208 protein-coding genes, 2 tRNA genes, 2 rRNA genes and 3 pseudogenes (2 of these 215 cut by a window edge) are annotated in these 230686 nt (G+C 59.8%); 124 read left to right on the top strand and 91 right to left on the bottom strand.

The annotated features are described in order from the left end of the window. Both PYR65_RS04775 and PYR65_RS04770 read left to right on the top strand, forming a co-directional pair. Positions 1-80, top strand: the 3' end of a protein-coding gene (locus tag PYR65_RS04775) for a TetR/AcrR family transcriptional regulator (RefSeq protein ID WP_276120109.1). It extends 505 nt beyond the left edge of the window; 80 of the gene's 585 nt are visible here — the last part of the coding sequence; its start codon lies off the left edge, out of view; its stop codon occupies positions 78-80. 73 nt (positions 81-153) lie between these two features. Further along, on the top strand, positions 154-891 hold the full coding sequence (locus PYR65_RS04770) for an SDR family oxidoreductase (RefSeq protein ID WP_276120108.1): 738 nt from the start codon (positions 154-156) through the stop codon (positions 889-891). A 76-nt stretch (positions 892-967) separates the two neighbouring features. On the opposite strand, the gene PYR65_RS04765 is transcribed toward PYR65_RS04770, so the two are convergent. Continuing rightward, complete coding sequence (locus PYR65_RS04765) at positions 968-2143, bottom strand: trans-sulfuration enzyme family protein (protein WP_276120107.1); 1176 nt, start codon at positions 2141-2143, stop codon at positions 968-970. Between the two features lie 93 nt (positions 2144-2236). Here PYR65_RS04765 and PYR65_RS04760 point away from each other — a divergent pair, with 93 nt between their 5' ends. Further along, positions 2237-3133, top strand: coding sequence for a LysR substrate-binding domain-containing protein (locus tag PYR65_RS04760; RefSeq protein ID WP_276120106.1), 897 nt, complete (start codon positions 2237-2239; stop codon positions 3131-3133). A gap of 10 nt (positions 3134-3143) precedes the next feature. Here the strand turns inward: PYR65_RS04760 and PYR65_RS04755 are convergent, their stop codons facing one another. After that, a complete protein-coding gene (locus tag PYR65_RS04755) occupies positions 3144-3791 on the bottom strand; it encodes a TetR/AcrR family transcriptional regulator (RefSeq protein WP_276120105.1) in 648 nt (215 codons plus the stop codon). Between the two features lie 82 nt (positions 3792-3873). Here PYR65_RS04755 and PYR65_RS04750 point away from each other — a divergent pair, with 82 nt between their 5' ends. After that, positions 3874-5454, top strand: coding sequence for an ABC-F family ATP-binding cassette domain-containing protein (locus PYR65_RS04750; protein WP_276120104.1), 1581 nt, complete (start codon positions 3874-3876; stop codon positions 5452-5454). Between the two features lie 299 nt (positions 5455-5753). After that, a complete protein-coding gene (locus PYR65_RS04745) occupies positions 5754-7238 on the top strand; it encodes a catalase (protein ID WP_456238690.1) in 1485 nt (494 codons plus the stop codon). A gap of 57 nt (positions 7239-7295) precedes the next feature. Here the strand turns inward: PYR65_RS04745 and PYR65_RS04740 are convergent, their stop codons facing one another. Next, positions 7296-7604, bottom strand: a complete 309-nt coding sequence (locus tag PYR65_RS04740; protein WP_407951278.1) for a hypothetical protein — start codon at positions 7602-7604, stop codon at positions 7296-7298. 345 nt (positions 7605-7949) lie between these two features. On the opposite strand from PYR65_RS04740, the gene PYR65_RS04735 reads away from it, so the two are divergent. After that, complete coding sequence (locus PYR65_RS04735) at positions 7950-8312, top strand: P-II family nitrogen regulator (protein WP_276120102.1); 363 nt, start codon at positions 7950-7952, stop codon at positions 8310-8312. Between the two features lie 34 nt (positions 8313-8346). On the opposite strand, the gene PYR65_RS04730 is transcribed toward PYR65_RS04735, so the two are convergent. Beyond that, positions 8347-10107 (bottom strand): cytochrome c biogenesis protein DipZ, encoded by a 1761-nt coding sequence (locus PYR65_RS04730; RefSeq protein WP_276120101.1) that lies wholly within the window; start codon positions 10105-10107, stop codon positions 8347-8349. A 374-nt stretch (positions 10108-10481) separates the two neighbouring features. Here PYR65_RS04730 and PYR65_RS04725 point away from each other — a divergent pair, with 374 nt between their 5' ends. The 4 genes from PYR65_RS04725 (at position 10482) to maiA (ending at position 14006) form a co-directional block, all read left to right on the top strand. Continuing rightward, the gene (locus PYR65_RS04725) at positions 10482-11222 is read left to right on the top strand and encodes a response regulator (protein ID WP_276120100.1); all 741 of its coding nucleotides are present in this window, start codon (positions 10482-10484) and stop codon (positions 11220-11222) included. Beyond that, positions 11219-12541 carry a sensor histidine kinase gene (locus PYR65_RS04720; RefSeq protein ID WP_407951277.1) on the top strand — a complete coding sequence of 441 codons (1323 nt, stop codon included), beginning with the start codon at positions 11219-11221 and terminating at the stop codon, positions 12539-12541. The genes PYR65_RS04725 and PYR65_RS04720 overlap by 4 nt, the downstream gene beginning before the upstream one ends. A gap of 163 nt (positions 12542-12704) precedes the next feature. Continuing rightward, entirely contained in the window at positions 12705-13121 is a 417-nt protein-coding gene (locus tag PYR65_RS04715) for an organic hydroperoxide resistance protein (RefSeq protein WP_276120099.1), read from the top strand. Between the two features lie 249 nt (positions 13122-13370). Beyond that, on the top strand, positions 13371-14006 hold the full coding sequence (maiA, locus tag PYR65_RS04710) for a maleylacetoacetate isomerase (RefSeq protein WP_276120098.1): 636 nt from the start codon (positions 13371-13373) through the stop codon (positions 14004-14006). Between the two features lie 91 nt (positions 14007-14097). Here the strand turns inward: maiA and PYR65_RS04705 are convergent, their stop codons facing one another. Continuing rightward, positions 14098-14640, bottom strand: coding sequence for a TetR/AcrR family transcriptional regulator (locus PYR65_RS04705; protein WP_276120097.1), 543 nt, complete (start codon positions 14638-14640; stop codon positions 14098-14100). 93 nt (positions 14641-14733) lie between these two features. Here PYR65_RS04705 and PYR65_RS04700 point away from each other — a divergent pair, with 93 nt between their 5' ends. The 3 genes from PYR65_RS04700 to PYR65_RS04690 all read left to right on the top strand — a co-directional run bounded on the left by PYR65_RS04700 (position 14734) and on the right by PYR65_RS04690 (position 18437). Next, positions 14734-15963, top strand: coding sequence for an MFS transporter (locus tag PYR65_RS04700; protein ID WP_276120096.1), 1230 nt, complete (start codon positions 14734-14736; stop codon positions 15961-15963). 334 nt (positions 15964-16297) lie between these two features. Further along, on the top strand, positions 16298-16831 hold the full coding sequence (gene msrA / locus PYR65_RS04695) for a peptide-methionine (S)-S-oxide reductase MsrA (RefSeq protein ID WP_328518503.1): 534 nt from the start codon (positions 16298-16300) through the stop codon (positions 16829-16831). 16 nt (positions 16832-16847) lie between these two features. After that, positions 16848-18437 (top strand): ABC transporter substrate-binding protein, encoded by a 1590-nt coding sequence (locus PYR65_RS04690; RefSeq protein ID WP_276120095.1) that lies wholly within the window; start codon positions 16848-16850, stop codon positions 18435-18437. 70 nt (positions 18438-18507) lie between these two features. On the opposite strand, the gene PYR65_RS04685 is transcribed toward PYR65_RS04690, so the two are convergent. Beyond that, entirely contained in the window at positions 18508-19392 is an 885-nt protein-coding gene (locus PYR65_RS04685; protein WP_276120094.1) for an alpha/beta fold hydrolase, read from the bottom strand. Positions 19393-19434: 42 nt separating this feature from the next. After that, positions 19435-20448, bottom strand: a complete 1014-nt coding sequence (locus tag PYR65_RS04680; RefSeq protein ID WP_276120093.1) for a ketopantoate reductase family protein — start codon at positions 20446-20448, stop codon at positions 19435-19437. 456 nt (positions 20449-20904) lie between these two features. On the opposite strand from PYR65_RS04680, the pseudogene PYR65_RS04675 reads away from it, so the two are divergent. The 4 genes and pseudogenes from PYR65_RS04675 (at position 20905) to PYR65_RS04660 (ending at position 26239) form a co-directional block, all read left to right on the top strand. Then, positions 20905-21615 (top strand): annotated as a pseudogene (locus PYR65_RS04675) (MOSC domain-containing protein). A 161-nt stretch (positions 21616-21776) separates the two neighbouring features. Beyond that, a complete protein-coding gene (locus tag PYR65_RS04670) occupies positions 21777-23102 on the top strand; it encodes an acetamidase/formamidase family protein (protein WP_276120092.1) in 1326 nt (441 codons plus the stop codon). Between the two features lie 99 nt (positions 23103-23201). Beyond that, positions 23202-24514, top strand: a pseudogene (locus PYR65_RS04665) (epoxide hydrolase family protein). Between the two features lie 297 nt (positions 24515-24811). Then, positions 24812-26239: a pyridoxal phosphate-dependent decarboxylase family protein gene (locus PYR65_RS04660; protein WP_276120091.1), complete on the top strand. Its 1428-nt coding sequence runs from the start codon at positions 24812-24814 to the stop codon at positions 26237-26239. 76 nt (positions 26240-26315) lie between these two features. On the opposite strand, the gene PYR65_RS04655 is transcribed toward PYR65_RS04660, so the two are convergent. Next, complete coding sequence (locus PYR65_RS04655; protein ID WP_276120090.1) at positions 26316-27305, bottom strand: aldo/keto reductase; 990 nt, start codon at positions 27303-27305, stop codon at positions 26316-26318. A 130-nt stretch (positions 27306-27435) separates the two neighbouring features. Between PYR65_RS04655 and PYR65_RS04650 the strand changes: the two genes are divergently transcribed. From PYR65_RS04650 to PYR65_RS04635, 4 genes are all read left to right on the top strand, one after another. After that, a complete protein-coding gene (locus PYR65_RS04650; protein ID WP_276120966.1) occupies positions 27436-28002 on the top strand; it encodes a TetR/AcrR family transcriptional regulator in 567 nt (188 codons plus the stop codon). A 48-nt stretch (positions 28003-28050) separates the two neighbouring features. Next, a complete protein-coding gene (locus PYR65_RS04645) occupies positions 28051-29016 on the top strand; it encodes a quinone oxidoreductase family protein (RefSeq protein ID WP_276120089.1) in 966 nt (321 codons plus the stop codon). Between the two features lie 210 nt (positions 29017-29226). Next, positions 29227-29547 (top strand): integration host factor subunit alpha, encoded by a 321-nt coding sequence (locus PYR65_RS04640; protein WP_276120088.1) that lies wholly within the window; start codon positions 29227-29229, stop codon positions 29545-29547. A 184-nt stretch (positions 29548-29731) separates the two neighbouring features. Continuing rightward, a tRNA-Ile gene (locus PYR65_RS04635) sits at positions 29732-29807 on the top strand. 182 nt (positions 29808-29989) lie between these two features. Here PYR65_RS04635 and PYR65_RS04630 read toward each other — a convergent pair. Beyond that, positions 29990-31681: an FAD/NAD(P)-binding protein gene (locus PYR65_RS04630; protein WP_276120087.1), complete on the bottom strand. Its 1692-nt coding sequence runs from the start codon at positions 31679-31681 to the stop codon at positions 29990-29992. 597 nt (positions 31682-32278) lie between these two features. Continuing rightward, entirely contained in the window at positions 32279-32998 is a 720-nt protein-coding gene (locus PYR65_RS04625; protein ID WP_276120086.1) for a Crp/Fnr family transcriptional regulator, read from the bottom strand. Positions 32999-33168: 170 nt separating this feature from the next. Between PYR65_RS04625 and PYR65_RS30570 the strand changes: the two genes are divergently transcribed. The 3 genes from PYR65_RS30570 (at position 33169) to PYR65_RS04615 (ending at position 35532) form a co-directional block, all read left to right on the top strand. Further along, positions 33169-33408, top strand: coding sequence for a DUF6894 family protein (locus tag PYR65_RS30570; protein WP_407951276.1), 240 nt, complete (start codon positions 33169-33171; stop codon positions 33406-33408). 269 nt (positions 33409-33677) lie between these two features. Next, entirely contained in the window at positions 33678-34115 is a 438-nt protein-coding gene (locus PYR65_RS04620; RefSeq protein ID WP_276120085.1) for an isochorismatase family protein, read from the top strand. A 151-nt stretch (positions 34116-34266) separates the two neighbouring features. Next, the gene (locus PYR65_RS04615) at positions 34267-35532 is read left to right on the top strand and encodes a GGDEF domain-containing protein (protein ID WP_276120084.1); all 1266 of its coding nucleotides are present in this window, start codon (positions 34267-34269) and stop codon (positions 35530-35532) included. A gap of 349 nt (positions 35533-35881) precedes the next feature. Here PYR65_RS04615 and PYR65_RS04610 read toward each other — a convergent pair whose 3' ends face one another. Beyond that, positions 35882-36217: a VOC family protein gene (locus tag PYR65_RS04610; protein ID WP_276120083.1), complete on the bottom strand. Its 336-nt coding sequence runs from the start codon at positions 36215-36217 to the stop codon at positions 35882-35884. Positions 36218-36240: 23 nt separating this feature from the next. Then, complete coding sequence (locus tag PYR65_RS04605; RefSeq protein WP_276120082.1) at positions 36241-36483, bottom strand: DUF2934 domain-containing protein; 243 nt, start codon at positions 36481-36483, stop codon at positions 36241-36243. Positions 36484-36706: 223 nt separating this feature from the next. Here PYR65_RS04605 and PYR65_RS04600 point away from each other — a divergent pair, with 223 nt between their 5' ends. Further along, entirely contained in the window at positions 36707-37123 is a 417-nt protein-coding gene (locus PYR65_RS04600) for a DUF4174 domain-containing protein (RefSeq protein WP_276120081.1), read from the top strand. 99 nt (positions 37124-37222) lie between these two features. Then, entirely contained in the window at positions 37223-37570 is a 348-nt protein-coding gene (locus tag PYR65_RS04595) for a response regulator (RefSeq protein ID WP_276120080.1), read from the top strand. Between the two features lie 11 nt (positions 37571-37581). Here PYR65_RS04595 and PYR65_RS04590 read toward each other — a convergent pair whose 3' ends face one another. The 3 genes from PYR65_RS04590 to PYR65_RS04580 all read right to left on the bottom strand — a co-directional run bounded on the left by PYR65_RS04590 (position 37582) and on the right by PYR65_RS04580 (position 39135). Then, complete coding sequence (locus PYR65_RS04590) at positions 37582-38586, bottom strand: sensor histidine kinase (RefSeq protein ID WP_276120079.1); 1005 nt, start codon at positions 38584-38586, stop codon at positions 37582-37584. Positions 38587-38588: 2 nt separating this feature from the next. Continuing rightward, positions 38589-38807 carry a hypothetical protein gene (locus PYR65_RS04585; protein WP_276120078.1) on the bottom strand — a complete coding sequence of 73 codons (219 nt, stop codon included), beginning with the start codon at positions 38805-38807 and terminating at the stop codon, positions 38589-38591. 118 nt (positions 38808-38925) lie between these two features. Further along, positions 38926-39135, bottom strand: coding sequence for a cold-shock protein (locus PYR65_RS04580; RefSeq protein ID WP_060637088.1), 210 nt, complete (start codon positions 39133-39135; stop codon positions 38926-38928). Between PYR65_RS04580 and PYR65_RS04575 the strand changes: the two genes are divergently transcribed. Next, positions 39134-39319, top strand: a complete 186-nt coding sequence (locus tag PYR65_RS04575) for a hypothetical protein (RefSeq protein ID WP_276120077.1) — start codon at positions 39134-39136, stop codon at positions 39317-39319. The two genes, PYR65_RS04580 and PYR65_RS04575, sit on opposite strands and share 2 nt — an antisense overlap. A gap of 104 nt (positions 39320-39423) precedes the next feature. Here the strand turns inward: PYR65_RS04575 and PYR65_RS04570 are convergent, their stop codons facing one another. Together PYR65_RS04570 and PYR65_RS04565 are read right to left on the bottom strand one after the other, a co-directional pair. Continuing rightward, positions 39424-39666 carry a hypothetical protein gene (locus tag PYR65_RS04570; protein WP_276120076.1) on the bottom strand — a complete coding sequence of 81 codons (243 nt, stop codon included), beginning with the start codon at positions 39664-39666 and terminating at the stop codon, positions 39424-39426. Continuing rightward, positions 39663-39836: a DUF3606 domain-containing protein gene (locus tag PYR65_RS04565; RefSeq protein WP_276120075.1), complete on the bottom strand. Its 174-nt coding sequence runs from the start codon at positions 39834-39836 to the stop codon at positions 39663-39665. The genes PYR65_RS04570 and PYR65_RS04565 overlap by 4 nt, the downstream gene beginning before the upstream one ends. A 115-nt stretch (positions 39837-39951) precedes the next feature. Between PYR65_RS04565 and PYR65_RS30565 the strand changes: the two genes are divergently transcribed. Next, entirely contained in the window at positions 39952-40236 is a 285-nt protein-coding gene (locus PYR65_RS30565; RefSeq protein WP_407951275.1) for an ATP dependent DNA ligase, read from the top strand. 285 nt (positions 40237-40521) lie between these two features. Here the strand turns inward: PYR65_RS30565 and PYR65_RS04560 are convergent, their stop codons facing one another. The 3 genes from PYR65_RS04560 to PYR65_RS04550 all read right to left on the bottom strand — a co-directional run bounded on the left by PYR65_RS04560 (position 40522) and on the right by PYR65_RS04550 (position 42837). Further along, on the bottom strand, positions 40522-41004 hold the full coding sequence (locus tag PYR65_RS04560; protein ID WP_276120074.1) for a pyridoxamine 5'-phosphate oxidase family protein: 483 nt from the start codon (positions 41002-41004) through the stop codon (positions 40522-40524). A gap of 176 nt (positions 41005-41180) precedes the next feature. Continuing rightward, positions 41181-41540, bottom strand: coding sequence for a hypothetical protein (locus PYR65_RS04555; RefSeq protein WP_276120073.1), 360 nt, complete (start codon positions 41538-41540; stop codon positions 41181-41183). A 127-nt stretch (positions 41541-41667) separates the two neighbouring features. Continuing rightward, positions 41668-42837 carry a zinc-dependent alcohol dehydrogenase gene (locus tag PYR65_RS04550; RefSeq protein ID WP_276120072.1) on the bottom strand — a complete coding sequence of 390 codons (1170 nt, stop codon included), beginning with the start codon at positions 42835-42837 and terminating at the stop codon, positions 41668-41670. Between the two features lie 308 nt (positions 42838-43145). Between PYR65_RS04550 and PYR65_RS04545 the strand changes: the two genes are divergently transcribed. After that, on the top strand, positions 43146-43364 hold the full coding sequence (locus PYR65_RS04545) for a hypothetical protein (RefSeq protein WP_276120071.1): 219 nt from the start codon (positions 43146-43148) through the stop codon (positions 43362-43364). 85 nt (positions 43365-43449) lie between these two features. On the opposite strand, the gene PYR65_RS04540 is transcribed toward PYR65_RS04545, so the two are convergent. Then, positions 43450-44715 carry a cation:proton antiporter gene (locus PYR65_RS04540; protein ID WP_276120070.1) on the bottom strand — a complete coding sequence of 422 codons (1266 nt, stop codon included), beginning with the start codon at positions 44713-44715 and terminating at the stop codon, positions 43450-43452. A 419-nt stretch (positions 44716-45134) separates the two neighbouring features. On the opposite strand from PYR65_RS04540, the gene PYR65_RS04535 reads away from it, so the two are divergent. The 4 genes from PYR65_RS04535 (at position 45135) to PYR65_RS04520 (ending at position 47301) form a co-directional block, all read left to right on the top strand. After that, a complete protein-coding gene (locus PYR65_RS04535; RefSeq protein ID WP_276120069.1) occupies positions 45135-45437 on the top strand; it encodes a hypothetical protein in 303 nt (100 codons plus the stop codon). Between the two features lie 107 nt (positions 45438-45544). Further along, positions 45545-46252, top strand: a complete 708-nt coding sequence (locus PYR65_RS04530) for an SOS response-associated peptidase (RefSeq protein WP_276120068.1) — start codon at positions 45545-45547, stop codon at positions 46250-46252. 4 nt (positions 46253-46256) lie between these two features. Then, complete coding sequence (locus tag PYR65_RS04525) at positions 46257-46577, top strand: hypothetical protein (RefSeq protein WP_276120067.1); 321 nt, start codon at positions 46257-46259, stop codon at positions 46575-46577. A gap of 94 nt (positions 46578-46671) precedes the next feature. Next, positions 46672-47301 carry a hypothetical protein gene (locus PYR65_RS04520; protein WP_276120066.1) on the top strand — a complete coding sequence of 210 codons (630 nt, stop codon included), beginning with the start codon at positions 46672-46674 and terminating at the stop codon, positions 47299-47301. 29 nt (positions 47302-47330) lie between these two features. On the opposite strand, the gene PYR65_RS04515 is transcribed toward PYR65_RS04520, so the two are convergent. The 4 genes from PYR65_RS04515 to PYR65_RS04500 form a co-directional block, all read right to left on the bottom strand. Next, entirely contained in the window at positions 47331-47990 is a 660-nt protein-coding gene (locus PYR65_RS04515) for a BA14K family protein (protein WP_276120065.1), read from the bottom strand. 136 nt (positions 47991-48126) lie between these two features. After that, positions 48127-51393: an error-prone DNA polymerase gene (locus PYR65_RS04510; RefSeq protein WP_276120064.1), complete on the bottom strand. Its 3267-nt coding sequence runs from the start codon at positions 51391-51393 to the stop codon at positions 48127-48129. Then, on the bottom strand, positions 51390-52907 hold the full coding sequence (locus tag PYR65_RS04505) for a Y-family DNA polymerase (RefSeq protein WP_276120063.1): 1518 nt from the start codon (positions 52905-52907) through the stop codon (positions 51390-51392). Before PYR65_RS04505 ends, PYR65_RS04510 begins: the two co-directional genes overlap by 4 nt. Beyond that, positions 52822-53586 carry an ImuA family protein gene (locus PYR65_RS04500; RefSeq protein WP_276120062.1) on the bottom strand — a complete coding sequence of 255 codons (765 nt, stop codon included), beginning with the start codon at positions 53584-53586 and terminating at the stop codon, positions 52822-52824. The genes PYR65_RS04505 and PYR65_RS04500 overlap by 86 nt, the downstream gene beginning before the upstream one ends. Before the next feature lie 548 nt (positions 53587-54134). Here PYR65_RS04500 and PYR65_RS04495 point away from each other — a divergent pair. Next, positions 54135-55433 carry a Gfo/Idh/MocA family protein gene (locus PYR65_RS04495; protein WP_276120061.1) on the top strand — a complete coding sequence of 433 codons (1299 nt, stop codon included), beginning with the start codon at positions 54135-54137 and terminating at the stop codon, positions 55431-55433. A 63-nt stretch (positions 55434-55496) separates the two neighbouring features. Here the strand turns inward: PYR65_RS04495 and PYR65_RS04490 are convergent, their stop codons facing one another. The 3 genes from PYR65_RS04490 to PYR65_RS04480 form a co-directional block, all read right to left on the bottom strand. Further along, a complete protein-coding gene (locus PYR65_RS04490; RefSeq protein ID WP_276120060.1) occupies positions 55497-55904 on the bottom strand; it encodes a DUF3833 family protein in 408 nt (135 codons plus the stop codon). Positions 55905-56067: 163 nt separating this feature from the next. Further along, complete coding sequence (locus PYR65_RS04485; RefSeq protein ID WP_276120965.1) at positions 56068-56397, bottom strand: ethanolamine utilization protein; 330 nt, start codon at positions 56395-56397, stop codon at positions 56068-56070. A gap of 398 nt (positions 56398-56795) precedes the next feature. Further along, on the bottom strand, positions 56796-57173 hold the full coding sequence (locus PYR65_RS04480) for a metallophosphoesterase family protein (protein WP_276120059.1): 378 nt from the start codon (positions 57171-57173) through the stop codon (positions 56796-56798). Between the two features lie 456 nt (positions 57174-57629). Between PYR65_RS04480 and PYR65_RS04475 the strand changes: the two genes are divergently transcribed. From PYR65_RS04475 to PYR65_RS04455, 5 genes are all read left to right on the top strand, one after another. After that, positions 57630-58442 carry a hypothetical protein gene (locus tag PYR65_RS04475; RefSeq protein WP_276120058.1) on the top strand — a complete coding sequence of 271 codons (813 nt, stop codon included), beginning with the start codon at positions 57630-57632 and terminating at the stop codon, positions 58440-58442. 487 nt (positions 58443-58929) lie between these two features. Further along, entirely contained in the window at positions 58930-59988 is a 1059-nt protein-coding gene (locus PYR65_RS04470) for a hypothetical protein (protein WP_276120057.1), read from the top strand. Positions 59989-60336: 348 nt separating this feature from the next. Next, positions 60337-60939 (top strand): hypothetical protein, encoded by a 603-nt coding sequence (locus tag PYR65_RS04465; protein ID WP_276120056.1) that lies wholly within the window; start codon positions 60337-60339, stop codon positions 60937-60939. Between the two features lie 39 nt (positions 60940-60978). Continuing rightward, positions 60979-62988 carry an AAA family ATPase gene (locus PYR65_RS04460; RefSeq protein WP_276120055.1) on the top strand — a complete coding sequence of 670 codons (2010 nt, stop codon included), beginning with the start codon at positions 60979-60981 and terminating at the stop codon, positions 62986-62988. Then, on the top strand, positions 62985-63338 hold the full coding sequence (locus tag PYR65_RS04455; protein WP_276120054.1) for a DUF6634 family protein: 354 nt from the start codon (positions 62985-62987) through the stop codon (positions 63336-63338). The genes PYR65_RS04460 and PYR65_RS04455 overlap by 4 nt, the downstream gene beginning before the upstream one ends. Positions 63339-63476: 138 nt before the next feature. Here the strand turns inward: PYR65_RS04455 and PYR65_RS04450 are convergent, their stop codons facing one another. Both PYR65_RS04450 and PYR65_RS04445 read right to left on the bottom strand, forming a co-directional pair. Further along, positions 63477-63800 carry a hypothetical protein gene (locus PYR65_RS04450; RefSeq protein ID WP_276120053.1) on the bottom strand — a complete coding sequence of 108 codons (324 nt, stop codon included), beginning with the start codon at positions 63798-63800 and terminating at the stop codon, positions 63477-63479. Between the two features lie 663 nt (positions 63801-64463). Further along, complete coding sequence (locus PYR65_RS04445; protein ID WP_276120052.1) at positions 64464-65561, bottom strand: DNA cytosine methyltransferase; 1098 nt, start codon at positions 65559-65561, stop codon at positions 64464-64466. 855 nt (positions 65562-66416) lie between these two features. Between PYR65_RS04445 and PYR65_RS04440 the strand changes: the two genes are divergently transcribed. From PYR65_RS04440 to PYR65_RS04410, 7 genes are read left to right on the top strand one after another with little or no spacing between them, the layout of a single operon-like run. After that, a complete protein-coding gene (locus PYR65_RS04440; RefSeq protein ID WP_276120051.1) occupies positions 66417-66581 on the top strand; it encodes a hypothetical protein in 165 nt (54 codons plus the stop codon). Beyond that, a complete protein-coding gene (locus PYR65_RS04435) occupies positions 66574-67311 on the top strand; it encodes a hypothetical protein (protein WP_276120050.1) in 738 nt (245 codons plus the stop codon). Before PYR65_RS04440 ends, PYR65_RS04435 begins: the two co-directional genes overlap by 8 nt. After that, entirely contained in the window at positions 67304-69757 is a 2454-nt protein-coding gene (locus tag PYR65_RS04430; RefSeq protein ID WP_276120049.1) for a Mu transposase C-terminal domain-containing protein, read from the top strand. The genes PYR65_RS04435 and PYR65_RS04430 overlap by 8 nt, the downstream gene beginning before the upstream one ends. Beyond that, a complete protein-coding gene (locus PYR65_RS04425; protein ID WP_276120048.1) occupies positions 69754-70797 on the top strand; it encodes a TniB family NTP-binding protein in 1044 nt (347 codons plus the stop codon). Before PYR65_RS04430 ends, PYR65_RS04425 begins: the two co-directional genes overlap by 4 nt. Then, entirely contained in the window at positions 70794-72488 is a 1695-nt protein-coding gene (locus PYR65_RS04420; protein WP_276120047.1) for a TniQ family protein, read from the top strand. The genes PYR65_RS04425 and PYR65_RS04420 overlap by 4 nt, the downstream gene beginning before the upstream one ends. Continuing rightward, complete coding sequence (locus PYR65_RS04415) at positions 72485-74368, top strand: TniQ family protein (protein WP_276120046.1); 1884 nt, start codon at positions 72485-72487, stop codon at positions 74366-74368. The genes PYR65_RS04420 and PYR65_RS04415 overlap by 4 nt, the downstream gene beginning before the upstream one ends. Positions 74369-74417: 49 nt before the next feature. Beyond that, positions 74418-74738 carry a hypothetical protein gene (locus PYR65_RS04410; protein WP_276120045.1) on the top strand — a complete coding sequence of 107 codons (321 nt, stop codon included), beginning with the start codon at positions 74418-74420 and terminating at the stop codon, positions 74736-74738. Positions 74739-74771: 33 nt separating this feature from the next. Here the strand turns inward: PYR65_RS04410 and PYR65_RS04405 are convergent, their stop codons facing one another. Continuing rightward, on the bottom strand, positions 74772-75560 hold the full coding sequence (locus PYR65_RS04405; protein WP_276120044.1) for a metallophosphoesterase: 789 nt from the start codon (positions 75558-75560) through the stop codon (positions 74772-74774). A 222-nt stretch (positions 75561-75782) separates the two neighbouring features. Between PYR65_RS04405 and PYR65_RS04400 the strand changes: the two genes are divergently transcribed. Next, positions 75783-76280 (top strand): DNA N-6-adenine-methyltransferase, encoded by a 498-nt coding sequence (locus tag PYR65_RS04400; protein ID WP_276120043.1) that lies wholly within the window; start codon positions 75783-75785, stop codon positions 76278-76280. A 178-nt stretch (positions 76281-76458) separates the two neighbouring features. On the opposite strand, the gene PYR65_RS04395 is transcribed toward PYR65_RS04400, so the two are convergent. The 4 genes from PYR65_RS04395 to PYR65_RS04380 form a co-directional block, all read right to left on the bottom strand. Continuing rightward, entirely contained in the window at positions 76459-76962 is a 504-nt protein-coding gene (locus PYR65_RS04395) for a hypothetical protein (RefSeq protein WP_276120042.1), read from the bottom strand. Positions 76963-77561: 599 nt separating this feature from the next. Continuing rightward, the gene (locus PYR65_RS04390; protein WP_276120041.1) at positions 77562-78695 is read right to left on the bottom strand and encodes a metallophosphoesterase; all 1134 of its coding nucleotides are present in this window, start codon (positions 78693-78695) and stop codon (positions 77562-77564) included. An 87-nt stretch (positions 78696-78782) separates the two neighbouring features. Further along, on the bottom strand, positions 78783-80381 hold the full coding sequence (locus PYR65_RS04385; protein ID WP_276120040.1) for a DHA2 family efflux MFS transporter permease subunit: 1599 nt from the start codon (positions 80379-80381) through the stop codon (positions 78783-78785). 138 nt (positions 80382-80519) lie between these two features. Continuing rightward, positions 80520-81743, bottom strand: coding sequence for an HlyD family secretion protein (locus tag PYR65_RS04380; RefSeq protein ID WP_276120039.1), 1224 nt, complete (start codon positions 81741-81743; stop codon positions 80520-80522). A gap of 129 nt (positions 81744-81872) precedes the next feature. Here PYR65_RS04380 and PYR65_RS04375 point away from each other — a divergent pair, with 129 nt between their 5' ends. Then, positions 81873-82577, top strand: coding sequence for a TetR/AcrR family transcriptional regulator (locus tag PYR65_RS04375; protein ID WP_276120038.1), 705 nt, complete (start codon positions 81873-81875; stop codon positions 82575-82577). Between the two features lie 215 nt (positions 82578-82792). After that, complete coding sequence (locus tag PYR65_RS04370; protein WP_276120037.1) at positions 82793-83542, top strand: TerC family protein; 750 nt, start codon at positions 82793-82795, stop codon at positions 83540-83542. Between the two features lie 297 nt (positions 83543-83839). Here the strand turns inward: PYR65_RS04370 and PYR65_RS04365 are convergent, their stop codons facing one another. After that, on the bottom strand, positions 83840-84022 hold the full coding sequence (locus PYR65_RS04365) for an SRPBCC family protein (RefSeq protein WP_276120036.1): 183 nt from the start codon (positions 84020-84022) through the stop codon (positions 83840-83842). Between the two features lie 184 nt (positions 84023-84206). Between PYR65_RS04365 and gltX the strand changes: the two genes are divergently transcribed. The 3 genes from gltX (at position 84207) to PYR65_RS04350 (ending at position 87637) form a co-directional block, all read left to right on the top strand. Beyond that, positions 84207-85664, top strand: a complete 1458-nt coding sequence (gene gltX, locus PYR65_RS04360; protein WP_276120035.1) for a glutamate--tRNA ligase — start codon at positions 84207-84209, stop codon at positions 85662-85664. Positions 85665-85858: 194 nt separating this feature from the next. Then, positions 85859-87352 carry a lysine--tRNA ligase gene (gene lysS / locus PYR65_RS04355; protein ID WP_276120034.1) on the top strand — a complete coding sequence of 498 codons (1494 nt, stop codon included), beginning with the start codon at positions 85859-85861 and terminating at the stop codon, positions 87350-87352. 111 nt (positions 87353-87463) lie between these two features. Beyond that, positions 87464-87637 carry a DUF1328 domain-containing protein gene (locus PYR65_RS04350; RefSeq protein WP_037100293.1) on the top strand — a complete coding sequence of 58 codons (174 nt, stop codon included), beginning with the start codon at positions 87464-87466 and terminating at the stop codon, positions 87635-87637. 23 nt (positions 87638-87660) lie between these two features. On the opposite strand, the gene PYR65_RS04345 is transcribed toward PYR65_RS04350, so the two are convergent. Next, a complete protein-coding gene (locus PYR65_RS04345) occupies positions 87661-88572 on the bottom strand; it encodes a hypothetical protein (RefSeq protein WP_276120033.1) in 912 nt (303 codons plus the stop codon). 274 nt (positions 88573-88846) lie between these two features. Between PYR65_RS04345 and PYR65_RS04340 the strand changes: the two genes are divergently transcribed. The 5 genes from PYR65_RS04340 (at position 88847) to PYR65_RS04320 (ending at position 94659) form a co-directional block, all read left to right on the top strand. Next, entirely contained in the window at positions 88847-89806 is a 960-nt protein-coding gene (locus PYR65_RS04340; RefSeq protein WP_276120032.1) for a nucleoside hydrolase, read from the top strand. Between the two features lie 58 nt (positions 89807-89864). Then, positions 89865-90875: a ligase-associated DNA damage response exonuclease gene (locus PYR65_RS04335; protein ID WP_276120964.1), complete on the top strand. Its 1011-nt coding sequence runs from the start codon at positions 89865-89867 to the stop codon at positions 90873-90875. A gap of 3 nt (positions 90876-90878) precedes the next feature. Next, positions 90879-92525, top strand: coding sequence for a cisplatin damage response ATP-dependent DNA ligase (locus PYR65_RS04330; RefSeq protein ID WP_276120031.1), 1647 nt, complete (start codon positions 90879-90881; stop codon positions 92523-92525). Between the two features lie 42 nt (positions 92526-92567). Beyond that, positions 92568-92750 (top strand): DUF3008 family protein, encoded by a 183-nt coding sequence (locus PYR65_RS04325; protein ID WP_276120030.1) that lies wholly within the window; start codon positions 92568-92570, stop codon positions 92748-92750. A gap of 496 nt (positions 92751-93246) precedes the next feature. Continuing rightward, positions 93247-94659 (top strand): efflux transporter outer membrane subunit, encoded by a 1413-nt coding sequence (locus tag PYR65_RS04320; protein ID WP_060639246.1) that lies wholly within the window; start codon positions 93247-93249, stop codon positions 94657-94659. 439 nt (positions 94660-95098) lie between these two features. Here PYR65_RS04320 and PYR65_RS04315 read toward each other — a convergent pair whose 3' ends face one another. Both PYR65_RS04315 and PYR65_RS04310 read right to left on the bottom strand, forming a co-directional pair. Continuing rightward, a complete protein-coding gene (locus tag PYR65_RS04315; protein WP_276120029.1) occupies positions 95099-96358 on the bottom strand; it encodes an ATP-binding protein in 1260 nt (419 codons plus the stop codon). Further along, positions 96359-97072, bottom strand: coding sequence for a response regulator (locus PYR65_RS04310; RefSeq protein WP_060639565.1), 714 nt, complete (start codon positions 97070-97072; stop codon positions 96359-96361). It abuts the gene before it with no gap. Positions 97073-97478: 406 nt separating this feature from the next. Between PYR65_RS04310 and PYR65_RS04305 the strand changes: the two genes are divergently transcribed. The 6 genes from PYR65_RS04305 to mnhG are packed head-to-tail and all read left to right on the top strand — an operon-like array spanning position 97479 to position 103517. Further along, positions 97479-100388: a monovalent cation/H+ antiporter subunit A gene (locus PYR65_RS04305; protein ID WP_407951274.1), complete on the top strand. Its 2910-nt coding sequence runs from the start codon at positions 97479-97481 to the stop codon at positions 100386-100388. Further along, entirely contained in the window at positions 100388-100723 is a 336-nt protein-coding gene (locus PYR65_RS04300; protein ID WP_276120028.1) for a Na+/H+ antiporter subunit C, read from the top strand. The genes PYR65_RS04305 and PYR65_RS04300 overlap by 1 nt, the downstream gene beginning before the upstream one ends. Before the next feature lie 6 nt (positions 100724-100729). After that, positions 100730-102355: a monovalent cation/H+ antiporter subunit D gene (locus PYR65_RS04295; RefSeq protein WP_276120027.1), complete on the top strand. Its 1626-nt coding sequence runs from the start codon at positions 100730-100732 to the stop codon at positions 102353-102355. Between the two features lie 3 nt (positions 102356-102358). Further along, on the top strand, positions 102359-102847 hold the full coding sequence (locus tag PYR65_RS04290) for a Na+/H+ antiporter subunit E (RefSeq protein ID WP_276120026.1): 489 nt from the start codon (positions 102359-102361) through the stop codon (positions 102845-102847). After that, positions 102844-103125 carry a K+/H+ antiporter subunit F gene (locus PYR65_RS04285; RefSeq protein ID WP_060639241.1) on the top strand — a complete coding sequence of 94 codons (282 nt, stop codon included), beginning with the start codon at positions 102844-102846 and terminating at the stop codon, positions 103123-103125. Before PYR65_RS04290 ends, PYR65_RS04285 begins: the two co-directional genes overlap by 4 nt. Beyond that, complete coding sequence (mnhG, locus tag PYR65_RS04280; protein WP_060639240.1) at positions 103122-103517, top strand: monovalent cation/H(+) antiporter subunit G; 396 nt, start codon at positions 103122-103124, stop codon at positions 103515-103517. Before PYR65_RS04285 ends, mnhG begins: the two co-directional genes overlap by 4 nt. Positions 103518-103524: 7 nt before the next feature. On the opposite strand, the gene cobM is transcribed toward mnhG, so the two are convergent. After that, positions 103525-104289, bottom strand: coding sequence for a precorrin-4 C(11)-methyltransferase (gene cobM / locus PYR65_RS04275; RefSeq protein ID WP_060639239.1), 765 nt, complete (start codon positions 104287-104289; stop codon positions 103525-103527). Between the two features lie 25 nt (positions 104290-104314). Then, the gene (cbiE, locus tag PYR65_RS04270; RefSeq protein WP_276120025.1) at positions 104315-105556 is read right to left on the bottom strand and encodes a precorrin-6y C5,15-methyltransferase (decarboxylating) subunit CbiE; all 1242 of its coding nucleotides are present in this window, start codon (positions 105554-105556) and stop codon (positions 104315-104317) included. Between cbiE and PYR65_RS04265 the strand changes: the two genes are divergently transcribed. Beyond that, positions 105555-106325, top strand: coding sequence for a cobalt-precorrin-6A reductase (locus tag PYR65_RS04265; protein ID WP_276120024.1), 771 nt, complete (start codon positions 105555-105557; stop codon positions 106323-106325). The genes cbiE and PYR65_RS04265 overlap by 2 nt on opposite strands. On the opposite strand, the gene PYR65_RS04260 is transcribed toward PYR65_RS04265, so the two are convergent. The 5 genes from PYR65_RS04260 to cobF all read right to left on the bottom strand — a co-directional run bounded on the left by PYR65_RS04260 (position 106289) and on the right by cobF (position 110701). After that, positions 106289-107053, bottom strand: a complete 765-nt coding sequence (locus PYR65_RS04260) for a precorrin-3B C(17)-methyltransferase (protein WP_276120023.1) — start codon at positions 107051-107053, stop codon at positions 106289-106291. The genes PYR65_RS04265 and PYR65_RS04260 overlap by 37 nt on opposite strands. Next, entirely contained in the window at positions 107050-107787 is a 738-nt protein-coding gene (locus tag PYR65_RS04255) for a precorrin-2 C(20)-methyltransferase (RefSeq protein WP_060639235.1), read from the bottom strand. The genes PYR65_RS04260 and PYR65_RS04255 overlap by 4 nt, the downstream gene beginning before the upstream one ends. Continuing rightward, a complete protein-coding gene (locus PYR65_RS04250; protein ID WP_276120022.1) occupies positions 107784-108416 on the bottom strand; it encodes a precorrin-8X methylmutase in 633 nt (210 codons plus the stop codon). Before PYR65_RS04250 ends, PYR65_RS04255 begins: the two co-directional genes overlap by 4 nt. 2 nt (positions 108417-108418) lie before the next feature. Next, positions 108419-109792 carry a precorrin-3B synthase gene (gene cobG, locus PYR65_RS04245; protein WP_276120021.1) on the bottom strand — a complete coding sequence of 458 codons (1374 nt, stop codon included), beginning with the start codon at positions 109790-109792 and terminating at the stop codon, positions 108419-108421. Positions 109793-109930: 138 nt separating this feature from the next. Continuing rightward, positions 109931-110701, bottom strand: coding sequence for a precorrin-6A synthase (deacetylating) (gene cobF, locus PYR65_RS04240; RefSeq protein ID WP_276120020.1), 771 nt, complete (start codon positions 110699-110701; stop codon positions 109931-109933). A 355-nt stretch (positions 110702-111056) separates the two neighbouring features. Between cobF and PYR65_RS04235 the strand changes: the two genes are divergently transcribed. The 3 genes from PYR65_RS04235 (at position 111057) to PYR65_RS04225 (ending at position 115177) form a co-directional block, all read left to right on the top strand. Continuing rightward, complete coding sequence (locus PYR65_RS04235; RefSeq protein WP_276120962.1) at positions 111057-112823, top strand: type I secretion system permease/ATPase; 1767 nt, start codon at positions 111057-111059, stop codon at positions 112821-112823. After that, a complete protein-coding gene (locus PYR65_RS04230; protein ID WP_060639230.1) occupies positions 112820-114139 on the top strand; it encodes an HlyD family type I secretion periplasmic adaptor subunit in 1320 nt (439 codons plus the stop codon). The genes PYR65_RS04235 and PYR65_RS04230 overlap by 4 nt, the downstream gene beginning before the upstream one ends. A gap of 129 nt (positions 114140-114268) precedes the next feature. Then, positions 114269-115177 (top strand): DMT family transporter, encoded by a 909-nt coding sequence (locus tag PYR65_RS04225; protein WP_276120019.1) that lies wholly within the window; start codon positions 114269-114271, stop codon positions 115175-115177. Here PYR65_RS04225 and ung read toward each other — a convergent pair. Next, complete coding sequence (gene ung / locus PYR65_RS04220) at positions 115174-115875, bottom strand: uracil-DNA glycosylase (protein WP_276120961.1); 702 nt, start codon at positions 115873-115875, stop codon at positions 115174-115176. The two genes, PYR65_RS04225 and ung, sit on opposite strands and share 4 nt — an antisense overlap. 188 nt (positions 115876-116063) lie before the next feature. On the opposite strand from ung, the gene modA reads away from it, so the two are divergent. The 3 genes from modA (at position 116064) to modC (ending at position 118726) form a co-directional block, all read left to right on the top strand. Beyond that, positions 116064-116858, top strand: a complete 795-nt coding sequence (modA, locus tag PYR65_RS04215; protein ID WP_276120018.1) for a molybdate ABC transporter substrate-binding protein — start codon at positions 116064-116066, stop codon at positions 116856-116858. 102 nt (positions 116859-116960) lie between these two features. Next, complete coding sequence (gene modB / locus PYR65_RS04210) at positions 116961-117662, top strand: molybdate ABC transporter permease subunit (RefSeq protein ID WP_276120017.1); 702 nt, start codon at positions 116961-116963, stop codon at positions 117660-117662. Beyond that, a complete protein-coding gene (gene modC, locus PYR65_RS04205; protein ID WP_276120016.1) occupies positions 117659-118726 on the top strand; it encodes a molybdenum ABC transporter ATP-binding protein in 1068 nt (355 codons plus the stop codon). The genes modB and modC overlap by 4 nt, the downstream gene beginning before the upstream one ends. On the opposite strand, the gene PYR65_RS04200 is transcribed toward modC, so the two are convergent. After that, entirely contained in the window at positions 118701-119096 is a 396-nt protein-coding gene (locus PYR65_RS04200) for a winged helix-turn-helix domain-containing protein (protein WP_276120015.1), read from the bottom strand. The genes modC and PYR65_RS04200 overlap by 26 nt on opposite strands. A gap of 229 nt (positions 119097-119325) precedes the next feature. Between PYR65_RS04200 and PYR65_RS04195 the strand changes: the two genes are divergently transcribed. Then, a complete protein-coding gene (locus PYR65_RS04195; protein ID WP_276120014.1) occupies positions 119326-120657 on the top strand; it encodes an NAD(P)/FAD-dependent oxidoreductase in 1332 nt (443 codons plus the stop codon). Between the two features lie 26 nt (positions 120658-120683). Here PYR65_RS04195 and PYR65_RS04190 read toward each other — a convergent pair whose 3' ends face one another. From PYR65_RS04190 to PYR65_RS04165, 6 genes are all read right to left on the bottom strand, one after another. Continuing rightward, a complete protein-coding gene (locus PYR65_RS04190) occupies positions 120684-121172 on the bottom strand; it encodes a YccF family protein (protein ID WP_276120013.1) in 489 nt (162 codons plus the stop codon). Positions 121173-121439: 267 nt separating this feature from the next. Further along, positions 121440-122324 carry a formyltetrahydrofolate deformylase gene (purU, locus tag PYR65_RS04185; protein WP_060639224.1) on the bottom strand — a complete coding sequence of 295 codons (885 nt, stop codon included), beginning with the start codon at positions 122322-122324 and terminating at the stop codon, positions 121440-121442. Between the two features lie 161 nt (positions 122325-122485). Then, positions 122486-123793 carry a type III glutamate--ammonia ligase gene (gene glnT / locus PYR65_RS04180; RefSeq protein WP_276120012.1) on the bottom strand — a complete coding sequence of 436 codons (1308 nt, stop codon included), beginning with the start codon at positions 123791-123793 and terminating at the stop codon, positions 122486-122488. A 92-nt stretch (positions 123794-123885) separates the two neighbouring features. Further along, the gene (locus tag PYR65_RS04175; protein WP_276120011.1) at positions 123886-125214 is read right to left on the bottom strand and encodes an FMN-binding glutamate synthase family protein; all 1329 of its coding nucleotides are present in this window, start codon (positions 125212-125214) and stop codon (positions 123886-123888) included. 15 nt (positions 125215-125229) lie between these two features. Then, positions 125230-125916: a GXGXG domain-containing protein gene (locus PYR65_RS04170; protein WP_276120010.1), complete on the bottom strand. Its 687-nt coding sequence runs from the start codon at positions 125914-125916 to the stop codon at positions 125230-125232. A gap of 38 nt (positions 125917-125954) precedes the next feature. Further along, positions 125955-126860, bottom strand: coding sequence for a class II glutamine amidotransferase (locus PYR65_RS04165; protein WP_276120009.1), 906 nt, complete (start codon positions 126858-126860; stop codon positions 125955-125957). 174 nt (positions 126861-127034) lie between these two features. Between PYR65_RS04165 and PYR65_RS04160 the strand changes: the two genes are divergently transcribed. Next, entirely contained in the window at positions 127035-127277 is a 243-nt protein-coding gene (locus PYR65_RS04160) for a type II toxin-antitoxin system Phd/YefM family antitoxin (RefSeq protein ID WP_276120008.1), read from the top strand. Positions 127278-127373: 96 nt separating this feature from the next. Here the strand turns inward: PYR65_RS04160 and PYR65_RS04155 are convergent, their stop codons facing one another. Further along, positions 127374-128069, bottom strand: coding sequence for a helix-turn-helix domain-containing protein (locus PYR65_RS04155; RefSeq protein WP_276120007.1), 696 nt, complete (start codon positions 128067-128069; stop codon positions 127374-127376). 74 nt (positions 128070-128143) lie between these two features. Beyond that, positions 128144-129121, bottom strand: coding sequence for a GlxA family transcriptional regulator (locus tag PYR65_RS04150; protein ID WP_276120006.1), 978 nt, complete (start codon positions 129119-129121; stop codon positions 128144-128146). A 90-nt stretch (positions 129122-129211) separates the two neighbouring features. Here PYR65_RS04150 and PYR65_RS04145 point away from each other — a divergent pair, with 90 nt between their 5' ends. The 6 genes from PYR65_RS04145 (at position 129212) to PYR65_RS04120 (ending at position 134895) form a co-directional block, all read left to right on the top strand. After that, positions 129212-130462: a sarcosine oxidase subunit beta family protein gene (locus tag PYR65_RS04145; RefSeq protein WP_276120960.1), complete on the top strand. Its 1251-nt coding sequence runs from the start codon at positions 129212-129214 to the stop codon at positions 130460-130462. A 9-nt stretch (positions 130463-130471) separates the two neighbouring features. Further along, a complete protein-coding gene (locus tag PYR65_RS04140) occupies positions 130472-130744 on the top strand; it encodes a sarcosine oxidase subunit delta (protein WP_276120005.1) in 273 nt (90 codons plus the stop codon). Continuing rightward, entirely contained in the window at positions 130741-133698 is a 2958-nt protein-coding gene (locus tag PYR65_RS04135) for a sarcosine oxidase subunit alpha family protein (protein WP_276120004.1), read from the top strand. The genes PYR65_RS04140 and PYR65_RS04135 overlap by 4 nt, the downstream gene beginning before the upstream one ends. Continuing rightward, positions 133691-134263, top strand: coding sequence for a sarcosine oxidase subunit gamma family protein (locus PYR65_RS04130; protein WP_276120003.1), 573 nt, complete (start codon positions 133691-133693; stop codon positions 134261-134263). Before PYR65_RS04135 ends, PYR65_RS04130 begins: the two co-directional genes overlap by 8 nt. A 285-nt stretch (positions 134264-134548) precedes the next feature. Next, the gene (locus PYR65_RS04125) at positions 134549-134710 is read left to right on the top strand and encodes a hypothetical protein (protein ID WP_328518498.1); all 162 of its coding nucleotides are present in this window, start codon (positions 134549-134551) and stop codon (positions 134708-134710) included. A gap of 44 nt (positions 134711-134754) precedes the next feature. Beyond that, entirely contained in the window at positions 134755-134895 is a 141-nt protein-coding gene (locus PYR65_RS04120) for a hypothetical protein (RefSeq protein ID WP_200953611.1), read from the top strand. A 53-nt stretch (positions 134896-134948) separates the two neighbouring features. Here the strand turns inward: PYR65_RS04120 and hutC (PYR65_RS04115) are convergent, their stop codons facing one another. Beyond that, positions 134949-135689, bottom strand: a complete 741-nt coding sequence (gene hutC / locus PYR65_RS04115) for a histidine utilization repressor (protein WP_407951307.1) — start codon at positions 135687-135689, stop codon at positions 134949-134951. 118 nt (positions 135690-135807) lie between these two features. Next, the gene (locus tag PYR65_RS04110; RefSeq protein ID WP_276120002.1) at positions 135808-137148 is read right to left on the bottom strand and encodes a formimidoylglutamate deiminase; all 1341 of its coding nucleotides are present in this window, start codon (positions 137146-137148) and stop codon (positions 135808-135810) included. A 100-nt stretch (positions 137149-137248) separates the two neighbouring features. Here PYR65_RS04110 and hutI point away from each other — a divergent pair, with 100 nt between their 5' ends. The 5 genes from hutI to PYR65_RS04085 all read left to right on the top strand — a co-directional run bounded on the left by hutI (position 137249) and on the right by PYR65_RS04085 (position 143241). Continuing rightward, positions 137249-138499 carry an imidazolonepropionase gene (gene hutI / locus PYR65_RS04105; RefSeq protein ID WP_276120001.1) on the top strand — a complete coding sequence of 417 codons (1251 nt, stop codon included), beginning with the start codon at positions 137249-137251 and terminating at the stop codon, positions 138497-138499. A gap of 48 nt (positions 138500-138547) precedes the next feature. Beyond that, complete coding sequence (gene hutH, locus PYR65_RS04100) at positions 138548-140083, top strand: histidine ammonia-lyase (protein ID WP_276120000.1); 1536 nt, start codon at positions 138548-138550, stop codon at positions 140081-140083. A gap of 1 nt (position 140084) precedes the next feature. After that, positions 140085-140903, top strand: coding sequence for an N-formylglutamate deformylase (gene hutG / locus PYR65_RS04095; protein ID WP_276119999.1), 819 nt, complete (start codon positions 140085-140087; stop codon positions 140901-140903). Beyond that, complete coding sequence (gene hutU / locus PYR65_RS04090; protein WP_060639209.1) at positions 140900-142573, top strand: urocanate hydratase; 1674 nt, start codon at positions 140900-140902, stop codon at positions 142571-142573. Before hutG ends, hutU begins: the two co-directional genes overlap by 4 nt. A 101-nt stretch (positions 142574-142674) precedes the next feature. Further along, positions 142675-143241, top strand: coding sequence for a HutD/Ves family protein (locus PYR65_RS04085; RefSeq protein WP_276119998.1), 567 nt, complete (start codon positions 142675-142677; stop codon positions 143239-143241). Between the two features lie 7 nt (positions 143242-143248). Here PYR65_RS04085 and PYR65_RS04080 read toward each other — a convergent pair whose 3' ends face one another. The 7 genes from PYR65_RS04080 to PYR65_RS04050 all read right to left on the bottom strand — a co-directional run bounded on the left by PYR65_RS04080 (position 143249) and on the right by PYR65_RS04050 (position 150094). Further along, positions 143249-144181 (bottom strand): arginase family protein, encoded by a 933-nt coding sequence (locus PYR65_RS04080; protein ID WP_276119997.1) that lies wholly within the window; start codon positions 144179-144181, stop codon positions 143249-143251. Positions 144182-144183: 2 nt separating this feature from the next. After that, positions 144184-145341, bottom strand: coding sequence for an N-methyl-L-tryptophan oxidase (gene solA / locus PYR65_RS04075; protein WP_276119996.1), 1158 nt, complete (start codon positions 145339-145341; stop codon positions 144184-144186). 21 nt (positions 145342-145362) lie between these two features. After that, positions 145363-146856, bottom strand: a complete 1494-nt coding sequence (locus PYR65_RS04070; RefSeq protein ID WP_276119995.1) for an HAL/PAL/TAL family ammonia-lyase — start codon at positions 146854-146856, stop codon at positions 145363-145365. A gap of 2 nt (positions 146857-146858) precedes the next feature. Continuing rightward, positions 146859-147629 (bottom strand): ABC transporter ATP-binding protein, encoded by a 771-nt coding sequence (locus tag PYR65_RS04065; RefSeq protein ID WP_060639203.1) that lies wholly within the window; start codon positions 147627-147629, stop codon positions 146859-146861. A gap of 32 nt (positions 147630-147661) precedes the next feature. After that, entirely contained in the window at positions 147662-148372 is a 711-nt protein-coding gene (locus tag PYR65_RS04060) for an ABC transporter permease (RefSeq protein WP_060639202.1), read from the bottom strand. 15 nt (positions 148373-148387) lie between these two features. After that, positions 148388-149110: an ABC transporter permease gene (locus PYR65_RS04055; RefSeq protein ID WP_276119994.1), complete on the bottom strand. Its 723-nt coding sequence runs from the start codon at positions 149108-149110 to the stop codon at positions 148388-148390. Positions 149111-149254: 144 nt separating this feature from the next. Further along, positions 149255-150094: a transporter substrate-binding domain-containing protein gene (locus tag PYR65_RS04050; protein ID WP_060639200.1), complete on the bottom strand. Its 840-nt coding sequence runs from the start codon at positions 150092-150094 to the stop codon at positions 149255-149257. Positions 150095-150290: 196 nt separating this feature from the next. Between PYR65_RS04050 and hutC (PYR65_RS04045) the strand changes: the two genes are divergently transcribed. Continuing rightward, positions 150291-151058, top strand: a complete 768-nt coding sequence (gene hutC / locus PYR65_RS04045; protein WP_276119993.1) for a histidine utilization repressor — start codon at positions 150291-150293, stop codon at positions 151056-151058. Positions 151059-151112: 54 nt separating this feature from the next. Here hutC (PYR65_RS04045) and PYR65_RS04040 read toward each other — a convergent pair whose 3' ends face one another. Then, positions 151113-151712, bottom strand: coding sequence for a TetR/AcrR family transcriptional regulator (locus PYR65_RS04040; protein WP_060639198.1), 600 nt, complete (start codon positions 151710-151712; stop codon positions 151113-151115). 187 nt (positions 151713-151899) lie between these two features. Here PYR65_RS04040 and PYR65_RS04035 point away from each other — a divergent pair, with 187 nt between their 5' ends. Both PYR65_RS04035 and PYR65_RS04030 read left to right on the top strand, forming a co-directional pair. Beyond that, positions 151900-153120, top strand: a complete 1221-nt coding sequence (locus PYR65_RS04035; RefSeq protein WP_276119992.1) for an efflux RND transporter periplasmic adaptor subunit — start codon at positions 151900-151902, stop codon at positions 153118-153120. Between the two features lie 40 nt (positions 153121-153160). Next, positions 153161-156391 (top strand): efflux RND transporter permease subunit, encoded by a 3231-nt coding sequence (locus PYR65_RS04030; RefSeq protein WP_276119991.1) that lies wholly within the window; start codon positions 153161-153163, stop codon positions 156389-156391. Between the two features lie 85 nt (positions 156392-156476). On the opposite strand, the gene PYR65_RS04025 is transcribed toward PYR65_RS04030, so the two are convergent. Then, on the bottom strand, positions 156477-158264 hold the full coding sequence (locus PYR65_RS04025) for a methyl-accepting chemotaxis protein (RefSeq protein WP_276119990.1): 1788 nt from the start codon (positions 158262-158264) through the stop codon (positions 156477-156479). Next, complete coding sequence (locus PYR65_RS04020) at positions 158233-158379, bottom strand: hypothetical protein (RefSeq protein WP_156383210.1); 147 nt, start codon at positions 158377-158379, stop codon at positions 158233-158235. The genes PYR65_RS04025 and PYR65_RS04020 overlap by 32 nt, the downstream gene beginning before the upstream one ends. 752 nt (positions 158380-159131) lie before the next feature. Here PYR65_RS04020 and PYR65_RS04015 point away from each other — a divergent pair. The 5 genes from PYR65_RS04015 (at position 159132) to nadE (ending at position 164583) form a co-directional block, all read left to right on the top strand. Further along, positions 159132-159383, top strand: coding sequence for a hypothetical protein (locus PYR65_RS04015; protein ID WP_276119989.1), 252 nt, complete (start codon positions 159132-159134; stop codon positions 159381-159383). A gap of 375 nt (positions 159384-159758) precedes the next feature. Then, complete coding sequence (gene asnB / locus PYR65_RS04010; protein WP_276119988.1) at positions 159759-161705, top strand: asparagine synthase (glutamine-hydrolyzing); 1947 nt, start codon at positions 159759-159761, stop codon at positions 161703-161705. A 21-nt stretch (positions 161706-161726) separates the two neighbouring features. Further along, on the top strand, positions 161727-162005 hold the full coding sequence (locus PYR65_RS04005; protein ID WP_276119987.1) for an acyl carrier protein: 279 nt from the start codon (positions 161727-161729) through the stop codon (positions 162003-162005). 23 nt (positions 162006-162028) lie between these two features. After that, positions 162029-163573 (top strand): class I adenylate-forming enzyme family protein, encoded by a 1545-nt coding sequence (locus PYR65_RS04000; protein WP_276119986.1) that lies wholly within the window; start codon positions 162029-162031, stop codon positions 163571-163573. Next, positions 163570-164583 carry an NAD(+) synthase gene (nadE, locus tag PYR65_RS03995; protein WP_276119985.1) on the top strand — a complete coding sequence of 338 codons (1014 nt, stop codon included), beginning with the start codon at positions 163570-163572 and terminating at the stop codon, positions 164581-164583. The genes PYR65_RS04000 and nadE overlap by 4 nt, the downstream gene beginning before the upstream one ends. A gap of 34 nt (positions 164584-164617) precedes the next feature. Here the strand turns inward: nadE and PYR65_RS03990 are convergent, their stop codons facing one another. Continuing rightward, positions 164618-165733 carry a hypothetical protein gene (locus PYR65_RS03990; RefSeq protein ID WP_276119984.1) on the bottom strand — a complete coding sequence of 372 codons (1116 nt, stop codon included), beginning with the start codon at positions 165731-165733 and terminating at the stop codon, positions 164618-164620. 53 nt (positions 165734-165786) lie between these two features. Next, positions 165787-166485, bottom strand: a complete 699-nt coding sequence (locus tag PYR65_RS03985; protein ID WP_276119983.1) for a N5-glutamine methyltransferase family protein — start codon at positions 166483-166485, stop codon at positions 165787-165789. 279 nt (positions 166486-166764) lie between these two features. Here PYR65_RS03985 and PYR65_RS03980 point away from each other — a divergent pair, with 279 nt between their 5' ends. The 10 genes and pseudogenes from PYR65_RS03980 (at position 166765) to PYR65_RS03935 (ending at position 180045) form a co-directional block, all read left to right on the top strand. Beyond that, positions 166765-168018, top strand: a complete 1254-nt coding sequence (locus PYR65_RS03980; RefSeq protein ID WP_276120958.1) for a lipopolysaccharide biosynthesis protein — start codon at positions 166765-166767, stop codon at positions 168016-168018. Between the two features lie 82 nt (positions 168019-168100). Beyond that, a complete protein-coding gene (locus tag PYR65_RS03975) occupies positions 168101-169273 on the top strand; it encodes a GNAT family N-acetyltransferase (protein WP_276119982.1) in 1173 nt (390 codons plus the stop codon). A gap of 171 nt (positions 169274-169444) precedes the next feature. Further along, positions 169445-171073: a GumC family protein gene (locus PYR65_RS03970; protein WP_276119981.1), complete on the top strand. Its 1629-nt coding sequence runs from the start codon at positions 169445-169447 to the stop codon at positions 171071-171073. Between the two features lie 118 nt (positions 171074-171191). Continuing rightward, positions 171192-172415, top strand: coding sequence for an O-antigen ligase family protein (locus PYR65_RS03965; protein ID WP_407951306.1), 1224 nt, complete (start codon positions 171192-171194; stop codon positions 172413-172415). After that, positions 172408-173184 (top strand): polysaccharide deacetylase family protein, encoded by a 777-nt coding sequence (locus PYR65_RS03960; protein WP_276119979.1) that lies wholly within the window; start codon positions 172408-172410, stop codon positions 173182-173184. The genes PYR65_RS03965 and PYR65_RS03960 overlap by 8 nt, the downstream gene beginning before the upstream one ends. Further along, complete coding sequence (locus PYR65_RS03955; RefSeq protein WP_276119978.1) at positions 173181-174467, top strand: glycosyltransferase family 4 protein; 1287 nt, start codon at positions 173181-173183, stop codon at positions 174465-174467. Before PYR65_RS03960 ends, PYR65_RS03955 begins: the two co-directional genes overlap by 4 nt. A 376-nt stretch (positions 174468-174843) precedes the next feature. Beyond that, positions 174844-175926, top strand: a pseudogene (locus tag PYR65_RS03950) (glycosyltransferase family 4 protein); the annotation flags it as partial. 138 nt (positions 175927-176064) lie between these two features. Next, complete coding sequence (locus PYR65_RS03945; RefSeq protein WP_276120957.1) at positions 176065-177075, top strand: glycosyltransferase family 2 protein; 1011 nt, start codon at positions 176065-176067, stop codon at positions 177073-177075. 40 nt (positions 177076-177115) lie between these two features. After that, positions 177116-177799 carry a class I SAM-dependent methyltransferase gene (locus tag PYR65_RS03940; RefSeq protein WP_276119977.1) on the top strand — a complete coding sequence of 228 codons (684 nt, stop codon included), beginning with the start codon at positions 177116-177118 and terminating at the stop codon, positions 177797-177799. Positions 177800-177849: 50 nt separating this feature from the next. After that, a complete protein-coding gene (locus PYR65_RS03935; RefSeq protein ID WP_276119976.1) occupies positions 177850-180045 on the top strand; it encodes a glycoside hydrolase in 2196 nt (731 codons plus the stop codon). A gap of 28 nt (positions 180046-180073) precedes the next feature. On the opposite strand, the gene PYR65_RS03930 is transcribed toward PYR65_RS03935, so the two are convergent. Then, complete coding sequence (locus PYR65_RS03930) at positions 180074-181696, bottom strand: ABC-F family ATP-binding cassette domain-containing protein (protein WP_060639182.1); 1623 nt, start codon at positions 181694-181696, stop codon at positions 180074-180076. 208 nt (positions 181697-181904) lie between these two features. Between PYR65_RS03930 and pepT the strand changes: the two genes are divergently transcribed. Together pepT and PYR65_RS03920 are read left to right on the top strand one after the other, a co-directional pair. After that, positions 181905-183137: a peptidase T gene (pepT, locus tag PYR65_RS03925; protein WP_276119975.1), complete on the top strand. Its 1233-nt coding sequence runs from the start codon at positions 181905-181907 to the stop codon at positions 183135-183137. An 89-nt stretch (positions 183138-183226) separates the two neighbouring features. After that, positions 183227-183481, top strand: coding sequence for a hypothetical protein (locus PYR65_RS03920; RefSeq protein ID WP_060639554.1), 255 nt, complete (start codon positions 183227-183229; stop codon positions 183479-183481). 88 nt (positions 183482-183569) lie between these two features. Here the strand turns inward: PYR65_RS03920 and PYR65_RS03915 are convergent, their stop codons facing one another. Beyond that, positions 183570-183863, bottom strand: a complete 294-nt coding sequence (locus PYR65_RS03915; RefSeq protein ID WP_060639180.1) for a hypothetical protein — start codon at positions 183861-183863, stop codon at positions 183570-183572. A 276-nt stretch (positions 183864-184139) separates the two neighbouring features. Here PYR65_RS03915 and rsgA point away from each other — a divergent pair, with 276 nt between their 5' ends. The 15 genes from rsgA to PYR65_RS03840 all read left to right on the top strand — a co-directional run bounded on the left by rsgA (position 184140) and on the right by PYR65_RS03840 (position 203378). After that, a complete protein-coding gene (gene rsgA / locus PYR65_RS03910) occupies positions 184140-185162 on the top strand; it encodes a ribosome small subunit-dependent GTPase A (RefSeq protein ID WP_276119974.1) in 1023 nt (340 codons plus the stop codon). Positions 185163-185586: 424 nt separating this feature from the next. After that, entirely contained in the window at positions 185587-187536 is a 1950-nt protein-coding gene (locus tag PYR65_RS03905) for a PrkA family serine protein kinase (protein WP_060639179.1), read from the top strand. A gap of 25 nt (positions 187537-187561) precedes the next feature. After that, the gene (locus PYR65_RS03900) at positions 187562-188872 is read left to right on the top strand and encodes a YeaH/YhbH family protein (RefSeq protein ID WP_276119973.1); all 1311 of its coding nucleotides are present in this window, start codon (positions 187562-187564) and stop codon (positions 188870-188872) included. A gap of 15 nt (positions 188873-188887) precedes the next feature. After that, a complete protein-coding gene (locus tag PYR65_RS03895) occupies positions 188888-190423 on the top strand; it encodes a SpoVR family protein (RefSeq protein WP_276119972.1) in 1536 nt (511 codons plus the stop codon). Between the two features lie 336 nt (positions 190424-190759). Beyond that, entirely contained in the window at positions 190760-192376 is a 1617-nt protein-coding gene (locus PYR65_RS03890) for an arylsulfatase (protein ID WP_276119971.1), read from the top strand. A 65-nt stretch (positions 192377-192441) separates the two neighbouring features. Beyond that, positions 192442-193416, top strand: coding sequence for an AAA family ATPase (locus tag PYR65_RS03885; RefSeq protein ID WP_276119970.1), 975 nt, complete (start codon positions 192442-192444; stop codon positions 193414-193416). Positions 193417-193425: 9 nt separating this feature from the next. Further along, positions 193426-194376 carry a DUF58 domain-containing protein gene (locus PYR65_RS03880; RefSeq protein WP_276119969.1) on the top strand — a complete coding sequence of 317 codons (951 nt, stop codon included), beginning with the start codon at positions 193426-193428 and terminating at the stop codon, positions 194374-194376. Then, on the top strand, positions 194376-194888 hold the full coding sequence (locus PYR65_RS03875; RefSeq protein WP_276119968.1) for a DUF4381 domain-containing protein: 513 nt from the start codon (positions 194376-194378) through the stop codon (positions 194886-194888). The genes PYR65_RS03880 and PYR65_RS03875 overlap by 1 nt, the downstream gene beginning before the upstream one ends. Further along, on the top strand, positions 194875-195864 hold the full coding sequence (locus PYR65_RS03870; protein ID WP_276119967.1) for a vWA domain-containing protein: 990 nt from the start codon (positions 194875-194877) through the stop codon (positions 195862-195864). Before PYR65_RS03875 ends, PYR65_RS03870 begins: the two co-directional genes overlap by 14 nt. After that, complete coding sequence (locus PYR65_RS03865) at positions 195861-197417, top strand: VWA domain-containing protein (RefSeq protein ID WP_276119966.1); 1557 nt, start codon at positions 195861-195863, stop codon at positions 197415-197417. The genes PYR65_RS03870 and PYR65_RS03865 overlap by 4 nt, the downstream gene beginning before the upstream one ends. 80 nt (positions 197418-197497) lie before the next feature. Continuing rightward, positions 197498-198742, top strand: a complete 1245-nt coding sequence (locus tag PYR65_RS03860; protein ID WP_276119965.1) for a BatD family protein — start codon at positions 197498-197500, stop codon at positions 198740-198742. A 144-nt stretch (positions 198743-198886) separates the two neighbouring features. Then, positions 198887-199846, top strand: a complete 960-nt coding sequence (locus tag PYR65_RS03855; RefSeq protein ID WP_276119964.1) for a formylglycine-generating enzyme family protein — start codon at positions 198887-198889, stop codon at positions 199844-199846. An 11-nt stretch (positions 199847-199857) separates the two neighbouring features. After that, entirely contained in the window at positions 199858-200832 is a 975-nt protein-coding gene (locus PYR65_RS03850) for an HAD family hydrolase (RefSeq protein ID WP_276119963.1), read from the top strand. 55 nt (positions 200833-200887) lie between these two features. Then, positions 200888-202297, top strand: a complete 1410-nt coding sequence (locus PYR65_RS03845) for a DUF1254 domain-containing protein (protein WP_407951273.1) — start codon at positions 200888-200890, stop codon at positions 202295-202297. 91 nt (positions 202298-202388) lie between these two features. Continuing rightward, entirely contained in the window at positions 202389-203378 is a 990-nt protein-coding gene (locus tag PYR65_RS03840; RefSeq protein ID WP_276120955.1) for a DUF1254 domain-containing protein, read from the top strand. Positions 203379-203423: 45 nt separating this feature from the next. On the opposite strand, the gene PYR65_RS03835 is transcribed toward PYR65_RS03840, so the two are convergent. The 4 genes from PYR65_RS03835 to PYR65_RS03820 form a co-directional block, all read right to left on the bottom strand. Then, positions 203424-204404 (bottom strand): SphA family protein, encoded by a 981-nt coding sequence (locus PYR65_RS03835; protein WP_407951305.1) that lies wholly within the window; start codon positions 204402-204404, stop codon positions 203424-203426. A gap of 30 nt (positions 204405-204434) precedes the next feature. Next, positions 204435-206969 (bottom strand): SH3 domain-containing protein, encoded by a 2535-nt coding sequence (locus PYR65_RS03830; RefSeq protein WP_276119961.1) that lies wholly within the window; start codon positions 206967-206969, stop codon positions 204435-204437. 104 nt (positions 206970-207073) lie between these two features. Next, a complete protein-coding gene (locus PYR65_RS03825; RefSeq protein WP_276119960.1) occupies positions 207074-208870 on the bottom strand; it encodes a tetratricopeptide repeat protein in 1797 nt (598 codons plus the stop codon). A 264-nt stretch (positions 208871-209134) separates the two neighbouring features. Next, positions 209135-209428, bottom strand: coding sequence for a hypothetical protein (locus tag PYR65_RS03820; RefSeq protein ID WP_276119959.1), 294 nt, complete (start codon positions 209426-209428; stop codon positions 209135-209137). A 203-nt stretch (positions 209429-209631) separates the two neighbouring features. Here PYR65_RS03820 and PYR65_RS03815 point away from each other — a divergent pair, with 203 nt between their 5' ends. After that, positions 209632-210426, top strand: a complete 795-nt coding sequence (locus PYR65_RS03815; protein WP_276119958.1) for a hypothetical protein — start codon at positions 209632-209634, stop codon at positions 210424-210426. A 519-nt stretch (positions 210427-210945) separates the two neighbouring features. On the opposite strand, the gene PYR65_RS03810 is transcribed toward PYR65_RS03815, so the two are convergent. Then, positions 210946-211752 (bottom strand): phosphate/phosphite/phosphonate ABC transporter substrate-binding protein, encoded by an 807-nt coding sequence (locus tag PYR65_RS03810; RefSeq protein ID WP_276119957.1) that lies wholly within the window; start codon positions 211750-211752, stop codon positions 210946-210948. 86 nt (positions 211753-211838) lie between these two features. On the opposite strand from PYR65_RS03810, the gene PYR65_RS03805 reads away from it, so the two are divergent. The 5 genes from PYR65_RS03805 (at position 211839) to PYR65_RS03785 (ending at position 217244) form a co-directional block, all read left to right on the top strand. Continuing rightward, positions 211839-213449 (top strand): FAD-binding protein, encoded by a 1611-nt coding sequence (locus PYR65_RS03805; RefSeq protein ID WP_276119956.1) that lies wholly within the window; start codon positions 211839-211841, stop codon positions 213447-213449. Beyond that, on the top strand, positions 213449-213769 hold the full coding sequence (locus PYR65_RS03800; protein WP_276119955.1) for a 4Fe-4S dicluster domain-containing protein: 321 nt from the start codon (positions 213449-213451) through the stop codon (positions 213767-213769). Before PYR65_RS03805 ends, PYR65_RS03800 begins: the two co-directional genes overlap by 1 nt. A 133-nt stretch (positions 213770-213902) precedes the next feature. Beyond that, the gene (locus PYR65_RS03795; RefSeq protein ID WP_276119954.1) at positions 213903-214946 is read left to right on the top strand and encodes an amino acid ABC transporter substrate-binding protein; all 1044 of its coding nucleotides are present in this window, start codon (positions 213903-213905) and stop codon (positions 214944-214946) included. Positions 214947-215007: 61 nt separating this feature from the next. Beyond that, positions 215008-216159 carry an amino acid ABC transporter permease gene (locus PYR65_RS03790; RefSeq protein WP_276119953.1) on the top strand — a complete coding sequence of 384 codons (1152 nt, stop codon included), beginning with the start codon at positions 215008-215010 and terminating at the stop codon, positions 216157-216159. A gap of 44 nt (positions 216160-216203) precedes the next feature. Continuing rightward, complete coding sequence (locus PYR65_RS03785) at positions 216204-217244, top strand: amino acid ABC transporter permease (RefSeq protein ID WP_276119952.1); 1041 nt, start codon at positions 216204-216206, stop codon at positions 217242-217244. A gap of 271 nt (positions 217245-217515) precedes the next feature. On the opposite strand, the gene PYR65_RS03780 is transcribed toward PYR65_RS03785, so the two are convergent. From PYR65_RS03780 to PYR65_RS03715, 14 genes are all read right to left on the bottom strand, one after another. Further along, entirely contained in the window at positions 217516-218268 is a 753-nt protein-coding gene (locus PYR65_RS03780; protein WP_276119951.1) for an ABC transporter ATP-binding protein, read from the bottom strand. Next, positions 218265-219074, bottom strand: coding sequence for an ATP-binding cassette domain-containing protein (locus PYR65_RS03775; protein ID WP_276119950.1), 810 nt, complete (start codon positions 219072-219074; stop codon positions 218265-218267). The genes PYR65_RS03780 and PYR65_RS03775 overlap by 4 nt, the downstream gene beginning before the upstream one ends. After that, positions 219071-219916, bottom strand: coding sequence for an ABC transporter permease (locus PYR65_RS03770; protein WP_407951304.1), 846 nt, complete (start codon positions 219914-219916; stop codon positions 219071-219073). The genes PYR65_RS03775 and PYR65_RS03770 overlap by 4 nt, the downstream gene beginning before the upstream one ends. 14 nt (positions 219917-219930) lie before the next feature. Beyond that, positions 219931-220836, bottom strand: a complete 906-nt coding sequence (locus PYR65_RS03765) for an ABC transporter permease (RefSeq protein ID WP_276119948.1) — start codon at positions 220834-220836, stop codon at positions 219931-219933. A 141-nt stretch (positions 220837-220977) separates the two neighbouring features. Further along, on the bottom strand, positions 220978-222480 hold the full coding sequence (locus PYR65_RS03760; RefSeq protein ID WP_276119947.1) for an ABC transporter substrate-binding protein: 1503 nt from the start codon (positions 222478-222480) through the stop codon (positions 220978-220980). 246 nt (positions 222481-222726) lie between these two features. Then, positions 222727-223500, bottom strand: a complete 774-nt coding sequence (locus PYR65_RS03755; RefSeq protein WP_276119946.1) for an ABC transporter ATP-binding protein — start codon at positions 223498-223500, stop codon at positions 222727-222729. A 24-nt stretch (positions 223501-223524) separates the two neighbouring features. Next, complete coding sequence (locus PYR65_RS03750; protein ID WP_276119945.1) at positions 223525-224868, bottom strand: ABC transporter substrate-binding protein; 1344 nt, start codon at positions 224866-224868, stop codon at positions 223525-223527. 113 nt (positions 224869-224981) lie between these two features. Continuing rightward, complete coding sequence (locus PYR65_RS03745) at positions 224982-226043, bottom strand: branched-chain amino acid ABC transporter permease (RefSeq protein WP_276119944.1); 1062 nt, start codon at positions 226041-226043, stop codon at positions 224982-224984. A 3-nt stretch (positions 226044-226046) separates the two neighbouring features. Then, positions 226047-226928 (bottom strand): branched-chain amino acid ABC transporter permease, encoded by an 882-nt coding sequence (locus PYR65_RS03740; RefSeq protein WP_276119943.1) that lies wholly within the window; start codon positions 226926-226928, stop codon positions 226047-226049. A 9-nt stretch (positions 226929-226937) separates the two neighbouring features. Then, positions 226938-227705, bottom strand: coding sequence for an ABC transporter ATP-binding protein (locus PYR65_RS03735; RefSeq protein WP_276119942.1), 768 nt, complete (start codon positions 227703-227705; stop codon positions 226938-226940). A gap of 5 nt (positions 227706-227710) precedes the next feature. Continuing rightward, complete coding sequence (locus tag PYR65_RS03730) at positions 227711-228049, bottom strand: hypothetical protein (RefSeq protein ID WP_276119941.1); 339 nt, start codon at positions 228047-228049, stop codon at positions 227711-227713. A gap of 433 nt (positions 228050-228482) precedes the next feature. Beyond that, positions 228483-228559: transfer RNA gene (locus PYR65_RS03725), tRNA-Met, on the bottom strand. A gap of 247 nt (positions 228560-228806) precedes the next feature. Then, a 5S ribosomal RNA gene (gene rrf, locus PYR65_RS03720) occupies positions 228807-228921 on the bottom strand. A 236-nt stretch (positions 228922-229157) separates the two neighbouring features. After that, a 23S ribosomal RNA gene (locus tag PYR65_RS03715) occupies positions 229158-230686 on the bottom strand (it continues 1357 nt past the right edge of the window).

Here is a 230686-nt window from a genome sequence, read left to right as displayed (position 1 = left end):
TCGCGGCACGAAGCGGAGGCGGTTTAGAAGAACTGAGAGCCACTGCTCGCGTCGCGACAGAGCGCCTGCGCGCCAAATAAACTTCGAACGGGCCACGACGGCTTTTTATTTGGCTAGTTATTGACTGATCTATCAAAAAAGGAAACAACTGAAATGACTACTGAAAACTCCTCGAAAAAGACCGCACTCGTATTCGGCGGCGCGCGCGGAATTGGCGCAGCTGCTGTAGAGCGTCTGGCTAAGGACGGTTTCGCCGTTGCTTTCACTTACGTGTCACGCCCAGACAAGGCGAGCGAGCTGGTAAAGGCCGTTGAAGCCGCGGGCGGCAAGGCTTTCGCGATTCAGGCAGACAGCTCGGATGCCGCAGCGATCAAAGGCGCAGTCGCCACTGCGGTCGAAAAATTCGGCAAGCTCGACACGGCCGTCGTTAACGCCGGTGTCTTCAAGATGGCAGCTGTAGACGAAGTCAGCGTCGAAGACCTTGACCTCATGCTGAATATCAACGTTCGGGCCGTCTTCCTTTCGGTGCAGGCCGCAGTAGCCCAGATGAAAGACGGCGGTCACGTCATCACCATCGGCTCGAATGTCGCAGTTCGCACCGCCGGCCCCGGAGCAAGCGTGTACCAGTTCACGAAGGCTGCAGTCGCAGCAATGGTAAAGGGACTGGCCAAAGATCTCGCGCCGCGCAAGATTACCGTGAACAACGTGCAGCCCGGCCCGACCAACACCGATATCAACGCAGGTGCTATCGAAATGCTTGCGGACATGAGCCCTCTGAAGCGCGTGGCCGCCCCAGAGGAGATCGCAGGTCTCATTTCATACCTGGCTGGCGAAGAATCGTCGTACATGACGGGCTCAAGCCTGACGATCGACGGTGGCTTCATCCTGTAAACCTCGAACGGTTGGCTGGGTTCCGCGGTGCGCGGGCCCAGCCACTCTCACCAGCTATAACGGCAACGCGCGAACCTTACCTGAGCGACCTATGTCGAATGTCGAAGAGCATAGCCCGCACATCGTCCGCCAAGTCCTCGGCGTCTTCCAGTCCTACGCTCACGCGAAGCACAAGATCGTCGCCCTTCCACTTCGTAACGGACCTATGCGACGAGACGGGCATCGGTGCGACAATACTTCGTGTTCCTCCCCAGGAAGCGCCAATCGCGATCGTCTTCAGGATATCGAGTGCCGGAGGGACATGGATAGAGATGCCTGGTTTAAATACCACGCTGAACACGCCACTCGCTCCGCTAAAATCGCGTTTCCAGATTGCATGTCCGGGATCCGTCGTCAGAGCGGGATAGAGGACCCGGTCCACCAGATGGCTTTCTTGAAATTGCTGTATGAGCTTCATGGCTCCAGCTTCAGCATGACGCATTCGGACACCTAGAGTTTCGAACCCCCTGAGAACGAGCGAAGCGTCGTCAGGCGACACTCCGACGCCAAACCGACCGAGAGTGGCGCGGATGGGTTCGATCAGTTCCGTTGAATGAACAGTGAGCGAACCCAAAAGAAGATCGGAGTGGCCAGAGATGTATTTGGTGAGGGCTTGTGTCGATATGTCAGCGCCCAGCGACAATGGTTTGTAATTCAACGGCGTCGCCCACGTGTTGTCGCACATTAGTAGCGCACCATGTCGGTGTGTGATCTCCGCGATGGCGGGAAGATCCTGCACTTCCATCGTCGTCGAACCCGGCGATTCGGTAAAAACGATTCTTGTGCGTCCGTCGATCTTACGGGCCAGATCAGCAATGTCGATCGGGTCATAATAATCGGCTGTCACGCCGAACCTCGCAAGATCGCGGTTTGCGAAATCTCGAACTGGTGGATAGGCCGTATCGGCGATTAGCACCTTGTCGCCACTGGAAAGGAAAGGAAGCATTGCGAGTGTATTCGCAGCTTGGCCCGACGGCACCACGAATGTTCTGGCACCATTCTCCAAATCCGTCAGCTTCGCTTCAAGCGTACGGGTGGTCGGGGTCCCATAGAGCCCGTAGCTATAACCGTCATCGCCTCGTTTGCCGCGATCCGCATACGCTTGGGCGTTTTCAAAGACAATTGTCGAACCCCTGTGAACTGCGGCGCCAAGTGTGTCGAATCCGGTTGTATTAACTTTAGGCGTGACAACGCACTGCGTTAGATCTCTCATCATTGACCTCGTCAAATTACCTCGCCTCAAATACAGCATTGACGAGACCATAAGGTCCAATACTCATATTGGCGATCTTCATTCTCGGAGGTTATGGCCATCAATATTCGTCAGATCGAAATCTTTCACGCGCTCATGACGGCGGGAACTGCCACGCGCGCAGCGGAAATCCTTAGAATATCTCAACCCGCGGTCAGCAAGGCCATCCAGGAACTGGAGCGGAATCTGGGATTTCCGCTTTTTGTCCGCGCAAAAGGAAAAATGTCGCCGACCGCCGAGGCCCGGCTCTTTTTTCGGGATGTTGAGGCTTCGTTTTCCGGCCTTATAACTCTCCGAAACGCCGCTTCGCGTATAAGGGATTTCGGGTCCGGGGAGATAAGAATCGCAAGCCTTTCTGCTCTCAGCACGAATATCGTACCCAAAGCCTTGACTGTTTTCCGGAAAAGGCACCCGCAGGTAGCCATAACTTTTCAGACGCATCTGTCATCGGTGGTGCGGGACCTAGTCGCGAGCGGTCAGTTCGACATCGGTCTCGCGGCCGATGAAATAGATCTGGCAGGAGTAGACTCTCGACCGTTTGCCAAATTTCGTGCCGTCGTGGCGCTCCCGAGTGGTCATCCTCTGGAAAATCGCGAGGCCATCTCCGCAATCGATCTCGACGGCCAGGACTTCATTGCGCTCGCCGCCGAAGACACTGCACGAAGGGAAGCGGACGCGATATTTAAAGGCGAAGGATCAACGCCGAAAATCATTCTCGAGACGCCGTACTCGACGACGATCTGTGCCATGGTTGCGGCTGGGCTCGGGACGGGGTTGGTACACCCGCTGACAACGGAGCCGTATTTCAGGTCCGGACTGGTAGTTAAGCCATTTTCTCACGACGTCTTTTTTCGATCTCTCGTGTTACTGCCGCCGAACGAGGCCCCTTCGCGCATAGTCGCGGACTTTATCGAGAGCCTTGAGGGCTTTGCTCGTTTCGACGTCGCATGAGGAGGTCACCCTAGTGAGATCGGCGCTGCGGTTCTGTGGCAAACAAAGTCAAGAATACGCGCCATCGTTCTTTGAAAAGAATTGATTGGTCCGGCGGTTCGCCGTTTGCGTCGTCATACAGACGGACTGTGTTGTTGATGCCCTCGAGCAAATCGACGAGAATCGAACACATGAACTTCGCATCGACCGAGGCGACAGCCTTCTCTTCCTGCGCAGTTAAAAGCGCCTCCATCAAAGGATCCAGGGACTGCCGGGTCCAACCGCTAAAAAGGTGGCGCAATTCGTCGGAAACCACTGCCTCTGCGATGAGTGAAAGATAGAGCCCCGCGTAGTCTCTCGAACAACCGATTTCAACATAGCAGGAAGCCGTCCGGCGCACAGCGTCTAACGGGCTTGCTCCGCCCTTACCTGCTGCGCGCAACCGATCTTGGAAACGTTTGATATCCCTGGACACAACGGCCCCGAGCAAATCTGTCTTCGTTTTGTAACGACGGTAGATAGTGTGTTTAGACACTCCGAGAAGCTCGGCTATTTCGTCGATAGACGCATTGATGATCCCCTTTCGACCAAAAGCATCTCGAGCACCGTCGAGAAGCGCGTTGTCGATCGCGATAGTCTGCTCCCTTGTCGGTCTTCCACCGCCACCGCGTTCGTTCATTCCAGATCCTCCTTTTACGTGGATCGATTCTTGCCACATTTAAACAGCACGATATAGTGCTGTTTTCTTTAGTGAGTTCGTTATGTCGTTTATCACTGCAACAAACCTCGTTTGGTCGACGCCAAACGGAGAGCGCGTTCTCGCGAATATCAACTTCAACGTCGGCAAAGAGCGCGTTGGACTGGTCGGACGCAACGGTATCGGCAAAACCACTTTGTTGAAGTTGCTGACCGGGGAATTGTCGCCGCACAGTGGAAGTGTGTCGATCGTCGGGACGATCGGAGTGTTAAGCCAAAACGTTCAAACCAGGTCCTCCGACACGATCGCGAATCTGTTTGGCGTCAGGACGGAGCTCAATGTACTGAAGCGCGCCGCAGTTGGCGAAGCCACCATTGAGGAACTGGAAGAGGCAGATTGGACCCTCGAAGACCGTATCGCGACCTCGATGGCCAAAGTGGGGCTGCACATGCCGCTTGATACCCGCCTCGCAGATCTATCGGGAGGCCAACAGACACGCGCCAGGCTTGGTGCAGTTGTCTTTCGGCAGCCGGACTTTCTCATTCTGGACGAGCCGACGAATAACCTTGACCGCTCGGGCCGAGGTGCCGTCATCGACCTTGTGAAAGGCTGGCACGCAGGCGCGATTATCGTGAGCCATGACCGCGAGCTGCTCGAAACCATGGACGCCATTGTGGAGCTGACCTCCCTTGGCGCTACGCGATACGGCGGAAACTGGAGCCACTACCGCGACTGCAAAGAGATCGAATCATTGGCCGCGGAGCAAGACCTCGCAAGCGCCGAGCGGCGGGTTTCGGAACTCGAACGCAAAGCGCAGGTGGCATTTGAAAGAAGGGAGCGCCGAGCTGCGAACGGCGCGCGCCGCAACGCCCGGGGAGATTTGCCGAACATTATCCTGGGTGTCAGAAAAAATTCGGCCGAGTCGAGCGGCGGCGCGAGCGTCCGCTTGGCCGAACGCCAAAAAGAGCACGCTTTGCAGGCATCTATAGCGGCGAGATCGAAGGTCGAAAACGTTCAGACGTTGTCAGTCTCTCTCCCGTCAAGCAATCTCGCCTCAGGTCGTAGAGTTCTGAAGCTGACCGACGTGACGGCTGGATACGGACTCGACCATCCGATAATTCGCAACTGTTCGCTGACGATTGTGGGTCCTGAGCGGGTTGCAATCGTCGGGCCAAACGGATCCGGAAAGACGACGTTGCTGCAGGTGATCGTCGGAAACCTGAAGCCACTGTCCGGGACAGTCGATATCTCTGTGAACTTCGCGGCGCTCGATCAAAGCATCGGCGTTTTGGACCCTGAAGCCTCTATAATAGACAATTTTCGCCGGTTAAATTCAACATCCACTGAAAATATGTGCCGTTCTACCTTGGCGCGATTCCACTTCCGCGCGGACGCCGCCCTTCAGCAAACGGGGACACTCAGCGGAGGTCAGATGCTGCGGGCAGGTCTTGCCTGCGTGCTCGGAGGCGCAGAACCGCCGCAGCTACTTGTCCTTGATGAACCTACCAACCATCTGGACCTGGATTCTATCGAGGCGATTGAGGAAGGCCTCAATGCGTACGACGGAGCCTTGCTCGTCGTGAGCCACGATGAGCGGTTTCTTTCCGGCGTGGGTATTCAGCGCGAATTTCGCCTGGGAAAATAATAGGCGTTTGAAGCAGGTCGAGATGACGAAAATCACGTCGCCACCCTGATACAGACGATACAAAACTGAACAAACGAAGGCGAAACGAGCCTGGAACTTGTGCGCCGACAATGGCCGCTTGCCGCGGAAAACATTTTATTACAAACGCTTGCCGCGGGAGCCTTGCCACGCGAGCAAGATGCCGCCGGGTACAGTAAGATACCAAAAATATCTTTAAACTACTGATACTTATGGATTATTTTACTCTTACCGCGCTGTGTCCAGCCCGGTCGGCCCCGCGGCCGTTTTCTCATTTCCGGATGGCAGCGATGAACAAACTCACGACCTCTTTCGGCGCACCCGTCGTAGACGACAACAACACCATTACGGCAGGCCCCCGAGGGCCTGCCCTCCTGCAGGATGTCTGGTTTCTCGAAAAACTCGCCCACTTCGACCGCGAGGTAATCCCAGAACGCCGCATGCATGCCAAAGGGGCCGGCGCGTTCGGCAGGTTTACCGTTACACACGACATCACGCGATACACGCGAGCGAAGCTATTTTCCGAGGTCGGCAAATCCACCGAGATGATGGTCCGCTTTTCTACCGTCGCAGGCGAACGCGGAGCGGCCGATGCCGAACGCGATATCCGGGGCTTCGCAATGAAGTTCTACACCGAGGAAGGAAACTGGGATCTCGTCGGGAATAACACCCCAATTTTCTTCATCCGCGATCCCCTCAAGTTTCCCGACCTGAACCACGCGGTCAAGCGTGATCCGCGTACGGGAATGCGGAGCGCCGAGAACAACTGGGACTATTGGACAAGTCTTCCCGAAGCCCTCCACCAGATCACCATCGTGATGAGCGACCGCGGCATTCCGAGAAGCTGGCGGCACATGCATGGTTTCGGCAGTCACACGTACAGCTTCATCAGCGCCGAAAACAAGCGCTACTGGGTCAAGTTCCATTTCCGCACCCAGCAGGGGATCGAGAACCTGACGGATGAGCAGGCAACCGATCTTATCGGGCGGGACCGGGAAAGCAGCCAGCGTGATCTCTTCGACAACATAGAGGAAGGAAATTTCCCAAGGTGGACACTCTTCATCCAGGTCATGCCGGAGGAGGATGCAAATAGCTATCACATCAACGCATTCGACATCACAAAGGTATGGCCTAAGTCTGATTACCCTCTCATCGAAGTCGGCGAGATCGAACTCGATCGAAATCCTGAAAACTTCTTTGCCGAAATCGAGCAAGCGGCGTTTTCACCCAGCTCGATCGTACCGGGCATCGGCTTCTCCCCCGACAAGCTGCTGCAAGGCCGCCTCTTCTCATATGGAGATACGCAGCGGCACCGTCTCGGCGTGAACTACTCGCAGATCCCCGTAAACGCTCCAAGGTGCCCGTTCCACAGCTACCATCGTGACGGAGCGATGCGCGTCGATGGAAACGGCGGCCGCAGGCTTGCTTACGAGCCCAACAGCTACGGAGAGTGGAACGCGCAACCGGATTTTTCCGAGCCTCCGCTCAAGGTCGACGGGGCAGCCGCGCGTTGGGATCACCGCGCCGACAACGACTACTATTCCCAACCGGGAAACCTTTTCCGCCTGATGTCGGCTACTCAGCAGCAGGTGCTGTTCGACAACACGGCCCGCTCGATCTATGGGGCGACGGAGCGCACTATCCAGCGCCATATCGACAACTGCGCGAAAGCGGACCCGGCTTACGGCGCAGGGATCGCCGAGGCTGTCGCGCGAATTCATCGGGCCAAGTCCACGCCGAACCCAGTCACCGACGCCGCCGAATAGGCGACGATAACGCTCGCGCCAGGATTGCCTGGCGCGGGCTCTTAGCAGATTGTAAATTCACGATCCGAGCCAACGATACTCGGCGATCGAGGCACGACCTGTCTTCTTATCGTAAAGGCAGATCAGGTTGACTTTTGTTTTGGCCTTGCCACGACCGAGCTCTCCGCGCAACAGCACCGCAATCTTGCCCGTGGCGTCGTCGAAAACGACTGGTGCGGAAGCCTCGGGGGTATTCATCTCCGATTGACCGATGCACGTGCCATTCGCTTTCGCGAAAATGGCGTCCCACGATCCGTCACTGGAACCGAAAGCATACTGGGTCGTCATCAGACCGAGTGCCGCTGCAAACAATGTCCGCTTCATCATGCTGTACTCCTGAGATTTTTACGTCAGACGCTTTGCATCTCGTGATCTGGTGTCATCGAAACACAAGTCGACAATGCTGTCGTCCCGGCCTGGGGTGTAAGTTTGTGTTGTTTTGCCATCAAGACACCCGACATAACGTAAGCCACCTTGACGAGTCGCCTAAAACGACGATGCCGCCTTAGGGACCGCAAGCTTACATAGACGCACGTCGTTCGACCCTTATGTCGGCCTCGTTTTTTCGAATTACAGATGTAACCAAACGGCCCTCTTTTCAGACGATGCTGTCACTGCGTCAAATCATGATCGCCATTGGGATCGAGTACCCCAACGCCTGGAAGGCCGACGATGGTGAAAATTGAATTTGTAACGCGGGCGTTCAGGATCCTGGACATCCGCACCGCTGTGGATCATCTAGCGGTCGATGAATTGCTTGTTATGGAAGCTAGGTTTTGCGGATCGGGAACACCTGTCATCGACGTGATCAGAGGGCTTGCTGTGTCGACCGAGTTCATACCCTGTCTGAAGGTCGAACTGCTCGTGCGGCGAGAGCATGCCGTCGAAGCCGTCGAGGCGATCCGCGCTGTGGCTTCCGATGATCGTACCGTCTCGGACAGCATCACCGTTTCCGCCATCGCCATGCTTTCTGACCCGAACGACGCTCCGGCCCGGGACATGCGAGAAAGCTTCAGCCGACACTCTGCCGCCTGAAGCTCCTTTAAACATCGCCTCCAGCCTTGACCATTTAGCCGAATGTGAACGCATACGCCTTAGCACCGGGGTCTAGGAATCGGATATCGAATGTCCTGGCTTCGACATCCCCTGCTTGCCGTACGAGTTGGTAGAGCTTGGTTGAGGTAATGGTCCCGTTGCCCTGTGCGTCGGTGTCTGTTCCATGGCTGGGCCCGGGCTCTTTCCCGTCGACCAAGACCTGGAAACGAACTGGTCTGCCGTCCTCGCCCGGACCAAGCACAAGGTGCAGGTCGCGGGCATTGAAGCGGTATGTGACACCACCGTCTGCCGCGTCGAGGCTCGCGGCCTCCGCACCGACGGTCCATCGTCCCGAAAGACCCCATTCGTTTAGTCCCGGGTCGCCTGCGGCGTATTCCTGAGAAATGTCCGGCTTCAAACCGCCAGGCGATACGAAATTGGACGCTTGCTTGTATCCGACATATGTCTCGCCAGAACGGAGATGCTGCAGATCGGCACCGACTTCGGCCCCGTTTGCCACAGGTGTGGCTGGGGTGGCGTCCGCGGCCTGGTCCCCGGCTTCGTGGAGAAGGTCCTGGATCGCTTTCTCGGTCTGGCGATAGTTCCCCTCGCCGAAATGGGTATAGCGAACCTTGCCGCTCGCATCGATGAGGTAGTGGGCGGGCCAATAGTTATTCTGGAAGGCTCGCCAGATGGTGTAATCATTGTCGATGGCAACCGGGTAGCCGATCTGAAAGTCCCCGACGGCCTTACGTACATTGTCGATATTCTTCTCGAAGGCGAATTCCGGCGCGTGGACCCCGATCACGACGAGGCCTTTATCCTTGTACTTCTCTGCCCAAGCCCTCACGTAGGGAATGGTTCGGATACAGTTGATGCAAGAGTAGGTCCAGAAATCGACCAGAACGACTTTCCCCCGGAGCTGTTCATCCGAAAGAGGGGCAGTATTCAGCCATTCCACCGCACCGTCGAGGGATGGCGCGTTTCCTTCGATCGGCAGATCGCTCTTGAACGGTCCCGCGCTTGCGACTTCCAAAGAAGCGTCGTCGGTCGCCGACACCGCACCGGGTCCGGTTTTGAGCTTGTCCAGCACAGCCTGTTCGAACGAGGCGGTGCTCGCGTACGAGAATCTGGCCAGTAAACCCGTGTCCACGCCGGAAGCGATCGCGATTACTCCAGCGAGAACTGCTGCGCCCAGAGCCTGACGAACCTTCTCGCTGACACCGAGCGATTTTTTCATCCTTGCGAACAGCTTTCCGCCAACAGACAGGGCGGCTGCAAGCGAGGTCGCCGCGCCCGCAGCATAGGCAAGCAGCAAGAACGTCGTCTCGATGTTCGCGCCCTGGAGAGCCGCTCCCGTGAGGACGAGGCCGAGGATGGGGCCGGCACACGGGGCCCATAGCAAGCCCGTGGCAATCCCGAGAACCAGCGAGCTGGCAACCGTGGGCGTAGCGATCCCGCCGCCCGAGGCGCTCAAAAGCCTATTTGCAAAATTTACCACGGGCTGAGTCAGACGTGTCGCGATACGCGTTGAAAGGAGACTGACGCCAAAGAGCCCAAGCAAAACCAGCGCGGCGATCCGACCGTACTCGTTGGCGTGCACGGCCCAGCTGCCGCCGACTGCCGCCAGTGTAGCGACGAGAGCAAACGTCGCAGCCATGCCCGCCAGCATCGGAAGCGTACTGCGCGCAAAGGGCTGTCCTGCCCTCGCGAATACAAAGGGAAGGATCGGAAGTATGCAAGGACTGAAGATCGTCAGCACACCCCCTAGATAGGCAATTACAAGAAGCGTCATGATCTTTCCTCTGACACAAGTGATAGTGCCAACGGGTCATAGACCGTCGGTACCTGTGACTTGGCTTGAGAGACGTATCCGGGATATGTCCGTTTCCCGCGATAAACGTATCCGAGTGTACGGATGCGCTGTCCGGCGACAGACGGTTACAATATTTTCGAACAAAGGCAGGTCGACAATCTTCGGTCGATTGTATCACACTGTATCAAACGCGCCGAAAGCTACATTTGCATTCATATCTCACAAGGTGCGACATACGGGGGATACATGCAGGCAGTTCAATGGGTTCAACACACTGGATCGCCGTGGGAGCGCGGTAACGGACGGCGACAGATCGCCGACGGACCAGCTAGAGGTTTTGGAGGGTTACGGCCTTGGATCATGTCGATCATATCTTGATTGTCGATGACGACAGCGAAATCCGGGAGCTGGTTTCAGGATATCTCAAAAAGAACGGCCTTCGTGCATCCGTTGCCGCGGACGGTCGGCAGATGCGCCAATTCCTCGACGCGAACACGGTCGATCTCATCGTGCTAGACTTGATGATGCCGGGAGACGACGGGCTGATTCTGTGCCGCGAATTGCGCTCCGGAAAGCACAAGGCGACACCGATCTTGATGCTGACCGCTCGCAGCGACGAAATGGACCGTATCCTCGGACTAGAGATGGGTGCTGACGACTATGTCCCAAAGCCATTCGCAGCCCGTGAACTTCTCGCCCGGATCAAATCCGTTCTCCGGCGGACGCGCATGCTTCCACCGAATTTCCAGGTTACGGAAGCCGGACAGATCGTCAGTTTCGGAGAGTGGAGGCTCGACACGGTGGCGCGTCATCTCCTCGACAGGGCCGGAACAACGATAGCCCTCAGCGGCGCGGAGTTTCGGCTTCTGCGGGTGTTTATCGATCATCCACAGCGTGTCCTGAACCGCGACCAGCTCTTGAATCTCACTCAAGGTCGCGACGCCGAGATCTTCGATAGATCCATTGATCTGCTGGTAAGCCGGCTCCGCCAGCGTCTTGGGGACGACGCGCGTGAGCCGAGCTATATCAAGACGGTCCGTAGCGAGGGATATGTCTTCTCCGTGCCGATCGAAATTTCGGAGCAGCGTCAATGATGGCTGTAGATCGCTTCGTTCCGCTTGGAATTTGGCCGAGCAGCCTCAGATCCCGCATGCTCCTCATATTGGTACTTGGTCTCGCAGTGGCGTATGGCCTCTCTTTCTCCGTTCTTTACGTGGAGCGGTACGTGAGCGCCAAGGCGGTAATGTTGGGGACGCTCGAAAGCGATGTCGCAACGTCGATCGCCGTTCTTGACCGCCTCCCGGCTGACCAGCGGGCAGACCTCACTGATCCGCTCAGCCGGGGAAACTATCGTTTCGTCCTCGGGCCAGGCCAACAGGGCGTTCCCGACAAAACAGTCCGAGGCGCGGAGATCGCCGATACGATCAGCGACGCGATCGGCCATCGCTTCCCGATCAGGATGGAGGCGATACCCGGAGAAGTTCAGAGGCTACAGGCACATCTCACACTTACCGACGGCAGTCCCCTGACCATCGATATAACTCCCAAGAACGTCATGCCTCTGGCAGCGTGGCTGCCATATGTCTTTGTCCTGCAGATGATACTGATCTCTCTCCTTGCCTGGCTAGCGGTGAGGCAAGCCACCCGCCCGCTGGCGGAACTCGCCGCCGCCGCCGACGCACTTGATCCGAACATCAGCGGACCAGCTCTCAGTGTCACTGGACCGAGCGAAGTCGCGCATGCGGCAAGAGCTTTCAACGCAATGCGCGACCGGATCGCGCACTACCTCGAGGAGCGGGTTCAAATCCTCGCGGCCATTTCGCACGACCTTCAGACGCCGATCACGCGAATGAGACTTCGCGCCGACCTGGCCGACGACACCCCTGAAAAAATCAAGCTCCTGCACGATCTGGGAGAGCTGGAACGCCTTGTTCAGGACGGTATCGCCTATTCCCGAAGCTCGCATAGCAGCGGTGAAAAGTTCTCCAGGATAGATTTGACCTCGTTCATAGAGAGTATCTGCTACGACTATCAGGACATTGGCAAACCCGTCTCCGTGATCGGCATGATCAGCGGCACCGCGACTACGAAGCCACACGCGCTTCGTCGGATTCTGACAAACCTCATAGATAACGCGATAAAGTTCGGAGAAGTCGCCGAAGTGCTTGTCGAACGGACCGTAGGGGGAGCGATATCGATAACCGTTATGGACGGCGGTCCCGGCATCCCGGATGATCAAATCGAAGCGGCGATGCAGCCGTTCTTCCGACTTGAGAGCTCCCGAAACAGGGAGACAGGTGGATCAGGGCTTGGCCTAGCTATCGCCCAGCAGCTGACGGCGGCACTAGGCGGCACCATCCGGCTTTACAACCGAGAGAATGGCGGGCTCGCAGCGGAGGTGACGATCAGGTAGCCAGTGCGTAGAGCTAGGCGTGTACTGCATCGTGTACCAGCGTTGACCGAACACTCTTCGTTACAAAAACGGCCCTAAGAGGAAACATGCCGGATACTTGAGGATCACACTACTCTCCTTGTCAAGGAACACCGCGCCAGGCGGTTTAATGAAGGAGTGTCCAATGACAAAGATCGACAAGGTCCTTTACACGGGCAAGACGCACACCACGGGCGGTCGCGAAGGTTCGGCACAGAGCGATGACCGCGCGCTCGACATCAAGCTCTCACCGCCGGGCAGTGGTCGTGCGGGCACCAATCCCGAGCAGCTGTTCGCCGCAGGCTGGTCGGCATGCTTCATCGGGGCGCTCGGCATCGCCGCAGGCAAGCGCAAGGTTGCACTCCCGTCTTCCACCTCCGTCGATGCCGAAGTCGACCTCGGAGTTACCGACGGAGCGTTTCTGCTTCAGGCCCGCCTTAACGTCAGTATCCCCGACATCGATCCCGAGCTCGCCAGGGTGCTGGTCGAAGAAGCACATCAAACCTGCCCCTACTCGAAAGCGAGCCGCGGCAACATCAACGTCGAACTGAACCTCGTCTAAACGGCCGTCAAACCGCAACCCTGAAAAGAGGACGGGTCTGACACCCGTCCTTGGAGCATCTCATGAAATTCGCGATGATTTTCTTTCTGACAGCTGCCGTGTTCGCGGCACCGTGCATCTACGATGTTACCTCGACCGAGCCCTCCCCGCTTGCGGGCGCAGTAGCCGTCTCGCAGTTGAAAACGGGGCCGGCACAAACGGTCTCCGTCACAGTCGGACACACATTCTAGCAACCGGAGGAACCCATAGATGAAACTCTACTTGAACGAAATTTCGTCTGCGGCGTCTCGTGTACGGATTGCAATTGCGTTGAAGCGGTTGGAAGTGGTGTCTCAATCCGTTGGCATCCTTGGCGCTGACGCTGAAAGCCGTCAGGATGAATTTCGCAAGGTCAATCCGCAGGGTTTGGTCCCGGCACTCGAACTCGACAGCGGAGTTCTCATCACACAGTCGCTCGCGATCATCGAGTATCTGGATGAAATACAGCCGGAGCCGCCCCTCCTTCCCGGCGGAGCCATCGAGCGCGCCGTGGCCAGATCCATCGCGATGGCTATCGCTTCCGAAATCCACGCGCTCTTGCCTCCGAGGGTGGCCTTGCAACTGGCAGCGGCATTCGGTGCGAATTCGGAGACGACCACAGACTGGAACCGCCACTGGGTGAGCCAAGGCTTTGACGCCGTGGAAAAGCTTCTGGTCGCCAATCGCTGCGGAACGTTTTCTGTAGGGGATCTTCTGAGCGTCGCCGACATATTTCTCTTCCCGCAGGCAGTCGGCGTTAAACGCCTTGGCTTCGACCTCTCCCGCTGGCCAAACATCGAAGACGTCTTTAGCAAGCTTGAAGCGATACCGGAATTCGCGGGCAACGCGCCGGCTCCCCGCAAGTGAAACAAATTTGATTGCCCGCCCTGCTCGTGCCTTGAGCCCGCCCGCGGCGATGTTGGGCGGTTGGGCGTGAGGAAACTGGCCGCCCGACGACCTAAGTCGTGAGCCTGGCGACCATGGAACGTACCGCATCGGCGCCGACAAGGCCCGGGTTCATGTAATTGTGGAGAGAGGCCCCTTCGATCAATGCATCCAGCCCGATGGCTATTTCTGGAGTGAAATGGCGCTCCAGTGCTTTGCGGCACTCCGCCATCCAGTCCGTCGTCAGCCTCCGCGCATCGGGCACCCTAGCCACGTAAGCGTACAATTCGAGCGCAAGCGTCGTGTGCCGATCGTTCAGGAAACCGTCGCAGATTATTCCGACAACGGTTTCTCGGGCATCGTCGACGGTCCTGGCGTTGCCGAGCACCGCATCAAACTGCACGGCGATCTCGGCCGTTAGCTTGCTGAACGCCTGTTGAACCAGATCATCTATGCCAGCAAAGTGATACGTCATCGAGCCCAGAGGCACGTCGGCCGCCTCCGCTACGCGGCGGTGAGTCGTACCCGAGACGCCGTGGACCGCGATAACCTCCAGGGTCGCTTCGATGATGCGGTCCTTCCGATCAGGGTCGTGCCTCCGTTTAGCTGTTGCCACCACTTGAAAAACTTCCCTTCTCCAACTTGACTGCAATGTGTACAAATGTACATAACGGACGAATAACAGCGGCTGAGAATAAGAGGGAAATCCATGGACCTTGCAACACGAAAGAGGCGCTTGGCGCTTTTTGCCTTCTTTTTTGTGCCGGGCATATCCATGGCATCCTGGGTGACCAGAACTCCGTCAATCCGTGACAGTCTAGGCGTTTCCATCGCCGAAATGGGGTCGATCCTGTTTGGACTTTCTATGGGATCGATGATCGGTATCCTCGCCGCCGGCGCGTTTGTCGACAGGTTCGGCACAAAGACGGTGATGGCCGCAGGCCTTTGGTTTATCGTCGCGGCAATGATAGGCGTGGCCGCGGGAGAAGGGCTCTCCTCAGCCTTGCTCGTCGCTCTTGGCCTCGCCTCTTTCGGCTTCGGGATGGGAATTTCGGAGATCGCGATCAACATGGACGGGGCTGACCTCGAGCGCCTGACGGGCACCCATCTTCTCCATTCCCTGCACGGATTTTTCAGCCTTGGCACCGTCTGCGGAGCGCTGATAGGAACTGGCCTCAACCTCGTTTCGTTTCCGGTCGCGTGGCACATGATAGCGATCGCGGTTTTCTGCGGTGCTTTGATCATTTACTTCATCGGTAGCATACCAAGCGTCCTGACGTCGTTTCCGAGCAACCATTCCCACGACCGGAATCCGGATGTCCCGTCATCGCTGTGGAAGGAACCGACGGTCCTCGCGATCGGATTCATAGTCCTTGCCATGGCCTTGGCCGAGGGATCTGCAAACGACTGGTTACCCCTTCTGATGGTAGACGATTACGGGTTCAGCGCCACGTCGGGTTCGGTCGTGTACCTGGGGTTTGCAACAGCGATGACTGTAGGGCGTTTTGGCGGCGGCATTGTGCTGCGACGCTTCGGCAGATCAGCCACCCTTGGAGCCAGCGCTATCGTGGCTTCGATCGGGATCACCACGATAATCCTTGGAACTGGCGTTTTATCCGCGTCGGTGGCAGTGATCCTCTGGGGACTCGGTGCCTCTCTTGGATTTCCAGTAGCGTTATCAGCGGCTGCGGACACGGGTCCTAACGGAGCGCAACGTGTCAAACTCGTCGCCGTGGCGGGCTACGTCGCGTTTCTTGTCGGCCCTCCTCTCCTCGGTCTGGTCGGTGAGGTGTCCGGCCTCCGGAATGCCATGTATATCGTACTCGCCCTCGTGGCAGCCGCATCGTTCGTTGCGCCTGCTATACGACCACGTTCCGGAAGCCCACTTAAAGACATCTCTCAGGGACATTCACCCCGTAAAACTGCGGCAAAGCTCTGACCGCAGATTTACCGTCGCAGAACCTGTTCGTCGAAGCTGTTTCTCTACGTCCGCGGATGCATCGTGATCGCCTTGAATCACGAATAATCATTCAGCCGACAGCGCAGTCGCGCATGATACAAAAGGCTACAAATATCATATGCTTAACCTCAAGCCCGTAGATTGTCGACTTATTCTCCGGCACGCTCCCCCAGACGAAAAATAGTCCACAATTTCGGTCAATTTCATAACGGAGTTTCTCTCCCCGAACGACGTGGTCCGGTAGACAGATGGTCGAGGCTGAATGAAAAGGTTCTCCTCCCGAAAGTCGCTTGGTCTTCAAATATAGAAGGACATCGGACATCACAGCCGCAGCGCGGGATCCGCCAAGCGCGGCACCGCCTTCAAGAGGTTTCACTATGCCAACGAGCCAAGCTACTTCGGAGCAGGATGCTTCTGGGGAGCCGAAGAATACTTTCGCGCCATCGAGGGCGTTATCGAGTCGCGTGTCGGCTTCTCTACCGGGAGCGACGGCTCGAAAAAGCCGGGTCGCATCGAAGTCGTCCAACTGGACTTTGATCCGGCGGTCGTCGGCTATCAGGAACTCATCGAACTGTTTTGGCGAGGCCACGATCCAACCTCGCTCGATAAGCAGGGAGACGAGACGGGAGAAGGCGTCCGCTCTGCGATTTTTGTCCATACCGACGGACAGGCCGAGGAGGCATCAAACCTCAAAGCCCGCTTCAACGAAACCTCGTCGGCTCCGGCCACCACCCAGATCATCAGGTACAATGGCTTGGAACTGGCCGATGAAAAACATCAGCGTTACATCGAGAAAAACGGCCAACAGGCGTGCTCCATTCCAACAAATTCATCGAGCCCCGCTTAGAAAGAAAGACATCAGAATGAAAACAATCATCATCGGCACGACCCTCGCCTTGTCGTTGGGCTTGGCGGGTACCGCATATTCGAAATCTCTGGTCTACTGCTCTGAAGCTAGCCCGGAAGGATTCGATCCAGCGCGCTACACGTCGGGCTCCACATTCGACGCCTCTTCGAAAACGATCTACAACCGCCTGGTGGAGTATAAGCGCGGTTCGACCGATATCGTCCCCGCACTCGCAGAGCGCTGGGAAATTTCGGAAGACGGAAAAACCTACACCTTCCATCTTCGCAAGGGCGTGAAGTTTCAAGAAAACGATCAATTCAAGCCTAGTCGCGACCTCAACGCGGACGACGTTGTCTTCAGTTTCGAACGTCAATCGGGAAAGCCGGATTTCGACGCTTTCGCTGAAGGGGCGGCATGGTCGTACTACAACGACGTCGGGATACCGCAATCGCTAGTATCTATTGAAAAAATTGATGATGCCACCGTCCGCTTCAACCTTCGCGCTCCCAATGCACCGTTCCTGGGTCTTTTAGCACTCGATTTTGCTTCGATCGTATCAAAGGAATACGCGGATCAATTAGTAACCAAAGGACGCGTGGAAGACCTCAATCAGAAGCCGATCGGTACAGGTCCATTCCAGTTCTCGGCGTATCAGCAGGATGCGGCCATCCGATATCAGGCGTTTGACGACTACTGGGGCGGCAAGCAGCCGATTGACGACCTCATATTCGCGATAACGACGGATGCCGCCACCCGCATCCAGAAGCTGAAGGCAGGCGAGTGCCAGATCGCCGTCTACCCTTCACCTGCCGATATCCCTGACCTGAAGGAAAACTCTAATTTGAATGTTTTGCAGCGACCCGGCCTCAATGTCGGTTACCTCGCGTTCAATACCACGCAAAAGCCTTTCGACGATCCGCGGGTTCGCCGTGCCGTGACGCAGGGGATCAACAAGAAAGCGATCTTGGAAGCGGTCTATCAGGGAAGCGGCGTTGTAGCTGAAAGTGTTCTTCCACCGGACATGGCTGGATTCAACCGAGAACTGAAGACTGTCGGATACGATCCGGCGTCCGCAAAGCAGGCGATTTCCGAACTCGGGGCCACAGGCCAAAAGATTACATTGTGGGCGATGCCAGTCTCCCGGCCATACAATCCCAACGGCCGCCGTACTGCGGAGCTTTTGCAGGCGGACCTCGACAAGATCGGCCTTCAGTCCGAAATCATTTCGTTCGAATGGGGAGAGTATCTCAAGCGATCGAGCGATCCTGCGCACGACGGGGCGGTGCTGGCCGGCTGGACCGCTGACAATGGCGATCCCGACAGTTTTCTGACGCCTCTGCTTGCGTGTGCTTCCATCGGCGGCAACAACAAAGCCGTATGGTGCAACAAGGAGTTCGATGCCTTGCTTGAAAAAGCACGCGCAGAAAGCGACCCCTCGGTCCGGACGTCGCTCTACGAGCAGGCACAGCAAATCGCCGCTGACGACAGCCCTTGGGTGCCGCTGGCAAACGGTCTCATCACGGCGGTTACTTCAACCAAAGTAACGGGTTACCAGATCGAACCGTCGGACGCACACCGCTTCGATGGTGTGGATATCGCCGAATAGAGAGATGTGGGCATGAGGGTCTTCCCCCTCGTGCCCACTTCGTCAGTTTCGCCGCTTCCAGGTAGGCAATTCAATACCAACCCGGCGCGGCGTTACTCGCGAAGAAATCTTCGACGACAGCTCGAAACTTCTCGGGCTCTTCTGAAAACGGGAAATGCCCTGAGTTCTCGAATTCGACAAGCGTACTTCGCGGCACCGCTTTGGCGATAGTTCGGCTTGCATGCGGAGGACAGACCCAGTCAAAGGCACCGACAAGGACGAGTACAGGTACCGCGATGTGATGAAGTTCCGACTGCAGATCAAAGCCAGGCGCGAGGTTCGTCATAAAATGCCTCATCATCTCGATGTTGGGGATCGTCGCGCGCATCAAACGAGACGTCAGGTCCGCGTTTGCGGGACCCGCATAAAACGGTCCGACCTCCTCGAAGAAAGTCGCAACGCTTTCCAGGGTAATATCTCCCGAAAACACCTTCCCCGCTGCCGCCAGGGCCTGCGGCGAAGCTCGGTCGGAAAGAGAAGGTGACCGTTCGTCGAGTTGGGCCTGTATCGGAGCCACAGTCGGCGAGCTGCCGCATAGGATCAGGCTCCCGAGGAGGCCCGGATTTTGGAGCGCCAGATGCATGGCCACGAAACCGCCTGCAGAGTGTCCGAAGACGTGGGGCTTGCTTATCCCGAGTGTCTTTATCAAATCCGCGATGTCGTCCGCCATCTGCTCAAGCGTCGCTGTCTCGAGAGAGGTACGATCCGATCGCCCTTGGCCACGCAGGTCCACGTAGACCACCTGCGCCGTACTCGCGAGCTGACCTAGCCCTTCCCGTAGATAGCCATGGTCAAAACCAAGACCACCGTGCAGAGCAACAACCGTCGGCAGTTCGCGCAAGCTGCCTTCGACATTCCTCAGAGAGCTGCCGTCGGTATCGAAAAAAATCCTGGTTCCGTTCACCTCTGCGTACACGACTTGAATCCTTGATCTGTAAATGGATCGTTGTTTAGGAGCTCAGGCTGCAAACGCGTCCTTGCCGGGAGAGCTTTTGAAATGCGCCAGATTGCTGATCGCCTGGGTGACAGGCATGTCGATTCCGTAAAAGCGGCCGAGCTCGATTACCGCGTCGCAGATGGATGCAAGTTCGAGCTCGTTGCCCCTTTCCAGGTCTTGGAGCATCGACGTTTTGACATCTCCCAGTTTACGGCCGCTTTCGAGGATGGTCTCAGGATCGACCTCGAGTACCGCGTTGTGGGCAGCGATAACGGGAAGTACCTCCTGAAGCATCTGCCGACTGATGCCGACCAGATAGGAATTGCCGAAATTCTGGCGGAGCGTCGCTCCGGTAATGGCGGTCACGGGATTTGAGATCAGGTTTCGAACGACCTTTGTCCAAATGGCGTTCCTTATGCGGGGAGCCTTTCGAGATGCGATTCCGGCCTTCGAAAGAATGACCGCCAACTGGTCCAGACGGTCGGATGGGCTGTCGTCGAGCTCTCCGACCGTCATCTGCAGCGGGTTGAAGGTGCGCGCCGTTCCCAAATGGGTTCGCTCGGCCGTGATCATCGTGGTGGTTCCGATGATCAGACTGGAAGGTATGGTTTGCTTCAGTACGCCGTGAGGGTCGACCGCTTCGATCCTGCGCCCGTTCCATTTTCCATCGATACCGTCGAAGTACCACCACGGGATACCGTTGATCACCGGCACGACGGTAGTATGCGGCGTGATCAGATGGCTGACGGATTCCGCCAGCGCGGGCAAATCGTGGGACTTTGGGCAGAGAAAGAGAATGTCCGCGCGGGAATGTTCGGCGGCCGTAGCCACGTCGGGTCTTGCCCGATGGCTACCGTCCAGATCGATTAACTCGATGCCATGTTGCTGGATGAACGCAAGGGTGACTCCACGCGCGATCATGCCCACGCGGTAGCCCGCTAGATGAAGGCGGGCCGTGATCGTGATTCCGATAGCGCCAGCGCCCGCAACACAGATTTGAGGGTAATCATGTCGGTTTTTGGATGGTTCGGCCATTGTGTGTTCCCGTTGCTCTGCAGGGGAATATTTGTCACCAGGCGGTGTCAGCGGTATTTCAAGGAGGTTCGGAAGCGTTACAGATATCACAGAGTGTAACCGAGCGAGTCTGCCTGATCCGTCAACGTCACTGCGCGCTGTCCATCTTGAAAGCCCAGTGCTACGCACTGAAAGAAACCCTCTGCGACAACGGTTTGAGCAGCTCCTCCAAATGTGCGGTGTCAGCAGTGGATCGAAGTCAAAAGGACCGTGCCAGACGCCCTTCCCGATGCGGACCACCGATTGGATCAAGACTACCTCATGCGTGTATACTACGGACACATCGACACTCTCGCGAATGCCTCGTCTGGCATTCGAAACGACTTCAGCGGCCGCCACGTCCACGAACGTTGCTCCAGGTCGCAAGAGTGGACTTCGCCATTGCGACCGTGCGGACGGAGCTAGGGGATGACAGCCATGACCTCTAAAGCTTTGCTGTCGCTTTTGACCGGGAAAATTTTACCGCTCGGCCCTCGGGGAGTGCCGAGCGGTATAGTGAAAGGACCTGTATCGGGGCCAACAAACCTGACCGTCACGGGCTTCGACGACGACGCCCAGGGTGACCTTGTCCGTCATGGCGGCCCGGAGAAAGCGGTCCATCACTACCCTTACGAACACTATGCCATTTGGAAGTCGGAGATCGGGGACAACAACCTGCTGGACTGCCCGGGGGCGTTCGGCGAGAACTTCTCGACCGTCGGCATGAGCGAAGGGACTGTTTCCATCGGCGACGTCTTCGAAATCGGGTCGGCAGTGCTGGAAGTCAGCCAGGGACGACAGCCTTGTTGGAAGCTCAACGCACGGTTCGGCAACTCCGCGATGTCTAGGTTGGTTCAGTCATCGGGACGCACGGGCTGGTACTAACGAGTGCGCAAACCGGGAATCGTATCGCCGGGCGATCGTCTCGTTTTGGTAGAGCGTCCATCGCCAGAGTGGACGATAAGTCGCGTCTGGCGCACGTTCTATATCGATACGCTTGACCGCAGCGAACTCGAACGCATCTCGAAAATTCCCGCGCTTGCGGAAGGCTGGCGGAATCACGCGATCAGGAGGCTGCAGACCAATGAGGTCGAAGACTGGACCAAACGACTAGATGGCAGGCTATCGGACTTAAACGCACATAACTGAGGGCCCCGATGCCGCGACATTGAGCTAGCCTCCCTTCTCGCTGGTCATACACTCCAGTACAAATCTAGCCGTTCCGGACATATCCACGATACTTGCGCAGCTCATCTATACGCGTGCCGACAGCTACTATGTCGGCGATGTCTTTGAGGAGGAGCAAGAGATTGCCGGATATTTTCAACGGGGTTAAAACCGCAAAGCGAACCATCTTCGCCACCGAACTGACCGACGGACTACTTGACCCTTCGACGGAGATGCTCGGGCCAGTGGCGGATGGCGGCATCATCGTGGCTAGTACCGCACCTGGATGCTGGGGTCCAATGATCACACCCGCGATCCGCGGCGGACACGAGGTAACAAAGCCTGTCGCTGTCGATGGCGCTGAAGTGGGCGATGCGATCGCGATCAGGATCCGATCGTTGGTGGTTACTTCGGCTGCTACATCGTCGGGAAGTGATCAGGCGATGGCTGGACGCTTCAACGGAGACCCCTTTTGCGCTGGCGTTTGCCCCAACTGCAAAACTGAATGGCCGGCCACACGCTTGGAAGGTATAGGTCCGACGGCCGTGAAGTGCGAAAAATGCGGGGCGGAGGCCGCACCGTTCACGATCGCAAATGGCTACACGATCGCTTTTGATGATGAGCGCGAGGTAGGCCTGACGGTCGATCGTTCAGAGGCCGAAAGAATGGCGCTGGACGCTTTGGCGTTGATGGCTATTCCGGACAACTCCATTCAACATCCCATCCTTGCTTTCGCTCCGGCAGACGTGGTCGGTGTGGCAACCCGTCTCCGACCATTTCTCGGTCAGCTTGGTACTACACCATCCAAGGCAATGCCTGACTCACACAATGCCGGGGACTTTGGATCATTTCTCCTGGATGCGCCGCATGTATTTGCTTTGTCCAAGGAAGAATTGCTTGCCCACAAGACGGACGGACATCTGGACATCAATACCGTGAGGGAGGGAGCCGTACTGATTTGCCCGGTCAAGGTGCCAGGGGGAGGAATCTATCTCGGCGATATGCACGCGTTCCAGGGCGACGGTGAAATCGCGGGGCATACCGCCGATGTCTCGGGAACCGCGATCCTGGAAGTGCGTGTCATCAAACATCTGCGGCTCGACGGACCGATACTTTTTCCTGTCGCAGAGGACCTGCCATTTCTCGCCCGCCCCCTGACCGATCACGAAAAACGCTCGGTCTTGGCACTGGCAGCGAAACACGGAGTCGAAACGGTTGAGGTTGATGCCCCCATCACTTTTATCGGCACTGGCGCAGACCTTAACCTAGCCGTCGAAAACGGACTAAGCCGAGCTTCCGAAGTTTTAGGCATGAAGCTCGACGAGGTGAGAAACAGGGCGACCGTGGCTGGCGCTATTGAAATCGGCCGAAGCCCCGGTGTAGCGCGCGTGACGTTCCGAGCCCCGCTTGCAATGCTGGACGCTATAGGCATCGGCGACTTTGCGCGCAGTCTTTATAGCCTCGGTTAGTCCAGATCCGAGAATCTGTTCATCACCCTTTTCGCGCATTTCTGACAGCGGCCCGTTGCTGTCCGCGTCAAAACGCGCCCATAGCCAAGGATCGAAGTCATGGCCTTCCATAGACGCTTTAGTCGACAACTTGCAATCTCCGCCGTCATATTTGCAGCGCTGCTGCCCCTACCGAGCCATGCTGACACCGCCTACCACGCCGCGGAGAAAGGCAACCCCGCAACAGCGAAAGCGACCGACGAATCCATACGTCCCTTTCAGTATCACGCTTCCGACGAGCAACTCGATGACCTCAAGCAGCGGGTTAACGCGACAAAGTGGCCGAGCCGGGAACTCGTCAATGACGATACGCAAGGTGTGAGACTGGATACGATGAAAAAGCTCGCCGCCCGTTGGTCCAGCGGTTACGACTGGCGGGTTGTCGAGAAGCGGCTCAACAGTCTTCCTCAATTTGTCACCACCATCGATGGAGTGGACATCCATTTCATCCATGTTCGCTCACGTCACGAAAACGCGATGCCCATCATCGTGACACACGGCTGGCCGGGGTCGATCGTCGAGCAACTGAAAATAATCGACCCGCTGACAGATCCGACCGCTCACGGCGGCACCGAGGCCGACGCTTTGATATCGTGATCCCGTCACTCCCCGGATACGGCTTCTCGGGCAAGCCCACCGAGCTTGGCTGGGATCCCGCCCGTATCGCGCGGGCTTGGACTGTGTTGATGCAACGTCTCGGTTACAAGAAATTCGTGGCTCAGGGCGGTGATTGGGGCGACGCGGTTACCGAGCAGATGGGCGTTCAGGCTCCCTCGGGGCTTCTCGGAATTCATACGAACATGCCCGGTGCCGTTCCAGATGAAATCCAGAATGCCTTGGATGCCAGCGGACCAATTCCGGAGGGACTTTCCAGTGACGAAAAGCGGGCGTATTCTCAGCTCGATTTCTTTTACAAACACGGGCTTGCGTACGCGCAGGAAATGTCCGCGCGTCCCCAGACGCTATATGCGATCGAAGACTCGCCTATCGGCCTCGCGTCATGGATGCTCGACCATGACGCACGAAGCCTCGACCTGATATCGCGGGTGTTTGACGGTGCAAAAGAAGGTCTGACGCCAGACGACGTACTCGATAACATCACTCTCTACTGGTTGACCAATACCGCGGTCTCGTCGGCACGGCTTTACTGGGAAAACAAACTGGCTTTTTTCGCTCCCAAAGGGATCAAAATACCGGTCGCCGTCAGTGCGTTTCCAGACGAACTTTACCAAGCACCGGAGAGTTGGGTGCGGAGGGCATTCCCCAGTCTGCTTCTCTACAGCCGACAGGAGAAAGGTGGTCACTTTGCCGCGTGGGAACAGCCAGACGCCCTAGCTCAGGATCTAAGAGAGGCATTCAGGCCGTTGCGATAAGGGTTGATTTTCGGCCCGCGCCACCGAGAGATGGATCGTTGTCAATGAAAGGAGTTGGCCCAGACCAGTTGAACGTGTCCTCTACGGATCGAAAACCGCTTCTCCGACTTAGAACGCAACGAACCGGTCCATTTGTACACCGTGAAACCCGGGTGCAACGGTAACAATTTGGCACTGTTCTCAAATCAGTTTTGAACATTGCCAGTGCATCTTCATTTGAGAGATCGGCATCTTCAGGGCTCGCGCTGTGAGGAGACGATCGTCGTCTTAGCAGACTTCGTTTTCAGAGGTATACGAATGACCAATCAAGATATCGGCGGTCTCTTCGCGTCAGCGGCAGCACTTGCCGCCAAATTCAGAGGGGGCGTTGACCAAAGGCTCCAACGTCCGCTGAACGACTACTCCGCGTCCTTAGCGACATTCAAAGAACCTCTTCCCAAAGAAGGCATGGAAATGCCTGAAGTCCTAACGGAGCTGGAGATCAAAGCCGAGCCGGGTCTCCACATGCCCACAGGTCCACGCTTCTTCGGGTGGGTCATGGGTGGATCCCACCCCGTCGGCGTGGCCACCGACTTCCTTACCTCCGCCTGGGGCCAAAACGCGGGAAACCACATGGCCGCACCCTCTGCCTCGGCAGTCGAAGCGGTGACGGCATCCTGGCTTCTGGAGTTGCTTGATCTACCGAGGGAGAGTTCGGTCGGATTTGTGACCGGCGCGACCGGGGCGAATTTCACGTGTCTGGCGGCCGCACGAAGCTCATTGCTGCGGGGAGTCGGCTGGGATGTCGACGCACTGGGCCTTTTTGGCGCGCCGCCGATTACGGTCATTATCGGAGATGACGCACACACGACCGTCTTCTCCTCACTCCAATATCTCGGCCTCGGCCATGAGCGCGTCGTGCGGATCGCAACGGACCGCGATGGACGAATGAAGCCGCACGACTTCGAGCTAGCGCTGCAAAACGTGGAATCACCGTGCCTTGTTATTCTTCAAGCCGGGCAGATCAACACAGGTGCCTTCGATGACTTCGAAACGCTGGTGCCGATAGCCAAGCAAAAAGGGGCTTGGGTGCACGTCGACGGTGCGTTCGGGCTCTGGGCCAGAGCTTCAGAGGTCCGCCGACACCTCGCGGATGGCGTGGAACTCGCAGATAGCTGGGCCACTGACGGTCACAAATTTCTACAGACGCCTTATGACAGCGGCTATGCCATCGTTCGCGACGAGGAGGCCCACCGCCGGTCAATGTCGATTACCGCGAGCTATCTTCCACTGGCCGCGGCTCACGAACGCGATCCGTCGCAGTACGTTCCCGAGCTTTCCCGCAGGGCCCGGGGATTTTCGACCTGGGCCGTCATTAAGCACTTCGGTAAATCCGGGATAGCGGGCATCGTCGACAATGCCTGTGATTCTGCCGACGAGATCGCCACGGCTCTATCGAGAGAGCCAGGGATCAACGTATTGAATACAATCGATCTAAACCAGGTGGTCGTAAGTTTCTCGAACCCCGTTTACGGTATGAGAAACGATGATTGCACAGCCAGCGTCATCGCCAGAGTACAAGAAAACGGAGAAATATTCGCGGGAGGCGCGCGGTGGAAGGGACAGGGGGTAATGCGTGTCTCTGTCTGCAATTCTAATACTAATTTGCGCCAGGCCCGGAGGGCAGCGGCGGCTATCATCGCCGCTTACCGCGCTGTCGCAAAGGCCGATCATGAGATCGCTTGACGATGCAACTGCTGGGGCGCGGCATTGGCAGCCGCCCCTAGATTTTGAAAAGACAAGCGCGCGTGGCTTGTATTGCTCACCTGTTGGAAAGCTGGAGTATCGCCTCCGGCAGCCGCGCACCTGTAACAACGATTTTCGAGACGGTTTCCGCCATTTCTTGGAGGTCTTCAGCTGTTAATACCACATCTGCAGCGCCAAGATTTTCCACAACGCGGTCAAGTCGTCGTGTTCCGGGAATTGGCACGATCCACGGCTTCTGGCAGAGCAGCCACGCTAGTGCGATCTGGGCCGGGGACGCTTGCTTTCGCGCAGCTATGGAGCCGAGAAGGTTTACTATTGCTTGATTGTCATCACGCGCTTGAGCGGAAAAACGAGGTGAATTGACACGGAAATCAGTCGTCTCGAAGCTGGTCGACGCATCAATTTTACCTGTCAGAAAGCCCGCCCCTAGAGGGCTCCACGAAACGAACCCGATACCAAGCTCCTCGCAGAGCGGTAAAATTTCAAGTTCAGATTCGCGGGTCCAAATCGAGTATTCATTTTGCACGGCAGTCACAACCTGAACGGAATGGGCGCGACGGATCGTACCCGCTGCCGCTTCGGACAGCCCAAAGTGTCGTACCTTGCCTTCATCAATCAAGTCCTTCACCGCACCAGCCACGTCTTCGATCGGGACGGAGGGATCAACACGATGTTGATAGAGAAGATCGATAGTCTCGATATTCAACCGCGTCAGCATGCGTTCAGTTGCACGCTTGATGTGATCTGGACGGCTATTTAATCCAGCGTGCCGTTGTCCCGTTTCCAAATCAATATTCCAGCCGAATTTACTGGCAATGACTACCTCGTGACGAACCGGCGCAAGCGCTTTGCCGACGAGAATTTCGTTTGTGAATGGGCCGTATGTCTCTGCTGTGTCGAAAAATGTGACCCCGTTGTCGAATGCCCCCCGAATAACGCGAATTGCTTCTCCATCGCTCGGAGCTGTGCCGTATGCGGAAGCGAAGCTCATCGTACCAAAGCCAATTTCCGAAACATTGAGACTGCCGAGTTTGCGGTTCTTCATGATTGTGCCTTCAGATTGTGACGTGCGCCGTTCGACGATCACCCAGCTAATACAAGCAGGGATTGGCGACGCCAAATTGGAACTCGTCTTTTTCTTGACTTATCGTTCCAGATATCCTATTTGTTTTTCTATGGCTAGGCATAAAGAGTTCGACAAGGAAGAGGCCCTCGCGGCGGCAATGGAAATCTTTCGAGAGCATGGCTTCGAAGGGTCGTCGACGCCTATGCTTACCCGTGCGATGCGTATCGGACGGCAAAGCCTATACGACACCTTCGGCGACAAATGGCAGCTCTACCTCTCTGCCCTGAGCCGCTATGGGCGTCTGGAAATAAGTGCTCATGTGACTACGTTGATGAGCAAGCAGAAAGCAATGGATGGTATTACAGCCATGATCGAACGGGTCGTAAGCGAAGCCCGGCAGTCTTGTCTGGGCGTGAATTCAGTATGCGAGTTCGGTAACCGCGAGAAAGACGTGAATTCTATCCACGCTTCGTCTGATCGCCTTCTTCGCGCCGCGCTGGTCGGGCGCATTGAAGAGGCTCAGTCAGATGGCGACCTTGCACGTGACCTCAACCCGTCCTCAGTAGTCGATTTTCTGTCGGCTAGCTTTGCGGGCATTCGCATCGCGGCCAGGAGTGGTGCCCAAGACGCGCAGTTGAACGACTTGGGAAAAATGGCGGTACGAGCAATTCATTAGTTTTTTTACCTAATTCTGGAACGATCATTCAACATAAGGACTATGAAAATGAAAGCAGTTAAATTGAATGGCTTCGGCGGAGTCGAAGTAATGGAGTACACCGACATCCCGGATCCCGTCGCCGGAGAGAAGCAGGTCATCATCGCGGTGACTGCGGCTGGAGTGAATTTCATGGACATAGGCGCGCGACGCGGCACGATGGGGAGCGGCTACAAGCCGACTGTCCTCGGCGTTGAGGGTGCCGGACGTGTCGTGGAGGTCGGCCCAGGTGTGACGGGGTTCGCGAAAGGCGACCGCGTGGCATGGGTTTTCAACCTTTCCAGTTACGCGGAGCGCATCGTGGCCCCGGTCAACTCGCTCGTGAAGATTCCAGACGACATCGACGATCGGACGGCAGCCGCGATCATGATGCAGGGACTGACAGCGAGCCATTTTGCGACGGACTTCTACCCTGTACAGTCAGGCGACATTGCGCTCGTGCATGCGGGAGCCGGAGGGCTGGGACTGCTGCTGACGCAGATCATCAAACTTCGCGGGGGTCGTGTCATCAGTCGCGTGTCGAGTGAGAGCAAAGCCGAAATTTCAAGGGCAGCGGGTGCCGACGACATCATCGTGGACACAGAAGGGAAGTTTGCCGAGGAAGTACTCCGTCTCACCGGTGGGGAAGGCGTACACATTGTATACGACGGCTCCGGTCCCTCGACGTTCCAAGGATCGCTTGACGCGCTCCGTCGTTCGGGTACATTTTGCTGGTATGGTCCGGTGCTAGGCGGTCCCGGACCCCTAGATATCATGAGTCTCCCCAAGAGCATCAAGCTGGGTTATGCGGTCTTCATGAACCACATTCCGACGCCACAGCTTTTGCGTCAGCACACCGAACGGTTATTCGACTGGGTTCGTCGCGGAGACATCAACGTCAAAATTGGCGGCACATACCCGCTTGCGGATGCCGCCCAAGCGCATACGGCGATGGAAAGCCGGAAGACTACGGGCAAGTTGTTGTTGGTCCCGTAACGGATAAAAGCTTGAAAGGCGCCCCCGCCGCCTTTCAAGCTTTCCTCGAATGCGGATCACCTCATGCTCTCCAAGCAAAGGACGGCTTTGATTTAACATTTGTGACAGGTGAAATAGGTCACAAGAGTTGTCGAGCAGCTGAAAATTGCTGGCTTCTCGCCAACCACACACGATAAACAGATCAAACGATTCTTGCAGAGACTGGGTTGAATGGGACCGACGACAGTTACACGGGCTGATTTGGCAGAGACGGTCTACAAGAAAGTCGGACTGTCCAGGACCGAGTCCGCATATCTCGTAGAAATGGTTCTCGACGAGATATGCGCGGCCATTGAGCACGATAGCAACGTAATGCTGTCTGGTTTTGGCACATTTCGAGTTCGCGATAAAGGCGAGCGTGTCGGCCGTAATCCGAGAACCGGGGAAGAAGCACCGATTTTGAAACGGCGCGTTGTTACCTTTAAAGCGTCTCACGTTCTCAAGAATAAGATAATTAGGAGCCATAGACGTTATATTGCAACGAGCGGCTGACCTTGCTCGCTTGGAAAGCCGATAGAAAGATTTTGGTTATGCAGCGACCGTCCGCCAGTAGTGGCTTAAAGAATCTACAGCGGCTGTAATCAAATCGCCATTCGGATGTGCGGGTATAGTAGCCAATATTGCCTGCGATGAGCGGCGGTGATACATGTTCGCTAACGACTGACGAAAGAAATGTAGGCCTGTAGCTCAACGGTTAGAGCCGTCGGCTCATAACCGATTGGTTGCAGGTTCGAGTCCTGCCGGGCCTACCATCTTTCCCCTCGTCGTTGGTGATTTTTGCGTCGATTTGGCCACACGCTGCTCGGTAGCGAAGCGTTCATGCGGCGGCGACCGATCCGGGACAGCGCCAAGCTGTTGACGATGTTCCTTTGGTTGGAGGCGGAAGCACAACCACTCGTCGAAGCTATTGTTCCGCGTCCACCTAGAAGAACGATCAGGCGACCACCTTCCGCACAGCGTCGAAACCGAACTCGGTGCTTGCGACATCCTCCAGGATGGCCTTCGCCACGAGGCTTCCAAGCTCCTCGGCACTCGTGATCCCCTGGACAAACGGCAGTTTGTGAAGAAGGAACGGTATCGACACGCAGTATAGGTTGTGGCTGAGCGACTTTTCGAACTTTGGCCGGAACTGGCTGTCGAGATCAATGCCGCCCGTCGCGACAGTGGCCGTGTCGTCGTTGGCGGCGAGTGCGGTGGATGCTATCACCGTCCGGGCTTCGCGCACGACACCCTGCTCTATCAGACTTGGAAATGGGACATCCCATGCGGAAACGGCGTGCTGACCCGTCGCGTCGATGAATGCCGTGAAAGCGTGCCGCTTATCTCCGATCTCAATCACGGCTCCCCGTTCGACGGTGTCGTGGTCGAGCTTGTAGTCCGGTCCAAGTTTGAGAACCGACAGCCGCCCAGCCCGATGGAGCGCCAGAAGCCTTTCGATCGACTGGTGCGGCACGGTCGCATAGTCGTCGACGAATAGCGTCTTGAAATGCTTGTGAAAGCGTTTCAGATCGACGTCGTTGAAATGCGGGACGGCCCTTAGCACGGTCTCGTGCATGGACAGTATCGCGTATCGCCAGGCAACAGTGTTGCGCGTCGCCTTATTGGCCTTGGCTTCTCCAAGGTTGAGTGCGGCCCAGGTAAACGGGTCGTAAGTCTCCCGTTCCGCGAAGTATGCGTCGGCCACGGTCTCGACTGTCAGCATGCCGAGCCCGATGCTCTCGGCATAGGCCGGGTCGCTGGCGAACAGCTGGGCACGGAAGAGTTCGAACATCTCGTCGAGTAGCCTGTAGGGAACCGTTTCCACCAGGCGATCCACGGCCGCCTCCGTAAATATCGCGAGCGGTTCGTAGGGGATGGGGCAGTAGAAGTCAGCTTCAGGAAGAAGGCCTTTCCTCGACATCATCGTCAGGTGGAAGTCGGGGCCGGAACCCGAGTGAAACTGCATCGTTCCCGAGTCATCGAGCAGGAACGACCCGTGGGACGTGGCGACCGACACGACAGCGTCTATACCGCTCAAAGACGTTCCGAGTACGCCGACCGAGACATCTCCGATCGTGTCAAGATTTTTGGCTGGCCACGGAGAAACAAAGAATCCCGGTTTCGTCTCGGTTTTCTCCGGCCAGTCATGACCCGTCGCCATCACGACATGGTCGAATGCGTTGCGCTCGGTTGTGCCGTCAGCACTCTCGACCGCGACATCAATGTCGCGTTCTCTGAGCTGAATATCCACGACCCTGTGACTTGCCTTGACGTGAACGACATGCCCGCGCGACACCGCCTTCGCCAAAAGGCCGTTGAATTGCGCCTCGAAATACTCCCCAAGAACGACCCGCGGATAAAACTCCCGTTCGCCGATGGTCTCGACTGGAACGCCTAGCATCGCGAGTTCGGCCGGGTTCTTGCGCCGAAGCCAGTTCGCCAGGCTCTCGCACACGGGTGGTAACTCGATACTTGCGATGTTTGCGAGCATTGCCCGATCGTTGGCGCGGGGGTGATATGGAGTTCCCTTCCCTGGATCGGCATTTGCCTCGTAGACGGTTACAGACACCGGTGTATTGCTCTCCATCAGCCCCTTCAAAGTGTAAATTCCGGTCGGCCCGGAGCCGATGATAGCAATGTTGATCATTTTTGAACCCATATGTTCGACGCGGTAACAAACCGTCGGCTCTGGCGATTCGCTTGCGGTCTCGAATTGCTGTCGGTAAGGATCGCTGGTTCGCTCTCCTCAATCTCTACCTCTTCCTCAATGGCAGAGAGTCGCGGGTTCCCCGCGTCCATCACTGCTGTGAGGAATTCGATCCGCTGCCATCCGGCAGATGTGCTTCTTCCAAAAGTAACTGGACCACTTAGTCCACGGCCTGATGCAATTTAAATATCCGTTCGGGATGGCCCGGCTGTTGGCTTGGCGGATCAATCATGGAAAACTTTCTACGAGAGGATGCTGAGGGCGCGGGCGGACGGGTTGGACACTCGACTGCCGTTTCGTTGGCCACGGGAAGAAATCGGAAAAATCCCCGTGTTCGTCATCCCCGCCGCGTCCGATTGACACGCACCGCGACCCTCGCCGCCAGAACCAAGCATTGGGAAAATGGTTCCATACCGTCGAATCATTTTCCCGACGATCGTGGCTGTAGCCCGTTCGTACAGGACCGACTTAAAAAAGGGTGCGAGCAACCAGTGCGACGCGGCTACCAGCGTTCGACACCGACAATGGACGTTGTGACTATCGTGGTTCTACCCGTAAGTTTAGGTACCCGGGCTCGAACTCCCCGATCGATTTTAGCCTTTCAAGATCGAGTACAGTGATCGTCTGCTTTGTCCATTGCAACACTTTCTCGTCGCGCAAGAGCTGCAAAGTCTTGTTTAGATGGACCAGCGATATTCCTAAAACGTCGGCCATTTCGAGTTGCGTCAGTGGAAACGAAAAGCTGGAGTTTTCAACCTTGCCAACCACCTCGAGCCTCAACAACAGCTCACAAAAAAGGTGAGCCATATGCGACTTCTTCGAGCGCCGTCCCATCGCCACGATCCATTCTCTGTGGATCGCCCCATCGATAACCGTCAACAGCCATAGCAGTCGCGCCAAATGTGGTTCTGTCTCAGTGACTTTCTTCAGGTCGCTGTGATCGGCCAAGGCAATATGGCAGTGCGACAGTGCCACGACGCCATGGTCCATTTCCTTGAGGGGAAAGGCGTGAAGATCGACGAAGTCCCCGGACACATGCAGTGCCGTGATCTGTCTTTTTCCGTCTTCGACAAATTTGTAGCGCGCGGCAATGCCATCAACGAGGAGGATGCTGTAGGTCGGCCGTGAGCCCTCCTTCACCAGGTCCTCATCGGCGGCGATCCAACGCTGGCGCACGATGATTGACGACAGAAGTTGCGCCTCGTGAGACGATACCACGTCACGCGCGCGAAGATTTGCAATCAAAGACTCGATCACTGCATGTCCTCCACAAAAGTTTATCGTAGACGGGCAGGAACAAATGTCACGAGCTATAATTGTAAGCTTGAATCGCGTTCTCTTACGCTCCCTCTCCACCTCGTTAGTCTGTTGTTTGTTTTTAGCTACCTGCCCTGTGCCGACAGTGGCTCTAACTGGCGGAGAGCCTCATGCCGAGATTCCATTTCCATGTCAGGACGTCTCTGGGAGTTGAGACCGACGATGACGGTATCCCCTTTCAAAACCTCGAGGCTGCGACGGTAGATGCCAGGGCGAGTCTGTTCGAAATGATAGCGGACCAGTTAGCCACTGGTCGACGAACAACATATTTGGGCATTGATATAAGCGACGACCTGGGAACTGTACTGGCTGTAGTTACTGTTGAGGACGCGATTGACCGAAACCTCTGACATTATTGAGTACGCCACGGACCGCCGATGGCTGGCGCAGCAGCGGTGTAACTGCGGGCTGGATTGATCAGTGTAGCGATGCCTGCAAGCTTTCTGGCTTTGGCTATAATTGCGCAAACCATCCGGAACATTAATCAAGACCCGGGATATTGCGGCGGAAAATCAAGATGTTCAACTTTCCGGGAACGGTCCATCTGAATCGCAACCTCACTTCAAGTACGAACTCTCGTGCCAAATGAGGTCGAACCGGACGAACACCGCAACTTTCCGTGAGGGGAGTTTATGTCCAGCACGTCCATTCCTGGCAACGTGCGCCACGAAGCCCAGCCGACGGCCCGTTCTTCGCCGCGGGGACTGACTGCGTCCAAATGACGCCCCAGATGGCTCCTCAGGACGGCGAGCCGGTCGTGACCCAGAAACATCCTAATTCGTTCCCCGACGCTGGGCTGGCGGACATGCTTTCTTCGGTTGGCATCGAACAAGTCACGGTCGTCGGAGCAATGAGCCATATGTGCATCGACGCGACGGCCAGAGCGGCATCCGATCTTGGCTACAAGACCACGATCGTGGATGACGCGTGCGCAACGCGCGATCTGGAGTTTAAGGGTAATGTCGTGTCGGCCGACAAGGTCCACGCGGCCTACATGTCGGCCCTTGCCTTCGGTTACGGACAGGTCATGTCTACCGCAGAGTATCTTGCGAAATGATCTTTCCCTGGGTGACGCAGCGATTGTACCGCCGTCGCCCAACATACTCGTCAACTGACGCGATCATTTCTTATTTAGAAGTCGCAAACCCTGTTATTCGACGAATCCCGTCCGCTCTTGTTTCCTATGATGTGCGTCCTAAGTCCATCAGATGAAGGAACAACCGATAACGGGTTCTGGGAAAGCGACAGGCGCGTCGCCGAAGCCTGTCGCAAGGCTAAGCGCAGTTACCACCGAAGAAGTGGAGCGCCAACTTGGCGGCCGAACCCGCGATATTCACCTGAACAGCGAGCTGTCCTGGCTTTTCCGCGAGCGAACCTGGCCGCAGATGTCCAAAATCATCCGGGCTTGGATGATCTGGGTGATCGTCCTCAATGTCCTGACGTTGTGCCTCTATGCGTTCCTCCTCCCGGCCGGGACGGTCCTGTCGATGCTGCTGCCAGCCTCGGTTCTTCCCCCGGCAGCCATAACCGTTGCAGTCTTTTTTCGCGAGCAAAGAGCTGGGTGGCTTCAGGCAACGGTGCTCCTCATTGGCGTCTTCTTTATTCTGTTGTCCGTTGCCTTGGTCGGGGTTGCGACCGGCGGCGAGTTTTACGAGCGGCATTTGACGATAATGCTTTTCGTAGCCGTGACCGCAATCGTCATCTTTCCGATTCCTCTTCGCTGGGCCATGGTAGTCGGCGCGTATGCGGTCTGCATTTACCTTGTATTTCAGGTCCGGAACCCGGACATCGAGCCAGGAAGTGCGGTGGCGGGGACTCTCTTTTTCGCGAGCGGCATCGGCGCAACCTTGGTGGCGCGGCGGACTGCCACGATCCTGGCACATAAGACGTTCCTGCTGGAGTTGCGGGACCGTAGTCGCCTAGCCGATCTGTCCGATGCCAATGCCCGGCTCGAGCTGCTCGCCAGGACCGACCCGTTGACGGGTGTCGCCAATCGGCGCTCGATGAGGGACACGCTCGACAACTGCTGGAACGAAATGGGAAATTCAGGGGGTGCCGCGATTCTGATGTGCGACATCGACGATTTCAAGAGTCTGAATGACAGCCTCGGACACGCGGAGGGCGACCGCAGTCTGGTGAAGGTCGCCGGCATCATTCAGAGCAGCCTGAGAAATGATCGTGATCAAGTCGCCCGCTACGGAGGCGAGGAGTTTTTGGTCCTGCTTCCCGATGCCGACAAACATGCCGCCTGTGCAGTCGCCGAAACTATCCGAAAACGGGTCGAAGCCGCGTCCCTCCCCAATCCCCTGTCGCGGGTCATGCCGGTCGTCACGGTCAGTATCGGCGTAGCCGTTGCGAAGCGGAGTGAAGGCACTTCTGCCGACCGCCTTCAGACCCAGGCGGATAATGCACTTTACTCTGCCAAGAGCCAGGGACGGAACCGGGTCCTCACTTACGTCGGATCGAATGAGTAACGGCGCGAACGCGTGATGTGGCAGCGCGGACGGGAACAATGGCGTTCTTTCGCCGGACGAAGGTGCGGCCAGTGCGATATGGCTTGCGACAATCGGGGCTGACGGACCCACAGGGTGCTTCTTCGGTATTGACGGTCCGCAACCGTGGTAATCCAGTCTGCGATCTAGCTGACATCTCTGCCTGGTGAAAAAAACGAAGGGCGCTCCATCCATTACTGGAGAGCGCCCTTCGCAGACCCGGACAGCATCGCGCGCGACAGGGTCACTGCGGAAAGGCATATATAACGGGTGATGGTCCATAAATGCGTTCGGCCGATCCCGTTTTCAAGGCCGACACAATCCGCCCTTCCTACGCTGGCTTGGCCAGCACCAGTCGATTTCCGTCGAGGTCTTCGAATATCGCGATCTGGAATTTGCCGGAACTGCGTTCGCTCGGCTGATGCCCGAGTTCAGCAAGGCGTGCCAACTCAGCCTCGAGGTTGTCCGGAACGAGTGTCGCGCTGGAACTCCCTGCCCTATCCGCGTCTTCGAAGACCTGGACAGTCGACCCTCCTGGGAAATCCCATTCCACGTCCGCTGCCATAGGTATGCGGTCGGGCTGACGATCGAAGAAAGCCGTGTACCAAGCCTTTGCCGCTTCCATGTCCGCAACAGCGATCCCTGCCAGAATGTTCTCGAACGCCATGCCCTTTTCTCCCTGTTGCTTGCTCAGTCCGGGCTGACCGTGGATGATGGCCTGATATCGACGGCGGACTCGGTTTCGCCGTCGTCCTTCGCAAACTGGTCATCGGCTTGTTGATTGACCTTGGTCACGTCTTCGGATTCCTGTTCGGTGAGTTCGTGCTGGTCTTCGGCACGCCCCCAGTGATCGTCGTGAGCGCCCTCAGGTCGACCCTCGTCTTCCCATATTTTGTAGGCCCGTTCGCGCTGCTGTTGTTCTCTGTCGTCCATATTCATCTCCTCGCGTTGGTCGCAGATAACTCGGACCGCTGGAGACTCGTTCCAGCGGCTTCGCTGTTCATTGGCTATGGTCGGGCGACTGGTACGTATTCGTGAGGACTGGGTACTGCTATGCCGTAATTGGTGCTTTTCCATATCGAGACCGATATCGGTGTGGCTTTGCCGAACCATCCGCCTGTTGAATCGTTAGTCGGGACAAACGGGAACTTGCTTCATGAATAGACTGCTCGTTGCGTCCCTATTCGCACTCACATCATCACAGGTGCTGGCAATGGATAGCCTCTCCGACCTCGCCTGGAAAAACCGCGTTGTTCTCGTATTCGGCAATTATGGCGATCCGAAAGTGGCACGGCAGGTGGAGGCCCTGGAGACCGAGGAAGCAAAGCTAGCGGAGCGTGACATTGTCGTTATCCGCGTTTCCAAGGAGGGGGCCTCGTCTGCCTATGGGAACATCCCTGCCCTCAATTCTGCTAAACTCAGGAAGGATGCAAAGATTGAGGATGACGGCTTCCACGTCGTTCTCGTGGGCAAGGATGGCGGAATAAAGCTTCGGAGCGAGGACATCGTCGGTAATGTCGAAATGTTCGACCTTGTCGATAGCATGCCGATGAGGCAGGCCGAACGGAAATGACCACCTCGACTGACCGTAAGATATCTAGAGGAAAGATACAACTTCACGAGGAACGTTGATTGCCGGGCGGGAGTTAATAAAAAAATCTGGGAGTGGGTCATGCGAAAAGTGCTTGTGGTGGACGACGAGGTCCTTATTCGAATGACCGTGATCGACGCGTTGGAAGAAGCCGGGTTCGTCGTGATCGAAGCCGGCACAGCCGATGAGGCAATGAACATCATCGAAGAGCAGACAATCCATTTCCTCTTCACGGATATCCAGATGCCAGGCCAGCACACGGGTGTCGACCTCGCGCAGGAAGTGGCGGCCCGCTTTCCGGAAGCCAGGATCATCGTCGCATCGGGGCGTGTCAGGTCGGACGAGATCGAACTTCCGCCGTCCGCAGAATTCCTGTCAAAGCCATACGACCTCGATCGCATCGTGAAGCGGTTCAAAGCGCTGTCGTGACAAGGAACTGACTAGGAAGACAATCTATTTCCGTCGATCCGCATCTTTACGAGCAGACCCTCTTTCGACCAGTCGTGCTCGAGACTGCCGCCCAGGTGACCGGCCAGAGTTCTGTGCAGAAGCTTGCTTCCGTAGCCGCCAGCGCCCTCCGGCTTTTTCACATCAGGTCCGCCGCGTTCGGTCCATTGTATCACGACATCGTCGCCGACAACGGAGCCAGATACGTCGAGAGTTCCTTCGGGCACGGACAGCGCGCCGTATTTCAACGCGTTGGTCGCGAGCTCGTGGATGACGAGTGCCAGGCCTGTCGCCGCCGTTTCGCCGACACCGAGCCTCGGGACGGCGACCCGTACCCTGCCCGCAAAGGCGCCCTCGTCGTCATAGGGTGCCAGCAAGACGGTAATGATGTCGCCAAGGAGCGCCGCGTTGCCCTGCCCGTTCGGCAATGGCCGCACGAGGTCATGCGCGCGCCCGAGCGCGGTCAGACGGCCGGTGAGTTGTTTGGTCATGATTTCCACGGACTCTGAAGACCGCGACGTGATCTGCGTTAGGCCCGAGGCGATCGCCAGAAGGTTCTTAACCCGATGGCTCATCTCGCCTGCAAGAAGCTCGTGGCTCTCCTCGGCGTTTTTCCGACCCGTGACATCCAGAAAAATGCCTGTCATCTTCCGGTCCTTGATGCCCGCGTCGTTGCCACGTCCCCGTGCGGAAATCCAGTGGACATCGGCGCCGATGATGATGCGGAAATCGACCTCATAGGGTCCGACAACGCCTCGGGTAGCGGTAAACGCCGCCCGCACCCTGTCCCGGTCGGCGGGGTGTATCTTGTCTGACAGGCGCTCGAACGTGAGCGGTTGCGCTTTCGAGACATCCCAAAGCGTGTAGCCATGACTATCCATGATGAGAGCGTCGGTATCGACCTGCCAGGACCATAACGCGACTCCTGCCGCCTCGAGCGCGCCTCGAAGTTCGTCGGACGACCAGTCGGCATGATCGAAGCTATGGTCCTTGGTCATTATCAGGCCCTCTTACGCGTTTTCACGGCAGGTTTTGTCGAGGCGCTCAGACGGTCTTGTTCCTCCTTGGCGAGCCGAGCCTCACGTAGTCGGGATGTCTTCTCTTCACGGGACTTCGTCACGTGATCCATCTCCTCTACCGCGTTTCCGCGCGCGAAGAACTGGGACTGCAGGTGGCCGAATGCGACTTCGGCATGTTCACGGGATTTGCTGACGGACATTGGTCCTCCGATCGCTTTGGACTGAGAAACGGAAAAGGCCGGACATAAGCCCGGCCTTCCAAAAAACTAACTCGACGCAGTGCCAGTACATCCGTGGTCAAAGCGCGAGCAGTTCAAATTACGCGGCCTGAAGATTGGTGGCCGACATCTTGCCCGACTTCTTGTCGCGCTCCAGTTCGTAGCTGAGCTTCTGACCTTCGACGATTTCGCGCATTCCTGCGCGCTCGACGGCCGAAACGTGAACGAAGGCGTCTTCGCCGCCGTTGTCAGGCTGGATGAAGCCGAAGCCCTTAGTGGAATTGAACCATTTTACTGTGCCTGTGGTCATGATGAACCCTTTCAAAGCAATGTTAAACGACCGCCAAGCCGAAGCGGGGCGGATGGTGATAGCGATTGTTTTTGAGAGGGAAGTTCGTTCAGGCGCGGTGCTAATCGCGCGGCAACCAAAGTTCAGCAAGCAAAATATCGATAAACCACTGATAGCGGAATTACAGGCGCAGGTCAACTTTTAGTTTTGGCCCAGCCGAGTCCGCGCCTGAATGACTCGCCGCTGGAGAACATGGTCAGATCGAACCAGCCGTCCAACGGATAAAGGCCGCAACGTCGAAACCAACCGCTACCGCCTTCGACGGCCAGCGAGCACCGCCACATGGACCAGGACAGCCGTCGAAAGCAGGATCGAAGAAACCAGCGCCCCTACCGACAGCAGTCCACGGTTCGTGATCTCTGCCTCCGCCCTGAGGCCGCTATGCTTGGTCAGCATCAACGACACTTCGGCTCGCTGGACTTCGCGCATCGGCGACACACGGGGGCCCTGATGCTTCTGCTGGTCAACACCGCTGGCCTTGCCGTCTCTCATTTCTTCAGCTTGTCCTCGACCTTGGCTCGGCTATTGCCAGCTTGCTTGACGGCATCCTTGACCTCGCTTTTGGACACGCCCTCCTTCTTAGCCTCGTATGCGACTTCGTGGTCCTGCCCTGCGGCGACCCGTGCCCTGTCTTGATTGCGCCCGCGTGTTGTCGTTGCCATTTTGAGCCTCCCTGGTTGGAATGATCACCGATAACTCTGCTGGATTCACGAAGTTCCGTGACGGGCGAAACAGGAGCCGGCCGTTCTTTAACGTTTCCATGTTTTCCTTGCGTTCATGGCAAAGAAAAACCTCGGATCGCTAGCCGCGCGCAAGGGGCGACGATCTGGTCTACATCGGAAACGTCGAAACGGCTTTTCGAATGCGGTCGCGCGCCAAGTCAGCACAAAGCTCGACGCGATCGCCAAAAAGCGACCGACAGTCCGCATGAAGACGAAGTCTGCTGTGTACGTCGAGCCAGTCATTGCTGCCAAAATCGAATACCGCGCGTGGACGGCCGACGGAAAACTCCGCCCCCCGTTCAAAGGCCTACGGGATGTCGCTGACGAAATAACGATCTAAGAAGTCGGAGGCTGATCAGTCGACGCTGCAGGCCAAGCGTGGATTTGGCGGTGCAGCTTCTTGTAGAGGAGGCGCACACGCTCGGATGGCAACGCGGCCATCCGACCCAAGCTAGTGATGTGTTAACGTCGCTTGCTGCAAAAGAGCGGCACTGTCTTGATCGCACGGCTCTCGCTGGGCACTCCAGTGATCAATTTTGTTGCAGGACAGTATCGACAGCTGTCCGATCAGGCAAAGAAGCGCCCGACCCGGGCTCGAACCCGGTACCTGAGCGCTTAGCTCGTGCTACAGCGTTACGTCAGCAACGTTGTCCTTGTAGTCCTGCTTTGGGTCTGACCCCAGCAGCATCTTGATACCCGCCCAAAGACTCGATCCATCCTTCCAGATTTCGGCGTGCTCTGCGTCCAGGCGCAGAAGAACCAGCTTTGGATCGTCCTTGCCGCCTTCATACCATGCGGCGATGTAACGGTTCCACAGGCGATCGACTACCGCCCGATCATTATCGACGATGAGTGCGCCGTGGATAGCGGCGAACACGTCATGACCTTTCGAAGCAAATGTCGCCACGGCACGGCCACCGCCCTGAACCTGCCTCACCAGTTCAGAATCTGTGGAAGTGAAAAACCAAATCGGTCCATGATCGTTTTCAACTTGTGCTGTCATAGGACGGGTATGGCTTTCATCCACACCCGACAGACCCAACATGAGCGTCATGTCGCTTTTGAGCGCCTTCCAGAACTTTTCGCGAAGTTGGTTTTCGTCTGCCATGCTAACCCTCTCCTTCTTCATGTTTCGGATAGTTAGATGGACCTTCTCCTCGACATGTCCAGAGGGGCTATTTCGTGTAAATGGTCGAGCAAGCCTACCCGCGTGGCACATCGTTCTTGGACGCTAGCGGCCACGTTAGGGACAGCTAGGGTTTCGTCGACGCGTAGTGGTCAAAGTTACCGTGTATCGAGTTGGGCGGCAATCATCGGGACCGCCGCCACACCCGCAGCCCCTAAACGCAACCGCTTCACGATTCGACCGAGAACTACCGTGGCCAGCGACATAGCCGCGATGCGAACCAACGGATGGAGCTCACCTTTGGTTTCTGTTCGGCCCTCTGCCACGTCTACCCGCCTTCGAATGCTGTTAACGCGTTCGCGCAACTCGTAGACCTCGTCGCGCAGTGCCGCGATCTGTTCTTCCTGCGTTGTGGTTTCGCCATCTTCTTCGCCTATCGGCTCAGCGATGTCGGACAGGTGGTCATTGAGTTGATCGACACTGTCCCTGTCGAAGCCCCTCGCCTTGATGTTGGTCATGGATAACTCCTTTGTGAGGGTCCTGAGGTTGATTGAACACAGTGAACGCGCGTAAGGCGGTTAATCGTTGATGTATTCCATCGCAGCTGCCAGGTTGTCTCAAGTGCAGTCGGTCTCTGGTCCCGAGCTATGGCCTGAGCACTACTTTGATTACCCCGTCCTCTTTATCGCGGAATTTCTTGTACATTTCCGGTGCATCTTCCAGAGCGGCGGGGTGAGTGACGACAAAGCTCGGATCAATCTCACCCGCTTCGATTTTTGCAAGGAGAGGCTTTGTGTATTTCTGTACATGGGTCTGTCCCATCTTGAGGGTAAGACCCTTGTTCATTGCCGCGCCGATGGGAATTTTGTCACCCATTCCGACATAAACGCCTGGAATGGATATCGTACCGCCTTTACGGCAGCTCATAATGGCTTCCCGCAGCACATGGACTCGATCGGTTGCGAGATACAGTGCTGCCTTTGCCTTATCCAGTAGAGCGTCTGCAGAGCCGTGGCCTGATGCCTCGCAGCCGACGGCGTCAATGCAGCTATCAGGGCCCCGGTTGGCGGTGCGTGACATGAGTTCGTCGTAGACATCCGTCTCGGAAAAGTTAATCGTTTCCGCCCCACCCGCTTCTGCCATGGCGAGACGTTCGGCCACTTCGTCTATGGCGATCACGCGGCCCGCTCCCATCATGAGCGCCGAGCGAATTGCGAATTGACCGACCGGGCCACATCCCCAGATGGCCACCGTATCCCCGGGCTGAATTTGCGCATTCTCAGCTGCCATGAAGCCTGTGGGGAAAATATCGGATAGAAAAAGCGCCTGCTCATCAGAGACACTGTCCGGCACCTTGATTGGCCCGACATCGGCCATAGGGACGCGAAGATACTCAGCCTGTCCCCCGCTATACCCCCCCAGCATATGGCTAAACCCGAATAGTCCTGCCGGGGAGTGGCCCATGGCCTTGCGTGCGATCTCCGCGTTGGGGTTCGTAGTATCACAGCATGAGTACATCCCCTGTTTGCAAAACCAGCAATCGCCGCAGCTTATCGTAAACGGTACAACAACGCGGTCGCCGATCTGCAGGTTAGTGACGTCCGAACCCAACTCGATCACTTCGCCCATGTTTTCGTGGCCGAGGATATCGCCACTCTTCATGGTTGGCTGGTAGCCATCAAGGAGATGCAGGTCAGAGCCGCAGATTGCGCAGCATGTTATTTTGATGATCGCGTCTCGGGAGTGTTGGATTTTGGGATCGGGAACAGTGTCGACGCGAACGTCACCTTTTCCGTGCCAGCAAAGTGCGCGCATATCGAAACCTCCATTAATGATATGCCCCAACTGAATGAATCAGCAGTTGTTCCCACCAACGATGACGGAGTTCTGCGACCGATTTCAATTGAACATGGAGTAAGCCTCAATCCCGGTGCCGATCGTGTCGCTGTTCTTCCTTCAAAAGCCTACCGCGGGAGGAGGTGTGGCAGGCTTTTGAATGATGAACACCAACGGGGACGAGGAGTGTCGCGGTTCACCGAACCATTGCGTTCGGCGCATGGGTGTCGGAACTTGTGCCACGCTCGCTGGTTCAGCCTTCGATCATTTAAACCCGGGAGAACGAAATGGCTGAACCTGAAACCGATGCCGCTGAACTTGCCGCTCACTACGTCAAGCTTGGCGGAACACGAATGGGCAAACTTGACGATAACATAGTCGAAACAAGGAAATGGGACGATGAGCCAGAGGAAGCATCCCAATTTTGGAGCGAACGGATCGAGACCTTGCCGGACGCGAAGCGCCGCGAGGTGGAAACGAACCTTCCGTCAATGAATTCAAAATAGTCGCCCGCTCTGATTAATGATGATCTGGGTGACGCCTCCGGATAGAGTCCAAAACGATTCCGCCATCGCTCTTTTGTCCCAGCGGTCAATGAACCGACGGTCTGTCCACAACTTGCTTCGACCGTGCTCTGCGGCCATCGATCCAAGCCATCGTTGGCGTGACGGCGGTACCGTGGACGACAATCGACGCTATCACGATCATCAGCACCGTGGCCCACACCGTTTCTACGCTTTCGAACTCGGCGTGGCCGCTCGCGTATGCCAGATAGTAGATTGATCCGAGCCCTCGGATGCCGAATACCGCAATGATGACGGCTTCGCCTGGAGGATGTCCCGAGCCGATCAGCGATAGCCATCCGATCAAGGGGCGAACCAGAGCGATGGCGAGAACGGCCACTGTCACCACGCGCCAGTCAATCCCGGCGAGGAGTTGCCCGCTGGCAGCGATCGAGCCAAGGCAGACCAGCAACACCATCATCAGCAGGCGTTCGATCTGCTCGGCGAAATCGTGGAGCTGTTCATGGAAATCGTCGTCACGTTCGCTTGCTCTGAAGGCTACTGCCGCCAGGAACACGGCTACGAAACCATATCCGCCGATCAGCTGGGTTAATCCGTAGACTGTGAACGTCATTCCGAGTGCGACAAAGCCGTCCTGCGTTTTCGCCAGGCTTATGTCACGAAGCTTGAACGAGAACACGCCGAACAACTTGCCCATAGCCCATCCCATGACGACGCCCGCGCCAAGCCTCCATACTATGTCGATCATGGCCCAGTGAGCGAACAGGTCATTGCCTTCTTTTGTCGCCACCGCCATGGCAATCGCCAGATGGACGAATGGAAAACTCAAGCCGTCATTCAAACCCGCCTCGGACGTCAGCGCGAAACGAACTTCGTCCTCTTCGCCCGTCTTGGGCGGGCCAACCTGGACATCGCTTGCAAGGACCGGGTCCGTGGGTGCGAGCGACGCACCGAGCAAAAGCGCCGACGCGACCCCTAGTCCGAGTATCCAGTAGCCGAGAAGCGCCAACACGGCGATAGTCAGCGGCATGGCGATCCCGAGGAGTCGCCACGTCGTTCCCCAACGTCGCCACCCGATCGGTCGATCAAGTTTGAGACCTGCACCCATTAGCGCGACGATGACAACGATTTCCGTCATACGTTCGGTGAAGTCGCGGTTTTCCAGCGGGTTGAAGCGAGGCAAAAGTGGAAACGGTGACCACGCGAGAAGTGCGCCGATCGCGAGGCATGCGATGGGGAGTGACAGTGGAAGCCGCCGCATCAGCATGGGAAGCCAGGCAGTCAGGAGGATCACGAGCCCGAGGATCGTTAGCGTGACAATGTAGATGTCCATGCACGCCCGCTTTCATCGATGTACCTGTAAGCCCAAAACGCACGGCAACCAGAAAAGTTACAAAAACATATCGAAGGCCTTGAAGCGAGTTTGGCGGACTCTATTGATTTAGCAATGGAACATATATCGCCGCCGAGGATACCCCTCCAACACCCTGATCGCTTTTTGACCTGTCAGGAGGCTATCGAAACCGCATTCCGACAACTTGCTGATCTCGCAGTAAGTGCGGGATGGGACAAAAGCGAGGTCGCAGCCGCGCTTGTAGATGTCGCCGACTGCCACATGCTGTCCGTGCAATGCAATCTGGAGACCGACAAGCTGACGAGAAGTGCCATGGAGAGCAAGTTCCTCTAGGCCGTGGTCTCTGGCCCCGAAACGCCATCTTCCTTTAGGTCACGCTCCTCTTCAATAGCTGACAATTGGCCGTTCGCCGCGTCTATAACCGCCGTCAAAAACTCTACGCGCTGCCACCCGACCAGATGGGCTTCTTCGACAAGCAGTTGAACCGCGTAATCGACCGTCTGTTCGAGCTCGACCTTTCGCTCGGGATTCCCCGGGTTTTGGGTAGGAGGGTCTATCATGCTGAATACCTCACGAGCGATAGGAAGCGAGACTTGGTTGAAATCGCGACGGACGGGTCGGGCGCTCGACTGCCAATTCGTCGGCCACGGGAAGAAACCGGAAAAATCCCCATGTTCGCCATCTCCGTCATGTCCGGTTGACACGCCACGATCTCGGCATGGAAACCAAGGATGTGCGCATTGGTTCCCTATGGCCGTTGATAGTCTCGAGGCAAGGTCTATCTTTCCTGACGGACAGGGAGGCAGGCATGTGCAATCTGTACAATTTGACGAGCAATCAGCAGGCTATCCGTGATTTCATCGACGTCACCCGCTACCGCGAGGGCAACCTTCCACCGTCGGTGAATGTCCATCCCGATCGCGTCGGACCGATAATCCGCGTTGACCGGAACGGAGAACGAGAGCTGACGATGTCGACATGGGGCATGCCGACCCCCGAGGAACATCTTGACGGCAAACCCGACAAGGGAGTGACCAACGTCCGCAAGACGTTCATCCCGCATTGGCAACAGTGGCTGGGGGTGGAGCACCGTTGTCTGGTCCCGGCGACAGCCTTCAGCGAATACGAACAAGTCGCCGACCCTGAGACTGGCAAGAAGCCCCTGCGATGGTTCGTCGTCAACGAGGACCAGCCCCTGTTCATGCTCGCGGGCATCCATACGACGTGGACCGGTGCGCGGGGACCGATCAAAGCGCCGCGACTGGGCGAACACGACATCTATGCGTTCCTGACGACGAACCCCAACGAGATTGTGAGACCGATCCATCCGAAGGCCATGCCCGTTCTACTGACGACGCGGGAGGAGTGCGAACTCTGGATGACTACGCCTTGGAAAGAGGCCAAAGCGCTCCAGCGGCCCCTCCCCGTTGACAGGATGACCGTACTCCCGCGGTACACCGCCGTCGGTGGTTTGGGCGGCCATCCAACCCAGGCGACCGATCTGTTCTCGGAATAGCTCCATGGCGACGAAGGCGACGGCCTATCCCGATACGCCCGACGGCCGCTACTTCGTCGTCCGCGGGAGGCTATGGCGGCGAAGCAATCCGGCGCTCGACGAAGAAATCGGTGAGGGCTTGGTCAAAGAGCTCATGTCGGCTCGCCGAGCAGTCCGGGATGCCAAAGGCGAAAAAGTCGCGACGGCGGAAGCTCGCGTCCGGGTCGACCAAGCGAAGGTCGCTCTCGGAGAGCGTGGCCCCGTGTGGTGGGATGACGGGGAACCCGACTACAACAGGCATCTCGCTAGGAATACTCCGTATGCGGCCTGGTTCGCGGGACTGTAGACGCCCGACCTTACCGTAGTGAGGGGCTGATCGATCTCCCGCGTCGCCCCAGTCGCACGTTGACTTGAATGCCCTGGGAACCCATCTTTGCACCATGCCGAAGCGCGACACGCACAACATTGAGCTCTTGAAGACCTGGGCCTTGCCGTCGAAAGCCACTCTCGGGTCGGCGGTACGCGCCCACGGGATTCTCCTCGAGATGCGGGCCCGGCTTCCGCAGTCATCCAAGAAGCTCATCGTTCTCGAGGCGGGCGAACTCGTGTTGTCCATGGCAGCCGATGCGAGGTCCGAATTCAACGCCGCGGTCGGCATCGTATCTGCGGCGATGGCGGATATCGAAACCCTTCCCGTCATACCGCGAGAAATTCAAGACATCCTGACCATCAAGCCTGGCGAGCGACATCGGTGGTTGGCCGACGGTAGGCTTCCCAGCGCGGGGACCCGGACAGTAAGGTTGGCCGGTCGCGCCAGGCAGATCACGTTCCACGTCTTCGATCCACGGGTAGTGGAAGAACTGCTCGACAGCGGCGCGGTCGATGAATGGCGGGAGGACGACATAGCCGCCGCGGCCGAAAACCGCCGTCGGGCGGCCTACAAAGCCAAGCTGACGCGCTCCCTAAAGCAAAGCGCCAAGGCTAGTGCGACAACACGGGCCAAACCCGACGATGCCAGCACGAGCCTTGACGAATGGGAAGAGTTCGGCCGCGACGGCCTGTTGAGATGATCTGGCGAGCTTGCGTGAGCTAAATTCGCTCAGAACTGAACCACGCTTCGGTTATCCGCGGTCTCAACGCTGTTTTTAGCCGACTGTGAACCTGGACCGACACATTGCTTCCTGCTACCGGAATAGGGCTGGTATGTGTTGTCTTCAACTCTATAGGAGCTGTACCGCTCCATGCACCAGCGGACGTCTGCGCTGTTAGCACCAGAAAATCCTTCGGCGGTTACCTGTTCGGCCGAAGCCGTGGTGGTTTCCGTCGGCGCTATGCAGACCCGACGGCTACCACCGCCGAAAGGCTGGTATGTGTTGTCGCTCGGATCATATGACTTATACCTCGCTCCACACCATTCATGAGCCAGTTCCGCCTGCAGTTGCGCGTTCACGTTTGACGTCGTGTTCTGCTCAACGGGAGATTCGTGCTTCGACGATCCGGCCACGGTCAAAATCTGGCGTTGCGGAAGCCGTGCCTCAGCCACCATCGTGTCGTTCGCCAAAACCGCCGGAAGCCTTTCGTATGACTGTTGGCTGGTGTCAACGCGCCTGACATTCGAAGTCCAGAGGGCGTCGGATTGCATATTGACGAGAGCTGGCTGAAGGTCTGGTTCAGAAAGGCCAGAGGCGATCGTCAAGCCAAACGCACCGACGGGGAGCAGACATGAGGCGAGCAGAAGACCTGTGAGAAGTTCGCGCATGGAGGATAACCTGATGATTTTGAGCCATAAAGTGCTCAAGCTCGGATTTTGTTCCTCGCCGAACCGTGCATTTGCGAGTGAGCGCTCTTGATAGACTTCGCCACGATTTCCAGGGCGTTAACAGTTCTGCTTCCAGTCACTGAAAGTTTCGGGACTTAACCTTCAGCGTGTCGATATGGAGGTCTTGAATATAGATATCCCTCGCCTGCACTCCGGGCTTCGGCCGATCCCTGGAATCCGGTGATCCTGCCGAGCCTGTAGCGAACTCGTCTCCACGACCTTTCTGCAGTGGGAACGCCCCATCCCGTTCGCCAAGGCTTCCGAGGTCGCTCGAGAAATCGAACAGGCGTTGCGCGACAAGGTGAACGACATCGCCTTCCTTCTGAATCTTCCCGTTCACCCCAAGCATCGAAGCGGAGAGGACCACCCGCCGCTGGCGCTCAAAAAGCGACGGCCAGATGACGACGTTGACAACACCTGTTTCGTCTTCCAGCGTCACGAACATCGTTCCCTTGGCGCTGCCCGGTTTTTGACGCACCAGCACGATGCCCGCGGTCCAGAGCCATTTGCCGTCGTGCTGGCCTACCGCCTCCGCGCAGGTGACGATGTTCTTCCGCCTCAGGTCCTCCCGCAGGAAGCTCATCGGGTGATCGCGCAGGGTCAGCCCCGTGTGTCCATAATCCTCCACGACCTGCCTGCCCTCGACCATGGGAACAAGCGACACCTCGGGTTCCACCATTTCTGGGATCACTTGGGCTTCGCGCTCGGCGGCCGCCGCGAACAGGGGCAGCGGGTCGTCCCGTAGGGCCTTGAGCGCCCATAAAGCGTCACGGCGCTCGAGCTTCAGCGACGGCCGAAATCCATCCGCTTCGGCTAACTGGACCAAGGCTTCAGTCGGCACTCCCGATCTGCGCCAGACATCGTCGGCCGACACGAACGGCTGGTCGGCGCGGGCGACGACGATCCGGGCCGCATCGCGCAGGGCCAGCCCCTTGACGACCCGCATGCCTAGCCTGACCGCATGGCGCGTCGTGCCGGGAATGGCTTCCAGCGTGCAGTCCCATCGGCTGGCGTTGAGACAGACAGGGCGCACCTCGACCCCATGCGCGCGGGCGTCGGCGACGATCTGAGCTGGGGCGTAGAAACCCATGGGCTGGGAGTTCAGCAGGGCGGCGCAGAAAGCATCCGGGAAATGGCACTTCACGTAGCATGAGGCGTAGGCGATCAAGGCAAAGCTCGCCGCATGACTTTCCGGAAAGCCGTAGCTTCCGAAGCCTTCCAGCTGTGAAAACGTCTTCTCTGCGAACTCGGCCGTGTAGCCGTTACGGACCATGCCGTCGACGAGCTTCGTTTTGAACCGAGAGACCCCGCCCGTGAATTTAAAGGTGGCCATGGACTTGCGAAGCTGGTCGGCCTCACCAGCGGTAAAACCTGCGCAGACCATCGCGATCCGCATCGCTGACTCTTGAAAAAGTGGCACTCCAAGGGTTTTGCCGAGCACGCCTTCAAGTTCCGGTGTCGGGTAATCGACTGGCTCCCTGCCCTCGCGTCGACGTAGATACGGGTGGACCATGTCACCTTGGATAGGGCCGGGCCGAACGATCGCCACCTGGATGACCAAGTCGTAAAATGTCCTCGGCTTCAGTCTCGGCAACATCGCCATTTGCGCCCGCGACTCGACCTGGAATGTCCCGAGCGTGTCGGCCTTCCGGATCATCGCATATGTCGCGCCGTCCTCCTGTTTGACGCTCGCGAGGTCCAGCGGATCGTTCTTGTGCTCCTTGATCAGCGCGAACGCCTTCGACATGCAGGTCAGCATGCCGAGCGCCAAGATGTCGACTTTCATCATCCGGAGCGCCTCTACGTCGTCTTTGTCCCACTCGATGATTTGCCTGTGGTCCATGGCGGCCGGTTCGATCGGCACGAGTTCATCAAGACGGTCGTTGGTCAGGACAAACCCACCTGGGTGCTGGGACAAATGCCGTGGCGCTCCCATCAGCTGCTGCGCAAGCTCCAGCGCTAATCGGAGTCTTCGGTCGCCCAAATTCAGGTTGTTGTCCTTGACCTCCTTTTCCGAGACGCCCTCCTTGCTCCAGCCCCAGACACCGGACGACAGCTGGCGGATCATGTCCTCAGGCAGTCCCAGCGCCTTGCCGACATCACGGAGCGCTCCCTTGGCCCGGTACCGAGTAACCGCCGAACACAGGGCGGCCTTGGTCCGACCGTAGGTGTCGTAAATCCACTGGATGACCTCTTCGCGCCTCTCGTGTTCGAAATCGACATCGATGTCCGGCGGCTCGGCTCTTTCCTGGCTGACGAAGCGTTCGAACAGGAGGTCGTTGGTCTCGGGGTCGATGCTCGTCACCCCGAGGACGTAACAGACCGCGCTGTTGGCGGCCGACCCACGCCCCTGGCACAGGATGCCCTTGGAGCGCGCGAAACGGACGATGTTGAAGACGGTGAGGAAGTACGGCGCGTACCGCATTGTTTCGATGAGCTGGAGTTCGTGCCGGATTGTCTTGACCACACTCTCGGGCACGCCCTCCGGGTATCGCTCCGCCGCGCCCTCCCAAGTGAACTTCTCCAATGTCGCCTGGACACCAAGACCTGGAATGATCGCTTCCGAAGGATACTGGTATTCCAGTTCGCTCAAGGAGAAGGTGCAGCGCTTAGCGATCTCGAGGGTTCGATTCAACGCCTCCGGGTAGGCTTCGAACAGGCGGTGCATTTCCTTGGCGTGCTTGAGATATCTGTCGGCGTGGCGCTCGCGGGCGAACCCGATGTCGTCGATGGTCTTGTTGTGGCGGATGCAGGTGACGATGTCCTGAAGCTGGCGACGGCCCGGTTCGTGGAAAAGTGCGTCGTTCGTGACGACCGTGCGGACGCGATGCCTGACGGCCATGTTCGAAAGGTTGTGGATGCGGAGCTTGTCGTTCGGTCGCCGTCGCAGGCACAGGCTCACATACGCCCGGTCACCGAAGACCTCGGACATCTTGCGGAGCTGGATGGCGCAGGTATCGTCGGCCTCGTCCGGGATCAGGATGCCGATCAGGCCCTCGGCATAGAGCGCGACATCGCTGAAATCGAGAATGCACTTGGCCTTGCCGCCCCGCGACTTGCCGAGAGACAGCAATCGACAAAGACGTGCGTAGGCTGGCCTGTCCGTGGGATAGACCAGGATCGCCATCCCGTCCGTTAGGTCCAGACGACATCCGACGATCAGGCGCACGCCCGTGGTCTTCGAGGCCTCCCATGCTCTGACAATCCCGGACAGCGAATTCCTGTCGACGATGCCCAGGTCCTCGATCCCGAGTTCCGCCGCCGTGGCAAACAGTTCGTCTGCGCTGGACGCTCCGCGCAGGAACGAGAAATGCGTCGTCGTCTGGAGTTCAACATATCTCATCCGAAAACCCCGTGAAGAAACCAGCGATGCGATCCCGTCGCCGTGTCTACGCCATCGCCAGCGCGATAGACCCAGAACCGCTCTCCGTTCTCGTCTTCGACCACATAGTAGTCGCGGACGGCGTGGAGTTCGGCGTCGCGCAACCACCATTCCCCGAATACGCGCTCCGGGCCGTCGCCTCGCACGATACGACGGCGCTTGCCGCGCCACGTCATTGTCCGCGGCGGGCTATCAGGAAGGACGTTCATGACCTCGATCTCTTCCGGCTTCGCGAACAGCCTGCTCGGACGTGGCCAGTTCGATGGCCAGTCGATCCCCGCCTCTTCCGACATGGGTCCGACACGTTTGAAGCTCCGCTCGGGAACGTCGCTGGCGACGGGGGTGATCCGATAGATGCGCTGACCGCGGTTCCCCAGGACATCGACCAAGGGGGTCACATCGACGACCGATTCCTCGATCAGGGACGACGACTGCTGCCTCTCTTCGAGAGGCTCCGACCAGACCGCCACAAGCGACAATTTCTCGATACCGAACCCCGGGTCGATTTTCTCGATGCGGTCGGTCAGCAACCGCGTCAGGCGCTTGTCGTCACGGACGGGTTTTGCGAGGCCAGCGCGGATCGCCTGGATCGTGTTGTCGACGCGATGGACGATCAGGTCGGCACGGCGCACCCCGAGACCGCGGGTCTCCAGGTCGGCGCACAGTTCCATCACCAGGCGACCGACGTACTTCGCTATCGTCTCCGCCGCCCCGATTGGCTCGGCGAACAGTCGGTTCACCTCGACGATCTCAGGCGACCGGATGGGATCGATGGGCTCGGCTACCCGGCCGAACAGCTGGTCCAAACGCCTTCCCACTTCCGGGCCGAAACGCAGGGTCAACGGCGCTCTGGGCATTGCCGACAACTGTCCCACGCTCTCGATGCCGAGAACCCGCAGGCCGTTGATCGTTTCGGGAGCGAGCCGCAGACATACGATAGGAAGCTCTAGAACGGCCTTTGCCGTCTCCGACACGGGAACGACCGTCCACTCTGCTGCAGTGAGCCTGGCGATCGCGTGTGCCGCGCCCCAGGTATCCGCCACCGCCGCCCGCGCCACCACGCCGACACCTCTGAGGCGATTGACCATGCCGGAGAGCATCATCTCCTCGCCGCCCTGCAGGTGATCAGCGCCTTCCGTATCGAGGACGATCCCGTCAACACCGTCCAAAGCCACGACAGGGCTGTATTGCCGGAGCATCCAGAGGGCCAGCTTGTCCAGAGCCGCTAGATCGCCGACGGGGTCGGCATCGTACATGGCAAGGTCTGCGACCAGTGCCTGGGCCTTGCTCGCAGGCATTCCGACACGGAGACCGAGCTTGCGCGCGGCATCGTCGGCGGCGCACACCGACCTCTTGGACCCCGACCTTGAAATCACGACCATGGGCTTATCAGGAGGCGGTGTGCCATCGGACCCTGCCTTCCTGATCCTGTCCGTAGGCCATCGGGGGAAATAAAGAGAGACGACCCTTGCCATCACAAGCTCCAACGCAAAACTCTGCACACTCGCCCGCACGCGATCTCATCAACTCCGCCAGCCATCTCGGCCTCCCCACGCCCGCAACGGGAAGGTCCTCCGATGGCAGTTGACTTATCCGCCATCTGGTCACCGAGGCGGTCGGTTGGCCGTAGTCGTTCGCTTCCGTCTGCCGTCGCCAGCGCCTGAGTGCGAGACCCATAGTTCCCGACTTCTCGGCCGCCAGTTGGAGCCGTCGCGACATGACCATCGGCAGCCTGACGATTTCGCCCACGACAGCGCCAAGGCCGCCAAACGCGAGGCCCTCTTCGAACGAGGCGAGGACATCCTCTTCCTTGTCGGCTTCCACGTAGATGACGCGGTCGGGATGGAGGCCCGCCTGCGATATTGCCGGGGCGAACAGGTCGGGTCTGCTGAGACACCAGAGGATTTTGCCCTTGGTCCGCGCGGCGATCCCGGCGACCATCAGGGCCGCGGCCGCGCCGTCGACAGTACCGGACCCGCCACCCGCGAACTCGTGGAGCGCGCCGAAGGCCAGCCCGCCGCCTGGCAACTTGCCGTCGATCTCGGGAATACCGAATGGCAGGCTTTCCGCTTTCCTCGCGGCCCCGCCCTCGAGCTTCGATATCTGCTCTCGAAGCTCGTCTATGATGCCCGAAGGCCGGACATGCGTTCTCATTCACGGACCTCCTCGGTTCGCGTTTCGCAGGAATTCATTCCCAAAAGTGGTTGACGTTCTCTTTCTGTTCCGTTCAATGAGAAGAGTCAAGGCGCCTGGAATCGCCATTTCGGTCGTCGGTAGCTATCCGTATCTGGAAAATCGAAATGAATCAGGACTCTAACGCATCCCGCTAAGTGACCGGCTCGATTATCTTTTTTTTGAAGTACTAGGAGAACTATGAACCCGAACCCGACTTTGCGCTCACTTAAATGCACCCTGGTCGTCGTAGAATGTCGGGCATGCCGTCTCTACGGCGAACTCGACCGCAAGGAAGTGGTCCGGCGCTTCAAGGCTTCCGCCCTGTTATCTCGCGTACGCCGCGGTGTCGTTGGCCACTGCGACCGGATGTGCGCCGACGGCACGGACAGATGCGAAGCAATTGTGCGGTGCCAAGAGAAACCTCGATCAAGTCCGCCCTGGACCGCTCAACCGGATCAGGAGCGCGTCGGGAACTTTACCGAGTCTGGTAAGGTTTTCCGATCCTGAGACATCACGAGGAGACAGGCATGGACGACGCGATCGCATTCAACAGACGCAATCTTCTAAAGCTCGGAGCCGCTGGAGCGACTGGGATGGTTCTGTCCACAACGCCAGCAAGTGCTGAAAGCTATCCCGCGCCGACCAAGGTCGACACCGGAGTTGTCGAAGGTGGGAAGGTCAAGTTCCCGGAATGGCGCGGCCCCGAAGAAACGCCGAGTGGCAATCCGTCGGCCCCAATGCCACCCGAGGAACGCGTCGGCTTCGCCGTCGTGGCGCTCGGCCGTTTGAGCCTTGAGGAAATCCTTCCCGCTTTCGCCGAAACAAAAAAGTCTAAGCTGGTCGCCCTCGTGTCCGGAACCCCGGAAAAGCTATCCGCCGTCGCCAAGCAGTACGGCATCAAGCCGGAAGCCTGTTACGACTACGAGGACTTCGATGCCATAAAGGACAATCCCGACATCAAGGCCGTCTACGTCGTGCTGCCAAACAGCATGCACCGCGAATACGTGGAACGGGCCGCGAAGGCTGGCAAGCACGTCCTCTGTGAGAAGCCCATGTCCGTCAGCTCTGCCGACGGACGAGAAATGGTGAAGGTCTGCGAAGAGCAGAACGTAAGGCTGATGATCGCCTACCGCATCCAGTACGAGGCCGCCAACCTGTTTCTGGCGGAAAAGGTCCGGAGCCAAGCTTACGGCCGCCTAGTCGGCATGTCGGCCATCAACGTCCAGACCGTCGCCGCGGACGGAGCCGAACAGTGGCGGCACAAGAAGGCGCTGGCGGGCGGTGGGTCGCTTCCCGACATCGGTCTTTACTGCCTGAACACCGCGCGGTTTCTGACGGGCAAAGAACCGATCGAGGTCATGGCGACGCAGTACAGTCCGCCGGACGATCCCCGATATGCCGAGGTCGAGGAAACTGTCTCGTTTACCTTGCGCTTTCCGTCGAACTTCATCGCGAACTGTCTGACGAGCTACGGCGCGCGTGACGACAAGCATCAGCGACTGAATTTCGAAAAGGCGACCGTGGACATGGCGAATGCCTACAAATACGAGGGCCAGAGCCTGACTGTGACGGAACTGGACGGCGACAAGTCCATGCAGAAGAAAGTCGAAATCGCACTTAACAACCAGTTTGCCGCCGAGATCGACCACATGGCGACATGCATCATCGAGGACCGCAAGCCACGGACGCCTGGCGAGGAGGGCGTGCAGGACCACGTACTGATGGAGGCGATCTACGAGTCCGCGCGAACTGGCGCCCCCGTGCGACTTGAAGCGCCGTCGCGCCTTGATGCCTTCCGAGGACCGCCAGCCTCTGTCAAACTCTGACGGTAGGGCCGACTTGCATATCGAACGCGCAAGTCGGTTCTTATTCAGAAGAGCGACCCCGGATCAAACGACGCGCTCGTAAAACGCATTGAGCGTGGCGAACTCGATCCCGAGCTTGGTCAGGGACGCGTGCGCCGTCATGTGGTTGCCGTCGTCATGCAGGAAGAACCAGTCGTTGAAACCGAATTTGGACTTCGTTCCGTCCGCGCTCGGCACGTTGCGATGATAGCGCCAGTGGAAGGAATTGCCCGACTGTTCTCCGTCGGCGAGCCCCTCGATCAAAGTCTCACGCCCCTCGTATTGCCCTTCTCCACCCTTGATGATCGTCCATGTCAGGATGTCGATATGGCCGTCGTCGAACGTGTAGGTTTCCTTCAGCGCCAAGGTGTTAGCCGACGCGTCCCAGCGACCTTCGGCTTCGATCGTGAACCTGTTCTGGAAGCCGCCTATACGTCCGAGCGTGACACCCATCCTCTGAGCGACCCCGAGAACAACTGCTCCAATACGAACGCTGGTTCTTGTCTGCGAAGTCTTCGATCTTCATGTTGTGTCCTCCCGTTTACAGCAATCAGGGAACATCGGACGGACTGGTGTTGTTCCGCCTGCCGAAAGCTGAATGGTCACGGGGATAGGCTTATTCGTGCGCCTCGGCCCAGTGCGGATAGGTCACGTAGGCCGTCGGCGCGCCCTCGCCTTCCGTGGTAATCGTCACCGCCTCGCCCTTGGGCATGTAAACGATATCGCCAGGGCCTGCCGTCACGGTTCCGTCGCCCGTGGAAACAGAGAGACGACCTACGAGGACTATCATGGTGTCGTGGACGGCCATGGTCTCGGTGAGCGACTGGCCTGGCGCATAGCGTCCGTATCCGATGGTGACCGGGCCACCGTCCTTCTCGTCGACCAGATTTCCGACAAAGATATCGGCATCCTGTCCCGGAGACTTGACCAGTTCGGCGTCGGATATCCATCACACAAATTCTAACAACGTCAGGCCGCCCGTACGTCCGGCTCGAGGAGGACCCTAAACGTGTCGAGTTCGTAATGCTCGACCTGCTTCGGGTACAGGGGTTTGGTCATTAGGAAGCGCGTCGCCTTCCCGTCTTCGACCACCAACGCCGTCAGACGGCCGCAATTGAAAGCGCCCGTGTTAATCGCGACGCGATTGTCAAAGACTTCGGGAAACAGGTGCCAGGTCTGCGTGTAACCGTGAACGATGATTTTATTGAACTTCTCCTCGTGATCTAGAAAGGACTCGCCGATGGCTCCGGACGAACCCCGGCGCTGACGTAAGCATATTCGCCGTCGATGACAGACGCTCGGAATTCAGCATCGCCTGCAGGTGACGTGGATAGCGCTTTACAATCATGCGCGCCGCAGCGCGGTAGGAGACCGAGATGTTATCGATCCCGTAAGACACAAGCGTCGTTGACCGCAATTTAACATCCATCTCGCGAACTCGCGCTCGTTCAGTTCCCCAAGCAGCGTCGCTTGGAAAACGCGTTCCTGATTGCCCAACACGAGCGATGAGCCCGGGTTCCGGTCCAGCAGCGTGATGATGGCGTCCAGCACACGCTCCGAATTAGGGCCACGCCCGGCGACGTTGCCAAGGAACACGAACTTCGGCCGAGCAGATCTGGCCTTGGCGTCGTCGACAATGGCCCGGACCAGCCCAATAAATGGATTGTCCATTCCATGGACGTCCCCGATGACATAGGTGATAGTGTGCGGTTCCGGCTGCATGTACACTCCAGTCCGAGCTCGACGCCACCTTTTTAGGCGACCAAGGGTTGAAGCATCACTTAGACTTAAAGTGAAATTTTGTTATTTGTCTTCGAAGGAGCTGCGTCAGGGCGACCGAAAAACTGTCTCGTGTTGTCAACACCGTTTCATGGAAGTGTGGAAACGAAACGGCTAGGTTAACTCAACACAGTTACCCGTCTGACCCGACGGCGGGCGACTAACAGTCATCGAAACATTTCAATGAAATCAACTTCTTGCGAGGCCGCAAGTTCTCGCAGAACATTTATCTGGGAAATGCGGCGATGCCGGGGTTGCCGACAAGGCGAATTCCGGCAACCCTTTAATCATAGAACCTGGATACGGTCCCCAGACGGAGCAAGCCGTTTTCCGATTGCGGCAGCGACAGGATCCGATCAGGTTTTAGACGTCACAGGCATTAATTTGGAGCGAGAATTGATGAAGTATCTCTATCTCATCATCGACGGACATATCCACGCGTCCGCCGAGATAATGGAAAGCGCCGATGAGGCATTGGACGAGGCACTGAAGTTTTTGGCCCGCCGGCACATGACCGCATTCAGGCTAGCGCCGGTCAACGGCATCGGTATCTCTGAGCCTGCGCCTTCCATGCGCGCCGCTCGCGTTGTCCTCCACGACGGGTTCGACCGAGATAAAGCGGAAGAGCTTACCGATCCGCAAGAGCTTGCCGGGGTGGTGGTAGACAACGTTGAGGCTACCTTCAACAATGCGCTCGAGGTTTTCCGAGATACCGTGGAGCAGGCGAAACCCGGCGACGACGACTCGATGGCCAAGCTGCAGAGTGCTTACGAGAGCACAAAGGAAGCTGCGTACGGAGCTCAGATGGCGTATCCGCCGATCGCGACTGACGCCGACGCCGAAATCAGCGCGGCTCTCAGCGAAACGTCGTGGATGATTTCAGATCGCGCAATCAAGGCGCGCCCGTCGAAGGTTCAGATCGCGCTTTTCACACCCGAGTTTCAGTGGGATTCCAGATCCGCGTTGACGTTCAAGTACTCCTTGGTCGAAGGCGAACCCTGGCGGGACGCATTCGCATACCTCGTGGACATCGGTCACGGCCCATTGCGTGTCGAACGTCAACGCTCTTGGCTTCACGAGCGCAAGCGGCAACAGGGCTTGAACGACTTTCAGATCGACGCGATCTACGAAGCGCTCGAGCTGGCCCGACACAGCCAAAGAAAACATCTCCACGCGCAACAACTGGCGGAATACCGGGTGGAGGACACTTAATGCCAGACCGAAACGGGCGCCTTCGGCTAACAAGGCTCGTCTCGAAGTCTGCGGCACTGTTCGTTGCAGTCGCCACGACCAAATCGATCTGCTGACCACGCTTGCTTCGGCAACGCATTAGACGTTGGGTTCATAGTCGATCAGTTCGCCGAAGATGGCGGGCAGGCCGAAAATTCCGGTCCATCTCCATCCCATCCGACGACCTCAACGCGATCCCGGCGAGATCGAGCGCGTGATCGTCGATGGCTGGGCGACCGCGTCGATGTCTTTTTGGAAGACGGCTATCCCGCCATGCGGGAGGTCGCTGATCGATGACTGAAGCGATCTGATCTTTGTGCGTATTCGGGGTTGCCAGCCTTCCAAATCCGGGCCAGGATTTCGTTATCTACCTGCTCGCAGGTCTATCCCAGAAAAGCGCCGCAGAGCTGGCGTCGCCCGGAGTTCGTCCGGCCGACCGTGGCCGTCCGCGGCTGTAAGGAAGCAGTGAATGACGTCCCATCTCTACCGCATCTCCAGATACAAACGCGCCCTAGAGGTTGATGCCGGATACCCGGACACTCGCTGGTACGAAGGTCAGTTGGTATTCGCGGGTCCCGACGCCGCAATCGAAGTGATGGGGAAGACCATCAACGGCTACATCGGCGGCACCGCATCCCACCCGGAGGGCCAGCTTGCCTCGCTTATCAACGAATATAAGACGTCGATCCGCAAGGAGGCACGGGCCTTGAGGCTGGCGGATACGGTCGCGGTGATCCTTTCTGGGAAATGGCATCACGTCGATCCGGACCAGGACCCGAGGTTCGAAGCCTATTTGGTACACCTGGTTGCGGGTGAAGGGAATGTCGTCACGCAACGTTATTCTTCCCAAATCTTCGGCTGGGACAATGAGGGATACAATGACGGCAGGGAATTTTTCGGGGGAGGTGGGCGAAGGCTCGTCGATGATGTCGCGAGTCTACGGGGCCACGCGGAGCTGAAACTTGCGCCGGGGAAATTCCTGTCACCATGCGGGATGTACGCTCTCGAAGGCGTTGTCTGGTTTCCTGTCAGCGACCAGAGCTTGCCAATCGTCTATTCGAACGTCAACGGCCCCGACGCGCCAGCGCGGTCAATGGACGCCGGAGGTGACATCAATCCCGCTGTTTCCTGCAAACAACTCGGCGATGGCACCCTCTTGGGAGAATTGCGAGCCAGAGAGCAAGCCCTGAAGGGATTGCCGGGAGTTTTCAGGGGGAAAACCGTAGACCGCTCAGCGCATCGACCGGACGAAATGACGCTCGGCGAGGCGTTCGCGTCCACTGACATCCTCGGATACTGGCATCAAGTCGATGACGGGAGCGACGAGCTCCTTCCGACGTTCGAGCTTCTGCACGATTCCGAATATCTCGAAGAGGTCATCACGCCAGTGGACACTCGGACCGACGACTGGACATTCGGAAGCGAGTACGCAACCGACTGGAAGCCACTCGGGGACTCGATGCCCACGTGTCGAAGCAGAATTCTCGCCGTCGGGAGTCTACCGGAGATCTGCCGCGATCCGTTATAATCCGTGAAGGTGCGTAATCGTGGACCAAACTAGCGGACAACGTCATCATGACGTTCATCGGCAGCCAATCGCATGTCGGCACGATCGACGGCGTGTTACGGCAAAAACACCACAAATCAAACGTTTCCGGTGGCGCGATGGACTGGTCGCGGCGGCTGTAGAGCTATTGGCGGATTTCCGCCAGAGATGCAGTTACGGTGAACGAGGCGAAATTATTTATTGACTCATCACTGTTTGTTCCCATATTGTTCTCTCCATGTTTAAATCGCTGATCCACTCGATACGAGTACGTTGATCCGCTGGCCGCACCGCGGTCCGTCGTCACTGGCTATTTGTATTGAGGAAGTCATGCGATCCATCGAGCATTCCGCGGCCGACGCGGTGCGGGCGAAGCTACCCGCAAACAAAAGCTTCCATCCCTTGCCTACTGTCAAATGCGATGGCACCGTTTTGTTTCGCAACCAAGCGGCACGCGATGTGGGCTGCCTGCTGGATGTCGATCAAACGGTGTTATCCTGGCAATGCCAGCCCCTCAATCACGGTGGCCATCCGGAACAGGGGACGCCTGATTTCCTCGTCGTTCACATCGACGGTAGCCAACACTTTCTGGATGCTCCGGACCGGAAACCATCGGAGACAACATTCCGCGAACGACTACCAGGAGAATATCGCCAGCTTTCTCACGACGAAGTCTATGAAGGTTTTCGGCTCCAGAACGCTCGTGACCTCCTTCAATATGGAAGATGGCGCACGAGCCTCGGGGACCGGGTTCGCCTTCTGACTGCGCTCGACGAGAACGGCAGCCTGACGCTCGCCGAGTGCCTCGGCGCGATCCAGGAGACGAAGCCCATCGCCGGGATCGCGGCGCTCATTCTTTCCGGCTTGATCGAGGTGGATCTCGACGAAGCCCTGCTCGGACCTGAAACGACGGTGCGCCGAATACGTCTCTGAAATCGCAAGCGTTCGCAACCAGATTTCAGAGAGACAGCGATGACGACCAAACGACATATCACGCCTACCCGACCGAGACGTACCTTTTCGACCGCGGTGATCATGTGCAGCCTGAGAAGGGCTCTCAGACCGTTTCTCAGGCAGCCCGACGCTCGGTTCAAGGCTCTTCTGCAGATACCCGACGGTTTGAACGCGGAGAGCAACCTTTTCCAAATGGCGATCATGGAGCTTATGGAGTCGGAAGCGCTTTACGACGAGTACGGAAACGAACGTCTGTATATCGCGTGCCTCGATGACATCCCGATCTTGAATTCCCTGCGGAAAGTATTCGCGGCGAAGCGTACGGTCCTCCACTGCCGCAATCTCGATGAGCTCGATTCCGGCGTCAGGCTGATCGCAGACGTCGAGATCATCTTGGAGCCGCCCCGGCCCGCTCATTTCCTTGCCGCCGCGAGGGATGTCGGCCTCAAGGGGATGACGAAAGAGGACGCCGAGTATCTCGCGGGCATTGAGTTCAGCAAGGTTAGGATGGCGGTAAACGAAAACAGGACCATGCGGTCCGCTATCGGACGCCTCAGGCGAGCCGACGCGGCGCAAATGGCCAGAGACAACGTCCTCTCCCCAGAAAACGTCCTCCTCCCGCAGCCGGGAAAGGAAGGCAAGACCCTTCACGAGGTGAACGGGTACGGGGAGGCGGCCGAGTGGGGTATCCGGCTCGCGGAAGACCTCGCCGCGTGGCGAGCTGGCAAGATCGAATGGATCGATGTCGATCGCGGCGCTGTCCTCTATGGCCGCCCCGGTACAGGCAAAACCACCTACGGTCGGATCCTCGCCGCGACGTGCGGGGTGCCGATCATCGAGACATCGTCGGCCAGGTGGCAGGCCAAGGGACACCTCGGCGACATGCTCAAGGCGATGAGGGCCGCGTTCGAACAGGCACGCAAAACCGCCCCGTGTGTCCTGTTCATCGACGAATTCGACGCGTTCGGCGATCGCAGCAGCGATACCGCCGGGGACAATCTCGACTACAAGCGGCAGGTCATCAACGGGCTCCTCGAATGCCTCGATCCGCCGGGCGGCAGGTCCGGGGTCGTGGTCGTCGCAGCCACCAACTTTCCCGACGTTATCGATCCGGCTCTGTTGAGACCCGGTCGACTGGAAAGGCTTATCGGAATTCCGCTTCCCGATGCCGCCGCGCGTGTCGCCATCCTGCGGCAGCATCTAAGAGGCGTTGACGCTCCCAACGATCTCCGGCAGTTCGAGGAAATGAGTGTCGGATACACCGGGGCCGACATCGAACTTGTCGCCCGTGACGCACGCCGCAGAGTGAGGAAGGAGGAGCGTCGGCTCGAAGAGAACGACCTGCTCGCCGCTCTGCAGCCTAGCCGGACCTTGTCGGACCTGGAACTCCGCAGGGTCGCCATTCACGAGGCCGGGCACGCAATCGTGACGCTGGTCGCCAGTCCCGACGAACTGCTCTGGGTGGTCATCAAGCGTCGGGTTCCGCTCGGCCACGCGCCGGGCACACTGGGCCATGTCGAATACCGCAGAAGGCAGAGTGTCTGGGAGACGGAGGAAAGCCTGATGGCCCGCATCGGACTTCACATGGCGGGAATCGCCGCCGAGCGCGTCGTCTTCGGCCATCACTCGACAAGCGGAGGTGGTGCACGGGACTCGGACCTTTGTATCGCCACCGACCTCGCGACGGGCATCGAGCGCTACTACGGCTTCGGGCGCAACCTCGGACTCGACATGGAAAGCGCACTGGGGGCGTTGGAGGGGCCTCGCGCGCGGGACCCCAGGCTCTGGAATGCCGTCGACTCCCGCCTCAAGACATCTCTCGATACAACCGAAGCCGTCCTGAGGGACTACCGGACCGAACTCGATCAGCTGGCGGACTTGCTGGTCGAAAAGGGGCAGGTCAGCGCACTCGAGGTCCGCAAGCTGGTCTCGGCGCGACTTGGCGATCCGGTAAGCACTTCCACGCGGAACGAGACGCCGGGTCAGAGAAGCCTGTCCGAGCAAACCATGCTGGAGATCGGACGATGAACGACCGGGAATTCGCCATGCCCGACGGACGCTCAGCCGAGGAATACCTGCGAGATTACCGACTGACGCTCGAGCAGATTGCCTCGGGGACGCCGCCCACGGAAGATGAACTGTCGCAAGCTCCGCTGATTTCGAACTGGATCATCGACGAGGTCTGTTACACCTCCGGCGAGCGGTACCGACATATCTTCGGAAATTTCCATGACCATCCGTTCATCAGCGTGGGAGGCTACGGGCGTACCTCCCCGCTCCTCCAACTGGACCGCGACATGACATGGGCGAGATGCCGAAGTCGGGTCTACAGGCTGAGCGACCCGCTCTCCCGAGCGTCGGTCCTCGAACGGGCGTGACGGGGCGCGGCGCGTGGCGAATGCGCGCAAGCATGTCTCCCCGCACGCGCCGGAGCCCGCCCGAATTGATGTCGCAAACTGGCGTACTTCTGGACGGAATGTCTGTAGCTCTCGAAATTCATCGAGTTCCGACCACCATCACTTCCGCGCGGAAACACTTTCACGAGACCATTGCTCGCGAGCGGCGATCAAGTCCGCGCGCTCTCCGTCCGGCCAGATCGGCCCTGTAGGCATCCCAAAATCATCATAGTCCAACGCGAGCCGAACGGTCTCGCGAAGGCTGGTCGCGATCTCGAGCGCGGTGCCGATCCCCGGGGTCCCCGGTATCGACACTGCGGTGTAACGTGCCTTGACATAGTCATCCAGCCTTTCGATTGTTTCCATCTGGCTTATTTGTCGTTGATCGATATGCAAGCCAAGCTGCACACCTTCGTCCGCCATCCGTACGAGGTCGTGGCCCAATTTCGCAGCTCCAGGACAGGCAGTCTACGTGCTCTGAGGTAGGTTTTGAGGTACAGCTCGCACGCATGATAAGCAAGCAACCTGGCGGGACCGTACGTCGTGGCTCTCGGCAAGGCCGCCGCAACTCTTGCCGCCTCGAGATACTCGTCCCCCAGCTGGAATATGCCAAATGGGGATGTGCCAACGCTTTCCGGTATCATACTCGCCCGCCCAAAACCGAGAATTCTCATGCCTGATATGAAAACGGATTCCTGCGTCCCACCTGCCATCCGAGATATTTTTAGGCTCGTAAACCCACACCTGTCGCAAAACAATGTCGTCCGGAAGCATGCGGCAATACTTAACAAACGCCCACGCCTCCGCCCCGTCATGCGCGAACGTGTCGGGCAGCAGTAGGATCAGGAACTGCTGCGCCGCACGAGTGGCGGCTAAACCTCACTGGCCGAAAACCATGCGTGAAACCTCAGCACGGACGGCGCTTATCCGTGCACCGTAACCGGAAGGCTGGACATCACCCAGACGTATTAGACTGCCAGCCTTTCAAACCTAAAACAGTACTAGCCGAGCACAGTCACAGCAAATTGGAAATGACAGCCTTCACGTCTCGTATCCCGATCACGGCTACGCTCCGATCGCCCGCCTTCGGCATAACGTCGATGCCGCCTAGATCTCCATGCCGGCTTTCTCCCTTAGCATCTCCTTGAATTTCTGATTCTGCTTCTCCTTGAGGTACCAAGGTTTGTCCTCCTCGGAAATAAGACCTCTTTCCGGAAGCTGGTAATTCTGGAAAGGCACGCCGTTTTCCTCGAGATGGTTTCTCAGAGCCTGCCCGAGATGCATCGCCAGCAATGGCGGAACCGCGTTCCCGATCTGAAGCCGTATCGATCCGGTACCACCATGGAACTGGTACGCGTCGGGGAAACTCTGCAGCCGCGCGGCTTCCCGAATTGTCAGGGCCCGGTTTTGTTCGGGGTGGATGCATCGTGCGGAGCTTGGCTTGGCGAAACTGCTCGTGATCGTCTGCGAGGGGCGCTCCCATCGCAGCCTCGCATAGGAGCCTGCGAATGCCTTTGGCGCATTGGGCAAGTTCAAATCACGTAGACGGCCGCCATATGGAATCTGGTCGATGAGATCCACGAGATCCCTTGAATGATTGGGCGACTGGTGTCCGGTCACCATCCCGTCGCGGATTTGGACCTCTCCGTTTTCCGTTGGCAGCGGGAGGTCACCGATCGCGTCTCTCAGGGTTCTGCGCTCTTCGGCAGCCACTGGCTCCGGAAAGCGGAAACCAGGGAATTTCGAGCCGACGATGATCAGCCTGCGCCTTCGCTGTGGAACGCCGTAATCCGACGCGTCCAGTATTTCGGTCGTTAGATGATACCCACAGCCCGCCAGCGCCGTCTGGATCGCTTTCAGGTCCGCGCCGTCTCGCACGCGCGCCAGGCCTTCGACGTTTTCGAAAATAAACGCCGACGGCGGTTTGAAGTGTGGCCTGTCGACACCGTTCAGGAGCTTCACGTACTCTTTAAACAAGTGCGCTCTTTCGTCGAGAGGGTTTTGCAGCCCCGCCTCGGAAAACGGCTGGCACGGCGGGCCTCCTACGACCACGTCAATTCCCTTGGTGAAACTCAACATGATCATCGGAAACAGTTCGATGTCTGCCCTCATCGCCATGAAATCCGTAGGCGGGTGATTTGCCTTGAAAGTGGCCATTGCATCCCGATTGAACTCAACAGCGCCACTGACGTGAAAACCCGCCATGGACATCCCCGTCGAAAATCCACCAGCGCCGCTGAAGAGATCCAGTACTCGATACATATGCAATACACCCGCGCTTGCGATCTAGAATTGGGGAGAGCCTATTCGGCAGCGGTTAACAGAAAAGGGACCGTCGTTAGTTAACGAACCTGATTGTAACTCGTGGTAAAACATAGCTTAAATCGACATGTCTCCGATCGCGCCGACTTCCCGACCTGCCGTATGACTTCTACTGGTGGTACGCTTTAGGAATTCAGGAACCCGCCTTTACAGGTGAGGATGACCGCCACCTGTCAACCGAAATCATCCGATTTTAACGGCACGTTAATTCCTGGGCTGTATAAGGATAAGCGTTAGACGTGTGGCCGCACTACTGCGGTCCGCAATGGAGGTCCTAGATGTTCATAGTGCGCCTTATAGGTTTCACTTCTCTCTGAGCCGGAAAGTTCCCCGCGGGACCACGGCCAGCGAGACAGTCGCTAGGTACGAGGTCAAGGGGCTCCGGGATGAACATTATTCACCAGACTGCCGATATTCTTCACGTCTGCCATCGCTGGGCTCTCCACATCTCCGTCGCGGTCGTAACAGCGAACCCGCATTCCCTTTTCAACGCTGATCTTTCCGGTCGCCTGCCGCTCGCAGGACCGCAACGATATCGTTTCGGTTTGCTTCGCGCGCCCCTGACCGGGCCTGCGGCAGAGACCGCCACATCCCGCGAGTACCCCTCCGTCAACTCCCCCGCCGCGCGGCGTATACGCCGTCCAGCGTAGTCGCAGGCGCTCCGCCATCGGAACGCCAGGCTTTCGATCGACCGGGTCTGGATAGCCCGGAGACACGCTCGCGCGTGGGGAGAACGACATGGACCAGCATTCCCTCATCGACACCATCCACGAACGTCGCGCCGGTATCGATATGATCGCGATGCCTTACAAGCGCGACACGTTCTACGCCAAGCCCGCGAAGAAGGAGGGCAAGGAGGCAGACAACTCGTCAGGAGACTGCAAAATACCAAGCCTTGGCTGACGAACCGCAGATCGAATGGGACAGCGTCTACGCCGAACCCGGCCACGCCGACCGCAACATCGCCGAGCGAAACCGTCCCGATCTCAAACCCGTCGAAGAGCGGATGAACATCGTCTCGAACCGGGTGCATCAGTACGATCCCGGCAGCGATACCAACGTGCGCCTCGAAAGCGGCCTTGAGTGGGGCGCGATGCTCATCCTCATGTCACAGCCAAACGTGAAGAACATCCAGGCGCAGTACGGCCGTGTCCACTTTATGCGCGAAGGGCGTTGGCACTGGACGTATTTCGACCTCCGCGTCGAATACCACAGCGGATACATCGCGCTCTTCGCCGTACGCCACATCGAGCGATCCGCCGAGGTCGAACTCGAACTCGAACTAATCCGTAACCAAGTTCTGCATCAACACGCGCATTGCGCGAACTTGCTGACAGAAAAGGAGATTTCTAAACCTGCCGTTTACCGCGCGGCACAGATCATGGCAGCGCGCCAGGTCTGCAACGAGGGAAACAACACACTGGTTCTGAACGCTCTGCACGCCGCCGGAGGACACGCACGCGTGTTCGACGTGCTGACGCAGGTAGACGAAATCCCGTTGGCCAGCGCCTGGAACGCGCTCTGGACGCTGATCGACCGCCGCCAAGTTTTCCACGGCCACCCCAAGGCCAAGAAGACGTTCCTCAAACGCCATTCCTGGATCTACACACCGGAGAAACCGACCCATGCCTAAGACTAAACCTGCGCCGAAATCCCCGCTCGAAGCCTCCCAAGCCTTTACCAAGTACAAGATCGGACCCGACGATCTCGTGATCATCCACGGGCACGAACTCAAGTACGCCAAGGAATACGACCAGGGCGTCGTGCTCCGCCCCGCCAACGACCGCGGCAAGGCCAAGACGAAAGCCTACGACTGGAAGGAAATCTCGCAGCTCCTCCGGCGTGGCACCATGGAGATCGACGTCGGGCACTATTCCGAACGCAACGCCATCATGCGCGCTCGAAACGCAAAAAGCTTCGAGATGTCTCCGCTGGCGATTTTCCGTGCGCGTATGGCGTCCGAGTTCATCGCGCAGGAAGAGGGCATCGACGGGCCGTCGGAGCGCTACCACCGATCGGAAGAGGACATCAAACGGTTCTTCGCGGTCTTCCACGCGGAGAACGAGGCGCTTCTCGAGGAAGTGCGCCGGAGTATCGCGGAAACGGGGAAGGGCAAGCTCTTCATCAGCCCGCGGCAATTCTGCCGGGTGCTGGAGCGGTTCGAGGAGTGCGAACTCGATCCGGTATCGCTCGAAAGCCGCCATGGCGGGAACAGCTCTTGGGGCAGCTCGTTCACACGGGAAGAACTCGCCTTCCAGCTCGAGTACGCCGACATGACGCGTACGGAAGACCAGCCACCCGTCAATTTCTGCTGGAACGAGATGATCCTCGAGAACGACAGGCGGAAAGCCAATGGTGGCGGCATGCGGGTTCCGTCGCTGACGACCTTTCAGAGGCTGGTTCGCGAAGGCAACGACTTTCTGAACGAGGTCGGACGGTCGCAGAACAAGCACCGGATCGAGAGGAAATACGGGTTCGCGCAGAAAGGTCTCCAAGTAAAACGTCCCCTCGAGATCGTCGAGATGGACGAGCACGAGGTCGACCTGATGGTGATGTTCACGAAAAACGGAATCTGGGATCTTTTCCCCAGAGAGGTCCAGGTGCGGATCGAGAAAATGGGAAGGGTATGGCTCTCAGCCGCACTCGACGCCTTCACCCGATCGCTCTGCGGCCTGAAAATCCTGACCGGCAGCCCTGACGGTAGCTCCGCTGTCGCGACGCTCGCGATGGTGGCTCAGCAGAAGGACCGCGTAGCCGCGCTTGCGGGAGCGCGTAGTCCATGGCCACAAGGCGGCACGCCGGGTGCGATCCATACCGACGCGGGTACCGGGTATACCTCGAGCAAATTCGAAATCGCCGTCATGATGCTCACCGGTCAGCACCGGATCCCTCCCTCCAAGCATCCCCACCTCCGCGCGCGCATGGAACGGTTTTTCAGGACCATCAATCAGCGGTATATTCACCTGTTTTCCGGTCAAACTTTTTCCAGCATCCTCAAGAAGGACGAGTACGACTCGGAGAAGCACGCGCACCTCACCGACGGCGAATTCGCCGACTTGATCGTACGTCTCATCGTCGACTGCTATCACAACACCAAGCACCGGGCTCTTGGCATGACCCCGCTGGAGGCATGGTACAGGGGAACACAGCTCGCCGAGGGCGCCGTTTTGCCTCCGCCGTCGGACACCAGATATCGCGAGATCTTCGGCACGACGTTGCGCCGTTCGATCACCAACAACGGGATCGACATCCTTGGCAACCACTACGTGAGCCGCGAGCTTCTCGAAATCCGCAAAAAGTGGTTCCGTGCGAAACTCACTGTCCGGATGAACGACCAGGACATCTCTGTCATCGCGGTAAAACACAGACGTCTGAACAAATGGATCGAGGTCCCTTCGGTATTCGACGGATTGAAGGGGGTGACACTGGAGGAGTGGGCGGAAACCAGGCGCTACGTCGTGGCTCGTTTCGGAGCCGGGACCGAGCACTCGCAGGAGATTGTACGAAAATCGCTGGCCGCGGTCCGCGAGATCATCGCAGCAAGCAAAAAGCGGCCCGGAGTGGCGCTCCACGTCGATCTCGAAGCCAAAATCGCAATGGCAGACAGCACTCTCGGCGCGATTTTCGGGTACAACCAGCCGCAGCCCTACGATTTCGGCCGCTACGACGACGGTATCGACCATGAGGATGACGATGAAGAAGACGGTCTCGACGTCGAGGTCGAGGCGGCGATCGCGACCGCGCGCAAAAAAGGAAAACGCAAAACAGCCAAAGAGCGGACGGTGGTGTTGCTGGAGACAGCTGCCGATCCGTTCAACCCCGGCGTAAGCGGGAAAGTCTACAGCCAGGCTGGTTTTCTGACACCCGAGCAACGCGGCAAGACGCCCGGTTCCGTTTCGATGGACGGCGACGGGCGTTCCAGGCCGCAGCGGCCCGCAAATCCAACCCGTGTCGCAGGGCCGAGCGCCGCTGACCTGGCAAAGGAAGACGGACGCGGAGTCGTCGCGCCCGTGTCTGCGCCCGAGGTCAAGCGCAAGAAAACCATTCGCATCGAAGGCAAGCTCGGGGAGACGGAATGATGGACTTCTCAGGACGCAACGCCGAGGCGATCGAACTGTTTCGAAGCCAAACTCCCGCCAACATCAAGGACCGTGCCGATGTCCTGAAAGCTCTCGACGAGGTCTACGTCTCCACCGACAGCGACGAACAGCTCGACATGGAGCTCGAGCTCGTCGTCGCGCGGATCCTCGACCCGACCGCGAAGGAAGGCTACGCGGTAGCCGTATTGGGTCCTTCGGGCGCGGGCAAAAGCACGCTTGTCAATCGTCGCCTCGACGCCATGAAGCAATTTGCGCCGATGGACGACGGCTACGGCAACGAGGTCCAGTTTTGCCTGAGGGTCCAGACGCCGTCATCGTGCACGGCCAAGGCCCTCGGCACAGCCATCCTCAAAGCGACCGGCTATCCGCTCGAACGAACGCCCAGCGAAGACGACATCTGGAATATCATCAGGAAGCGACTGCGCCTGAAAATGCACAAGGTCATCTTCCTCGACGAATTCCAGCACGTGCTGAAGGGTCCCAAGGCGAAGGGCGGGGCTCACCTCACGAACACGGTCAAGCTGCTGATGCAGGATCCGGAATGGCCAGTCTGGTTGATCGTCGCGGGCGTGCCGGACGTCATGCAGTTCGTAGAGCGGGACGAGTGGTTTCAGATGGAGCGCCGCGTCCGCCCGATCGAGATCGACAATCTCGAAAACGCGGAGGGCGATATCGAAAACATGCGCGCCATCGTCGAGGCCATGGTCGGTCCATGCCGTATGGAGCTGGCTTTTCCGACAACCGACGACTTTCTCCGGCGATTGATGCACGGCGGGCTGTGGCGTTTCGGCATGGCCGTGCAACTCGTCAAGATGTCGATCGAAGTCGCTCTCTGGGATGACAACGCGGCCGGGGAGCTGAAACTGGACCACTTCGTCAAAGGGTATAAACGCCTATCGAACTGCGGGAGAGACTCCAACGTCTTCACGGCCGAGAACTGGCACCTCATCGAAAGACAGGTCACACCGCGTGGCAGACTGACGCCCGGTTACACCCTTTCGAGGGCCGTCGGCGCATGAGCGGGTTGATGCGCGTGCCGCTTATGGAAGAGGAGCTGCTGACGAGTTTCGTGTCGCGCACGGCGCGGGCCAACGGCAGAATGAGGATGCGCGGTTTCTGCGCGGACTTCGGTATCGATTTCGACGGGATGGTCCGCGGTGATAGTTCTGACGTCGAGATGTTAGCCGCCTTGGTTGATCGCCCCTATGAGGAGCTGCTACTGCATCACGTCCGCACGACGGCGTTGCGAGAGCGGGTTTTCCGGGGAACGAACTTCCCGGGCCGGGCTATTTCGTCGCGCCCGCTCAGGTTCTGTCCGCTCTGTCTCGCGGAAGACGAACTGGACGAACGACGGATGCCGGGCACGCGTCGTTACGCGAGATTTCAGTGGGCGTTGAGGAGCCTCCGGACCTGCGGACGTCACGAGCGCTTGCTGGTGCCGTTCGCGTTCTCCCGCCAAAATCCGGACCAGAACGATTTCTGCGCGCTGGTCGATCGGACGGAGGTCGCCGCTGCTCCTCCGGGGGCTGTATGCGATGTCGGCGACTTCGAACGGTTCGTGCTCGACCGCCTTGGGGGCGCCAGCGCGGACGATGGCCTTCTCGCGGCGTTCCCCCTCGCCGAGTGTATCGACCTGTGCGAGCTTTTCGGAATGGCAATTAGCCAGGGCACGCGGTTTAGCCCCAAGACCGACGACGATGAAACGCTGAAGGTCGCCGCCGATGAAGGTTTCCGCGTGCTTCGGGAGGGAAGGAGCGCTGTCGAAAGGGCGCTCGACCAGCTGGCGCGCGGCGCCGACAGGCGACGCGCGCGTGGCCCGGCGCTCTACGGGACGCTGTACGAGCTGCTCGCTCGCCGACCGACCAGTTACGAGCCCGTCAAGCGGATCGTAAGGGAACACTCGGTCGCGGTGGTCCCCAAACTATCGGGTACCCCTGTATTCGGCGGCAGCACTGGCGAGCGCTGGGTGACCATCGCGGCGATCGCACAGGCTTGCGGCCTCTCCGCAGAACTCGTCAGCGGCTATTTACGACAGCAAGGTCACATTCGGCCGAGCAGGACGCGACCGCATGGTACCGAGGTGAGCCCGACCGTCGCCCGAGACGCGACCGCCGTGTTGACGAACGCCGTGACGTACTGCGTTGCGCGTTCGAGCCTCGGCTTCTCGCACAGGGAGATGCAGAGCGTGGTGTGTGCGGGAATGGTCAAGCCGATCGTCCGCCACGCCGATCGTCCGACTTCCCGCTCTCCCATGGATCGCTACTCCGGCGCGGAAATCCAGCAGCTGCGCGATCGCCTGGCGACCCACCCGCACGCGAAACACGACGGCCTCGTGTCGCTGCGGACAGCTATCAGGAAGACTGGATGCGAACCCGCGCGGGCGATCGCCTTGGTCCTCGACAGGCGGCTGGCGACGTTGAGCCGGGTTCCCGGCCATTCCGCCCTTGCTGGCCTTATGGTGGACCCGGCGGAGTTCTCGCAGGCTGTCCGCGCGGAGCCGGAGACGGAAGGAAGAACCTCGGACAGCCCCGCGGATGCCATAGCACTTGAAAGCGCCTTCGGTTCGACGGCGAACCCGGAGCTCCTCCGGCGCGCCACCCGGTCGTCATGCTTCGACACCCCACGCTGGCGGCCAGGACGGCCTGTTACCGCAGCAAAGCCCCCTGGTGCTCCTCCCCGGCCCGAGACCCTGATGGAAATGAAGCCTTGAACGGATTGTTGCGAGTTCCCCTTTTCGATGACGAAATCCTCTCCAGCTACCTGTCGAGACTGGCTCGGGCCAACGGTAACGTCGCCTTCAAGTTCTGCAGCGACCTCGGGCTGAACTACCACCTTGCTACAAGAGGCGATCCGGGTGAGATGGCCAAGTTGTCCGAACTCTGCGGGCAATCCGCTTCTACGTTGTCCCGTCATGGTGTCATGTTCGGCGAGGGACACCGCGTCACGATTCTAGGAGAGACGTTCGGCAAGCGCGCGGTCGCCAAGCATCGGGTCAGGTTCTGCCCCGACTGCTTCGAACAGGACGAGGACGACCGAACCCGGATGCCGCACACGAGACGCTACCTGCGTGGCGTCTGGCTCCTGCGGGCCATCGAAACCTGTGCCGTGCACTCGCGCTCGTTTGTCGCGCTCGAACCACAAAAAGAAAAGGGAAGCCGCTACGTGGATTTCTGCGAGCTCCTCGAATTGCGCGCCGGAGAAATCCGGGAAAAGTCGGCGTCGGCCCGGCGACGGACGCCGACGGAACTCGAAACCTTTGCCCACGACAGGCTCAACGGCATCAGGGAACACGGGGACCTGCTCGACGGCATTGCACTCAATGTCGCCATCGACATCAGTCGCATGCTTGGCGTCGCCCTCGATCACGGAAAGCATCAGCTGATCACGAAGCTTTCGCCGCAACAACAGGCCGACGCGGCCCGGACCGGATTCCACTGCCTACGCCAAGGCACGCCGGCGTTCGATGCGGCTCTGGACAACCTCTCATACGATGGCGCGATCCCGGCACGCGGAGTATACCCGGCCTACGGCAAGTTATACACGTTGATTTTCCAACACAGGTCGGGAAGCGAATACGATATCGTCAGGTCCTGGATCAGGGAGCATGCCGAGAAAAACCTCCCCGCAAAAACCGCCCCGCGACTTCTCGTGGCCGATCAGGCAGAAAAATGGACGACCGTGGGCACGATCGCCCGGGGTCTGGGTATCTCGAAAGCCGCGGTTCTGCATCGTCTCGCGGATGCGGATGTCCATGTGGGAACGCATGGGGTCGTCGAGGGCGCTGCTGCGGGGTTATTCGGCCGTTTTCGCGGGGTTCGCTTGTCCGGGAAAAAGGCGGCCGCGATCCTCGGATGCCCGACTGAAATTTTCTTTCAACTGGTCACCGGCGGCCTGATCAAACGGCTCGATCTGGACGATGCCGCCGTCTCCAAGAAATCAGCCAAAAGGCAGACTAAACTGTTCTCCGCAGAAGAAATCGAAGCGTTTCGGCGGGGCCTTTTCGATCGTGCCAAAGGCTCTGCGGACAAACGGCTGTTGTCAGTCCGCCAGATCGCCCGCAAACACTCTATGCCCCAGGCCACGGTTATCACCCAGATTTTCGAAGGAAGATTGGAGACCGTCGCATGCCTGGAAACAGGCTGCGGTATTCTGGACGACCTCGTCGTGGACAGCGACGAGTTCACCCGCTCGGCGGACTCGTCCGGTCTAGTCTCCGCCGGAGAAGCGTGCCGCCTGTTGGACATTCGCGCGGCTTCTTTGACGAGGCTCTTAGCGCTCGGCGTTTTCGAGTTTAGCGAGGAGCAGAATCGACCTCAGCGTTTCGCCCGCCGCATGATTGACCGGAGCGAAATCGACGCTTTTAGGGAACGCTACGTGACCATCGCCCAGCTAGTTCGATCGACTGGCTTGGATCGCGGCACCGTCCATTCCCGGATCAAGGCGGAGGGCATCAGGCCCGCCTTTCCTCCGGCGAAGTACGGAGCGTTCTACATGGAGCGAACGGAGGTCGAGAAATTGTTGCCGGACATGGCCCCCGCACCTATAGGCTTGCCCGGTCCAGACTTCGCCGTCGCGGCCAAGGCATCTTGACGCCGTGTTGCATTCTCGACCACCATGAGTGACATCAACAGGAGAGACTATGGAAACGAGAGCTCTTTTCAGAAAAACGGAGGCGTCGATGAACGAGCTGGCGGCAAACGCCGGGTTCACTCTGCTCGCGCTTAGAGGAGCGCTGGCGGAGGCAGAGGCCGAGCATCTGCAGGCCCGGGAAGCGGTCAATTGGCAGGATAGGGCATCCGTTCAGGCGGCGAAACACGCTTTCGAACGCGTTTCGGCAATCAGTCTGGCGGTCCAGGATGTCTCGGGTATCGTCACCGCGGCACAGTCCGCCCTCCGGTCGCTCGACCTCAGGAGTACGGAGTGGGAGGTCTACGTCGGAAGAAACGAGATCGCGGCTTAAAGACCCGCGGCTGAAAGTCTGCCGACTTGCGGCTCAGGCTTCCTCCGGCATGGAACCAAATGCCGCGAGCGGCTGACTTTCCGTTACGGAGTACGAGAGCCGACCGGGGCGACCCTCGGACATCAGGAACGAGGCTGTCCCGCATGGACGAATGCGCAACGCCGTCAACCGATCGCTTGCATACGCTCCGGTGTCGACGTTGATACGGTTCGAATGGACCTCGGGAAGAAAACCGTCAGTGATCATATGACCATGAACGATGATCTTGGGTAGCGGACCGTAGTAGGCTGCAAGCGTTTTGCCGTCCCACCTCAGTTTGTAGGGGTCCTGCTTGTCGAGCGGCAACGCGGGATCGATTCCGGCATGGGTGAAGAAATACCGCTCCGTCTCCACGTAGGGCTTGGCAGACCTCAGGAGCTCGACATGTTCGGGAAAACCGTCGGTGAAAACCGAACGCAACTCGTCTCGGAACCATCCGGGGCCCTGGTCGTCAGGCTCTCCCCATATTGCCGAACCCATAGGCACGTATGAATCCACGCATGCGTCGCCGCCGTTATAGCGCCAGTTCATGGAGAATTCCCGGCCGCGGTCGATGAAGCGGAGCATAAGGTCTTCGTGATTGCCCTGGATCAGTACCGACGAGGCTTCGCGCCTGAGCTCCTGTGCGACCAATGCCATCGCTTCGTGCGAGTCCGGTCCGCGGTCTATGATGTCGCCGAGGAAAAGAACTCGATAGCTCTCAATTTTCCGCGCGGCAAAATCCAGCTGCTTCTCGAGCAGGTCGGCCCGGCCGTGGACGTCTCCGATGGCGATGATTTCCAATTTCTGCTCCCTTGGACCACATGAGGATTTTGTATCGGAAGGAGCGTTACGAGAGCCTAAACGCGGCCTGATTCATTTAAGGACGAGCCTGCACGGCGCTTTGCGGGGGGCAGCGATGCGCCGATTTTTTCGGTTGAACACCAAGAATTATTTCGTCGGCGAAAACCACGCCCTCCTTTTTGAGCGGATAATAGTCTCATACAACATGAGACTAGATTCCAGATGGCCTATTGGGACAGCGTCGGCAAGTCCGACGAGTGGTACACGCCCGCATATATATTCGAAGCCCTCGGCTGCAGGTTTGACCTGGACGTCGCGTCTCCGCAGGATTACCGGACAGCCGTCCCGGCGGACCAATTCATCTCGTATGACAGTCTGCAGACGGAATGGAATGGATTCGTCTGGATGAACCCGCCCTTCGGCGGACGCAACGGCCTCACTCCCTGGCTTGACAAGTTCTTCGCCCACGGGAACGGGATCGCACTGACACCAGATCGGACGAGCGCGCCCTGGTTTAGAGCCGCGTGGTCGAGCGCCGATGTCGTGTTGTTCACTCCAAAGATAAAGTTTATGAGGCCTGACGGAACCTCGGGCGGATCGCCGTCAAACGGAACCGCGTTGATGGCAGCCGGGGAAAAGGGGCGATCAGCGCTTCATCGAGCGGCTCGCACTGGCCTCGGGATTCTGGCGGTTCCCCTCGAGGAACAAGAAGCAGTCTGACTTCCCCGCATGAGATCGGCGCCTACCCCTTTTTTGCAAGTGCCTCTGCTTATGTGTCGCCCGCTTCCCGTACGTCCGGCCGCCTTGGCAAGATGAAGAGCCTCATCGGCACAGACGATCAGCCACCTCTGTCAGGACCAATTGAATAGTTGGCAACGACTGCAAATCCAGCGCCTGACTAGCCGAGACCTGACGTTACCCGGCGCAGTTCAGCAAGTAGTGCATCCTCAAACTCACCGAACTGGTGCAGCGCCTCCATATCGCCCCCGGTGGTAGCCAGATCATAATTCAGTCGCTCGTAGTCCGATGTGTAACGAAGTGCGGTTCGCTGTCCCGACGGGCACACGATTATGCGTTTAGGAATAAGGTGGGCGGCGATTATTGACCGACGCAAGATATCAAGTTTTGCGAGAGGATCACCGATGTGGATTTCGAATCCTCTGTCTGCCGATCCCTGCGCAGCCAGAGCGGGCGTGTAGTCAATCATGGAAAAGGTGCGAAGGGTTTTGCCCTGCCCCAGACTTCTCGCCGCGAACGCCGGCTGAGGAGAGTGAAGCAGTGACAGCATATGTGGATCGATCAGCGGGAATTCGGACATAAACGCTTCGAAGACCGTGTCAAAGGGCGCCTTCACATTTATAACTTTGTGTTGGAATTCGATCGAATATGTTCCGACTGACATGCCTGCTCCTTGCTTCATCCGCCAGTTGATTTTCCTGAAAGGTACTCTGCTAACGTTAACGCCGGCGTACCTCGTAATTGCTGGCGGTGAAATCAGGACTTCGAGGACTCGCGAACACTTGCGGCCCGACGAGCGGGACGTAACTCCTCGATCGTTGGAAACCACCACTCCGGCCGGACCGTGGACAAAGTCTTGGCGGGCCATGTCGCGAGGAGCTTCTCCAGCGTCGGAGCTCGCCACAAACCCCATACTCCTCGGTGGCGCTTGGGTAGAATTCAAATGCTTCGCGCAGACAGACCAGTTCGCCGGTGATCTCCGTGAAGACGACCAGACGCTGAACCGGCGCAACGATGCATCGGAGGAAGCGCCGGGACGGCCGTTTTGGGCTTGAGCTGGCAGCCGGAGAAAATTCCGCTCTCGTTCTGATCAACCTTTAACTTGCGACGTTAAAATGTAACGATTTCAATTACTTAAAAACTGGGACATTTCAGGTCGAATTTTCAGGCTTTTTGGAATGATTTCCTAGCGCTAACTCATTGATTTCATTGATTCGGCAATGACATCACAGTTGAATTTCTACATCTCGAAGCCGGTCCGGATCAGGACAACCGCTTGCTGAAAGCCTTGAGGAAATTCACGTTTCCCTCCGTTCCCTCAGCCTCGGCAAGGACCACGTCCATATAGCCGTTGGTGATATGAACGGCCGCAAAGCCGCCTTTGAAAGTGGCGGTCGGCTTGAAAAGGTCGAGACCCTGCTGATTGTAGATCATCGGCGTGTCATGCTCATGCCCGTGAAACAGGCCAACCACGTTGTAGCCTTTGATCGCGCCGAGCAAGGCCGCGCGCTCGTCCTCGCCCCACCAATGGGCGTGACCCGAACCCTCGTCATCGAAGGTCATCTTGGCCGGATCCCATTTCTCCAGCGAGAAAGGGTCCCAGCCATAATGCTGGAACAGCACCACCGGCCTGCCGTCGGCCGCCGAATTGGCAAGGTCCTGTTTGAGCCAGTCCAGGCCGCTGATCGCACCCTTGTTGGTATCGCCACCGAAACGCTGCAGCTGCACCAGATGCAAACCGCCCCAGTCCCAGGAATAGTTATCGGATTCGATATCGTAATTGGCGACCGCAGCCGGTGGCTTGTAGAACACCGTCTGGCGATGATTGAGCTCGACATAGTCGCGCAACTCGCGGCGATACCAGTCGAGATGCGGTGGAACGCCGTCCTGGTCGAGGTCGTGGTTTCCAAGGCCGTTGTAAACAGGGAAATGCACCCGGTCCGGTCCGGCACCTTCCTGATAGCGGCTGGAAAATTGCAGCAACTGATGGCCTTCGCCGGGAACCTTGACCTGCCCGCCGCCATCATCGGTCATGTCGCCGCCGATGACGAGGCCGAGTGGCGTTGCTATTTTTTTGCCCGCTCCGCCAAGCCCCGTTGCCACGCCGTTAATCTGCGCTGGCCACTCGAATTCCGCAATCCGGTTCAAAGCCGCCACATGCCGCAAAAGATTGGCGTCGGTCTTGCCTTCCTGCGCGCAGTTCGGGCTAAGCACGCCGCCGGAGATGAGGCATGTGTGGACATCGGCCGTGAAGAGAAATGTTGCATCGATCGCTGGCCACGCTTTGGTTGCAGCCGCTGCCGCATACGGCGGAGCAATCGATGACACGACGCCAAGGCTCAGCAGATTGGCAAGAAAAGACCGCCTTGGAAGCAGAGGAAACGGATGACCAGCCATACAGAAATGTCCTGAAATTTGTCTTCAGGGCATTCTGGCTGATCAGAGCCAAGACGTACAGATGGGATATGCAGCGTCTTTGACGGCCTAGTGCCCGCCGCCGGCGCCCGTTGGGACCGGTTGCGGCTTCTTGATCAGGAAGGCGCAGAAGACCAGGGTGCCGAACAGGCCGGTCAGGATCAGGAACACATCGATGAACGACATGACCATCGCCTGCTGGGTGACGATCCCCGACAGTTTCTGGATGGCAATGGTCGCACCATCAAGCCCATGCGAATTGTACTTGGCGATCATGTTGTTCAACTGGTCCATGGCTTCGGGATTGCCCCATTGCACATGTTCCTGCAGGCGGGCGTAATGCTCCTCCTGGCGCTGTGTCAAAATGGTGTTGATCGCCGCTAGTCCAACGGCGCCGCCGAGATTACGCGTCAGGTTGAACAGGCCGGACGCGCCGCGGATACGGGCGGGGGACAAGGTGCCGAGCGCGACATTGTTGATCGGCACCATGCACATCATCAATCCGAAACCGCGCAATATCTGCGGCAAAAGCAGCTCGTAGAAATCCCAATCCGCCGTCAGCGAGCTCATCAGCCAGGTGCCGGACGCAAAGCTGGCAAAACCGATCGCCATCATCAAGCGCGGATCGACCTTGGTGGAGAGCCTGCCGGCAATCGGCGCAGTGCAGAACATCGCGAGCCCCGAGACGAACATCGTCTCGCCGATCATCAGCGAATCGTAGCCACGGATCCGGCCGAGATAGAGCGGGTAGATATAGGTGAGGCCATAGAGCCCAATCCCCATGACGAAGGAGAACAACGAGCCGAACGCAAAGTTTCGATTGGAAAAGGCCCTGAGATCGACGATCGGGAAATCCACCTTGAACGCCCGGTAGAAGAACACCATCGCACCGATCGCCGATGCGATCGCACCGATGAAGATGTATTCGTCACTGAACCAGTCGTTCTTGTTACCCTCTTCGAGCACATATTCCAGCGCCCCAAGAAAAACCGCCATCGACAGCAGGCCCCACCAGTCGAATTTCTTGAACAGGCTGAGCTCCGGCTTGTCGAAATCGATGAAATTCCAGGTGACGATGGTGACGATGATGCCGGGGATGATATTGACGAGGAACAGCCAGTGCCAGGAAAAGGCATGGCTGAGATAGCCGCCGACGGTCGGGCCAATGGTCGGGGCGAGCGTTGCGACAAGGCCGATGATCGGCGACACGATGCTGCGCTTGGACGGCGGAAAGATCGTGAAGGCGGCGGCGAATACCGACGGGATCATGCCGCCGCCGATAAAGCCCTGCAGCACCCGGTAGACGATCATCTGGTCGATATTGGTGGCTGTCGCCGCAAGCGCGCTGGCAATCGTAAAGCCTGCAGCCGACACCGAAAACAGCACACGCGTGGAAACGATGCGGGCCAGCGTACCGGAAAGCGGGATCATGATGACTTCAGCGATCAGATAGGCGGTCTGCACCCAGGCGACCTCATCGGACCCTGCAGACAAGCCCGCCTGGATTTCGGCCAGCGAGGCCGAGACGATCTGGATGTCGAGGATCGACATGAACATGCCGAAGACCATCGCGAAAAAGGCGATCAGCCGTTTCGGATCCATCTTCTCTTCCGCGTTTGCGGCAGGAAGCGGCATCGTACCCGCTGTTGCAGTGGCAGCCATCGGCATTGCTCCTGGCGTCACCGCGTTCAAGCGAACTGGGCTGCCATCGTGGTCATAAAAACTGATGCATCACGGGTCCCGCACTCTCGTCCCGGAACCATTCTCAACCGGCAAAGCCGCGCCGGAAGCGGCGCGGCGCACGGATCACTTGACCGCAGCGGTATTCTGCTCCGGCGCGGTGCGGGTATCGACATCGACGACGACGCTCAAGCCTGCCCGCAACCGTCCGCTCTCCAGCACGTCCTTCGGGAAGACAATGCGGACAGGAACGCGCTGGATCACCTTGGTGAAGTTGCCCGTGGCATTTTCAGCCGGCAGCAGCGAGAACACCGAACCGGAAGCCGGCGAGATCGACTGCACGGTGCCGACGATCGGCGCCTCGTCGAAGGCATCCACATGGATATTGACCTTCGAGCCCGGCACCATATGGGCGATCTGCGTTTCCTTGAAATTGGCGTCGATATAGAGCTGGTCGGTCGGCACAAGGGCTGCCAAACGCTGACCGGCGGAGACAAGATCGCCATCCTGAATGGCCAGATTGCCGATTACCCCGTCATAAGGCGCCTTGAGCACCGTAAAGCCTAAATCGCGCTGCGCCTTGTCACGGGAAAGCTCAAGCGAGCGGATCGTGCTTTCGGCTTCGGCGCGCTGGGCAACCAACACGGCGATATTGGCGTTCGCAGTGGCGATCTGCGCATCGCCGCCAATGAGGTTTGCCTTGGCCTGATCGAGCGCAACCGTGGCATCGTCGAGCGAGGCGACCGTGCCGACGGCCTTCGACTGGAGGTCGCTGGCACGCTTCAGCGTGGTTTCGGCACCCCGGACGGTCGCCTCGAGGGCAGTTTTCTGCGCTTCTGCCTGCTGGACGCTGGCCTTGGCACCGGCGATCTGCGCGTCGAAACGCTGCAGCGAAAGCTTTTCGGTATCGATCTGCGCCTGCGCCTGATCGGCGGCAATGCGGTAATCTTCCTTGTCGAGCGTGATCAGCGGATCACCGGCCTTGACGTGCTGGTTGGCAACCACATTGACCTTCTCGATATAGCCGGACACTTTCGGCGAGATCGACGCGATATCGCCTTCGATATAGGCGTCATCTGTCGAGATCATGAAGCGGCCATTGGTCCACCAGTCGTAACCGTACCAGCCGCCAGCGGCCAGAGCAGCGATTGCGATAATGGGAAACACAAGCTTGCGGCGCTTGGGCGCGGGCGTCTCGGCGGCAGCGGCAACCTGCGGGGCTGCCTGCTCTTCGGCGGCAGGCTCCGTCACGGTCTTGGCTTCGGGAGCCTCGATCTGCTCAGCAGGCACCTTGAAGTCGTCGCCGACGGGGCGGACATGGGCGGCACCGGATTTGTTTGAAACTGACATATTGCACTACCAGCCGTGATATGAGAAATTCGAACCGAACCGTTCAGTTCGATTTGACTTAATGCGAAAACGCTCACATATCAAGTCAAATCGAACCGTTCGGTTCGAAAAGTTAACAATGAGACAAAAATGTCCGAAGGTAGCGAGCAATTGGCAGACACGACCGATACTTTAGACTGTCCCGGCGAAGCATTTTCCCTCTCCGGCCGCCGCGCCGCCGGCGAAGATCCGGCCAAGCGCGAGCAGATCATCGAGGGCGCGAAACGTGTGTTCATGAGCGTGGGCTTCGACGCCGCCAGCATGAACGACATTACCCGTGAAGCGGGCGTTTCCAAGGGCACGATCTACGTCTACTTCCAGAACAAGGAAGACCTGTTTTCGGCCATGATCGAAAAGGAACGGGCCATTTTCCTGGCAGCGGTCCGCACGGTTCTGGCCGCACACGAGGATGCCGCAACCGGCCTTTACAAGTTCGGCGTCAGTTTCGTTTCGCACATGACCGACGAGAAAGTCATCACCGCGATGCGCACGGTTCTCGGTGTGCGCGATCGCATGCCGGATCTGTGCAAGCGCTTTTTCAAGGGACCGGAAAACCTGCGCTCGGTCCTCCAGGAGTTCCTGGCGCACCAGGTCGATATCGGCAGCCTGACGATCGATGATCTCGATCTGGCGGCCGGCCAGTTCCTCGATCTTTCCAGCGGCGGCTTTTTCAAGCTGCGCCTATTCGGCACCATGGAAACCGCTCCGCCACCGGAAGAAATCGACCGGGTCATCGGCGGCGCCGTGCGGGTCTTCATGGCCGCCTACGCAACACGGCACGCTGCAACGGCCTGACGGCGGGCGGCTGCGCTGGTCTGGTCACCTCCAGACGGACACAATATTGGCTTGAGGTGCCGAGTTAACGGTATCGCGGCCTCTTTGCGCACCCTGCGGCGCTTGCCTTGCCGGTATTTCCGCTTACATAAGAATGATCAATTTTACCCGCGTTGCCACCCGGCGGCGCGGGTTCACGCATATGCACCTTGATAGCGAGGAAGGAACCGCCCCTGATGCAGGATATTTTGCTCCTGATGCAAGATCCGACTGCCTGGATTGCCCTGATCACCCTGATCGTGATGGAAGTCGTGCTTGGCATCGACAACCTCATCTTCATTTCGATCCTGACCAACAAACTCCCCCCGGAAAGCCGCGAGAAGGCCCGCCGCATCGGCATCGGCCTGGCGCTGATCATGCGTCTTGCCCTGCTGGGAACCGTCGCCTGGATTGTCCAGCTGACCGAACCTGTGTTCGAACTCTTCGGACATGGCTATTCCTGGAAGGACATGATCCTGATTGCCGGTGGCCTGTTCCTCGTCTGGAAGGCGACCAAGGAAATCCACCACACCGTCGATCCCATCGATCACGAAGAGGACGTGCTGGCCAAGGCCGGTACCACCACCTTCGCGGCGGCCATCGGCCAGATCCTGGTCCTCGACCTCGTCTTCTCCATCGACAGCATCATCACCGCTGTCGGCATGACCCCGCACCTGCCGATCATGATTGTTTCGGTCATTTTCGCCGTGACTGTCATGCTGGTGGCAGCAGGCCCGCTCGCCCGCTTCATCGAAAAGAACCCGACCATCGTCATGTTGGCACTGGGCTTCCTGCTGATGATCGGCACGACGCTGATCGCCGAAGGCATGGGCTTCCATGTTCCGAAGGGTTACGTCTACGCCGCCATGGCCTTCTCGGCACTGGTTGAAGTGCTCAACATGCTGTCGCGCCGCAAGCGGCAGAAGGACAAGGCCGCAAAGCACTAGTCTTTGCCCGGTCTATCCACCATTGAAGGGAGCGCGTCCGGCTGGGATGCGCTCCCTTTTTGCTCTCGCAACAGGCAAACAAAAATGCCCCGGAACTGATGTTCCGGGGCATTTTTGATGGAAAAATTTGAGGATGCAGGGCCGAAGGGGTAAAGAAGCTCGACTGCCGCTTCGTTGGCCGCGAAGAGAAACCGGAAAAATCTCCGCGTTCTCCATCTCCCTCGGGTCCGGTTGACACAGCCCCGCATTCCTCATGAAAGAAACGGGCTAGGTCATCAATGGTTCCCCATTTCCCGCCTATTTTTCGGCAATCGCCTTAGGATTCACTAGCCCTTGCGCAAAATCGCCGCCGATCATCGTGTCCTTATCGAAGAACGGAGCCATGATCTTGGCAATGAGTGGGCTCGGTCCATTCATCGCCCAGGTCACTGTCGTGCCCTGCGTTGCAGACGAGAGCGTGACGGTCGCGACGTTGCGCAAACGCAGTTTTCCTTGACGCGCCCTTTTGAATATGGTCTCACGCCAGCCATATGGAATTTCCGGTATTTTCCGCCGTTTCAGGCATCGATCGGGCACTTCCTTCCCTTAAAAGCATGCGCCTTTCCAGCCGGACGTCTCTTTCTCCGGCGGAAGGCCGAAAGCACGTAAAGCACGGGCCAGGATCATGACAGACAGACCAGTCCGGGTGCGCATCGCACCTTCTCCCACCGGCGAACCCCATGTCGGCACCGCCTATATCGCGTTGTTCAACTATCTCTTCGCGCAGAAAATGGGTGGCGAGTTCATCCTGCGCATCGAAGACACCGACGCGACGCGCTCGACCCCGGAATTCGAGACCAAGGTTTTGGACGCGCTGAAATGGTGCGGCCTGACATGGTCGGAAGGCCCCGATATCGGCGGCCCCTACGGCCCCTACCGCCAGAGCGACCGCAAGGACCTCTACAAGCCCTATGTCGAAAAGATCGTCGAAGCCGGCCACGGTTTCCGCTGTTTCTGCACGCCCGAGCGTCTGACCGAAATGCGCGAGGCCCAGCGCGCCGCCGGCAAGCCGCCGAAATATGACGGTCTCTGCCTGCACATCGCGGCGGAAGAAGTCACGGCCCGCGTCGCCAGCGGCGAACCCCATGTCGTGCGCATGAAAATCCCGGCGGAAGGCTCCTGCAAGTTTGTCGATGGCGTCTATGGCGAAGTCGATATCCCGTGGGATGCGGTCGATATGCAGGTCCTGCTCAAGGCCGACGGCATGCCGACCTATCATATGGCCAATGTCGTCGATGACCATCTGATGAAGATCACCCATGTTGCGCGCGGCGAGGAATGGCTGTCCTCGGTGCCGAAACACATCCTGATCTATCAGTATCTTGGCCTCGAACCGCCGGTCTTCATGCATCTGTCGCTGATGCGCAATGCCGACAAGTCGAAGCTGTCCAAGCGCAAGAACCCGACCTCGATCTCGTACTACACCGCTCTCGGTTACCTGCCGGAAGCGCTGATGAACTTCCTTGGCCTGTTCTTCGTGCAGATCGCCGAAGGCGAGGAAATGCTGACCATGGAACAGCTGGCGGAGAAATTCGACCCGGCCAACCTCTCCAAGGCCGGCGCGATCTTCGATATCCAGAAGCTCGACTGGCTGAATGGCCGCTGGCTGCGCGAAGGATTAAGCGAAGACGAATTCGCCGCCCGCGTGCTCGCCTGGGCCATGGAAAACGACCGCATCAAGCAGGGCCTCAAGTTCTCCCAGTCGCGCATTTCCAAGCTTGGCGAACTGCCGGATCTCGCAGGCTTCCTGTTCAAGTCCGATCTTGCCCTTGACGCCTCCTCCTTCGCCAAGGTCAAATCGAGCCCGGAAGAACTGGTGGAAATCTTCAACACGGTCCAGCCGGACCTGGAAAAGATCCTCGAATGGAATGTCGAGGCTATCGAAGCCGAACTGCGGGCCATTGCTGATCGCATGGGCAAAAAGCTCAAGGTCATCGTCGCACCGCTGTTCGTCGCCGTCTCGGGCTCGACCCGCTCGTTGCCGCTGTTCGATTCCATGGCCATCCTCGGCCGCTCGGTCGTGCGCCAGCGCTTGAAGGTCGCAGGCCAGGTTGCGGCCTCGATGGCTGGCAGCGGAAAATAACGTCGAACTCCTCTTCTCCCCAGCGGGGAGAAGTGCCGAGCGAAAGCCAGCGCGATGAGGGGGCGGTAGACTGCGAAGCAAGCGGCTCCCCCTCATCCGGCCCTGCGGGCCACCTTCTCCCCACTGGGGCGAAGAGGACGAAGCCCCAAAGTGCAGACCCTATAAGAATACAGCCCCTATCGAAGGCGAGCCCCATGACCGACAAGACCGAAACCGCCCTCTCCTCCGACGTCACCGAAGTGCGCGCCCAGAAGCTGAAAATGCTGCGCGAAAAGATCGGCGACGTCTATCCGGCGCATTTCCACCGCACCATCACCAATGCGGAACTGGCCAGCAAATACGAGAGCCTGGAAGCGGATGTGGTCACGGACGATGTCGTCACCGTGGCTGGCCGGGTCTATTCCTCGCGCAATTCCGGCATGTTCATGGACATTCATGACGCCGGCGGCAAGATCCAGATCTTCTCCCACAAGGATACCACACCGGAAGACGCCCGCGCGCTGCTGCCGCTGATCGATATCGGCGATATCATTGGCGTGACCGGCGTTGTCCGCCGCACCAAGCGCGGCGAACTCTCGATCAATGCGCAAGAGATCACCATGCTGACCAAGTCGCTGCTGCCGATGCCGGAAAAGTGGCATGGCCTGTCCGATATCGAACAGCGCTACCGCAAGCGCCATCTCGACATCATGACCAACGAGGAATCCAAGCTGCGCTTCCAGCAGCGCTCGAAGATCGTCTCGGGTATCCGCCGCTTCATGGAAGACGACGGCTTCATGGAAGTCGAGACGCCGATGCTGCATTCCGTCTATGGCGGCGCCACCGCCGAGCCCTTCAAGACGCATCACAACACGCTGAAGCTCGACATGTACCTGCGCATTGCGCCGGAACTGTTCTTGAAGCGCACGCTGGTTTCGGGCCTCACCGACAAGGTGTTCGAGATCAACCGCAACTTCCGCAACGAAGGCGTCTCCACAAGGCACAATCCTGAATTCACCATGATGGAATGCTATTGGGCCTATGCCGATTACGAGGACATCATGGACCTCGTCGAGCGGCTTTTCACAAAGCTCGCACTGTCGATCCACGGCACCACCGAATTCCTGTTCGGCGACAAGGAAATCTCCTTCAAGGGGCCGTTCAAGCGCGTCCCCATGCCCGACGCCGTCAAGGAAGCGACGGGCCTCGACTTCATCGCCATGACGACAGACGAAGAAGCCCGCACGGCCGCCAGGGCCGCCGGCTTTGCTGTCGAAAAGGATTGGACCTGGGGCGAATGCCTGGCCTTCATCTTTGAAGAAAAGGTCGAAGGCACGCTGATCCAGCCGTCGCATGTGACGCATTTTCCAAAGGACATCTCGCCCTTTGCCAAGGAAGTGCCGGGCGAACCGCGCCTGGTCGAGCGTTTCGAGACCTATTGCAACGCCTGGGAACTGGGCAACGCATTTTCGGAACTCAACGATCCGGAAGAGCAGCGCAAGCGCATGGTCGAGCAGCTGGAACAGGCACATGCCCGTGGCGAAAAGGACAAGCAGCTGGACGACGAATTCCTCGATGCGATCGACCAGGGCATGCCACCCGCCGGTGGCCTCGGCATCGGCGTCGATCGCCTGATCATGCTGCTCACCAACGCCCCGTCGATCCGCGACATCATCCTCTTCCCGGCCCGCCGCAACAAGGCGGACTGAGACGAACGAAGACCGCGCCATCTTGGAAACAGGATGGCGCCATCTCATAAGCTCATGGAACTTTTCAGCGTTCTGCGCGTCTATACCGGCAGAATTTGAAAGGACCCCTCCATGCTGAAATGGGCGCTTATTTTCCTGGTCATATCGCTGATCACGGGCTTTCTCGGCTTTTCCGGCGTTTCGGCCGCCACAGCGACGATCGCGCGCGTGCTGTTTGCCATCGCCGTTATCATCTTCCTGATCTTCGTCGTTCTCGCCGTGATCGCTGGCAACGCCATCGTCTGATTAAAGCTGAACGGCAAATCCCGTCAGTGTCCCGCTGGTTCCTCCGTGGAGGTACCGGCGGGGTTTTCTGCATTCGGCTCGGAGACAACGCTCGACGGCTTTTCACCGCCATCGCCTAGAACCATGGCCAGCATGGACCCGAAGAAACCCTTTTCCTCCGGCTGTGCCGCGCTATGCTCCGTTGCAGCTGCGGGCTCATGTCCCGGTGCCACTGCTTCCTCGCCATTGTCTGCAGGCTCGCCATGCGCGGGGGCCGCCTCGCCACTATCAGCGTTTTCCCCGTGACCGGCGGGAGCCGTTGCCTCACCATGTCCACCGCTCTTTGATCCGGCAGCACCCGGTTCTGCGGCAGCCGCAGCGGCAACCGGGTCGAAACAATCCGACTTGTCGTCCATCGCCGTCAGCGTCGTCTTGATGTCATCCGTCGAGAGGAGGACGTCCTGGCCATAGAAGAGACCGGCGCCATTGGCCTTGGCATCGCTGTAGCGGGCAACGAACGGCGTGCTCATTCCCGGCAATTTGGAGGGGTCGGGCGCAAACAAGACTTGGGCACCGATAGCCGCACCACGGCGGTCAGCCCGGTCCAGGGGCCCAGCCGTGTCCAGCACGACGACCTGGTAGAGATCGGCCTGTTCCTGCTTGGCAAGCAGGCCGGTGATGCGCAAGGCGGTGCGGACACGATCAATCCCGGCAGCCGCGTCCGTGCTCACATATTTGCGGATCCAGCGCTGGCCGTTGCGGCGCATCTTCAAGGTTTCGATCGTGGTGCAGGCAAGGCCTGAAAGCGAGGGTTTTGCCGGCCCGGCCATGCCAAAAAAGGTTTCCTTGCCGGAATAGACGGCAAAGGCGCCGGACGCACCCGACAACACAAGAACGCCGGCAATGAGGAACATCACCTTGCGGGGGAGACGTATCGTCTTGAAGACTGCCTTCACGTCTGCTGCTCCGTCATCAGCCTCAACTCCTGGCCACCACCGCGCATCTCAACGGGCAAAAGGCACAACCTGATTTTTGATTGAGCGCCCACCCTAACCGCACCACGTTTCGGAAAGTTTAAGCGGCCACGCCGTTTGTGACTGGGAACCGGCAGATTTGCCCTGATTTGAGACTTTGCCCGATTTGGAGTTGCAAAATCAGTTGCTCTTGGGCGGCACCCCGCTAAAAGTGGCGGCATATTGGTAGACTACCCATCAACGAAAAGAAGACATCATGCATAAGGTAATTTTTGATACGGACCCCGGCGTCGATGATGCGATGGCCCTGCTGTTTCTGCACAACCATCCGGATATTGACCTGATCGGCATCACATCCGTTTTCGGCAATGCCTCGATCGAAACAACGACGCGCAACGCGCTTTATCTGAAGCAGCAATGGGATATTGCAGCGCCCGTCGCCAGGGGACGGGGCGAAACGTTCGATCCGTTGCGGCTCCATGTCGATTGGCCGGCCTTCATTCATGGCGATGACGGCCTCGGCAATATAGGCGTTCCCGAAACGGTCGATCTGGAATGCGATCCGCGTCCGGCCCATCGCTTCATCATCGACACGGTCCGCGCAAATCCGGGCGAAGTGACGATCGTCGCCGTTGGCCGCATGACCAATCTGGCGCTAGCGCTCAGCGACGATCCAGACATCGCGGTTCTGGTCAAGGACGTTGTCATCATGGGCGGCGCCTTCGATATGCGCGGCAATGTCACCCCCGCTGCCGAGGCCAACATCCACGGCGATCCGGAAGCAGCCAACGTGGTGATGACGGCCCCTTGGCCAGTCGTCGTCGTGGGCCTGGACGTGACCGAAAAAACCGTCATGACCCGTGCCAGGCTGGAGGCCATCGTTGCGGCCGGCGGCAAGCGGGCAAAGCTGTTGTCGGATATTTCGCAGTTCTACATCGATTTCTACGAACAGCATGTTGATGATGGCATGGTCGTGCACGACAGCTGCGCGTGCGTCTATGTCGTGGCTCCGGAACTGTTCACGCTGCGCAGCGGCGCGATCCGCGTTGTCTGCGGCGGCATTGCCGACGGCCAGACCATCCAGAAGGCCGACGATCACATCTTCCCGCCGAACGACTGGGACGACCTACCCAGCCAGAACATCTGCATCGGCATCGATGCCGAAGCGGTCCTCGATCTGATTTCAAAGACATTGGGACAGGCCGAGACGGCCTGAGCTTAAAAATTCGCCGCGATAGCTGGCAGTCGCGCGATTGCCATCTATCTTCACAGGCATGAAACCGGAAACGCTGCTCTACCCGACGCCCAAGGGTCTCTTTTGCGAGAAGGGCGGCTTCTATATCGATCCCGTCCAGCCCGTCGAACGGGCCTTGATCACCCATGGCCACGCCGACCACGCCCGCGCCGGGCACACGCATGTGATGGCGACGCGCGAGACGCTCGATATCATGCGGATCCGCTATGGCGAGGCATTCTGCACCAGTTCGCAGGAGGCCGTCCTCGGCACGCGCACGGCGATCGGCGATGTCACCGTCAGTTTTCACCCAGCCGGACATGTGCTCGGCTCGGCGCAGATCGCCGTCGAACAGGGCGGCATGCGCATTGTCGTCTCCGGCGACTACAAAAGGCGGCGGGACCCGACCTGCCTTTCCTTCGAACCTGTGCCCTGCGATGTCTTCATCACCGAAGCAACCTTCGGCCTGCCGGTATTTCACCACCCCGACGATCGCGGCGAGATTGCCAAGCTCCTGACATCCCTGCGGCAATTCCCCGAGCGCGCCCATCTGGTCGGCGCCTATGCGCTGGGCAAGGCGCAACGCGTCATCATGCTCCTGCGCGAAGCGGGCTATCACGAGCCCATCTTCATCCACGGCGCGCTCGCAAGGCTATGCGATTATTATGAAAGCGAAGGCATCGAATTGGGCGATCTGCGGCCCGCCACGATCGATGCGAAAGACAGGCAATCCTTTGCCGGTGCCGTGGTCGTCGGTCCGCCCTCAGCCTTTGCCGACAAATGGGCTAGGCGCTTTCCCGATCCGGTTGCCATTTTCGCTTCCGGCTGGATGCTGGTGCGCCAGCGCGCCAAGCAGCGCGGCGTCGAACTGCCGATCATCATCTCCGATCATTGCGACTGGCCGGAGCTGCTCGATACGATCAACGAGGTCAAGCCGGGTGAGGTCTGGGTCACCCATGGCCGCGAAGAGGCGTTGGTGCGCTGGTGCGAGCTGCAGGGCATTGCCGCCCGGCCGCTGCATCTGGTCGGCTACGACGACGAGGGAGAATAGCCCATGCGCGCCTTCGCCGAACTGCTCGACCGTCTGGTGCTCACCCCGCAGCGCAATGCCAAGATCAAGCTGATGGCGGATTATTTCCGCACGGCGCCCGACCCCGACCGCGGCTATGCGCTGGCCGCCATTGCCGGCACGCTGACTCTCAAGGCCGTGAAACCCAACGTGCTGCGGCAACTCGTTCTGGAGCGCATGGATGAGGTGCTGTTCCGCTATTCCTATGATTATGTCGGCGACCTCGCCGAAACCATCTCGCTGGTCTGGGAACCGGCAGCGACAGACAAACCAGCCGCACCAGACCTGTCTCTCGGTGCCGTCATGCATCAACTGGAGACCGTCGGGCGGGCCAACGTGCACGGGCTGGTGCGCGATCTTCTGGATGAACTCGAAGGATCAAGCCGGTTCGCCTTCCTCAAGCTCATCACCGGCGGTTTGCGCATCGGCGTTTCCGCACGGCTGGTGAAACAGGCGCTCGCCGACATGGGCAATGTCGATGTCACGGAGATCGAAACGCTCTGGCACGGCCTGTCGCCACCCTACTTGTCCCTGTTTCAATGGCTCGACGGCAAGGCGGACAAGCCGAAACTCGATATGCCGGCCGTGTTTCACGCGGTGATGCTGGCAACACCGGTTGGCGACAATGATCTAACCTTGCTCGACCCGAGGGATTTTGCCGCCGAATGGAAATGGGACGGCATTCGCGTTCAACTTGCCAATCTGGCCGGCACGCGGCGGCTGTATTCGCGCAGCGGTGACGACATCTCCGGCGCCTTTCCCGATATTCTCGAAGCTGCGGATTTCGAAGGCATTATCGACGGCGAACTGCTCGTCGGCGGCACCATGCGGACCAACCGCGCCACGCGGACATTTTCCGATCTGCAGCAGCGGCTGAACCGCAAGACAGTGACGAAAAAGATGCTGGATGACTATCCGGCGTTCATCAGAGGCTACGACCTGTTGTTTTCCGGGGAAAAAGACATGCGCCCGGAAAACTTCCTGACCCGCCGCGCTGCACTCTCTGCCCTCATTGAAACGGCCGCCCCCTCGCATTTCGATCTGTCCCCGCTCGTCTCGTTTTCGAGCTGGGAGGAGCTCGACCGCTTGAGGAAGGACCCGCCGGATCCGGTGATCGAAGGCATCATGCTGAAACGCCTGGATTCGCCCTATACGTCCGGGCGCTCGAAGGGGCCGTGGTTCAAATGGAAGCGCGAGCCCTACAATGTCGACGCGGTGCTGATGTATGCGCAGCGCGGCCACGGCAAGCGCTCAAGCTACTATTCTGACTTCACTTTTGGCGTCTGGATGACGAGCGATGGCAAAGATGTGCTGGTGCCTGTCGGCAAGGCTTATTTCGGCTTTACCGATGCGGAGCTTGAGGTGCTGGATCGCTACGTGCGCAACAATACGATCGAACGTTTCGGTCCGGTGCGCTCGATCCGAGCAGAGGCCGATCATGGTTTCGTCGTCGAGGTCGCCTTCGAGGGCATCAACTTTTCCAGCCGCCACAAATCCGGCGTCGCCATGCGCTTTCCGCGCATATCGCGGCTGCGCACCGACAAGCTGCCACGCGATGCAGACAGGCTCGAAACCCTGCAGGCGATGATCGGCGCACCCAGCAATTTGGCAGAGCCTTCGGAACCAATCTAGGCAGCGATTGTTAAATGGGCATGCAACGAGAGGAGAAAGTCGATGCCCGCAAAATCCCAGGCCCAGCAAAAGGCAGCCGGTGCGGCACTCTCTGCCAAGCGCGGTGAAACGAAAAAATCGGAACTCAAGGGCGCCTCCAAAAGCATGGAGAAATTCATGTCGGAGAAAGAGCTGAAGGAGCTTGCGGAAACAGACCGCAAAAACCTGCCGAAGAAGAAAAAGTAATTTTCGACGACCTTCAGAAATCAACGGGGCTCGGTTTATCGAACCGGCCTCTCCTCCCGTTAGCGTCGCTGAACTGAGCGTTCAATGCCCGCAAACGACGGTGGGTCGCAGCCTGATTAGCCTTCCCCATTTTAACCTGATCGTTTGGTATGCCCGGCACACACAGCGACGGCGGCGCGTCACACTGCGGAAACAATTCGACACTCCCGCGACAAACGCCGGACACGTGCACGCGTTAATGGATTGAGATGGATGGCAAATCCCTTCCAATCACGTGAAGAAACGGCATCCATCCGTTGTAAATATTTTTTCCGTCAACCCTTGAAATCGTGGTCCACACGTCCAAAGGCGTGGCACTTTGGAAACACCAAAGCTGGGGATAGTTGATTTCGAACACAAGTTTGCAATTGTTCCCTCGCAAGGGACGCGGAAAATGTTAAAGACGAAAAAAGTGAATCGTTTGTTACCGACCCGCTCGGGCCGGATGGGGACCCAGATGAAAATTGCTAAAGTGCTCTTTCCCTTGAGCCTCGTTCTCCTTTCGGGCTGCGTTGTCGGTCCGAATTATCAATCTCCGACTGCAGCGGTGCCGGCGAAGTTTTCGCAAGGGGGCCAGGCCGAAGCAGCCGACGTCACACTGAAGCCCTGGTGGGAAGCTTTCCGCGACAAGAAGCTGAACGGCCTCGTCGCCCAGGGCCTCAGCGAAAACCTTGACGTTCAGCAATCGATCGAACGTATCATCGAAGCCCGCGCCAATGTCATCGTCGCTGCATCCGGCGGCTTGCCGCAGATCAATGCCAGCGGTTCGGCCAGTGTCGCTGGCCAGGATGGCTCCTCCCGGGTCAGGGCGGGCCAAAGCGATCACAGCGAAACCAAAACAATCGGCGGCGGTGGCGATGCGTCCTGGCTGATCGATCTGTTCGGCCAGTATGCCCGCGCCAAGGAATCCGCCAACGCTTCGCTTGATGCCGCCTATGCCGACGTCAACGTTGCCCGCCTCGCCTATCTTTCCGATCTGACCACCTCCTACATCGAGGCCCGCTACAATCAGGAAGCCTATGCACTGCAGCAGAGAAGCCTCGCCTCGCGGCGCGAAACGCTGAAGCTGACGAATGACATCAAGGCAGCGGGCGCAGCCTCCAGCCTCGACGTCGTCCAGGCCGAAGGCCTCGTCAACAGCACGCTGGCTGAACTGCCCGGCTACCAGACCGGCTTCAACCAGGCGGCAAACCATATCGCGACGCTGCTCGGACTGCCGGCAACCACCGTTACGGCGGGCCTGCGCAATGGCGCGTCCCAGCCTTCGCCGCGCTACAATACCAAGATCGGCATTCCTGCCGATCTCGTGCGCAACCGCCCCGATATCCGCAGAGCCGAACGCCTTCTGGCCGCTGCCACGGCCCAGATCGGTGTTGCCGAGGCCCAGCTTTATCCGAGCCTGAGCCTGAGCGGTTCGATCGACGGTTCGCGTATCGTCTCCGCAGTGGCTGGTGGTCTGAGCACATGGTCCTTCGGCCCAAGCCTGAATATCCCGATCTTCAGCGGCGGACGTTTGAAGGCCAATGTGGATATCGCCAAGTCCGGCGCGCAGCAGCAATATCTCTCCTGGAAGCAGACTGTTCTGAACGGCATCGAGGAAGTCGAGAACGCGCTCGTTGCACTGCGCAACAACTACCAGACCGTGGCGGCTTTGCGGAAGGTCGTGGACTCCTACGAACAGGCTCTGGGTCTGGCCCGCGAAAGCTACAAGGGCGGCGCCACGTCGCTGCTTGACGTTCTGGACGCCGAACGCTCGCTGGCAACATCGCGTATCGCGCTCGCATCCGGCATTCGCAACCTCGCCAACAACTATGTTGCTCTGAACATCGCCATCGGCGGTGGCGCAGGCATCCAGGCCATCGGACAATAAGAACGGCGCAAGCCTGTCCGCAGCCTCGACGTCAGGACAAACAGAGCGCGGTCGATTTCCATCGTCCGCGCTTTTTTTATTGACCAAGCCCTTCTCTGCTTTTTTGCAGGTCACTTGGAAATTATGCGTTTGGCAAACTCTCCGTCATCTCTGTGCTTGTCACAGAGATCCAGCCAGCTCAAGTCATTGAGCTGAAAGAGCCTTTTGACCCGACGGACGTCCGGTCGCTTGATCCCGCCACAAGCGCTGATGGAAAGTGTGTTCCGCTCTCGTGAAATAACCCAATTTGGAATTTGTCGCGGTCTGAACGCGGCCAATTCGGCTGAACGCCGGCCGGTTGAACCTGCCAACTGAAAGCTCCCCTTCCTCAGCCTACCGGCGCATCCCCAGAGCCCACTTTACTAACCTTTATTACATCACCGAGAAGCATTGACCCCGATCAATACTGGTCCGGCTTGCACAGCGGCAGACGCACGGTTTGCAGCAGGCCGCCCTCCCGGCGATTGATGATGGTGATCGTGCCGCCATGGTTTTCAATAATTTCCTGCGAAATGGCGAGACCGAGACCGGCGCCGGGCACGATCTGGCGCCGGGCCTGATCGACGCGAAAGAACGGCTCGAACACCCGGTCGAGCAGATCCTTCGGAATGCCGGGGCCGCTGTCGAGGATCCTGAGAACCGCTTCTTCGCCGGAACTGGACAGCGAAACGCGTGCGCCCTGACCATGCGTCGCGGCATTCACCACCAGGTTTCGCAACGCACGCTTGAGGGCAAACGGGGCGCCCTTGACCAGGACAGGGACGATTGCACCATGCTCGACCGGCAGATCCGTCTCCCGGACCTCTGCGGTTACCGAGCGCAAAACCACGTCAAGCGACACCTGTTCCTGCGCCGCCGGGCTGATTTCCTCGCGCACCAGCCGGATGGCGCTATCAGCGATATGATCGAGTTCATCGAGATCCTTGAGCCAGGACTGCCGGTCATCGCCATCGACGACGAATTCGGCGCGAAGCCGCATGCGGGTCATCGGCGTGCGCATGTCATGGCCTGCGGCCGCAATCATCCGCATGCGGCTAGACACGGCTGCGTTGAGGCGCGTTGCCAGCCGGTTGATGGTCTTGGCGGATGTGCGAACCTCCATCGGCCCGGTTTCCGGCAATTCGGGAATGATGCCATCCGGCCGTATCTTGGCGATCGTTTCATCCAGGATGCGCAGGGGCCGCATCATCACGTTGCTGACATAGGTGGCAATGCCGGTCATGCCGATCGCGACCAGCGCCAGATAGGCCGCCAGCGGCAGATAGGGAAAAGGGGTGGGATCAGGAAAATCGAGGTATGCCCAGCGCCCGTCATCCAGCCGGATGGCGATATCCCAGCGATGCGGATTGAAGCTCTTGAGCACGACGACATCGGCGGTATACCCCTTGCGGCGTCCCTCCGCGCGGATATTCTCCGTCCGCTCCGGATCGATCCGGTCCTGCGGCGGCTTGTCCTGAATGACGATGTGCAGTGTCTGGGCTGCCAGCGGATCGGCGCGCAAGAGAAGCAGCGCAAATTCGGCTTTTTCAGCCAGCACCCGGTCATACATGACTTCAGGCGGCTTGCGCAAAAGCCAGGCGGTGATGACGGCAGCGATCACCAGAACCAGAACCACCGAGATGATCAAAAGTGCCGTGAACCGCGTGCGCAGCGACAACATCTAGTTGCTCCGCTCGACGGGAACCGCGAGCTGATACCCCTTGTTGCGCACGGTCTTCAGCATGGCAAAGACGCTGGCATCGCCGAGCTTGCGGCGCAGGCGGCTGACCAGAATATCGATCGAGCGGTCAAACGGGTCAGCGGTTCGCCCCTGCGTCAGATCCAAGAGCGAGTCACGCGACAGAACACGTCCCGGACGCTGCAGGAAAACCACCAGAAGCTCGAACTCGCCTCCGGTCAGATCGACGGTGCTCCCATCAGGCGCAAGCAAGGTGCGGCTTTCGATATCGGCGACATAATTGGCAAAGACATATTGCCGGCTTCCCGCCGGCTGCGCCTCGGCCCGGCCGCGGCGCAGCACGGCGCGGATGCGGGCAGACAGTTCGCGCGGGTTGAACGGTTTTCCGAGATAATCGTCGGCACCGAATTCAAGCCCGATGATGCGGTCGACATCTTCCTTGAGCGCCGTCAGAAGAATGATCGACAGCTGCGGCATCCGCCCGCGCAACGACCGGCACAGATCAAGCCCGGAGCCATCCGGCAGCATGACATCGAGAACCAGAAGATCGATCTTCAGCTCGGCGAGCTTCGCCTCGCATTCGCCCTTGCTGCCGGCCAGACTGATGCGAAAACCCTGACCATCGAGATATTTTCCAAGCAGCCGGCGAATCTCCGGATCGTCATCGACGACAAGAATGTGCGGTATTGTATCCATGCGGATGTTTATACCAGCAGAACGGAAAAACGCACGGGGCGCATCCGCCGCTGCCGGCCGTTTTCGGTGTCAAAATATTTCCCGTCACACCGATCCTACACTTCGTTACAAAAAACGCAGCCCGATGTTTCCAAACACAGTTTGACCGGCGCGGCAACGATCAGCCATCAAACCGCAGTTTTGCGCCACGACCGGCAACGAATTGCCGCAGGCAGTCAATTTTATCGCCGTTGCGGGTTGGCATGGCAGCCGAAAGCAGACATAAAAACAATGTGCTCTTGCACCGTTTCGCGGTGCGCTTCGGGCACCGCCGCAGCGCACGCATGCTGCAGCACTCACGGACCCCTCGCGGTCCTGTCATTTCGGAAAGATTGAGGGAAACGGGCACATAGACACCGCAGCGACATTGCTTCTCATTCTGGTTCTTGCGCCTTTCGCGGGGAGCCTTGCTGCAATCTGCATTCCGGCACACAAGGGCACGGCCAGCGCCTGGCTTTCAGGCTCGATCGCCCTGTTTTGCCTTGCCACATCGGCCGGCCTCTATCCGATCGTCGCCGCAAACAAAGTGCTTCGCTACAATGTCGACTGGCTTCCGGAACTTGGGCTGAACTTCTCGCTGCGGATGGACGGCTTTGCCTGGATGTTTGCAAGCCTGGTCACCGCGATCGGCCTGCTCGTCGTTGTCTACGCCCGTTACTATATGTCGGCCAGCGACCCGGTTCCGCGCTTCTTTGCCCTCTTCCTCGCCTTCATGGGCGCCATGCTCGGCGTGGTACTTTCCGGCAATCTCATTCTGCTGGCGATCTTCTGGGAATTGACCAGCATCATCTCCTTCCTTCTGATCGGTTACTGGCACCACAACGCCAATGCGCGCGATGGCGCCCGCATGGCGCTGACCGTCACCGGCACCGGCGGCCTGTGCATGTTCGTCGGGCTGATGCTGATCGGCCATATCGTCGGCAGCTATGATCTCGATGTCGTGCTTTCGTCCGGCAACCTGATCCGCAACGATCCGCTCTACACGACCGTGCTCATTCTTATCCTGCTCGGAGCCCTCACCAAGAGTGCACAGTTTCCGTTCCATTTCTGGCTGCCGCATGCGATGGCGGCGCCGACGCCGGTTTCGGCCTATCTGCATTCGGCGACCCTCGTCAAAGCCGGCGTCTTCCTGTTGATCCGGCTCTGGCCGGTCATGGCGGGCACCGACCAGTGGTTCTGGATCGTCGGCCTTGCCGGCCTCAGCACGCTGTTGCTCGGCGCCTATTTCGCGATCTTCCAGCAGGACCTGAAGGGGCTGCTCGCCTATTCGACGATCAGCCATCTCGGCCTTATTACCGTGCTTCTGAGCCTCGGCAGTCCCTTGGCTGCGGTCGCCGCGATCTTTCACACCATGAACCACGCCACCTTCAAGGCCTCGCTGTTCATGGCCGCCGGGATCATCGATCATGAAACCGGCACCCGCGACATGCGCAAGCTCAGCGGCCTGTTCAAATACATGCCGATAACGGCGACGCTGGCGATGGTCGCCAGCGCCTCGATGGCCGGCGTACCGCTGTTGAACGGCTTCCTGTCGAAAGAAATGTTCTTTGCCGAGGCGATCGAAACCCATAAATACAATCTGCTCGACACGATCACGCCCTATGTCGCAACGCTCGCCAGCATGTTTGCCGTCACCTATTCGCTGCGTTTCATCTACAGCGTCTTTTTCGGACCGCCGCCAAAGGATCTGCCCACGACGCCGCATGAGCCGCCACACTGGATGCTGGCGCCGATCTATTTCCTGGTATTCTCCTGCCTCGTCGTCGGCGTGATCCCGACCCTGACGATCGGCCCCTTTCTGCACACCGCCGTGCAATCGGTTCTGGGCGAGGCGACGCCGGTCTATAGCCTTGCCGTCTGGCATGGCTGGAACCTGCCGCTGTTCATGAGCCTGATTGCGCTTGTCGGCGGCATCGGGCTGTTCTTCATCATGCGGCCCTATCTTGCCACCAGCATCGAGGGCCCGCCCTTCTTCCGCCGCCTGGAGGGCCAACGCATCTTCGAGCGCGTGCTGGTCACCCTGTCATGGAAATGGGCGCGCTCGATCGAGATGCGCGCCGGCACCCGCCGACTGCAGCCGCAGATGCGGGTCCTCGTCGCAGTGGCAGTGATCGCCGGCGCCGCCACGCTTCTGACGCAGGGTTTCAAACCGGCCAATATCGTGCTGCGCAACATTGATCCGGCCTTTGCGCTGCTCTGGCTGGTCGGCATGGTCTGTGCCATCGGCGCAGCCTATCAGGCGAAATTCCACAGGCTTGCGGCGCTCGTGCTGCTCGGAGGCGCGGGTCTTGTTACCTGTGTCACCTTCGTGTGGCTTTCAGCACCCGATCTGGCGGTCACGCAATTGCTCGTCGAGATCGTCACGACGGTTCTGATCCTGCTTGGCCTGCGCTGGTTGCCCAAGCGGATCGAAGATCCCGATGATCCGGAAATGATGACCATATCGACGCGCCTGCGCCGCCTGCGCGACCTTGCGACCGCCGTCTTTGCCGGTCTTGGCATGATGCTCGTCTCCTACACGGTGATGAGCCGGGAAATGCCCGAGACCATTTCGAGCTATTTCCTCGAGCGCGCCTATAGCGAAGGCGGCGGCACCAATGTCGTCAACGTCATCCTCGTCGATTTCCGCGGCTTCGATACGCTGGGCGAGATCGCCGTCCTGTGCATCGTCGCCTTGACGGTGTTCGCGCTGCTTCTGCGTTTCCGCCCTGCCACCGAAAGCCTCGAGGCACCGGAGCAGCAGCGCGTTCAGAATGCGTTCGACGACGATCACCCCGATCGCAAGAAGGGCGACAGCATTGCCGAATACCTGCTGGTGCCCTCGGTGATCATGCGCTGGATGTTCCCGGTCATCGGCATGCTGGCGGCCTTCCTGTTTTTCCGCGGCCATGATCTTCCAGGCGGCGGCTTTGCAGCCGGCATCGCCATGTCGATCGCCTTCATTCTGCAATATATGGCGGGTGGTACGCGCTGGGTCGAGGAACGGCTGCGGATCCATCCGCTGCGCTGGATGGCAATCGGCCTCATCGTCGCCACCACGACCGGCCTCGGGTCCTGGGTCTTCGGCTATCCGTTCCTGACCTCGTATTCCCAATACGTTTCCCTGCCGGTCATCGGTAAAATTCCGCTCGCAAGCGCGATCCTGTTCGATCTCGGCGTCTTCTCGCTGGTGCTCGGCGCCACCGTGCTGATCCTGATCGCGCTCGCCCACCAGTCGGTGCGTGCACCGCGCGCCCAGATCAGGGCGGCGAAACTGGCGGCGAAGGAGAACACATAATGGAACTGGTTCTCTCCGCAGGCATCGGCGTTCTCACCGCTTCCGGCGTCTGGCTTTTGTTCCGGCCGCGCACCTATCAGGTGGTCATCGGCCTGTCGCTGCTCTCCTATGCCGTCAATCTCTTCATTTTCGGCATGGGCCGTCTGAGGGTCAATGCGCCGCCGGTGCTTGAGCCGGGTGGCGTTGGCGGACTTTTGACCCATACCGATCCCATTCCCCAGGCTTTGGTGCTCACAGCCATCGTCATCGGCTTTGCCATGACGGCGCTGTTTCTGGTCGTGCTTCTCGCGTCTCGCGGCTTTACCGGCACCGACCACGTGGACGGCAGGGAGTAACGCGGCATGAACTGGCTTCATCACCTGATCATCCTGCCGATCATTCTGCCGATCCTCACGGCAGCGGCCCTTATTCCCGTCGATGAACGGAACCGGACGCTGAAAGGGGTGATCGCCTTCACCTCAACCGTGGTGGTTTTCATCATCAGCATCCTGTTGATGCGGATGGCAGCCTCCTCGGGAGAGGGCGAGACCGGGGCCAGCGTCTACCTGCTTGGAAACTGGCCAGCCCCCTTCGGCATCGTTCTGGTGCTGGACCGGCTGTCAGCGCTGATGCTGGTGCTGACCGGGCTGCTCGCAATGGCGACGCAGGTGTTTTCGATGGCGAAATGGCATCGGGCCGGTTATCATTTTCATTCGCTGTTCCAGTTGATGCTGGCCGGCCTCAACGGCGCCTTCCTGACCGGCGACCTGTTCAATCTGTTCGTCTTCTTTGAAATGATGCTGGCCGCATCCTACGGGCTGCTGCTGCATGGCTCCGGCCCGATGCGCGTCAAGGCAGGCCTGCATTACATCGCCATCAATCTTGCAGCCTCTTCGCTGTTTCTGGTCGGGGTCAGCCTGATCTATGGCGCAACGGGCACGCTGAACATGGCCGATCTTGCCATGCGGATCACCACGATCGGCCCGGAAAGCCGGATGCTGATGGAAGCGGGGGCGGCCATTCTCGGCATTGCCTTCCTCGTCAAGGCCGGCATGTGGCCGCTCGGCTTCTGGCTGCCCGCCACCTATTCGGCCGCAACGCCGCCGGTCGCCGCAATCTTTGCCATCCTCACCAAGGTCGGCGTCTACATCCTCCTTCGGCTCTCCATGCTGCTGTTTGGCGCAGATGCCGGCGCCTCCCTCGGCTTTGGTCAATCCGTCCTTCTTTATGGCGGCCTGATGACCATCGGCTTCGGCGCGATCGGCGTATTGGCCTCGCAGGCCATGGGCAGGCTTGCCGGCTATTGCGTGCTGGTCTCGTCCGGTACGCTGATGGCGGCGATCGGGCTTGGCAATGGCGCCGTCATCGGCGGCGCCCTGTTTTATCTGGTGAGTTCGACACTGACGATTTGCGCCTTCTTCCTTTTGATCGAGCTGGTGGAGCGCGCTCGCGATGCCGGCGCCGACGTTCTGGCGGTGACCATGGAAGCCTATGGTGATGTCGATGAAAACGAGGCGGAAAAAGAAGGCGGCGTCGCCGTGCCCGGCACCATGGCCGTGCTGGGTCTCTGCTTCTGTGCCTGCGCCATCCTGCTTTCGGGCCTGCCGCCGCTTTCCGGATTTCTGGCAAAATTCGCCATGCTGCACGGATTGTTCAATCCCGGCAGTTTCGGCGATGACGCTCCGGTCTCCGGCGCCGAATGGGCCTATACCGCCCTTCTCATCCTGTCCGGCCTTGCGGCCATGATCGCCATGAACCGCGTTGGTATCCGCACGTTCTGGACCTCGATCGAAGGCACCATTCCGCGCGTCTTCCTGATCGAGATCACACCAGTCCTGATGCTTCTGGCGGCTTGCGTCTTCCTGAGCTTCCAGGCAGGGCCCGTGATGCGTTATATGGATGCGACGGCGAAATCGCTGGGTGAACCGCAGAACTATATCGGACGCGTGATGTCGGCGCCGCGTGCCGGCCCGGCAGCGGGGGAATAGGCCATGCGCTACTGGTTCCCCTACCCGCTTCTGTCGCTGGCCCTCCTGATGCTGTGGCTTTTGATCAACCAGTCGGTATCACCAGGCCAGATCATCCTTGGCTCCATGCTCGGCATCGCGTTTGCCTGGGTCATGGTCAACCTGCAGCCCGACAAGACGCGGATGAAGAATTACGGGCGCATCGCGGTTCTCGCCGGGCATGTGGCGCTCGATGTGGTGAAATCGAACCTTGCCGTGATGGGCGTGATCCTGCGCGCCGGAAGGCGGCCGGTCAATTCCGGTTTCGTGGCGATCGATATCAGCCTGCGCGACGAAAATGCTTTGGCACTGCTTGCATGCATTCTGACGGCGACACCCGGCACCGCCTGGCTCGAATTCGACCGCCAGACCGGCGTGCTGCTTCTCCACGTGCTGGACCTGGAAAACGGTGCTGCCTGGTCGGACCTGATCAAAAAGCGTTACGAAGCCCCGTTGAAGGAGATATTCGAATGACCGAGCTCTTCATCATCTGGTCGATCCTCGCCTCCCAGATCCTGCTTGGACTGGCGATGGGATGTGCGCTGTTTCGCATGGTGCGGGGGCCACGCGCCCAGGACCGCATCCTGGGCCTCGATGCGCTCTATATTACGGCCATGCTTTTGCTTTTGACCTTCGGGATCCGCACGGCCAATTCGATCTATTTCGAAGCGGCTTTGATCATCGCCGTGCTTGGCTTCGTCTCGTCGATCGCCTTTGCGAAATTCCTGATGCGCGGCGAGGTGATCGAATGAGCCATCTGACCGACCTTCCGGCCTGGGCGGCGATCCCGGTCTGCATCCTGCTTCTGACCGGCTCCGTCATCACCCTTATCGGTTCGATGGGACTGATCCGGCTGAAAACCTTCTATGGCCGCCTGCATGCGCCCACCCTCGGCGCCAGCGCCGGCACGATCCTGATCTCCGTTGCCTCGATGATCACCTTTGCCGTGCTGCAGAACCGCTGGATCCTGCACGAAGTCCTGATCATCGTTTTCGTCATCCTGACGACGCCGGTGACCTTGATGCTGCTCGGACAATCCGCGCTCTACCGTGACCGGATCGAAGGCCGGAACGACGTGCCGCGCAAGGCGGCCGGCGACCAGCCGGATACGCCGGGCCCGGATACGTCGGGCATGGATATCTGAGGTTTTCTTATAGTCCGTCGCGGCCGCGAAACCGCCGTTGATAGGCGGCGTCGTAAAGGGCACTTTCGCGAAAATCGGTAGCGCCAAGCGTGCGTCCGACAAAGATCAGGGCTGTACGCTCGATCGGATCGGCCGCCACCTTCGCCTCGATATCGGCAAGCGTGCCGCGCAGCACCCGCTCATCCGGCCAGGATGCCTTGACGACGATCGCCACCGGGCAATCTGCACCGTAAAGCGGCGTCAGCTCGGAAACCACCTGCGCCAGCGCATGGATCGCCAGATGAATGGCAAGCGTCGCGCCGGTGGCACCGAAACCGGCCAGCGTCTCGGCATTCGGCATCGGCGAGGCCCGGCCGGAAACCCGCGTCAGCACAAGGCTCTGGCCAATGGCGGGGATGGTCAGTTCGCGCCCGAGGGTGGCAGCCGCCGCCGCAAACGCCGGCACACCGGGTGTCATCGTATAATCGAGCCCGTGTTTTTCCAGCCGGCGAATCTGTTCGGCAACTGCGCTCCAAACCGAAAGATCGCCGGAATGCAGCCGCGCCACATCCTGGCCGGCGGCAGCGGCCGTCACATATTCGGCCTCGATCTCATCCAGCGACATCGGCGCCGTATCGACAATGCGCGCACCGTCCGGGCAATATTGCAGGAGTTCGGGCGAGACGATCGACCCCGCATAGAGGCAAACCGGGCAGCGGGCGATGAGATCGCGGCCGCGCACGGTGATGAGATCAGCGGCGCCTGGGCCTGCTCCGATGAAATGAACGGTCATCTTCTATCCTTCTGAATATCCAAGGTCAGGGTTTGACCCATGACCATTGCGTGACCGGCATGGCCGGACGCCAGCCCGTCATGGCGCCCACCGGCGATGCGCGGGCGATATCGATGCGCAGCAGCGATCCGCCGAGGCGGGCCTGATGGTCCAGAAGCACCGCCTCCATCTGCGTCGTCACCGCATTGGCAACCAACCGCCCACCGCTTTTCAAGGCGGCGATGGCCGCAGCCATCACGCCCTCCTCGCTGCCGCCGCCACCGACAAAAACCGCATCCGGAGATGGCAATCCGGCAAGGGCCTGGGGCGCTGTTCCATGGACGATTGTCAAACCGGGCACACCAAAATTCACCGCGTTGCGCCCGATGCGCGCGGCACGATCCGGCGAGCCTTCGATGGCAATCGCGCGCATTGCCGGATCGGACAGCATCCACTCGATCCCGATCGATCCGGAACCTGCGCCGACATCCCAAAGCAGTTCGCCGCGCCGGGGCGCAAGTGCTGACAGCGTCAGTGCGCGGACCTCACGCTTGGTGATCTGACCATCATGTTCGAAAAGCCCGTCTTGAAGGCCGGCGGCGAGCGGCAGGATGCGCGCGTCAGTGTCAGCCACAACCTCAACAGCACAGATATTGAGCGTGTTGATATCCGCCAGCGAGAAATCCGCAGCAATCTGCGAAGTCATCTGCTCCCGAGCACCGCCCAGCGCCTCAAGCACCGTCAAACGCGATTGCCCGAACCCGCTTGAAACAAGCAGCACCGCAAGCTGAGCTGGACCATGTTCATCGGATGTCAGCGCCAGAATGCGCGATCCCGGCTGCAGATGCGGCCGGATCAGATCGAGCGGACGGCCATGCAGGGACACGATCACTGTATCCTGCAACGCCCAACCGAGGCGGGAGGCTGCTAAGCTGAACGAGGACGGAGCGGGGAAAACCCGCATTTCGGCGCGGGCGATCCGGCGCGACAGCGTCACCCCGGCGCCGAAGAAGAAGGGATCGCCGGATGCGAGCACCACAACAGGCTGTCCGCGCAGCGCAACCACCGCCTCGACGGAACGCTCGAAAGGGCTCAGCCACGGATGGCGCTCGCCGGAGATCAAGGTTGCGGTGAGCTCAAGATGACGGGCGCCACCGAAAACCACCGAAGCAGCGGCGATGCAGCGCTTGGCCTCGTCGCCGAGACCGGCTAAACCGTCTTCACCCAGGCCGATGATCGTCAGCCAGGGCAGATTATTGCCGCCAGAAGAGGCCTGACCGTCACCCATGGGCAAACACCGTATCCTGATCCTTGGCGGCACGACCGAAGCACGGCAGCTGGCAGCCGCGCTGGCTCTCCGCACGGACTGCGACATTCTCCTGTCGCTCGCCGGGCGAACGGCGGAACCCATCGCTCAACCGGTGCCGAGCCGCAGCGGCGGTTTCGGCGGCAGCGACGGGCTTGCCGGTTTCCTGGAGGCTGAAAATTTCGACCTTTTGATCGACGCCACCCATCCCTTTGCGGCGCGCATCTCGCACAATGCGGAGATTGCGGCAGGCAGCACCGGTATTGCATTTTTTGCGCTCCGCCGCTCCGCCTGGAAACAGCAACCCGGCGATCTCTGGACCTGCGTCCGTTCCATTCCGGAGGCGGTTACGGCGCTTGGCGCGGCGCCAAAACGCGTGTTTCTCGCCATTGGCAGGCAGGAGGTCTTCCATTTCGAACATGCGCCGCAGCACCAATATCTGATCCGCAGCGTCGATCCCGTCCTGCCGCAGCTCGGCGTACCCGATGCGCGCTACCTTCTGGCGACCGGCCCCTTTGAGGAAGCCGCCGAGCGCGCCCTTCTCACCGGCAACCGGATCGACGTCATCGTCGCCAAGAACAGCGGCGGCACGGCCACCTATGGCAAGATCGCCGCCGCCCGTGCGCTGGGGATCCCGGTGATCATGGTCGAGCGGCAGCAACCGGACGATGTCCGCACGGTGGAGACTGTCAAAGACGCGCTCGGCCTTGTCGATCACCTTCTCTCCCCGGCGATGAAACGCGGCGTGTAAACGAGGTCAGCCCTGCCCGGACGCGGGATGATGCGGGTCTCGGGCGAGCCGATGATCACGCAGGTCGCCATATCCGCCTTCCCGGCATCGGCTTTCGCCAGATTCATGACCAGCATGCGCTCATCCGGCCGTCCGGCCGCGCGGCCGAAAATCACCGGCGTTTGCGCAGGCAGCACGGTGCGCAGGATATCGAAGGCTTCGCCGAGCTGCCAGGGCCGCGCCTTGCTGATCGGATTGTAGAGCGCGATCACCAGGCCCGCTTGCGCCACCAGCTTCAAACGGCTGGTAATCACATCCCAGGGCTTCAGATTGTCCGACAGCGAAATGGCACAGAAATCATGGCCGAGCGGAGCACCAATGCGGGCGGCAACCGCGAGCATCGCGGTGACACCGGGCACGATGACGAGATCGATCGAGCGCCATTCCTCCGGCCCGTTATCGATTGCCTCGCAGACAGCGGCAGCCATGGCAAAGACGCCGGGATCACCGCCGGAAACGACACAGACATCGGCGCCAGCCACGGCGCGCATGATGGCCGCCTGTGCCCGGTCCAGTTCCTCGCGATTGTCGGACGCGATCCGGTTCTGATCCGGGCGCAGGGAAAGCCGGTCGAGATAGGGGCCGTAGCCGAGGAAATCGGTTGATTTCGAGACCGCATCGAGCGCCTCGGGCGTCATCTGCTGCGGACCGCCCGGACCCGTGCCGATCACATACAGCGTGCCGCTCATGATCTGCCGCTCCAGCCGGGAACCAGCACCAGCGAAAAATAGGGCGCGGTATCATCGGCCTTTTCAGCCAGGGGGATCATCGCGGAATTCGCCATCGTGCCGCGCTCGACATAAACCGCCTGGCCAAGCTTGCCGGCTGCCGTCAAGGCCCGCCGGATCTTCGGCAGATTGCGGCCGACCTTCATGATCACGGCTGCCTGCGTATCGGCAAGACGGCGGATCAATTGGTCCTCGCCCATCGTGCCCGGAAGCACGGACAGCACATCGTCGCCCTGCACGATCGGCAGGCCCGCCAGCGACCAGCAGCCGGACATGGCGGTGATCCCCGGAATGACCTCGACCGGAAAACGCCCGGCCAGACGCACATGCAGATGCATGTAGGAGCCGTAGAACATCGGATCGCCTTCGCTGAGGATGGCGACGGTCTTGCCGGCGTTCAGATGTTCGGCAACGGCTGCCGCCGAGGCATCGTAAAAGCCGGTGATCTGGCTCTTGTAGTCGTCGTGATCCTTCTCGATCTCGACGGTCACGGGATAGTAAAGTGGCAATTCGAGGAGACCGGGCTTCAGCAGCCCATCGACCACAGCGCGCCCATTGCCGCGCCGCCCTTGCTTGGCGAAATAGGCGAGCACGTCAGCGGCTTCCAATGCCTTGATCGCCTTGAGGGTCAGAAGCTCCGGATCGCCGGGGCCTGTTCCAACACCGATCAGTCTGCCTTGAGACGGCGCGCTCACAGTCCCGGCCTCGCCAGCGAATTGACCGCAGCAGCCGTCATGGCGCTGCCGCCGAGACGGCCGCGCACGATCGCATAGGGCACGCCGTAGGAGTGCTCCGCCAATGCGTCCTTTGATTCCGCAGCCCCGACGAAGCCCACCGGCATGCCGATGATGGCAGCCGGTTTTGGCGCGCCGTCGCGCAGCAGTTCCAAAAGGAAGAACAGTGCCGTCGGCGCATTGCCGATGGCAACCACGGCCCCGGCAAGGCGATCGACCCAGAGCTTCAGGGCAGCGGCAGACCGGGTATTGCCGATCTCGCGGGCAATCTCGATGGTCTGCGGTTCGCGCAACGTGCAGATCACTTCATTATTGGCCGGCAGGCGGGCACGGGTGATGCCGTGGGAAACCATGAAAGCATCGCAGAAAATCGGCGCGCCATTTTTCAGGGCTTGGCGGGCAGCCGGGACGAAGCCCGGCGAAAATTCGAAATATTGCGCGGCATCCACCAGCCCGCAGGCATGCACCATGCGAACGGCCAGATCGGCCTCTTCCTCGGTAAAACGGGAGAGATCGGTTTCGCTGCGAATGATGGCAAACGAGCGCTCGTAGATGGCATCGCCATCCCGGATATAATCGTAATCAGGCATCTCTATCCCTGTTGAACCGCGGCTCTGATCCCATCCGCTCCGAGCCGTGTAAGGCAGGACCGGGCCGATTCGCCACCCTGTTTCCGCTCAGACACCAGCTTGTCGAGATGTGCAAGCGCGGTTCTTATGTTGTTTTCATCGATATAAGCGGTTGGTTGCGCCGATGCGGAGCCATTTACGACAAGCCCATAGCCTGTTGGCGCAGCCGTGATCGTCAAGCCCGAGGCAGACGGCTTGGCACAGCCCTTGGCGCAGCCCGACACATGCACCGTCAACGACCCGTCAAGCAGTGTGGGCGCCGTGTCGGCCAGCATCTGCGCGACGGCTCTCGTATCGATCCGCGCCGATGCGCAGGCGCCAAGACCGGCGCAGGCGGCAATATGATTGCGCGGATCGCGCGGGAAAGCCCGCAAACCATGGCCAAGCGCCAGAGCCTGTGCAGCGGCGATCCGGTCCTGCGCAATCCCCAGCACCATTAGTGCGTGACCGGGCGCCAGGCGGATTTCCGTGGCTCCGACTATGTCCAGGGCTTCCAGCAAGGTGCAAAGAGCCCGCGCATGGATTTGGCCGAAGGGCAGGCCGATGCCCAGAATGCAGCATTCATTGCCAAGATCATGAATGCCGGCGGAACTCGGCGCGGCCATCTGGGGCGGGATCGCATCGAGATCGAATGCGCTGGCCCAGCGGGTCGCAACGGCCCCGACAATATCGCGGGCGCGGGCATCCCTGCCGATCGCAGCTAGATTTTTGAGGATGTCCATGGCGGCGGGCACGACGGCCGCGTCTTCCAGCACCGCGATCCGGCTTGCGGTTATTTCCGTACCGGCAAGCGACAGCAGCCAGTAAACCTCATCGTTGATCCGCACAGCGCGCAACCGGATATCGGCGGTAACCGCTCCCAGATTGACCTGCCCGCCGCCATCCACGATCACCGACAGTTTCGGGGCCAGCGCCAATGGCGGCTGATGCGCAGACACCGCCATGTGCAACCGCTCGGCCATTGAAACTGCATCGGCGATATCCGCCGGGTCGAGCCCCGCCAGAGGCGGCGTCTCGATGGCCAGCCCTTGCGCGATTGCGATGCCGGCATCGGCAATTTTCTGCGACAAGACGGGGACGCTCTGTGCCGTCAGGCCCCGGATCTGCAGGTTGCCGCGCGCCGTGATTTCCAGGATGCCATTGCCGCAGACTGCAGCGGCATCCGCGATCTCCATCAGTTCACGAAGCGCAAATCCGGGCTTTTCAGGCCGCAGGCGCGCCAAAAGACCGTCGCCGGTCATCATCGGTGCCGACAGCGACGGGCACGCGCCACGGCGCATCGGCGAGCGCTGCGCGGCTTCTATTGGCCCATCGGATGGTGCGGCATGAAACGTCATGACAGGCGCGTGGCCATCTCCAGTCTTTACAAACAATCCAAACGGGCCAGCGAACGCCGGCTGAAAAAGCACTCTACAACACAGACAATCCCGCCGCCATGCCGAGTACCACGTCAAAACGAAGCACCGCTTTAGCCGCTATTCCTCGAAATCGGCGCCCTTTTGCAGAAGGTAGATATCCATGATCCAGCCATGCTGTGCCCGCGCCGCAGCCCGTGTCTTGAGGATTTCGTCTTTCACGTCGGCAAGGCGGCCGGACAGGATGATCTCCTGGTCGGTGCCGAGATAGGCGCCCCAGTAGATCCGCGCGTCCGGATCCTCGATCTTCATGAACGCCTGTTCGCCATCCAGCATCACGACGGCCGTCTCGTTTCTGTGCGGAAAACTCTCCACCAGCCGCCGCCCGGTGGTGATCTCTACCGGCTTGCCGACGAGATTGAGCGGTATCCTGTGGCTGGCGGCCAGCGCCTGTATGCTGGTAATGCCGGGAATCACCGCGTAGTCGAACGCAACCGCCGCCAGCGCGCGCACCCGTTCGATAATCCGGATCGTGCTGTCATAGAGCATCGGATCGCCCCAGACGAGAAAGGCGCCGGTCTGGCCTTCGGCGAGTTCCTCGATCAGCAGGCGCTCATAGGCGCTTGCGATGGCGGCGTGCCAGTCATCGACGCTGCGATGATAGGAGCGATCCGCCACCTGGCGCACGGGAACTTCGAATTCCACCACCCGGTTCTTTGGATTGGTGACATAACGCGAGACGATATCGCGGCGGATATCGGCCAGCTGCGCCTTGGCGTCACCCTTGGTGGGGATGAACAGGACGTCCGCCTGATTGAGCGCATTGATCGCCTGCACCGTCATGTGTTCAGGGTTTCCCGCACCTATACCCACGACCAGAACATTTTTCATGCCGTAACCTTTTTCAACATATCGGTGTGTTTGGCGCATGGATGAAACGAGCGCAAGACGGAGGCGTCCCGCATCAAGATAAGCATCTGGTAAAACACCAAAAATACTTTACCAGGATAATACAACCGCCATGGTCACTGGCCGATATTTGCACTATAAAAGCGATAAATACGTTTACATTAGCGATAAATCATTTACATAGGCGCGCAAATCCCGCTGCCGGCGACACGATATGCCGGTGCAGTTCGCATGCTCCCCAGGACAAAGAATCCCAGGTAATGCGGCCTTAGAGAAATTGTGGCACATTGTGCACACCATTTGAGACGGCGAACGTCTCGCGAGGACCTCAACAGTGATGAATGCATCGAAGACCAAAGTCAGCGCATCCGATCCGGCCGAAGCCCTGTGGAATTGCAAGGCGGGCTTTATCGGCATCTTTGTCGCCAGTGCGCTGGTCAATATCCTGTATCTGACCGGCTCCTTCTTCATGCTGGAAGTCTATGACCGAGTTCTGCCGAGCCGCAGCATCCCGACACTGATCGCGCTCTGCCTGCTCGCGCTACTGCTCTATGCCTTCCAGGGCGCCTTCGAGATGGTGCGCGGCCGCATGCTCGTGCGCATTGCAGGCGCTCTCGATGAAGCCATGAGCGCACGGATCTACCGCGCCGTGGTTCAGGCACCCTTGAAGCTGCGCACCCAGGGCGACGGCCTGCAGGCGTTGCGCGATTTCGATCAGGTCCGCTCGTTCCTGTCGGGAACCGGCCCGGCCGCCTTCTTCGATCTGCCCTGGCTGCCGTTCTATATCGGCATCTGCTTCCTCTTCCACCCAATGATCGGCATCGTCGCGATCGTCGGCTCGATCATCCTCATCGCCCTGACATTCCTCACCAATCGCGGCACGCAGGGCCCGTCGAAAAAGGCCTCGGAAGCCGGCAACCATCGCAATGCCTTCGCACAGGCCTCGCAGCGCAATGCCGAAGTCATGCAGGCTATGGGCATGATGGGCCGGATGTCGCAGCTTTGGGAACAGCGCAACAACACCTACCGGGAGCAAAACCGCGAGACGTCCGATGTCGGTAACGGCTATGGGGCCCTGTCCAAGGTGTTCCGCATGGCGCTGCAATCGGCCGTTCTAGCAACAGGCGCCGTTCTCGTCATCGAAGGCATGGCGTCGCCCGGCATCATCATCGCAGGCTCCATCCTGACCGCCCGCGCGCTGGCGCCGGTGGAACTGGCGATCGGCAACTGGCGCGGCTATGTGTCCTGCCGCCAGAGCTGGGCACGCCTCAACGAATTGCTCAAGGCCTTGCCGGAACGCGAAGCGCCGCTGGAACTGCCCGAGCCCAAGGAAAAACTGAGCGCCGAAGGCCTGGCCGGCGGCCCTCCCGGCGCGCAGCGCCTGACTTTTGCAGAGGTGAACTTCACCGTGAAGGCCGGCAGTGCGCTCGGCGTCATCGGCCCGAGCGCCTCGGGCAAGTCGTCGCTCGCCCGCGCCCTTATCGGCATCTGGCCGGCATTTCGCGGCTCGGTCCGTCTGGATGGTGCAGCACTCGACCAGTGGGACGCTGACAGGCTCGGCCGTCACATCGGCTATCTGCCGCAGGATGTCGAACTGTTCTCCGGCACCGTGGCGCAGAATATTGCCCGCCTCTCCGACAATCCGTCGCCGGACGCCATCGTCTCTGCGGCCAGGGCCGCCCGCGTCCATGATCTCATCCTCAAACTGCCCAATGGCTACGAGACCGAGATCGGCGATGGCGGGGCAGCGCTGTCTGCCGGCCAGCGCCAGCGCGTCGCCCTTGCCCGCGCCCTCTATGGAGAGCCCTTCCTGATCGTCCTTGACGAACCCAACTCCAATCTGGATGCGGAGGGCGAGCAGGCCCTGAGTGAAGCCATCATGAGCGTGCGGGCCCGCGGCGGCATCGTCGTCGTCATCGCCCATAGGCCAAGCGCGCTCGCGGCAACCGACATGGTGCTGATGATGAACGAAGGGCGGATGCAGGCCTTCGGGCCGAAGGACGAAGTGCTGGCCCAGATTCTGCGCAAGGACAATCGCCAGCCGCAAATTGCAAGCCACGCATCGCTGAAAGTCGTGGGCGAAGGACAGGATTCCGCATCATGACCGGTACAGTCAAACCCATCAGCTCGCACCGGTCGCTGGGCCGGCATATCGCGGCGGTTTCTCTTCTCGGCATTGCCCTCGTCGTTGGTGTTGGCGGCTGGGCGATGACCACAGAATTGTCGAGCGCGATCGTCGCGAGCGGCACCGTCGTGGTCGAAAACAATGTCAAGAAGATCCAGCACCTGACCGGCGGCATCGTTGAAGAGGTGCTGGTCAAGGAAGGCGATAGCGTCAAGGCCGGCCAGATCCTGATCAAGCTCGATGGCACCACCGTGCGCGCCAACCTGTCGATCGTGCAGAACACGCTGGCACAGCTTTATGCCCGCAGGGCTCGCCTTTTGGCAGAACAGCTCGGCTCCAGCGATTTCAGCATTCCGGAAAACCTGAACGAACTGACCTCCGGAACAAGCACTCCGGCGAGCGTGCTGGAACAGAGCGAGCGCAAGCTGTTCGTCAGCCGCAAAAGTGCACTCGTCGGCATGAAGAGCCAGCTTGCATCCCGCAAGGATCAGCTCGTCGACGAGACCAAGGGCCTGACGGTTCAGCTGGCGGCGATCGAGGATGCGCTGAAACTGATCGGCGAGGAACTGGGCGGCCTCGACAAGCTCTATGGCAAGGGCCTCGTTTCCATGCAGCGGCTGACCGAGCTGAAGCGCGACCGCGCCCAGCTGGAAGGTGATCGCGGTGCCCGTCTTGCTGCCCGTGCGCAGGCGGCCGGAAAATCCAGCGAAATCGACCTGCAGATCCTGCAGCTCGATGAAGACCGCCGCACCGAGATCGCCAAGGAACTGACCGATGTCGAAGGCAAGATCGCCGAATATGAGGATCGCCGCATCGCCGCCATGGACCAGCTGAAGCGCATCGACATTCGTGCGCCGCTCGATGGCCGTATCTATCAGCTGGCGGTGCATACCGTGAACGGTGTCATCAATCCCGGCGAAGTGCTGATGCTTGTCGTTCCCGGCGCTGATGGCCTGACGGTCGAGGCGAAGATCGCCACGCATGATATCGACCAGATCCGCCTCGGCCAGCCGGTGGAAGTCCGCTTCAGCGCCTTTAACCAGCGCACCACGCCGATCGTCGATGCGGAAGTGGTCACCATCGCCCCGGACCTCGTGACCGACCAGCGCACCGGCATGACCTACTATCCGCTGCGCATCAAGCCGAAGGCGGACAGCCTGGCAGGGCTGAAGGGGCTGACCCTTTATCCCGGCATGCCCGCCGAGGTCTTCATCAAGATCGCCGATCGCACGGTGATCTCCTATCTCGCAAAACCGCTGACGGAACAGATCCAGCATACGTTCCGCGAAGACTAAAGTTAAAATAGGCAACACGGCCATGTTCCGCATGGCCGTGTTGCCGGAAAACGCCTGTTTCAAACAAACAAGGCAGCATCGCCAAAATCGCGTGGCTGCTTGCGGCACAGCCGGTGTATGACCGGTGTCATGACCTCGAAGCGCACCGGCTATATTTTCGTCCTGCTTGCCCTTGTAATCTTTTCGATACAGGACGCGATTTCCAAGCATCTGGGCAGCCTCTACCCGCCGGTCTTCATCACGATGATCCGCTACTGGGCGTTTGCGGCCTTCGCCATCCTGCTGGCATCGCGCTCGCGCGGCGGTCTTTCCGTCACGGCCCAAACGAAACGTCCGGTGCTGCAGATCCTGCGCGGCATGCTGCTGGTCGCCCAGATCGTCATCGTCATCTATTCGTTCTCAAGGGTCGGCCTTGCCCATTCGCAGGCGATCTTTTCCTCCGGCCCGCTTTTCGTGGCGCTGCTCTCCATGCCGCTGCTCGGCGAGCGCGTCGGCTGGCGGCGCTGGACGGCGATCATCGTCGGGTTGCTCGGCGTTTTGCTGATCTTGAAGCCGGATGACAGCAGCTTCGACATCAATTTCCTGATCCCGATCTCTTCGGCGCTGATCTTTGCCATCTATGTCATCTCGACGCGGCTCGTCAGCCGCGATGACAGTGCGATGACCAGCTTCTTTTATACAGGCGTTGCCGGCGCGGTCGCGATCACCCTTGTCGGCCCGTTCTACTGGACGGCGCTGGCGCCACAGGACTGGGCCTGGATGCTGCTGCTCTGCATCACCGGAACGAGCAGCCATTTCTTCCTGATCAAGGCCTATGAATTGCTGGATGCTGCCGAGGTGCAGCCGCTGACCTATCTGCAACTGGTCTTCGCCTCGATCATCGGCGTCTCCATTTTCGGCGAAACGCTGAACCTCAACATGATCTTCGGCTCGGTGATCGTCGTCTGCGCCGGCATTTTCACCGTCTGGCGCGAAAGCATCGTCGCCCGCCGCAACGCCAAGCAGCCCGAACCGCCATCCTCCCAGACACTGACCTAAGCCTGAATTTCCGGATTGGCAGGCAATTCCCAATCGATCGGCTCGCGGCCCTTAGAGACGAGGAAATCATTGGCTTTGGAAAAGGGCTTGGTGCCGAAAAAGCCGTTATGAGCCGACAGTGGCGAGGGATGCGGCGAGCGGATCACCAGATGACGCGACGGATCGACGAACGCTGCCTTTTTCTGCGCATAGGATCCCCAGAGAATGAAGACGACCGGATGCTCCTGATCGTTGACCGCCCGGATGATCGCATCGGTGAACTTTTCCCAGCCCTTGCCCTGATGGGACGCCGCCATCGCGCGCTCCACCGTCAGCACGCTGTTGAGCAAAAGCACACCCTGCCGCGCCCAATGTTCCAGAAAGCCGTGCCGGGCAGGCAGGATGCCGAGATCGCCATGCAGTTCCTTGTAGATATTCACCAGCGATGGCGGCGAGCGCACGCCGGGCTTGACGCTGAAGGACAGCCCATGCGCCTGCCCCTCGCCATGATAGGGGTCCTGCCCGAGAATGACGACCCGCACCTTGTCGAGCGGCGTCAGATCCAAAGCGCGAAAATACTCCGTCCCCTTTGGAAAAATCTGCTTGCCGCTGTTTTTTTCCTCCAGCAGGAATTTTTTCAAGACGGCCATGTAGGGGCTGGCGAATTCTGCGCTCAAAGCTGCTTTCCAGCTCTCCTCGATCTTCACACTCGATTCCATCACGTTCCCAACCTTGCCAGTTCCGTCCACCCTGCGGCGCAGAACTTAACGTCAGCGCCGCCGATGGCAAGCAGCAAGCAACAGGCCGGTCCGAATGAGTTTCAATATATTTTGATTAATATAACGCTGGTCAATCTCACTACGCCGTTATATCTAAAGGAATATCTCGAAACCAAATGGGGGACCGCATGCGCACTGAACGTCGAACCTTGCTGAAATTTCTCGGAACTGCCGCCGTCGCACTCTGGATCGGTGGCGCGTCGCTCGTCCAGCCTGCGCTTGCAGCCGAAAAGGTTACCGTCTTTGCTGCGGCAAGCCTGAAGAACGCGCTCGATGCCGTTGATGCCGAATGGAAGAAGGAAAGTGGCAAGGAAACCACCGTTTCCTACGCTGCAAGCTCGGCACTCGCCAAGCAGATCGAATCCGGCGCACCGGCCGACGTCTTCATCTCCGCTGACCTTGCCTGGATGGATTATGTTTCTGAGAAGAAACTGATCAAGGACGACAGCCGCGCCAACCTCCTCGGTAACCGCATCGTTCTGGTCACCGGCAAAAAGGATGCAGGCCCCGTCGATATCAAGCAGGGACTTGATCTGAAGGCATTGCTGGGCGACGAGAAGCTCGCCATGGGCGCAGTCGATTCCGTTCCCGCCGGCAAATACGGCAAGGCCGCACTGGAAAAGCTCGGCATTTGGTCGTCCGTCGAAAAGAACGTTGCAGGCGCTGAAAACGTCCGGGCTGCGCTTCTGCTCGTCTCCAAGGGTGAAGCCCCCTACGGCATCGTCTACCAGACGGATGCCGCTGCCGACAAGGATGTGACCATTGCCGGCACTTTCCCGGAAGACAGCCATCCGCCGATCGTCTACCCGATCGCCATCACCGCTGACAACAAGAACCCGGACGCAGCCGCCTATGTCGACTTCGTCAAATCTGCCAAGGCTGCCGCCCTGTTCGAAGCCCAGGGCTTTACGGTTTTGAAGTAAGCACACCTGAAAGAGATCACCCGATAATAAGACGGCGATGCGCTCTATCCGCAAAGGGATGGAGCGCATATCGTTTGGCTATCGGAGACGGAGCATGAGCATTTGGACTGGTTGACGTTAAGCGACGCGGAATGGACGGCGATCCGCCTCAGCCTGCGCGTATCCTTTGTCGCCATGATCGTCAGCCTGCCCTTTGCCATTGCCATCGCCATGCTTCTGGCGCGCGGGCGGTTCTGGGGGAAATCCATCCTTAACGGCCTCGTCCACCTGCCGCTGATCCTGCCGCCTGTCGTGACCGGCTTTCTGCTTTTGATCCTGTTTGGCAAGCGCGGCCCGATCGGCGCATTTCTGGCCGAATATACCGGCATCGTCTTTTCCTTCCGCTGGACCGGTGCCGCCCTTGCCTGCGCCGTCATGGCCTTTCCGCTGATGGTGCGCAGCATCCGACTGTCGATCGAAGCGGTCGATCGCCGGCTGGAACAGGCGGCTTCGACGCTGGGCGCCGCGCCGTTCTGGGTCTTCCTCACCGTTACTCTGCCGCTGGTCTTGCCCGGTGTCATAGCCGGCATGGTGCTTGCCTTTGCCAAGGCGATGGGCGAATTCGGCGCAACGATCACTTTCGTCTCCAACATTCCCGGCGAGACCCAGACGTTGTCTGCGGCGATCTATACGTTTACCCAGGTTCCCGGCGGCGACGCCGGTGCGTTTCGCCTGACACTCATTTCCATCGTCATTTCCATGGCCGCCCTGATTCTCTCGGAAATCCTCGCAAATCTTGCGGCCAAGAAAATGGATGCCGCATGAGCCTCAAGGTCGATATCCGCCACCGGCTCGGCGCTTTCTCCGTCGAAGCGGCCTTCACCGCGCAAAAGGGCGTCACCGCCCTGTTCGGCCGCTCGGGCTCCGGCAAGACCTCGCTGATCAACATCATCGCCGGGCTGATGCGGCCTGAAAGCGGCTCCCTCAGCTTCAACGGCGATGTGCTTTTCGACGGCGCCAGCCATAGTTTCGTGCCCGCACACAGGCGCCGTTTCGGCTATGTCTTTCAGGAGGCCAGGCTCTTTCCGCATCTGAGCGTGCGGCGCAATCTCGTCTATGGCCGCTGGTTTGCCCCTCGCGGCCATGGCGGCGCGGATTTCGACCGGATCGTCGATCTGCTCGGCGTCGGCGCGCTTCTGGATCGCGCACCGGCGCATCTGTCGGGCGGTGAAAAACAGCGCATCGCCATCGGCCGGGCGCTTTTGTCCAATCCGCGCCTGCTGTTGATGGACGAGCCGATGGCCGCGCTTGACGAGGAGCGCAAGGCCGAAATCCTGCCCTATCTGGAGCGGCTGCGCGACGAGGCGGATATTCCGATCGTCTATGTCAGCCATTCGGTGGCGGAAGTCGCGCGGCTCGCCACAAAGGTGATCATCCTGGAAAATGGCCGCGTCAGCGCATCGGGCGATGCGGCAACCATCCTCAGCCAGCCCTCGTCGACCATCAGCCGCCGCGAGGCCGGCGCGGTCATCGATGGTATCGTCGGGGAAACAGATACAGAGCATCAGATCACCGTCATCCGTGCCGGACAGGCGGAAATCCGCGTGCCGCACCTGAACGCGCCCAACGGCAAGGCGGTGCGCCTGCAGATCGCCGCCCGCGACGTCATGCTCGCCACCAGCCGGCCGGAAGGACTGAGCGCGCTCAACATCCTCACTGCCACGATCATCGAGATCGGCGAACCGGCGCAGGGCATGGTGGATGTGCGGCTGGATTGCGGCGGTGTGACGATCGTTTCGCGCATCACGCTTCTGTCGCGCGGCATGCTTCAACTGCATGCCGGTAAGCCGGTTTACGCGATCATCAAGAGCGTGGCTCTGGATCTCTGATCACCGCCGCGCCGGAATTCAGATTGTCCTGCAGCCAGGCAAGTTCGGAGGCCAGCGCAACTTGCGCCTTTTCCTCCATCGCGCGGAACTGGCGGATCAACGCCTCGCCGAAAGGCGTCAGCATCGCACCGCCGCCCTGCTTTCCGCCGCGCTGCGATTCCACCGCCTCTTCTTTGAACATACTGTTGAGCGCACTGACCAGAAGCCAGGCCCGGCGATAGGACATATCCATGGCACGGCCCGCAGCCGAGATCGATCCGGTCTCGCGGATATGTTCGAGCAGCTCGATCTTGCCCCGCCCCAGCCTTTCAGAATGGGGAAAATCCACCCGCAGGACGGGGTGGAGACTGCTGGGATCTGTCTGTGTCATGCGGTTCTGCGTGCCCTGGCTGGATCGGCAAAAGACTATCGCGCGCCCCCGCCAATGTATAGCCACGCCGTCGCCCGAAAACAGCCGCTGAAGGCGAGAGCGATGCTTTTCCCTCCCCGGCTGACGAGCGCGAAAACGCCCGGTAAACGGCCAGTCTTTGCGGCTTGAACAATGCCGCAATAGCGTGCACACCGGATGTCTCCTCCTCTCGTCGTTCGGAACCCTCTCGATGCCCGGCCCTATCCTCGACCACAGCGAAACAGACCAGACCCTGCCGGAAAAGGCCGATGTCGTCATCATCGGCGGCGGCATTATCGGGGTGAGCACCGCGCTGTTTCTGGCCGAACGCGGCGTCGATGTCGTGCTCTGCGAAAAAGGCGTGCTCGGCGGCGAGCAGTCCAGCCGCAATTGGGGCTGGGTCCGGGTCATGGGCCGCGACCGCCGCGAAATTCCGCTTGCCATCGAAGCCCTGAAAATCTGGGACGGGCTGGACGCGCGCGTCGGCGGTGAGACCGGCTTTCGCCGCTCCGGCATCCGCTACATTTCCGAAACAGAGACCGACATTGCCAATCGCGATACCTGGCTGAAACTGGCTAAGGCGCACGGGCTCGACACACGCCAGACCGGCACGGATGAGACGGCAGCCCTGATGCCCGGAGCCGTGCAGCGCTACAAAGGCGCACTCTATACACCCAGCGATGCTAGGGCCGAGCCGCAAAAGGCAGTGCCTGCGATTTCAGCCGGTGCGCGCCGCGCCGGCGCCCGCATCCTGACCGGATGCGCGGTGCGCGGCATCGAGAAAAGTGCCGGACGCATCAGCGCCGTGATCACTGAGAAAGGCCGCATCGAGACATCAGCCGTGGTGCTTGCCGGCGGCGCCTGGTCGCGCCTTTTCTGCAAAGGACTGGATATCCGGCTGCCGCAACTGAAAGTGCGCAACTCCGTGCTGCGAACAAGCCCGGTCAGCGGCGGCCCGGATGGCGCCGGCGCCACCGCAGCCTTTGCCTATCGCAAACGCCTGGACGGCGGCTACACCATCGCCAATGGCGGCATCAACATGCATGCGCTTGTGCCAGACAGTTTTGTCTTCTTCCGGGATTTCCAGCCGGCCAGAAAGGCGGAGGGCGATGCCGTACAGCTGGGTTTGAGCGCCCAAAGCTGGAACGAACTGTTCGAAATTCCGGCAGTCTCCCTGGAACGCCCGGGTGCATTCGAACGACACCGGATTCTCGACCCGAAACCGGACGCAAGATCCACCTTGAAAGCACTGGCAGCCGCAGCGGAAGCCATGCCTTTGCTGCGCAATGCAAAAGTCGAACAGATCTGGGCCGGCCTGATCGACGTGACACCGGACGCGGTGCCCGTTATCTCGACGCTGGAAGCCGTTCCTGGCCTGACCATCGCGACAGGATTTTCCGGCCATGGCTTTGGCATCGGACCAGCTGCAGGACACCTTGCCGCCGACCTGGTCATGGGAGCAACGCCGATCGTCGATCCCGCCCCGTTCCGCTTCAGCCGCTTTTCGGACGGCACACCGATTGAGATCGCGCCGCCAGTTTGAAATTCGACCGCAGTTCTACCGCTTCCTTAAGCAATAGCGTTCGCTTTGATTCCTCGAAGTTTATCCAACTGCTTTTGCGCCTTTTGTTGCCTCGCTCGTCGAGCAAGCTCAACCGTCACGACACGCCGACCAACAGGCCAAAGTGAAATACCGGCTAGTTTAAAGGACTGCAGACCGAATGGAATTCCGATAATCGTGAAGCAGTTTAGGACACCGGCAATAAGGTGACCCAAAAATAGCACCCATCCAAAAGTTATGAGCCAGATTATGTTGGCAATAAAGCCGATGGTACCAGTGACAGCTGTGACCGGATTCAAACCTTTGCCGTCTAGCTCCCGAACATGAACAACATCTTTGCCAAAGGGAAAAGCTGAAATTTTCGCGATTTCAAATGCTGCTCTTGAGACAGGGAGACCGATTAAACTGACAGCAAACAAAGCTGCCCCGGCCAACCAAATTAGCGATAGAAGCGCCCCGCCAAATACAAACCAGATCGCATTTCCGGCAAACGTCATATCAACTACCCTGCACAACTAAAAATTGCTATTTTATGCATAATTCACACAGGGGCCTGTTGTCCAGATCAATTTTAAGGGACCTGTTTTTCGTTGATGGTGCCACCACAATTGATCCGAGAGGGCATCCGGTTAGCCGTCTCCTGAAGAGGATTCCCGATCTATATCGCGGCGCCGATTTCCACCGCACGGTATACCGCCAGATACAAAAATCCCCGAAAGCACAGGGCTTCCGGGGATGCGAAGGCATTCGATGGTAGCTGAGCGTTAGCCCATGCGCTCTGACGCATAGCTTCCGGGGCTTGCCGGAAACACCACGGTGCGGTTGCCGTTGATGAAGGTGCGGTGGTGGATATGGGCGTGCACGGCGCGTGCCAGAACCTGGCTTTCCACATCGCGGCCGATCGAGACATAATCCTCGGCCGACTGCGCATGGGTGATGCGGGCAATGTCCTGCTCGATGATCGGGCCTTCGTCGAGATCGGCGGTGACGTAATGCGCCGTCGCACCGATCAGCTTCACGCCGCGCTCATAGGCCTGCTTGTAGGGATTGGCGCCCTTGAACGATGGCAGGAACGAATGGTGGATATTGATGATCTTGCCCGACATCTTCTGGCACATCTGGTCCGACAGGATCTGCATATAGCGGGCCAGCACGATCAGCTCCGTGCCGGTCTGCTCGACCACATCCATGATCCGGGCTTCGGCCTGCGGCTTGTTGGCCTTGGTGACGGGGATATGGTGGAACGGGATGTCGTGATTGACGACCACCTTCTGATATTCGAAATGGTTGGAGACGACGCCGACGATCTCGATCGGCAGTGCCCCGATCTTCCAGCGATAGAGCAGGTCGTTCAGGCAATGGCCAAAGCGCGATACCATCAACAGCACCTTCATCCGGTGCTCTGAATCGAGGATATCGGCTTCCATGCCGAAGCGGGTCTTCACCGCCTCGAAACCGGCTTTCAGCTTGTCGAGGCTTGCACCTTCCTGGCTGATGAAGGTGAGGCGCATGAAGAACAGGCCGGTTTCCAGGTCGTCGAACTGCGAGCTGTCGGTGATGTAACAACCCTCGTCGGCGAGATAGCCGGTAATCGCCGCGACAATGCCACGGGTGGATTTGCACGATACGGTCAGAACGTAGCTCTTCATCGGTTTCAGTCTCTCGCTTTGGGTCTTGGCTGGCCCTCCCGGCCCAGCATCGTGGAACGGAAGCTAGCGCGGCGCTGGCCTGCCCGTCCATCCGTTTCGCGACATCGGATAGCAGGAACAGGCCATGCCGTCTCTTCTGGTGTTGGAACTGGGCGTGGCGCTCAGATATCGAGCGTCGTTTGCCGCTCCCAATCGGTGAAATGCGAGGCGTAGGCATTCCACTCCTGATGCTTGAGCTTCAGGTAGGCCGTGGAGAAACTCTGGCCGAGCGTGGCCTTCAGTTCCTCGTCCTTGTCATATTCCCTGAGTGCATCGAGCAGGTTCAGCGGCAGGCGCGGCGCCCCAGTGACGGTGTGACCTTCCTTGTACATATCGATATCCCAGTGGCGGCCGGGATCGGCATTGTTGCGGATGCCGTTCAGGCCGGCCGCAATGATGATTGCCTGCAACAGATACGGATTGACAGCGCCATCTGGAAGCCGCAGCTCGAACCGGCCGGGGCCCGGAACGCGGACCATATGGGTGCGGTTGTTGCCGGTCCACGTCACCGTATTCGGTGCCCAGGTGGCGCCGGAAATCGTGCGCGGCGCGTTGATGCGCTTGTAGGAATTGACCGTCGGATTGGTCACGGCGGCGAGTGCCGAGGCGTGCTGCATGATGCCGCCAAGGAAGGTCTTGCCCTTGGCCGAAAGACCAAACGGCATGTCCTTGTCGGCAAAGGCATTGGTCTTGCCGTCCACATCCCACACGGAAATATGGGCATGGCAGCCGTTGCCGGTCAGCCCCTTGAACGGTTTCGGCATGAAGGTGGCGCGAAGGCCGTGCTTTTCGGCGACCGTCTTCACCATGAACTTGAAGAACGAGTGTTTATCGGCCGTCTGCAGCGCGTCGTCATATTCCCAGTTCATCTCGAACTGGCCGTTCGCATCCTCATGGTCGTTCTGGTAGGGCTTCCAGCCGAGTTCGAGCATGTAATCGCAGATTTCGGCGATCACATCATAGCGGCGCATGACGGCCTGCTGGTCGTAGCAGGGCTTTTCAGCCGTATCGAATTCGTCGGAAATCTTTGATCCGTCCGCCGAAATCAGGAAGAATTCCGGCTCGACGCCGGTCTTGACGCGAAGGCCTTCCTTGGCGGCTTCGGCGATCAGCCGTTTCAGCATGACGCGCGGCGCCTGGTCCACCGGCTGGTCCTCCATGACGCAATCGGCAGCGACCCAGGCGACATCCTTCTTCCAGGGAAGCTGGATGACGGACGACGCGTCCGGAAGCGCAAACAGGTCGGGATGGGCGGGCGTCAGGTCAAGCCAGGTGGCAAACCCGGCAAACCCAGCGCCGTTCTTCTGCATGTCGGCGATCGCCTCGGCCGGAACGAGCTTGGCCCGTTGGCCACCGAACAGGTCGGTATAGCTGATCATGAAATATTTGATGCCACGGTCTTTGGCAAAGCTGGCAAGATCGAGTGTCACTGTGTTCCCCTTTGGATTATTCAGACACTTTTTCGTAAAAAGGCCGCTGCCTATCTTTGTAAGATCGTGCAACGGCCTAAGCTATGTTCGGGTCAGAAGCCTCCCTTGCCCGGGATCCAGCTGGTGCCGGCGAGCGGCACCTGCGCCATGGCGGAAGCTTCGAGCGTCAGGGCGACGAGATCTTCCGGCTCCAGATTGTGCAGATGGTTCTTGCCGCAGGCCCTGGCGATCGTCTGGGCTTCCAGCGTCATCACCTTGAGATAGTTAGCAAGGCGGCGGCCGGCAGCGACGGGGTCGAGGCGCTTGGAAAGCTCCGGGTCCTGCGTGGTGATGCCGGCCGGATCCTTGCCTTCGTGCCAGTCGTCATAGGCACCGGCCGTCGTTCCGAGCTTCTGGTATTCCTCTTCCCAGTGCGGATCATTATCGCCGATCGCGACCAGCGCGGCCGTGCCGATGGCAACAGCGTCAGCGCCGAGCGCCAAGGCTTTCGCCACGTCTGCGCCCGAGCGGACGCCGCCGGAGATGACCAGCTGCACCTTGCGGTGCATACCGAGATCCTGCAGCGCCTGGACGGCAGGGCGGATACAGGCCAGCGTCGGCATGCCGACATTCTCGATGAAGACATCCTGCGTTGCTGCCGTACCGCCCTGCATGCCATCAAGCACGACAACGTCGGCACCGGCTTTGACGGCAAGTGCCGTATCGTAATAGGGACGCGCGCCACCGACCTTCACATAGATCGGCTTTTCCCAATCGGTAATTTCGCGCAGTTCCATGATCTTGATTTCAAGATCGTCCGGGCCTGTCCAGTCGGGATGACGGCAGGCGGAGCGCTGGTCGATGCCCTTGGGCAGGTTGCGCATATTGGCGACGCGATCGGAAATCTTCTGGCCAAGCAGCATGCCGCCGCCGCCGGGCTTGGCGCCCTGACCGACGACGATCTCGATCGCATCGGCCCGGCGCAGGTCCTTCGGGTTCATGCCGTAGCGCGATGGCAGATACTGATAGACCAGCGTCTGAGAATGGCCCCGCTCTTCGTCTGTCATGCCGCCGTCCCCGGTGGTGGTCGAGGTGCCGGCGATCGTCGCGCCGCGCCCGAGTGCTTCCTTGGCATTGCCCGACAGCGCACCGAAGCTCATGCCGGCAATGGTAATCGGGGTCTTCAGCACGATCGGCTTCTTGGCGTGGCGTGCGCCAAGCACGACGGACGTGTCGCATTTCTCGCGGTAGCCTTCGAGAGGATAGCGCGAGATCGAGGCGCCAAGGAACAAGAGGTCGTCAAAATGCGGAACCTTGCGCTTGGTGCCGGCGCCTCTGATATCATAGATGCCGGTTGCCGCCGCACGGCGGATTTCAGCCAGCGTATAATCGTCGAAAGTCGCTGACTTGCGCGGCGGGGTATAGGGGTTGTGATAGCTCATGAAGGGTTCCCTGCCTTAGTACGCATCAGCGTTATCGATGTTGAAATTGTACAGCGTGCGGGCCGAGCCGTAGCGCTTGAATTCCTGCGGCTTGACGTCGGTAATGCCCGCCTTTTCCAGCAACTCGGTGAGCTTTTCGATATGCTCGGGGCGCAGTTCCTTCTCGATGCAATCGGCGCCGAGGCTCTTGACCTCGCCGCGCACGAACAGCTTGGCCTCATAGAGCGAATCGCCCAGCGCATCGCCGGCATTGCCAAGCACGACCAGATGACCGGACTGGCCCATGAAGGCCGACATATGGCCGATATTGCCCTGGACGACGATATCGATGCCCTTCATCGAGATCCCGCAACGCGAGGCGGCATTGCCCTTGATGACCAGCAGGCCGCCACGGCCTGTCGCCCCTGCATACTGGCTCGCATCGCCTTCGATGACAACCGTTCCCGACATCATGTTCTCGGCCACACCGGGGCCTGCGGAACCATGCACGGTAACAGCACCACCATCGTTCATCCCGGCACAATAATACCCGACGCTGCCGCGCACCTCGACGGTGACAGGCTGATCGATGCCGACGGCAACGGCATGGCTGCCGCGCGGATTGACGACCTCGAAATTGGTGTCATTGGCGCCGGGGGCAATGGTGTGAAGCGCGCTGTTCAGTTCGCGCAGCGGCGTGGTGGCTAGATCGAATACGCGCATCGCTTCCAGACTTTCTCGTTTTACGCTGACATCCACGGTTAGGCCGCCTTCTCATGATCCCAGAAATAGACTGTGGCAGGCTCCGGCTCCCAGACGCGGGCATTCTCGATACCCGGCAGGTTGACGAGCGCACGGTATTCAGAGCCGAAGGCAATATACTGATCGGTTTCGGCCATCACGGCCGGCTTGCAGGCGATCGGATCGCGCACGACGCCGAAGCCGGACTTTGTGCCGACCACAAAGGTGAAGAAGCCGTCGAGATCGTCGAGCGCGCTGGTCAGCGCCTGCCCCAGATCCTTGCCCTTGGCCATCTCGGCCGTCAGGTAGGCAGCGGCAACTTCCGAGTCGTTCTGCGTCTCGAAGGTCATGCCTTCACGCACCAGTTCGCGGCGCAGGTTGTTGTGGTTGGAGAGCGAGCCATTGTGCACCAGGCACTGGTCGGCACCGGTGGAGAACGGATGGGCGCCAAGCGTAGTCACGGCCGATTCCGTTGCCATGCGTGTATGGCCGATGCCATGCGTTCCGCCCATAGAGCGAATACCGAACCGCGATACCACGTCCTTCGGCAGACCGACTTCCTTGTAGATTTCGACACTGTCGCCCGAACCCATGACCCGGATACCGGCCCGCTCCTGCGCCAGCAGATCGCGCACGGCCTGAGCCTTGCCGGCGCTGGTTTCGATGACGGCATGCGTGCTTTTCAGCTCCACTGTCGCGCTCGAATCGACCGGCTTCAACAGCGCGTCGAGCCCAGCAAAATCCTGTTTGGGATCAGCCGATTGAACCGTGATTTTGGCGCGGCCTTCCGAAGGCGCGCCATAGATGGCGATGCCTGCGCTGTCAGGCCCGCGGTCGGTCATGATGACAAGCATATCGGACAGCATGGCACCCAATTGCGGCTCCAGGCTCTTGTCCTTCAAAAACAATCCGACAATTCCGCACATGGGGACGATCCTTCGTTTCGTTGATGAAAAGAGGGATAGCAGCTGCCGTTTCGGATTTCAACTGAGAAGAAAGTTATTTTCTTTTAAAGCAAGATTCGCATTTGCTCATTTGAGTGAACTCCTTGTCTTGCTCCCTGCTCAAGACTATAGTCAGCTGCACTGAAGGAACTGCACATGACCATTGTCACGCTGACCTATGCCCAGGAACATCTCGGTGACCTCGTAAGCCGTGCCGAGGCGGGCGAAACGATCCAAATTTCAAACGAAGACCGGATGGTTGCTCAGTTGACGCCGGCCAAACCCGCCAAGAAACCCATCGACATCGAAGCACTCAACCGCGTGACTGAAGGCATGCCTTATCAGGAAACCAGTGCAGGCGAATTCATTCGCGCCATGCGTGATAGCGACCGCTATTGAAATCAACCATGACATGACCATGTGCACCCTTGACAAAAAGATGGCGCGTGCGGGATCGCTCCTCGGAATGTCGACGAACTTATTATAGCTTTTCCCTTAAATCCCCCCGCGCGTCTGCGGATAGGAAATGATCGACAGATATCGGATCGGCAGCTTCACCAGTTGCTCCGGGCCGTGGCGGGCGTCGGCGTCGAAGAACAGGCTGTCGCCCGGTTGCATGCTGAACAGCCGGTCGCCGTGGCGGTAGACCACCTCGCCCTCCAGCATGTAGAGAAATTCCATGCCCTCGTGCTGGAAGGCCGGAAAGGTATCGGAATCCGCCGTCAGCGTGATCAGATAGGGTTCGACGACCACTCCGGCCGTGTTGTTGTCGATATGGCCGAGCAGATTATACTGATGGCCCGCGCGGGTGCCGCGCCGCTCCAGCTCCACGCCTTCGCCGGCCTTGACGAATACGGCGTTGCGCGGCTCCTCGTAGCGCCGGAAGAAGGCGGTAACCGGGACGCCCAGCGCCCGCGACAGGGATTGAAGTGTTGTGAGCGACGGCGAGATATTGCCGTTCTCGATCTTCGACAGCATGCCGAGCGAAATGCCGGTGGCGGTGGCAAGGTCTGTGACGGTGATGCCGAGCTTCTTGCGAAACGCACGCACCTCATGGCCGATAGCAATTTCCAAATTGTTTTCCTTGGGCTCGCGCAGCGCGTGCGGATCCTGCAGAAAGGCAGCCTTTAGGGCCGGCCGCTCGTCATCCGTGGTCCGGCCGATATCGATGATTGGCTGCTTTTTCGCCATGCGGTGTCGCCCCTGCTTCCCAGGCCACCAATTTATCCTGAGAGTGAAATTTTCTCAACCGGGAAGAATATTGATCAGCGGCTTGCGGCAGTGCCAATTTGCCGCTGCGACCGCGGCGCTTCGCCAAATGCGGTGCGATAGCTGCGGGAGAAATGACCGGCACTGGAAAAGCCGGTGGCAAAGGCGATTTCCGAGATGGAAAGCGGACTTTGCTGCAGCAGCCGGCGGGCATGGTCGAGCCGCAGCTTGCGGTATTCGAGAAGAAAGGACGACCCCATTAGGCTGGAAAACAGCCGGTCGAGATGACGCGGGGAAAGCCCCGCCAAAGCCGCCATCGTCTGGCGGTCAAGCGGCGCTTCGATCGTCGCCTCCATTTTCTCGAGCACGGTCAGCAGGCCCGGATGGTTGATGCCATAGCGCTGCGCCAGCGAGGCCCGCTGCGGGGCTCCGGAACTCTCCACATGGGTATGCAGATACCAGTCGCTGACCCGCCGGGCGAAATCCGATCCCATGCGCTCGGAAATCAGCGCATGCATCATGTCAAGCGGCGCCACGCCGCCACCGCAGGTGATGCGGTTGCCGTCGAGGACATAGCGCGCCTGGCGTGGAGGAAGACCGGGAAATGCCTCCATCAGCGCCGGCGCATGCTCCCAGTGGATGGTAAAATCGCGATCCTCCAAAAGTCCCGCCGCCGCCATCAGATAGGGTCCGCCGGAAATGCCGCCGATGCGCACGCCGTCGCGGGCAATCTGGCGCAGGCAGGCAAGCACCGGCGGAACATTCCAATTGACCGGCGTGCCGCCGGCGCAGACGAAAACGGTGTGAAATCCGGAGCCCCGAACCGGCAGCGGCGTGGCAGGCACCGGAATGCCGGAAGAGGTCATGCCGGCAGCGCCTTCGACTGTATGTGCAGAAAGCGCATAGATGTCCCGGCCCGCGAGAAGATTGGCAGCCCGCAACGGTTCTACCGCAGAGGCATAGGACATCAGCGCAAATTCCGGAATGAGGATGAAGCCGATCTTCTGGACGTTTTTCAGATCATCTGACACCATGTCCCGATTATGACTTAAAACGTCCTTTTCCTGCAAGTCTGGAAATGCAATCCTGTCATGATTGCAGCGGTTCACCGGGATTCGATTGCCATGCGCTACTCCGCCTTTTCCGTTTTTCTGAATGCCCTGCGTGGCAACAAGGGCTGGAAGCCGGCATGGCGCAGCCCGGTTCCGAAGAACCACTATGATGTCATCATCATTGGCGGCGGCGGGCATGGTCTGGCCACGGCCTATTATCTCGCCAAGGAATTCGGCGTCACCAACGTCGCCGTTTTGGAAAAGAACTATATCGGCTCCGGCAATGTCGGCCGCAACACGACGATCATCCGCTCCAACTACCTGCTTGAGGGCAACAACCCGTTCTACGAACTGTCGATGAAGCTCTGGGAAGGGCTGGAGCAGGATTTCAACTTCAACGCCATGGTCTCGCAGCGCGGCGTGCTGAACCTTTATCATTCTGACGCCCAGCGCGATGCCTATACCCGGCGCGGCAATGCTATGCGCCTGCACGGCGTCGATGCCGATCTGCTCGACCGCAACGCGGTGCGCCAGATGCTGCCCTTCCTCGATTACGACAATGCCCGCTTTCCGATCCAGGGCGCGCTGATGCAAAAGCGCGGCGGCACGGTGCGCCATGACGCCGTGGCCTGGGGCTATGCACGGGGCGCCGATATGCGCGGCGTCGATATCATCCAGAATTGCGAAGTCACTGGAATTCGCCGCGAAAACGGCCGCGTCGTGGGTGTCGAAACCAGTCAGGGCTTTATCGGCTGCGGCAAGCTGGCGCTGGCGGCGGCCGGCAATTCCACCACCGTGGCCGACATGGTCGATATGAAACTGCCGATCGAAAGCCATGTGCTGCAGGCCTTCGTCTCGGAAGGGTTGAAGCCTTTCATCGACAATGTCGTCACCTTCGGCGCCGGACACTTCTATGTCTCGCAGTCGGACAAGGGCGGCCTCGTCTTCGGTGGCGATATCGACGGCTACAATTCCTATGCCCAACGCGGCAATTTGGCGACCGTCGAACATGTCGCCGAGGCCGGCGTCGCGATGATCCCCGCCTTGTCGCGGGTGCGGGTTCTGCGGTGCTGGGGCGGGGTGATGGACATGAGCATGGATGGCTCGCCGATCATCGACCGCACCCCTATCGACAATCTCTACCTGAATGCCGGCTGGTGTTACGGCGGCTTCAAGGCCACGCCCGCTTCCGGCTTCTGCTACGCCCATCTGATCGCCAGGAACGAACCGCATGAGACTGGCCGCGCCTTCAGGCTCGACCGCTTCGCACGCGGCCGGATGATCGATGAAAAGGGCGTTGGCTCGCAACCCAATCTGCACTGAGGACATGTCATGGCCAGCCTGATCGCCTGCCCCCATTGCGGGCCGCGCCCCAAAGAAGAATTCACCGTTCGCGGCGACGCGGGCCTAATCCGCCCGGCACCCGATGCCGGTGAGGATGCCTGGTACGCCTATGTCTACCTGCGCGACAATCCGCGCGGCCGCCATAGCGAACATTGGCACCACACATCCGGCTGCCGCCGCTGGCTGGTGGTCGAGCGCGATACGATGACCCACGCGATCTATGCGGTCACGGATGCCAGCGCGAAGGGAGAGACCGCATGACATCCTATCGTCTTTCCAAGGGCGGACGCCTCAACCGCGCAAAGCCGCTCGATTTCACCTTCGACGGCAAGCCGATGCAGGGCTTTTCCGGCGACACGCTGGCGTCAGCGCTTCTTGCCAACGGCCGCCAGCTAGTCGGCCGCAGTTTCAAATATCACCGCCCACGCGGCATCCTGACGGCCGGTGCAGCCGAACCGAATGCGCTTGTGACCATTGGCGAAGGCGGCCGCACGGAAGCCAATACCCGCGCCACGCTGGTCGAGCTCTACAGCGGCCTGACTGCAAAAAGCCAGAACCGCTGGCCTTCGGTCGATTTCGACCTCGGTGCCGTCAACAGCCTGCTCTCGCCCTTCCTCGGTGCCGGCTTCTACTACAAGACCTTCATGTGGCCCGCTGCCTTCTGGGAAAAGGTCTATGAGCCGATCATCCGCAAGGCAGCAGGCCTTGGCCGTGCTACCTATCAGCCTGATCCGGACGCCTACGAGAAATGCTGGGCCCATTGCGATCTGCTGGTGATTGGCGCCGGACCTGCCGGCCTCGCGGCGGCGCTGACGGCAGGCCGTGCCGGTGCCCGCGTTATTCTCGCAGACGAAGGGTTTGAGCTTGGCGGCTCACTTCTGGCCGAGACGGCGCCTGCCGGTGGGACATCCGCAGCCGACCTTCTGGCGCAGACGCTGGCCGAGCTCGCCGATATGCCCAATGTCCGGCTGTTTTCCCGTACGACCGTCTTTGGCTGGTACGACGGCAATGTCTTTGGCGCTGTGGAAAGCGTGCAGAAGAACACGGCCACAATAGACCCGAACCGCCCGGTCGAGCGCATCTGGCGCATCGCCGCCAAGCAGGCGATCCTTGCATCCGGCACTGAGGAGCGGCCGCTGGTGTTCGGTGGCAACGATATACCCGGCGTCATGATGGCCAGCGCCATGCGATCCTATCTCAACCGGCAGGCTGTTGCGCCCGGAAAAAGCACTGTCATCTTCACCAACGACGCGTCGGGTTATGCAACTGCGGCCGACCTGGAAGCGGCAGGCCTGGAGGTTGCTGCCATCATCGACAGCCGTCCGGATGCGGCCCGCACATGGTCCGGCAAGGCACGCATTCTTCCTGGCGCGGTGGTTGTCGATGCCAGCGGCGGCAAGAGCCTCAAGGGTGTGACGGTCCTCAACAACGGCCGCCCGGAAACCATTGCGGCGGACGCGCTCGCCATGTCCGGCGGCTGGAGCCCGATCATCCATCTGGCCTGCCATCGCGGTGCAAAACCGGTCTGGTCGGATGCCAAGGCCGCATTCCTCGCCCCGGAACGGCTGGACGGACTGACCGTCGCCGGTGCTGCCGCCGGCATTGGCAGCCTGGAAGCCTGCCTTGCAGACGGTGCTGCAAAAGCCGCGTTCGCGCTGCAGACACTCGGCTTCTCAAACACCATTGCGGCCTTCGCTGCGAAAGCTGACACGGCGACCGTGTCCAAGCCGCTCTGGCGCATCCACGGATCGAAGGGCAAGGCCTTTGTCGATTATCAGAACGACGTACACCTGAAGGACCTGGGCCTGGCGGTCAGCGAGGGCTATGGCCATGTCGAGCTTGCCAAGCGCTACACCACCAATGGCATGGCGACCGACCAGGGCAAGCTGTCCAACATCAACGCCATCGGCATTCTCGCCGAAGCACGGAAGGTCTCGCCGGCCGATGTCGGCACGACGACGTTCCGCCCATTCTACACGCCGCTCTCTTTCGGCGCGCTGACCGGCGCTTCCAAGGGCAAGCATTTCCAGCCGGTCCGCAAATCGCCGCTGCACGACTGGGCTAAGAAGAACGGCGCGGTCTTCGTCGAGACCGGTCTCTGGTACCGCTCCTCCTGGTTCCCGAAATCCGGCGAAACGACCTGGCGCGAAAGCGTCGATCGCGAAGTGCTGAATGTCCGCAGGAATGCCGGGATCTGCGACGTCTCCACCCTCGGCAAGATTGAGATCTTCGGCACGGACGCCGCCGAGTTCCTTAACCGTATCTATTGCAATGCGTTCCTGAAGCTGCCGGTCGGCAAGGCGCGCTACGGCCTGATGCTACGCGAAGACGGAATGATCTATGACGACGGCACCACGAGCCGTCTGGGCGAAACCCATTTCTTCATGACGACCACCACGGCCTATGCGGCCGGTGTCATGAACCATCTGGAATTCTGCGCCCAGGCGCTGTGGCCCGATCTCGACGTGCAGTTTGCATCCTCGACCGATCAATGGGCGCAGATCGCCGTTGCCGGGCCAAAATCCCGGATGATCCTGCAAGCACTGGTGGACGAGGATATTTCCGACGCCGCCTTCCCCTTCCTCGGCGCCAAGGAAGTATCGCTCTGCGGCGGCAAGCTGACAGGCCGTCTGTTCCGCATCTCTTTTTCCGGCGAACTGGCCTACGAACTCGCAGTGCCAGCCGGCTATGGCGAGGCGATTGCCGATGCCATCATGGAAGCGGGCGCGCCGCATGGCATCTGCCCCTATGGCGTCGAGGCGCTCGGCGTCATGCGCATCGAAAAAGGCCATGTCACCCATTCCGAGATCAACGGCACCGTCATCCCGTCCGACCTCGGCTTTGCCAAGATGGTTTCCGCAGCCAAGCCGGATTTCATCGGCAAGGCAATGCTCTCCCGCGAGGGCCTGCTGGCCGACGACAGGCTCTCGCTGGTCGGCGTCAAACCGGTCAATCCGGCAACCACCTTCAAGACAGGCTCGCATATTCTCTCCGACGGCGCTGTTCCCTCGCTCGAAAACGACCAGGGCTATGTCTCGTCCAGCTGCTACTCGCCGAACCTCGGCTCGACCATCGGCCTGGCGCTCGTCAAGCACGGCCCGAAGCGCCACGGCGAACATGTGACTGTGTGGAACGACCTGAAAAACGAATATACCAAAGCCGTGCTGTGCAGCCCGGTCTTCTTCGATCCGGAAAACGGAAAGCTCCATGGCTGATTTTGCGCTCCTCCACCGCCCTGCCCTTGCCGATGCCAAGTCCGGTCCGTTCGGCGCGCCTTCAAACGCTCAGCGGATCAGGCTGACGGCGCTGCCGGAAGGCCATGTGCTGCACGTTCTCAGCGCCCGTGGCAGCGGCGACCTGCAAAACCTGATCCCGCAGATCGGCGACGGCACGCCGCATGCCGTGCGGCCCTATGGTCCCGGGCAATGGTTTGTCATCGGTGATGCCCCGCTTTCGGCCGCGGAGATTTTCGGCAAGACGCCGCTTCTGGATGGTAAGGCATCGATTTCCGATCAGGGCCACGGCCGCGTCCGGATCGGCATCAGCGGCGCGTCTGTCGAGGCGGTGCTTGCCAAGGGTACGGCAGTCGATCTCGCAGTTTCGAATTTTCCGGTTGGCCATTCCGCCATGACCCTGATCGGCCATATTTCGGCGCTGATTTCGCGCACGGGCGAAGACAGCTTCGAGCTTCTGGTGCTGCGCGGTTTTGCGGCAAGCCTTTGGGATGAACTGATCGAGATGAGCCTCGAATTCGGCGTCGATGCCAACTTTGGCAGCTGATAGTAACGCTCCTGGTATCGCCATAGAGATTAGGAAAGACTATTATATTCGGGATGAACACTTCCGGCCGGCACTCGGCAGGGATTGACCATGGATGGACTGGCAGCTCCCGACCCGGCAGACGCTCCTTGAAAAAAGCGGATATGACCAAAACGGGGCCAGGCTCCGCTTTTTTCATTTCCATTTTTGACGTCAAGGAGAACGGCCATGCCTACCAACTCCGCCCCGCCTAAAGGACAGTCACAGTCCCGGCTCCACCGCTTTTCCGTCGGGCAAAAGGTCCGCATGAAAAGTACCGTCGGTTTGTCATTGCGCGACGAAACGATTTTTCGCATTCTCGCAACATTGCCCATTCGCGATGGTTCGCCGCAATATCGGATTCGCACCGAAGGCGAGACCTACGAACGGGTAGCGACGGAAGACAATCTGGAAGATGCCAAGGGGTAGAGCCCGTGCTCACCCTCCATAATTTGAACGAGGAAGGACAGCACATGGCCAAGGGACAGGCAAAGAGCAACAAGGAAGTCAGGAAGCCGAAGAAGGACAAGGAAGCCGTCAAGACGGCGACGCCTTTCGCTGCGACGACCCAGAAGGAAGTGCCCAAGCTCTCCGGCGCAAAGCCGAAGAAGTAACACACCGGCAACGGGGCAGCGCCGGCATCCGGCGCGGCCTCTTCGCCTTTTCCTTATTTCGGCTGCGCCGGGGTAAAATTGGCAATCAGCGCATGCCGTTCGCCCGGATAGATCAGGCGAACATGGGTGACATAGGAGCCGTTGCTCCATGTCCGGCGCTCAACAGTCAGGCACGGCGTTCCGCCCGGAATGGCCAGAGCCGTGGCAATCATCTCATCGGCAGCAATCGCGCGGATCGTATGCTCTGCCGCACTCCAGGGCACACGGTTCAAAAGCCATGGACCGGGCGCCTCGACCTCGAATGTTTCTTCTGCGGCGTCCGGCACAGCCGTCAGGTTGATCAGCCGCTGCTCGAAGCAAAATGGCCTTACGCCCCCGAAATGCGTGCAATTCACCTCCAGAATGGAAGCGGCCGCAGGCAGACCGAGCCTGAGCTTGTCGTCGCCGGTGCTGCGGCGGCGGGTTTTGCTCAACAGCCGGTAATCATAGGCGAGGCCCAGCGACTGGACCTCCAGCTTGATGTCGCGGATTTCCAGAACTGCCGATTGCGCCCGTGGCTGCGTGACATAGCTGCCTGATTTCCGGCGCCGCTCGATAAGCCCGGTCTTTGCCAGCTGCGTCAGCGCCTTGTTCACGGTCATGCGCGAACATTTATATTGTTCGGCCAGATCGACTTCGAACGGAATGCGAAAGCCCGGCTGCCATTCGCCGGATAGAATACGATCCTCGATATCGCCGAGGATACGCTGATGCAGCGATAGCTCGCCTGCACTTTCGGCAAGCGGCACATCCACGGCCCGGTCCGTATCCTGCGATTTTACCACGGTCTCACTTTCAATGTATCCCGCTCGGTCCTAGCAGAAACTCTTCCGCGCCGCCTGCCGGAAAAGACGGGATGGCAAACAGAGGCGCTCAGGCCAGAAGCTCGCGCATCACGCTACGGAATTTGGCCGATATCTCGTCCCGCCTGCGATGGCGGCCGCCGTCCACCTGCTTGCGGCCCGCAACCCAGACGCTGTCCGGCTTCGTGCCATTGGCAAACAGCCAGGAATCCAGAACCGCATCACCGGCAAGATCGCCCTCCGGCACACGCAGGCTGACAAAATCGGCGGGATTGCCGGCAGCGATACCGGTCTTGATTGCCATGGCGATGCCGCCGCCGTCGATGGCGCCGTCAAACAAAGCGCGTCCGGTCGATTGGCCGGGTGCCGCCAGAACGTTACGGGAGCGATGCGCCAGGCGCTGCGAATATTCGAGTTGGCGCAGTTCATCCGGCAGGCCGATCAGCACGTTGGAATCCGAGCCGATACCAAACTTGCCGCCCGCTTCTGCAAAGACGACCGCATTAAACGTGCCATCGCCGAGATTGGCTTCGGTGATCGGGCAGAGGCCGGCAATCGCCTTGCTCCCGGCCATCCGCCGGGTTTCGTCATCGGTCATGTGGGTTGCGTGGATCAGGCACCAGCGGTCATCAAGCCCTGCATTGTCGAGCAGCCATTCGACCGGACGCGCGCCGGACCAGGCGACGCAATCCTCCACTTCCTTGACCTGTTCGGCCACGTGGATATGGATCGGCCCATCCTTCGCCATTGCGACGACTGCGGCAAGCTCATCCGGCGTCACTGCCCGCAAGCTGTGCGGCGCCACGCCCGCGCGGCCCTCCGGCAAATCCTTGACTACGGAACGGCAGCCATCGAGCAGCCGCTCGAAGCTCTCGGCCGTGTTGATAAAACGGCGCTGCCCCTCGTTCGGCGCAGCACCGCCGAATGTAGAACGCGCGTAGAAAACCGGAAGCAGCGTCAAACCGATCCCCGTCTGTGAAGCAGCAGATGCGATACGCTGCGCCATTTCAGAAATATCGGCATACGCGCGGCCATCGATGTCATGGTGCAGATAATGAAACTCGCCGACGCGCGAAAACCCGGCTTCCAGCATTTCCATATAGAGCTGACTGGCGACCGCTTCGGCATGATCCGGCGTCATTGTCAGCGCAAAACGGTACATCATCGTGCGCCAGCTCCAGAAGCTGTCGGCGCCAGGACCGCGGGTTTCGGCAAGGCCCGCCATGCCGCGCTGAAAGGCGTGGCTGTGCAGGTTCGGCATGCCGGGCACTAGGATATCGTGGCGCTCGTCGCCAGCCTCTGCAGCCACCCCCGCTGCGACGGTCGCGATCCTGCCGCCCTCGATCGTCAGCCGCACATCCGCCTGCCATCCCGCCGGCGTCAGAGCCGATTTCACATGAATGCTGGTCAAGGCCTCATCCCTTCCTGACTGCGCCGCTCGAAAAAAACCACTTGCGCTGATTTTCTTTATGTCTATACATAATAGCACGAAAAGGAAAGGCTAGAAAACGATGTCTTCCATAAAATCGGCACCAGACAGCACAAAGCCCGCCGCCTGCGACCGTCTGTGGCGAAACGCCCGGCTGGCAACGCTGAACCCCGCTTTGCCGGGTCTTGGCCTTATCGAAAACGGCGTCATCGCCGTTCAGGACGGGCGCATCCTCTATGCCGGCGCCGAAGCCAGCCTGCCCTTCCCGATCGAACATGCCGCCGAAATCATCGATTGCGGTGGCCGCTGGATCACCCCCGGCCTGATCGACTGCCACACCCATCTCGTCCATGCCGGTGACCGCGCCAACGAATTCGAAATGCGGCTCGCGGGCGCAACATACGAAGAGGTCGCGCGTGCCGGCGGCGGCATCGTTTCCTCCGTCCGCGCGCTCCGGGAAGCCAGCGAAGATGAGCTTGTCGCGCAGACGCTTCCCCGTCTGGACGCGCTGATTGCCGAGGGCGTCACCACGGTCGAAGTCAAGTCCGGCTATGGCCTCGACCTCGAAAACGAGGCCAAGGCCTTGCGCGCCGCACGCCGCCTGAGCGATGAGCGCGATGTCGCGGTCCGAACGACCTTCCTCGGCGCCCACGCGCTGCCGCCGGAATTCAAGGGGGACAAAGCCGGCTATATCGCCAAGGTGGTGGACGAGATGCTGCCCGCCATCGCCGCCGAAGGCTTGGCGGATGCGGTCGATGGTTTCTGCGAAGGCATCGCCTTTTCGACCGATGAAATGCGGCTGGTCTTTAATGCTGCAAAAACCCATGGCCTGCCGGTCAAGCTGCATGCCGACCAGCTGTCCAACCTGCATGGCGCAGCGCTTGCTGCCGAATATGGCGCGCTTTCGGCTGATCACCTCGAATATACCGACGCGGCCGGCGCAGAAGCGATGGCGAAAAGCGGCACCGTTGCCGTCATCCTACCAGGCGCATTCTATTTCATCCGTGAGACGAAGAAGCCGCCGGTCGATCTGTTCCGCAAGGCGGGCGTCGCCATGGCCATCGCCACCGACAACAATCCGGGCACCTCGCCGCTGACATCGCTGCTTCTCACCATGAATATGGCAGCCACCCTGTTTGGCATGACAGTCACCGAATGCATTGCCGGCGTGACGCGAGAGGCTGCCCGCGCCTTGGGTCTGGTCGATGAAGTGGGGACGCTGGAACCTGGAAAATGGGCCGATTTCGCCATCTGGAATATCGAGCGGCCGGCTGAGCTCGTCTATCGCATGGGCTTCAACCCGCTGCATGCGCGTGTGCGCAACGGGCACTGAATGTAAAGACGCGTGAGCCCGGCTCCGCGCATTGGTGAGGACTGATACATGACGCTTATTCTTCAGCCGGGCTCCGTCCCGCTTTCAACGCTTGAAACCATCTACTGGACCGGGGCAGCCGCCCGGCTCGATCCCGCCTTCGACAAGGGCATCGAAAAGGCCGCCGCCCGCATCGCCGAAATCGCCGCCGGCAATGCGCCGGTCTACGGCATCAATACCGGCTTCGGCAAACTGGCGAGCATCAGGATCGATGCTGCGGATGTCGCCACCCTGCAGCGCAACCTTATTCTTTCCCATTGCTGCGGCGTCGGCCAGCCGTTGGCTGAAAACATCGTCCGCCTGATCATGGCATTGAAGCTCGTCTCGCTCGGGCGTGGCGCCTCCGGGACGCGGATCGAACTCGTTCGCCTGATCGAGAGCATGCTCGAAAAAGGTGTCATCCCGGTCATCCCGGAAAAGGGCTCGGTCGGCGCCTCCGGCGACCTCGCACCGCTCGCCCATATGGCAGCCGTGATGATGGGCGAAGGCGAGGCCTTCTTCAATGGCGAACAGCTGGACGGCCGCACGGCGCTGGAACGCGCCGGCCTGACCCCGGTCGTTCTGGCCGCGAAGGAAGGCCTGGCGCTGATCAACGGCACGCAGGTCTCGACCGCTCTGGCACTCGCCGGTCTCTTCCGCGCCCATCGCGCCGCGCAATCCGCGCTGATCACCGGCGCGCTTTCGACCGATGCCGCCATGGGCTCCTCGGCACCGTTCCATCCAGACATCCATACCCTGCGCGGCCATAAGGGCCAGATCGATGCCGCAGCTGCCCTGCGCGGCCTGCTCAAGGGCTCTGTCATCCGTGAAAGCCATATCGAAGGCGACGAGCGCGTGCAGGACCCCTATTGCATCCGCTGCCAGCCCCAGGTCGATGGTGCCTGCCTCGATCTCCTGCGCTCGGTTGCCCGCACGCTCGAAATCGAAGCCAATGCCGTCACCGACAATCCGCTGGTTCTGTCGGACAATTCCGTCGTCTCCGGCGGCAATTTCCACGCCGAACCGGTGGCGTTTGCGGCAGACCAGATCGCGCTTGCGATCTGCGAAATCGGCGCGATCTCGCAACGCCGCATCGCGCTGCTGGTCGATCCGGCCCTCTCCTACGGCCTGCCAGCGTTCCTCGCCAAGACGCCGGGCCTCAATTCCGGCCTGATGATCGCCGAAGTCACATCGGCAGCGCTGATGTCGGAAAACAAGCAGATGTCGCATCCGGCCTCGGTCGATTCCACCCCGACCTCGGCCAACCAGGAAGACCATGTCTCCATGGCCTGCCACGGCGCCCGCCGCCTGCTGCAGATGACCGACAATCTCTTCGCCATTATCGGCATCGAGGCGCTGACGGCCTCCCAGGGCATCGACTTCCGCGCGCCTCTCATAACCAGCCCGGAACTGACCAACGCCATCACCGCCATCCGCACTGTCGTGGCGACGCTGGAGGTCGATCGCTACATGGCGGCAGATCTCAAGGCGGCAAGCGACCTCATCGCAACCGGCGCGCTGAACGCTGCGATTTCAAGCGGCATCCTGCCGGTTCTGGAGGCTTGATATGAGCGTTTTTGAAATCAAACAGGGCACATCGCCGGTCATCCTCGGCTTCCCCCATACCGGCACCGACGTTCCTCCGGACATCTGGGAGCGGCTCAACGAGACAGGCCGGCTGCTGACCGATACCGACTGGCACATCCATCGCCTCTATGACGGCCTGCTGCCGGATGTGACCACGGTGCGCGCCACGTTCCATCGCTACGTCCTAGACGCAAACCGCGATCCGGAAGGCGTCAGCCTTTATCCCGGCCAGAATACCACCGGTCTCATTCCGGAAACGGATTTCGACGGCGTCCCGATCTGGAAGGACGGGGAAGAGCCGACCGAAGCCGATATCGCCGCCCGTCTTGCCGATTTCCACACGCCCTATCATGCCGCGCTCCTGGCCGAGATCAAGCGCGTAAAGGCTATCCACGGCATTGCCGTCGTTTACGATTGCCATTCGATCCGGTCGGACATTCCGTTCCTGTTCGAAGGGACATTGCCCGACTTCAACATCGGCACCGACATGGGCAAGACCTGCGATCCAGCCATCCAGGACGCAACGGTCGATGTCGTTTTGAATGCCGAGGGCTATACCAGCATCCTCAACGGCCGCTTCAAGGGCGGATGGACGACGCGCCATTACAGCGATCAGGAAAACGGCGTCCAAACGATACAGATGGAACTGGCGCAAGCCACGCACCTGAGCACGGAAACGCCGCCCTTCGCCTATGACGAGGTCAAGGCGGCCAAACTCCGCATCCACTTAAAAGACATTCTCACGCGCATCGAAACAGTAGCGCTGACACTGGCACACACCAAAAGGGGAACAAAATGACCAATCCTCGTCACAATATTCGCGACGTCCGCGCCGCCCGTGGCACCGAGCTGACCGCAAAATCCTGGATGACCGAAGCGCCGCTTCGCATGCTGATGAACAATCTCGATCCCGAAGTGGCCGAGAACCCGCATGAACTGGTCGTCTATGGCGGCATCGGCCGCGCCGCCCGCACCTGGGCCGATTTCGACAAGATCGTCGAAACGCTGCGCGACCTCAATGAAGACGAGACGCTGATGGTGCAGTCGGGCAAGCCGGTCGGCGTGTTCCGCACCCACAAGGATGCGCCGCGCGTGCTCATCGCCAATTCCAACCTCGTTCCGCATTGGGCGACCTGGGATCATTTCAACGAACTGGATAAGAAGGGCCTTGCCATGTACGGCCAGATGACGGCCGGTTCGTGGATTTATATCGGCACGCAGGGTATCGTTCAGGGCACCTACGAGACCTTCGTCGAGGCCGGACGCCAGCACTATGGCGATAACCTCAAGGGCAAATGGGTTCTGACCGGCGGTCTCGGCGGCATGGGCGGCGCCCAGCCGCTGGCCGCCGTCATGGCCGGCGCCTGCTGCCTTGCCGTGGAATGCAATCCCGATTCGATCGATTTCCGCCTGCGCACCCGCTATGTCGATGAGAAGGCGGAAACGCTGGACGAGGCGATGGAAATGATCGCGCGCTGGACCGCCGCCGGCGAGGCAAAATCCGTCGGCCTGCTCGGCAATACCGCCGAAATCCTGCCGGAAATGGTCCGCCGCGGCATCCGCCCCGACATGGTCACCGACCAGACCTCGGCCCATGACCCGGTCAACGGCTATCTGCCGAAGGGCTGGACGATGGGAGAGTGGAAGGAAAAGCGCGAAAGCGACCCGAAAGCCGTCGAAAAGGCGGCCCGCGCCTCCATGCGCGACCATGTCGAGGCGATGATCGCCTTCCAGGACATGGGCATCCCGACCTTCGACTATGGCAACAACATCCGCCAGGTCGCCAAGGATGAGGGCCTCGAAAACGCCTTTGCCTTTCCGGGCTTTGTGCCCGCCTATATCCGCCCACTGTTTTGCCGCGGCATCGGCCCCTTCCGCTGGGCAGCACTCTCCGGTGATCCGGAAGACATCCGCAAGACGGATGCCAAGGTGAAGGAACTCACCCCCGGCAACAAGCACCTGCACAACTGGCTCGACATGGCCGCCGAACGCATCGCCTTCCAGGGCTTGCCGGCGCGCATTTGCTGGGTCGGTCTCGGCGACCGCCACCGGCTGGGCCTCGCCTTCAACGAGATGGTCAGAACAGGCGAACTCTCCGCCCCGGTCGTCATCGGCCGCGACCATCTCGATTCCGGCTCCGTCGCCTCGCCAAACCGCGAGACCGAAGCGATGAAGGATGGCTCGGACGCCGTATCCGACTGGCCGCTGCTCAACGCGTTGCTCAACACCGCATCGGGCGCCACCTGGGTGTCGTTGCACCATGGCGGCGGCGTCGGCATGGGCTTCTCGCAGCATTCCGGCGTCGTCATCTGCGCCGATGGTACCGACGATGCGGCCCGCCGCCTGGAGCGCGTGCTCTGGAACGACCCGGCCACCGGCGTCATGCGCCACGCCGACGCGGGCTACGACATTGCCATCGATTGCGCCAAGGAAAAGGGTCTGCGGTTGCCGGGGATTCTGGGGAACTAAAATCAGCGATCCTCGACCTCTCGTTTATGAGGTCCAGGACGCCTGTAAAACAAGGCTGGCTTCTATGCCAACGGACACGCCACCTTTAAGGGACAATGGCTATGCACGTTCTTCACTCGAAAGATTATCGCCGCATGCCGTGGAAAAACGGCGGCGGCGAGACGGTGGAGATTGCGGTGTTTCCGCCGGAAGCCGATCTCGCAAGTTTCGGTTGGCGCGTCAGCATGGCGACGGTGGCAAGCGATGGACCGTTTTCCGTTTTCGCTGGAATAGACCGCACCCTGTCGATCCTTGAGGGGAAAGGCATGGAGCTCGACATCGCCGGAAGGCCCTCCACCCTGTTGACGCAGGCCTCTCACCCGCTGGCCTTCCCGGCCGACGCCCAGACATCCGCGCGGCTGGTATCGGGAACGATCGTCGATCTCAATGTCATGACGCGCCGGGGGCAATGGACACATCAGGTCGAAAGGCGGGTTGTCGAAGGCCAGCATCATCTGGATGCCGAAGGCGGCGTCACGATGCTTCTTTCGCTCGGCAACATGCGGATCGACAGCCAGAGCCACGGCGAAGAACTCGGACGTCTCGATTGCGCCATCCTTGAGGGCGTCGTGCTGATCACGTCCGACATGCCAACGGAGACGTACCTGATCCGCATCACCCCGGCTTAAAACAACTCTAGCCCCCGGTCTGGCGGGCCAGATTGCCCAGGACATGGCAGATCAACCTGCCAACGACCGTCGCGGTCATGGAGTTGACGTCGTTTGCCGGCTGAAACTCGACGATGGAGAAGCCGGCAAGCCTGCGCCCGGTCATGGCTGCGGCAATCAGATCGGTCACTTCCTCAAACCACAGGCCTCCAGGCGACAAGGCGTTGATGCCGGGGCAGATCGACGGATCGAGCGCATCGACATCGATATGGATCAGCAGCGCGCCGTCACGCGGGATGGCATCGGCGATTTCGGCGACACCGCTTGCCCGCACCTGGCGCACCGTGACCACCCGCGAACCCCAGGCTTTTGCCGCCTCGACCTCTTCCCGGCGCGCACTGCCGACGGCGCGAATGCCGACCTGGGTCATGGAGCGCACGAACGGCAGTTCGGAAGCCCGCCGCATCGTGCTGGAATAGCCGAGCGTCTCTTCACCGATCCTGTCGCGCCAATCGATATGCGCATCGATCTGCAGGATATGCAGGTCAACGGCATCCGCAAGACCGCGCATGAAAGGAATAGCGGCCGAATCGTCGCCGCCGATCAGGATCGGAACAGCGCCCGCCGCCCGGATATCCCGTGTTGCCGCCTCGATCGCCGCGCGATTACCGGCATTGTCCTCTGGCTCCGTCTCGATATCGCCGAGATCCACCACATCCAGCCCACCATCGTTCAACAGAGGGCCGTCAAAATCGAAATCCCAGTGATCCACATGCACGGATGCTTCCGTGATCGCCCGGCGCACAGCATCAGGCGCTGATATGCCGGATATAGTCTGAACGGCATTCGGATAGGCGGTTCCATGCACTGCGCCGAAAATCGCTGCCGAACCCGGCCGGGCCTGGCGCGCGGCCGGCAGGCCAAGGAAGGTCGCGGTCGCAGGTTTCAATGTGTAGGTCATGCTCAAGCCGCCCGCGCTGCCAGAAACCGGTCCATCGCGGCAAACGAGAAGGCCCCGATCGGCAAGTCCGTGCCGCCCTCCAGCGCCAGATCGGCAAGGATCTCGCCCACGACGCTGGTGAACTTGAACCCATGGCCGGAGCAGGGCGACGCCACGACGATGCGTTTGTCGCCCGGTAACAGATCGAGCAAAAAATCCTCGCTCGGCAGCATCGTATAGCGGCAGGTGGTGGAGCGTACCCGCAGCCCGGCAGCGGCCGGCAGCCGGCGCTTGATGAAGCTGTCGAGCAGATCCGTGTCCTTGCCGTTGACGGCCGGATTGGGCTGGTTCGGATCGATCGGTTCGCGGAAATGCGCATGACGGCCGACCTTGACGCCATCGACGCCGATCGCCGGGAAGCCAAAGAATGAACCGTTGTCGCCCTCGTCACGGATGAACACCGGCATGCGTTGCGGCATCGTGACAAAACCGTCGGTGGGTTGATACCAGGAGACTACCTGCTTGATCGGCACCGCATGGTCGCGCAGATCAGGCACCAGCTCGCCGATCCATGAGCCGGTCGCAACGATGACCTTGCTCGCATGATAACGCCCGGTCTGCGAAACGATGGCAACCCCGCCCTCGCCCGGCTCGATCGCCGTCACCTTCTCGCCGAAATGCAAGGCGGCACCATCGGCGGCCGCAAGTTTCAGATGCCCCATCACAGCCGCTTCGGGCTTGAGATAACCACCCTGCGGATCGAGCAGTGCCACCTCGTCATCATCGAGAGAAAACACCGGGAAGCGGCGGCGCATTTCGCCGGGATCAAGGGTTTCGAGCGGCAGGTTGTGCAGCGCGCAGCTCTTCTTCGTGCCGCTGACGATCTTGCTGTCGGGTTTGCCGATCTGCAGCACGCCGGTGATCGTCAAAATATCCTCGCGCAGCCGCGCTTCGAGCGCGCGCCAGTTGGCATAGGCACGCTGCAGCAGCGGCACATAGGATGGGTCTTCGAAATAACCAAGCCTAATCAACCGGCTATCGCCATGCGACGAACTTAGCGCGTGTGCCGGATAATAGGCGTCTATGCCGATCACCTTTGCACCACGGGCGGCCAGATGCGCGATCGCAGCACTGCCCATGGCGCCAAGGCCGATAACGGCAACGTCAAAATGGGCGGTCATGGCACGATCCTTTCGGGAGTTTCAGATATGGGGAGGCGGCGATTGCAAGAGCAGGTCGCGGGCCTTTTCCAGATCCCAGCCGAGCGGCCGGTCGTCGGCATAGGTTGGCATATTCGCGCGGATATGGCGATAGAGCACGTCGGTACCCACAGCGCGCGGCGCCACATCGGCCTTGAAATCCTGCGCCTGCGCGGCAGCGGCAAATTCGATGCCGAGGATCTGCTCGGCATTATCGATCACGGCAAGCAGCTTGTTGGCCGCAGCCGTCGGATGCCCAAGAAAATCCTCCTGCAGCGCCGACGTGATGCCGCCATCCAGGCTTGCCGGAGCCCCGAGACGGCGGTTTTCCGCCGCAAGAGCCGCTGCCGTATATTGCGCGATCATGAAGCCGGACCCGGCACCCGGATCGGCGGCGAGAAAGGCCGGAAGACCGCTCACCAGCGGATTGACGAGACGGTCGATCCGGCGCTCGCTCATCATCGAAATCTGGGCAATGGCGATGGCGAGACTATCCAGCGCCTGGCCGAGCGCCGGCGCCACAGCATGCGCCTCGGAGGACACCACCGGTGTCTCCGGCGTGCCGGACACTGCCGGATTGTCCGTCACGGAGGCCAGTTCCTGATCGACGACCATTCCGGCGAAATCAAACACATCCCATCCCGCGCCATGGGCGTGCGGAACCGAGCGAAGGCTTAAGGCATCCTGCGTGCGCGCACCTTTCGCCGCCTCGATCAGACCACTACCGGCGAGACGCGCGCGCAAAGTGCTGCCGACCTTCTCGATCCCCTTGGATTTGCGAAGCGCGAGCACGTCAGCGTCAAACGCGGTCATCTGACCGCCGAGCGCCTCGATCGTCAACGCTGCGATGGCATCGGCCCAGACCAGAAGCCGTTCAGCCCGCGCGAGCGCCACGGCCCCGAGCCCGGTAGAACAGGCCGTGCCATTGACGAGGCTCAAGCCTTCCTTTGCCTGCAAAACCAGCGGCGGAACGCCAAGCGCCTGCAAAGCCTGCGCACCGGATACCGGAACGCCCTTCAGCCGCGCCCTGCCCTCGCCGATCAATACCAGCGCAATATGGGCATTATGGCTGAGATAGCCGGCCGAACCCTTGGACGGCACGTCGGGAATGCAATCTTCGCGCAGAAAGACCTGCAGCAGGTCCACGATCACTGGCCGCACGCCGGAATGACCGTGGGAAAAATTGGCGATCTGGGCGGCGATGATGGCGCGAACTTCCCGCGCCTCCAGCAACGGGCCGACGCCACAGGCATGGCTCAAAATGATGTTGCGCGACAGGCGGCTCTGCGAGGGACGATCGACCACCGTATCGGCAAGCGCCCCGACGCCGGTATTCACCCCATAGGCCCGCACGCCGCTTTCGACGATCGCCGACACGATGCGGCTTGCTGTTCCGATCCGCGTCCTGGCCGCGTCGGAAAGCGACAGCGTTGCACCATCGGCAACCGCAGCCACGGCACGCCAGCCGGGTGCCGTGTCGAGTACGATGTCCTGCACGTTCAGCCTCCGAAATTGCCGATGAACTGGCGGAAGCTCGGCGAACCGCCGGAACCGAACAGCTCTTCCGGCGCGCCGTCGCTGTCGATCTCGCCGGATTTCATGAAGATCACCCGGTTGGAAACGTTGCGGGCAAAGCTCATTTCATGGGTGACGACCAGCATGGTCATGCCCTCTTCGGCCAGCGAACGCATGACGCGCAGCACTTCGCCGACCAGTTCAGGATCAAGCGCCGAGGTTGGCTCGTCGAAAAGCATCACCTTCGGCCGCATTGCCAATGAGCGGGCAATCGCCGCGCGCTGCTGCTGGCCGCCGGAAAGATGGGCTGGATAGGCATGGCGCTTTTCCGCGATCCCCACCTTTTCCAAAAGCGCCTCGGCTTCCGCAATACATTCGGCGCGCGGGCGCTTCAGCACATGAACCGGCCCCTCGATGACATTCTCAAGGATCGTCATATGGGACCAGAGATTGAACGACTGGAACACCATGCCGAGTTCGGAGCGGATCCGGTCCACCTGCCGGCGGTTGGCGGGGACATTCTTTCCCCCGCGCTGCTGCATCTGGATCAGCTCGCCATCGACGGAAATCTCGCCGTGATCGGCAATTTCAAGAAGATTGATGCAGCGCAGGAAGGTCGATTTGCCGGAGCCGCTGGCGCCGAGCAGCGAGATGACATCGCCATCGCGGGCCTCGAGCGAGATGCCGCGCAGCACTTCATGCGTGCCGAAACTCTTGCGGATGTTGCGGACGGAAAGCCGGGTCGTGCCTGCCATGGTCGTTCCAGTCTGGTTGAGGGTCGCGGCGTTCATCGTTGCGGCACCGGGAAAAGAGGAGCAGCGCGGCGATGCGGGGTCAGCTTGTATTCAAGCAGCGCCATCGCCTGCAGGATGATGAAGTTGAGGATGAGATAGATGGCGGCGGCACAGAGGAAGACTTCCATCGTGCGGTAGGTCTGCGAGATCAGCCGCTGCGCTACACCGGTTACTTCCCAGACGGTGACGAGGCTGGCAAGCGCTGTCGATTTCACCATCATCACCACCTCCGTCGAATAGGCCGGCAGCGCATGGCGGAAGGCGATCGGGGCAAGGATGCGGCGGGTCAACAGAAAGCCGGACATGCCGATGGAGCGCGCCGCCTCGATCTCCTTGGCCGGAATGGCCCGAAGCCCGAAGCGGAAGATTTCGGCGGAATAACCGGCGGTGCAAAGCGCCAGCGACAGGACGGCGCAGACGAAGGGCTCGCGCAGCGCCGGCCACAGGAAACTGTAACGGATGAAGCCGAACTGGCCGAGGCCATAGAAGATCAGGAACATCTGGATCAAAAGCGGCGAGCCGCGGAACACGAAGATATAGCCCTTGGCGAAATTGCGGGCGGCGGCATTGCCGCTGACGCGCATCCAGACGATCAGAAGTGCCAGAAGCCCGCCGAAGATGACGGAAAGGGAAAACAGCGCCAGCGTCATCGGCAGAGCGGCCAGCAGCGTTTTCATGGTCTCGAACATGAAGGCGATGTCCATCGCGCGTCTCCTTGATCAGGCCTGGCCGAGGCTGGTCGGCATGCTGCGATTGGCGCGCTTCTCGGCACTGTTGAAAATGCGGTCCGAGAAGCTGGTGAGGATCAGATAGAGGCATCCGCCGACAATGAAGAACAGGAAGTGCTGGCGGGTGGAGCCGGCCGCGACCTGGCTGGTGCGCATCAAATCGGCAAGGCCGGTGACCGAGACCAGCGCCGAGTCCTTGAGGCTGAGCTGCCAGACATTGCCGATACCCGGAATGGCAAAACGGAAGACTTGCGGGCCGATGATGCGGCGAAAACGCAGGCTGCGGTTCATGCCGATCGCCTGCGCCGCCTCCAGTTCCCCCTTGGGGATGGCCAGATAGGCGCCGCGAAACACTTCCGCCTGGTAGGCGCCGGAGATGACTCCGACCGCCAGCGCACCGGCCGCAAAGGAGGGCAGCCCCAGGAAGCCCTCATACCCCATGGCCGTGCCGATGGCGGTGACGGCGCTCGAGCCGCCGAAATAGACGAGATAGATGATCAACAGCTCGGGAACGCCCCGGAACACCGTGGTGTAGATGCCGCCGATCGTGCGCATGATCCGGCTTCCCGAAAGCTTCGCCCAGGCAATGAGCGAGCCCAAGATAGCGCCGATCAACAGAGCAACGGCGGTGACGCAGAGCGTCATGAGCGCCGCCACGAGCAGCAGCCCGCCCCAGCCGGTGGGGCCAAAACCGATCATTTGAAGTAAAGCCATGCCGCAGGCATCCCGTCGTTCCCGGCAAGGCCGGATTCCCGATCTTCAGGTGGATATGGAAGGCCGCGCCTCGTGAAGAGAGCGACCTGCCGCAGCAAGTGTGCCCGCCGCAGGCAAAATAGCAAGCGGCGGACAGACTTGAGATCAGGGCGTGACGTCGGTCTTGAACCACTTCATCGACAGGGTCTTGATCGTGCCGTCGTCGAGAGCAGCCTGGATCGCCTTGCTCAGCATGTCGCGCAGGTCGGTATCGGCCTGGCGCACGCCAAGGCCTTCGCCGCTGCCGAAGATTGTGCCGCCGATTTCAGGACCGGTGAAGCCGAGCGTTCCGTTGGACTTGTCAAACGCCGAGATCAGGTAGACGGCGTCGTCGAAGACGAGATCGATACGGCCGGTTTCCAGATCGAGATCGCGCTCCGCACCGGTCTTGTATTCACGAACGGTGGCGATATCGCCGAAATTGTCATAGACGAACTTGGAATAGACGGTGGCGGCCTGGATACCGATGGTCTTGCCGGCAAAGGCGGCCTTCATCGCTTCGACTTCCTTGACGCCGGTCGCGCCCGGATCGAGCTTCACGACCGTGCCGGTACCTGCGGCATTGGCCAGCGGACCATCCTTGAGCGTCGCAAAAGCCGCATGCGTATGGGCATAAGGAATGGTGAAATCGATGATCTTCTTGCGTTCTTCGGTGATCGACAGGGCGTCCATGATCACATCGAACTTGCCGGCGTTGAGCGCCGGGATCATGCCATCCCAGTCGGAGGCAACCAGTGTGCATTCGACCTTCATGTGGTCGCAGAGATACTTCGCCAGTTCCGGCTCGAAACCGCCGAGCGTGCCGTCCGGATTCGTGAGGTTCCACGGCGCATAGGCGCCTTCAAGCGTGATGGTCACGGTCTTCCAGTCCTTGGCCTGAGCCATCGGAGCGGCAAGCGTTGCAAATGCGACGGCGCCAGCCATCAGAAATTTTGACAGGTTCATGTTCACGTTCCTCTGAGGTTTATCTTCAACGACGTCCGCCGATCTGCGCCGGCTTACACATAACTGATGGAAATCTAGACGCGAAAAATGCCCCTAAACATCCACGTTGTATATGGTACCATATGCTAATTTTTATGGTATGCAAGTGGGCGGCCGCATTTGAATGCAAAATTAATTCCGCCCAAGGAATAAGCATATGAAACGAAGCAACGACCAGAACGCTCCGTTAAAATGGGTGACCAGCGACAATGACGGATCGCCGCTTTATGCCGGCGTCAAGCAGATGATCCTGGACCGGATCCAGAGCGGCGAATGGCCGCCGAAACACCGGGTCCCATCGGAAAACGAACTGGTGGCGGAACTGGGCGTCAGCAAGATGACGGCCAACCGGGCGCTGCGGGAATTGGCAAGCGAAGGCGAACTTGTGCGCATCCAGGGCGTCGGCTCCTTCGTTGCCGAGCGCAAAGGCTATTCCGAACTGTTCGAAGTGCGCAACATCGCCGAGGAGATCGATGAGCGGGGCCATACGCACCAGGCCACGGTCGTCGTTCTGGCGCAGGAAACAGCGGCACCCGACGTTGCCGATGCGCTTGGGTTACCGATTGGCGCGCCCGTGTTTCACTCGCTGATCGTGCACAGCGAAAACGGCGTTCCCGTCCAGATCGAAGACCGCTTCGTCAACCCGGAAGCAGCGCCCGGCTACCTGGAGCAAGATTTTACAGTGCAGACACCGAACGCCTATCTGACGGCGGAAGCACCTTTGAGCGGCTCCGAACATATCGTCGAAGCGGCCATGCCGCAGCCATGGGAATGCAAGCTTCTGGTGATCCTGCGCACAGAGCCCTGCCTGCTCATCCGGCGGCGCACATGGTCGTCCAAACGCGTCGTTTCCTTTGCCCGGCTGGTCTATCCCGGCAACCGCTACCGGCTGGAATCGCGCAGTGGAAAGATGACCGACGAGTGATCGCGCCGGCACAACACTGGCAAAGTTGTATATGGAACTCGGTAAGCTTTTGATTCAGCTCTCAGCCGCGACCGTTTCGGGCCAGAACTGCAAGGCCATATCGATGACACGGTAGAGCGCCTGACGGTCGGCGCCGGATGCTGCCTGGATGGCGGTCCCCTGCGAAATCGTCATGATATAGCGGGCGAGGTCATAGGGCTCGTGCCCGGCGGGCAGATCGCCCTCTTTCAGCGCACGCTCGAACCGCCGGCCGAGATCGCGCTCGCCGCGCTGACGGTTTTCGATCAGGCATTTCTGGATTTCGGCGGCCGCCTCGCTGCAGGCGAGCGCGCCATTGATGCCGAGACAGCCGCTCGGACCGGTTTCGGCGGTCTGTGAATCGGCAAAGCCTCTCAGGATTTTCCAGGCGACATCGCGCGCCTTCGGTTCCTTCAGGGCTTCGTGGAAGAAATTCATCTTGGTGCGCTCGTAACGCTCCAACGCCTTGAGAAAAAGACCTTCCTTATTGCCGAAGACACCGTAGAGGCTCGGCTTGGTAATGCCCATGCCTTCCGTCAGGTCGGTGAGAGACGTGCCTTCGTAGCCCTTTCGCCAGAACAGCTCCATCGCCGTTTCCAAGGCATCATCGACATCAAACTCTCTTGGCCGTCCCATGGGGTGGGGCCCTCCCGAATTTTTTTATACCGATCGGTACATAATTCGATTGACAGTGATCGGTTTCAGAACCTATTTCTATACCGAACGGTATTGAACGTCAATGCAACCCTTGCCCAAATCCTTCGCCTCCCACGATGGACCACAGGCAGCCCACACTCCGGGGCAGAAATTCAGGATAGCCGCCATGTCATTCGGAAGTTTCAAAACCAAGCTCATCACCACCGGCCTCGTGCTGGCCGTCGCCACCATTTCGCCGACGATCTATTTCGACCTGCTGGGAAGCCCGGCCGGCAGCGGCAACGCGGCCGATGCCTCGACCGCAGCGCCGCCTGCCATCCCTGTCTCCGTCGCAGTCGTCGAGGCAAAGTCCGTCACGCAGTGGAGCGAATTCTCCGGCCGCCTCGAAGCCGTCGATCATGTCGAGCTGCGCTCGCGCGTTGCAGGCGCCATCCAGTCGGTGCATTTCCAGGAAGGCGCGATCGTCAATAAGGGCGACCTGCTCGTCACGATCGATCCAGCCCCCTACCAGGCCGAGGTTGCCCGCGCGCAAGCGAGCGTCACCGCAGCCGAAGCCCGCGCCTCCCTGGCGCGCGTCGAACTGAAGCGTGGCAAGCAATTGCTGGCCTCCAATGCGGTATCGCAGAGCGAGGTTGATCAGCGCATGAACGGTCTGGCCAGTGCCGAAGCGGATGTGGGTGCTGCCCGCGCCGTGCTGCAATCGGCAGCGCTCAATCTCGGATATACCGAGATCCGCGCTCCGATCACCGGCCGCGTCGGCAAGATCGAGATCACCGCCGGCAACCTGATCGCCGCCGGCCCGTCCTCGCCGATCCTGACCCGGCTGGTGTCGCTGAGCCCGATCTATGCAAGCTTCGAAGCCGATGAGCGGATCGTGTCCAGCATCCTTGCCGAGCTGCCGGAAGGCGTCAACGCCCGCAACTTCATCGACCGCGTGCCGGTGCGCATGGATGTTGCAGGCTCCTCTGATGTCAGCGGCAAGCTCCAGCTGGTGGATAACAGCGTCGATCCGCAGAGCGGCACGATCCGTGTGCGCGCCGTGTTCGACAATGCCAATGGCGCCTTGATGCCGGGTCAGTTTGCCCGGCTGAGCATGGGCCAGGCCAAGTCCGAGGACGCAGTCCTGGTGCATGAACGCGCCATCGGCACCGACCAGAACAAGAAATACGTCATGGTCGTCAAGCCGGACAACACCACCGAATACCGCGAAATCACCGTCGGCATGAAATCCGATGGCCTGCGGGTGGTGACGGCCGGCCTGAAAGCTGAGGAACGCATCGTCGTCAACGGCCTGCAGCGCATCCGTCCCGGCGCGCTGGTGGCCCCGGAAATGGTTTCCATGAAACCGGAAGCCGATCCCCAGCAGCAAGCCTCGATAACCAACTAAGCCTTTTTCCGGCATCTCAGCACAAGGGCGGATCACGCCAATGAATATCTCCAGATTCTTTATCGATCGCCCGGTTTTCGCGGGCGTTCTGTCCTTCATCATCTTCCTTGGCGGCCTGATCGCAATGACGATCCTGCCGATCTCGGAATATCCCGATGTGGTGCCGCCGCAGATCGTCGTTCGCGCCAACTATCCGGGCGCGAACCCGAAAGTCATTGCCGAGACCGTGGCGACGCCACTGGAGGAATCGATCAATGGCGTCGAGGACATGCTCTACATGAGCAGCCAGGCGACGACCGACGGTCTGATGACGCTGACCGTCACCTTCAAGCTCGGCACCGACCCGGACCAGGCACAGCAGCTTGTCCAGAACCGTGTCGGCCAGGCCGAACCCCGGCTGCCGGAAGAAGTGCGCCGCCTCGGCATCACCACCATCAAGAGCTCCCCGGACCTGATGATGGTGGTGCATCTGACCTCGCCCGAAGGCCGCTATGACATGACCTATCTGCGCAACTACGCGCTGATCAACGTCAAGGACAGGCTCGCCCGCATCGATGGCGTCGGCCAGGTCCAGCTGTTCGGGTCCGGCGACTATTCGATGCGCATCTGGCTCGATCCGCAGAAGATGGCGCAACTCGGCCTCTCCGCCTCCGATATCGTCAATGAAATCCGCGCCCAGAACGTTCAGGCCGCTGCCGGTGTCATCGGCTCCTCGCCCAACGCGCAAGGGGTCGATCTGCAGCTTTCGGTGAACGCCCAGGGCCGCCTGCAAAGCGAGGAAGAGTTCGGCGAGATCATCATCAAGACGAGCCCAACCGGCGCGATCACCCGCTTGCGCGACGTGTCCCGTATTGAGCTCGGTTCGGCCGAATACTCACTGCGCTCGCTGCTCAACAACAAGCAGGCCGTCGCAATTCCCGTCTTCCAGGCCCCCGGCTCGAACGCGATCGAGATCGCCGACCAGGTCCGCACCACCATGGAAGAGATCAAGGCATCGATGCCGCAGGATGTCGATTACGAGATCGTCTATGACACGACCCAGTTCGTGCGCGCCTCCATCGAGGCCGTCATCCATACGCTGCTCGAAGCCATCGCTCTCGTCGTCATCGTCGTCATCATCTTCCTGCAGACCTGGCGCGCCTCGATCATTCCGCTGATCGCCGTTCCCGTCTCCATCATTGGCACCTTCGCCGTGATGCAGATGCTCGGCTTCTCGATCAACGCGCTCAGCCTGTTCGGCCTCGTTCTCGCCATCGGTATCGTCGTCGATGACGCGATCGTGGTCGTGGAAAATGTCGAGCGCAACATCGAGGATGGGCTTTCACCGCGCGAGGCGACCTACAAGGCCATGACCGAAGTGTCCGGCCCGATCATCGCGATCGCGCTGGTTCTCGTCGCCGTCTTCGTGCCGCTGGCGTTCATCTCCGGCCTCACCGGCCAGTTCTACAAGCAGTTCGCCCTGACGATCGCCATCTCGACCGTCATCTCGGCCTTCAACTCGCTTACCCTGTCCCCGGCACTGGCCGCTCTGCTTCTGCGTGGCCATGACGCGCCGAAGGATCGCTTGACCCGGATCATGGACTTCCTGTTTGGCTGGTTCTTCCGTGGCTTCAACGCTGTCTTTTCGCGCGGCTCGCGGGCCTATAGCTCCGGCGTCAAGGGCGTGATCTCGCGCAAGACCTTGATGATGGGTGTCTATCTGCTGCTCGTCGGCGCCACCGTGTTCTTCTTCAAGGCGGTGCCGCCCGGCTTCGTGCCGCCGCAGGACAAGCAATATCTGGTCGGCTTCACCCAGCTGCCGGATGGCGCCTCGCTCGACCGCACGGAAGAAGTGATCCGCCGCATCAGCGATATCTCGCTCAAGGTTCCCGGCGTCGAAAGCGCCATCGCCTTCCCGGGCCTGTCGATCAACGGCTTCACCAACTCCTCCAATGCCGGCATCGTCTTCCTGTCGTTGAAGCCTTTTGAGGAACGCACGACGCCGGACCTTTCGGCCGGCGCAATCGCCGGACGGCTGAACCAGGAACTCGGCGTCATCAAGGAATCCTTCAGCGCCATCTTCCCGCCACCGCCCGTCCAGGGTCTCGGTGCCATCGGCGGCTTCAAGCTGCAGCTGGAGGACAAGGCCGGACTTGGCTATGAGGCGCTCGACGCAGCCGTGAAGGGTTTCATGGCGAAGGCCTATACGACGCCTGAACTGGTCGGCATGTTTTCCAGCTACCAGGTCAACGTTCCGCAGCTCTATGCCGACGTCGATCGGGCGAAGGCCCGCCAGCTGAACGTGCCTCTGACGGAAATCTTCAACACGCTGCAGATCTATCTGGGCTCGGTCTATGTCAACGACTTCAACAAGTTCGGACGAACCTATTCCGTGCGTGTGCAGGCCGATGCCAATTACCGCGCCCAGGCGGAAGACATCGGCAAGCTGGAAGTCCGCTCCAGCTCCGGTGAAATGATCCCGCTCTCGGCGGTGCTCAATGTCACCTCGAGTGCAGGCCCCGAACGCGCCATGCGCTATAACGGCTTCCTCGCCGCCGATATCAACGGCAATACGGCACCCGGCTATTCGTCCGGCCAGGCCCGTGCTGCCATCGAGCGGATCGCGGCGGAGACACTGCCCGCTGGCGTGACGTTCGAATGGACCGAGCTGACCTACCAGGAGATCATTGCCGGCAATACCGGTATCCTGATCTTCCCGCTGTCGATCCTGCTCGTCTTCCTGGTGCTGGCAGCCCAGTATGAAAGCCTGACGCTGCCGCTGTCGATCATCATGATCATCCCGATGGCGCTTCTGGCCGCACTCGGCGGGGTCTGGCTGACGGGAGGCGACAACAATGTCTTCACGCAGATCGGTCTGATCGTGCTTGTCGGATTGTCGGCCAAGAACGCCATCCTGATCGTGGAATTCGCCCGCGAGCTCGAGTTCGAAGGCGCGACCCCGTTCGAAGCCGTCATCAAGGCCAGCCGCCTGCGGCTGCGCCCGATCCTGATGACCTCGATGGCCTTCATCATGGGTGTCGTACCGCTGGTGATCTCGACCGGCGCCGGTGCGGAAATGCGCCATGCCATGGGTGTTGCGGTGTTCTCCGGCATGATCGGCGTGACGCTGTTCGGCCTGTTCCTCACCCCGGTCTTCTACACGCTGGTGCGCGCCATGACCGGAAACCGGCCACTGAAGAAAAGCGGACATCATGCCGCGCCCACCGAAACGGCTTCGGTGACGCAACTGCACAGCCAGCCGCTTCTTCCCGGGCTCGAAGCCGCCGAATAAACGGCTCAGGCATACCGGTCCAAACAACGCAAAAACGGCGCCGCAACCAGCGGCGCCGTTTTCATTTCATCCGGTATCGGACGGCTTAAAACTCTTCCCAATTATCCTGTGCTGCGGCAGCGCTGCCGGAAAAGGCCCGGATCACCTGTCCTGCCATCCTGCGCGCCGGCGACGCGACCGGCCTATGATGATGTCCCGCATCCACCGGCCGGGCACCGCTCGCCTGCTGCCCGACGCGGAACTGGCTGAGCAACTGGAACAGCGCCTCGGCTTCGCGTGCAAGACCATGGCTCGCCGCAGTGGACTGTTCCACCATGGCTGCATTTTGCTGCGTGCCCTGATCCATGGCATTGACCGCATGGTTGATCTCTTTCAGACCCGTCGCCTGCTCTCGTGCGCCTTCCACGATGGCGACAACGTTGCTGTTGATCTCCTGAACTTGCTTGACGATCTCTTCCAGCGCCTTGCCGGTCTGCCCGACCAGCGAGACGCCGCTCTTGACCTGCTCGCCGGATGTATTGATCAGCGCCTTGATCTCCTTGGCCGCCTTAGCGGAACGCTGCGCCAGTTCACGCACTTCCTGGGCAACGACGGCAAAACCCTTGCCGGCATCCCCCGCGCGCGCCGCCTCCACGCCGGCGTTCAGCGCCAGGAGATTGGTCTGGAAGGCGATATCGTCGATGACGCCGATGATGTTGGAAATTTCGCGCGACGAGTTTTCGATCTGCCCCATGGCCGTGATGGCATTGCGCACCACCGCTCCGGAGCGCTCGGCATTGTCGCGTGTGGCGGCCACCAGATGGCCGGCCTCCTCTGCCCTACGGCTGGAATCGGCGACGGTCGTGGTGATCTGTTCCAGCGCTGCAGCGGTTTCCTCGACGGATGCCGCCTGCTGTTCGGTGCGCTTCGACAGGTCATCGGCAGCAGACCGGATTTCCGTCGAGCCGGCGGCAATCGCCTCGGCATTGGTGCCGACCGAGTGCATGGCCAGCCGCAGCTTTTCCACCGCATCATTGAAATCGTGGCGCACCTTTTCCATGGTCGGCACAAAGGGCTTGTCGAGATTCTGGGTGAGATCGCCATCCGACAGACCCTTCAGGGCCTTTGCCAGTGTGCCGACAGCGCCCATGCGCTCCGTCACATCCGTTGCAAACTTGACGACCTTGCAGACCTTTCCCTTGTCATCGATGATCGGATTATAGGCCGCCTGGATCCAGATCTCCTTGCCGCCCTTGCCGAAGCGCAGGAATTCATTGGCGGTGAACTCACCACGTCCGAGCCGCTCCCAGAACCGCCGGTATTCCTCCGTCTGCACATAAGCCGGATCGCAGAACATCCGGTGATGCCGCCCCTGAATTTCCTGCAGCTGGTACCCCAGCGCCCCGCAGAAATTCTCGTTGGCGGTGAGAATCTCACCTGTGGGGGTGAATTCGATCACCGCCTGCGAACGCGAGACTGCATTCAGCTTTCCGGCGTCCTCCATGGCTTTCTGCCGGACCACCGTGATATCGGTTGCAAACTTCACCACCTTGTAGGGCTTGCCGCCGCGCAACACCGGATTGTAGGAGGCCTCGATCCAGATTTCCCGCCCGCTCTTGGTGAAGCGCTTATACTGTTGCCGGTCGAATTCGCCGCGGCCGAGCCGGGCCCAGAACTCCCGGTATTCGACGCTGTTGGCCTCCGCCGGTTCAACGAAAATCCGGTGATGCTTGCCCTTGATCTCCGGCAGCTCATAGCCCAGCGCCGCGCAGAAATTGGCATTGGCGTTGAGGATATTGCCGCTGAGGTCGAATTCGATGATCGCCTGCGACTTGTGCATCGCAGCCAGAATAGCTGCGGTGTCACCGCCAAAACGCGGAAAAAGCCTGCTCATACAACGCCTCCTTCAGGCAATGTTTCATGCGCCATTTCGGCGCAACAATAGGCGCACGCACCGGCCGGTCCGGGCCGCTGATGTCACGTTTTACGTCCGTATCTGTCTTGACCATGGAGCCTGGCTCTGGCGAGCGCCGCTCATCCGAAAGGACGTGGGCGAGCCGGTCAGGTTTTTTGGAAAAAGGCCATGCCGGTCTTCCCGGCTTGTGCATCCAGCATCATGCTCGAACATTCAAAAGTTCGAATGCACAATGCAACTATTGGTATAATACCTAAAATAATGATTAAGAATTGGCGCAATTTTTGATCATATATAATTCTAAATATCAGTGCGATCAATGCTAAATTTCTGGGTTCAACGGCGGCATATCAATTTGATTATATTGATATTTTCACATGGGCGCATCGGAAAAACCGGATGCCTTTTACTGAAAGGCCGCACAGTATCGGCCAACGCAATCTGACGACTGGGTCAACCTACATTGAAAATACAACCATTAATTGATTCTAGGTTTCATCATTTTGATCCGCCCGCAACAGCAGATGTTTTGCAACCAGCGGCACAGGAGCGGGTGCGAAAAACGACGTCTTCCTGGTTTCTAGCTGATGGTCTGCCCTTGCCACCATCGTCATTTCCTCCGGAAAAATCCTATTCGGCACTCTTCAGCGCCACGCGCCGCCTCACAGGCGCTAAACCTCCGAATTGCCTACATCCCAGGATCAAACGCCCACCGCTGGAGGCAATGCAAATTTACCTTAAGTTAAGAAATCGTTAATTTTACCACTTATAGCCGTGACTTCTCTGCGGCTTCAGCGCAAATTGCAGGACAGAACAGTGTGCGAAGATAAATGGGGGAGCGCGATTGTGACGAATCTGCAGATTGCGGCGCTTGCCTACGGTGCTGTCACCCTCGTCTATCTCATCCCCACCTATATCGAGGGCGAGAGGGCGGGCGGCCAATGGTCGGCCCACCGCATCGCCGGCCTGATCTTCTGCCTCGTCTGGCCACTGCTGACACTGGTTTTCATCCTGAAGGTCATGGCCGGCGCGTCCAAGCCCGAATTCGTACTTGTCGATCCCACAGCGGCGATACGCACAAACCCACCTCGCGATTGAGCGGCCGCACCGGCCGGCACCATCTTCAGGATTGGTTAAGCATGCCGGCGCGAGGAAGCGTCTGCCCAAGGTCCTCCTGAGATTCGCAAAAATCCACCCAAGATTGCAAAACATTGGAAAGCGGCGTCAGACATCCGTCGAACCATATCGCCTGGAACGGGCATAAGTTCGAAGCTCCAACCGTATCCGAATAGGAAAAAACACCAGCTTTCCATTGATTAAATCTTTAATAAAAGGCGGAATTTATTCTTAAAGATATCTTAACTGTGAGATCAAATATCGGAATTTGCTTCTGAATTCTGGTCCAGATTAACACATAGCGGGTACTTTTCAGGCATTATGCAATCTCCAAGAGCAAGTCAGGGATTTTGCTGCATGTGCGGATTTGGCGGATACTTCGGAGATGGCGTCGCGCCCCATGATGCGCAGCCGCTGCTGCAGCGCATGGTTGCTGCGATTGCGCACCGGGGGCCGGACGAGCAGGGCATCTTCACCGCCCCTTCCGCCGGACTTGGCCATGCCCGCCTGTCGATCGTCGGCCTGGGCGATGGCCAGCAGCCGATGACCCATTCCAGCGGCGATCTCACCATCGCCTTCAATGGCGAAATCTTCAACTATGTCGAGTTGCGCGAAACGCTGAAGGCGCAGGGTCATGTGTTCCGCACCGGCAGCGACACAGAAGTTATCCTGCACCTTTATGAGCGCATGGGGCTGGATTGCCTGTCCCTGTTCAATGGTGATTTTGCCTTTGCGATCTGGGATGCGTCCAGAGAAAGAATGGTGATTGCCCGCGACCGGATGGGCGTGCGGCCGCTGTTCTATACGACAGTTGGACAGACCCTCTATTTCGCCTCGGAAGTGAAAGCGCTGCTTGAAGTGCCGGGTGTGCGGGCCGAGATGGATCCGCTGGCGCTGGATCAGATCTTCACGCTCTGGGCGCCGATCGCACCGCGCACCGCGTTCCGCGACATTTTCGAGCTCGAGCCCGCGCATCTTTTGATCGCCGGCAAAAGCGGCATGTCGATCAGACCCTATTGGCAGCTGCAATATCCGGATATTGGCGAGCCCGCCGCCTATAAAGACGAGCGCGACGCCGCCGAAGAATTGCGCGATCTTTTGACCGATGCGACACGCATCCGGATGCGAGCCGATGTTCCCGTTGGCTCCTATCTGTCCGGCGGCCTTGATTCCTCGATCGTCTCGGCGCTGGCAGCCCCCATGGCACCCGGCGGCCTCTCGACATTTTCAGTCACCTTCGGCAGCGCCGAACATGACGAGAGCATGTTCCAAGAACAGATGGCGACCGCGCTCGGCACACATCATTACGCGGTTGCCTGCGGCGAAGGCGACATTGCCAGCGCTTTTCCGGACGTGATCCGCTTCACCGAACGCCCGATCCTGCGCACGGCACCGGCGCCGCTCTATCAACTGTCCGGTCTTGTTCGCGAAAAGGGGCTGAAAGTGGTCCTGACCGGGGAAGGCGCCGACGAGGTTTTTGCCGGCTATGATATCTTCAAGGAGGCCCGGGTGCGCCGTTTCTGCGCCCGCCAGCCCGGTTCGCGGATCAGGCCGCACCTGTTTCGCAAGCTCTATGCCTATTTGCCCGGCCTGAAGCAGCAATCGGCCGAATATCTCGCCGCCTTCTTCGGCGCCGGTGACGACCCGATGGACGATCCGCTCTTCTCGCACCGGCCACGCCTGCGCGGCACCGCTGCCGCCAAGCTGTTCTTCTCCGCAGACCTGCGCCAGACACTTTCGGGCTACGACGCGGCGGCAGAACTCGTGTCGCGGCTTCCGCAGGACTTTTCCCGCTGGCATCCGCTGCATCAGGCGCAATATCTGGAAAGCCGTTTCCTGCTGCCGGGCTATATCCTGTCGAGCCAGGGCGACCGGATGGCCATGGCGCATGGCGTCGAAGGCCGTTTCCCATTCCTCGACCATCGCCTCGTTGAGTTCGCCACCCGCCTGCCGCCTGGAATGAAACTCAAGGGGCTGGTTGAAAAACACATTCTGCGCGAGGCGACGAAGGACCTCCTTCCGGACACGATCGGCCGCCGCACCAAGCAGCCCTACCGCGCGCCCGACAGCCAGTCCTTCGTCGGCAAAAATGACCGCGATTATGTCCGCGACGCCTTCAGCGAGCGCAGCATTGCCGAAACCGGCCTTTTCAATCCGAAGGCCGTTTCCAAGCTTTATGAAAAATGCAGCGACAAGCCGGCGTCCGGCTATCGCGACAATGCCGCCTTCGTCGGCATCCTATCAACCCAGCTCTGGCAAAACACGTTTTCAGCCACCAAGACGCTCAGCACCCAGGCGGCTTGAGCTTCATCTGAGGAAAAACCTATGACCCAGCCCATCAAAGACAGCATCAAGGCCTTCATCATCGAGAACTTCCTGTTTGGCGACACCGCCTATGACCTGCAGGACGACGCGTCGCTGATTGAAAACGAAGTCATCGACTCCACCGGCGTTCTCGAACTGGTCGCCTTCATCGAAGACCAGTTCGCCTTCGTCATGGCCGATGCGGATATCGTGCCCGCCAATCTGGATTCGGTGGCACGCATCACGGCCTTCGTTGCCAGACATGCCGGAGAAAACGCCCTCAACAAGAAGTCGGCCTGATACGAGGCGACGGGAGACAGACGATGCGCGTCGAGGAATTCCTGCAAGCCAGTGCCCACGTCCACGGCGCAAAGACCGCCCTGGTGGCGGGCGACAAGCGCTTCACCTATGCGCAGTTCGATGCGGCAGCCGCAAGTTTGGCATCGTCGCTGGCCGCCGGCGGCATTGTGCGCGGCGACCGCGTCCTCGTCTTCATGAACAATTGCTGGGAAGCGGCGGTCTCGCTCTTTGCGATCCTGAAAGCCGGGGCGACCGCCGTGCCGGTCAATCCCTCGACCAAGGCCGACAAGCTTGCCTATATGATCGGAAATTGCGAGGCGGCCGGCATTCTGACACAAGGCAAGCTGCTGCCTGTCCTATCGGAAGCACGCAGGATCGAGCCACGGCCACTGTTCGTCGCCGCGACGAAATTCAGAGGTGCAGGTCCCGGTGACGGCATAGCCGATTTCGAAACGTGCCTGGCAGCAACCGGAACCGGCGTGCAACACCATGGTATCGATGTCGATCTGGCGCTGTTGATCTATACGTCAGGCTCGACCGGGCGCCCCAAGGGCGTGATGATGACGCACCGGAACGTCGAGGCGGCTGCAACTTCGATCACCACCTATCTGGAAAACACGGCTGACGACATCATCCTGAACGTGCTGCCGCTGGCCTTCGATTATGGCCTCTACCAGCTGCTGATGGCGGTCAAGCTTGGCGCAACCATCGTGCTCGAAGCCTCCTTCGCCTTTCCGCAGGCGATCTTCGACCGCATCCGCGAAGAAAACGTCACCGGCTTCCCGCTGGTGCCGACCATGGCGGCGATGATCCTGCAAATGCGCGACCTCGAGCCGGATTTCCTGCCGAGCCTGCGCTACATCACCAATACGGCAGCCGCTCTGCCGCCTGCCCATATCGCCCGCCTGCGCGAATTGTTTCCGCGCGCAACGGTCTATTCGATGTATGGCCTGACGGAGTGCAAGCGCTGCACCTACCTGCCGCCGGCCGAACTCGATCGCCGCCCCGGCTCGGTCGGCATCGCCATTCCCAATACCGAAGCCTTCGTGGTCGATGACAACGGCGAGCGTGTGGCGCCCGGCATATCCGGCGAGCTGGTGATCCGTGGCCCGCATGTCATGCAGGGCTACTGGCGCAACGACGAGGCGACCGCAAAGATGCTGCGCCCCGGCCCCAATCCGTGGGAAAAGGTGCTCTATACCGGCGACCTCTTCCGCAGCGATGACGAGGGCTTCCTCTATTTCGTCGGCCGCAAGGACGACATCATCAAGACCCGAGGCGAGAAGGTTGCGCCCAAGGAAGTGGAAACGGTGCTGCATGCCCATCCCGGCATTGCCGAGGCCGTCGTGATCGGCCTGCCCGATCCGGTGCTTGGCCAGGCCATCGTTGCCATGGTCGTTCTTTCCGATCCCGCTCTGAGCGAGCGCGACATCATCAAGCATTGCGCCGCCCATCTGGAAGACTTCATGGTCCCGCGTGTCATCGAGTTTCGTGATGAGCTGCCGAAGACGGATACCGGCAAGGTCAGCCGCAGGCTCGCTGCTGAAACATTGGAGGCTGCCGAATGAACATGCACAATGCCGATACATCCGCCGCGTTCTCGAAGGCAACGCTTTCAATCGACCCGGCAAAGGAAACCGACAAGATTGTCGCAGCGCTGCGCGAGCAGCTGCGCGGTCCTTTACGCAAACGGGGCCTTGTTCTCGGCCTTTCCGGCGGCATCGACAGCAGCGTCTGCGCAGCGCTTGCCGCCCGCGCAGTTGGCGCAAAGAACGTCTACGCCCTGTTCATGCCGGAAAACGATTCCGATCCGGAAAGCCTTCGGCTTGGCCGCACCATCGCCGAAACCTTCGGCATTGACAGCGTTGTCGAGGATATCGGTCCGTCGCTGCAGGCCATGGGCTGCTACGATCGCCGCGATTCCTTCATCCGCGAACTGGTTCCAGACTATACCGGCGCCTGGGCCTCCAAGATCGTCATTTCCAACGCATTGGAAGGCGACGGCTACAATATTTCCTATCTTGTCGTGCAGGATCCGGATGGCAAGCAGACCAAGCTGCGCATGACCCCGTCGGTCTATCTCGGCATTGTTGCGGCAACCAACATGAAGCAGCGCACCCGCAAGCAGCTCGAATATTTCCATGCGGACCGGCTGAACTTTGCCGTCATCGGTACGCCGAACCGGCTGGAATATGACCAGGGCTTCTTCGTCAAGAACGGCGACGGCGCAGCCGACGTCAAACCGATTGCCCATCTCTACAAGACCCAGGTCTATCAGCTTGCAGCCTATCTCGGCGTGCCCGACGAGATCTGCAAACGCCCGCCGACGACCGACACCTATTCGCTGCAGCAGACGCAGGAGGAATTCTACTTCTCCCTGCCCTACGACCGGATGGATCTCTGCCTCTACGGCCTCAACAACAATCTCCCCGCTGATCGCGTTGCGGCTGCAGCCGGCCTCACGGCCGATCAGATGTCACGCGTCTGGGCCGACATCGCAGCCAAGCGCAAGGCAACCCGCTACCTGCACCTGGCGCCGCAACTCGTCGAACCGGTCAGTGAGATCGCGCCGAAATAACAGATGATCGTGCGAACACGGCAGCGGGCGGGTATCAGCCGATATCGCCCGCCGCAAGCCGGCTCCAATGTTCACCGGCCAGCCCGTTGAAAAACCCTTCGCCATTCTGGAAGGCCTGCAGGATCTGCGGATCCTTGGTATGAATGACGCTTGAAGCGATATGGGTGAAGGCGATGCGCCGGCCGAGCATGGCCTCAAGCAATGCCGGCTGCGTGCGGCCGCGCAGCGCGACCAGGCCTCGCTCTGCGGCATGCGCGATCAGGCAATCGATGACCTGGCGTTCCTGCCCGGGGATGGACAGGATCTGCAGAACCCGGCCGATGCGCCCTGCATCGCCGTGATAGACGAATGCCCCGATGACGGCACCGGTGCGCGCCTCCACCTGGCAGAACACCGCCTCGCCTTCCGTCCGCGCCTGCCTGGCATCCTGCAGGATATAGGCGAGCTGCGCTTCCGGAAAATCAGGCCGGAGCCGGTAGCGCGCTGTCAGCCGGACAAACAGCGCAGCAAACGCCTCGATGGACACACCGCGTGTTTTGAAGCTCCCCTGCCCGTTCCACGACGCCGGAATGCCGGACCACCGCAGGTCATCAGCCCCCATGCGGCGGCGCAGGATATCGTCGGTCTTGCGGGCCAGCGGCCGCAAAAGCCGCGCAGCGCCGATGCGGCTCGATCCAAGCTCGGTGAAAAAACCGGCCGGCCGGATGATGCGCAGCCAGTCGAGACTGTATTGCGGCAAGGCCAGCCCGCGCAGCTTCATCCACATCGAAGCCGAGACTTCGCTGGCCGTCTCGCTGAACGAGATATCCTGGGGCCCGGCAAGAAATGCCTTAAGCAAGCGCGCACCGGCCAGCGGATCGGCCTCCCGCCCCTCCACCATCAGCGAGCCGCAAATGGCGGCGCGCAGCGGCCGGCCATCGAATGTCACAGGCAATCCCGTTGCACCGACGAAGCCTGTCATCTCGCCGCTGTCATCGAGATGAACAAGCGAGTGAATACCGATGTCCTGGCCGGGTGCATCGAGATAGAAAGTTTGCAGATAGTCCGAAAGCGCCTTGCTTGGCTGCATTTTGCTATCGCGGAAGACGCGTTGAAACATCCCGGCAAGGGCCGGGATATCGGAGCTTTGCAACGCGCGAATTTCACTCATCGGCTTTCTAGCTTCCGGCAACGGGCTCTTCGAGCAGTCCCGATTGAGATCGGTTAAACATCGGCGCGTTTTTGAACATAGGCGGCACGCGGAAGGCCAGCCGCGTCCTCGGCAAAGGCCGCAGGCTCGTATCCGCGTGCCCGGGCAAGAAGCGCTGCGGCCTGGCGGTGCTGACCCTCGCCGAATTCGAAGGCCAGCCAGCCGCCCGGTTTCAGGAACGCCAGCGCATCGCGCACGAGACGCTGATGGATGGAGATACCATAGGGTCCGCCATCGAAGGCTTCGCGTGGCTCGTTGTCGAGAAGATGGGCGCTGTCGCCTTCGAGACGCTGGGTGGAGATATAGGGCGGATTGCAGACGATCAGATCGATCTTGCCCTCGAGATCACGCCCGGCAAGGCCACCGAAGAGGTCGCCCTGGATGACCGTGATACGATCGGAAAACCCGCAGCGCTCTGCGTTGCGCTTTGCAAGGTTTACGGTCTCGTCCGTCAGATCGCAGGCGAGGAGCCGTGCCTTGGGAACATGCGTCGCGATGGCCAGCGCCAGGTTGCCAGAGCCGCAGCACATGTCGATGACACGCAGATCTTCGGCCGGATAATCGGGCAGTCCCTCGATCAAGCGGAGCGCTGTACGGCCCAGAAGCTCGGTTTCTTCCCTGGGTACGAGCACGCCGGGAGCCAGTTCCAGGTCAACGCCCATGAAACGATGCAGCGCCGCTCCCGTCCGGTCCTCAACATCTGCCTTGTCCATCACAACAGCAACTCCAACCTGCAACCGTCAAAACCTTCTGCAATCAATAGCGTAGTGAAGTAAACATAAACTGAAATCCGTCTGTTAATGCCAACCGTTAACCTCAATATGAATTCTGTGGCGTCAAACGCCGTGTTTCACAGCTGAATTAACGACCTTTGCAGCGAATGAAAGTATTGTTGCCGGGGTCATCAAGTGAAACAGGCACGCCCGCAAGAGGAGAAACCGGCGGTGACAACGGACGCTTTCCATGCGCCCAAGCAGCGAACGCTGATGTCGATGGTCATGTCTTACATGGCTTCCGGCGGCAGCCTCATCTTGAGTTCGGCTGCCCAGTTGCTCACCTTCGCCATTCTCGCCCGCTCGCTCGGCGTCAATGAGTTCAGCGTCTTCGTCGCCGTCACCGCCGTCTGCAACATTGCCGTCCATCTTTGCGGATTGGGCGGCATGGAGTGCCTGGTCAGGCGCGTCGCACGCGATCCCTCGATGTATCCGGTCATGCTCGGCCACAATATCATCCTGACAACCATCAGCGGCGTGGCGCTGGTTCTGCTCGGCGTGGCTATATTGCCGTTCTTCTTCGCGCTTTCGCCCGATCCGTCCCTGAACCTCCTCGATATGGCGGTGATGCTGGTCACCAATATCATTTTCGTGCGTATGATTGTCCTGACCGAGCAGATCTTCATCGGCCATTCCAATTTCGTCTCGGCCAATATGACCGTGGTCGGCTTTGCGATTGCGCGCACGGTCGCTGCGGCACTTGCGTGCCTTGCCTTTGGTGTTTCGACGGTCGCCGAATGGGCGCTTTGGCAATTTGCCTGCCATGTGCTGGTCGCTGCTTTTTGCATCAGGGCCCTGGCTAAGCTCGGCCGTCCCGAATACCGGATCGTCCGGGAAGAACTTCCGCTCGGCATGTATTTCAGCATTCCCTTCATTTTGCGCGCCATTCGCCAGAATGCCGACCTCCTGACGCTGAGCCTCGTGACCACAGCCGAAATCGTCGCAAGCTACAGCGTCGCCCGCCGTATTCTCGAAAGCAGCTATCTCTCCGTCGAGGCCTTGAACCGGCTGATGTATCCGGGTTCGGCGCGGGCGGCGGCCAATGGCCTGCACAAGGCGATGGACCGTATCCGCAAGGTGCTGTTTGCCGCCACCGGCATCAGCCTGGCAGCGGCAACAACCGTATTTCTCCTGGCACCGCTGCTGCCCTATCTGTTCGGCCACGAATATCTGACGCTTGTTTCCTTCGTGCGCAGCCTCTGCTGGGTCGTCGTGCCGCTCGGCATGTGGTCGATTGCGGTCGAAGCGCTGGGGGCCGCCGGATACCACGCGGCGCGCGCCAGCGTCATGGGCCTTGGCAGCATTCTGGGCGCGGCCTTGGCCGCCTGGGCAACATGGTACGCCCCGCCGATGGGCACAGTCGTGTCGTTCTACATTATCGAGATTGCAATGGTGGCCGTCGCCTGGGCGGTCTTCTTTCGATACGCAAAGAAGGATGAGGCAAAAGATGCTGACGGTGCCACCCTTGCATGAGGCCGCGTCAGGTTGCTTGGAAAATACTGACCCGCATACTGTAAATACACTGGCTGAAAGAGCCGGATTTGAAGAGTGGATTATGACCCCCGCTGCAGAAAGCGCACTGAGAAAGCCCGTCGAACTTTCCGGCCCGCCCGCCGTAGAGGAACGCGCGAGGCCGCATGCAGGCACGGTCCGCGCGATGGAGCGATCCGACCTTCCCGCGATTGCCGATCTCTTCACCCGGACCTTCCGCAAGAACAACCGGGCGACGGACAGCCAATTGGCGGGCTATCTCGAAACGGTTTTCTTCAGCAGCCCTTTTTACACGCCGGATGCCGGCAGCATCGTCCACCTCAACGAAACGTCGGCGATCGACAGCGCCATTCTGGCCATGCCGGTGGAATTCAATGTTCACGGACGCACGGTCACCGCGAAGATTCTCTGCGCCTTCATGGCGGAGGGAAAATCCGGTGCGGCGGGTGCCGCACGTCTTGCCCGCATGATGCGCGCCGCACGCCAGGATTTCTGCTTTTCCGACAATGCATCGCCTGTCAGCGCCGACCATTGGGTCGCTGCGGGGGGATTGGTCCTGCCCGTCCAGAGCCTCGAATGGCATCGCACGTTCCGCCCGGCTGCCGCAGCGCTTCACCGGGCCTGCCGCAAGATCAAGCCGCTGGCCCGACTGCCGTTGCACGGACTTGCGCGCCTTGCGGACCGTTTCGTGCGCCGGTCGAAACGCTCCTTCGCCGCAGTTGCCCATGACGGCATCACCAGCGCACCACTCTCGCCTTCGCAATTCGTGGAACAGGCGCAAATAATGATGCAGCGCTTTTCCGTGCATCCGGTGTTTTCCAAGCCCGAATTCGACTGGCTGATATCGGCGGCAAAACTGAACGCATCGCTCGGCGAACTGCAATGCCGCAGCGTCTTGGATGCGCAGGGAAAAGAGATCGGCTGCTACCTCTATTTCGGTGCCGATGGCCGCAATGCGATGGTGATGAATGTCTTTTGCCATGAGCGACAGGAGGCTGCCGTCATCGCGCAGCTTTTTGCCGACCTGGACAACCTTGGATATGCAAGCGCGCAGGGCATGGCCCAGCCGGTTCTGACACAGGCAGTGCTGCGCCAGCGCCATCTGGTCCACCGCCATACCGGCTATTTCTGCCTGGTGACGCGTCATGCCGACCTGAAGGAAGCCGCCACCGGCGATGCTTTCTATGCCGGCGGCCTTGCTTCGGAAAGCTGGAGCCGGCTGCTTCACGATTTCTAGAGTGCTTCATCTTTAAGCAGACGGATTCTGGACCGCTGGGGATACCCGATATGCGCGCACTCGCATCCGCCATTTTAACGTCCGGTTTACCATAAGCGGCTATTCATGATGTTCACCCAGAACACGGCGATAGTCTGTACGGGCTTGAAGCACGCTGCGGAGACAGAACGGATGTATACGCCGAAGGAGCCGGAACTGCGGCAAGCGACCAAGCGCCCGGAAACGGCTGCGCGCGCTCGCCCGCGCCCCGGTTCCCTGCTCGATCTGGTCTCCGACGACGATGACGATTTCCGCCCCGCCCACCACCCATCCCAAACTGCTGAGACAAGCCGCACTCCCTTTTCGCCAAACCAGCAGCAGGCAGCGATTTCCGAACAGATCAACACGCCACCTACGCCCGTCAAAGGGCAGATCATGGGATATGTCGCGGCCCTTCGCGCCATCGGCCCCGATGATGTCTTTCAATGGTTGAAGGATGGCCTGCTCTGGATCGTCGGGGCAACGGTACTCTGCATGGCCGCCGCCCTGATCTATGCGATGGCCGCGCAGCCGCGTTATACCGTCTATACGGACCTCGTCATCGATCCCGCCAATCTTCAGGTCGTCAACGACGACGTGTTCGGCAACAGCCCGCTGCGCGATTCCCAGCTGCTTGAGGTCGAAAGCAAGCTGCGTGTCCTGACATCCCGCAATGTCCTGACCCGCGTCATCGCCAGCATGAACCTGACGCAGGACGAGGAATTCGTGAAGCCGGGCCTGTTCGACGGCATCAAGCAGCTGTTTTCGAGCGCCAGCAAGGACGAGACCGAGCAGGCCAAGATGTTGAGCGCAATCCGCGCACTGGCTGAGCGTGTCGAAGCCCGCCGGGAGGAACGCTCCTTCGTCGTGTCGCTCGGCGTTTATACTGACAGCCCGGAGAAATCGGTGGCGGTATCCGACGCGATGGTCGATGCCTTTGAAAAGGAAATCTTCGAATCTGCCGCGCAAAGTGCCGGCAGGGTCGCAACGACGCTGAACGATCGCCTGGAAGAGCTTCGCCGCAACGTCACCAGCGCGGAAGCCAAGGTGGAGGAGTTCAAGCGCAGGAACGGGCTGCAATCCGCCAATGGCGAACTGGTCAGCACCCAACTGGTTGCCGAGTTGAACACCCAGGTCCTGACGGCGCAGCAACGCTTTATCGAGCTGGAAACCCGCTACAAGCAGATGCAGGACGCTATCTCCACGGGCCGGACCAGCACGGCCTCCGTCTTTGCCTCACCGGCCATGACGGCGCTGCGGCAGGACTACGATCAGGCACTGTTACAGCTTAATTCCCTGAAGCTGACCTATGGCACAAGGCATCCCCGGATCACGGCAGCCAACTCCGACCTGTCGACCCTGAAGGCCTCGATCGACAACGAAGCCCGGCGGATCGCCGACACGGCGTTCGGCGACATGAATCAGGCGAAATCGGCGCTGGCAGCGCTGCAGGGCAAGGCGAGCGAACAGCAGACGACCGTCTACATGGACAACGATTCCCAGGTGGAACTGCGCGATCTGGAACGCGACGCGCGCGCCAAGGCTGCGCTCTACGAAACGCATCTGACCCGTGCTCAGCAGATCACCGAGCAGCAGCAGATCAACACCTCCAACATCCGGGTGATTTCCCGCGCAATGCCGCCGCAATCGCGCAGCTGGCCGCCAAGAACGCTGATCCTGCTGGCTGCCGGCGCCTTTGCCGGTATCGCCATCGGCATCGGTCTTGCGCTGCTGTTCGGCATTCTGCGGGCGTTTCGCCAGCACCAGCCGCGCACGGGCTGAGATGAAGACCGCGTCGCCGGACACTCACGCAGTCCCGGGCACTGCCGGCATCGGAACTTCCGGTATCGGCGCCGGTCCGGTGCTGTTCCTGGCGATCTTCCTGTTCTTCTGGATCTCCATGACGCCATTCGTCGATCTCACCGGCGAAAACATCCTCGACCCGTCCGCCGGCAATTCCAACCGGCTCAACCAGATCGTCTCGCTCAGCCTGTTTGCCGGTACGCTCTGCTACGGCCTTTTCCACCCGCTGCGCGCCACGATCCTGCAGCCGCGTGCCCTGCTCTTGCCGATGTTCGGCTGGTTCCTGTTCGTATCGCTGATATCCAACCATCCGATGCTTGGCATCAAGGCTGTCGTCCTGACCGTCATGGCGACCATCAATGCCAGCATCTATCTGTTGATGCCGTCATCGGAGAAGCAATTTGCCAAGATGCTGGCGATCGGCACGCTGATCACGCTGGCAACCGCCTATTACGGCGTCGTCTTCAAACCGGAACTGTCGATCCACCAGCTTTCGGAGCTGCGCGAACCGATGAATGCCGGCATGTGGCGCGGGCATTTCCCGCACAAGAACAGCGCCGCCGCCGCCATGGTGCTCGCCTGCTTCTTCGGACTGTTCGTCATGAATGCCTGGTCGCGGCTGGCGGGGATCGCCATCGTCGTGCTGTCGGTCGTTTTCCTCCTGCACACGGGCGGCAAGACCTCCAGCGCCATGCTGCCCGGCATCCTGATCCTTGCCTTCATGTTCGAGCACTTCCGGTTTCTGCGCATACCCATTGCGGTTGGCGGCGTCGCGCTGTTCAATCTGTTTGCCGTCGGCTCGGCGGTCATCAAGCCGCTTGGCGATTTCATCAGCTCGCTGGGGATCGACGCCACGTTCACCAACCGCGCCGACATCTGGCGCTTTGCCTTTACGGCATTGTCAGAAAACCCGGTCACCGGCTACGGCATCAAGGCATTCTGGCAGACACAGGAACTGGTCTATAGCGGCGGTGCCGTCGAAACCTGGGCGGTGGCGGCAGCCAATGGGCATAATTCCTACCTCGACATCGCGCTGATGGCCGGCATTCCCGGCCTGCTCATGACCCTGGTCTGGGTGCTCTTCTTGCCGCTGCGCGACATATCGCGCTTGCCTGCAGCCATCGAACATTCCGATCTGACCCGGCTTTTCATCCGGGTCTGGCTCTACGTCATTTTCAACGCCGGCCTCGAAAGCCTGTTCTTCGAGGGCGGCAATCTGCTTTGGTTCACGTTCCTCTATTGCCTGTATGGCCTGCGCTTCCAATCGTCGGCGACGCTGACCGGGGAACGGCTGGCAGAAAGGCCGGCGGCCCATGCCTGATATTGTCAGCACCATTACCAATATCACCGACCGGTTGAACAACCGGCTGATCTGGAAATTTGCGAGGACTCGACGGCCCATCCCCACCAACCGGCCGGTCATCTCCTTCACCTTCGACGACGTTCCCGATACCGCCCTCACCAACGGTGCCGCCATTCTGGAACGATATGACGCGCGCGGGACCTTCTATATCGCCGGCGGACTGGAAGGGCGCATAGAGCCAGACCGCCGCCTGATTTCGGCCAAGGGCTGTCTTGAGCTCCATGCTCGCGGCCACGAAATCGGCTGCCATACCTTTTCCCATCGCAAGATCAGCACGCTGAGCAGCCGGTCATTTGCCACAGATCTTGACCGCAACGAGCGTTTTCTAAGCGATGCCGGTATTGCCAGCCCTGCCACCAATTTCGCCTTCCCTTATAATGCCGCATCGCCCCGGCTCCGGCACGTTTTGAAACAGCGTTACAGGACATGCCGCGCGGCAGGCGAAGCGATCAACCGCGGAGACGTCGATCCCTTCATGCTGAAAGCCGTCGAAATCCGTCAGCCGGAGGACCATGCGCTGGGGCTGACACAGTGGATCGACGATGTCGCAGCCAATCCGGGCTGGCTGATCTTCTTCACCCACGACATCGCCGCCACCCCGACACCCTACGGCTGCCGGCCGGAAACGCTGGAGCGGCTTATCTCATACGCCCGCGAACGCCACTGCGACGTTCTCCCGGTCCACCAGGCCCTGGACCGCTTCGGCTGGAAGGAGGCAAAGGCTTGACCAACGTCAACCCGGCAACCAGCAAACCGGCATTGCTGAAAATCAACAATTACTTCTACCGCCGCGGCGGCGCCGAGGCGGTGTTTCTCGATCATATCGCCATGTTTGAAAAGGCAGGATGGGACGTCGTTCCCTTCGCCATGCAGCATGAGTTGAACCCGCCGAGCCCATGGTCAGACTATTTCGTGTCCGAAATCGAGTACGGCCACGACACGGGCACGCTGAACAAGATCAAGCAGGCCGCAAAAATCATCTATTCCTTCGAGGCGCAGCGCAATATCAAGCGGCTGATCGAGCGGGTCAATCCGGCCATTGCCCACGCGCATAACGTCTACCATCACCTGTCGCCGGCAATCTTCTCGACGTTGAAATCGGCCGGCATACCGACAGTCATGACCGTTCATGACCTCAAGCTCGCCTGTCCCTCCTACAAGATGCTGCGGGATGCCAAAGTCTGCGAGGACTGCAAGGGCGGCCGCATCCACAATGTGCTGGTGCATCGCTGCATCAAGGGATCGACCGTGCTCAGCACCGTGGTTCTGGCCGAAACCGCATTGCATCGCAGCCTTGGATTGTACCGCAACAATCTCGACCGCCTCGTCGTCCCCAGCCGGTTCTATATCGACAAGCTGAACGAATGGGGCTGGCCGAGGGAAAAGATGGTCTACATTCCCAATTTCGTCGATACCGAGGCTTTTGAAACCAACTGGACGGAAGGCGACTACTTCGCTTTCGCCGGGCGTCTCGCACCGGAAAAAGGCATCGACACGCTGATCCGCGCCGCCGCACAGGCGAGGCAAAGGCTGGTGATTGCCGGAACGGGGCCGGAGGAAGCAGCCCTGAAAGCGCTGGCGGAAACGCTTGGAGCGGATGTTGTCTTTGCCGGATACCTGTCCGGGGAAGCGCTCCACCGGTTGATCGGGCAGGCGAAGGCCCTGGTGCTGCCGTCGGAATGGTACGAGAATGCTCCGATCAGCGTGCTTGAAGCCTATGCACTCGAAACGCCGGTTATCGGCGCCAAGATTGGTGGAATTCCCGAAATGATCCTTGAAGGCGAAACCGGCCTGATGGCTTTGCCTGGAAATGTGCAGGATCTGGCCGCAGCGCTGTCGGCGATGAATGCGCGCTCGCCGCAGGAACGGCGCGAGATGGGCCGCAAGGCACGCCAATGGATTGCCGCCGAATTTTCCGCTTCCGCCTATCTCCGGCGCACAACGGAACTCTATGCCACCCTCGGTGTACACCTTCCAGAACCGCAACGCCTGGCCACACACTCAAATTGATACAGTTTTTCGCATAACAACCCCAAATTTCAGCCGATCGCTACAATTTTAACGGTTATATTTCCTGGATTTCATCCGTTCGCAGCTAACCATATCCCCAAGGAACCAGGGATATGGAACCATGAGCAACGAGCCGCACGCTTCCAGAACGGCATATCAGCAGCCCGATCCAACGGCCGCCGACGGCACCCTGAACGATACAGGCGCCGGGATGCGGGGCGAGGTTGAGAATGCAACTGCCGATGTGCCTCTGAAAATCGCAGGCGGCGCACCAGCAGAGCGCATCACGGTCGTCCCCGTTCCGCCGCTGAGCGAGACATCTCTGTTCGAAACCACAGAGGCGGCTGCGCAAGCGGCACCCCGTCCCCGCGTCATGATGCTCGGCAGCCGCGGCATTCCCAATGTCCAGGGCGGCGTTGAGAAACATATCGAGATGATCGGCACCGAGCTTGTCCAGATGGGCTGGGACGTCGATGTCATCGGCCGCCGCCACTATCTTCCAAGCGCTTCGCAAACCATGTGGAACGGCATTCGCATCATTCCACTGTGGGCGCCGAAGAAGATGGTGCTGGAGGCCATCGGCAACAGCGTCGCCGCCGTTTTCTATGCCGCGCGGCAAAGACCCGATATCCTCCATATCCATGCTGTCGGCCCGGCTTTGGTTGCGCCGCTCGCCCGCCTCTTCGGTCTGAAGGTGATCATCACCCACCATGGCTACGACTATGAGCGCCAGAAATGGGGCTGGTTCGCCAAGCGAATGCTCAAGATGGGCGAGGCATTCGGCATGTACACGTCCAACGGGCGCATTGCGATCTCTCAGGAAATCGTTCGCGCCATGCGCAGGGAATATGGTGTCGCCGTCGATTTCGTGCCGAACGGCGTCTCCGTGCAACCGAGGATCGCCTCCACCGACACTCTGAAGACGTTCGGCCTGACGCCGCGCCGCTACATCGTCATGATGGCCCGCCTCGTTCCCGAAAAGCGACAGCACGATCTGATCCACGCTTTTGCCAAGGCCAACCGGCCCGAAAAACTGGTGATCGTCGGTGGCGCGGATCACGAGACTGAATATTCGGCCCATGTGAAAGCTCTGGCGGCACGAACCCCTTCGGTGGTCATGACCGGGTTTCAGACAGGCGCGGCCCTTGCCGAACTCTACAGCAACGCGGCCCTGTTCGTGCTTCCCTCAAGCCATGAGGGCATGCCGATCGCGCTCTTGGAAGCCTTGAGCTATGGCCTGCCCGTTCTTGCCAGCGATATCGCTGCCAATCGCGAACTCAATCTCGCCCCCGCCGACTACTTTGCCATGGGCGATGTCGATGCGCTGGCCGCCGCGCTCGGACGCAAATTGTCCAGTCCCTTTGACGAGGATGGAACGGACGGCCTGACGAACCAGATCCAGACGGATTACAGCTGGAAAAAGATCGGCGAACGAACGGCAGCGGTCTACCGCTCAGTGCTGCCTCACTCCGAAAACCGCCGGTCCCGCTGGCCCGGTCAACCGAATTTCAAGATATCCGGCGGCATGATCGGGGCGGGAGCCCCCGCCACATCCAGCGCCACGCCGCCAATGCTTCGTTCGAACCAGGAGGTCCTGTTGGGTGTATCCATCATCATCAAGACCTTGAACGAGGAAAAGCGCATTGCCGCGACCATCGAAAGCGCGCTCGCTGCCCTGCCGCGTGGTCTAGGCGAAGTCATCATTGCCGATAGCGGCTCCAGCGATCGTACCGCCGCCATCGCATCCGGCTATCCCGTCACGGTCGTGCAGATTGCCCCGCCGGCGCAGCCGAGCTGCGGAATCGGGCCACAGCTCGGCTTCCAGTATTCGCGCTTCGATCATATCTGCCTGCTGGACGGCGACATGATCCTCGATCCGGAATTCCTGCCGGAAGCGCTGCGGTTTCTCGCCGATAACCCGCAGGTTGGCGGCGTTACCGGACATGTCGAGGAAATGCTGACCGCCAATCTCGAATATGCCCGCCGCGTCCAGCGCAAGGGCCCGGAAAGCCGCACCGGCGATATCGACCGGATGAATGGCGGCGGCCTGTATAGGCGCAGCGCCATCGAGAAGACCGGCTATCTCTCGGACCGCAATCTGCATGGCCATGAGGAATTCGATCTCGGCATCCGGCTGCGCAGCGCCGGCTGGCGGCTGCACCGGCTCAACCGGCGCTACGTCCAGCATTTCGGCCACACGCTGAACTCCTACCGGCTGCTCGTGCGCCGCTGGAAGAACAGGTATCTCCAGGGTGTCGGCGAACTCTTGCGCGCATCGCTTGGCAAGCCCTACTTCCCCCAGCTTTTGCGCGAACTGCCCGAACTGAAGTTATGGAGCGCGGTCTATGCCTGGTGGGCGCTGTCTGCAGCAATGCTGCTGTTCCTGCCTGACAAAGGGTTGGCTCTCGGACTGGTCCTTGCCCTTCTTGCCGGCATCATTGCGCTGATGAGCTGGCGCAAAGGCGGGCTAGCCATGGGTTTCTATACCGTCGTCACCTGGTTCTTCCACGCCTGCGCACTGCCCTTGGGCTTCCTGCGGCGCCGGCGCCCGCCTGAAGCACCGATTGAAAGCCGCATCCTCCATAAACCGGCGAGAACGGCCGCCTGACGGCGCAACCGGTCCACAAACCCTTGAGAAAGTTCCCTTCATGATCGATGACAGTGTAGAGAAGAACGTTTCGTTCTGGGACCGGATCGTCCATTCTTCGTCGGAATATTTTCGCCGTAAGCGCGGCGGCCTGTTCCGCCAGACGATCCCCGGCTTCACGTCGCTCAAGGTCTGCGACGTCGGCGGCTCGCGCCATTTCTGGGAAAAGCTCGATCCCGCCGACGTGCCCAAGGACCTGACGCTGGTCAATATCCGCGACGACGGTCAGGCGCGCTCGTTCACCGGCTCGTACGGCCATGTGAAGGTTATCGTCTATGACGGCGACCGCCTTCCCTTTAAGGACAAGTCGTTCGACGTGGCCGTGTGCAACTCGGTAATCGAACATGTGCCGCCGGCCAAACGGGCCAATCTCGTGCGCGAGATCAACCGCGTCTCGAACTATTACTTCATCCAGACGCCGGCCTTCGTCTTCCCCATCGAGCCGCATTTCTTCTGCCCTGCTCTCCATTGGCTGCCCCGCCCCTTGGCGCGCCACGCCGTCAGGCTGTCGCCCTGGCGCTTCCTGTCCAAGCCTTCTGAAGAGCATATCAAGGAGTATTTCGAGGAGATCCAGATCCTGACGCTGAAGGAATTCCGCTCCTATGCGCCGGAGGCTCAGCTGATCCGGGAAAAGGCCGCTGGCCTCACCAAATCCTACATCCTGCACGGCGCATCGCGGCCCTGAAGAGTGATGAAACGGGATCGCAAAGCGATCGCCGGAAAGGGCCAGCCGGCATGAAGAGACTGCTTTCCTCAATCGCCACGGCGCTCCTGTTGAGCGCGGTTTCGGCACCTTGCGCCCGCGCCGCTGACGGCGAATGGCTGCCGGTGCGCGAGGTATCGCTGGAAATTGACCCCGGCAGCCCGCTCGATTTCTCCGCAATCCTGCCCAACCGGGCCATCGGGAAGGACGGCACAACCGGCGCGGGTCAATACTTGGCGGTCACGCAGGGCGGCCGTCTTGCTTTCACCGATGCGCTGGAGAAACCGGCACGCCTGCTATGCGCCTCTCTCGCATGGAGCCCGGCCTCCGGCGGCTTCCCGGATCACGCCGATGCCGACCGCTACGCGCTGCAACTGGCACGCCACGGTTATAATATCGCCCGGCTGACCTTCCTCGACGCCTCGCTGATGTCCGGGCGGGATGGAGATTTCGATTTTGACCCGCAGGTTCTCGACCGTATCCACTATCTGCTCGCCGCGCTGAAGCGCAACGGCATCTCCTGGATCATCGATGGTTTGACATCCTGGCGTGGTGCCTATGGCGGCAACTATGACGACCGCTGGGATCCCTCAAGCGATCTCAAGCTCGCCCTGTATTTCGACGGGAAAGCCTTCGATCACTGGCTGGAATTCCAGCGCCGTTTTCTGACCGCCGTCAACCCCTATACCGGCATAGCCCCCATCAACGACGAGGCGCTGGCGCTGGTTATCCTCGTCAACGAGAACAATATCGAGTTCGACAGCATCGTGCGCGAACGTGAGGGCAAGCCGAATTACGACGAGCGCTTGAAGCTCCCCTTCAACACCTGGCTGCAACAGCGCTATGGCTCGACCGAAGCATTGGCAAAAGCGTGGCCGGACCTGAATTCGAGCGAGCGGCTGGAAGATGCGTCCATCGCACTGCCCCAATCACGCTACGAGGATACGCCGCGCCTCAGGGACCTGCAGGCCTTTTTCGTCTCTGTCGAAACCGGCAGCGCCGCCCGCATGACCGGCGCCCTGCGCGCCCTCGGCTACAAGGGCGGGATCAGCACGTTCAACAATTGGCCGACGATCCAGACGACGCTGAGCCGCAAGGATCTCGGCGTCGTCACGATGAACACCTACCAGGATTGGGTCGGCAGCTATTCCCCCGGCGCGACCATGACACAGAAAAGCTCGATCGATGACGGCGCCGGCTATATGCGCCTGATCGCCGCTGCCCGCTGGCTCGGCAAGCCGTTCGTCGTCAGCGAATACGACCATCTCTTCTGGAACCGCTATCGCTACGAGGCAGGACTGGTGATGCCGGCCTATGCAGCCCAGCAAGGCTGGGACGTACTATGCCGCCACGCACATGGCCCGATCATCCTGAAATATGGCGAGCCCTATCCCCACAAGAAGGCGATGCTACCGTATGCCATCGCGCTCGATCCCGTCGCGCGCGCCGGCGAAACGCTGGCAGCACTTCTCTTCCGCCGCGGCGATGTGGCCACCTCGAAACTGACGGTCCCTTTTCTTGTGCGCGGCCCGGAAGACCTCACTGACGATATGCAGGCACGCGAACCCGAGCGGCTGACCGAACTTGGCCTTGTCGGTGCGATCGGCATGGCAAAAGCGGCCAACGGTAGCCTGGTCGTCGCCCAGCCGCGATCGTCAGCCGATCCGCAAGCCATCCTGGATGCTGCCAAGGCGGCCGGGCTCCTGGCAAAAGATAATCAGACAGACCTGAAGACCGGCCTCTATGAGAGCGATACGGGCGAACTGCTGCTCGACCGCCTGCGCGGCCAGTTGCGCGTCTCCACGCCGAAGACCGAAGCGGTGGCCTTTTCGACGCTGCGGGAGCCGGTCAATCTGGGCAGCGTCCGCGTCGAGGCATCGGATGGCAATGGACTGCTGTCGGTCTCCGTCATCGACGGCGCCGAAAGCATTGCGCAAAGCCGCAGGCTTCTCATCATCTATGCCACCGACGCGCGCAATACCGGCATGCAGTTCAGCGACAATGAGGAAAAAGTGATCGCCGATTTCGGCCGTCTTCCGGTCCTGATCCGCAAGGGTTTCGTCGATCTGTCGCTGCAGCTTTCAAAGGGAGAATGGCTGCTGACGCCAGTCACGCTGAACGGCGTCGCGTCAAAGGTGGCCGGTCAGGTCATATCTCCTGCCGGCTTCCGTCTTTCCAACGACGCGCCGTCCGGCCCGACGACGTTCTTTCTTCTCGAAAGGGACTGACACATCCCCGACATGAGGCTGGAGCCGATCAGCTCCGAAGGCCTGGGGCTTCATGGCCAGTGCGCGCCACATATTCCGTGTAGCCGCCGCCATATTCGTGGATGCCGTCCGGGGTCAGTTCCAGAACCCGGTTGGACAGGGCACCGAGGAAATGCCGGTCGTGGGACACGAACAGCATGGTACCCTCATATTCGGAGAGTGCCTGGATGAGCATTTCCTTGGTGTCGAGGTCCAGATGGTTGGTGGGCTCGTCGAGCACCAACAGATTGGGCGGGTCGAACAGCATGATCGCCATGACCAGCCGCGCCTTTTCGCCGCCCGACAGAACACGGCAGCGTTTTTCCACATCGTCACCGGAAAAGCCGAAGCAGCCGGCAAGCGCCCTCAGCGGACCTTGGCCCGCACGGGGGAATTCGTGCTCCAGCGTCTCGAACACTGTGCGCTCGCCATCGAGCAGATCCATGGCGTGCTGGGCGAAATAGCCCATCTTGACGCTGGCGCCCAGCGCCACGGTTCCCTTGTCCGGTTCCGTCGATCCGGTCACCAGTTTCAGCAGCGTGGATTTTCCGGCACCGTTGATGCCCATGATGCACCAGCGTTCCTTGCGGCGGACCATGAAATCCAGCCCCTCATAGATGCTGCGGCTGCCATAGCTCTTGTGGACATTCTTCAGATTGATAACGTCTTCGCCGGAGCGCGGCGCGGGCTGGAATTCGAACGCGACGACCTGGCGGCGCTTGGGCGGCTCGACCCGTTCGATCTTGTCGAGCTTCTTCACCCGGCTCTGCACCTGCGCCGCATGCGAGGCGCGCGCCTTGAAGCGCTCGATGAACTTGATTTCCTTGGCCAGCATCGCCTGCTGCCGCTCGAACTGGGCAAGCTGGTGCTTCTCGTTCAACGCCCGCTGCTGCTCGTAGAATTCATAGTCGCCGGAATAGGTGGTCAGCCCGCCACCGTCGATCTCGATCAGCTTGGTGACGATGCGGTTCATGAACTCGCGGTCATGCGAGGTCATCAAAAGTGCGCCCTCGTAATTCTTGAGGAATTCCTCCAGCCAGATCAGGCTTTCCAGATCCAGATGGTTGCTCGGCTCATCAAGCAGCATGACGTCGGGGCGCATCAACAGGATGCGGGCAAGCGCCACGCGCATCTTCCAGCCACCCGACAGCTTGCCGACATCGCCGTCCATCATCTCCTGCGTGAAGCTCAGGCCCGACAGCACTTCGCGCGCCCGGCCGTCGAGCGCATAGCCGTCCAACTCCTCGTAGCGCGCCTGCACCTCGCCGTAGCGCTCGATGATCGCATCCATCTCGTCCAGCCGGTCGGGATCGACCATGGCCGTTTCCAGCTCACGCAATTCGGCGGCAACGATGCTGACCGGACCGGCACCGTCCATCACCTCGGCGACGGCGCTGCGGCCTTCCATTTCGCCGACATCCTGGTTGAAATAGCCGATGGTCACGCCCTTCTCGACGGCCACCTGCCCCTCGTCGGGCTGCTCTTCGCCGGTGATCATCCGGAAGACAGTGGTCTTGCCGGCACCGTTGGGTCCGACAAGGCCGATTTTCTCGCCCTTGTTGAGGGCGGCGGACGCCTCGATGAAGAGAATGCGGTGGCTCAGCTGCTTGCTGATATTTTCGATACGGATCATGTGTGCGGCGCCCAAGAATGTTGCGGCGCCCTTATGCCACGTGTTTCAGGGAATGTCGCAGGTTTTCGACAGGATCAGACACGGCTTTTTGAAGCATGTTTTTCCTGGAAATGCCTTCACGCCGCAGCCGGTGGAAGCTAGAGCACTTCATCTTTAAACGGAAGCGCTCTAGAGAAGACCACCCGACGCTTATGGAATGGAGTGAGCCATGACCGATACCGTTACCGACCGTTTCCTGCGCTATGTCGTGATCGACACCCAGTCGGATGCCAAATCGGCAAGCCAGCCCTCCACCGAAAAGCAGAAGAACCTCGGCCGCCTGCTGGTCAAAGAACTGCTGGCGATCGGGATTGCGGACGCGCATCTTGACGAACACGGCTATATCTACGCGACCATCCCGTCGAACGTGGACAAGCCGGTGCCGGTCATCTGCTTCTGCTCGCATATGGACACCGCGCCGGATTTCACCGGCACCCATGTCAAGCCGCAGATGATCCGCGCCTATGCCGGCGGCGATATCCAGCTGTCCGGCGATCCGCAGCAGGTCATCCGTGTTTCCGAGCATCCGGCTCTGCGCGACCAGATCGGCAACGATCTGATCACCACCGATGGCACGACATTGCTTGGCGCCGACGACAAGGCCGGCATTGCCGAAATCATGACGGCAGCGCAAATCCTGGTCGGCAATCCGGATATCCGGCACGGAACCATCAAGATCCTCTTCACCGTGGACGAGGAAATCGGCCGCGGGGTGGACAAGGTTGATCTGCAGAAGCTTGGCGCGCAATTCGCCTACACGATGGACGGTGAAACCGCAGGGCATATCGAGGATGAGACATTTTCAGCCGATGGTGTCGATATCACCATCCAGGGCGTTGCCATCCATCCGGGCTTTGCCAAGGGCAGAATGGAAAACGCCATCAAGATCGCCGGCGCCATCATCGACCGCCTGCCCAAGCACGTGGCGCCAGAAACCACGGATGGCAAGGACGGCTTCGTCCACCCGACCGGCGTCACCGGCGCGATGGACAAAGCGACGATCAGCCTGATCGTCCGCGACTTCAACGACGAAGGCCTGGCCAGCAAGGAAGCCATGATCGAGGCGATCGTCAGAGACGTCATGCCGGATTATCCCGGCTCCTCCTATACGCTCAAGGTCACACAGCAATATCGCAACATGAAGGTGGTCCTCGACCGGCATCCGGAAATCGTCGACAACGCCGTCGAGGCGATAAGGCGGGCGGGCATGCAGCCGGTGCGCGGCAGCATTCGCGGCGGCACGGATGGCTCGCGCCTGTCCTTCATGGGCCTGCCCTGCCCCAACATCTTTGCCGGCGGCCATGCGTTTCACTCGCCGCTCGAATGGGTAAGCAGCCAGGACATGGAAAAGGCGGTGAAAACGATCGTCGAGCTGGCGAAGGTCTGGGAAGAACGCAGCTAAGATGAAGCAGCTAATCTCGGAGGGCCATAATCAGCCCTTCCATCCCGCCGCCATTTTGGTATGACGCGCCTCTTGTCAAAGGAATGAAGATGGCTGCCCGAGATCGATATTCACGGAAATTGGAATGTTCCCATTGCGGGAATACAGGCTTTGCCGAGGTTTCGGAGGATGACACCCCCAGCCGCAAGACGCGGGGATTTGAAATCGATGCCCTGCCCGGGGGCTTTGAAACCGAATTTGCCTCAAGCAATCCGCGCAAGCATGTGATCCGGTGCCGCTGCGGCCACAAGTTCAAGTTCGAGCAGACCACGGCTTATGCGCCGGGTGGAGAACCGAGGGCCTAGAACCAAAGCCGCTCGAAAATACAGTTGGGTGGCCGGCCCTCCAATGCGGATGCATTCGAAGGTATCGCCGGCGCCCCTTGTTACCGGTTTACTTGTTGGCCATCAGCCACATCTTACCGGCCATCGTGATCCCGCGCGGATCGGCGGCGACGTCGTCGTCGAGATGGCTGCGTTCCAGAAAACCGAGCTCTTCAAGTTCATTCAGGGTCGTCGTCGTCAGGAAGCGGATCTTTTGCGGACGTTCCTTGAACCGGTCGGTCTTTGCATAGGTGACCGTCGCATTTTCATGCGTCCATTTTTTCGCCGGCTGCGGGAAGAGGTTTCCTTCCTTGGCGAGTTTCAGGCCCCGGATTTGAACCGGCGTCAATTCAAGCGAAATCATATTCTGTCCTTGGTAGAAATGGTGAAAGAGGCATCGACACGCAACCCGGATAGAATGGGAAGGCCCGTTTGCGAATGTCGCCAATGCGAAATGAAAAGGGCCAAACTGGCCCGCATGCCCTTCCCTACCGGAAGTTTGCGGCATTTCCCAGACAAAACTGAAAAACTGTCATCTGCGAAACGATTGGCACCATCCTGGCGCTTCTGGTATCAGCGTCTGAACTTGTTTTTCAGAAAGGTCATCCATGAACGCGACACTGTGTCGGGGAGCGGCAGTGTGACGGAGCGCGCAGACGCGGCCTTTTTGGCGTCGCATGGCTGGTCCAGCTTTTTTTCCTCCCAGATCGAGCGATCCGAAGCCGGCCTCCTGCCCATGCGCATCGCCGAAGTCCACCGCGCCCGGCTTGGCGCGCTCTCGGCCGAAGGCCCGGTAAAGCTGGTTCTGCCCCATAAAACCAACACTGCCGATTTTGCGGTGGGAGACTGGATCCTGGCCGACCCCCGCACGCATCTGCTTGTTCGCAGGCTTGAGCGCCGCACCCTGCTGCAGCGCCGCACAGAGGGCAGGCATCTCCAGCAGCTGGCCGCAGCCAATGTCGATACGCTGTTCATCGTCACCTCCTGCAATGCCGATTTCAGCCCGGCGCGGCTGGAACGCTATTTGGCCATGGCCAATCAGGCCGGAACCAACCCGGTGATCGTGCTCACCAAGACCGATATGATCGAGGACGCCAGCATCTTCGAGCAGCAAGCCAGAGCATTGCAGCGCGACCTGGATGTGGTGGCCCTCAACGGCCGCTCCGCCGATGCCGCAGCCGCACTCGCCCCCTGGTGCGGCGAAGGGCAGACCGTAGCGCTCGTCGGATCATCCGGCGTCGGCAAATCGACGCTGGTCAACACGCTGGCGGGCCTCAGGCATGAGGCAGCGCAGGAAACCGGCGATATCCGCGAAAGCGATGCCAAGGGGCGCCATACGACCACGGCCCGTTCATTGCACGCCATCGCTGGCGGCGGCTGGGTGATCGACACGCCGGGAATGCGCACCCTGCATGTCAGTGACGTTTCCGGCGGCATCGAGACGCTGTTCTCCGAAATCACCGACCTTGCCCCGTCCTGCAAGTTTCGCGACTGCACCCATGATCACGAACCGGGCTGCGCCGTCCAGGCCGCCATCAAGGCCGGTACCCTGCCGGCCGAACGGCTCGCCCGCTGGCGCAAGCTGCTGGAGGAAAACGTCAGCAACACACCGGTCCAGACGGGGCCACGCGGCAACAAGGTCATTCAGAAAAAGAAATACTGAAGCCGAACATTGCCACCGCGTTTTTTCTCCCTGGATCGGGCGGCCGTCGCCATGACAGGTCACGCGGCCATCAATTGCCTGAGCGCCACCGGCGTGTGACGCCTGCAACACGTGCGCAAAAATTGTGAACATCACCGATGGCATGATGGTTGTGTGAACTATTGTGTTACGCTGGACGGGAAGATTTCGGAACGATCATCCAGGCGGTGATTCGGATCTGAGCGAGGTGGGTGATCACCGGTGCGCCCCTTCGGCAAGGATCCAGGATCCGTTGGCCCCGTCCAGATGGTGCGGCCCTCTTCGCTGTAAGATGTCAGCAGTAACACTTAGTTGAAGAAACTTTCGAGCATAAGGAACGTTAATCTCGTTGAGCGAGCCGATAGGCAGCGATCCCGTCTCAACGAACCGGCCGCGGGAGAGCATGATGCAAAATACCCAGTCCGATGTCTTCGACCTCTTTTCGGAGATTTATACCAGCACCGCGCAGGAGGAGATCAGTCTCCAGGAATATCTGCTCGCGTGCCGCGACGATAAAAGCATGTACGCCACCGCACAGGAGCGCATGGTCGCCGCCATTGGAGAGCCCAACTTCGTCGAGACCAGCGCCGATGAGCGCCTTGGCCGCATTTTCTCCAATCGAACCATCAAGGTCTATCCGGCCTTTGCCGATTTCTACGGAATGGAAGACACGATCGAGCGGATCGTCGGCTACTTCCGCTACGCCGCCCAAGGCCTCGAAGAGCGCAAACAGATCCTCTATCTGCTCGGCCCCGTTGGCGGCGGCAAGTCCTCCCTGGCCGAGCGCCTGAAGAAGCTGATGGAACAGCGGCCGATCTACACCTTGATGGTCGGCGGCCAGATCAGCCCGGTGTTTGAATCACCGCTTGGCCTCTTCCACCCCGAACGCATGTCGGATCTCCTGGAAGACAAATATGGCATCGCCAGACGGCGCCTGACAGGAATGATATCGCCTTGGGCAACCAAGCGCCTGGATGAAGTCGGCGGCGATATCTCGAAGTTCAGCGTCGTCAAGCTGATGCCGTCGCGCCTGCGCCAGATCGGCATTGCCAAGACCGAACCCGGCGACGAAAACAACCAGGACGTCTCCTCGCTGGTCGGCAAGGTCGATATCCGCCAGCTGGAAAATTTCAGCCAGGCCGACCCCGATGCCTATTCCTACAGCGGTGGCTTGAACCGCACGACGCAGGGCCTGCTCGAATTCGTCGAAATGTTCAAGGCACCGATCAAGGTCCTGCACCCGCTTTTGACCGCGACCCAGGAAGGCAACTACAACGGTACGGAAAACTTTGGCGCCTTCCCCTATCAGGGCATCGTCGTTGCCCACTCGAACGAATCCGAGTGGCTGCAGTTCAAGAACAACCGCAACAACGAGGCCTTTCTTGACCGCATCCTAGTGGTCAAGGTGCCCTATTGCCTGCGCGTGACCGAGGAGCGGCAGATCTACGACAAGCTGTTGCGCGAGAGCGAGCTGGCGAAAAACCCTTGCGCGCCGGAAGTTCTGGAAAGCCTCAGCCGCTTCACCGTTTCGACCCGGCTCACCCCGCATGAAAACTCGCCGCTCTATACCAAGATGCGGGTCTATGACGGCGAGAACCTGAAAGATGTCGATCCCAAGGCGAAATCCGTGCAGGAATATCGCGACGCCGCCGGTGTTGATGAAGGCATGAACGGCGTCAGCACCCGCTTTGCCTTCAAGGTCCTGTCGGAGACCTTCAACTATGACAGCAAGGAGATCGCCGCCGATCCCGTGCATCTGATGTATGTCATCGAACAGGCGATCAAGCGCGAGCAGTTCCCTAAGGAAACCGAGGCCGCCTATCTGAACTTCATCAAGTCGGAACTCGCCACGCGTTATGCCGAGTTCATCGGCCATGAAATCCAGAAAGCCTATCTGGAATCCTACAGCGAATACGGCCAGAACCTGTTCGACCGCTATATCGCCTATGCCGACGCCTGGCTTGAGGATCAGGATTTCAAGGACCCGGACACCGGGCAGATCCTCAACCGCACCATCCTCGACAACGAGCTGTCGCAGATCGAAAAACCGGCCGGGATCGCCAATCCGAAGGATTTCCGCAACGAGGTCGTCAAGTTCACGCTGCGCGCCCGCGCCAAAAACAGCGGCCGCAATCCATCCTGGATGAGCTACGAGAAACTGCGCGAAGTCATCGAGAAACGCATGTTCGGCCAGGTGGAGGATTTGCTGCCGGTCATCAGCTTCGGCTCCAAGAAGGACAGCGCCAGCGAAAAGCAGCATGCCGAATTCGTCCATCGCATGATCGAGCGGGGCTATACCGAGCGGCAGGTGCGCAGGCTGGTTGAATGGTACATGCGCGTCAACAAGGCGGGGTGAGAGATCCGATGTCTGGGGGTAGCCAATGCCGAATTTCATCGACCGACGCCTCAACCCGAAGGACAAGAGCCTTGGAAACCGCCAGCGCTTCCTGAAGCGCGCCCGCGAGGAGCTGAAACGCTTCATCAAGGATCGCGTCAAGACCGACAAGATCGCCGACGTGGATTCAGACCACGCAGTGCCCATGCCTGCGCGCGGCGCCAGCGAGCCGACATTTCAGCCGGCGCGCGGCAGCGGCGATAGACAATATGTCCTGCCCGGCAATCGCGACTACATGCCGGGAGACCGGATCGACAAGCCGCAGGGCGGCGGCGGCTCCGGCTCGTCTGCCGGAAAAGGCGAGGACGAGGATAATTTCCAGTTCCTCCTGTCGCGCGAGGAAGTGCTCGAACTGTTTTTCGAGGATCTCGAGCTGCCCGACATGATCAAGCTCAGCCTGAAGGAAGCGGTTGCCTTCAAGCCGCGCCGGGCAGGCTTTGCCACCAGCGGGTCGCCCACCAATATCAATGTCAGCCGCACCATGCGCAACAGCTACGGCCGCCGCATCGCCCTGCAGCGCCCCAAGCGAAAGACGCTGGAAGCCTTGGCGCAGGAGATCGAGGCTCTGGCAACCGAACCGGAACTCGGCATCGCAGAGCGCCGGCATCTGGAAGACCTGCGGGTGCAACTGGACCTCCTGGAGCGGCGGCGGCGCCGCATTCCCTATGTCGATCCCGTCGATATCCGTTTCAACCGCTTCGAACGCCAGCCGCTGCCCAATGCCAATGCGGTGATGTTCTGCCTGATGGATGTGTCGAGCTCGATGGGCGAGCGGGAGAAGGATCTCGCCAAGCGCTTTTTCGTGCTGTTGCATCTGTTTTTAAAACGGCGCTACGACCGGATCGATATCGTCTTCATCCGCCACACGGACGAGGCGGGCGAGGTCGATGAGGACACATTCTTCTACAGCACCCAGAGCGGCGGCACTGTCGTCTCAACGGCGCTGGAGGAAATGCTGCGGATCATTCAGGAGCGCTATCCGGCAAAGGAATGGAATATCTACGCGGCCCAAGCCTCCGACGGCGACAATGTCTCACGCGATTCCGACCGCTGCGCCTCGCTGCTGACGTCCGAACTGATGCGGCTCTGCCAATATTACGCCTATGTCGAAATCATCGACGAGCGGGAGAGCGAAATCTTCGGCTCAACCGACAACGGCACGTCGCTCTGGCGCGCCTATCGCACCGTCGATGGCGAATGGCCGAATTTCCAGATGACCCGGATCGCAAGACCCTCCGACATCTATCCTGTCTTCCGGAAGCTTTTCGCCAGGCAGCCAACCCTGCAATTTCGATAGTGAACGGAGCCGGGTATGATAAAGAACGCAGGCTCAACACTGTTGTTTGACAGTTCCGACTGGAACTTCAAGACGCTGTCGCATGCCTATGATGCGATCGAGACGATCGCAATCGATGAACTTGGCCTCGACGTCTATCCCAACCAGCTTGAAATCATTTCGTCGGAGCAGATGCTGGACGCCTATTCGTCCGTCGGCATGCCGCTGATGTATCAGCACTGGTCCTTCGGCAAACGCTTCGTCTACGAGGAAAACGGCTATCGCAAGGGCCACCACGGCCTTGCCTATGAGCTGGTGATCAACTCCAATCCCTGCATCACCTATCTGATGGAGGAAAACACCATGGCGATGCAGACCCTGGTGACCGCGCACGCGGCCTTCGGCCACAATCATTTCTTCAAGAACAACTATCTCTTCAAGCAATGGACCGATGCCGGCGCCATCCTCAGCTATATGGAATTTTCCAAGAAATATATCGCCAAATGCGAGGAGCGGCACGGCACCTCCGCCGTCGAGGCCATTCTGGATTCCGCCCATGCGCTGATGGATCAGGGTGTTTTCCGCTACCGCCGCCCGCCGCGCCTGTCCTCGAAGAAGGAGCAGGAACGCGCCCGCGAGAGACTGGAATATGAGGAACAGACCTATAGCGACCTGTGGCGCACCCTTCCGCGCGCGACCGGCAGGCCCGACCCTGAAGAGGCCGAACGCGACGCCATGGAGCGAAAAAAGGTCCTCAATCTGCCGGAGGAAAACCTTCTCTATTTCCTGGAGAAAAACAGCCTGATCCTCGAGCCTTGGCAACGCGAATTGTTGCGCATCGTGCGGGTGATCGCCCAGTATTTCTATCCGCAGCGCCAGACCAAGGTGATGAACGAGGGCTGCGCCACCTATGTGCATTACACGATCATGAACAGGCTGTTCGATCAGGGAAAGATCAGCGAAGGCGCGATGCTGGAAATGCTCCACAGCCATTCCAGCGTGGTGTTCCAGCCGCATTTCGACGATCCCCGTTTTTCCGGGCTCAACCCCTATGCGCTGGGTTTTGCGATGATGCAGGACATTGAGCGCATCTGCAATCAGCCGACATCGGAGGACCGCGACTGGTTCCCCGCTATTGCCGGCAGCGGCCGCTGGCGCGAAACCCTGATCGACGCCTGGGCCAACCACCGCGATGAATCCTTCATCCTGCAATATCTGAGCCCGGCGCTGATCCGCAAATTCCGGCTCTTCCAGCTGACCGACGAGGCCAGCAACAAATATTGCGAGGTCGCCTCGATCCACAACGAACGGGGTTATTCCGAAATCCGCAAGGCACTGGCCAGAAGCTACGATGTCAGCGCCAACAGTCAGGACATCCAGGTCGTCGACGTCGATCTCTTGGGAGACCGCCAATTGCGGCTGGAACACCGGATGAAGAACGGCGTGCTTCTGGAAGAAACGAGCCGCGACGCAACGCTCGCCCACATCCGGCACCTATGGGGCTACGGCGTCTCGCTTGCGGGCGTCGATGGCAAAACAGGCGCGGCGCGCTATGCGTGCTCGACGGGCTGATGCCCTCGATTTCCGCAGGCTTCGGGAATATCTGCCAGCGCGGCCAGCCTTCATAACCCGGCGTCAACCGGCATCGACCCCATAAGCGCTGTGATCTCCTGGCAACCGTCGCGGACCGTCATGTGGCTCTGAGGCATCCGTTTTGGCACCCCGCCTAATTTACGCCCTCTGTTACGTAATCCCCCGTCCTTGTTACCGTAACGTACTTCCTTACGCGCGATTTGCGGCGAGAGTGGCAGCGTCGAATGCCTGACCTGCAGGAGCGGTCCGGACGCCCGGAAACAAGGAGAGTACGATGCCGAACGACTTCCGCCTGAAATTGATGGGGAGGCCATCATGACCGGATCAATCACACGGCGCATGCTGAGCGCCACCACGGGTCTTGCGATGTCCCTGACAGCGGCATCCCTCGCCGGCGTTCCCGCCCTCGCCCAGGATGCAACGGCTGCCAAGCCCAACATTCTCGTGATGTTTGGCGACGACATCGGCCAGACCAATATTTCCGCCTACTCGCTGGGCGTCATCGGTTACAAGACGCCGAATATCGACCGCATCGCCAAGGAAGGCATGATGTTCACGGATTATTATGCCGAGAACAGTTGCACGGCGGGCCGCTCGACCTTCATCACCGGGCAGACATGCCTGCGGACTGGCCTCTGCAAGGTCGGGGCTCCCGGCGTCACGGTCGGCCTGCAGGCCGGTGATATCACCATTGCCCAGGCGCTGAAGCCGCTTGGCTATGCGACCGGTCAATTCGGCAAGAACCATCTGGGCGACCGCGACGAATATCTGCCGACAAAGCACGGCTTCGACGAATTCTTCGGCAATCTTTACCACCTCAACGCCGAGGAGGAGCCGGAGGCCGCCAACTGGCCAAAGGACGATACCGAATTTCTCAAAGCGTATAATCCGCGTGGCGTGATCAAGGCATCGGCCGATGGCAAGGTTGAGGACACCGGGCCTTTGACCGTGAAACGCATGGAGACGATCGACGACGAGACGACGGCGGCGGCCATCGACTTCATCGATCGCCAAGCCAAGGCCAAAAAACCCTTCTTCACCTGGATGAACACGACGCGCATGCATCTGTTTACCCATGTCCGGCCGGAATACAGAGGCAAAAGCGGCATGCCGGGCAACGAGTATGGCGACGGCATGATCGAGCATGACGGCGATGTCGGCAAACTGCTGAACAAGCTTGATGAACTCGGCATCGCCGACAACACGATCGTCGTCTACGCCACCGATAACGGCCCGAACCAGTTTTCCTGGCCGGATGCGGCGACCACGCCTTTCCGCAGCGAGAAGGATACCAACTGGGAAGGCGCGTTCCGCGTTCCCGCAATCGTCCGCTGGCCCGGCCATGTCAAACCGGGTGAGGTTGCCAACGGCATGGTATCCGGTCTCGACTGGTTCCCGACCCTGCTGGCGGCAGCCGGCGATCCCGATGTGAAAGGCCGTCTGCTGACCGGCTGGAAGCCCGAGGGAAGTGCCACGAGTTTCCGGAACCATCTCGATGGCTTCAACCAGCTCGATTATATTACCGGCAAATCGGACAAGAGCGCCCGCAACGAGTTCTATTATTTCGATGATGACGGCGATCTGGTTGGAATCCGCTATGACGACTGGAAGGTCGTGTTCAAGGAACAGCCGGCACCGGGCGGGTTCGCGGTCTGGCAGACCCCGCTGATCACCTGGCGTCTTCCCAAGCTGTTCAATCTGCGGATGGACCCTTACGAGCGGGCCGATGTCGTCTCCGACCAGTATAATGACTGGGTGGTCAGGAACGACTTCCTTCTGGTCAAGGGCCAGTTGAAAAGCGCGGCCTTCCTCGAAACCTTCGTGAAATATCCGCCCAGCCAGCGCGTCGCCAGCTTCAACATCGAGGGCGTCCGTGACCAGGTGAACAAGGCGATCGACCAGTCCTTCAAGGATCGCGGTATCGAGAAATAGTCATCCCAAGAGACGCGCCGGGCAATCGGCGCGTCCCGCCAACCTGTTTCTCATAGGGTCCTTGCATGACCGCTCGTGACGACATCCTGGCCCTTGGCCAGCGCATCGGCCAATCCATCATCGGTCAGGAAGAAATGGTCGAGCGCCTGCTGCTCGGTCTCCTGGCCAACGGTCATCTCCTGGTCGAAGGCCTGCCGGGCCTGGCAAAGACGCGCGCCATCAAGAGCCTTGCCAAGAACCTCAATTCTGAACTCTCCCGGGTCCAGTTCACACCGGACCTTTTACCCGCCGATATCACCGGATCGGAAATCTATTATAGCGAGGGCGGCCAGGGTGCGTTCAAGTTCCAGCAGGGACCGATCTTCGCCAACCTGATCCTTGCCGACGAGATCAACCGGGCACCAGCCAAGGTGCAGTCGGCGTTGCTCGAAGCCATGGAGGAACGCCAGGTCACTGTCGGCGGCAAGAGCTATCCGCTGCCCGCACTGTTCATGGTCATGGCGACGCAGAACCCGATCGAGCAGGAAGGCACCTATCCCTTGCCGGAAGCCCAACTCGACCGCTTCCTGATGCATATCGAGGTCGGCTATCCCGACGAGGCGTCGGAGGCTGCCATCATGCGGCTGGTACGCGGCGAGGAAAATGCCGCAGAGCATGCAAAATCGGAGGCATCGGAGCGGCTCGATCCGAAGGCCGTATTCGACGCACGCAAGGAGATCGGCGCTGTGACCGTTTCCGATCCAATCGAGACATACATCGTCGCCCTTGTCTTTGCCACGCGTTATCCGGAGCGCTACGACAAGGACCTGGCCACGCTGCTTGAGGTCGGCGTCAGCCCGCGCGGTGTCATCGGTCTCGACAAGGTGTCGCGCGCCTACGCCTGGCTGAAAGGCCGAGACTATGTCACCCCTGATGACGTGAAAGCCGTCGTCCATGATGTCTTCCGCCACCGGCTCATCCTGTCCTATGAGGCGCATGCGTCAAACACCACGCCGGACACGGTCATTGACCGCATCGTTGAACTGGTCGCGGTATCGTGAGGAGATGAGATGGCGGCGGCATCCACCCACGAAGGCGTCCATATTTCCACAGACGCGCTAGTGGCGCTCGAAAAGCGGGCGCGCGACCTTAGCTTCGTGCAGAAATCCCGCAGCCATCAGCAACTCGCAGGACGAATGCAGTCCTCCATGCGCGGCCGGGGACTGACCTTTGAGGAATTGCGCGACTATTTGCCCGGCGATGATATCCGCTCCATCGACTGGCGCGTGACGGCGCGCACCAACAAGCCGGTGGTGCGCGTCTATAGCGAAGAAAAGGAACGGCCGGCTCTCATCGTCGTCGATCAGCGGATCAACATGTTCTTCGGCAGCAAGCGTCAGATGAAATCGGTGACGGCAGCGCAGGCGGCGATGCTGTGCGCCTGGCGCATCCTCGGTTCCGGCGATCGCGTCGGCGGTTTCGTGTTCAACGACAGCGACATCGGCGAGGTGCGGCCGCATCGCAGCCGCGAGGCGGTGATCACGCTTGCGGGCAAGATCGCAGTGCAGAACGGACAGCTGAATGCAGGATTTTCGGGGCAGCCCTCGCCCTCCGCGCTGGACGTCAGCCTTCAACGCGTGGCCGGCATCGCGCATCATGATCACCTGATCATTGTCATCAGCGACTTTGATGGCCATAGCGCCACGACGCGCGATATCCTGCTGAAGCTGTCGGGCCGCAACGATGTCATCTGCATTCTCGTCTACGATCCCTTCCTCCTTGATCTCCCGGCGTCCGGCGGCATCGTCGTCAGCGGTGGTGGCCTGCAGGCGGAACTGCCACTGCGCCGTGCCGATGTCCGCCAGGGGATCAGCACCTTCGCGCGAGACCGGGGCCGCGCGCTGCGGGACTGGCAGCGCGAGCTGGGCCTGCCGATGCTGCCGGTGTCAGCGGCGGAAGATACCGCACCACAACTCAGGCGGCTTCTTGAGCAGGCCGCCTGGCGGCAGCGGAGGCGCTGATGGAACCGGACAAGGCGGCACCGCTCGATCCCCTCACAAAAGTTGCGCTTGAATCGCTGAAGGACATTGCGGTGCCGCAACCGGTCTCGTGGATGCCGCAGACCTGGGGCTGGGCATTGGCGGCCATTCTTCTGGCTTTGGCGGTCACGATCATGCTCATCCGCTGGGTCCGGCATTATCGCGCCAACGCTTACCGCCGCGAAGCGCTTTTGCTTCTGGATGGCCTGGAGAAGGATCTGAACGGCACGGCGACGCGGGATCAGGCCTTGCGCGCGCTTGCCGCGATCCTCAAACGCGTTGCCATCGCCGGCTGGAGCCGGGCCGAGGTCGCGGGCTTGTCGGGCGCTGCCTGGGTCGCGTTTCTCAATGAGCATGGAGAGGGCGGCCACGCCCTTAACGCGCTGCTGGACGACGGCGAATACCAGAAAGACAGCAACGCCGGCACCTTGGCCTCAAGCGACATCCTTGCGGCGGCCCGGACATGGATCAGGCGCCACCATGTATCAGCTTGATCTGCCATGGCTACTTCTCGCCATGCCCCTGCCTTTGCTTGTCTGGCTGTTGTTTCCCGCGCATCGCGAAACATCCGCATCCGTCAGGCTGCCGTTTTTCTCGCAGGTCGCAAAAGCCGCCGGCATCAACCCGACGCAGGGCTCCGTCATTGCGCATCGCAGCTGGGTTCAGCTTGCCTGCGAAACGCTGGCCTGGTGCCTGATCGTGCTTGCACTAACCCGCCCGCAATTCGTCGAACCCCCGGTCGAAAAGATCGAGCCGCAAAGAGACCTGCTGCTGGCGCTCGATCTCTCACAGTCCATGGATAGCAGGGATTTCCCCTCTGCGGATGGCAGCTTGGAGGCGCGTGTCGATGCCGTGCGCAAGGTGGTGGCGGATTTCGTCGCCAGGCGTGGCGGCGACCGTATCGGGCTGATCGCTTTCGGCGACGCACCCTATCCGCTGGTGCCGTTCACCATGGACCATAAGACCGTCCAGGCAGTGATCGCAGGTACGCTGCCTGGAATGGCAGGCCCGCGCACAGCGCTTGGAGACGCCATCGGTCTTGCCATCAAGATGTTTGAGACGACCACCGTGCCGGAAAAAGTGCTGATCGTCCTCACCGACGGCAATGATACCGCCAGCAGAATGCCACCCGCCAAGGCGGCGCAGATCGCCAAACAGAAGAATGTCGTCATCCATACGGTCGGCATCGGTGATCCGAAAGCCACCGGCGAGGACAAGCTCGATACAGCCACCCTCCAGAAGATCGCCGCTGACACGGGTGGGCGTTATTTTTTCGGGGGAGACCAGACCCAGCTTTCCGCGATCTATGACACGCTCGACACGATCACGCCGCAGGACCAGAAGAACCTGTCCTGGCGGCCGCGCATTGACCTGTTCCATTGGCCGCTCACTGCTGCGATTTCAGTGCTTGCGCTATTCTACCTGATCAGCGGACTGACCGGCCTGTTTGGACGGAGGGCGTCCGCATGATCGAGGCCTTTCATTTCCTCAGACCCTGGTGGCTGCTGGCGCTTGCTTTGCCAGCCATTATCATCTGGGCGGCCGGACGCTCAAGCGATGTGCGCAGCCAGTGGAAAGGCTTGATCGAACCGCATCTTCTCGACAGCCTGGTGGTCGAGGGGGCTCAACGCTCCCGCATCCGCCCCTCATGGCTGCTGGCCGCAGCGCTCGCCCTGGCAAGCCTGGCCGCAGCCGGCCCGGCCTGGCAACGCGAGACACCCCCCTTCGTGGAAGATACCGCGCCGCTTGTCATTGCCGTCGATCTTTCGCCGACAATGGATGCGATCGATGTCACGCCTTCCCGGCTGGAGCGGGCAAAGCTGAAGATCAACGACATCGTTGCGGGCCGGGCCGGCGCACGCTCCGCCGTTGTTGCCTATGCCGGATCAGCCCATCTGGTGCTGCCGCTCACCGAAGACGGCTCCCTGATCGAGACCTATACCGACGCGCTGGCGACACGCATCATGCCCGTCGATGGCAAGAACACCGCGAGGGCGCTTGAACGCGCCGAAGCAGCCTTGACGGGCGAGGACGCGGCCGGAACCATTCTGTTCCTGACCGATGGCGTGGAACAGCAAGCCTTCGATGCTTTCAAACGCAAATCGAAACACGCCATTGCCGTCCTCGGGATCGGCACGCAGACGGGCGGCCCGGTGAAGACGCCGGACGGCGGCTTTTTGACCGATGCGACGGGTGGCCGGATGTTTTCCAGGCTCGATGTCGAAGGTTTGAAGAATCTGCACGCGCTGACGGGGGTCGATGTCGCGACCATGACGGACGACGATACCGATATTCGATGGGTGTCGCAAAAAATCCGGACGAACTTTGCGCAGATGCGGGCAGCCGAAGGTGATCGCTGGCGCGACCTCGGCTGGTGGCTTGTCATTCCCTTGGCGATCCTCTTTGCCTTTTCGTTTCGCAAAGGGTGGGTCGTGCGTGTGGGCACCGCTCTGCTCATCGCCCGTTTCCTTATGCCCGGCGAGGTCCAAGCCACGGACTTAACCGGCATGTGGCTGACGCCGGACCAAAAAGGACGGCTCGCCTACGAGAAGGGCGACTTCGAGGCCGCATCGTCGCATTTTGCCGATCCGATGTGGAAGGGTACGGCACTCTACCGGGCAGGCAAGTTTGCCGAAGCGCTCGATTCCTTCGCCGCCGTGGATAGCGCGGACAGCTGGTACGATCAGGGAAACGCCTTGCTCCACATCGGCAAGCTCGACGAGGCGGCCGCCGCGTATAAAAAGGCGCTCGAGAAACGCAGGGATTGGCCGGACGCTACCTTCAATCTCGCTGTCGCGCAAAAACTGATCCAGCAAAAGAAGGACGATGAAGAGGAACAGCAGGACGAACCGAACCTGCCGCCAGACAGTGTCCAGTTCGACGACAAGGGCAAGCAGGGCAAGGCGGGCAAGATGAATATTGCCGAGCAGACGTCGGAACTGTGGATGAAGAACATCATCGTCAGCCCGGCCGACCTGATGGCGCGCAAGTTCGCCATCGAAGCGCAGCAGGTCAAGCCATGATCAGGACCTGGATCGCGATTACCATCCTTCTTACTCTGGGATCAACCGCATCTGCAGCAGAACCATTCGCGCGAGCAAAAATGGAGAGCACGGGCCGGATCGTTCCCGGCCAGCAGGTGCTGATCGATGTCGATATCCTGGTGCCGGACTTTTTCACGTCGCCGCCCCAGTTTCCGCTGTTCGATGTGCCGGATGCCATCGTCACCTTGCCCGATGACCGCGCCCAAAACATGGTCGAAACCATCGACGGCGTTCAATATGCGGGCATACGGCGCACTTATGCCGTGATCCCGGAGACATCAGGCACCTTCACCCTGCCGCCTGTGGTGATCACGCTCGGCTATTCGCAGGACGGCAAGCCGGTCGCAGGGGAAACGGCGTTGCCTGCGGTGCGTTTCACAGTGGAGGCAGCGCCCGGCGGCACTGCGGCATCCCCTATATTTGCGGCGCGCGGCCTGACGATCGGGCAATCCTTCGACCGCGACCCCTCCAGTTTGAAAGCCGGAGACGCCATTGTCCGGACCATCACAATATTTGCCGAAAACACGCAGGCAATGATGATCCCCACCATACCATCAGCAGCCGCGCCGGGTTTGAAGCCGTACCCGGCGTCGCCGAAACTGGCCGATGGCGTTCAGGCCGAGGATCGAACCACGGGCAGCACACGGATTGAGACGATCACTTATGTCGCAGAGGCCGAAGGCACGTTTGAAATCCCGGCGGTTTTCTATCCCTGGTTTGACGTGGAGACGCAGTCAAGCCAGTTGTCCAATCTTCCAGCCACGGTGGTCAAGGTCAGCAAATCTGCACCGGCAGCAACTGGTCTTGCTCCACAGGTCGAGCAGACGGATGCGAAAACGGATCGGGATTGGGTGTCAAAGCCAGCTGTGCTCATCGCCGCAGCCCTTGTTGCCCTTGCCGTTGCGACATGGCTATCGGTGCAGGCCTATCCCTGGATGCGGCGGAAATGGGTGGCGCTCAGGCAAGCGAGACAAAATTCCTTGCACCAAAAACGGAAACAGCTCCTTGCCTCGGTGCGCCGCGACGACCTCATGACGATCTATAAAAGCCTCGACGACTGGGCGAAAACTGCAGGATACGGCTCGATCACACATTGGGCCGCCACCACAGGCGACCAGGACGCCGCACGGGAAACCGAGACGCTTCAGCGCACACTTTTCGGCTCCTTTCCGGATCACCCCAGCTTGAACCGCGCGGCTTTGGCAAACGCCATCCGCAAAGCCCCTAAAGCCGTTCCCTCATCACACGTCCACCGCCATGCCGGCGGCCTTCCGGAATTGAACGTCTCAAGCACCGCTATCTGATCCACCGCCGGACGCGGCGGGATTTACGCCACGTTTACGCCTTGTACGCGTCCTTGTTACCGTAACGTACTTCCGCCGCCCTTCTCTCTCGGCAATGCTTTAGAGCCTCGTACGAGGCTCTGGCATCAGGATGCGGAGACGGCGATGACACTGGCTTTTCCGACGGCAAAGCAGGCCGCAGACGAAGATCTGGTCTGGATACCCGGCCGCACCTTTATAATGGGCTCCGACAGCCACTATCCGGAGGAGGCACCCGCGCATCCGGTCAAGGTGGACGGCTTCTGGATCCAGGCCACGCCGGTGACCAACAGAAGCTTCAATGAATTCGTCAAGGCGACCGGCTATGTCACGCTTGCCGAGAAAGCGCCCGACCCGAAGGACTATCCCGGTGCGCTTGCGACGATGCTGAAAGCAGGTTCTCTCGTCTTCACGCCGCCGAAAACCCTCAATGGCCCTGATATCAGCCAGTGGTGGAATTTCAAATTCGGCGCCAATTGGCGCAGGCCCTATGGCGGCTTGAGCGACCTGCGCGGCAAGCTCGACCATCCCGTCGTCCACATCGCCCATTGCGACGCCCGTGCCTATGCCGAATGGGCGGGGCTCGATCTTCCCACCGAGGCCGAATGGGAGCTGGCCGCGCGCGGTGACGGCGATGACACCGAGTTTGCCTGGGGTGACGAGCTGACGCCCGGTGGCATTGCCATGGCCAACACATGGGCGGGCACTTTCCCGACCCATAGCACGAAGCCTGCAGGCAAGGATCGCACCTCGCCGGTCCGCACGTTCCCGCCCAACGGCTATGGCGTGTACGACATGATCGGCAATGTCTGGGAATGGACATCCGACTACTGGTCGACGCGGCATCCGGAGCCTGCGGCAAAGTCCTGCTGCATTCCGCAAAACCCGCGCGGCGCTGCCATCGAGGCAAGCTACGATCCGCGCCAGCCGGATATCCGCATTCCGCGCCGCGTTCTCAAGGGCGGGTCGCATCTCTGCGCCCCAAATTACTGCCGCCGCTATCGCCCCGCAGCCCGCCACGCCGAGCCGGAGGATACCTCCACCAGCCATGTGGGCTTCCGCTGCATCAAGAGACCCAGCCCCTGATTGGACCGATCATGAACCTCATCCTTCGCGCCCTGCTCATCGTGCTGCTCGCCCCACTGTCCGTTCTGGCCGACGGCCTGCCGTCCTGGAATGCGGGAAAATCCCGCCAGGCCATCGTCGATTTCGTGACGAAAGTGACGACCGAGGGTGGGGATGGCTTCGTCAAGCCCGAAGACCGCATCGCCGTCTTCGACAATGACGGCACGCTCTGGTCGGAGCAGCCCTTCTATTTCCAGCTCGGCTTCATGCTGGACCGGGTGAAGGCGCTGGCGCCACAGCATCCGGAATGGGCGGAGAAGGAGCCTTTCAAATCCATTCTGGCCGGCGACCTGAAGGGCCTCGCCAAGAGCGGCGAGAAAGGCATCGTCGAACTCGGCATGACGACCCATGCCGGAATGACGAGCGACGCGTTCACCAAGATCGTCACGGATTGGTACGCAACGGCCAGGCATCCGAAATTCCACAAGCCGTATAACGAGGTCACATTCCTGCCGATGCGCGAACTGCTCGATTATCTGCGCGCCAACGGCTTCAAGACCTATATCGTTTCCGGCGGCGGCGTCGAGTTCATGCGCCCGATCACGCAGGCCGCCTACGGTATTCCGCCCGAACAGGTGATCGGCAGCACCATCGTGACCGAATACGCGCTCGCCGGTGACGTGCCTGTTCTCAACAGGCTGCCAAAGATCGACTTCATCGACGATGGCCCAGGCAAACCCGCAGGCATCAACAAATTCATCGGCCGCCGCCCCATCTTCGTCGCCGGAAATTCGGATGGTGACTACGAAATGCTCCGCTGGGTCACAGGCGGCCCGCAAAAGGGCTTCGGCATGATCATCCATCACACGGATGGCGACCGGGAATTCGCCTACGACCGCCGGTCTGCCTTCGGCAAGCTCGACAACGCCATGGATGAAGCTGAGGCCCGCAACTGGCTGCTGGTCGATATGAAAGCGGACTGGAAGAAAATCTATGCGTTCGAATGAACGTTAGGCATCCGCAAAGTTGGGCCAGGAGACCGCCACAACTTTCAAACGGGAGATGACAGTGAAAAAGTCTGTTTTGATGATGGCGGCTCTGGCGCTCATGCCCTCGGCAGGCTGGGCTTTCACACCGCAGGAACTCAGCGAGCGGACCATCGAACGCCGCGCGGTCGAGGCCGTCATCTGGGGTATCCCGGCCGTCAACTACGACCTGATGCTGCAGGAGGCTCTGACCAAGACCAAAGCGAAAGTCAATGAAATCGTCTACTGGTCAAAACCGCTCGACTGGCACAATCAGACCCTGACGCCCAACCCGGATGCGATCTATGTGATGGCGTTTACGGACACGAGGAAGGGTCCTGTCGTCATTGAAGTCCCGCCGGCGGATGATAGTGGTTCGATCAACGGCAATATCGTCAATGTCTGGCAAATGGCGCTCGAGGATGCGGGGCCCTCCGGCGCAGACCAGGGCAAAGGCGGCAAATATCTCGTCCTGCCGCCGGATTATTCCGGAACGATACCAGACGGTTATATCCCGCTGCAGTCGGATACCTTCGGCGGTTATGCCCTCCTGCGGTCAAATCTTGCCAGCCATAGCGATGCGGATGTCGCCAAATCGGTTCGATATGCCAAGCGCTTGAAGGTTTACCCGCTGTCTGAGGCTGAGAAACCGCCGGAGACAGTGTTCACGGATGCGGAAGGCGTCATCTTCGATTCCACCATCCGGTACGATGCCAGCTTCTACGCGTCTCTTGACCGGATCATCCAGACCGAGCCTTGGCTCACCCGCGACCGCGTGATGATCGGCCAGCTCAAATTGCTTGGCATTGAAAAGGGAAAGACCTTTTCTCCGGCACCGGCCGTGACCAGGTTGCTTGAGGCGGGTGCCAAGGAAGGCCACGCATGGCTGGAGGAAAAATACGACACCGGCCTGATCCCGTTCTATGAGAACAGCAAGTGGAACTATGCTGCAAACCCGGAGCTGGTCAAAAGCGCGCAGGCGGCCTATGGCGGGCCGGATGCCTATCCGGTCGATTTGAGGGGCGTGGCGTATAGCTATGCTTTCGTCGGCCTGAAGCGGTTGGGCACAGGCCAATTCTACCTGATTTCCATCAAGGACAAGGACGGCCACGACTTTGACGGTTCAAAGACCTACCGGCTGACGGTCCCCGCCAACGTCCCTGTCCGGCAATACTGGTCGCTCACCGCCTATGACCGCCAAACGCATGCGCTTATCCGCAATGTGGATCGGGCCAGCCGCTCGTCCCAGATCGCCGAATTGCAAAAGAACCCGGACGGAACCGTCGATATATTCGTCGGGCCGAAGGCGCCAGACGGCAAGGACAGCAACTGGATACCGACGGACCCGAAGCGAACATTCGAGGTCATGTTCCGGCTTTATGCTCCGACAAAAGCCCTGTTGGACAAGACATGGGTGCTTCCGGACATCGTCCATGTCCACAAATGATCAGGCCCGGCACTTGGAAACCGATAGCTCCCAGGAGACCATGATGATGAAGTGCGCCTTGAAGATTTTGGCACCGGGCGTCGCCGCGCTCATGACGCTCTCCAGCCTGCCGTCAATGGCGGCGGATGCCGTACCCGTGACTGTCGAGAATTTTATCCGGGCGGAGTCCGACCAGTATTTCAGTGCAATCGCCCTGCAGGATGACGGCTTTGGAAAATTCTTTCATAACCGCGAACTTTCCCCGGTCGACAGCCAAAAGGTCATCCGTCAAAACCGCGATACGCTTTATTCCGCTGCGGTCTTTGACCTGGATGCCGGACCGGTCACCATCACTCTGCCGGATGCCGGCAAGCGGTTCATGTCCCTGCAGCTGATCACGGAAGATCATTACACGCTTCCGGCTCTTTATGCGCCGGTCAATCACACGATCACGAAAGAGGAGATCGGCACGCGCTATGTCGTGACGGCTGTCCGGACGCTGGTTGATCCCACCAATCCGGAGGATCTGAAAGCGGCGCACATGTTGCAGGATGCGATGAAGGCCGAGCAGCCCGGTGGTCCCGGCACGTTCGACATTCCCAAATGGGACAAGCAAGCTCAAAAGACAATCCGCGAGGCACTTCTCGTGCTTGCGGCGACGATCAAGGACACGTCCAAGGCATTTGGAACGAAGGACCAGGTCGATCCCGTTCAAAGGCTGATCGGTTCGGCATCCGCCTGGGGTGCCAATCCCCCGAAGGACGCGACCTACCTCAATTTCGCGCCAACCAAAAACGACGGCAAAACGGTTTATACCTTGAACGTGAAGGATGTGCCGGTGGACGGCTTCTGGTCCGTGAGCGTCTACAACAAGGACGGCTTTTACGAGAAGAATGCGCTGGGCGCATACACGATCAACAACATCACGGCAAAAAGCAATGCGGACGGCGGCAACACGATCCAGTTCGGCGCCTGTGGCAGCAAAACCGTCAACTGCCTGCCGACGGTTTCCGGCTGGAACTACATGGTGCGGCTTTATAGGCCGCGCCCAGAGATACTCGACGGTACGTGGAAATTCCCCGAGGCTGTTGCTGTTCCGTGATCGCGGCGTGAAAAGCTTCCACACCCCTGCATCCGTTTCGCTGGCTTACCGGGAACTTGCGGGCTGGGTAATCGCCAGGGGCATCGAGATGGTCAAGATCACCGAATCGCCCTCGGCGCGGTTGTCGGCGGCAAATTCGTGGAAATATTTGATGCGGGTGGAGACGGGCAATTCGCCGATTTTCAGGTTCCAGCCGATGGTCGCGCCGATGGCTGCCACCTCGCCCTTAAACGGCCGCGCGGCACCCTCGCCACTGTCGCCGGTGACCTGCTTGTAGTAGTAACCGACAAGGCCTGCATCGAACTGCTCGTTGAAATGCTGGACTGCAGCCCATTCGAAATGGAACTCGTTGCCGGTCCGGTAATCGGTGGCCGGATTTTCGGCGTTGAAGGTCATGCCGATGACGCCGGAGAGATCGAGCCCGATATTCGGGTCAAGCCAGGTCGCGGCTGCAAATACGTCTGCACCCCAATGATGGAACGCGATATTGGAGATTTCGCCGTCCTGATAATCGCCGATCGGGACGTTCGCCAGCGTGCCGATCTGATAGTGGAAATTGCCGGCCTCCCAGCCGACAAAGCCGCTGACAATGGGGTCTCCGACGGTAAAGACGGCGTCCGTGGTCGATCCCGATATCACGCCGCCAAGCGGCCGGTTGAGTGTGAGGTCGGCGGATGTCTCCTTCCAGCCGACCGGGAGCGAGGCTGACAATCCCAAACGCCCGCCCATCACGTCTTCCGGCAGGACCCAGATGACCGTCGGAATTTCGATGGCTGCCTTACCATCGACCCCGACAGCGATTTTGCCGCCCGTCGGAAGCTGGGTGCCGCCGCCGAGTTCGCCTGAGTAGAGATAGAGATCATTCTGGAAGAACACGCCGGGTGGCGGCATGATCGCGGCTGCAGGTCCTTTCGAGCCAAGCAGATAGAACCCTGCCCCGCCCTCCGCTGCCTGCACAGGCAATGCCAGGCACGAAACCGCACCGGCGAGCGCCAACCCTGCGATCGTTCTGTTGCCTGTTCCCATCGTCATTACCCCCGTTGCTTGTTTCGCCATCTACCGGCGCCGGAATCGCGCGCCGCCACCGCCATGGAAGCCTCCCGCCCGGATGCCGCTGAATTCATGCGCCCGGAAATTGCCGCCACCACCCCGGAACTGGCCGATATCCTGCCGCCCGAAATCATGCCGCATGTCCCGCTGGTTGCCGATCTGGCGGCCGGCCCTGTCGATGGCAAGATGGTCTGGCGCCCTTTCGCGAGCCTGACGCGCGCGCTGCCCCGGCTGGGCATCCGGCTGCCGGCCGGGCCTGATCTGTGCATCGTTGCGGATCTTCCCGGCTGCATCCGGATGCCTGTCTTGAAAATTCTGCCCGTGATCTTTCAGCGTTTCCGCATTCGGGCGGTTGACCGGCTTCCAGCCGTCATCCGTATGCTTTTGCCATTGGCCATCATCCTTGCGGTAGACGTTTCCATCCCGGCCCGCATAGACATCACCGCCCTTGCCTGCCGCGACGAAGCCGTGGTTTCCGTCCGAGGTGCGCCAGTTCATGCCTGCGGCATTGCCGGTCGCGCCGCCTGAGATGCGCGCAAAATCGGAGCCATGCTTCACGCCGGCCGTTCCCCACGAACCGTAGATATTCTGGCCGCCGCGTGCAAAACCCGCATTGCCGGTGCGCGGATTGTAGGCCGCCACGAAACCGCGTGCACCATTTGGCCCGGCCACCGCCCCGCCCCGGATATAGGTCCCCGTCCGCGGATTGTATGCCGATCCCCCGGCAATGCCCCGGTAGGGTCCATAGGCATATCCGTAGCGCCCGAAGGTACCATAGACGGGATTGTAGAAGGCTCCGACGCCATAGGTCAGCGGACGCGGATAATAGGGCCAGTAACCACCCCCGGCCCAGCCGAAATCCCAATAGGGCGGATAGGCCCAACCGGTTCCGTAAACGAACGTATCCCAGGCGAGATAGGCACCGAGATAGCCCATCGTGTAACCGAACCAGACCGCGTCAGGCTCCGTGTTATAGACCCGCACATAGGTGGCGTTGTAGACGGGCGAGGACGGCGGGATCTTGTAGATCTCCTCGGCAACCGCCTTTGCGACCGTCCACGGCCCGGACGGCGAGGTTCCGGTGAACCAGACGCCGTCCTTTAAAACGAAATAGGTCTCGCCGACCTTGATGACCTGCTCGTTGGAATTCACAGCATAGGCAAGTGCCGTGCCTTCGATCGGTTCGAACTTCGGATCGCCGCTATAGGTCACATCGACCTTTACCGAACCATCGGTCGCCACGCGCGCCATCTGCGGAATACTGGCCTTCAGCCGGGCCTCGGCACTTTCGGAGGTGCCCGGAACGGAAGCCCGCACTTGATAATAGGGCGCGTCGTCGGGAATGTTCTGGAAATCGGCAGGAAGGCTCGGCGTTGCGAATGTCCAGGGTCCATCCAGGCTGGCTGCGGAAAACCAGCGTCCGGACAAAAGCACGTACCAGGTCTTGCTGGCCTTATGGAAGAACGCATCACTCGTCGTGTTCGATGCCCATTCAAGGCCGGTGCCGGGAACGGCCTCGAGTGCCGGCTGGCCGTCAAACAGAACCATCTCCGCCGGCAAAGCAGAATAAATGACACGCGGCACCTTTCCGCCTTCGAACGGCGCAGCCGGCATCGCAGCCTTGGCATCCTTCCAGCTTTCGTCATCCGGCAATTGAGACAGGATCGCCGGAAGCTGGACTGCCGCCTCCCAGGTGCCGTCGAGTGTCTTTGATGTCAGCCAGCTCTTTTCGTCGCGCAGGACATAAGCGCCATCTGGATCGGCTGTCTTGAAGATGTCCCAGTTCGTGTTGACGACAAACTGCAATCCTTCGACGCCTTTCACCGGCGACAGAACCGCCTTGCCATCGGTCTGGACGAGAATGGCGGGATCGGTGCTGACAGCGATATGCGGCGGATCGGATTTGATGCCGTTGACATCGGCAAGACGCTGATAATCGGCAAGGCTCCCCGTCAGCCGCTCCTGCGACAGGGTGATCGGACCGGCCGGCATGATCTTGCCGACTTCGATGGCAAGGTCCGTCAGTTCCTTGCGGTCGAGCGTCGAAAAATCGACCTGTGTCGCGGTGACATCGGTGAGCACCACCTCGTCCGTGGCATCGTCAGCCACGGTTCTGCCGCTGACACCGATCACGCCATAGATCGGCTTTGCCTGCGCCGTTGCCTTGAATTCTGTGGCGATCAACGCATTCAGCGTCGTGAAGTCTGGCCAGCCGGTAATCTGCGGCTGGAAAAGCGTGAGCGTTGCGCCATTGCCGGTGGTGAAACTGCGCGGCCAGTTCGGCTTTTGCGGGTCGGCCTGTTCGACATATTTGCCGCTGACAAAGCCCTTGCGCCCATCCGATGTCACCGCGCACCAGGCGCCGCTTGCATCGCATTCGGACACATCGACTTTTGCACCCTCGGTGATCTTGCCGAGACTGGCATAACCGGTGCCCGGCCCGGATCTGAAATTGACGGATGTGGTGATCACACCCGGACCTGCCGCCGCCGATGTCGCAACCATGGATGCCGTCACGAGATATGAAGCCAGCCGTTTCATCGCATTGCTCCCGCCGCTTAGTCATGGCTGCGAGAGTGGCAGAGCGAGCCACCGTAACAAGTACGTTACGGTAACAGCGGCGCATTTACATGTAACAACCCGCCTTAGAAGGCGCTTGCGATATTTCGCGGCACGATGCGCGCACCGGCCTTTTCGAGACCTTGCGCAAAAGACGCCGCAAGTATTGGATCGTAGCGCCGCGCGGCCATGATTTCCAAATAGCGGCTTTCGAAGTCGGGAATGATCGACCGGAGATCGGCAAGGCTGTCGGCGGCCTGCGGCGATCCCATCTCGCCGAGCGACGCAGCTCTGAGCATTCCCGTCGTAAAGCCGCCATCGTTGATCTTTTCAGAGAGCGCCGATGCGGACGTCCAGTCGCCACGGCGATAGGCATCCATGGCAAGGACCAGCGATGCGTCGCGCGGAACGACATCGATGCCATGCGTGGCATCCTGCGCCAGCGCCACCGACGCATCCCAGCCACCGGACGTGAACAGCACCATCGCCAGTTTGGCGGCCGCCTCCGGATTGTTCGGATTGAGCTCCAATGCGCGGCGCCCCGCATTGACGGCCGCCTCGGTGCGGCCGCCGTAAAACTGCACCATCATCAGGGCAATCTGGGCCCGGTCGGAAAGCGGCGTCAGCGTCACGGCTTGCCTTGCCAATTCCACGGACCGTTCTGTCACCGCCTTGTCCGGCCGCCCGCCGGCCTGCGCTGTCGTTACCCGCGACAGCGCCGCGATGGCGTCCGTGTTTGCCGGGTCAACGGCGATCGTGCGGATCAGGCAGGCGGAGGATGCTGCCAGATCGTGGATACGCCCGGCATCGAGTTCGCGCTCGGCCCGCAGCACACAGGCGTTTCCAAGCGCGTCCTGCGGGCTCTCATTGGCTTCGATCGTGTTGATGATGCCCCGGCTCGTCGCAAACCGCCGCGACAGGATTTTCACCAGATCGTACCGCGCCAAGAGAGGGCTGTTGTCATCCCGCTGAATGCTTTCGGATCCTGACGCAAGCAGCTTGCCGCCACGGGCGCTGATGACCTGCCACCGGACATGCGGCGTCTTTTCGCCGGCATAATAATATTTCAGATCGATTGTGTAGGCGTTTTGCGGGAAGGAACGCATCGCAGTGTGAAAGACATGATCAGGCGCTGAACCGCTTGCCACGATCAATGTCTGAAACTGCGTGAGCGCTGTCAAAAGCATGTCGCGCGTCTGGCTCGCTTCACCTGCCATTCGCGCGTCATCGGCGGTGACCGTGACCAGCACCGTCGGCTTCAGCGTGATCGTGGCCGGGAGAAAAAGCTGCCATAAAGCGGCAACGGCAACGATCAGGCCGATGCCCACAGCAACGCTCCAACCATGCCGCCCGCCCTGCCGGGGAGCGCCGCTTGAAGCCGGGTGTGCCAAAGCGAGGTGTTCCGGGACGGACGGCTGTTCCACGGCATCGCCCGCCGGTGGAGATGTGTGGACTGAAACGTCGTCGCCTAAGCAGGGTGCTTCAATGTTTTCACGGTCATCCGCTCCAGCTGGCTGTTCCGCCATGGCTGTAAAAACCGTGACGTAATGACCTTTGGGAAGCGCGATGGAAACGTCCGTTTCATCCCCGAATGCCTCATAATATTGCGAAAGCGCCAGACGCAGTCTGCTCATCTCGATGCGCACGATCGGGTCTGTCGCCGGATCGAAATCCGAGGTCCGGCCGAGGACGTCGATGGCGACGGAATAGGCTTTCACGCTGTCATCATTGCCCTCGAAACGGCGCTGCGCCAGATAACGCAGGATGCTTCGCGTCCTGTCGGTGCCGCGAAAGCGTGGGTCGTCGCACAAACGGGCGAGTTCGGCCTTTGCCTTGACATGTGAGATTTCGCGCGATGATGCCGGCTGGTCTGCGGTGTTCATAGACGCCTCCGTCAACTCTACCCTGGGCAGAACAGACGAATTTATCGCGCCAATGGCAATAAGTTGCAACCCAGAATGCTAATAAAATGAAACTTCACGATAAAGATGACCTATTCCGGCACGCCGATACAAGGATTTCGGATGAGAGTTGCAGGAAAGCCGGTCTGCAGGTGTTCTGAAATACGCCTGTGAGGGCTGGAATGGCGTGACGGTAAAGCGCCATTCTTCGCAGGAAGCCGCCGATGTCAGATATCGGAGCGGGCCTCACTGATCGTGCGATGCCTTGAATTCCAGGCAACAGGCGATGACCTCGGTTTCGATCTCTAAACAAATCGTCTCGTATTCCCTGATCCTCGGGCAATTGACGTCGCCGGGCTCTGCACGCAAACGCTGAAGCGTGACGCAGGCGTCTTCATAGGCCTGGCAGAGTTCAACCAGCGAAGGCCGTTTGGCAATCAGAAGCTGCAGGCCGCCGCGTATGGCAGGCAGCTTGAGCATCAGCCGCCACAAGCCGCGCTGTCCGGCCCCTTGCGGGGATATATCGCTGAAATGCCCCATCGGCTTGCTGCCGCCCCTGACAGGTTGTCATGCCGAAAGTGTACTCCGGCTGCGGGTGCAGGTAAGTACGTTACGGTAACAGGCCGGATTGTTACGTGCTGCCCGTATGCATCCGCCTTGTTACAGACCCTGTTACCGTAACGTACTCCCGCTTGCTTGCGCTGCGTGCTTAGCTCCCATCCGGTGACAGAGGGAGACAAGCGATGAAGCTGGATCGGATCGTGTGGGCGGCGTTTGCAGGTCTCTGCATGGTCGCGGCCGCAGCCGCCCAGGAGCACGAGGACATCAACGCGGCAAACAACCCGCTGACACCGAAGATCACCATCAACTTCCACAATTTCTACATTCCGGAATTCATCGACGTGCCGCAGGACAAGCACGCCAACCAGTTCCTGCTGCGCGGCCTGATCCCGTCCGATGTCTTTGGCCTGCCGCAGTTGATCCGCTTCACCCTGCCCATCGCCACATCGCCGCAGGCATCCGGCGGGTATGTGACGGGTATTGGCGATCTCACCCTCATCGATCTGTTCATGCTTCCCAAGATCGGCGATGTCACGCTCGCGGCCGGTCCCGTCCTCGTCCTGCCCACGGCAACGGAGGATGAACTCGGCAGCGGCAAATGGCAGGCCGGTGCTGCGGGCGTGATCGTTGCACCGCAAAGCTGGGGCCTGTTCGGCGGGCTGGTGACCTACCAGGCATCCTTTGCCGGCAGCGATCTGCGTGACGGCGTAAACCTCTTGACGGTCCAGCCCATCGTCAACATCAACCTAGACCAGGGCTTCTATCTTCGATCTACAGCCACCTGGAACTTCAACATGGAAGCAGGCACCAGCTACATCCCGGTCGGCTTCGGCATCGGCAAAGTCTTCCAGCTCGAAAAAGGCATCACCATGAACGCCTTCATCGAACCGCAATACACAATCTGGCACGACGGCCCCGGCGCACCCCGCTGGCAGATTTTTGCAGGTTTGAACTTTCAGTTTCCGATTGGGAAGTGATCAGCGTCGGTGATAAGGCGGGCTGGGCCGAACTGGCCTCCAACAGAAACCGCAAAGAGACGACATCACGAGCCGCACCACATGGCTTTGCCGAAGCGGTGCCTAAAACGGAAAATTGGTTGCGTTATCAGCTCCAAACGGCAAATAGTAATCTATATATTTGATAGGTTATTGGATTTAATCCCTCCATCGCATTGACGGGCGCCTTCACCTTGGGTCAAGCGCTCACGGTCGGAGGGACATTTCATGACATTCACTGCCCGCCCGGTTTTACACAGCGGCGCCACTTTCACCGCCGTCAGCGTTCATCATCCTGCCGTTGCAGAGGCCGGTCGACCGAGGTCACCGAGCGTATCGACGGGGATCGTTCGAATCGTCCCGGCGAGCCGGTAAACCCGGTTGATCCCGAACTTGCCTCCGGCCAACCCAGTGCTTGACCCCACTCCCTTGCGGAAGCGCAGTCTGCCGTCCGGCAAACTGCCGGGCCTGAGTCAACCGCCGCCTTCAAGCAGCCATGCCTCACGCGATAACAGGATAGCCATGGCGCACGGCATATCGTTCAAACTCTGCCAGCACTTCGTAATCGGCATCGCCGAGAACACGGATGCCGCGAAGCGAAAGGGTATCGCAGACCTGAGAGAGCGCGGGGTCGGCGATGGTTTCCGCCAACGCGCGGCGCAGGATCATGAGATCGTTCGCCGGCGTGGCGGCAGAAGTGATGAAGGGCAGGCCCGGCCCTTTTGCGGTTTCCGCGAGAATGCGGACACCGGCGAGACGATCGGGATCAAAGCGCAGCGTATTGCCGAAGGTCACGCAGTCGATCGCCGCAACATCCGCTTCCCCGCTCGAAACCGCATCGATACTTCTCCCGTGGCCGCCGGTTTCCGTAACCGAGGAAAAGAAACGGCCCTCCACAGCATGCGGCGCGATGAAGGCCCGGAACAGGTTGTAGCCGGAATTGCTGCCGGGTTCGTTGATGGCCGCCCGCGCGCCTCTCAATTCGTCGATCGATTGCACCGGCGCGTTGGCATTGACGATGATGAAGCTGCATTTCAACGGCCCGTCGCAACCGGGCAGCCCATAGATGGGCGACGCCAGCAGCTGCACCTTGCCGCGCAGGTGCTGGACATAGGGATATCCGCAGGTCTGGCCAAACAGCAGGTCGGGCCGGAGCCAGGCCTCGTCGTAGCGGATATCGCCGTTCAACGCCTCCGGCGCCTCGAGCCCGAAAGCACGGATACGTCCGGCCAACGCCACCCAGAACAGCCGCGTCGCCTCGGCGACCGGAAAAGGACTGGCATACATGGCGAGACTGGCAAGCGGCATCGGCAAAGCTCCGGAACAACAATCCGAAAACCTATGCCGTGCACAGGTTTAAACCGCAACGAGATTTCATCGAAAGGATGCCTGCCATGAGCCAGCCATCTCAGGAAAGCAATGCCGCCTCAACACGGGCAACCGAGATGACCTGCGATGTGCTGGTGATCGGCGGCGGTCCCGCCGGGTGCTGGGCAGCGCTGGAAGCGGTAGGGGCGAACGCCAAGGTCATTCTCGTCGACAAAGGCTATTGCGGCAGCTCCGGCGCGACGGCTTCGGCCGGTACCCAGATCTGGTATGTGCCGCCCGACCCGGCCGGGCGCGAAAAGGCCATGGCGAGCCGCGAGGCAATGGGCGGCTACCTTTCCGAACGCGCGTGGATGATGCCCGTTCTCGACAAGACCTTTGAAAGCGTCAACCGGCTGGCGGACTGGGGCTATCCCTTCCCCGTCGATGAAAAGGGCGAGCAGCAACGCATTTCCGTGCAGGGCCCGGAATATATGCGGCTGTTGCGGCGCCGGGCGAAGAACGCCGGCGTCACCATTCTCGATCACCATCCCGCCCTGCACCTCCTCACCGATGGCGGCACCGTTACCGGGGCGCGCGGTCTGCGCCGGCAGGAGGGTGGACAATGGACCATCAAGGCCGGTGCGGTGGTGCTGGCGGCGGGCGGCTGCGCCTTCATGAGCAAGGCGCTCGGTTGCGATGTTTTGACCGGCGACGGCTACCTGATGGCTGCGGAAGCGGGGGCCGAGCTTTCCGGCATGGAATTCTCGTCGGCCTACGCCATTTCGCCCGCCTTCGCCTCCATCACCAAGACGGCGCTCTACCGTTTCGCGCAATTCTACCGCAGGGATCATAGCCTGATCGAAGGCGCCGGTTCCGCCCGTGGCCGCTCGGTCATTGCGCGCACGCTGTTGTCAGAGCCCGTCTATGCCCGGCTCGATCTCGCCGGGACGGACGAAGTGAAAGCGATCCTGCGGCGCGCCCAGCCGAATTTCTTCATACCGTTTGATCGCCGTAGCATCGATCCGTTCACCGAATTCTTCGAGGTGAAGCTGCGTCTTGAAGGCACTGTGCGCGGCACCGGCGGCTTGCGATTGACCGGGCTCGATTGCGCCACGACCGTTTCCGGCCTGTATGCGGCCGGCGATAGTGCGACGCGCGAACCGATCTGTGGTGGTTTCACCGGCGGCGGCAGCCACAACGCCGCCTGGGCAATGTCCACCGGCACCTTTGCCGGCGCTTCGGCAGCTGCCTTCGCACGGGACAAAACGGGGCCGTCGACAGTTGCGCAGGCTGTGCCGCGTTGTCCGGAAACCGCTGGAACCATCGATCCGCACGCCGTCGTCAAGGCGGTTCAGGACGAAGTCTTCCCGCTCGACGTCAACTATTTCCGCACCCATTCCGGCCTTTCCGCATCGCTGCAACGCCTTGACCGGCTCTGGGAAACAATCGCCGCTGCAACAGCAGCCGACGAGAGCCAGATGTTGCAGCTGCGGCAAGCACAGGCGATGACCGCCACCGCGCGCTTCATGTACCGGGCCGCGCTGTCCCGCACCGAAAGCCGCGGAATGCACCGGCGGGAGGACTTTCCCGAACAAGACGCCGCCCAGCATCACCGGCTGATCATCAGCGGTCTCGATAAACTCACCATCCGGAAAGAAACGATCGATCCCGGTGTCTACAGGGAGGCTGCGGAATAATGATCGAGGTTCTGGATACCGATGCCTGCACGGACTGCAATCTCTGCGTCCAGGTATGCCCGACCAATGTCTTTGAAGCGATGCCCGAAGGGCCGCCGCTCATTCTGCGGCAATCGTCCTGTCAGACCTGCTTCATGTGCGAAGCCTATTGCCCGGTAGACGCGCTCTATGTCGATCCGGATGCAGACGCCGTGCATGGACTGACTGTCGAAGGAGTGCACGAAAACAAGCTGTTCGGCAGCTATCGCAAAGCCATTGGCTGGCACAGGGAGACTCGCCACCGCCGTCACATCGACGATCACTTCCGTATTCCGCAATAGGCATAAATTTTAGGCGAACTGCTTACCGTTTTTGCAACAGGTAGAATAATATATCTATTCTATAGACTTTATATGATTTAGCCTTCAGATCGATCCCAGGGGATGCCGGGTCGATAATCTAAGAGGGAATTTTATGTTGAAACACAGTTTATGGAATGCGCGCACTGCAGGGGTTTTCGCGCTTGCGCTATCGGCAGCCTCGTTTTTGAGCACTGGCCTGGCCAATGCCGGCGAAACGCTGGACAAGATCAAGGAGCGCGGCCTGATCAAGGTTGGCGTCGGCACCACGCCGGGCTTCTTTTCGCCTGATGGCGACGGCAAATGGCAGGGCTTCTTCGTCGATTTCGGCCGTGCGCTCTCGATCACGGTTTTCAACACCCCTGACAAGGTCGAGTTCACCAACTCCTCGCCACAGCAGCGTCTGCCAGCCCTTCAGGCCGGCGAATACGATATTCTGTTGTCCGGCGTGACCCAGACCATCAACCGTGCGTTCAAACTCGGCTTCCATTTCGGTCCGGTGGTTTTCTATGATGGGCAGGGGCTGCTCGTCCGCAAGGATCTCGGCGTCACCAAGGGTGCCGATCTCGATGGGGCCACCATCGGCGTCCAGAGCGGCACCACCGGCGAACTGAACATCGCCGACTTTTTCCGCAAGTCTGGCAAGACCTTCACCCCGATCACCATCGAGGAAACGGCTGAATTCGTAAAGGCGCTCGACACCGGCCGCGTGGATGCGCTGACGCAGGACGCGACCGACCTTGCCGGCAAACGCACCCAGCTGAAAAATCCCGACGACTACGTGCTGCTCCCCGAGCGGCTGTCGAAAGAACCGCTCGCTCCGGCCGTGCGCGCAGGCGACGACCAGTGGCTGGAAATCGTCAACTGGACTGTCTACGCGACCATCCAGGCCGAGGAATTCGGCATTTCCAGCGCCAATGTCGATCAGTTCCTGGAGAGCAAGGACCCGGCGATCCAGCGTTTCCTCGGCACCGACCCGTCGCTGGGCGAAGCCATCGGGCTTGATCCCAAATTCGCCTATACCATCATCAAGACCGTCGGCAATTACGGCGAGATCTTCCAGCGTCACGTCGGCAAGGGCACGCCGCTCAACTTCGATCGTGGCCTGAATGCTTTGTGGACTAATGGCGGTCTGCTTTATTCGCCGCCGTTCCGCTGATCCGCACGTGGTTCACTCGAGCCATCGACAACAGCTGCAGCCGGGTCCTTCAAGGCCCGGCTTGTTTGCACGCGCCGTCAGCTGGATCGGCCCTTTCCCTTTTCGCCAGGCCGGACTGCTCCTCGGGGTCATCGCCATATTCTGGTTTCTTGGCAACAACACCCTCTCGACCATGGAACGTGCCGGCCTGACACCCGGATTTTCGTTTCTGAGCCAGCGCGCGAATTTCGAGATCGGCGAAAGCGTGATTGCCTATGCGGCAGGCGACAGCTATGGCCGTGCTATTCTGGCCGGTATCGCAAACACGGCCAAAGTCGCAGCGCTCGGCTGCCTGCTCGCGACCCTCCTCGGTGTTGCGCTTGGCGTCGCCAGGCTTTCGGGCAATCCCCTCCTGTCCCGTCTCGTTCAAGCTTATGTGGAAATTTTGCGCGGCACCCCGCTTCTGCTCCAGCTTTTTCTCTGGAGCAGTCTTTTCCAGCATTTCCCGGCGCCGAGAAACGCATCGTCTCTTTTCGAGAGCATATTCGTCAGCAACCGCGGTGTCTTCGTTCCATCCTTCGGTTTTGATGGCCTGCCCGCAACGCTCTGGATACCGGGCTTTGCGCTCGTGCTCCTCGGCGGATGGACGATCGCGCGAAAAATGTTTTTCGGCACGACCCAATACGGCCTGAAAATGACGGCATTGCTTCTGGCCCTCTTCGTGGCCTCAATTCTTGCTCTCAAACTTACAGGCTTCACGCCAACGACGGAAATACCCGCCAAGGGTGGGTTCAATATCAGGGGCGGCCTGTCGCTTTCTCCCGAATTTGCGGCTCTTCTCATCGGGCTCGTCGTCAACGCATCGGCGACCATCGCCGAAATCGTCCGTAGCGGCATTCAATCCGTGCGCGCCGGGCAATGGGAAGCCGCCCGCGCGCTTGGCATGAAGCCGGGGCAGATCATGCGGCTCATCGTCTTTCCGCAGGCCCTGCGCGTGATCATGCCGCTGATGACCTCCAGCTATCTCGACCTCACGAAAAACTCCAGCCTGGCAGTCGCCATCGGCTTTCCCGATATCGTCAGTGTCGCCAACACGACCGCCAACACAACGGGGCAGGTTCTGGAAGCCATCGCCCTGATCATGGCGGTTTACCTTGGTATCAATCTTGCGGTTTCCGCTTTCATGAATGTCTACAACAGAAAGATCGCCCTGAAAGGTGCTCTCGTCCGATGAGCCTTGCGGAAAGGGCGGACAGGACCCTCAGCCGAAAAGGGTTTTTGCAAAAAGCCATTGCCGGGCTGTTTCTCCATGGTCCCTGGAATTTGGCGATCACGGTCGTGACACTCGCGTTCCTCGCCTGGATCGCTATTCCGATCATCCGCTGGGCCATTCTCGATGGCGTGTGGACGGCAGGTCCGCAGGCGTGCGCGGCGGAAAATGCGGGAGCCTGCTGGGCATTCATCGGCGCCAAGCTGCGTTTCATCCTTTTCGCATTCTATCCGCCGGACCAGCAGTGGCGGCCAGCGCTGGTGCTGGCGGGGCTGGTGCTTCTTCTCACTCTTTCCGCCATCCCATGCTTCTGGAGCGTGCGGCTTGCCGGTGTCTGGTTTTTCGCCTTTATCGCCATCTGGATATTGATGGCCGGCACGCTCGGATTGCCGCGCGTTTCAACCAATCAATGGGGCGGCCTGCCGATCACGCTCGCCGTGTCCATCGCCGCCCTTGTTCTGGCATTCCCGCTCGCCTTGGTAATGGCGCTCGCGCGGCAATCAAAAATGGGGATCATCCGCACGCTTGCTGTTGGCTATATCGAGCTTTTGCGTGCGGTGCCGATGATCGCCGTTCTTTATATCGCCATGCTGATATTGCCGATGGCCCTGCCGGGCGGCTCGATGCTCGACAAGCTCCTGCGTGCCCAGATCGGCGTGACATCGTTCGCCTCCGCCTATCTCGCCGAAATCATCCGGGCGGGACTGCAGGCCGTGCCCCACGGCCAGGATGAAGCCGCAGCAGCGCTTGGCCTTACCCGCATCCATACGCTCCGGCTCATCGTCCTGCCCCAGGCCCTGCGCGCGGTCATTCCCGCGATCGTGAACCTTTCCGTCGGCATTCTGCTGAACACATCGCTTCTGGCGGTCATCGGCATCTACGACCTTTTGAACGCGGCGCGCGCCTCTGCCACGGATCCGCAATGGCTGGGTTTTTACACAGAGGCATATATTTTCAGCGCGGTCGTCTACTTCGCCATAAGCTTCCTGGCATCGCGCTATAGCCTATGGCTCGAAGGATTTCTCAAGACATCGCAGCATCGCCCCTGAGCACAGCCGGCCGGACCTCCAGAGAAAAAAGAGCCGCAGATTTCATCCCACGGCCTTGAGATTTGAAGGTTTCACCCTTCTAAGGGGAACAGCTGACAGCGTCCGGTACGGGAGAATGTTCGACCGGAACTGTAGCTGCGATGACAATGACCTCTCGCCAGCGCAAATTCAAAGGACAGCAAACCACCAAAACGGCCGCATAAGAGATATCCATCTCCCGGCACTGAGATCGGAGGAATGTCTCCGTAGAGACCTGAAACACGCAGCTTTCTCAACCCGGCACAGGCATCCTCGGCATGCTCGCCAGCAGTCTTTGCGTATACGGATGTGCTGGGCGGGCAAGCAGATCGCGCGTGGCACCCTGTTCGACAATGCGGCCTTTTTCCAGCACCACCAACTGTTCGCAAAGCAGCGCCACCAGCGCGATATCGTGCGAGACGACGATGAAGGTCATGCGCGACGACAGCATGCGCATCAGGTCGATGATCCGCGTACGTGTGGAGAGATCGAGCGCGCTGACGACTTCGTCGGCGATGATGATGTCGGGCTTGGCGACGATCGCCCGTGCGATTGCGATACGTTGGCGCTGGCCGCCGGAGAATTCGTGGGGATAGCGCCGGGCTGCATCCGCAGGCAAATCCACATCCCGCAGAGCCTCCGTCACCGCTTCGCCGATATCCGTGTCGATTTTCAGCGACCTCAACGGCTCGGCGATAATGTCGAAGACCCGCTGGCGCGGATCGAGCGAGGAATAGGGATCCTGGAACACCGCCTGGACGCTGCGACGGAAGCCACGCATAAACGCGCGATTACGGGCGTCGAGGCTCTCGCCGCGAAAGGTCACCAGCCCCGCAGAAGCCTGCCTCAGCCCGAGCAGCAGATTGAGAAGCGTCGTCTTGCCGGAGCCGGATTCGCCGACAATGCCGAGATTGCTTCCGGCATTGATGGCGAGATCGATATCCTGCAAAACCGCTTTGCCGCCGCCATAGGTGAAGGAGACGCCGGAGAGATTGAGAAGGGTCATGGCGTCATCTCCAGGGCTGCATCGAAGGCGCGTGCGGCCGCCACCAGCTCGGCGGTATAGAGGTGAGCCGGCCGGTTGAAAAGTGCCGCAACCGGCCCTTCCTCGATCAGCCTGCCATGACGCATGACCAGTGCCCTGGTGGCAATACTTGCCACCACCGGCAGGTCGTGGCTGATAAAAAGGAGCCCCATGGCTTCGTCACGAACCAGGCCTTCCAGCAGCGTCAGAATTTCCATCTGCGTGGTAACGTCGAGCGCGGTGGTCGGCTCGTCGGCGATTAGCAGTTTCGGCCGGCAGGCGAGCGCCATCGCGATGGCCGCACGCTGGCGCTGACCGCCGGAAATCTCATGCGGAAAAGCGTGGGCAATCCGAGATGCCTCTGGCAGCGCAACACGCTCCAAAAGGGCCAGAACCTGCCGCGACATCTCGGCCCGTCCGAACGTTTCGCCATCCCGCCGCGCCCGGCGCCGCACCACTTCGCCCATCTGATGGCCAATCCGCATCAGCGGATCAAGCGCGGTCATCGGCTCTTGAAACACGGCAGTCATGACCGTCCCCCGCAAGGGCACAAGGTCGCGGTCGCGCGCGCCGGTCACTGGATGGCCGTTCAACGCGATCGCGCCGCTGACCTGCATCGTTACCGGCAGGAGGCCGAGGATCGCCAGCGCCGTCAAGGATTTCCCCGAGCCGGATTCACCGATAAGCCCCACGCGTTCGCCAGGAGCGATCGAAAAGGACATGCCGGAGACGAGCGTCCGGCCGGACGTGCGGATGTCGAGATGTTCGACGCTCAACAGGGTGCTCATCGGCTTCTCCTGCGCGTTGGATCGGCGACCTCGCGCAAACCATCGGCAAACAGGTTGAGGCCGATGACCAGCGACACCAGCGCAAGGCCGGGCGCGATCGCGCCGAACGGAGCGGTATAGACGGAGGACTGCGCTTCTTGCAGCAGCCGGCCCCAGGAAGCATTCGGCGGCGGTGCACCAAGCCCGAGATAGGAGAGCGATGCCTCGGCAATGACGGCGAGGCCGAACTGCAGCGCAAAATTGACGATCAGCGTCGGCCAGATATTCGGCAGCACATGGATGCGCACGATGCCTGGCCAGGACGTACCCGAGATACGCGCCGCCGCGATATAGTCCATTGCCAGCACGCGTTTTGCCAAAATGCGCGATAGCCGCGCCACGATCGCCGATCCGGCAACGCCAATCGCGAGAATGGCCGTCAAGAGGCTCGCCCCATTGCCGGAGGCAACGATGAGCATGGCAAGCAGCAACGTGGGGAAAGCGATGAGGATATCGAAGGCCGCCGCCAGCACATCGTCGAGCGTGCGCGTTGCAAAAGCGGAGAGAACCCCCGCCGTGACGCCAATCAGGGCCCCGAACGCGACGGCGCCGCAGCCGACGATGACCGCGATGCCCGAGCCGGCCATGATCTGGCTCATGAGATCGCGTCCGAGCCGGTCGGTGCCCGCCCAATGGGCAAAAGACGGCCCCTCCAGCCGGCCACCGGCCATATCGCCCACCCCGTAGGGCGTCCATACGAGCGAAAGCAGCGCAACAGCGACATGCAGGCCCACAAGAAGGCCGCCAGCCGCAAGCGGCCACGGGATGGTGGTTTTCTGCCGTATGTTTTCAGCTGCGGCCATGGGCTCGATCATGCTCATGTTCCTCCCCCGGAAATCCGGCTGCGCAGGCGCGGATCGACCAGCCGTTGGATCAGATCGGCTGCAAAGCCGACCATCAGCACCAGGAGAGTCGATACAAACAGGACACCCTGCACATTGGGGTAATCACGCTGCTCGATACCGAGAAGCAGCATCGAGCCGAGACCCGGCAGTGCGAAAACGCGCTCCACCACGACGGCGCCCAACAGGGTCGAGGCAAGTTCGATGCCCAGAATGGAGATCACCGGCACGGCGCCGTTGCGGATACCATGACGGATCAGCGCTTCTGTGAAGGTGGCGCCCAGCGCCCGCGCCGTGCGCAGATAATCGCTGCCGAGCACGTCCTGGGTCGCCGAGCGCACATAACGGATGAGAGATGCCGACATGACGATGGCGATCGTCGCCACCGGCAGCACAAGGGACTGAAGAGCGGCGCCGGGCGCGGCCCAGCCGCGCGACGGAAAACCGCCGGAAGGAAAAAGCCTTAGATTGACGGCAAAAGCGGTCACCAGAAGAATGCCGATCCAGAACACCGGAATGGCGATGCCGAGCTGGGAAACAACCGAAATCAACGCCCCGTACCATGTGTTCTGCCGGATAACGGAGAGGATACCAAGGGGAACAGCGATGGCGATCGCAACGGCAAGGGCCATCAGCGTCAACGGCAGGGTGACGATCAAACGCTTGCCGATCTCAGCCAGCACGGGCGCACCGCTGACAAAGGAGTTTCCAAGGTCGAAGCGGGCAAGACTGCCGGAGAAGCGCAGAAATTGTTCATAGAGCGGCAGGTCTGACCCGACCTGCTTGCGGGCGGCTTCGATCTGCGCCGCATCGGCGCCGACCGAGACCAGCGCATTGGCAGGGTCGCCCGGCAAAAGACGCAGCAGAACGAACAGGATCACGGCGGCGATGACGACCGACAGCGCCAGAATGACGGATCGGCGGATGATGTAGGAAAATATGGTCTTGACCCCTCATGCACGGACGCCGCCCGAGGATATAGGCCGGGCGGCGTTCGGTGTCGAGCATATCACTCGGGCGCGTTATTCAGCCTTGGTGATGCCATAGGCGAAGAACTGCGAGTTGAGACCATTCAGCGGATAGCCGGCTACGGTCGCTTTCGATACGACGATCTGCGGATAAAGGTAGAACCAGTTGCTGGCCGCATCGTCGGCGATGATCGTGTTGGCTTCCTTCAGCTTTTCCGTCTGCCCGGCCTCGGTGCCGCTGGCTTCGGCCTGCTTGATCAGATCGGCAACCTTCGGGTTGTTATAGCCCCAGTAGAAATCCGGGTTGCCGTAGAAGACGATGTCGCGGTGATTGACATGCTCCTGCAGCGTCGCCTGAAAGTCGTGCGCCTTGTAGACCTTCGTGTACCACTCATTGGCGGTGATGACGTTGATCTCCACCTTGACGCCGATCTTGGCGAGCTCGCTCTGGATGAACTGCGCAGCGATCGGATGCGGGTCGTAGTTCGGGGTATCGATGGTGAAGGTGAAGCCATCGGGATAACCCGCTTCCGCCAGCAGGGCCTTGGCGCTTTCCGGGTCGTAGGCATCCACCTTGGTGAGATCGGCATACCAGGCATCTGTCGGCGGCACGAAGGAGCCGATCAGCGTGCCGTAGTCGCCCCAGACTGCTTTCAATAGCTTCGCATCATCGATCCCACGGGCCAGCGCCTTACGGACCTTCACATTGTCAAAGGGTGCGACGCGGTCGTTATAGGCGAGCAGAAGCTTCGTCGTGGACTTGCCTTCGCTGACCGTGAACTCCGGATTGTCCTTGAATTGCGCCAGCGAATCCGGGCTCTGGACGGAGGTGATGACGTCGACCGAACCGGTCAGTAGTGCATTGTTGAGCGCGGTCGCCTCGGTGAAATATTGAAAGACCACCTCGGCGTTTTTCGGTTTCTCACCCCAATATTTGTCGAAGCGTGCGATAGCAATCGATGAGCCGCGGCGCCATTCCTGCAGTGCGTAGGGACCGGTCCCGTCTTCCTTCGACTGGAAATCCGTCGCCTCGTCGTTGACCACCCAGACATAGCTCAGATTGTAAGGCAATGAGATTGAACGCGAGGCAAGCTTCACCACAACGGTGGAATCGTCCGGCGTCTCGACGCCTGCAATGGTTTTCAGGCTGCTCTTGCGCGAACTTTTCGACGCTTCCGCCGTGACGCGCTCGATCGAGAACTTGACGTCCTTGGAGGTGAGCGGTGCACCGGAATGGAAGGTGACCCCAGGCTGCAGCGTAAAGGTATAGGTCAGTCCGTCGTCGCTGACCTTGGTGTCCTTGGCAAGCGACGGCTCCACCGTGCCCGCATCCGTAAGCCGGAACAAAGCCTCGTAGACATTGCCGTTGAAAGCCTCATTGATACCCTGCCCGGCGCCAGCCGTGTTGTCGAGGTTTTGTGGTTCATAGAGCGAGCCGATATTCACCGTGGCATCCGGACTGCTATCTGCGGCAAGCGCAGGACCGCAAACGCCCAAAGCAAGGGCAGCGGCAGACGCTATCGTGAGTGCCGGGCTGCGGGTTTTGGAACCGCTCATTTCATTCTCCTGTTACGATACCGCCGCCTGGCGGCGTCATGATACCGATTGTATGCGCCTTCGCGGCATATCGGTATTCGATGCCGCTCTAAAATACGGAAATGAAAGGGAATTGTCTTTCAACAAAGACTGAATTCCTGGATTGTTTTCGCGCTCCCAGATGTCGCACATGTCGCGCTTTACGCTTTACGCTCTACGCCTTGAGCAACAGCACAAAGTTCGTGACGGCTTCCTGCCCATCAAGAATTAGTGCGGAACATTGGACTTGGCGCCGCCCAGATAGAAATCGTGTACATCGTCCCGGGCGCGCAATTCCTCAGCTGTGCCGGAGAGCGCGACCCTTCCCGTTTCGAGGATATAGGCATAGTCGGCATATTTTAGCGCCAGATTGGCGTTCTGCTCGGCCAGCAGGAAACTTACACCTGAATCCTTGTTCAGCGTCCGCACGATCTCGAAGATTTCCTGAACAATGATTGGCGCCAGGCCCATTGACGGCTCATCCAGCAGGACAAGCTTGGGCTTGGTCATCAAGGCACGCCCGATCGCCACCATCTGCTGCTCTCCCCCGGAGGTCAGGCCAGCCTTGGTCTTGCGTTTTTGCTGCAGGCGGGGAAACCAAGTATAGATCTGTTCAAGGCTGTCGTTGAGCGCCTTGCGCGACGGCCTGCCGACAAACCCGCCGGAAAGGATGTTTTCCTCCACGGTCAATTGCGGAAAGACATGCCGTCCTTCCAGCACCTGAACGATACCGCGCGCGACGAGTTTTGAGGCGGAGAGATCACTGACCGGCTCGTCACGCCAGCGGATATCGCCCTTGCTGACGCGGCCCCGCGCCGGGCCGAGCAGATTGGAAATGGCCTTCAGCGTCGTCGTCTTGCCCGCCCCATTGGCCCCGAGAAGGGCAACGATGCTGCCCTCCTCGATCGTCAAGGATACATCTCTGACGGCAAGGATAGCCTGCCCATAAAGCGCTTCCACATTGCGGACCTCTAGAAATCCGGCTGTCGCCTGGTGCGTCATGGTCGGCTATCCCTATCCGTTGTTTTAGTTGCTGGCGTCTTGGCGCGGCGTGATACCCTTTTCCGCCGCATAAGCCGCGGCTTTTGCCTTGATCACGTCGGCAAACAGGGTGGAATCCGCCTTGATCCAGTCGGTCCTGGTATCCCAGGTCTCACCATTCCACTGGATGATCTTGGCAGCGATCGTCTCGCCCTTATGGTTGTCGATCGACGTCTTCAACGGGCTGATCAACCCCTCTGCGCCCAGTTCCGCAACGCGTTTCTGGTCGATGTCGAGGTTCTCAAGCGCCCATTGGCCCTCTTCGTTGTTAAGCGGCTTGTTGCCGAACTTCTTCTGGCCGGTTCGCAGCGCTTCAACGAAGGTGATGGCCTCGATCACTCCGTAATTATAATAGACCGTGCCGAATTTGCTGTTGTCCTTAAGGTCTGACTTACCCTTGTCGAGGATGTTTTCCTTCAGCGTCTTCAGGATGCCGTAATCCGTGCCCGGCGGGAAAACCGAGACGGCAAGATAACCCTTGGCGGCAGCGCCGGCCGGGCGGGCATCGTCTTCCGAACCACTCCAGATATCGCCGATGATGCGATCGGCCGGGAAGCCGACACGCGCGGCCGTCTTGATCGCGACCGGCGTCATAACCCCCCAGCCGCGCAGGAACACCCAGTCGGCGCCCGCACGCCGGATCTGCTGCCACTGCGCCTGCTGCTGTTCACCCGGATGCGGAACGGGGATCTGAATATCCTCGAAACCGTATTTCTTGGCAAGAATCCCCAGCGGTTCGATCGTATCGCGGCCATAGCCCGAGTCGTGATAAAGCGTTGCGATCTTGACGCCCTTCAGCTTGTCATAGCCACCGGCCTGCTGTGCGATGTAATCAACGATGATCTGAGCTTCGCTCCAGTAGTCGAAAATCAGCGGAAACTGATAGGGAAACACGCGGCCGTCGGTCGCGATGTTCTGGCCGCCGCCCGGGCTGACGATCGGGATCTTGTCGATCCGCGCCTTGTCGGTGAGCGCCACGTCAAGGCCGCTCGAATGCGGGTAAATCGCCGCCGTCAGCGCGCCGTCATAGCCGTCCTTGTAGCGTTCGTAGCACTCGATGCCGCGCTCGATCGTGTAAGCTGTTTCGCATTCCTGGATCAGGATCTTGACGCCGTTCACGCCGCCTTCGACCTCGTTCACGTAGCGCAGATAATCGATATTGCCTGCCCCGAACGGGATGAAGGACGGTGCGTAGGGACCGGTCCTATAGGTGAAGAGCGGGTAGAGCTGCTGGCCGGCGCCGTCCTGTGCCTGCACTGGCATGGTCAGGCTCGCGGCGGCCATGACGGCGCCGGCCGCAAGCGCGATGGATTTGGAAAATATCGACATGGTCACCCCTTGTGCCGTTGTTGTGTCGCTTGAAGAATGGCGCCGGAGTTTTCTTAAAAAACGGGCGGAAGATCCGGCGCCATGCCCGATCCGCACGCGGGAAACCAGGGCAGCTAGCGTGTAAAACGTACTTGAAGAGCCTCCACGCCGCGCCGGATCCAGGCGGAAAGCCCGTCCGGCTCCTTGATCAGAATGAAGATGATGATCACGCCGAAGAGGACGCGCTGGAGATTGGTGATCGCGCCCTGATCGCTGAGATAGGCAACATTGGCCGCCAGCACGAGATGATCGAGCAGGATCGGCGTCAGCACGATGAAGGCGGCGCCAAGAAAATTGCCGAAGATCGTCGCCGTTCCGCCGATCAGCACGATGAACAGCACCTGGAACGACTTGTCGAGATTGTAGGTATAGGCATCAGCGGTGCCAAGATAGGCGAAGCCCCAGAGCACACCGGTAATGCCGAGGAAAAAGGAGCTGATCGCATAGGCCTGCAGCTTGCGGCGGGCAACGCGAATCCCGAGCACCGACGCCGCCGTCTCCATGTCGCGGATCGCCATCCACTCCCGTCCAAGCCGGCTTTTGACCACCAGGAAGGCAAGACCGATCAACAAGACCGTGACCGTGGCAACGAGGAGATAACGGCCGGCGGGAGATTGCAGGTCGTAGCCGAAAATCTCCAGACGCGGGGCCGAGATCGTCAGCGACTGGCTGCCGTTTGAAAACCACGGGTAGTTGGTGAACAGCCACTGAAAGAAAAACTGCGCGCCAAGCGTCGAAGCGCCGAGATAGAACCCTTTGATCCGGAGCGCCGGCAGGCCGAAAAAGATACCAGCCGCAGCCGCGATCAGGCCGGCCAACAGCAGCACCGCCGGAAGCGGCAATCCCGGCACCCGCAGGATCAAATTATACGCAGAAAACACGCCGACCGACATGAAGGCCGCAGACCCCAGCGAAACCAGCCCGGCATACCCTTGCAACAAGTTGAGCGAAATGCCCGCCAATCCCATGACGATAGTGGGAATAATGATCGAGCTCAGCCAATAGTCCGTCGCGATCGCCGGGACGACGCCGAAGACGATGGCGAAACCTGCAAGGACGGCAGCAATCCGCAGAAGTGCCGAGCCGGATGGAACGGCCGTAGCGGCAGGCAGGATGTCGTCCTGAAGCGTTGTCATGGGTCAGACCCTTTCGATGTCGCGATCGCCGAAGAGACCGGCGGGACGAACGAGGAGAAATGCGACGGCGAGGATGTAGGCAAACCACGTTGACACGCTGCCATTGACCAGCGGACCGAGATAGATATCGGCGAGCGCTTCACTGGCGCCGACGATGAGCCCGCCGGCGATGGCGCCGGGGATCGAGGAGAACCCGCCGATGATCAGCACCGGCAGCGCTTTCAGCGTGATGAGCGACAGCGAATATTGCACACCCTGCCGCGCGCCCCAGAGCAGGCCCGCTATCAGCGCCACGATACCGGCGACGCTCCAAACGATACGCCAGATGACGGGAAGACGGATGCCGATCGACTGCGCCGCCAAGGTATCGTCCGCCACGGCCCGTAGGGACACGCCCATACGGGTCTTGCTGAAGACGATCGCAAGCACCGTGACAATGGCGATCACGATGAGCGAGGCGACGATATCGAACGAACTGATGAACAATCCGCCATAATCCTGAGCGATATCGTCAATACCAAGATCGAGCATATGGACGTCTGTGCCAAGGAAGAATTGCGCGCCACCGTCAATGACAAAGGAGAGACCCAGCGTCGCCATGAACAGCGTCAGCGGATCGCGGTTGCGCAGCGGCCGCAAAACCAGCGCTTCGATGACGATCGCCGTCAGGATCATCAACGCGGAGGTGGCGGCAAAGGCAACCCAGAAATTGATGCCGCGCTCGACCAGCGTCACGAACACCAGCGCGGCCAGAAAGACCATGGCCCCTTGCGCAAAGTTGAAAACGCCGGACGCCTTGTAGATCAGCACGAAGCCAATCGCGACGAGACCGTACATCAGGCCGGCGAAAAGGCCGGCAATCAAAGTTTCGAGAAAATAAGCCACGCCATCCCCTTAATGAACTGTGCCGAGATAGGCGGCGATGACGTCCGGATCGTTGCGGACCTGGTCCGGCGTGCCATCGGCAACCTTGCGCCCGTAATCGAGCACAACGATATGGCTGGCGAGCCCCAGCACGATGCCGACATCATGTTCGATCAGAACGATGGTCGTGCCGAAAGCCTGATTGACCTCGCGGATGATGCGGCTCATGTCCTCCTTTTCCTCCTGGTTCATGCCGGCCATCGGCTCGTCGAGCAGCAGGAGTTTGGGTTCGGAAACCAGCGCGCGGGCAAGATCGACCCGCTTCTGCACGCCGTACGGCAAGGTCGCGACAATCCGCTCGCTGTATGATTCAAGGCCGAGGAAGGCGATCACCCGCCCGGCCCGCGCATTGAAATCGCTGCGTTCACGCCTATCCCGGCCAAACCGGAAGACGTTTTCAATAAAACTTGCCTCACCACGGCGGGATAGCCCGGCAAGCACGTTTTCCCGCACACTCAAACGGCGGAACAAGGCATTGTGTTGAAAGGTGCGCCCGATGCCGAGACGGGCAGCGGTCCCCGGACGGATCGCGCCAAAATGGCCGCCATCAAAAACGATATCGCCGGAATCGGCACGGTAAACGCCATTGATGACGTTCAGCAACGAACTTTTACCCGCCCCGTTGGGGCCGATCAAAGCGCAGATTTCGCCTTTTGCGACGGTAAAACTCAGGGAGTTGAGGGCTTTGACGCCTTTGAAGGAAAGCGAGACATCGTTCAGTTCAAGGAGATTTTTCAACGAAGTCAGCCCTTCGCACGCTTGGAAGCGGTTCCCGCCGCATCCACGCAAACTTCGCCGTCTGATTTGCTGACCGGAAATAAAGGCTCATCGCCCAGCAACCTGTTGCACAACCTGCCCGCCCTATCAGCTGCGGGAGCAACACCAAACTTCTGCAGCTCCGTCACGATGAAGGTGATGGCAGATGTAAAAATGCAGCGATCCAACACGCGCACGAAATCCGGCCAGTTTTCCAGATTGACGTAGTTCCAGAACGTTCCACAGAAACGCACCGAGAGCCCCGGTATCGGCTTCGCCACATAAAATTTCATATCGTAGGCGTTAAAGCTGATTGCCCTGGTCATCGTCCGGCCCCTGTTTACAGACGGAAGCCTAATGCGCGGCCAGAGTTAAATCCAGTTTACCTATAATTTTTATAGGCTATTTTTGATAAATTCATTCTCCGGATTGGTCAGGCCTTAGCATAAGCGGAAGCTCGAACGGCCAATGGTTGCTTAGGTGGAAGATATTGCGGAGGTGAGAGACGATCAGTTTCCGGAAACAGTGACGCGGCAAAGGATGACCTGTCTGCGATGAACCTGCCGCTAGCAGCAGCCGCAACGCACCCCGATTTTCCACGCAACCAGAGTTTTCGAGCCCACCATTATTCCGAATGTACTGAGGCAAGAAGCGAACCCAATGTTCCACAACAGCTTGGTGCGCGTCGGTGCCGTCTATTCCCCTCAAAACGCAGAAAAGCCCGCGAACATTTCTGTCACGCGGGCTTTTTGTTGTGTTTGGTTGCGGGGGCAGGATTTGAACCTGCGGCCTTCAGGTTATGAGCCTGACGAGCTACCGGGCTGCTCCACCCCGCGTTATCAGCGTTTTGCGTTAGCAAAGTCGCCGGCGTTTTGCGTGAGCAAAATCGCGCTGGCGAAAGTCCGAAGGGCTTTTACCCTGCGCGGCGCACTTAGCGAAGTCAAATGCGCCTCTCGTGTCTGTATTCTTTTCCCGGCATTTTACCGAAGCAAAAAGGCCGCTTGAGGGCGGCCTGTTGTTCGGCTGGGCCGGGGGGGTAGAAGAGAAGATTGTGTATTTGGTATTTACTCTTGCCTTTAATAGACCTGGCAGCGACCTACTCTCCCGCGTCTTAAGACGGAGTACCATTGGCGCAGGGGCGTTTCACGGCCGTGTTCGGAATGGGAACGGGTGCAGCCACCCCGCAATAACCACCAGGTCAACTAAGGGCAAGAATGTCACCGGCGACGGTGACAAACCAAAATGAGAAGCTGGATTTGATGAGCGAATAGGGAGTAGCGAATAGCCAATAGGGGTTTCGCTTGTCTATCCGGTCTGTTTTGAACACGTTTTTTGGCGGCGATTGGGAGCGCTATTCGCTACTCCCTATTCGCCATTCGCTCATGAGCCGACAAACGCGATGCGTTTGCGGCGAGATGAGCAGTAGCAATGAGAACAATCAAGCCAATCGAACGATTAGTACCGGTAAGCTTCATGCATTGCTGCACTTCCACACCCGGCCTATCAACGTGGTAGTCTTCCACGGTTCTCAAGGGAATACTCGTTTTCAGGTTGGTTTCCCGCTTAGATGCCTTCAGCGGTTATCCATTCCATATATAGCTACCCTGCTATGCGGCTGGCGCCACAACAGGTCCACCAGAGATATGTCCATCCCGGTCCTCTCGTACTAGGGACAGATCCTGTCAATATTCCTACACCCACGGCAGATAGGGACCGAACTGTCTCACGACGTTCTGAACCCAGCTCACGTACCGCTTTAATTGGCGAACAGCCAAACCCTTGGGACCTGCTCCAGCCCCAGGATGCGATGAGCCGACATCGAGGTGCCAAACAACCCCGTCGATATGGACTCTTGGGGGTCATCAGCCTGTTATCCCCGGCGTACCTTTTATCCGTTGAGCGATGGCCCTTCCACACGGGACCACCGGATCACTATGACCGACTTTCGTCTCTGCTCGACTTGTCAGTCTCGCAGTCAGGCGGGCTTATGCCATTGCACTCGACGAACGATTTCCGACCGTTCTGAGCCCACCATCGCGCGCCTCCGTTACTCTTTCGGAGGCGACCGCCCCAGTCAAACTACCCACCATACACTGTCCCGGATCCGGATAACGGACCGCGGTTAGACATCCATGACGATAAGGGTGGTATTTCAAGGATGGCTCCACGAGAACTGGCGTCCCCGCTTCAAAGCCTACCACCTATCCTACACATGCCGACACGAATGCCAGTGTAAAGCTATAGTAAAGGTGCACGGGGTCTTTCCGTCTGACCGCAGGAACCCCGCATCTTCACGGGGAATTCAATTTCACTGAGTCTATGCTGGAGACAGCGGGGAAGTCGTTACGCCATTCGTGCAGGTCGGAACTTACCCGACAAGGAATTTCGCTACCTTAGGACCGTTATAGTTACGGCCGCCGTTTACTGGGGCTTCAGTTCAAAGCTTGCACCTCTCCCTTTAACCTTCCAGCACCGGGCAGGCGTCAGGCCCTATACGTCGTTTTGCAACTTCGCAGAGCCCTGTGTTTTTGATAAACAGTCGCTACCCCCTGGTCTGTGCCACCCCTCCATACTTGCGTACGAAGAGGTCACGCTTCTTCCGAAGTTACGCGTGCAATTTGCCGAGTTCCTTCAGCATAGTTCTCTCAAGCGCCTTGGTATACTCTACCTGACCACCTGTGTCGGTTTCGGGTACGGTCTATACGGTGGAGCTATTTCCTGGAACCGCTTCCCCGCCTGCTCAATCCAATAAGAGCAAACAAGTTACGCAATCCGTCACTACCACCAGGCCCACGAATATTAACGTGGTTCCCATCGACTACGCATTTCTGCCTCATCTTAGGGGCCGGCTAACCCTGCTCAGATTAACTTTAAGCAGGAACCCTTGGTCTTTCGGCGAGGGGGTCTCTCACCCCCTTTATCGTTACTCATGTCAACATTCGCACTTCCGATACCTCCAGGAC

Origin of the sequence: Pararhizobium qamdonense (genome assembly GCF_029277445.1) — a bacterium.
In the GTDB taxonomy this organism is placed as follows: domain Bacteria; phylum Pseudomonadota; class Alphaproteobacteria; order Rhizobiales; family Rhizobiaceae; genus Pararhizobium; species Pararhizobium qamdonense.
This window is presented reverse-complemented; position numbering and strand designations above follow the sequence as displayed.

Excerpts from the sequence above, each read along its gene's own strand:
- PYR65_RS04770 (WP_276120108.1), top strand. The coding sequence starts at position 154 with ATGACTACTGAAAACTCCTCGAAAAAGACCGCACTCGTATTCGGCGGC.
- PYR65_RS04765 (WP_276120107.1), bottom strand. The coding sequence starts at position 2,143 with ATGAGAGATCTAACGCAGTGCGTTGTCACGCCTAAAGTTAATACAACC.
- PYR65_RS04760 (WP_276120106.1), top strand. The coding sequence starts at position 2,237 with ATGGCCATCAATATTCGTCAGATCGAAATCTTTCACGCGCTCATGACG.
- PYR65_RS04755 (WP_276120105.1), bottom strand. The coding sequence starts at position 3,791 with ATGAACGAACGCGGTGGCGGTGGAAGACCGACAAGGGAGCAGACTATC.
- PYR65_RS04750 (WP_276120104.1), top strand. The coding sequence starts at position 3,874 with ATGTCGTTTATCACTGCAACAAACCTCGTTTGGTCGACGCCAAACGGA.
- PYR65_RS04745 (WP_456238690.1), top strand. The coding sequence starts at position 5,754 with ATGGCAGCGATGAACAAACTCACGACCTCTTTCGGCGCACCCGTCGTA.
- PYR65_RS04740 (WP_407951278.1), bottom strand. The coding sequence starts at position 7,604 with ATGATGAAGCGGACATTGTTTGCAGCGGCACTCGGTCTGATGACGACC.
- PYR65_RS04735 (WP_276120102.1), top strand. The coding sequence starts at position 7,950 with ATGGTGAAAATTGAATTTGTAACGCGGGCGTTCAGGATCCTGGACATC.
- PYR65_RS04730 (WP_276120101.1), bottom strand. The coding sequence starts at position 10,107 with ATGACGCTTCTTGTAATTGCCTATCTAGGGGGTGTGCTGACGATCTTC.
- PYR65_RS04720 (WP_407951277.1), top strand. The coding sequence starts at position 11,219 with ATGATGGCTGTAGATCGCTTCGTTCCGCTTGGAATTTGGCCGAGCAGC.
- PYR65_RS04715 (WP_276120099.1), top strand. The coding sequence starts at position 12,705 with ATGACAAAGATCGACAAGGTCCTTTACACGGGCAAGACGCACACCACG.
- maiA (WP_276120098.1), top strand. The coding sequence starts at position 13,371 with ATGAAACTCTACTTGAACGAAATTTCGTCTGCGGCGTCTCGTGTACGG.
- PYR65_RS04700 (WP_276120096.1), top strand. The coding sequence starts at position 14,734 with ATGGACCTTGCAACACGAAAGAGGCGCTTGGCGCTTTTTGCCTTCTTT.
- PYR65_RS04690 (WP_276120095.1), top strand. The coding sequence starts at position 16,848 with ATGAAAACAATCATCATCGGCACGACCCTCGCCTTGTCGTTGGGCTTG.
- PYR65_RS04680 (WP_276120093.1), bottom strand. The coding sequence starts at position 20,448 with ATGGCCGAACCATCCAAAAACCGACATGATTACCCTCAAATCTGTGTT.
- PYR65_RS04660 (WP_276120091.1), top strand. The coding sequence starts at position 24,812 with ATGACCAATCAAGATATCGGCGGTCTCTTCGCGTCAGCGGCAGCACTT.
- PYR65_RS04655 (WP_276120090.1), bottom strand. The coding sequence starts at position 27,305 with ATGAAGAACCGCAAACTCGGCAGTCTCAATGTTTCGGAAATTGGCTTT.
- PYR65_RS04650 (WP_276120966.1), top strand. The coding sequence starts at position 27,436 with ATGGCTAGGCATAAAGAGTTCGACAAGGAAGAGGCCCTCGCGGCGGCA.
- PYR65_RS04645 (WP_276120089.1), top strand. The coding sequence starts at position 28,051 with ATGAAAGCAGTTAAATTGAATGGCTTCGGCGGAGTCGAAGTAATGGAG.
- PYR65_RS04640 (WP_276120088.1), top strand. The coding sequence starts at position 29,227 with ATGGGACCGACGACAGTTACACGGGCTGATTTGGCAGAGACGGTCTAC.
- PYR65_RS04630 (WP_276120087.1), bottom strand. The coding sequence starts at position 31,681 with ATGATCAACATTGCTATCATCGGCTCCGGGCCGACCGGAATTTACACT.
- PYR65_RS30570 (WP_407951276.1), top strand. The coding sequence starts at position 33,169 with ATGCCGAGATTCCATTTCCATGTCAGGACGTCTCTGGGAGTTGAGACC.
- PYR65_RS04615 (WP_276120084.1), top strand. The coding sequence starts at position 34,267 with ATGAAGGAACAACCGATAACGGGTTCTGGGAAAGCGACAGGCGCGTCG.
- PYR65_RS04610 (WP_276120083.1), bottom strand. The coding sequence starts at position 36,217 with ATGGCGTTCGAGAACATTCTGGCAGGGATCGCTGTTGCGGACATGGAA.
- PYR65_RS04605 (WP_276120082.1), bottom strand. The coding sequence starts at position 36,483 with ATGGACGACAGAGAACAACAGCAGCGCGAACGGGCCTACAAAATATGG.
- PYR65_RS04600 (WP_276120081.1), top strand. The coding sequence starts at position 36,707 with ATGAATAGACTGCTCGTTGCGTCCCTATTCGCACTCACATCATCACAG.
- PYR65_RS04595 (WP_276120080.1), top strand. The coding sequence starts at position 37,223 with ATGCGAAAAGTGCTTGTGGTGGACGACGAGGTCCTTATTCGAATGACC.
- PYR65_RS04590 (WP_276120079.1), bottom strand. The coding sequence starts at position 38,586 with ATGACCAAGGACCATAGCTTCGATCATGCCGACTGGTCGTCCGACGAA.
- PYR65_RS04585 (WP_276120078.1), bottom strand. The coding sequence starts at position 38,807 with ATGTCCGTCAGCAAATCCCGTGAACATGCCGAAGTCGCATTCGGCCAC.
- PYR65_RS04575 (WP_276120077.1), top strand. The coding sequence starts at position 39,134 with ATGATGAACCCTTTCAAAGCAATGTTAAACGACCGCCAAGCCGAAGCG.
- PYR65_RS04580 (WP_060637088.1), bottom strand. The coding sequence starts at position 39,135 with ATGACCACAGGCACAGTAAAATGGTTCAATTCCACTAAGGGCTTCGGC.
- PYR65_RS04570 (WP_276120076.1), bottom strand. The coding sequence starts at position 39,666 with ATGAGAGACGGCAAGGCCAGCGGTGTTGACCAGCAGAAGCATCAGGGC.
- PYR65_RS04565 (WP_276120075.1), bottom strand. The coding sequence starts at position 39,836 with ATGGCAACGACAACACGCGGGCGCAATCAAGACAGGGCACGGGTCGCC.
- PYR65_RS30565 (WP_407951275.1), top strand. The coding sequence starts at position 39,952 with ATGGCAAAGAAAAACCTCGGATCGCTAGCCGCGCGCAAGGGGCGACGA.
- PYR65_RS04560 (WP_276120074.1), bottom strand. The coding sequence starts at position 41,004 with ATGGCAGACGAAAACCAACTTCGCGAAAAGTTCTGGAAGGCGCTCAAA.
- PYR65_RS04555 (WP_276120073.1), bottom strand. The coding sequence starts at position 41,540 with ATGACCAACATCAAGGCGAGGGGCTTCGACAGGGACAGTGTCGATCAA.
- PYR65_RS04550 (WP_276120072.1), bottom strand. The coding sequence starts at position 42,837 with ATGCGCGCACTTTGCTGGCACGGAAAAGGTGACGTTCGCGTCGACACT.
- PYR65_RS04545 (WP_276120071.1), top strand. The coding sequence starts at position 43,146 with ATGGCTGAACCTGAAACCGATGCCGCTGAACTTGCCGCTCACTACGTC.
- PYR65_RS04540 (WP_276120070.1), bottom strand. The coding sequence starts at position 44,715 with ATGGACATCTACATTGTCACGCTAACGATCCTCGGGCTCGTGATCCTC.
- PYR65_RS04530 (WP_276120068.1), top strand. The coding sequence starts at position 45,545 with ATGTGCAATCTGTACAATTTGACGAGCAATCAGCAGGCTATCCGTGAT.
- PYR65_RS04525 (WP_276120067.1), top strand. The coding sequence starts at position 46,257 with ATGGCGACGAAGGCGACGGCCTATCCCGATACGCCCGACGGCCGCTAC.
- PYR65_RS04520 (WP_276120066.1), top strand. The coding sequence starts at position 46,672 with ATGCCGAAGCGCGACACGCACAACATTGAGCTCTTGAAGACCTGGGCC.
- PYR65_RS04515 (WP_276120065.1), bottom strand. The coding sequence starts at position 47,990 with ATGCGCGAACTTCTCACAGGTCTTCTGCTCGCCTCATGTCTGCTCCCC.
- PYR65_RS04510 (WP_276120064.1), bottom strand. The coding sequence starts at position 51,393 with ATGAGATATGTTGAACTCCAGACGACGACGCATTTCTCGTTCCTGCGC.
- PYR65_RS04505 (WP_276120063.1), bottom strand. The coding sequence starts at position 52,907 with ATGGCAAGGGTCGTCTCTCTTTATTTCCCCCGATGGCCTACGGACAGG.
- PYR65_RS04500 (WP_276120062.1), bottom strand. The coding sequence starts at position 53,586 with ATGAGAACGCATGTCCGGCCTTCGGGCATCATAGACGAGCTTCGAGAG.
- PYR65_RS04495 (WP_276120061.1), top strand. The coding sequence starts at position 54,135 with ATGGACGACGCGATCGCATTCAACAGACGCAATCTTCTAAAGCTCGGA.
- PYR65_RS04490 (WP_276120060.1), bottom strand. The coding sequence starts at position 55,904 with ATGGGTGTCACGCTCGGACGTATAGGCGGCTTCCAGAACAGGTTCACG.
- PYR65_RS04480 (WP_276120059.1), bottom strand. The coding sequence starts at position 57,173 with ATGCAGCCGGAACCGCACACTATCACCTATGTCATCGGGGACGTCCAT.
- PYR65_RS04475 (WP_276120058.1), top strand. The coding sequence starts at position 57,630 with ATGAAGTATCTCTATCTCATCATCGACGGACATATCCACGCGTCCGCC.
- PYR65_RS04470 (WP_276120057.1), top strand. The coding sequence starts at position 58,930 with ATGACGTCCCATCTCTACCGCATCTCCAGATACAAACGCGCCCTAGAG.
- PYR65_RS04465 (WP_276120056.1), top strand. The coding sequence starts at position 60,337 with ATGCGATCCATCGAGCATTCCGCGGCCGACGCGGTGCGGGCGAAGCTA.
- PYR65_RS04460 (WP_276120055.1), top strand. The coding sequence starts at position 60,979 with ATGACGACCAAACGACATATCACGCCTACCCGACCGAGACGTACCTTT.
- PYR65_RS04455 (WP_276120054.1), top strand. The coding sequence starts at position 62,985 with ATGAACGACCGGGAATTCGCCATGCCCGACGGACGCTCAGCCGAGGAA.
- PYR65_RS04445 (WP_276120052.1), bottom strand. The coding sequence starts at position 65,561 with ATGGCGGGTTTTCACGTCAGTGGCGCTGTTGAGTTCAATCGGGATGCA.
- PYR65_RS04440 (WP_276120051.1), top strand. The coding sequence starts at position 66,417 with ATGGACCAGCATTCCCTCATCGACACCATCCACGAACGTCGCGCCGGT.
- PYR65_RS04430 (WP_276120049.1), top strand. The coding sequence starts at position 67,304 with ATGCCTAAGACTAAACCTGCGCCGAAATCCCCGCTCGAAGCCTCCCAA.
- PYR65_RS04425 (WP_276120048.1), top strand. The coding sequence starts at position 69,754 with ATGATGGACTTCTCAGGACGCAACGCCGAGGCGATCGAACTGTTTCGA.
- PYR65_RS04420 (WP_276120047.1), top strand. The coding sequence starts at position 70,794 with ATGAGCGGGTTGATGCGCGTGCCGCTTATGGAAGAGGAGCTGCTGACG.
- PYR65_RS04410 (WP_276120045.1), top strand. The coding sequence starts at position 74,418 with ATGGAAACGAGAGCTCTTTTCAGAAAAACGGAGGCGTCGATGAACGAG.
- PYR65_RS04400 (WP_276120043.1), top strand. The coding sequence starts at position 75,783 with ATGGCCTATTGGGACAGCGTCGGCAAGTCCGACGAGTGGTACACGCCC.
- PYR65_RS04395 (WP_276120042.1), bottom strand. The coding sequence starts at position 76,962 with ATGTCAGTCGGAACATATTCGATCGAATTCCAACACAAAGTTATAAAT.
- PYR65_RS04390 (WP_276120041.1), bottom strand. The coding sequence starts at position 78,695 with ATGGCTGGTCATCCGTTTCCTCTGCTTCCAAGGCGGTCTTTTCTTGCC.
- PYR65_RS04385 (WP_276120040.1), bottom strand. The coding sequence starts at position 80,381 with ATGCCGATGGCTGCCACTGCAACAGCGGGTACGATGCCGCTTCCTGCC.
- PYR65_RS04380 (WP_276120039.1), bottom strand. The coding sequence starts at position 81,743 with ATGTCAGTTTCAAACAAATCCGGTGCCGCCCATGTCCGCCCCGTCGGC.
- PYR65_RS04375 (WP_276120038.1), top strand. The coding sequence starts at position 81,873 with ATGTCCGAAGGTAGCGAGCAATTGGCAGACACGACCGATACTTTAGAC.
- PYR65_RS04370 (WP_276120037.1), top strand. The coding sequence starts at position 82,793 with ATGCAGGATATTTTGCTCCTGATGCAAGATCCGACTGCCTGGATTGCC.
- gltX (WP_276120035.1), top strand. The coding sequence starts at position 84,207 with ATGACAGACAGACCAGTCCGGGTGCGCATCGCACCTTCTCCCACCGGC.
- lysS (WP_276120034.1), top strand. The coding sequence starts at position 85,859 with ATGACCGACAAGACCGAAACCGCCCTCTCCTCCGACGTCACCGAAGTG.
- PYR65_RS04350 (WP_037100293.1), top strand. The coding sequence starts at position 87,464 with ATGCTGAAATGGGCGCTTATTTTCCTGGTCATATCGCTGATCACGGGC.
- PYR65_RS04340 (WP_276120032.1), top strand. The coding sequence starts at position 88,847 with ATGCATAAGGTAATTTTTGATACGGACCCCGGCGTCGATGATGCGATG.
- PYR65_RS04335 (WP_276120964.1), top strand. The coding sequence starts at position 89,865 with ATGAAACCGGAAACGCTGCTCTACCCGACGCCCAAGGGTCTCTTTTGC.
- PYR65_RS04330 (WP_276120031.1), top strand. The coding sequence starts at position 90,879 with ATGCGCGCCTTCGCCGAACTGCTCGACCGTCTGGTGCTCACCCCGCAG.
- PYR65_RS04325 (WP_276120030.1), top strand. The coding sequence starts at position 92,568 with ATGCCCGCAAAATCCCAGGCCCAGCAAAAGGCAGCCGGTGCGGCACTC.
- PYR65_RS04320 (WP_060639246.1), top strand. The coding sequence starts at position 93,247 with ATGAAAATTGCTAAAGTGCTCTTTCCCTTGAGCCTCGTTCTCCTTTCG.
- PYR65_RS04315 (WP_276120029.1), bottom strand. The coding sequence starts at position 96,358 with ATGTTGTCGCTGCGCACGCGGTTCACGGCACTTTTGATCATCTCGGTG.
- PYR65_RS04310 (WP_060639565.1), bottom strand. The coding sequence starts at position 97,072 with ATGGATACAATACCGCACATTCTTGTCGTCGATGACGATCCGGAGATT.
- PYR65_RS04300 (WP_276120028.1), top strand. The coding sequence starts at position 100,388 with ATGGAACTGGTTCTCTCCGCAGGCATCGGCGTTCTCACCGCTTCCGGC.
- PYR65_RS04295 (WP_276120027.1), top strand. The coding sequence starts at position 100,730 with ATGAACTGGCTTCATCACCTGATCATCCTGCCGATCATTCTGCCGATC.
- PYR65_RS04290 (WP_276120026.1), top strand. The coding sequence starts at position 102,359 with ATGCGCTACTGGTTCCCCTACCCGCTTCTGTCGCTGGCCCTCCTGATG.
- PYR65_RS04285 (WP_060639241.1), top strand. The coding sequence starts at position 102,844 with ATGACCGAGCTCTTCATCATCTGGTCGATCCTCGCCTCCCAGATCCTG.
- mnhG (WP_060639240.1), top strand. The coding sequence starts at position 103,122 with ATGAGCCATCTGACCGACCTTCCGGCCTGGGCGGCGATCCCGGTCTGC.
- cobM (WP_060639239.1), bottom strand. The coding sequence starts at position 104,289 with ATGACCGTTCATTTCATCGGAGCAGGCCCAGGCGCCGCTGATCTCATC.
- PYR65_RS04265 (WP_276120024.1), top strand. The coding sequence starts at position 105,555 with ATGGGCAAACACCGTATCCTGATCCTTGGCGGCACGACCGAAGCACGG.
- cbiE (WP_276120025.1), bottom strand. The coding sequence starts at position 105,556 with ATGGGTGACGGTCAGGCCTCTTCTGGCGGCAATAATCTGCCCTGGCTG.
- PYR65_RS04260 (WP_276120023.1), bottom strand. The coding sequence starts at position 107,053 with ATGAGCGGCACGCTGTATGTGATCGGCACGGGTCCGGGCGGTCCGCAG.
- PYR65_RS04250 (WP_276120022.1), bottom strand. The coding sequence starts at position 108,416 with ATGCCTGATTACGATTATATCCGGGATGGCGATGCCATCTACGAGCGC.
- cobG (WP_276120021.1), bottom strand. The coding sequence starts at position 109,792 with ATGACGTTTCATGCCGCACCATCCGATGGGCCAATAGAAGCCGCGCAG.
- cobF (WP_276120020.1), bottom strand. The coding sequence starts at position 110,701 with ATGAAAAATGTTCTGGTCGTGGGTATAGGTGCGGGAAACCCTGAACAC.
- PYR65_RS04235 (WP_276120962.1), top strand. The coding sequence starts at position 111,057 with ATGAATGCATCGAAGACCAAAGTCAGCGCATCCGATCCGGCCGAAGCC.
- PYR65_RS04230 (WP_060639230.1), top strand. The coding sequence starts at position 112,820 with ATGACCGGTACAGTCAAACCCATCAGCTCGCACCGGTCGCTGGGCCGG.
- PYR65_RS04225 (WP_276120019.1), top strand. The coding sequence starts at position 114,269 with ATGACCTCGAAGCGCACCGGCTATATTTTCGTCCTGCTTGCCCTTGTA.
- ung (WP_276120961.1), bottom strand. The coding sequence starts at position 115,875 with ATGGAATCGAGTGTGAAGATCGAGGAGAGCTGGAAAGCAGCTTTGAGC.
- modA (WP_276120018.1), top strand. The coding sequence starts at position 116,064 with ATGCGCACTGAACGTCGAACCTTGCTGAAATTTCTCGGAACTGCCGCC.
- modC (WP_276120016.1), top strand. The coding sequence starts at position 117,659 with ATGAGCCTCAAGGTCGATATCCGCCACCGGCTCGGCGCTTTCTCCGTC.
- PYR65_RS04200 (WP_276120015.1), bottom strand. The coding sequence starts at position 119,096 with ATGACACAGACAGATCCCAGCAGTCTCCACCCCGTCCTGCGGGTGGAT.
- PYR65_RS04195 (WP_276120014.1), top strand. The coding sequence starts at position 119,326 with ATGCCCGGCCCTATCCTCGACCACAGCGAAACAGACCAGACCCTGCCG.
- PYR65_RS04190 (WP_276120013.1), bottom strand. The coding sequence starts at position 121,172 with ATGACGTTTGCCGGAAATGCGATCTGGTTTGTATTTGGCGGGGCGCTT.
- purU (WP_060639224.1), bottom strand. The coding sequence starts at position 122,324 with ATGAAGAGCTACGTTCTGACCGTATCGTGCAAATCCACCCGTGGCATT.
- PYR65_RS04175 (WP_276120011.1), bottom strand. The coding sequence starts at position 125,214 with ATGAGCTATCACAACCCCTATACCCCGCCGCGCAAGTCAGCGACTTTC.
- PYR65_RS04170 (WP_276120010.1), bottom strand. The coding sequence starts at position 125,916 with ATGCGCGTATTCGATCTAGCCACCACGCCGCTGCGCGAACTGAACAGC.
- PYR65_RS04165 (WP_276120009.1), bottom strand. The coding sequence starts at position 126,860 with ATGTGCGGAATTGTCGGATTGTTTTTGAAGGACAAGAGCCTGGAGCCG.
- PYR65_RS04160 (WP_276120008.1), top strand. The coding sequence starts at position 127,035 with ATGACCATTGTCACGCTGACCTATGCCCAGGAACATCTCGGTGACCTC.
- PYR65_RS04155 (WP_276120007.1), bottom strand. The coding sequence starts at position 128,069 with ATGGCGAAAAAGCAGCCAATCATCGATATCGGCCGGACCACGGATGAC.
- PYR65_RS04150 (WP_276120006.1), bottom strand. The coding sequence starts at position 129,121 with ATGGTGTCAGATGATCTGAAAAACGTCCAGAAGATCGGCTTCATCCTC.
- PYR65_RS04145 (WP_276120960.1), top strand. The coding sequence starts at position 129,212 with ATGCGCTACTCCGCCTTTTCCGTTTTTCTGAATGCCCTGCGTGGCAAC.
- PYR65_RS04140 (WP_276120005.1), top strand. The coding sequence starts at position 130,472 with ATGGCCAGCCTGATCGCCTGCCCCCATTGCGGGCCGCGCCCCAAAGAA.
- PYR65_RS04135 (WP_276120004.1), top strand. The coding sequence starts at position 130,741 with ATGACATCCTATCGTCTTTCCAAGGGCGGACGCCTCAACCGCGCAAAG.
- PYR65_RS04130 (WP_276120003.1), top strand. The coding sequence starts at position 133,691 with ATGGCTGATTTTGCGCTCCTCCACCGCCCTGCCCTTGCCGATGCCAAG.
- PYR65_RS04125 (WP_328518498.1), top strand. The coding sequence starts at position 134,549 with ATGAAAAGTACCGTCGGTTTGTCATTGCGCGACGAAACGATTTTTCGC.
- PYR65_RS04120 (WP_200953611.1), top strand. The coding sequence starts at position 134,755 with ATGGCCAAGGGACAGGCAAAGAGCAACAAGGAAGTCAGGAAGCCGAAG.
- hutI (WP_276120001.1), top strand. The coding sequence starts at position 137,249 with ATGTCTTCCATAAAATCGGCACCAGACAGCACAAAGCCCGCCGCCTGC.
- hutH (WP_276120000.1), top strand. The coding sequence starts at position 138,548 with ATGACGCTTATTCTTCAGCCGGGCTCCGTCCCGCTTTCAACGCTTGAA.
- hutG (WP_276119999.1), top strand. The coding sequence starts at position 140,085 with ATGAGCGTTTTTGAAATCAAACAGGGCACATCGCCGGTCATCCTCGGC.
- hutU (WP_060639209.1), top strand. The coding sequence starts at position 140,900 with ATGACCAATCCTCGTCACAATATTCGCGACGTCCGCGCCGCCCGTGGC.
- PYR65_RS04085 (WP_276119998.1), top strand. The coding sequence starts at position 142,675 with ATGCACGTTCTTCACTCGAAAGATTATCGCCGCATGCCGTGGAAAAAC.
- PYR65_RS04080 (WP_276119997.1), bottom strand. The coding sequence starts at position 144,181 with ATGACCTACACATTGAAACCTGCGACCGCGACCTTCCTTGGCCTGCCG.
- solA (WP_276119996.1), bottom strand. The coding sequence starts at position 145,341 with ATGACCGCCCATTTTGACGTTGCCGTTATCGGCCTTGGCGCCATGGGC.
- PYR65_RS04065 (WP_060639203.1), bottom strand. The coding sequence starts at position 147,629 with ATGGCAGGCACGACCCGGCTTTCCGTCCGCAACATCCGCAAGAGTTTC.
- PYR65_RS04060 (WP_060639202.1), bottom strand. The coding sequence starts at position 148,372 with ATGGACATCGCCTTCATGTTCGAGACCATGAAAACGCTGCTGGCCGCT.
- PYR65_RS04055 (WP_276119994.1), bottom strand. The coding sequence starts at position 149,110 with ATGGCTTTACTTCAAATGATCGGTTTTGGCCCCACCGGCTGGGGCGGG.
- PYR65_RS04050 (WP_060639200.1), bottom strand. The coding sequence starts at position 150,094 with ATGAACCTGTCAAAATTTCTGATGGCTGGCGCCGTCGCATTTGCAACG.
- hutC (WP_276119993.1), top strand. The coding sequence starts at position 150,291 with ATGAAACGAAGCAACGACCAGAACGCTCCGTTAAAATGGGTGACCAGC.
- PYR65_RS04040 (WP_060639198.1), bottom strand. The coding sequence starts at position 151,712 with ATGGGACGGCCAAGAGAGTTTGATGTCGATGATGCCTTGGAAACGGCG.
- PYR65_RS04035 (WP_276119992.1), top strand. The coding sequence starts at position 151,900 with ATGTCATTCGGAAGTTTCAAAACCAAGCTCATCACCACCGGCCTCGTG.
- PYR65_RS04030 (WP_276119991.1), top strand. The coding sequence starts at position 153,161 with ATGAATATCTCCAGATTCTTTATCGATCGCCCGGTTTTCGCGGGCGTT.
- PYR65_RS04025 (WP_276119990.1), bottom strand. The coding sequence starts at position 158,264 with ATGAGCAGGCTTTTTCCGCGTTTTGGCGGTGACACCGCAGCTATTCTG.
- PYR65_RS04020 (WP_156383210.1), bottom strand. The coding sequence starts at position 158,379 with ATGGTCAAGACAGATACGGACGTAAAACGTGACATCAGCGGCCCGGAC.
- asnB (WP_276119988.1), top strand. The coding sequence starts at position 159,759 with ATGTGCGGATTTGGCGGATACTTCGGAGATGGCGTCGCGCCCCATGAT.
- PYR65_RS04005 (WP_276119987.1), top strand. The coding sequence starts at position 161,727 with ATGACCCAGCCCATCAAAGACAGCATCAAGGCCTTCATCATCGAGAAC.
- PYR65_RS04000 (WP_276119986.1), top strand. The coding sequence starts at position 162,029 with ATGCGCGTCGAGGAATTCCTGCAAGCCAGTGCCCACGTCCACGGCGCA.
- nadE (WP_276119985.1), top strand. The coding sequence starts at position 163,570 with ATGAACATGCACAATGCCGATACATCCGCCGCGTTCTCGAAGGCAACG.
- PYR65_RS03990 (WP_276119984.1), bottom strand. The coding sequence starts at position 165,733 with ATGAGTGAAATTCGCGCGTTGCAAAGCTCCGATATCCCGGCCCTTGCC.
- PYR65_RS03985 (WP_276119983.1), bottom strand. The coding sequence starts at position 166,485 with ATGGACAAGGCAGATGTTGAGGACCGGACGGGAGCGGCGCTGCATCGT.
- PYR65_RS03980 (WP_276120958.1), top strand. The coding sequence starts at position 166,765 with ATGGTCATGTCTTACATGGCTTCCGGCGGCAGCCTCATCTTGAGTTCG.
- PYR65_RS03975 (WP_276119982.1), top strand. The coding sequence starts at position 168,101 with ATGACCCCCGCTGCAGAAAGCGCACTGAGAAAGCCCGTCGAACTTTCC.
- PYR65_RS03970 (WP_276119981.1), top strand. The coding sequence starts at position 169,445 with ATGTATACGCCGAAGGAGCCGGAACTGCGGCAAGCGACCAAGCGCCCG.
- PYR65_RS03965 (WP_407951306.1), top strand. The coding sequence starts at position 171,192 with ATGACGCCATTCGTCGATCTCACCGGCGAAAACATCCTCGACCCGTCC.
- PYR65_RS03960 (WP_276119979.1), top strand. The coding sequence starts at position 172,408 with ATGCCTGATATTGTCAGCACCATTACCAATATCACCGACCGGTTGAAC.
- PYR65_RS03940 (WP_276119977.1), top strand. The coding sequence starts at position 177,116 with ATGATCGATGACAGTGTAGAGAAGAACGTTTCGTTCTGGGACCGGATC.
- PYR65_RS03935 (WP_276119976.1), top strand. The coding sequence starts at position 177,850 with ATGAAGAGACTGCTTTCCTCAATCGCCACGGCGCTCCTGTTGAGCGCG.
- PYR65_RS03930 (WP_060639182.1), bottom strand. The coding sequence starts at position 181,696 with ATGATCCGTATCGAAAATATCAGCAAGCAGCTGAGCCACCGCATTCTC.
- pepT (WP_276119975.1), top strand. The coding sequence starts at position 181,905 with ATGACCGATACCGTTACCGACCGTTTCCTGCGCTATGTCGTGATCGAC.
- PYR65_RS03920 (WP_060639554.1), top strand. The coding sequence starts at position 183,227 with ATGGCTGCCCGAGATCGATATTCACGGAAATTGGAATGTTCCCATTGC.
- PYR65_RS03915 (WP_060639180.1), bottom strand. The coding sequence starts at position 183,863 with ATGATTTCGCTTGAATTGACGCCGGTTCAAATCCGGGGCCTGAAACTC.
- PYR65_RS03905 (WP_060639179.1), top strand. The coding sequence starts at position 185,587 with ATGCAAAATACCCAGTCCGATGTCTTCGACCTCTTTTCGGAGATTTAT.
- PYR65_RS03900 (WP_276119973.1), top strand. The coding sequence starts at position 187,562 with ATGCCGAATTTCATCGACCGACGCCTCAACCCGAAGGACAAGAGCCTT.
- PYR65_RS03895 (WP_276119972.1), top strand. The coding sequence starts at position 188,888 with ATGATAAAGAACGCAGGCTCAACACTGTTGTTTGACAGTTCCGACTGG.
- PYR65_RS03890 (WP_276119971.1), top strand. The coding sequence starts at position 190,760 with ATGACCGGATCAATCACACGGCGCATGCTGAGCGCCACCACGGGTCTT.
- PYR65_RS03885 (WP_276119970.1), top strand. The coding sequence starts at position 192,442 with ATGACCGCTCGTGACGACATCCTGGCCCTTGGCCAGCGCATCGGCCAA.
- PYR65_RS03880 (WP_276119969.1), top strand. The coding sequence starts at position 193,426 with ATGGCGGCGGCATCCACCCACGAAGGCGTCCATATTTCCACAGACGCG.
- PYR65_RS03875 (WP_276119968.1), top strand. The coding sequence starts at position 194,376 with ATGGAACCGGACAAGGCGGCACCGCTCGATCCCCTCACAAAAGTTGCG.
- PYR65_RS03870 (WP_276119967.1), top strand. The coding sequence starts at position 194,875 with ATGTATCAGCTTGATCTGCCATGGCTACTTCTCGCCATGCCCCTGCCT.
- PYR65_RS03865 (WP_276119966.1), top strand. The coding sequence starts at position 195,861 with ATGATCGAGGCCTTTCATTTCCTCAGACCCTGGTGGCTGCTGGCGCTT.
- PYR65_RS03860 (WP_276119965.1), top strand. The coding sequence starts at position 197,498 with ATGGAGAGCACGGGCCGGATCGTTCCCGGCCAGCAGGTGCTGATCGAT.
- PYR65_RS03855 (WP_276119964.1), top strand. The coding sequence starts at position 198,887 with ATGACACTGGCTTTTCCGACGGCAAAGCAGGCCGCAGACGAAGATCTG.
- PYR65_RS03850 (WP_276119963.1), top strand. The coding sequence starts at position 199,858 with ATGAACCTCATCCTTCGCGCCCTGCTCATCGTGCTGCTCGCCCCACTG.
- PYR65_RS03845 (WP_407951273.1), top strand. The coding sequence starts at position 200,888 with ATGACAGTGAAAAAGTCTGTTTTGATGATGGCGGCTCTGGCGCTCATG.
- PYR65_RS03840 (WP_276120955.1), top strand. The coding sequence starts at position 202,389 with ATGACGCTCTCCAGCCTGCCGTCAATGGCGGCGGATGCCGTACCCGTG.
- PYR65_RS03835 (WP_407951305.1), bottom strand. The coding sequence starts at position 204,404 with ATGGGAACAGGCAACAGAACGATCGCAGGGTTGGCGCTCGCCGGTGCG.
- PYR65_RS03830 (WP_276119961.1), bottom strand. The coding sequence starts at position 206,969 with ATGAAACGGCTGGCTTCATATCTCGTGACGGCATCCATGGTTGCGACA.
- PYR65_RS03825 (WP_276119960.1), bottom strand. The coding sequence starts at position 208,870 with ATGAACACCGCAGACCAGCCGGCATCATCGCGCGAAATCTCACATGTC.
- PYR65_RS03820 (WP_276119959.1), bottom strand. The coding sequence starts at position 209,428 with ATGGGGCATTTCAGCGATATATCCCCGCAAGGGGCCGGACAGCGCGGC.
- PYR65_RS03815 (WP_276119958.1), top strand. The coding sequence starts at position 209,632 with ATGAAGCTGGATCGGATCGTGTGGGCGGCGTTTGCAGGTCTCTGCATG.
- PYR65_RS03810 (WP_276119957.1), bottom strand. The coding sequence starts at position 211,752 with ATGCCGCTTGCCAGTCTCGCCATGTATGCCAGTCCTTTTCCGGTCGCC.
- PYR65_RS03805 (WP_276119956.1), top strand. The coding sequence starts at position 211,839 with ATGAGCCAGCCATCTCAGGAAAGCAATGCCGCCTCAACACGGGCAACC.
- PYR65_RS03800 (WP_276119955.1), top strand. The coding sequence starts at position 213,449 with ATGATCGAGGTTCTGGATACCGATGCCTGCACGGACTGCAATCTCTGC.
- PYR65_RS03795 (WP_276119954.1), top strand. The coding sequence starts at position 213,903 with ATGTTGAAACACAGTTTATGGAATGCGCGCACTGCAGGGGTTTTCGCG.
- PYR65_RS03780 (WP_276119951.1), bottom strand. The coding sequence starts at position 218,268 with ATGACCCTTCTCAATCTCTCCGGCGTCTCCTTCACCTATGGCGGCGGC.
- PYR65_RS03775 (WP_276119950.1), bottom strand. The coding sequence starts at position 219,074 with ATGAGCACCCTGTTGAGCGTCGAACATCTCGACATCCGCACGTCCGGC.
- PYR65_RS03770 (WP_407951304.1), bottom strand. The coding sequence starts at position 219,916 with ATGGCCGCAGCTGAAAACATACGGCAGAAAACCACCATCCCGTGGCCG.
- PYR65_RS03760 (WP_276119947.1), bottom strand. The coding sequence starts at position 222,480 with ATGAGCGGTTCCAAAACCCGCAGCCCGGCACTCACGATAGCGTCTGCC.
- PYR65_RS03755 (WP_276119946.1), bottom strand. The coding sequence starts at position 223,500 with ATGACGCACCAGGCGACAGCCGGATTTCTAGAGGTCCGCAATGTGGAA.
- PYR65_RS03750 (WP_276119945.1), bottom strand. The coding sequence starts at position 224,868 with ATGTCGATATTTTCCAAATCCATCGCGCTTGCGGCCGGCGCCGTCATG.
- PYR65_RS03745 (WP_276119944.1), bottom strand. The coding sequence starts at position 226,043 with ATGACAACGCTTCAGGACGACATCCTGCCTGCCGCTACGGCCGTTCCA.
- PYR65_RS03730 (WP_276119941.1), bottom strand. The coding sequence starts at position 228,049 with ATGACCAGGGCAATCAGCTTTAACGCCTACGATATGAAATTTTATGTG.